This is a genomic window from Deinococcus alpinitundrae (assembly GCF_009982895.1).
Classification (GTDB): Bacteria; Deinococcota; Deinococci; order Deinococcales; family Deinococcaceae; genus Deinococcus; species Deinococcus alpinitundrae.
Genome location: NZ_WXZL01000002.1, coordinates 114,921 through 334,393 on the forward strand (window position 1 = coordinate 114,921; position 219,473 = coordinate 334,393).

The 219,473-nt window shown below is 65.1% G+C and carries 193 protein-coding genes and 2 pseudogenes; 78 read left to right on the forward strand and 117 right to left on the reverse strand.

The genetic code is table 11. The annotated features are described in order from the left end of the window. Positions 1-176: 176 nt before the first annotated feature. Entirely contained in the window at positions 177-953 is a 777-nt protein-coding gene (locus GUI70_RS02245) for an SDR family NAD(P)-dependent oxidoreductase (RefSeq protein WP_161880672.1), read from the reverse strand. A gap of 108 nt (positions 954-1,061) precedes the next feature. On the opposite strand from GUI70_RS02245, the gene GUI70_RS02250 reads away from it, so the two are divergent. After that, entirely contained in the window at positions 1,062-2,921 is a 1,860-nt protein-coding gene (locus tag GUI70_RS02250; RefSeq protein ID WP_202630373.1) for a glycoside hydrolase family 3 protein, read from the forward strand. A gap of 105 nt (positions 2,922-3,026) precedes the next feature. Here the strand turns inward: GUI70_RS02250 and GUI70_RS02255 are convergent, their stop codons facing one another. The 16 genes from GUI70_RS02255 to GUI70_RS02330 all read right to left on the reverse strand — a co-directional run bounded on the left by GUI70_RS02255 (position 3,027) and on the right by GUI70_RS02330 (position 21,176). Further along, positions 3,027-3,368 (reverse strand): hypothetical protein, encoded by a 342-nt coding sequence (locus tag GUI70_RS02255; RefSeq protein WP_161880674.1) that lies wholly within the window; start codon positions 3,366-3,368, stop codon positions 3,027-3,029. A 219-nt stretch (positions 3,369-3,587) separates the two neighbouring features. Next, the gene (locus tag GUI70_RS02260; RefSeq protein ID WP_161880675.1) at positions 3,588-5,087 is read right to left on the reverse strand and encodes a dihydrolipoamide acetyltransferase family protein; all 1,500 of its coding nucleotides are present in this window, start codon (positions 5,085-5,087) and stop codon (positions 3,588-3,590) included. Further along, positions 5,080-5,532 carry a thioesterase family protein gene (locus tag GUI70_RS02265; protein ID WP_161880676.1) on the reverse strand — a complete coding sequence of 151 codons (453 nt, stop codon included), beginning with the start codon at positions 5,530-5,532 and terminating at the stop codon, positions 5,080-5,082. Before GUI70_RS02265 ends, GUI70_RS02260 begins: the two co-directional genes overlap by 8 nt. Positions 5,533-5,535: 3 nt before the next feature. After that, positions 5,536-6,549, reverse strand: a complete 1,014-nt coding sequence (locus tag GUI70_RS02270; protein ID WP_161880677.1) for an alpha-ketoacid dehydrogenase subunit beta — start codon at positions 6,547-6,549, stop codon at positions 5,536-5,538. Further along, positions 6,546-7,628: a pyruvate dehydrogenase (acetyl-transferring) E1 component subunit alpha gene (pdhA, locus tag GUI70_RS02275; RefSeq protein WP_161880678.1), complete on the reverse strand. Its 1,083-nt coding sequence runs from the start codon at positions 7,626-7,628 to the stop codon at positions 6,546-6,548. Before pdhA ends, GUI70_RS02270 begins: the two co-directional genes overlap by 4 nt. 47 nt (positions 7,629-7,675) lie before the next feature. Beyond that, positions 7,676-8,461 (reverse strand): IclR family transcriptional regulator, encoded by a 786-nt coding sequence (locus GUI70_RS02280; protein WP_161880679.1) that lies wholly within the window; start codon positions 8,459-8,461, stop codon positions 7,676-7,678. Between the two features lie 685 nt (positions 8,462-9,146). After that, a complete protein-coding gene (locus GUI70_RS02285) occupies positions 9,147-12,395 on the reverse strand; it encodes a hypothetical protein (RefSeq protein WP_161880680.1) in 3,249 nt (1,082 codons plus the stop codon). A gap of 40 nt (positions 12,396-12,435) precedes the next feature. Next, the gene (locus GUI70_RS02290; RefSeq protein WP_161880681.1) at positions 12,436-12,972 is read right to left on the reverse strand and encodes a hypothetical protein; all 537 of its coding nucleotides are present in this window, start codon (positions 12,970-12,972) and stop codon (positions 12,436-12,438) included. Beyond that, a complete protein-coding gene (locus GUI70_RS02295) occupies positions 12,969-13,850 on the reverse strand; it encodes a hypothetical protein (RefSeq protein ID WP_161880682.1) in 882 nt (293 codons plus the stop codon). Before GUI70_RS02295 ends, GUI70_RS02290 begins: the two co-directional genes overlap by 4 nt. A 97-nt stretch (positions 13,851-13,947) precedes the next feature. Next, a complete protein-coding gene (locus GUI70_RS02300; protein WP_202630374.1) occupies positions 13,948-14,829 on the reverse strand; it encodes a hypothetical protein in 882 nt (293 codons plus the stop codon). A 336-nt stretch (positions 14,830-15,165) separates the two neighbouring features. After that, positions 15,166-16,029 carry a tyrosine-type recombinase/integrase gene (locus GUI70_RS02305; protein ID WP_161880683.1) on the reverse strand — a complete coding sequence of 288 codons (864 nt, stop codon included), beginning with the start codon at positions 16,027-16,029 and terminating at the stop codon, positions 15,166-15,168. 57 nt (positions 16,030-16,086) lie between these two features. Then, complete coding sequence (locus GUI70_RS02310; protein WP_161880684.1) at positions 16,087-16,956, reverse strand: VOC family protein; 870 nt, start codon at positions 16,954-16,956, stop codon at positions 16,087-16,089. 132 nt (positions 16,957-17,088) lie between these two features. After that, the gene (locus GUI70_RS02315; RefSeq protein ID WP_161880685.1) at positions 17,089-18,570 is read right to left on the reverse strand and encodes an MFS transporter; all 1,482 of its coding nucleotides are present in this window, start codon (positions 18,568-18,570) and stop codon (positions 17,089-17,091) included. Then, positions 18,567-19,043 (reverse strand): MarR family winged helix-turn-helix transcriptional regulator, encoded by a 477-nt coding sequence (locus GUI70_RS02320; protein WP_161880686.1) that lies wholly within the window; start codon positions 19,041-19,043, stop codon positions 18,567-18,569. Before GUI70_RS02320 ends, GUI70_RS02315 begins: the two co-directional genes overlap by 4 nt. Before the next feature lie 66 nt (positions 19,044-19,109). Further along, complete coding sequence (locus GUI70_RS02325; protein ID WP_161880687.1) at positions 19,110-19,712, reverse strand: TetR/AcrR family transcriptional regulator; 603 nt, start codon at positions 19,710-19,712, stop codon at positions 19,110-19,112. 105 nt (positions 19,713-19,817) lie between these two features. After that, positions 19,818-21,176 carry an NAD(P)-dependent oxidoreductase gene (locus GUI70_RS02330; protein WP_161880688.1) on the reverse strand — a complete coding sequence of 453 codons (1,359 nt, stop codon included), beginning with the start codon at positions 21,174-21,176 and terminating at the stop codon, positions 19,818-19,820. Positions 21,177-21,351: 175 nt separating this feature from the next. Between GUI70_RS02330 and GUI70_RS02335 the strand changes: the two genes are divergently transcribed. The 6 genes from GUI70_RS02335 (at position 21,352) to xylB (ending at position 28,441) form a co-directional block, all read left to right on the forward strand. Continuing rightward, positions 21,352-22,398 carry a LacI family DNA-binding transcriptional regulator gene (locus GUI70_RS02335; protein WP_161880689.1) on the forward strand — a complete coding sequence of 349 codons (1,047 nt, stop codon included), beginning with the start codon at positions 21,352-21,354 and terminating at the stop codon, positions 22,396-22,398. A 238-nt stretch (positions 22,399-22,636) separates the two neighbouring features. Then, a complete protein-coding gene (gene xylF / locus GUI70_RS02340) occupies positions 22,637-23,680 on the forward strand; it encodes a D-xylose ABC transporter substrate-binding protein (protein ID WP_161880690.1) in 1,044 nt (347 codons plus the stop codon). An 87-nt stretch (positions 23,681-23,767) separates the two neighbouring features. Continuing rightward, positions 23,768-24,988: a sugar ABC transporter permease gene (locus GUI70_RS02345; protein WP_161880691.1), complete on the forward strand. Its 1,221-nt coding sequence runs from the start codon at positions 23,768-23,770 to the stop codon at positions 24,986-24,988. Then, positions 24,985-25,752 carry an ATP-binding cassette domain-containing protein gene (locus GUI70_RS02350; protein WP_161880692.1) on the forward strand — a complete coding sequence of 256 codons (768 nt, stop codon included), beginning with the start codon at positions 24,985-24,987 and terminating at the stop codon, positions 25,750-25,752. The genes GUI70_RS02345 and GUI70_RS02350 overlap by 4 nt, the downstream gene beginning before the upstream one ends. Before the next feature lie 50 nt (positions 25,753-25,802). Continuing rightward, the gene (gene xylA / locus GUI70_RS02355) at positions 25,803-26,966 is read left to right on the forward strand and encodes a xylose isomerase (RefSeq protein ID WP_161880693.1); all 1,164 of its coding nucleotides are present in this window, start codon (positions 25,803-25,805) and stop codon (positions 26,964-26,966) included. Then, positions 26,966-28,441 carry a xylulokinase gene (gene xylB, locus GUI70_RS02360; protein ID WP_161880694.1) on the forward strand — a complete coding sequence of 492 codons (1,476 nt, stop codon included), beginning with the start codon at positions 26,966-26,968 and terminating at the stop codon, positions 28,439-28,441. Before xylA ends, xylB begins: the two co-directional genes overlap by 1 nt. Positions 28,442-28,621: 180 nt before the next feature. Here the strand turns inward: xylB and GUI70_RS02365 are convergent, their stop codons facing one another. From GUI70_RS02365 to GUI70_RS02455, 19 genes are all read right to left on the reverse strand, one after another. Continuing rightward, a complete protein-coding gene (locus GUI70_RS02365) occupies positions 28,622-29,650 on the reverse strand; it encodes a tyrosine-type recombinase/integrase (RefSeq protein WP_237724647.1) in 1,029 nt (342 codons plus the stop codon). 50 nt (positions 29,651-29,700) lie between these two features. Beyond that, positions 29,701-30,408: an ABC transporter ATP-binding protein gene (locus tag GUI70_RS02370; RefSeq protein ID WP_161880695.1), complete on the reverse strand. Its 708-nt coding sequence runs from the start codon at positions 30,406-30,408 to the stop codon at positions 29,701-29,703. A gap of 38 nt (positions 30,409-30,446) precedes the next feature. Beyond that, complete coding sequence (locus GUI70_RS02375) at positions 30,447-31,274, reverse strand: ABC transporter ATP-binding protein (protein ID WP_161880696.1); 828 nt, start codon at positions 31,272-31,274, stop codon at positions 30,447-30,449. After that, complete coding sequence (locus GUI70_RS02380; RefSeq protein ID WP_237724648.1) at positions 31,261-32,253, reverse strand: branched-chain amino acid ABC transporter permease; 993 nt, start codon at positions 32,251-32,253, stop codon at positions 31,261-31,263. The genes GUI70_RS02375 and GUI70_RS02380 overlap by 14 nt, the downstream gene beginning before the upstream one ends. Continuing rightward, positions 32,250-33,110: a branched-chain amino acid ABC transporter permease gene (locus tag GUI70_RS02385; protein WP_161880697.1), complete on the reverse strand. Its 861-nt coding sequence runs from the start codon at positions 33,108-33,110 to the stop codon at positions 32,250-32,252. Before GUI70_RS02385 ends, GUI70_RS02380 begins: the two co-directional genes overlap by 4 nt. Positions 33,111-33,287: 177 nt before the next feature. Then, positions 33,288-34,715 carry an alpha/beta hydrolase family protein gene (locus GUI70_RS02390; protein ID WP_161880698.1) on the reverse strand — a complete coding sequence of 476 codons (1,428 nt, stop codon included), beginning with the start codon at positions 34,713-34,715 and terminating at the stop codon, positions 33,288-33,290. 242 nt (positions 34,716-34,957) lie between these two features. Further along, the gene (locus tag GUI70_RS02395) at positions 34,958-35,713 is read right to left on the reverse strand and encodes an SDR family NAD(P)-dependent oxidoreductase (RefSeq protein WP_161880699.1); all 756 of its coding nucleotides are present in this window, start codon (positions 35,711-35,713) and stop codon (positions 34,958-34,960) included. Then, positions 35,710-37,230: a carboxypeptidase M32 gene (locus GUI70_RS02400; RefSeq protein WP_161880700.1), complete on the reverse strand. Its 1,521-nt coding sequence runs from the start codon at positions 37,228-37,230 to the stop codon at positions 35,710-35,712. The genes GUI70_RS02395 and GUI70_RS02400 overlap by 4 nt, the downstream gene beginning before the upstream one ends. Beyond that, a complete protein-coding gene (locus GUI70_RS02405) occupies positions 37,223-38,614 on the reverse strand; it encodes a dipeptidase (RefSeq protein ID WP_161880701.1) in 1,392 nt (463 codons plus the stop codon). Before GUI70_RS02405 ends, GUI70_RS02400 begins: the two co-directional genes overlap by 8 nt. Continuing rightward, positions 38,611-39,384 carry an SDR family NAD(P)-dependent oxidoreductase gene (locus GUI70_RS02410; RefSeq protein WP_161880702.1) on the reverse strand — a complete coding sequence of 258 codons (774 nt, stop codon included), beginning with the start codon at positions 39,382-39,384 and terminating at the stop codon, positions 38,611-38,613. Before GUI70_RS02410 ends, GUI70_RS02405 begins: the two co-directional genes overlap by 4 nt. Continuing rightward, the gene (locus GUI70_RS02415; protein WP_161880703.1) at positions 39,381-40,433 is read right to left on the reverse strand and encodes a ketopantoate reductase family protein; all 1,053 of its coding nucleotides are present in this window, start codon (positions 40,431-40,433) and stop codon (positions 39,381-39,383) included. The genes GUI70_RS02410 and GUI70_RS02415 overlap by 4 nt, the downstream gene beginning before the upstream one ends. Beyond that, entirely contained in the window at positions 40,421-41,128 is a 708-nt protein-coding gene (locus GUI70_RS02420; RefSeq protein ID WP_237724649.1) for a creatininase family protein, read from the reverse strand. The genes GUI70_RS02415 and GUI70_RS02420 overlap by 13 nt, the downstream gene beginning before the upstream one ends. Then, a complete protein-coding gene (locus GUI70_RS02425; RefSeq protein WP_161880704.1) occupies positions 41,125-42,159 on the reverse strand; it encodes a GntR family transcriptional regulator in 1,035 nt (344 codons plus the stop codon). Before GUI70_RS02425 ends, GUI70_RS02420 begins: the two co-directional genes overlap by 4 nt. Continuing rightward, the gene (locus GUI70_RS02430; protein WP_237724650.1) at positions 42,156-43,184 is read right to left on the reverse strand and encodes an ABC transporter ATP-binding protein; all 1,029 of its coding nucleotides are present in this window, start codon (positions 43,182-43,184) and stop codon (positions 42,156-42,158) included. Before GUI70_RS02430 ends, GUI70_RS02425 begins: the two co-directional genes overlap by 4 nt. Continuing rightward, the gene (locus GUI70_RS02435) at positions 43,181-44,185 is read right to left on the reverse strand and encodes an ABC transporter ATP-binding protein (protein WP_161880705.1); all 1,005 of its coding nucleotides are present in this window, start codon (positions 44,183-44,185) and stop codon (positions 43,181-43,183) included. The genes GUI70_RS02430 and GUI70_RS02435 overlap by 4 nt, the downstream gene beginning before the upstream one ends. After that, positions 44,182-45,036: an ABC transporter permease gene (locus GUI70_RS02440; protein ID WP_161880706.1), complete on the reverse strand. Its 855-nt coding sequence runs from the start codon at positions 45,034-45,036 to the stop codon at positions 44,182-44,184. Before GUI70_RS02440 ends, GUI70_RS02435 begins: the two co-directional genes overlap by 4 nt. 91 nt (positions 45,037-45,127) lie before the next feature. Further along, complete coding sequence (locus GUI70_RS02445) at positions 45,128-46,066, reverse strand: ABC transporter permease (protein ID WP_161880707.1); 939 nt, start codon at positions 46,064-46,066, stop codon at positions 45,128-45,130. A gap of 96 nt (positions 46,067-46,162) precedes the next feature. Next, entirely contained in the window at positions 46,163-47,737 is a 1,575-nt protein-coding gene (locus GUI70_RS02450; protein ID WP_161880708.1) for an ABC transporter substrate-binding protein, read from the reverse strand. A 229-nt stretch (positions 47,738-47,966) separates the two neighbouring features. Then, complete coding sequence (locus GUI70_RS02455) at positions 47,967-48,506, reverse strand: DUF1440 domain-containing protein (RefSeq protein ID WP_161880709.1); 540 nt, start codon at positions 48,504-48,506, stop codon at positions 47,967-47,969. 153 nt (positions 48,507-48,659) lie between these two features. On the opposite strand from GUI70_RS02455, the gene GUI70_RS02460 reads away from it, so the two are divergent. The 5 genes from GUI70_RS02460 to GUI70_RS02480 all read left to right on the forward strand — a co-directional run bounded on the left by GUI70_RS02460 (position 48,660) and on the right by GUI70_RS02480 (position 52,999). Then, a complete protein-coding gene (locus GUI70_RS02460) occupies positions 48,660-49,832 on the forward strand; it encodes an XRE family transcriptional regulator (RefSeq protein WP_161880710.1) in 1,173 nt (390 codons plus the stop codon). Beyond that, the gene (gene modA, locus GUI70_RS02465; RefSeq protein WP_161880711.1) at positions 49,832-50,605 is read left to right on the forward strand and encodes a molybdate ABC transporter substrate-binding protein; all 774 of its coding nucleotides are present in this window, start codon (positions 49,832-49,834) and stop codon (positions 50,603-50,605) included. The genes GUI70_RS02460 and modA overlap by 1 nt, the downstream gene beginning before the upstream one ends. Positions 50,606-50,822: 217 nt before the next feature. Beyond that, complete coding sequence (locus tag GUI70_RS02470) at positions 50,823-51,560, forward strand: ABC transporter permease (RefSeq protein ID WP_306468251.1); 738 nt, start codon at positions 50,823-50,825, stop codon at positions 51,558-51,560. Between the two features lie 70 nt (positions 51,561-51,630). Continuing rightward, positions 51,631-52,365, forward strand: a complete 735-nt coding sequence (locus tag GUI70_RS02475; RefSeq protein ID WP_161880712.1) for a CoA transferase subunit A — start codon at positions 51,631-51,633, stop codon at positions 52,363-52,365. A gap of 1 nt (position 52,366) precedes the next feature. After that, the gene (locus tag GUI70_RS02480; protein WP_161880713.1) at positions 52,367-52,999 is read left to right on the forward strand and encodes a CoA transferase subunit B; all 633 of its coding nucleotides are present in this window, start codon (positions 52,367-52,369) and stop codon (positions 52,997-52,999) included. Between the two features lie 52 nt (positions 53,000-53,051). On the opposite strand, the gene GUI70_RS02485 is transcribed toward GUI70_RS02480, so the two are convergent. From GUI70_RS02485 to GUI70_RS02580, 20 genes are all read right to left on the reverse strand, one after another. Then, positions 53,052-54,425 (reverse strand): S1C family serine protease, encoded by a 1,374-nt coding sequence (locus tag GUI70_RS02485; RefSeq protein WP_161880714.1) that lies wholly within the window; start codon positions 54,423-54,425, stop codon positions 53,052-53,054. A gap of 413 nt (positions 54,426-54,838) precedes the next feature. Then, positions 54,839-56,752: a fibronectin type III domain-containing protein gene (locus tag GUI70_RS02490; RefSeq protein WP_161880715.1), complete on the reverse strand. Its 1,914-nt coding sequence runs from the start codon at positions 56,750-56,752 to the stop codon at positions 54,839-54,841. 55 nt (positions 56,753-56,807) lie between these two features. Beyond that, positions 56,808-63,962: a PKD domain-containing protein gene (locus GUI70_RS02495; protein ID WP_161880716.1), complete on the reverse strand. Its 7,155-nt coding sequence runs from the start codon at positions 63,960-63,962 to the stop codon at positions 56,808-56,810. A 22-nt stretch (positions 63,963-63,984) separates the two neighbouring features. Then, positions 63,985-65,394: a hypothetical protein gene (locus GUI70_RS02500; protein ID WP_161880717.1), complete on the reverse strand. Its 1,410-nt coding sequence runs from the start codon at positions 65,392-65,394 to the stop codon at positions 63,985-63,987. Positions 65,395-65,850: 456 nt separating this feature from the next. Next, positions 65,851-67,416, reverse strand: coding sequence for an ABC transporter substrate-binding protein (locus tag GUI70_RS02505; protein WP_161880718.1), 1,566 nt, complete (start codon positions 67,414-67,416; stop codon positions 65,851-65,853). A 42-nt stretch (positions 67,417-67,458) separates the two neighbouring features. Next, positions 67,459-68,325 (reverse strand): ABC transporter permease, encoded by an 867-nt coding sequence (locus tag GUI70_RS02510; RefSeq protein ID WP_237724651.1) that lies wholly within the window; start codon positions 68,323-68,325, stop codon positions 67,459-67,461. Then, positions 68,322-69,275, reverse strand: coding sequence for an ABC transporter permease (locus GUI70_RS02515; RefSeq protein WP_161880719.1), 954 nt, complete (start codon positions 69,273-69,275; stop codon positions 68,322-68,324). Before GUI70_RS02515 ends, GUI70_RS02510 begins: the two co-directional genes overlap by 4 nt. 48 nt (positions 69,276-69,323) lie before the next feature. After that, positions 69,324-69,893: a helix-turn-helix domain-containing protein gene (locus GUI70_RS02520; protein ID WP_161880720.1), complete on the reverse strand. Its 570-nt coding sequence runs from the start codon at positions 69,891-69,893 to the stop codon at positions 69,324-69,326. Between the two features lie 89 nt (positions 69,894-69,982). Continuing rightward, complete coding sequence (locus tag GUI70_RS02525) at positions 69,983-71,182, reverse strand: M24 family metallopeptidase (RefSeq protein WP_161880721.1); 1,200 nt, start codon at positions 71,180-71,182, stop codon at positions 69,983-69,985. Then, the gene (locus GUI70_RS02530; protein WP_161880722.1) at positions 71,179-72,039 is read right to left on the reverse strand and encodes an alpha/beta fold hydrolase; all 861 of its coding nucleotides are present in this window, start codon (positions 72,037-72,039) and stop codon (positions 71,179-71,181) included. Before GUI70_RS02530 ends, GUI70_RS02525 begins: the two co-directional genes overlap by 4 nt. Beyond that, on the reverse strand, positions 72,036-73,298 hold the full coding sequence (locus GUI70_RS02535; protein ID WP_237724653.1) for a dipeptidase: 1,263 nt from the start codon (positions 73,296-73,298) through the stop codon (positions 72,036-72,038). The genes GUI70_RS02530 and GUI70_RS02535 overlap by 4 nt, the downstream gene beginning before the upstream one ends. Positions 73,299-73,499: 201 nt before the next feature. Continuing rightward, entirely contained in the window at positions 73,500-75,065 is a 1,566-nt protein-coding gene (locus GUI70_RS02540; protein WP_161880723.1) for an ABC transporter substrate-binding protein, read from the reverse strand. Between the two features lie 44 nt (positions 75,066-75,109). Beyond that, entirely contained in the window at positions 75,110-75,988 is an 879-nt protein-coding gene (locus GUI70_RS02545; RefSeq protein ID WP_161880724.1) for an ABC transporter permease, read from the reverse strand. 9 nt (positions 75,989-75,997) lie between these two features. Continuing rightward, positions 75,998-76,945: an ABC transporter permease gene (locus tag GUI70_RS02550; protein ID WP_161880725.1), complete on the reverse strand. Its 948-nt coding sequence runs from the start codon at positions 76,943-76,945 to the stop codon at positions 75,998-76,000. 49 nt (positions 76,946-76,994) lie between these two features. Beyond that, the gene (locus tag GUI70_RS02555; protein ID WP_161880726.1) at positions 76,995-78,563 is read right to left on the reverse strand and encodes an ABC transporter substrate-binding protein; all 1,569 of its coding nucleotides are present in this window, start codon (positions 78,561-78,563) and stop codon (positions 76,995-76,997) included. A gap of 93 nt (positions 78,564-78,656) precedes the next feature. Beyond that, entirely contained in the window at positions 78,657-79,457 is an 801-nt protein-coding gene (locus GUI70_RS02560; RefSeq protein ID WP_161880727.1) for an IclR family transcriptional regulator, read from the reverse strand. Positions 79,458-80,053: 596 nt separating this feature from the next. Further along, on the reverse strand, positions 80,054-80,983 hold the full coding sequence (locus GUI70_RS02565; protein ID WP_161880728.1) for an acetamidase/formamidase family protein: 930 nt from the start codon (positions 80,981-80,983) through the stop codon (positions 80,054-80,056). Between the two features lie 52 nt (positions 80,984-81,035). Continuing rightward, positions 81,036-82,652 carry an ABC transporter substrate-binding protein gene (locus GUI70_RS02570; protein WP_161880729.1) on the reverse strand — a complete coding sequence of 539 codons (1,617 nt, stop codon included), beginning with the start codon at positions 82,650-82,652 and terminating at the stop codon, positions 81,036-81,038. Positions 82,653-82,691: 39 nt separating this feature from the next. Further along, positions 82,692-83,612 (reverse strand): ABC transporter permease, encoded by a 921-nt coding sequence (locus GUI70_RS02575; protein WP_161880730.1) that lies wholly within the window; start codon positions 83,610-83,612, stop codon positions 82,692-82,694. Then, on the reverse strand, positions 83,612-84,472 hold the full coding sequence (locus GUI70_RS02580) for an ABC transporter permease (RefSeq protein WP_237724654.1): 861 nt from the start codon (positions 84,470-84,472) through the stop codon (positions 83,612-83,614). The genes GUI70_RS02575 and GUI70_RS02580 overlap by 1 nt, the downstream gene beginning before the upstream one ends. A gap of 283 nt (positions 84,473-84,755) precedes the next feature. On the opposite strand from GUI70_RS02580, the gene GUI70_RS02585 reads away from it, so the two are divergent. From GUI70_RS02585 to GUI70_RS02620, 8 genes are all read left to right on the forward strand, one after another. Beyond that, positions 84,756-85,259, forward strand: coding sequence for a MarR family winged helix-turn-helix transcriptional regulator (locus tag GUI70_RS02585; RefSeq protein WP_161880732.1), 504 nt, complete (start codon positions 84,756-84,758; stop codon positions 85,257-85,259). After that, positions 85,256-86,503 carry a cytochrome P450 gene (locus GUI70_RS02590; protein ID WP_161880733.1) on the forward strand — a complete coding sequence of 416 codons (1,248 nt, stop codon included), beginning with the start codon at positions 85,256-85,258 and terminating at the stop codon, positions 86,501-86,503. The genes GUI70_RS02585 and GUI70_RS02590 overlap by 4 nt, the downstream gene beginning before the upstream one ends. A gap of 170 nt (positions 86,504-86,673) precedes the next feature. Then, positions 86,674-87,585, forward strand: a complete 912-nt coding sequence (locus GUI70_RS02595; RefSeq protein ID WP_161880734.1) for an N-acetylglucosamine kinase — start codon at positions 86,674-86,676, stop codon at positions 87,583-87,585. After that, entirely contained in the window at positions 87,582-88,523 is a 942-nt protein-coding gene (gene murQ, locus GUI70_RS02600; protein ID WP_161880735.1) for an N-acetylmuramic acid 6-phosphate etherase, read from the forward strand. Before GUI70_RS02595 ends, murQ begins: the two co-directional genes overlap by 4 nt. Positions 88,524-88,563: 40 nt before the next feature. Beyond that, positions 88,564-90,804: a heavy metal translocating P-type ATPase gene (locus GUI70_RS02605; RefSeq protein WP_161880736.1), complete on the forward strand. Its 2,241-nt coding sequence runs from the start codon at positions 88,564-88,566 to the stop codon at positions 90,802-90,804. Positions 90,805-90,860: 56 nt separating this feature from the next. Further along, the gene (locus tag GUI70_RS02610) at positions 90,861-91,763 is read left to right on the forward strand and encodes a cation diffusion facilitator family transporter (RefSeq protein WP_161880737.1); all 903 of its coding nucleotides are present in this window, start codon (positions 90,861-90,863) and stop codon (positions 91,761-91,763) included. A gap of 30 nt (positions 91,764-91,793) precedes the next feature. Continuing rightward, the gene (locus GUI70_RS02615; protein WP_161880738.1) at positions 91,794-92,177 is read left to right on the forward strand and encodes an ArsR/SmtB family transcription factor; all 384 of its coding nucleotides are present in this window, start codon (positions 91,794-91,796) and stop codon (positions 92,175-92,177) included. Positions 92,178-92,206: 29 nt separating this feature from the next. Next, complete coding sequence (locus GUI70_RS02620; RefSeq protein ID WP_161880739.1) at positions 92,207-93,073, forward strand: glycerophosphodiester phosphodiesterase family protein; 867 nt, start codon at positions 92,207-92,209, stop codon at positions 93,071-93,073. 744 nt (positions 93,074-93,817) lie between these two features. Here GUI70_RS02620 and GUI70_RS02625 read toward each other — a convergent pair. Continuing rightward, on the reverse strand, positions 93,818-95,146 hold the full coding sequence (locus tag GUI70_RS02625) for a glycoside hydrolase family 125 protein (protein ID WP_161880740.1): 1,329 nt from the start codon (positions 95,144-95,146) through the stop codon (positions 93,818-93,820). A 183-nt stretch (positions 95,147-95,329) separates the two neighbouring features. Beyond that, positions 95,330-95,956: a hypothetical protein gene (locus GUI70_RS02630; RefSeq protein WP_161880741.1), complete on the reverse strand. Its 627-nt coding sequence runs from the start codon at positions 95,954-95,956 to the stop codon at positions 95,330-95,332. Positions 95,957-96,652: 696 nt separating this feature from the next. Between GUI70_RS02630 and GUI70_RS02635 the strand changes: the two genes are divergently transcribed. The 12 genes from GUI70_RS02635 to GUI70_RS02690 all read left to right on the forward strand — a co-directional run bounded on the left by GUI70_RS02635 (position 96,653) and on the right by GUI70_RS02690 (position 109,691). Beyond that, the gene (locus GUI70_RS02635; RefSeq protein ID WP_161880742.1) at positions 96,653-97,432 is read left to right on the forward strand and encodes a DeoR/GlpR family DNA-binding transcription regulator; all 780 of its coding nucleotides are present in this window, start codon (positions 96,653-96,655) and stop codon (positions 97,430-97,432) included. After that, positions 97,429-98,913: an endo alpha-1,4 polygalactosaminidase gene (locus GUI70_RS02640; protein ID WP_161880743.1), complete on the forward strand. Its 1,485-nt coding sequence runs from the start codon at positions 97,429-97,431 to the stop codon at positions 98,911-98,913. Before GUI70_RS02635 ends, GUI70_RS02640 begins: the two co-directional genes overlap by 4 nt. Further along, positions 98,910-101,399, forward strand: coding sequence for a hypothetical protein (locus GUI70_RS02645; protein ID WP_161880744.1), 2,490 nt, complete (start codon positions 98,910-98,912; stop codon positions 101,397-101,399). Before GUI70_RS02640 ends, GUI70_RS02645 begins: the two co-directional genes overlap by 4 nt. Positions 101,400-101,408: 9 nt before the next feature. Beyond that, positions 101,409-102,344: a carbohydrate ABC transporter permease gene (locus GUI70_RS02650; RefSeq protein WP_161880745.1), complete on the forward strand. Its 936-nt coding sequence runs from the start codon at positions 101,409-101,411 to the stop codon at positions 102,342-102,344. Further along, entirely contained in the window at positions 102,331-103,209 is an 879-nt protein-coding gene (locus GUI70_RS02655) for a carbohydrate ABC transporter permease (RefSeq protein ID WP_161880746.1), read from the forward strand. Before GUI70_RS02650 ends, GUI70_RS02655 begins: the two co-directional genes overlap by 14 nt. 64 nt (positions 103,210-103,273) lie before the next feature. Beyond that, the gene (locus GUI70_RS02660; protein ID WP_161880747.1) at positions 103,274-104,530 is read left to right on the forward strand and encodes an ABC transporter substrate-binding protein; all 1,257 of its coding nucleotides are present in this window, start codon (positions 103,274-103,276) and stop codon (positions 104,528-104,530) included. Then, complete coding sequence (locus tag GUI70_RS02665) at positions 104,530-105,513, forward strand: N-acetylglucosamine kinase (RefSeq protein ID WP_161880748.1); 984 nt, start codon at positions 104,530-104,532, stop codon at positions 105,511-105,513. Before GUI70_RS02660 ends, GUI70_RS02665 begins: the two co-directional genes overlap by 1 nt. Then, positions 105,510-106,466 (forward strand): SIS domain-containing protein, encoded by a 957-nt coding sequence (locus tag GUI70_RS02670; protein ID WP_161880749.1) that lies wholly within the window; start codon positions 105,510-105,512, stop codon positions 106,464-106,466. Before GUI70_RS02665 ends, GUI70_RS02670 begins: the two co-directional genes overlap by 4 nt. Next, the gene (locus GUI70_RS02675; RefSeq protein WP_161880750.1) at positions 106,463-107,293 is read left to right on the forward strand and encodes a class II fructose-bisphosphate aldolase; all 831 of its coding nucleotides are present in this window, start codon (positions 106,463-106,465) and stop codon (positions 107,291-107,293) included. Before GUI70_RS02670 ends, GUI70_RS02675 begins: the two co-directional genes overlap by 4 nt. Beyond that, positions 107,290-108,183 carry a 1-phosphofructokinase family hexose kinase gene (locus GUI70_RS02680; RefSeq protein WP_161880751.1) on the forward strand — a complete coding sequence of 298 codons (894 nt, stop codon included), beginning with the start codon at positions 107,290-107,292 and terminating at the stop codon, positions 108,181-108,183. The genes GUI70_RS02675 and GUI70_RS02680 overlap by 4 nt, the downstream gene beginning before the upstream one ends. Positions 108,184-108,282: 99 nt before the next feature. Beyond that, positions 108,283-108,426 (forward strand): hypothetical protein, encoded by a 144-nt coding sequence (locus GUI70_RS02685; RefSeq protein WP_161880752.1) that lies wholly within the window; start codon positions 108,283-108,285, stop codon positions 108,424-108,426. Next, positions 108,423-109,691 carry a Gfo/Idh/MocA family protein gene (locus tag GUI70_RS02690; RefSeq protein WP_202630375.1) on the forward strand — a complete coding sequence of 423 codons (1,269 nt, stop codon included), beginning with the start codon at positions 108,423-108,425 and terminating at the stop codon, positions 109,689-109,691. Before GUI70_RS02685 ends, GUI70_RS02690 begins: the two co-directional genes overlap by 4 nt. Before the next feature lie 184 nt (positions 109,692-109,875). Here the strand turns inward: GUI70_RS02690 and GUI70_RS02695 are convergent, their stop codons facing one another. Further along, on the reverse strand, positions 109,876-110,217 hold the full coding sequence (locus GUI70_RS02695; RefSeq protein WP_161880753.1) for a DUF7352 domain-containing protein: 342 nt from the start codon (positions 110,215-110,217) through the stop codon (positions 109,876-109,878). Between the two features lie 635 nt (positions 110,218-110,852). Next, the gene (locus GUI70_RS02700; RefSeq protein WP_161880754.1) at positions 110,853-111,425 is read right to left on the reverse strand and encodes a hypothetical protein; all 573 of its coding nucleotides are present in this window, start codon (positions 111,423-111,425) and stop codon (positions 110,853-110,855) included. Positions 111,426-111,624: 199 nt separating this feature from the next. On the opposite strand from GUI70_RS02700, the gene GUI70_RS02705 reads away from it, so the two are divergent. From GUI70_RS02705 to GUI70_RS02720, 5 genes are all read left to right on the forward strand, one after another. Next, a complete protein-coding gene (locus tag GUI70_RS02705; RefSeq protein ID WP_161880755.1) occupies positions 111,625-112,014 on the forward strand; it encodes a helix-turn-helix domain-containing protein in 390 nt (129 codons plus the stop codon). 1,120 nt (positions 112,015-113,134) lie between these two features. Further along, complete coding sequence (locus GUI70_RS02710) at positions 113,135-113,362, forward strand: hypothetical protein (protein ID WP_237724655.1); 228 nt, start codon at positions 113,135-113,137, stop codon at positions 113,360-113,362. Between the two features lie 584 nt (positions 113,363-113,946). Further along, a complete protein-coding gene (locus GUI70_RS02715; protein WP_161880756.1) occupies positions 113,947-115,740 on the forward strand; it encodes a sensor histidine kinase in 1,794 nt (597 codons plus the stop codon). Between the two features lie 65 nt (positions 115,741-115,805). After that, positions 115,806-115,940, forward strand: a complete 135-nt coding sequence (locus GUI70_RS24925; protein WP_272952773.1) for a hypothetical protein — start codon at positions 115,806-115,808, stop codon at positions 115,938-115,940. 45 nt (positions 115,941-115,985) lie between these two features. Then, a complete protein-coding gene (locus GUI70_RS02720; protein ID WP_161880757.1) occupies positions 115,986-116,243 on the forward strand; it encodes a DUF7694 domain-containing protein in 258 nt (85 codons plus the stop codon). A gap of 318 nt (positions 116,244-116,561) precedes the next feature. On the opposite strand, the gene GUI70_RS02725 is transcribed toward GUI70_RS02720, so the two are convergent. Together GUI70_RS02725 and GUI70_RS02730 are read right to left on the reverse strand one after the other, a co-directional pair. After that, entirely contained in the window at positions 116,562-117,014 is a 453-nt protein-coding gene (locus GUI70_RS02725; protein WP_161880758.1) for a GyrI-like domain-containing protein, read from the reverse strand. 106 nt (positions 117,015-117,120) lie between these two features. After that, on the reverse strand, positions 117,121-117,864 hold the full coding sequence (locus GUI70_RS02730) for a transposase (RefSeq protein ID WP_161880759.1): 744 nt from the start codon (positions 117,862-117,864) through the stop codon (positions 117,121-117,123). A gap of 868 nt (positions 117,865-118,732) precedes the next feature. Here GUI70_RS02730 and GUI70_RS02735 point away from each other — a divergent pair. From GUI70_RS02735 to GUI70_RS02745, 3 genes are all read left to right on the forward strand, one after another. Then, positions 118,733-118,945, forward strand: coding sequence for a hypothetical protein (locus GUI70_RS02735; RefSeq protein ID WP_161880760.1), 213 nt, complete (start codon positions 118,733-118,735; stop codon positions 118,943-118,945). Between the two features lie 133 nt (positions 118,946-119,078). Continuing rightward, positions 119,079-120,431: an IS66 family transposase gene (gene tnpC / locus GUI70_RS02740; protein WP_161880856.1), complete on the forward strand. Its 1,353-nt coding sequence runs from the start codon at positions 119,079-119,081 to the stop codon at positions 120,429-120,431. A 24-nt stretch (positions 120,432-120,455) separates the two neighbouring features. After that, the gene (locus tag GUI70_RS02745) at positions 120,456-120,716 is read left to right on the forward strand and encodes a hypothetical protein (RefSeq protein ID WP_161880761.1); all 261 of its coding nucleotides are present in this window, start codon (positions 120,456-120,458) and stop codon (positions 120,714-120,716) included. A 51-nt stretch (positions 120,717-120,767) separates the two neighbouring features. On the opposite strand, the gene GUI70_RS02750 is transcribed toward GUI70_RS02745, so the two are convergent. The 8 genes from GUI70_RS02750 to GUI70_RS02785 form a co-directional block, all read right to left on the reverse strand. After that, positions 120,768-121,013 (reverse strand): hypothetical protein, encoded by a 246-nt coding sequence (locus GUI70_RS02750; RefSeq protein ID WP_161880762.1) that lies wholly within the window; start codon positions 121,011-121,013, stop codon positions 120,768-120,770. Next, entirely contained in the window at positions 121,010-122,101 is a 1,092-nt protein-coding gene (locus tag GUI70_RS02755) for an NAD(P)-dependent alcohol dehydrogenase (RefSeq protein WP_161880763.1), read from the reverse strand. The genes GUI70_RS02750 and GUI70_RS02755 overlap by 4 nt, the downstream gene beginning before the upstream one ends. Before the next feature lie 54 nt (positions 122,102-122,155). Continuing rightward, entirely contained in the window at positions 122,156-122,923 is a 768-nt protein-coding gene (locus tag GUI70_RS02760) for an SDR family NAD(P)-dependent oxidoreductase (protein ID WP_161880764.1), read from the reverse strand. A 45-nt stretch (positions 122,924-122,968) separates the two neighbouring features. Next, positions 122,969-124,471, reverse strand: coding sequence for a mannitol dehydrogenase family protein (locus tag GUI70_RS02765; RefSeq protein WP_161880765.1), 1,503 nt, complete (start codon positions 124,469-124,471; stop codon positions 122,969-122,971). A 50-nt stretch (positions 124,472-124,521) separates the two neighbouring features. Further along, positions 124,522-125,208: a nucleoside/nucleotide kinase family protein gene (locus GUI70_RS02770; protein WP_161880766.1), complete on the reverse strand. Its 687-nt coding sequence runs from the start codon at positions 125,206-125,208 to the stop codon at positions 124,522-124,524. A gap of 151 nt (positions 125,209-125,359) precedes the next feature. After that, a complete protein-coding gene (locus tag GUI70_RS02775; protein WP_161880767.1) occupies positions 125,360-126,229 on the reverse strand; it encodes a carbohydrate ABC transporter permease in 870 nt (289 codons plus the stop codon). Further along, on the reverse strand, positions 126,229-127,146 hold the full coding sequence (locus GUI70_RS02780) for a carbohydrate ABC transporter permease (protein ID WP_161880768.1): 918 nt from the start codon (positions 127,144-127,146) through the stop codon (positions 126,229-126,231). The genes GUI70_RS02775 and GUI70_RS02780 overlap by 1 nt, the downstream gene beginning before the upstream one ends. A gap of 188 nt (positions 127,147-127,334) precedes the next feature. Next, positions 127,335-128,669, reverse strand: coding sequence for an ABC transporter substrate-binding protein (locus GUI70_RS02785; protein WP_161880769.1), 1,335 nt, complete (start codon positions 128,667-128,669; stop codon positions 127,335-127,337). Positions 128,670-128,966: 297 nt separating this feature from the next. On the opposite strand from GUI70_RS02785, the gene GUI70_RS02790 reads away from it, so the two are divergent. The 10 genes from GUI70_RS02790 to GUI70_RS02835 all read left to right on the forward strand — a co-directional run bounded on the left by GUI70_RS02790 (position 128,967) and on the right by GUI70_RS02835 (position 140,122). After that, the gene (locus tag GUI70_RS02790; RefSeq protein WP_161880770.1) at positions 128,967-129,998 is read left to right on the forward strand and encodes a LacI family DNA-binding transcriptional regulator; all 1,032 of its coding nucleotides are present in this window, start codon (positions 128,967-128,969) and stop codon (positions 129,996-129,998) included. A 271-nt stretch (positions 129,999-130,269) separates the two neighbouring features. Beyond that, on the forward strand, positions 130,270-131,697 hold the full coding sequence (locus GUI70_RS02795; RefSeq protein WP_161880771.1) for a xanthine dehydrogenase small subunit: 1,428 nt from the start codon (positions 130,270-130,272) through the stop codon (positions 131,695-131,697). Beyond that, positions 131,694-134,039, forward strand: coding sequence for a xanthine dehydrogenase molybdopterin binding subunit (gene xdhB / locus GUI70_RS02800; protein WP_161880772.1), 2,346 nt, complete (start codon positions 131,694-131,696; stop codon positions 134,037-134,039). The genes GUI70_RS02795 and xdhB overlap by 4 nt, the downstream gene beginning before the upstream one ends. Positions 134,040-134,086: 47 nt before the next feature. Continuing rightward, positions 134,087-134,929, forward strand: coding sequence for a xanthine dehydrogenase accessory protein XdhC (gene xdhC / locus GUI70_RS02805; RefSeq protein ID WP_161880773.1), 843 nt, complete (start codon positions 134,087-134,089; stop codon positions 134,927-134,929). Beyond that, on the forward strand, positions 134,926-136,251 hold the full coding sequence (gene guaD / locus GUI70_RS02810) for a guanine deaminase (protein WP_161880774.1): 1,326 nt from the start codon (positions 134,926-134,928) through the stop codon (positions 136,249-136,251). The genes xdhC and guaD overlap by 4 nt, the downstream gene beginning before the upstream one ends. Positions 136,252-136,402: 151 nt before the next feature. Next, positions 136,403-137,806, forward strand: a complete 1,404-nt coding sequence (locus tag GUI70_RS02815) for an NCS2 family permease (RefSeq protein WP_161880775.1) — start codon at positions 136,403-136,405, stop codon at positions 137,804-137,806. A gap of 22 nt (positions 137,807-137,828) precedes the next feature. After that, positions 137,829-138,026: a hypothetical protein gene (locus GUI70_RS02820; RefSeq protein WP_161880776.1), complete on the forward strand. Its 198-nt coding sequence runs from the start codon at positions 137,829-137,831 to the stop codon at positions 138,024-138,026. A gap of 320 nt (positions 138,027-138,346) precedes the next feature. Next, positions 138,347-138,886: a hypothetical protein gene (locus tag GUI70_RS02825; protein WP_161880777.1), complete on the forward strand. Its 540-nt coding sequence runs from the start codon at positions 138,347-138,349 to the stop codon at positions 138,884-138,886. After that, entirely contained in the window at positions 138,883-139,521 is a 639-nt protein-coding gene (locus GUI70_RS02830) for a hypothetical protein (protein ID WP_237724656.1), read from the forward strand. Before GUI70_RS02825 ends, GUI70_RS02830 begins: the two co-directional genes overlap by 4 nt. A gap of 91 nt (positions 139,522-139,612) precedes the next feature. After that, positions 139,613-140,122: a DinB family protein gene (locus tag GUI70_RS02835; protein WP_161880778.1), complete on the forward strand. Its 510-nt coding sequence runs from the start codon at positions 139,613-139,615 to the stop codon at positions 140,120-140,122. Here the strand turns inward: GUI70_RS02835 and phnE are convergent. From phnE to GUI70_RS02880, 9 genes are all read right to left on the reverse strand, one after another. Then, the gene (phnE, locus tag GUI70_RS02840) at positions 140,119-141,765 is read right to left on the reverse strand and encodes a phosphonate ABC transporter, permease protein PhnE (RefSeq protein ID WP_202630376.1); all 1,647 of its coding nucleotides are present in this window, start codon (positions 141,763-141,765) and stop codon (positions 140,119-140,121) included. The two genes, GUI70_RS02835 and phnE, sit on opposite strands and share 4 nt — an antisense overlap. After that, positions 141,762-142,511, reverse strand: coding sequence for a phosphonate ABC transporter ATP-binding protein (gene phnC, locus GUI70_RS02845; protein ID WP_161880779.1), 750 nt, complete (start codon positions 142,509-142,511; stop codon positions 141,762-141,764). The genes phnE and phnC overlap by 4 nt, the downstream gene beginning before the upstream one ends. Positions 142,512-142,606: 95 nt before the next feature. Beyond that, positions 142,607-143,479, reverse strand: coding sequence for a phosphate/phosphite/phosphonate ABC transporter substrate-binding protein (locus tag GUI70_RS02850; protein ID WP_161880780.1), 873 nt, complete (start codon positions 143,477-143,479; stop codon positions 142,607-142,609). 64 nt (positions 143,480-143,543) lie between these two features. Continuing rightward, positions 143,544-144,350: an ABC transporter ATP-binding protein gene (locus GUI70_RS02855; protein ID WP_161880781.1), complete on the reverse strand. Its 807-nt coding sequence runs from the start codon at positions 144,348-144,350 to the stop codon at positions 143,544-143,546. Beyond that, the gene (locus tag GUI70_RS02860) at positions 144,347-145,363 is read right to left on the reverse strand and encodes a FecCD family ABC transporter permease (RefSeq protein ID WP_237724657.1); all 1,017 of its coding nucleotides are present in this window, start codon (positions 145,361-145,363) and stop codon (positions 144,347-144,349) included. Before GUI70_RS02860 ends, GUI70_RS02855 begins: the two co-directional genes overlap by 4 nt. Before the next feature lie 7 nt (positions 145,364-145,370). Beyond that, positions 145,371-146,297, reverse strand: coding sequence for an ABC transporter substrate-binding protein (locus GUI70_RS02865; protein WP_161880782.1), 927 nt, complete (start codon positions 146,295-146,297; stop codon positions 145,371-145,373). A gap of 19 nt (positions 146,298-146,316) precedes the next feature. Beyond that, complete coding sequence (locus tag GUI70_RS02870; protein WP_161880783.1) at positions 146,317-147,339, reverse strand: FecCD family ABC transporter permease; 1,023 nt, start codon at positions 147,337-147,339, stop codon at positions 146,317-146,319. Beyond that, on the reverse strand, positions 147,336-148,280 hold the full coding sequence (locus GUI70_RS02875; protein ID WP_161880784.1) for a sucrase ferredoxin: 945 nt from the start codon (positions 148,278-148,280) through the stop codon (positions 147,336-147,338). The genes GUI70_RS02870 and GUI70_RS02875 overlap by 4 nt, the downstream gene beginning before the upstream one ends. After that, on the reverse strand, positions 148,277-149,242 hold the full coding sequence (locus tag GUI70_RS02880) for an ABC transporter substrate-binding protein (protein ID WP_161880785.1): 966 nt from the start codon (positions 149,240-149,242) through the stop codon (positions 148,277-148,279). Before GUI70_RS02880 ends, GUI70_RS02875 begins: the two co-directional genes overlap by 4 nt. Positions 149,243-149,445: 203 nt before the next feature. Between GUI70_RS02880 and GUI70_RS02885 the strand changes: the two genes are divergently transcribed. After that, on the forward strand, positions 149,446-150,822 hold the full coding sequence (locus GUI70_RS02885) for an 8-oxoguanine deaminase (protein WP_202630377.1): 1,377 nt from the start codon (positions 149,446-149,448) through the stop codon (positions 150,820-150,822). 4 nt (positions 150,823-150,826) lie between these two features. On the opposite strand, the gene GUI70_RS02890 is transcribed toward GUI70_RS02885, so the two are convergent. After that, a complete protein-coding gene (locus tag GUI70_RS02890) occupies positions 150,827-152,194 on the reverse strand; it encodes an allantoinase (protein ID WP_161880786.1) in 1,368 nt (455 codons plus the stop codon). After that, entirely contained in the window at positions 152,184-153,635 is a 1,452-nt protein-coding gene (locus GUI70_RS02895; RefSeq protein WP_161880787.1) for an aldolase/citrate lyase/malate synthase family protein, read from the reverse strand. Before GUI70_RS02895 ends, GUI70_RS02890 begins: the two co-directional genes overlap by 11 nt. Positions 153,636-153,947: 312 nt before the next feature. On the opposite strand from GUI70_RS02895, the gene aceB reads away from it, so the two are divergent. After that, a complete protein-coding gene (gene aceB, locus GUI70_RS02900; protein WP_161880788.1) occupies positions 153,948-155,531 on the forward strand; it encodes a malate synthase A in 1,584 nt (527 codons plus the stop codon). On the opposite strand, the gene GUI70_RS02905 is transcribed toward aceB, so the two are convergent. The 12 genes from GUI70_RS02905 to GUI70_RS02960 form a co-directional block, all read right to left on the reverse strand. Beyond that, positions 155,528-156,268 carry a PucR family transcriptional regulator gene (locus tag GUI70_RS02905; protein ID WP_161880789.1) on the reverse strand — a complete coding sequence of 247 codons (741 nt, stop codon included), beginning with the start codon at positions 156,266-156,268 and terminating at the stop codon, positions 155,528-155,530. The genes aceB and GUI70_RS02905 overlap by 4 nt on opposite strands. A gap of 6 nt (positions 156,269-156,274) precedes the next feature. Next, a complete protein-coding gene (locus GUI70_RS02910) occupies positions 156,275-156,688 on the reverse strand; it encodes a cytidine/deoxycytidylate deaminase family protein (protein ID WP_202630378.1) in 414 nt (137 codons plus the stop codon). Then, the gene (locus tag GUI70_RS02915; protein WP_161880790.1) at positions 156,667-157,923 is read right to left on the reverse strand and encodes a hydantoinase/carbamoylase family amidase; all 1,257 of its coding nucleotides are present in this window, start codon (positions 157,921-157,923) and stop codon (positions 156,667-156,669) included. The genes GUI70_RS02910 and GUI70_RS02915 overlap by 22 nt, the downstream gene beginning before the upstream one ends. 34 nt (positions 157,924-157,957) lie before the next feature. Beyond that, a complete protein-coding gene (locus GUI70_RS02920) occupies positions 157,958-158,527 on the reverse strand; it encodes a DUF3060 domain-containing protein (protein ID WP_161880791.1) in 570 nt (189 codons plus the stop codon). A gap of 46 nt (positions 158,528-158,573) precedes the next feature. Further along, positions 158,574-158,939 (reverse strand): DUF3060 domain-containing protein, encoded by a 366-nt coding sequence (locus tag GUI70_RS02925; protein ID WP_161880792.1) that lies wholly within the window; start codon positions 158,937-158,939, stop codon positions 158,574-158,576. A 68-nt stretch (positions 158,940-159,007) separates the two neighbouring features. Further along, positions 159,008-160,078 (reverse strand): ABC transporter substrate-binding protein, encoded by a 1,071-nt coding sequence (locus GUI70_RS02930; protein WP_161880793.1) that lies wholly within the window; start codon positions 160,076-160,078, stop codon positions 159,008-159,010. Positions 160,079-160,149: 71 nt separating this feature from the next. Beyond that, the gene (locus tag GUI70_RS02935) at positions 160,150-161,109 is read right to left on the reverse strand and encodes an ABC transporter permease (protein ID WP_161880794.1); all 960 of its coding nucleotides are present in this window, start codon (positions 161,107-161,109) and stop codon (positions 160,150-160,152) included. Then, a complete protein-coding gene (locus GUI70_RS02940; protein WP_161880795.1) occupies positions 161,091-161,978 on the reverse strand; it encodes an ABC transporter permease in 888 nt (295 codons plus the stop codon). The genes GUI70_RS02935 and GUI70_RS02940 overlap by 19 nt, the downstream gene beginning before the upstream one ends. A gap of 55 nt (positions 161,979-162,033) precedes the next feature. Then, entirely contained in the window at positions 162,034-162,846 is an 813-nt protein-coding gene (locus GUI70_RS02945) for an ABC transporter ATP-binding protein (protein ID WP_237724658.1), read from the reverse strand. 3 nt (positions 162,847-162,849) lie between these two features. Then, on the reverse strand, positions 162,850-164,214 hold the full coding sequence (hydA, locus tag GUI70_RS02950; RefSeq protein WP_161880796.1) for a dihydropyrimidinase: 1,365 nt from the start codon (positions 164,212-164,214) through the stop codon (positions 162,850-162,852). A gap of 101 nt (positions 164,215-164,315) precedes the next feature. Next, positions 164,316-165,695 carry an NAD-dependent dihydropyrimidine dehydrogenase subunit PreA gene (gene preA / locus GUI70_RS02955; RefSeq protein ID WP_161880797.1) on the reverse strand — a complete coding sequence of 460 codons (1,380 nt, stop codon included), beginning with the start codon at positions 165,693-165,695 and terminating at the stop codon, positions 164,316-164,318. 151 nt (positions 165,696-165,846) lie between these two features. Beyond that, the gene (locus tag GUI70_RS02960; protein ID WP_161880798.1) at positions 165,847-166,491 is read right to left on the reverse strand and encodes a phosphatase PAP2 family protein; all 645 of its coding nucleotides are present in this window, start codon (positions 166,489-166,491) and stop codon (positions 165,847-165,849) included. Positions 166,492-166,683: 192 nt separating this feature from the next. Between GUI70_RS02960 and GUI70_RS02965 the strand changes: the two genes are divergently transcribed. The 3 genes from GUI70_RS02965 (at position 166,684) to GUI70_RS02975 (ending at position 170,610) form a co-directional block, all read left to right on the forward strand. Further along, a complete protein-coding gene (locus tag GUI70_RS02965) occupies positions 166,684-167,703 on the forward strand; it encodes a LacI family DNA-binding transcriptional regulator (RefSeq protein ID WP_161880799.1) in 1,020 nt (339 codons plus the stop codon). Positions 167,704-167,764: 61 nt separating this feature from the next. Next, positions 167,765-169,111 carry an alpha-glucosidase/alpha-galactosidase gene (locus GUI70_RS02970; RefSeq protein ID WP_161880800.1) on the forward strand — a complete coding sequence of 449 codons (1,347 nt, stop codon included), beginning with the start codon at positions 167,765-167,767 and terminating at the stop codon, positions 169,109-169,111. Between the two features lie 2 nt (positions 169,112-169,113). Next, on the forward strand, positions 169,114-170,610 hold the full coding sequence (locus GUI70_RS02975; protein ID WP_161880801.1) for a glycoside hydrolase family 36 protein: 1,497 nt from the start codon (positions 169,114-169,116) through the stop codon (positions 170,608-170,610). A gap of 10 nt (positions 170,611-170,620) precedes the next feature. Here the strand turns inward: GUI70_RS02975 and GUI70_RS02980 are convergent, their stop codons facing one another. Continuing rightward, positions 170,621-171,490 (reverse strand): DNA repair protein, encoded by an 870-nt coding sequence (locus GUI70_RS02980; protein WP_161880802.1) that lies wholly within the window; start codon positions 171,488-171,490, stop codon positions 170,621-170,623. A 91-nt stretch (positions 171,491-171,581) separates the two neighbouring features. Here GUI70_RS02980 and GUI70_RS02985 point away from each other — a divergent pair, with 91 nt between their 5' ends. After that, complete coding sequence (locus GUI70_RS02985) at positions 171,582-171,800, forward strand: hypothetical protein (protein ID WP_161880803.1); 219 nt, start codon at positions 171,582-171,584, stop codon at positions 171,798-171,800. 45 nt (positions 171,801-171,845) lie between these two features. Here the strand turns inward: GUI70_RS02985 and GUI70_RS02990 are convergent, their stop codons facing one another. Beyond that, positions 171,846-172,034 carry a hypothetical protein gene (locus GUI70_RS02990; RefSeq protein WP_161880804.1) on the reverse strand — a complete coding sequence of 63 codons (189 nt, stop codon included), beginning with the start codon at positions 172,032-172,034 and terminating at the stop codon, positions 171,846-171,848. A 115-nt stretch (positions 172,035-172,149) separates the two neighbouring features. Here GUI70_RS02990 and GUI70_RS02995 point away from each other — a divergent pair, with 115 nt between their 5' ends. Continuing rightward, a complete protein-coding gene (locus tag GUI70_RS02995; RefSeq protein ID WP_161880805.1) occupies positions 172,150-172,545 on the forward strand; it encodes an OsmC family protein in 396 nt (131 codons plus the stop codon). 3 nt (positions 172,546-172,548) lie between these two features. Here the strand turns inward: GUI70_RS02995 and GUI70_RS03000 are convergent, their stop codons facing one another. Then, on the reverse strand, positions 172,549-172,932 hold the full coding sequence (locus GUI70_RS03000; RefSeq protein ID WP_161880806.1) for a DUF2254 family protein: 384 nt from the start codon (positions 172,930-172,932) through the stop codon (positions 172,549-172,551). Between the two features lie 393 nt (positions 172,933-173,325). On the opposite strand from GUI70_RS03000, the gene lsrK reads away from it, so the two are divergent. Continuing rightward, complete coding sequence (gene lsrK, locus GUI70_RS03005) at positions 173,326-174,903, forward strand: autoinducer-2 kinase (protein ID WP_161880807.1); 1,578 nt, start codon at positions 173,326-173,328, stop codon at positions 174,901-174,903. Between the two features lie 11 nt (positions 174,904-174,914). Further along, the gene (locus tag GUI70_RS03010) at positions 174,915-175,316 is read left to right on the forward strand and encodes a cupin domain-containing protein (protein ID WP_161880808.1); all 402 of its coding nucleotides are present in this window, start codon (positions 174,915-174,917) and stop codon (positions 175,314-175,316) included. 5 nt (positions 175,317-175,321) lie between these two features. On the opposite strand, the gene GUI70_RS03015 is transcribed toward GUI70_RS03010, so the two are convergent. Next, positions 175,322-175,855 carry a DUF1003 domain-containing protein gene (locus GUI70_RS03015; protein WP_202630379.1) on the reverse strand — a complete coding sequence of 178 codons (534 nt, stop codon included), beginning with the start codon at positions 175,853-175,855 and terminating at the stop codon, positions 175,322-175,324. A gap of 291 nt (positions 175,856-176,146) precedes the next feature. On the opposite strand from GUI70_RS03015, the gene GUI70_RS03020 reads away from it, so the two are divergent. Then, the gene (locus GUI70_RS03020) at positions 176,147-178,183 is read left to right on the forward strand and encodes an HD domain-containing phosphohydrolase (protein WP_161880810.1); all 2,037 of its coding nucleotides are present in this window, start codon (positions 176,147-176,149) and stop codon (positions 178,181-178,183) included. 22 nt (positions 178,184-178,205) lie between these two features. Here the strand turns inward: GUI70_RS03020 and GUI70_RS03025 are convergent, their stop codons facing one another. From GUI70_RS03025 to GUI70_RS03060, 8 genes are all read right to left on the reverse strand, one after another. Then, complete coding sequence (locus GUI70_RS03025; RefSeq protein WP_202630380.1) at positions 178,206-178,982, reverse strand: amino acid ABC transporter ATP-binding protein; 777 nt, start codon at positions 178,980-178,982, stop codon at positions 178,206-178,208. A 120-nt stretch (positions 178,983-179,102) separates the two neighbouring features. After that, positions 179,103-180,326 carry an amino acid ABC transporter permease gene (locus tag GUI70_RS03030; protein WP_161880811.1) on the reverse strand — a complete coding sequence of 408 codons (1,224 nt, stop codon included), beginning with the start codon at positions 180,324-180,326 and terminating at the stop codon, positions 179,103-179,105. A gap of 10 nt (positions 180,327-180,336) precedes the next feature. Then, on the reverse strand, positions 180,337-181,149 hold the full coding sequence (locus GUI70_RS03035; protein WP_161880812.1) for an amino acid ABC transporter permease: 813 nt from the start codon (positions 181,147-181,149) through the stop codon (positions 180,337-180,339). A gap of 114 nt (positions 181,150-181,263) precedes the next feature. Next, positions 181,264-182,118, reverse strand: coding sequence for an ABC transporter substrate-binding protein (locus tag GUI70_RS03040; RefSeq protein ID WP_161880813.1), 855 nt, complete (start codon positions 182,116-182,118; stop codon positions 181,264-181,266). 167 nt (positions 182,119-182,285) lie between these two features. Then, complete coding sequence (locus GUI70_RS03045) at positions 182,286-182,549, reverse strand: hypothetical protein (protein ID WP_237724659.1); 264 nt, start codon at positions 182,547-182,549, stop codon at positions 182,286-182,288. Between the two features lie 93 nt (positions 182,550-182,642). Beyond that, positions 182,643-183,752, reverse strand: a complete 1,110-nt coding sequence (locus tag GUI70_RS03050) for an ABC transporter permease (RefSeq protein ID WP_161880815.1) — start codon at positions 183,750-183,752, stop codon at positions 182,643-182,645. Beyond that, a complete protein-coding gene (locus GUI70_RS03055) occupies positions 183,749-184,720 on the reverse strand; it encodes an ABC transporter permease (protein ID WP_161880816.1) in 972 nt (323 codons plus the stop codon). Before GUI70_RS03055 ends, GUI70_RS03050 begins: the two co-directional genes overlap by 4 nt. Positions 184,721-184,854: 134 nt before the next feature. Continuing rightward, positions 184,855-186,600: an ABC transporter substrate-binding protein gene (locus GUI70_RS03060; RefSeq protein WP_161880817.1), complete on the reverse strand. Its 1,746-nt coding sequence runs from the start codon at positions 186,598-186,600 to the stop codon at positions 184,855-184,857. A gap of 229 nt (positions 186,601-186,829) precedes the next feature. On the opposite strand from GUI70_RS03060, the gene GUI70_RS03065 reads away from it, so the two are divergent. Both GUI70_RS03065 and GUI70_RS03070 read left to right on the forward strand, forming a co-directional pair. Then, positions 186,830-187,603, forward strand: coding sequence for a GntR family transcriptional regulator (locus GUI70_RS03065; protein ID WP_161880818.1), 774 nt, complete (start codon positions 186,830-186,832; stop codon positions 187,601-187,603). A gap of 59 nt (positions 187,604-187,662) precedes the next feature. Continuing rightward, a complete protein-coding gene (locus GUI70_RS03070) occupies positions 187,663-188,451 on the forward strand; it encodes an N-formylglutamate amidohydrolase (RefSeq protein WP_161880819.1) in 789 nt (262 codons plus the stop codon). Positions 188,452-188,472: 21 nt separating this feature from the next. On the opposite strand, the gene GUI70_RS25190 is transcribed toward GUI70_RS03070, so the two are convergent. Both GUI70_RS25190 and ilvD read right to left on the reverse strand, forming a co-directional pair. After that, a complete protein-coding gene (locus GUI70_RS25190) occupies positions 188,473-188,982 on the reverse strand; it encodes an IlvD/Edd family dehydratase (protein ID WP_368733625.1) in 510 nt (169 codons plus the stop codon). Further along, entirely contained in the window at positions 188,904-190,187 is a 1,284-nt protein-coding gene (ilvD, locus tag GUI70_RS03075) for a dihydroxy-acid dehydratase (protein WP_368733626.1), read from the reverse strand. The genes GUI70_RS25190 and ilvD overlap by 79 nt, the downstream gene beginning before the upstream one ends. Before the next feature lie 279 nt (positions 190,188-190,466). Between ilvD and GUI70_RS03080 the strand changes: the two genes are divergently transcribed. Both GUI70_RS03080 and GUI70_RS03085 read left to right on the forward strand, forming a co-directional pair. Continuing rightward, the gene (locus tag GUI70_RS03080; RefSeq protein ID WP_161880820.1) at positions 190,467-192,170 is read left to right on the forward strand and encodes a carboxylesterase/lipase family protein; all 1,704 of its coding nucleotides are present in this window, start codon (positions 190,467-190,469) and stop codon (positions 192,168-192,170) included. Positions 192,171-192,243: 73 nt separating this feature from the next. Further along, complete coding sequence (locus tag GUI70_RS03085; RefSeq protein ID WP_161880821.1) at positions 192,244-194,124, forward strand: ABC transporter ATP-binding protein; 1,881 nt, start codon at positions 192,244-192,246, stop codon at positions 194,122-194,124. Here the strand turns inward: GUI70_RS03085 and GUI70_RS03090 are convergent. Beyond that, positions 194,090-194,515: a hotdog fold thioesterase gene (locus GUI70_RS03090; protein WP_161880822.1), complete on the reverse strand. Its 426-nt coding sequence runs from the start codon at positions 194,513-194,515 to the stop codon at positions 194,090-194,092. The two genes, GUI70_RS03085 and GUI70_RS03090, sit on opposite strands and share 35 nt — an antisense overlap. Then, positions 194,512-195,075, reverse strand: coding sequence for a PaaI family thioesterase (locus GUI70_RS03095; protein ID WP_161880823.1), 564 nt, complete (start codon positions 195,073-195,075; stop codon positions 194,512-194,514). Before GUI70_RS03095 ends, GUI70_RS03090 begins: the two co-directional genes overlap by 4 nt. Positions 195,076-195,218: 143 nt before the next feature. On the opposite strand from GUI70_RS03095, the gene ung reads away from it, so the two are divergent. The 3 genes from ung to GUI70_RS03110 all read left to right on the forward strand — a co-directional run bounded on the left by ung (position 195,219) and on the right by GUI70_RS03110 (position 199,820). Continuing rightward, positions 195,219-197,570 (forward strand): uracil-DNA glycosylase, encoded by a 2,352-nt coding sequence (ung, locus tag GUI70_RS03100; RefSeq protein ID WP_161880824.1) that lies wholly within the window; start codon positions 195,219-195,221, stop codon positions 197,568-197,570. 68 nt (positions 197,571-197,638) lie between these two features. Then, positions 197,639-198,625, forward strand: coding sequence for an NAD-dependent epimerase/dehydratase family protein (locus tag GUI70_RS03105; protein ID WP_161880825.1), 987 nt, complete (start codon positions 197,639-197,641; stop codon positions 198,623-198,625). Next, on the forward strand, positions 198,615-199,820 hold the full coding sequence (locus GUI70_RS03110) for an aminotransferase class I/II-fold pyridoxal phosphate-dependent enzyme (RefSeq protein ID WP_161880826.1): 1,206 nt from the start codon (positions 198,615-198,617) through the stop codon (positions 199,818-199,820). Before GUI70_RS03105 ends, GUI70_RS03110 begins: the two co-directional genes overlap by 11 nt. Positions 199,821-199,826: 6 nt before the next feature. Here the strand turns inward: GUI70_RS03110 and GUI70_RS03115 are convergent, their stop codons facing one another. The 4 genes from GUI70_RS03115 to GUI70_RS03130 form a co-directional block, all read right to left on the reverse strand. Beyond that, entirely contained in the window at positions 199,827-201,803 is a 1,977-nt protein-coding gene (locus GUI70_RS03115) for an APC family permease (protein ID WP_237724660.1), read from the reverse strand. 104 nt (positions 201,804-201,907) lie between these two features. Beyond that, a complete protein-coding gene (locus GUI70_RS03120) occupies positions 201,908-202,780 on the reverse strand; it encodes an ABC transporter permease (RefSeq protein ID WP_161880827.1) in 873 nt (290 codons plus the stop codon). After that, entirely contained in the window at positions 202,777-203,727 is a 951-nt protein-coding gene (locus GUI70_RS03125) for an ABC transporter permease (RefSeq protein WP_161880828.1), read from the reverse strand. Before GUI70_RS03125 ends, GUI70_RS03120 begins: the two co-directional genes overlap by 4 nt. 53 nt (positions 203,728-203,780) lie before the next feature. Next, positions 203,781-205,304, reverse strand: coding sequence for an ABC transporter substrate-binding protein (locus GUI70_RS03130; protein ID WP_161880829.1), 1,524 nt, complete (start codon positions 205,302-205,304; stop codon positions 203,781-203,783). A gap of 104 nt (positions 205,305-205,408) precedes the next feature. On the opposite strand from GUI70_RS03130, the gene GUI70_RS03135 reads away from it, so the two are divergent. The 4 genes from GUI70_RS03135 (at position 205,409) to GUI70_RS03150 (ending at position 209,988) form a co-directional block, all read left to right on the forward strand. After that, positions 205,409-206,584 carry an anhydro-N-acetylmuramic acid kinase gene (locus GUI70_RS03135; protein ID WP_237724661.1) on the forward strand — a complete coding sequence of 392 codons (1,176 nt, stop codon included), beginning with the start codon at positions 205,409-205,411 and terminating at the stop codon, positions 206,582-206,584. A 121-nt stretch (positions 206,585-206,705) separates the two neighbouring features. Continuing rightward, a complete protein-coding gene (locus GUI70_RS03140; protein WP_161880830.1) occupies positions 206,706-208,271 on the forward strand; it encodes a S8 family peptidase in 1,566 nt (521 codons plus the stop codon). Between the two features lie 38 nt (positions 208,272-208,309). Beyond that, positions 208,310-209,686: an MFS transporter gene (locus tag GUI70_RS03145; RefSeq protein ID WP_161880831.1), complete on the forward strand. Its 1,377-nt coding sequence runs from the start codon at positions 208,310-208,312 to the stop codon at positions 209,684-209,686. A gap of 17 nt (positions 209,687-209,703) precedes the next feature. Next, entirely contained in the window at positions 209,704-209,988 is a 285-nt protein-coding gene (locus tag GUI70_RS03150) for a cupin domain-containing protein (RefSeq protein WP_161880832.1), read from the forward strand. 93 nt (positions 209,989-210,081) lie between these two features. Here the strand turns inward: GUI70_RS03150 and GUI70_RS03155 are convergent, their stop codons facing one another. Continuing rightward, positions 210,082-211,152: an alpha-hydroxy acid oxidase gene (locus GUI70_RS03155; protein WP_161880833.1), complete on the reverse strand. Its 1,071-nt coding sequence runs from the start codon at positions 211,150-211,152 to the stop codon at positions 210,082-210,084. A 63-nt stretch (positions 211,153-211,215) separates the two neighbouring features. Here GUI70_RS03155 and GUI70_RS03160 point away from each other — a divergent pair, with 63 nt between their 5' ends. Beyond that, positions 211,216-212,604: an FAD-binding oxidoreductase gene (locus GUI70_RS03160; RefSeq protein ID WP_237724662.1), complete on the forward strand. Its 1,389-nt coding sequence runs from the start codon at positions 211,216-211,218 to the stop codon at positions 212,602-212,604. A gap of 106 nt (positions 212,605-212,710) precedes the next feature. Then, positions 212,711-213,631, forward strand: coding sequence for a lysophospholipid acyltransferase family protein (locus GUI70_RS03165; protein ID WP_237724663.1), 921 nt, complete (start codon positions 212,711-212,713; stop codon positions 213,629-213,631). 23 nt (positions 213,632-213,654) lie between these two features. Here the strand turns inward: GUI70_RS03165 and GUI70_RS03170 are convergent, their stop codons facing one another. Further along, complete coding sequence (locus GUI70_RS03170) at positions 213,655-214,422, reverse strand: SDR family oxidoreductase (RefSeq protein ID WP_161880834.1); 768 nt, start codon at positions 214,420-214,422, stop codon at positions 213,655-213,657. 79 nt (positions 214,423-214,501) lie between these two features. On the opposite strand from GUI70_RS03170, the gene GUI70_RS24195 reads away from it, so the two are divergent. Both GUI70_RS24195 and GUI70_RS24200 read left to right on the forward strand, forming a co-directional pair. Further along, positions 214,502-214,789: a hypothetical protein gene (locus tag GUI70_RS24195; RefSeq protein ID WP_237724668.1), complete on the forward strand. Its 288-nt coding sequence runs from the start codon at positions 214,502-214,504 to the stop codon at positions 214,787-214,789. Next, a complete protein-coding gene (locus tag GUI70_RS24200) occupies positions 214,728-214,946 on the forward strand; it encodes a winged helix-turn-helix transcriptional regulator (RefSeq protein WP_237724664.1) in 219 nt (72 codons plus the stop codon). The genes GUI70_RS24195 and GUI70_RS24200 overlap by 62 nt, the downstream gene beginning before the upstream one ends. A 434-nt stretch (positions 214,947-215,380) precedes the next feature. Here the strand turns inward: GUI70_RS24200 and GUI70_RS03180 are convergent, their stop codons facing one another. After that, positions 215,381-216,304: a ParB/RepB/Spo0J family partition protein gene (locus GUI70_RS03180; RefSeq protein ID WP_161880835.1), complete on the reverse strand. Its 924-nt coding sequence runs from the start codon at positions 216,302-216,304 to the stop codon at positions 215,381-215,383. Then, complete coding sequence (locus GUI70_RS03185) at positions 216,301-216,996, reverse strand: nucleotide-binding protein (protein ID WP_161880836.1); 696 nt, start codon at positions 216,994-216,996, stop codon at positions 216,301-216,303. Before GUI70_RS03185 ends, GUI70_RS03180 begins: the two co-directional genes overlap by 4 nt. 385 nt (positions 216,997-217,381) lie before the next feature. On the opposite strand from GUI70_RS03185, the gene GUI70_RS03190 reads away from it, so the two are divergent. From GUI70_RS03190 to GUI70_RS03200, 3 genes and pseudogenes are all read left to right on the forward strand, one after another. Next, on the forward strand, positions 217,382-218,278 hold the full coding sequence (locus GUI70_RS03190) for an SDR family oxidoreductase (protein ID WP_161880837.1): 897 nt from the start codon (positions 217,382-217,384) through the stop codon (positions 218,276-218,278). 244 nt (positions 218,279-218,522) lie between these two features. Continuing rightward, positions 218,523-218,996, forward strand: a pseudogene (locus GUI70_RS03195) (SDR family NAD(P)-dependent oxidoreductase); the annotation flags it as partial. Positions 218,997-219,137: 141 nt separating this feature from the next. Further along, a pseudogene (locus GUI70_RS03200) lies at positions 219,138-219,473 on the forward strand (IS4 family transposase); the annotation flags it as partial.

Below are 219,473 nucleotides of genomic sequence, written 5' to 3' on the forward strand. Positions count from 1 at the left end.
TTCTGGTCGTGTTTCTTCCTGGACCGCCTCGCGGAGCTCAAATTTATTTCCACCGCGAAACTGTTTCACGGCGGTAGCTTATACCTCTCAAGCAATCGAACTGTAAACGTTCCTACATCTAAACTGGCTTCATTTTGACGTTATTTTTCCGGGTATTTTTGCGTGTCAGCGGGAGCTCAGAGCAGTTGCTTGCCGCGCCGCAGATTCTCCCAACTGCCGTCCGCCGCCCAGCCGCCGTCCACGCTGAGGGTGACGCCGTTGACGAACGAACTGGCCTGTTCGTCCGTCAAATAAAGAATGGCGCGGGCGATGTCGTCGGGCGTGGCGAAGCGCTTCATCGGCACCCGGCCTTCGATGTCGGCGTCGGTGTAGGCACCCGATCCCATGTCGTGAATGTCCATCTCGGTCTTGACCCAGCCGGGGCACACCGCGTTGACCTGTACCCCGCGCGCGCCCCACTCGGCGGCCAGCGTGCGGGTCAGGCCAATCAGGCCGTGCTTGCTGGCGTTGTAGGCGGCCCGGTCACTGATGCCCAGCAGTCCCGCCACCGAGGCCACATTCACGATGCGCCCCGAGCGCTGCGAGAGCATCACCCGGCCGAGTTCGCGGCTGAGCAGGAAGGGGGCCGTCAGGTTCACGTCCAGTACCCGCCGGAAGCTGGCGGCAGTGGTGTCCTCGGCAGGCGTGATGAAGCTGATCCCGGCATTGTTGACCAGGCTGTCCACCCGTCCCCAGCGCTGCATGATCGCCTGGGTGTGGGCCACAACGACCGCCTCGTCGCTGAGGTCGCCGACCAGTGAGATGGCGTCGGCCCCGGCGGGCAGGGAAGAAGCTTGCAAGTCGAGCAGCGCCAGGGCGTCGCCGCGCTCGGCGCACAGTTCGGCGGTGCGGCGGCCAATGCCCTGGGCCGCTCCAGTGATGACGGTGACGCGCGGGCGAGCAGAAGGAGTCATGCGCTCAGCCTGCCACATTCCAGGTCGGTTCACCTGCCCCAGGGGTCAGCCGCGCTACGCTGGCGAGCGGAATTCAAATCTGTTGTGTTGCCGAGGTCATTCATGCGAATGTTGCTGCCCCTCCTTACCCTGTCTCTGCTGTCCGCTGCCCCGCTCACCGCTGCTCAGTCTGCAGCCACCCAGTCGGCTGTGCCCGGCGTGTTGCCCTACCAGAACGCCCAGCTCACGCCCGAGGCCCGCGCCGCCGATCTGCTGGGACGCCTGAGCCTGGCCGAGAAGATCGGGCAGATGACCCAGGCCGAGCGCGGGGCCATCAAGGACCCGCAGGACATCGCCCGCTACTTTCTGGGCAGCCTGCTCTCCGGCGGCGGCAGCGGCCCGGCCGACAACACCCCGGCAGGCTGGGCCGACATGATCGACGGCTTTCAGCAGCAAGCACTCTCGACCCGGCTCAAGATTCCGCTGCTCTACGGTGCGGACGCGGTTCACGGCCACAACAACGTGCCCGGCGCGACGCTCTACCCGCACAATATCGGGCTGGGGGCCACCCGTGACGCGGCGCTGGTGCAATCGATTGGCCGCGCCACCGCTGAGGAGGTCGCCGCCACCGGGGTCAACTGGACCTTCAGCCCCTGCCTGTGCGTGGCGCGCGATGTTCGCTGGGGCCGGACCTACGAGAGCTTCGGCGAGCGCCCCGAACTGGCGACGCTGCTGTCGAGCGAGATCAGCGGTTATCAGGGCACAGCCGGCACCCCCGCGAGCATTCTGGCCACCGCCAAGCACTTCGTCGGTGACGGCGGCACCACCTTCGACACGTCCACCAACCCCGATTACCTGCTCGATCAGGGCGACACCCGCCTGAGCGAAACCGATCTGCGCCGCCTGCACCTGCCGCCGTTCCAGGCCGCCGTCAAGCAGGGCGTTGCCAGCGTGATGGTGTCGTTTTCGAGTGTGAACGGGCTCAAGATGCACGGCGACAAGCATCTGATCACCGACGTGCTGAAAGGCGAACTGGGCTTTCAGGGTTTCGTCATTTCCGACTGGGCCGGCATCGACCAGATCTCGCCGGACTACGCCCTCTCGGTTCGCAGCGCCATCAACGCCGGGCTGGACATGGTGATGGTGCCCAACGACTACCCGCGCTTCATCGACACCCTGACAGCGGAGGTCACGGCCGGCCGCGTCCCGGTGACCCGCATCGACGACGCCGTGCGCCGCATCCTGATTCAGAAGTTCCGCTTCGGCGTCTTCGAGCATCCCCTGACAGACCGGACGCTGGCTGCGACCTTCGGTTCTGCCGAGCATAAGGCACTGGCCCGCAAGGCGGTACAGGAATCGCTGGTGCTCCTGAAAAATCAGGGCGTCTTGCCGATCTCCAAATCCACCCCGCGCCTGCTCGTCACCGGCAGCAACGCCGCCGACCTCGGCAACCAGCTCGGCGGCTGGAGCGTGACCTGGCAGGGCAAGAGCGGCAACAACGTGGGCACCACCGGCACAACCATCCTGGCCGGTATCCGGGCGGCGGTCAGCGCACAGACAAAGGTCGATTACCTCGACAGCCGGTCAAACGACATCACGCCCGCCCAAGTCAAGGGCTACGACGTGGGCATCGTGGTGGTGGGAGAAACGCCTTACGCCGAGGGCCAGGGCGACCGCTCGTCGCTCACCCTCAGTCCGCGAGATCAGGCCGCCGTCAACGCGGTGTGCAGCGCGGTGCGGTGCGTGGTCGTCACGGTGTCCGGCCGCCCGCTGATTCTCACCGACCAGTTGCCGAGAATGGGCGCGCTGGTGGCCGCCTGGCTGCCGGGCAGCGAGGGCGAGGGCGTGGCCGATGCGCTGTTCGGAAACACCAAATTCACCGGTAAACTGTCGTTCAGCTGGCCCAGATCGATGGCCCAGGTGCCGGTGGGCAAACCCAGGGACATGGGCGCGCCGCTGTTTGCTTACGGCTTCGGGCTGGAGAAGTGAACGGCGAAATGAACGGCTGAGCGCTTCACATTCAAGGGAGCTGGGCGTCCGAGAGACCGGTGGTGTCTCAGACGCCCAGCTGCTTGTCCATTCGGTGTTCCGGCTTTACGGAATGCGGGTCGCCAGGCCCTTCGAGACGAGCCACGAGGCGAGGTCCTTGCCGTTGAAGTACAACAGGCCCTCGGGGTAGCTGCTGACCTTGGTCACCTTGAACTGTAAGCGGGCATCTGTGGGAATGAGTTTTCTGATGGCGGCGGCCGAGCCTTCCTTGGTCTTGACGCCGCTCAACTTGCCGCTGAAGCTGCTGTTGATCCCGTCCACCCCGAGATCGAGCATGAATGTTCCCGCATCGTTGAAGAAGTGAAGCCGTCCGCTGACCATGTTGCTCTGGGCCACAGAGGTGGAGGCGAGTAACAGAGAAATGAGCAGAGCAGATTTTAGGGTCATAGGATCCTTTGGAGCCGTTGGAAGTGGTGAAACGTTTTTCTGTCCCGATGAATTACGGATAACGGCTCTCAGCCGGAGATTCATCTGGGCAACGCTGGATTTGTTGGTTCTGACGCTAGCGACTCTTCCATCACGCGGCTCTTACAGGAAGAGAAATGAAAAGCGGCGGGCGGCCCTTCCACTGAAGAAGCCGCCCGCCGCTGTGCCGTTCGAACCTGTTTAGCCCTGCAGCACCAGCCGCGAAGGTTTCTCCAGCAGCCACAGCACTTTTTTCAGAAACCGTGCCGCGTCTGCACCGTCGACCAGTCGGTGATCGAAGCTCAGGGTCAGGTACATCATGGGCCGGATGGCGATGATGTCCTGGCCGCCTTCCTCCAAGACCACTGCCCGCTTGGTGATGCTGTGGACCGACATGATGCCCGCCGCCGGGGGCGAGACGATCGGTACGCCCATCATCGATCCCACCGAGCCGATATTCGACACGGTGAAGGTGGCGTCGGCCATTTCCTGTGGCTTCAGCGTGTTGCTGCGGGCCTTCTCGGCCAGCTCACCAACCTCGCGGGCCAGTGCCAGCACCCCCTTCTGGTCCACGTCTCGGATCACCGGCACCACCAGCCCCGCCTCGGTGTTGACCGCCATGCCCAGATGCACGAAGTTCTTGTAGACCACCTCACCCGCCGCCGTATCCAGGCTGCTGTTGACCGCCGGGAACTCGCGCAGGGCGATGCTGGCCGCCTTCAAAAAGAACGGCAGGTACGAGAGCTTGACGCCCTGCTGCTGGGCGTCGGCCTTGAGTTCGTCGCGCAGCGCCATCAGGTTGGTGCAGTCGAGTTCCTCGATGGTGTGGGTCTGGGCGCTGTGCAGCGTGGCGGCCAGCAACCCCTGGCTGGTGGCGCGGCGCATCCCCCGGAACGGCGTGCGGGTTTCGCGCGACTCGTACCCGGCAGGCGTGCGGTAAGCGGGCGGCGCGGTGGGCGGCCAGTCGGCGGCGCCGCCTGATTTTGCAGCGGGCTGAACTTGGGTTTGAAGCGCTGGAGCCTGACTCGGGGGCATCTGAACCTGCGGCGCCTGGGCGTGCGCCTGCACGTCGCCGGGCCGCACCCGACCGTTGGGGCCGCTGCCCATCACCTCGGCAATCGAGACGCCCAGTTCGCGGGCCAGTCGCCGGGCGGACGGCACGGCCCGGACCTGCCCCGGCGCGGGCGAGGTTTCGGCCAGTCCGGCGGTCGTGGGCGGCGCGGGCGTAGTGGGTACGGGTTTGGTCGCCACCGCCGGACCTGCTGCACTCCGGTTGAACCCGGCAAACGCCGCTTTGGCTTTGCCGGGATCGCTCTGCTTGGCCGCCGACCCCTCGATGATGCTGCGCTCGTCTTTCATCTCGGCGGCGGCCCGCTCGGGGTTGGAGGCAGCGGGAGCCGGGTTCGCCGGAGTCTGGGGAGCGGGCGTCTGGGCAGCGGGAGCCGGGGCCTGTTCGCCCACCGCGCCGACTTCTTCCACCTGGGCCAGCACGCCATGCACCGGCACGATGTCGCCCACCTGCACCATCCGTTTGACGATGCGACCTCCGAACGGCGCGGGCAACTCCACCGTCACCTTGTCGGTCATGACTTCCAGGACCGGCTGACCTTCCTCGATGAGGTCGCCTTCCTCCACCAGCCAGCTCAGAATTTCCCCTTCCACGACCGATTCGGCCAGGGTGGGCAGCGTCAGATCACGCATGAGTGTTCTCCTTGTCTTGTGGTGCAGCGCCTTTGTGCTCGGCCCAGCGTCGCCGCAGCGTCTCGAAATTGCTCTCCAATCGCCCGGCGTCGGTGATGTACTGCACGGTCTGCCCGGTGGCGACCACGTCGCCGAGTTCCGAGACGGCTTTCAAATCGGCGTAAAGGCGGCGGCCCTCGGTTCTGAGCGCCGTCGCCGTGACCTTAACCTGCATGCCCGGCAGTGCCGAGGCCAGATGGTTGACATGGACCTCGGTGCCGATGCCGCCGTCGCCCGTTTCCAGAAACGGCACCAGCAATTTGCGCCCGGCCTCCTCGAAATGCTTGGCGATCCAGTAGGTCGCGTAGACCGGGTGGCCAGCGCCCAGCTCGTCAAACTGTACGGTCATGCTGTCTGTCACAGTGAGGTCGAGCTCGGCCGTTGTGCCGTTCGGCAAAGGCTTCACGCCTCAGTACTCCACGACTTTGCGAATGCCTGACGCCACCCGCGCCGCGTCGGGGCGGTACATGTGCTCGGCGGCGGTAAACGGTGGGTAAGGCGCGTCCCAGCCGGTAACCCGGACAATCGGGGCGTGCAGGTACTCGATGTAGCGCTCGGCGATGATGGCCGACAGTTCGGCCCCGAAGCCCATCCGGCGGGTCGCCTCGTGCACGATGACCACCCGGCCCGTTTTCTGTACGCTGGCAGCGATCGTCTCCAGATCGAGCGGCACCAGGCTGCGCAAATCCACGACTTCCACGCTCAGGCCCGCACCCTCGGCGGCGGCGGCAGCCTCCAGGCAGACTTCCACCATGCCGCCGTAACACAGCACCGTGCAGTCGCTGCCCTCGCGGGCGATTCTGGCCTTGCCCAGCGGCACGGTGTAGTGGCCTTCCGGCACCTCGCCCTTCACCGAGCGGTAAAGCTTGATGCTCTCAAAGAAGAACACCGGGTCCGGGTCGTCTACGGCGGCCAGCAGCAGGCCCTTGGCGTCATAGGGGGTGCTGGGAATCACGATCTTGACGCCGGGCACCGCCGCGACTAATCCTTCCGGGCTGTCGGCGTGCATTTCCGGCGAGTGGATGCCGCCGCCGTAGGGCGCGCGCACCACGATGCTCAGCGGAAAGTTGCCCTGGGTGCGCTGGCGGTATCGGCCCATCTGGGCGTTGATCTGCTCCAACGCCGGGTAGATGAAGCCCGCGAATTGCAGCTCGGCAATCGGCTTCTCGCCCGCGATGCCCAGGCCCACCGCCAAGCCCATGATTCCGGCTTCGCTCAGCGGCGTGTTGAAGACGCGCTCCTCGCCGTAGAGGGTCTGGAGGTTGTCGCTGGCCCGGAAGACCCCGCCCATGCCCACGTCCTCGCCGAACAGCATGACTTTGTCGTCGCGCTCCAGGGCGATGCGCAGCGCGTCGTTGACGGCGGCCACCATGGTCATGGTTTTGCTTTTCTGTCCGGCTTGCCGTTCTGTCGTGGCGGTCATTCCAGTGCTCCCAGCGCCCGGATTTCTTCGAGCTGCTCCAACATCTCGGGTAGAGGTTCGGCGTAGATGTGCTCCAGCAGCGCTTCCGGCAGGATCTCGGGGGCCTGGTCGGCCAGCAGCATGGCCGCCTTGATCTCGGCTTCCATCGCCTGCATCACCTGCTGCTCCTGGGCCTCGCTCCACATCCCCCGGCTCTCCAAGTAGGCGCGCAGCCGCTTGCCGGGGTCGCGCCCACTCTTCCAGGCCTGAGCCTCGGTCTCCTCGCGGTAGCGGCCCGGATCGTCGCTGCTGGTGTGCGGCAGGATGCGGTAGGTGATGGCCTCGATCAGGGTCGGTCCCTCACCCCGGCGGGCGCGCTCTGCGGCTTCGCGGGTCACGTGGTACATCGCCAGCACGTCGTTGCCGTCGACGCGCACGCCCGGCATGCCGTAGCCTTCGGCGCGCGAGGCCAGGTTCTTGGCCGCCGTCTGCACGCTGGTCGGGGTGCTGATGGCCCAACCGTTGTTTTCAATGACGAAGATGGCTGGAGCACCGAACGCCCCCGCAAAGTTGACGCCGACGTGAAAGTCACCCTCGGATGTGCCGCCGTCGCCGATAAAGGCCATCGCCACCCGGCCCGTGCCGCGCCGCTTCTCGGCCAGGGCGATGCCCGCCGTGTGCGGAATCTGGTTGGCGATCGGGATGTAAAACGGCAGGATATGCAGTTCGGGATCAACCTGATAGCCCGCCGGGTGGCCGCGCCAGGCTAGCAAAATGTGCGCCAGCGACATGCCGCGCACCATCGCCAGCGCTGTGCCCCGGTAGGTAGGCAGCACCCAGTCGCCGTGTTCCAGGGCCGTCGCCGCGCCGACCTGGGTGGCTTCCATACCGCCGAAGCAGGGGTAGACGCCCAGCTTGCCCTGGCGCTGAAGCACCATTGCCCGGTCGTCGAAGACCCGCGCGCGGCGCATGCCCGTATAGAGGCTGAGAAGCGTTTCGTCGTCCGGCACCAAGTCGGGGCGCAGCAACGAGCCGTCGGGAGCCAGCACGCTGAGGGTGCCTTCCAGACGTGGATCGGGGAGCAGGGTTGCGGCGGTCATGGTGGGCCTCCTGGGAATGGAACCTGAGAATTGGAGAGGGGGTGGAGTCAGCCGCTCAGCGGGCGGCCCAGCGTGGCCGAGAGCCGCGCTCCGGCAGCCAGCACGGCGCTTCTGAGTTCGTCCTTGTGTTTGTAGAAGCGGAAGGCCGGGGCCGACACGCTGATGCTGGCTAGCGCCGGGCCGCGCTCACCGCGCACCGGCACGGCGATGCAGCACACGCCCTCGTAGACTTCCTCCACGTCGTAGGCGTAGCCCTGCTGGGCCACCCGGACGAGTTCGCCGTGCAGTTCGTCGGCGGTGGTAATCGAGTTGGTCGTGAGCGCGCGCAGTTGATAATTGCTGGTAAGCCGGGCCACTTCCGCTTCCGGCAATTCGGAGAGCAGCACCTTGCCCATGGCCGTGCAGTGCGGCGGCATGTGGCTTTCGAGCACCACCCGCACTGCGCCGCTGCCCTGCACTTCTTCCAGATCGAGCAGGCCGTAGCCCTGCAGCACGCTGAGATGAATGGCTTCCCCGGTCTGGGCCGCCAGCGTCACCATCTCGCGGCGGGTGGCGTCGAGCCAGGGAAAACTGCCCTCAGCGCTGCGGGCCAGGCTCAACAGTTTCAGCCCCGCCGTGTACTGCCCGCCCTGCCGATGCAGCATGCCCAGTTCGGCCAGGCTCCCCAGCAGATCGTGGGCGGTGGATTTTTTCAAGTTCAGCTCGGCGGCCACGCTGGTGGCCCCCCATACCGGACGGGACGGGGTAAAGAGCGAGAGGACCTGAAAGGCCTTGGCGACGGTGCTGAGCATGCTGGTAAAGCCACTGTACGCCGCGTCCGGCTGTCTACACAAGATCGGGGTGCGGTTATTACGAATTAGGGGGCCAGGTGAAGCGCTTATGAAGCCGCTCGATCCGGTTATTTCAGATCGGCAGCTTCAGGTCGGCGTCGGAAACTTCACATAGCTGTGACCTGCTTGAGGCGTACTGGTTTCGTGAGCCTTGCCGCTCACCTACGCCTGTATATCCTGACCAGCTCAAGAAAGTGCTGGGGCTGGCTGCTGCTAAGGGCCTTGCGGGGCGGTCGGCCGAAGCTGGGCCCGCCGCGCTGACCGCGCTGGCGACGCTGCTGCTCCAGGCTGGCTGGATCGCTGCTGGGTTGGGAAGATCATCTGCCGCTGCTGCCTGCGGCGTCGGAGGCGAACCAACAGCCCTGAAACGGTTTACGCTCAATTCCGAGATATCCGGGAAGGCGCTTCGATGTTTCCCCGTACCGCGAACCCCGTCTCCTTCTGCTCCTTTCCGCCCGGTGACGCTGTGCCCAGGAACCAACGGGTGTGCAAGAGAGAGCCTCTGGCAGGATGGCCGAGCACGCTTCTGGCTCAGTCATCTGGTCGGACAAAGGCTCCAGAACGCGGCTCTGAGACGGCCTGACCCACGCTGGAGGATTCCCGATGACCAGATTCTATGAGTTTCCATGAAACGGTCCAAGCCGGAGTCTGTAGGATCTGGCGAGGCAGAATTTCAGGGTTCGCTATTTCAGGGTTCGCTCACGCCGGAGGGGGTCGTAGCGGCGGCGGTCAGGATCAAGCGCACGGTGCTCGACTTCTGGCCGCCCGGTCCGGATGCGCTCAGCATCAGATCGTAGACGCCCGGCTGGCTTCCTGACGGCACCTTCACGTCCAATTCAGCCTGATTCTCTGCGATCACCGGGGCGTAGTCCTGGCCGAAGGCGTTGACCCGCAGGCGGTCCAGGCCCTGAAGCTGCACGCTCAGACGCACGGTGTCGCCGGGCGCGGCACTGACCTGATTCAGCCGGGCCAGCAGCGCCGGCGCGCCGCTCTTGTATGACAAGACGGCGGTGGGCTGGGCCGCGCCCGCACCGAGTTGCAGCGCGCCCGCGCCCGCCGCACCCACCAGCACATCCGTCTGCACTGCCGAAACTGCCACCAATCCCGGCAGGCTAGACAGGTCGAGTGCCGCTGCGTAGTGGCCCAGCGGCAGGGTGGCGCGGGCGTGGCCCCGGCTGTCGGCCTGTACCGTGCGGGTGACCAGCCCACCCAGCCCTGGACCCGTCAGCCGCACCGGAACATAAGGTAACCCCGGCTCGCCGTCGTCGTAGACGCCGTTGTGGTTGAGGTCCTGGTAAGCCAGCACGTCCACGTTGCCCACGTTCGCAAAAGCCACGTCGCGCCGCTCGACGCTGCCGGGCAGACCGCTGAGCTGCCGCGATTCCGGTGGGCCGAACGGTTCGAGCGTGGCACTCAGACCGCCGGGGAAGCTCATGACCTGCGCCCCGCTGACTTGCAGGTGGTATTCGCCGCGCGCGTCGGTCACGCTGCGCTGGTTTCCCGCCTGCACGGTGACGCCGACCAGCGGCGGCTCGCCCGGGTCGCGCAGGCCGCTCAAGTTGTCGTCGCGGTAGAGCACCCCGCTCACCGAGCTGCCGTTCAGGCCGCCGAACGCCTGCACCACCGCCTGCGGTGTGGCGACGAGCAGGTTCAGGTCGTAACTCACGCCGAGCTGAGCCGACTGGCGCAGCGGTCTGCTGCCGGGCAGATCGACAGGCGGATTGGTCAGCAGCGGCGTCACCTCGGCGGTGCCCGGACTCGCCTGGCTGCTGGCGTAGTCCAGGCGGTAACTGGCGCGCAGATTCAGTCCTCGTGTCAGCACGTCTTGCGCCTCCACGCCCACCGCTGCGCCCGTACGTGAGTTGCGGCCCGCCGCGCCCGACTGCCAGCTCTGGCTGAAGGCCAGGCTGCTGCTCAGTTGCGGGGTCCACTGCCGCTCCCAACTGACCTGCGCGCCGTAGACGGTTTCCAGCGCGCCGCCGATGCTCACTCGCGCCGCGCCCACCTGCGCGCCGAACTCGTTTTCGGCCAGCCGGTAGCTGCTGGTCAGGTTCAGCTTGAGCTGCTGGCGCTGCTCATGGTTGGCAGTCCAGTCCTGCTGGGCAGTCAACTCGGCGCTGGCCTGTACCGCCGAGCGCCCCGCACTCCCCTCCAGATTCACGTCCAGATCCAGGCGGCGCTGCATCCCACCGGGGCTGTGGTCGTCGCTTGACAGGGCCGCCCGCAGCGTCGTCTCGATGCCCAGGCGGCCGAACGCGCCGGTCTGGAGGCTGACCCTGGGGGCCGCCAGCGCGCCGCTGACTTCCCACTGAGCTGCTTTGGCCGCGCCCGCGCTGAACTGATAGCGTCCGCCGATGCTGGCCCCGAAATTGAGGGCCGGTTTGCCACTGCTACTGCCCGAGCCGCTGTAGAAAGCCAGTCCAGAGACGCCGTACCAGGTGTCTCGCGGCGTGAGCTGCACGGTGGCGGCGGCCCGCAGTCCCACCGGCGCGGCGCTGCTCAGCCCGCCCGAGACGCCGAAGGTCTGCAAACCGCCGGTCACGACGCTGTAGGTCTCGGTCAGGTCCAGCGCGCCGCTGCGGTAAGTCAGGGTCTGGGCCGCCTGCGCGCCGAAGCTGGCGCTGTCAGGAGAAACGGGTGATTGCGCCTGCGCCGGTGATGTCTGCGTCACAGGCGTCGGGGCGCTGCTCGTCTGGCTGCCCTGGGCGAGCGCCGAGACGCTGAAATCGATCGCCGGACCGAGCGCGCGGGCGTAGCGTGCGCCCAGACTTTCCTGGCGCTGCGTCTGGTTGCCAAGCGTGGTTGACTGGGCCTGAAGCGTGGCGTCGAGTTGCCCGCCGGCCAGCGGCCCGCTCAGGTCCACGCCCGCGCCGAAGCGCTGCGCTGCGCCCAGCACGTGGTACTCGGCGCGCGGCGAGAGGGTCCATGCCCCCGCCCCGACGCTGCCGCCCAGGCTCACGCCCTGGGTGCTGACCTCGGCCCGCGCACTCCAGCGCGCGGCGTGTAGTTCGGCTTGTACTGACAGCGCGCTGGGTGCGCTCACGCCCGACGCGCCGCTGACGTCGCCGTCCAGCTCGCTGCTGGCCGAGGCGTCCACCTTGTCTGAGAGCTGGCCGTCGGCGCTGGCATGCACGCCGTAGTGGGCGCTGAGCTGATCGCCCTGGTCGGTCTGCTGGTAGTCGGCCTGCGCCTCCGAGCGCAGCCTGAGCACCAGCGAGGGGCCACCCGCCCCCGCGCCGCCCAGCCGCGCCCCGGCGGGTACCCCGAACACCGCCTCGCTGCGGGTGCGCGCCACTACGGCTGCATCGAGGCGCGAGGTGGCCTTGACGAAGGTGGTGTAGCGGTAGTCCGGCGACACCCCGCTGAGAATCAACGACACCTGCACGGTGGCGCGTTCTCCGGGGCGCAGCGTCACGCTGTGGGCGCTGAGCTGCGGGGTGGGGTCCACGTTTTCGAGCGTCAAATCGAAGGTGTCGGTCTGGTTGCCGAGGTTGGCGACCTCCACCGGAATCTTCAGGAACACGCCCGGCGCGGCGGCGATGCGTGCGGGGCTACTCAGCGAGAGCCGGGTCTTGGCCTGTACCTCGACGCTGGCCTGGGCGGTCATCACGTCCTGGCCGCTCTGCTGGGCATGCAGCGTGATCGGCACCTTGCCGACCGGGGCCTGCGCCGGAATGCGGAAGGTGACCGGAAAGAGGGTCTGTCCGCTCACGTCGAGCTGGGCGCGCGGCGTCACCGGGACCCAGTCGGGCGGCGACTCGACGGCCAGATCGTACTTGCCCTGGCCCTGCACCCGGAAGGTCAGCGTGACGAGCTGGCCGGGTTCGCCGCTGCGGGCCGCAGGGGAAGTCAGTTCAAACGGAGTGGGCAGCGCCAGGGCCTGCGCCGCGCTCAGTGAAGCGGCCAGCAGCGCTGTAAGCACCATCCGGTTGGACATCGTTTCACCTCCCCCTGGTCACTGCTTCAGACTTGACGGCTCAGGGCAGCAGGGTCGCCGTGAACCGCACCTCGAAACTCTCCTGACTGATCTCACTGCCCTGCAAATCGAGGGCAAATTCCAACTTGAGCGGCTGCCAGCCGAGCGTGGCGGCCACACCGCTCAGCACGACCTGCGGCGTGGCCGCCACCGGCAACCAGCTTCCGCCGTTGAGCCGGTAAAATAGTCCCTTGAGATCGGGCAGCGCTCTGGGCAGTGGGCTGGGGCCGGCACTGGGCGTGACCTGCATCTGCACGGTCCAGGGTTTACCGCTGCTGCTGAGCACCGCGAATGTCTGCGCTGCCGAGAAGTAGCGCGCCGGAAAGGTGGCGGGCGGGTAGTTGAGCGCTGTGATGTCGAAGTCGATGCTGGCCTGGGCCGGGCTTTGCAGCGAGATCACAGCGGGAATGAGGCTGCGAATCACCGTGTCAGGCTGAGCGGGCGCGCTCTGGGCCAGTACGCCGGAGCAAGCGCCAGCACACAGCCACAGGGCCGCACCGAGCCGCAGCCTGCCACTGACCCGGCGCGTGGACTTCACGGTTTGCTGCCCTGGCCTTCGGCGGGGGCGGGCAGCGGGGGCGGGGCCGCCAGATCGAACGGCAGGCTCAGCACATGCTCGCCCAGCAGGTCGCGGCCCTGGTCACCGTCGTTCAGCACCACCAGGGCGCTGTACTGGCCCTTGGGCAGCGGCCCGCTCAGGCTGGCCTGGAGCAGCAGGGTGTGGCCCGGCAGCGCCACGTCGAGGTTGAGCGGCAACGTCGCGGCGAGTTCGCCGTCCGCGCCGCGCAGTTCGACCCGGCCCTGCACCCCGCTGACCACATTGCCCGCGTTGCTGTACTGCACGCCGATGGTGTAGGCCCCCTCGGCAGTTTTGGGCAGTTGATCGAAGATCCCGACGATACTACCCACGCGCTTGATCGGCGCGATATTGACGTAGATGGTGTGCGCCACCCGCAGCCGAAAGGCGGCCAGCGTCTGCCCCGGCTTGGGCGCGGGGTCCTGGCCCTCCAGCATCAGCATGATCCAGTGGGTACCGGGCGCGGCATTGGCCGGCACCTGCACGGTGTAGCGCACTTCCTGGCTCTGCTGGCCCGCCAGATCGAGCGCCGTCGGCGAGAAGGTGATCCAGTTCTTGAGGCTCTCGGGCAAGCTGCCGGCCGGCAGATACGAGGTTTCGCCCACCTCGCTGATGTCCATATCCGACAAGTAAGCCGAGACCCGCAGCGGCTGGGGATCAGGATTGGGGTTGTAAATGTTGAGGACCTGGGTGATGGTCTGTCCCGGCACGGCGTCAAACAGCCGGGCCACCGGATCGACGCCCACCGTGCCCTGGGCGCGGGCGGGCAGAGTCAGCGCCAGGCCCAGGGCCAGCAGTCCAGCGGTACTCAGACGAACCAGAGTCGAGTTGCGGCGCATGCAGTCTCCAGCGAAAACTCCCGGCGAGGGCCGCGCCGAACACGAACGTCATGTCGCGGCGCAGCCCAGGAGCCGGGTCAGGGGGTAGGGCGGGTCTTCAGGGGTTGACGACTTTGGAATCGCTCAGCGCGAACGGCGCGGCCTTGGATTCCAGGGTGTAGGTCAGTGTGGCGAGGTTGTCACCGGCCAGATCGCCGTCCACGACCACGGCCACGACCACCAGATCGTCGAGCCAGCTGGTGTATTCGCGGCACAGCGGCGGACGCTTGGCGGCTCCGGCGGCCGAGCGGTTGCCGGTGGTACCGACCGTCAGGTTGACGGGAATCAGTTCGCGGGTCGCGCCGGGGGTCAGCTGATACAGGCCGGTGGGCTGGCCGAAGCTGTCGCAGGGGTTGTCCTGAATGTACATCAGCTGCTTGCCCCGGCTGCCGGTGGGCGTGTCGCGGCTCACGCTGAGCTTGAAGTTGCCCAGGTTCGAGAACTTCTGGAGCACGAACGTGCGGTAGCACACGAAGTAGGCCTTGGTCTTGTTGTCCACGACGCCGTTGACCAGATCGACCGGCGGGTAGGCCTTGACCTGCGGCCCGGCGTTAATGGTGATCTTGCCGAATTCGCTGGTGGGCGAGTAGGAGGTGCCCAGCGGCAGCACCTGGGTCTGGTTCCAGAAATTCGCGTCGGTGTTGCTGGAGACGTCGCGGGCCACGCCGTCGGTGCCGGGTTTGCCATAGGCGCAGTACCAGGTGGCGTCTTGCTGGCCGATCTTGGAAATGTCGAACACCAGGCTGGTGGTCGCCAGGTGCAGCGCGGTGGCTTCCGGCAGTTTGAGATTCACGGTCTGCTGCACGGTGGCGGTGGTGGTGCCGGTATTGACCGCCTGATTGTTGCCGCCCAGCGTCGGTGAGATGGTCTGCGCCGCCGCCATCCCAAGCCCAACTGCTGCCAGTGTCGCCATAACCCGCCTTGCTCCGGTTCGCTTCATAGTGCCTCCTCAGCCCCCCTGCTGTCAGGTTTGTGACAGAGCGCTGTGTGAAATAATCTACATCAAATGAACGGGAGATGTGATGAGAAAATCATGTGGGGCGACTGTTTTAGGTTTCTCATCCTGCTTTCGCGCCTTCGGACCACTGCAAAGCGGCTCCCAAATCCACATATTTAATCCACGAATTGTCCCATCTGGACTTGGTAAATCCGGGATCATCGGTCGGGAAGCCAGCCGTCCGGGGCGCTCCTGCTCATTTCCGTGCGAAAACCTTCATCTCAAGATTTTGTGGCCGACTCGTTTTCTCATTTATGAACCATTCAATGTCAACTGATTTCAGGTGAGCGGCTCGGCCTGTCCCATGCCCCGGTCAATGGCCCGCTGAATGAACTTGACGGCCTTGAGGGTGCCCAGGCCCAGATAGCGGGCCACCTCGGCCTCGTCGTGGGTCAGACTGAGCATCCGCAGTCCGGCGTGGTTTCGCAGCGCCCGCCAGGCCCGGTAGGACACATTGCCGCCCACGCATACCCGGAAGAGGGCCGCACGCACCAGATGATCGTTTTCCAGCTCGGGAAACACCCGGCCCTCACCGCCGAACAGCTGGGTCACGCCCTGCTGATGGGCATGAAGCTGCAAGGCGGCGTGCAGCGTCTGGCCGGTAGGCACCTCGCGCCCGCGCACCTGCAGGATCCCCTGCTCGAACTGCATATCGCGCCAGTTCAGGGCTGCCACTTCCGGCCCGGTCAGGCCCGCGTGCGCGCCGAGCAGCACCAGCGCCTGCTCGCGGGCGTCACCGTGGGTCAGCATCCGCTGAATCTCGGGCTCGGTGTAAGCCTGCTTGTGCAGCGCCGGGTCGTTGCTGGGCGCGTCAAGCTGCGCGAACGGGTCGGCCACCGCCGCGCCGTGGGCTTGCAGCGCCGTGTAGAAGTTGCGGGCGTGTGCCAGGCGGTTGATGACGCTGGCGGGCGTGTCGGGGTGCTTGTGTTGCAAGAAAGCCAGGTACTCGTTGCCCAGTGTCGGGGTAGGTGAGAGCACGCTCTGGTTGCCCTCGAAGGCCCAGCGCAGAAAAATCCGGCAGCCGCTGAGATTGTTGCGCCGGGTGGCGTTGCCGGGCTGGCCGGGCAGGTCAGTCTCGACGGCGTTCAGCACACCTTCCACATCCTGTTTGATCAGCAGTTGCCGAATCTCGCTCTCGCTCATATTTAGAATATATATGAGACTGATGAAAATTGCCAATCGTCCGTTCCGAACAGCACCTCAGCGCGGCGGCTTCACGAACTCGAACACATGTCCCTCGGGGTCGCGCACGGCCAGCCCCAGGCCGTCGTGCAGATGCTCCAGGCCCGCTTGCTCGATCCGCCGGGCCACTTCCCCCACATCGGCATAGAACCGGACCAGGGCGTGGTCGCCGCCCAGCATCTCGGCCAGGCCCACCTGGGGGTCCCAGGCATACAGCCAGCGCCGGGGCGTGCCGTCGCCGTCAGGTTCGGGCTGCGGGCCCAGGGTGAACTGGGCGAAGTCGCGGTCGGGCTGCTCCTTGGCAAAGGCAAAGCCGTAGGCGGCGGGTAGCCGGGTCTTCATGGCCGGGTAGTCGCCGAAGGCCAGCGCCACTTCCCGCAGGCCCAGCACGGGTAGGGCGTGTGCGGGCCGGTGCTGCGGCGCGGGCAGGAAATGCGGGCGGCGCGGATCATTCAGGTTGACGCCGCGCAGTTCCAGGCCGTTGCCGAATGGGTCGAAGAAGTACAGGGTCCGGTCCGGCGCGTCCTCGGTGCCGAGATTGATCTCCTGCCAGGTCAGGTTGTGCGCGCCGAGCAGTGCCTTGCAGCGCTCCAATTCCTCCGGCACGATCTGCCAGGCGTAGTGCAGATGAGAGGCACCGCGTGCCCGCAGCGGCGCGAGCCGGGCATCGCTGGCGACACGGGTCACCGGCTGCCACAAACTCAACGTCTGGTGGTCGTTGACCCGGAACGTCGCCACCTGGCGTTCCAGATCGGTGTTTGCTTCGAGCAGGTTCAGCCCCAGCACCTGCTCGTAAAAGCGCACGCCGCGCGCCAGGTTGTTGACTTCCAGGGTCAGGCCCGCCAGATCGAGGATGGGCGAGACGGCAGGGTTGCTTGCATTGGTCATGGCGGCCAGCATGCACCGTGCTCCCGGCGGTGTTCGTAGCCCTGCTTACCGGAGACACGAACAGGGAAAGCCACCTTCACGGCGCTTTCCCTGCATGACTTCAGGCGGCTCAAACCCAAGCTGCTCTCCAGTTCAGTCGGCGGCCTGCGGCGCGCTGCTGGTGCGCTGTGCCGAGGGCAGCAAGAAGGCCAGCAAGGCACTCAGGGCGCTCACTCCTGCCAGAATCCAGAAGGCCAGCTTGAGACCATCCACGAAGGGGGTCAGGGTGGCGGCGGGCAGGTTGCTCGACAGCCCGCTGAAGACCTGGAGCATCACGTCTCTGGGGACCTCGCTCACCACGATGCTGAGGGTAAAGATAATGGCGATGACGCCGCCCACGCTCATCAGCAGGCTGCGGATGCCTGCCGCCACACCCCGGCGATCAGGAGCCACGCTACCCATGATCAGGCTCGAATTGGGCGAGTTGAACAGGCCGTTGCCGATGCCCGCGACGAACATCAGACCCGCGATCAGCCAGTAGGGGGTCTTCAAGCTGAGCGTTGCAGCCAGCCCGGCCAGCGCCAGCGTGCCCAGCACCGTTCCGGCACGGATCAGGGTTCTCGGGTCCATGCGGTCCGAGAGCCGCCCGGCGATGGGCGAGGCGATCAGCAGCCCCACCGCCACTGGGCCGAGCATGATGCCTGCCAGCACTGCGTCGATCCCTTTTGCACCCTGAAAGTAGAAGACGAACAGGAAGGTGAGCGCCATCCGGGCCACCGAGTTCAGGAAGACGGTGGCATTGTTGAGTGAGAAGGCCGCGTCCCTGAACAGCCGCAGATCGAGCATGGGAGCCTGCACCCGGCCCTCGATGACCACGAACAGCGCCAGGGCCGCTACGCCGACGAGGAGGTAGGGCAAGACGCCGCTCCACGACTGGATGCCGCCCACCGACAGGCCGATCATCAGTAGCGCGAAGCCCACGGCGTAGGTGAGATTGCCCCACACGTCGAAGCGGTCCTTAGAGTCTTTCTTGCTGGCTAGGTCGCGCAGGGTAAAGGCCGCCCAGAGGGTGCCGATGATGCCCAGCGGCACATTGAACCAGAAGACCCACTGCCAGCCCAGCGCCGTCAAGGCCCCGCCGATAATCGGCCCCAGAATCGCGCCGACGGCCACCATCATCTGGTTGGTGCCGATGGCAAAGCCGAGTTCCTCCTTGGGAAAGGCGTCGGTGACGATGGCGCTGGAATTGGCGATCATGAAGGCTCCGCCCACGCCTTGCAGGGCGCGCAGGGCGATCAGCAGCGGCACGTTGCCGGTGAACCCCGCCAGCAGCGAGGTAAGGGTAAACACGGCAAACCCCAGCACGTAGAGCTTCTTGCGCCCCACCATGTCCGAGAGCCGACCGACGTTGAGCACGAACACCGTCTGGGTCACGTTGTAGGCCAGCAAAATCCAGATCAGGCTCAGCAAGGTGGTGTGCAGGTCGCGCAGTAAGGTGGGCAGAGCGATGATCAAAGTGCCGGAATTCATCGAGGCCATCAGCGCGCCGAGGCTGGTGACGCTCAGGGCCAGCCACTTGTAGGAAAAGCGCTCGTGTAGAGAGCTTTTGGGTCGGTCGAGCTGGGTGCGGCTCATGCGCTCAACGCCTGTTCGTTCAGCAGGTGGCTTTCCAGGCGCTCCAGGAGGCCCTGCACCTGGGCCACGTCGGCAAGACCCAGCGGCGCGAACAGGCCGCGCAGATGGGCATGCAGCTGCGGTACGGCGCGCTGCATCAGCGCCTCGCCGGCGGGCGTGATGCCGACCTGCAAGCTGCGGCGGTCCTGCGCGCCGCGCTGGCGGGTGAGCAGTTCTTCTTGCTCCAGCCTATCGAGGATGCCGGTCAGGTTGCCGGGCGTGACGCCGAGGCGATCGGCCAGCTCGCTGGCGCTCAGCGGTTCGCCGCCGGTCTGCTGAAGCTGGCGCAGCACTCGGTACTGCGGCGCTGTGAGGCCCAGCGCCGTGACCTTGCCGGTGATGTTGCGGCTGAGAATGGTGTAGACCCGGTCGAGCGTAACCCACAACTGCACTTCGGGGGGCCGCGAGGGGGCATCGGCGAGAGAAGCGTTCATGCCAAAAATATAAGCCTTGACCATATAGACTTAAAGCATCTGTCTCCGATTCAGGTACAGATTTTCCTAACCCACGTCCTTGGTGCCCGCGATTCCGGCCACGATGAAACTGCTCAGCACCTGCGGCAGATTGCCGCCCTCCAGCGTGTCGGTCAGGTCGGCTGCGCTGCCCTCACTCTCCAGCGACAGGCTGATGCGCTCGTAGGCCAAACTGATCAGCAGGTTCAAAATGATCGGCAGCAGGTGGGGTTGCCGCCGCACGGCAGGCAGGTCGTACAGGTTCAGACGCGTTTCGATGGCCTGCACGAAGGCGCGGCGGCGGCGGCGAAACAGCGGCCCGCCCCCGCTGTTGAGCAGCGAGAGCAGTTCGCGCTCGCGCAGTAGTAGCCGGAAGAGGGCAGCGAACGGCACCATCCCCGAATCCGGCAGCAGGGGAGAGAGCCGCTCGGGAAAGCGCTCCAGCCGGGCCTCGAAGAGGGATTCCAGCATGGTCTCGGTGGACGCGAAGTAGCTGTAGATGGTGGGGCGCGAGACCTGCAAGCCAGCTGCAATGTCGGCCATGCCCACCGCCTCGAAGCCGCGTTCGACGAACAGCCGAGCCGCGATATCCAGAATTTGTTCACGGCGCGTCTGGGCGTTGAGTCGGCGGGCCAGGACAACTTCAGTCATAGCGGGCAGCTTAGCAAAAAAAACCTACATGCCGTCACTTGACAAAGTGTCAATAATTATCGATGCTTTAAGGGTGACTGACTGACCGGACCAGAATTACGTAATTCAAACGTTGACCACCACTGGTACACCTTCCAACGCCCTGCTGATGCTGGCCGCCGCCAGCTTGCCATCCTGGACCGCCATCACGGTGCTGGCGCTGCCGCGCACCCGGACGCTGTCGCCCGCCGCCCAGACACTCGGCAGATTGGTGCGCAGCTCGTCATCGACCTTGATGTAGCCGCCCTCCAGTTGCAGACCCAGCACGGCGGCCAGGGCGGGCTTTTCCTGCCCGATGGCCTTGATGACGCTGTCGCAGGCGATGACGAACTCACTGCCCGCTACCGGCTGGGGGCGTGGTCGGCCCGAGGCGTCCGGCTCGGCCAGCGCCATCTTCACGCATTTGAGGCCTGTTACCTGTCCGCCCTCGCTCAGCACTTCGACCGGCTGGGTCAGGAAGGTAAAGCCGATGCCCTCATGCAGCGCGAACTCGTATTCGTGGCGGTAGGCGGTCATCTCGGCCTCACTGCGGCGGTAGACGATGACGACCTCGGCCCCGGCGCGGCGGGCCATGGTGGCGGCGTCGATGGCGGTGTTGCCCGCCCCGACGATGACAGCCCGGCCGCCCGGTGCCAGGCGCTGCGGCTCCAGCTTGGCCCGCTCGATAAATTCGAGACCGTCGATGAGATGCTCCTCGCCGGGAATCCCCATCGCCGGAACCGCGCCCAGGCCCAGCGCCAGCAGCACGGCGTCGTGTTCGGCCAGCAGGATGTCGAGGTCGGCTGCGCCGCTGAGTTCGCGCTGCGTCTGCACGTCCACGCCCAGCGCTTTCACGGCCTGCACCTCACGCTGCGCGACCTCCAGCGGTTCGCGCAGGCTGATGATGCCGTAACTGCTCAGCCCGCCCGCCAGCTCACGCTTTTCCAGCAAGGTCACGGCGTGCCCGGCCTTGGCGAGTTCGGCGGCGGCACTGATCCCAGCGGGGCCGCTGCCGACGACGGCCACGCTCCTGCCGCTGCTGGGGCCTGCTTTGAACAGCTGCACGCCGCGCTCCTGCACGTGGTCGACGGCGTAACGCTGCAAGCGGCCAATCTGAATCGGGGTGTGGTCGGCCCCCAGCACGCAGGCCCCCTCGCAGAGCTCCTGCACCGGGCAGACGCGGGCGCAGGTGCCGCCCAGGAAGTTGGCTTCCAGAATGGTGCGTGCCGAGCCGCGCAGGTTGCCGGTACTGATCTTGCGGATGAAGGTGGGAATGTCGATGTGGGTGGGGCAGGCGTGCAAGCACGGCGCGTCGTAGCAGTACAGGCAACGGTTGGCTTCCACGCTGGCTTCATGGGCGCTCATGGCGGGCAGCAGTTCCTGCCAGGCGCTGCCGCCGGGCGAGAGTTCGGCGGAGAAGACCGGGGCATGCTCGGGGAGTGACATCACAGCACCTCGCTGGGGGAAGAAGGAAACGGCGGCAGAACTGCGGGCCGGTTCACGCCCTCACCGGAGCTGAATTAACCGATGCTCCAGGGTAGGGGCCTGCCCTGGGCACGTCAAGTTCGGGGTGCGGTGTTCAGGCGTTTACCAGTCAATCTCCCATCTCCACTGACCGGGCATGTGTAACACTGCGGCCATGAAGGTCAGGATCAAGGAGGTGGCCGCCGCCGCCGGGGTCAGCGCCGCGACGGTGTCGAAGGTCCTTTCCGGGCGCGCTGCCTACGCCGTGCAGGCCGAGACGGCCCGGCGGGTGCGTCAGGTGGCGCTGGACCTGGGGTATGTGCCCGACGTGGCGGCGCGCAACCTGCGGACCCGGCAGACTGGACAACTCGGGGTGGTGCTCGAAGCGGTGGAGCCGTCCGAACCGGACCGTCTGCTCGGCGGCCTGACGACCTCCGGTGCGGTGCGCCGCACCTTCGACGGCGCGATCATGGCGGGCCTGAGCGACGCGGCACGCGAGTGGCAGGTGCCTGCCCTGGTCGTCTATCCGGGCGTCGGGCAGTTTCAGACGTACCTCGACGGCCGGGTCGACGGGCTGCTGGTGAGCTGCAATCCGCTGCGTGGCCATTATCTGCTGAGTGAGCTGGCCAAGCTGCCGATGCCGGTGGTGGCGCTGTGGACCGAGGCGGTGCCGCCGGGCGTCAGCATGGTGGATGTGGACCACCAGGGCGGCGCGCGACTGGCCGCTGAGCACCTGCTGGCCCTGGGGCATACCCGCATCGCCTTTTACGGCGGCGGGCAGGCCAGCGGCGTCGAACATTTCCAGCGCCGGGAAATGGGCTACCGCCAGGCCCTGAACGCTGCCGGACTCACGCCGCGCCCGGCCATTCACCAGGGTGACGTGCTGGTCGAAGCGGTGCGGCGCGGCGAGGTGAGCGCCGTGTTCGCCGAAACCGACCTCGGCGCGGCGGCGGCGGTGCAGGCCCTGACCCGCGCCGGACTGCGGGTACCGGACGATGTCTCGCTGGTCGGCTTCGACGACATCCTGGGAGCCGAATACATCGCGGGTGGGCTGACCACGGTCTATCACCCCGCCGCCGAAATGGCCGCGCGGGGCGTCCGGGTGCTGCTCGACCGGCTCGGCGGCGCGGCTGCGACGCGGACGCTGTTGCCCACCCGCCTGATGGTGCGGCGAAGCACCGCACCGTTCAAGATTCGCGGCTAGTGCGCCCGCCTTCGTTTAGAGGGAGGTGCGTTGTTCCGGACTGGGTGCCGACACGGTGAAGCTCCCCTTGACCTGCTTTAACTGTTGTGTATAATTCAAATCACGAAATCGTTTTCTTTTCTTTGATTCGCAGGACAGAACCTGCGAATCATGGTTCTCCGCTCGCCTTTGAAGCCTGCGGCTCCTTTCCCTTTGCTGCTTCGTGTTTCGGCGCTTTGCTGCGCCACAAGGAGATGTTATGAAAAGACTGGGCATTCTTTCCGCTGTTCTCGGCCTGAGCCTTCTGGCTTCCTCTGCTACTGCACAAAAGCAGGTGGTGGTGGGGGTCAGCTGGTCCAATTTTCAGGAAGAGCGCTGGAAGACCGATGAAGCCGCCATCAAAGCCCAGCTCACCAAACTAGGAGCCAAGTACCTCAGTGCCGACGCCCAGAGTTCCAATGAAAAGCAGCTCTCCGATATCGAAAGCCTGGTGACGCGCGGCGCAACCGTGCTGATCGTGCTGGCCCAGGACAGCGAAGCGGTGCTGCCTGCCATCAGCAAGGCCAAGGCCGACGGCATTCCGGTGGTGTCGTATGACCGCCTCATCGAGGATCCCTGGGCCTTTTACATCTCGTTTGACAACAAGGAAGTCGGCAGGCTTCAGGCCCGCATGATCCTGGGCGTCAAACCCAAGGGCAACTACGCCTTCGTCAAGGGCAGCCCCAGTGACCCCAACGCCGCGCTGCTCTATGCCGGGCAGCTCGAAGTGCTCGACAAGGCCATCAAGTCCGGCGCGATCAAAAACGTGGGCAACCAGTTCACCGAGGGCTGGAAGCCGGAAGTCGCACAAACCAACATGGAGCAGATCCTGACCGCCAACCAGAACAAGGTGGACGCGGTGGTCGCCTCCAACGACGGCACCGCGGGCGGCGCGGTGGCGGCCCTGGCCAGCGTGGGACTGGCGGGCAAGGTGCCGATCTCCGGCCAGGACGCCGACAAGGCGGCCCTCAACCGCATTGCCAGGGGCCTGCAAACCGGCACGGTCTGGAAGGATTCGCGCACGCTCGGCACCGAGGCGGCCAAGATCGCGGTGCAACTCGCGAATGGAGCCAAGCTCAGCGCCGTCGCGGGCAGCAGCACCTTCAACGGCGGCCCCAAGAAAGTCACGGTGAACAGCATTCTGCTCAAGCCAGTGGTCATCACCAAGAGCAACCTGGGCACGCTGATCACGGCGAAGTGGGCCACCAAGGCCGAGATCTGCAACGGCGTGACCGGCACCGCTGCGCCCGCCGCCTGCAAATAACGGCGCTTGATCTCAGCTTGAGCTTGAGGGGAAAGAGGCTGCCGCTGCGCTCCTTTCCCCTTCCGCTTGCCTTTTCAAGGAGACCGTATGCAGAGTGTCAAGTCTACCGCCGCGCCGCCCAGACGCCTGCTGGCCTCGTTGGGCCTGGACGCCCGGCTGGTGTTCATGGTGGCCGCCATCGCCGGAATCTGGATCGTCTTTCATGTGTTGACCGGCGGCATCTTCCTGACCGCCCGCAATCTGTGGAACCTCTCGGTGCAGACCGCCTCGGTGGGGGTCATGGTCAGCGGCATGGTCCTGATTATCGTGATGCGCAATATCGATCTGTCGATCGGCTCGATTCTGGGGTTTACCGGCATGTTTATGGCCGTCGTCAACACCCAGCTCTTCAGTCAGAACACCTGGTGGGCCGCGCTGCTGACCTTACTGCTGGGCCTGCTGCTCGGCGTGCTGGTGGGCGTCATTCAGGGTACTTGGATCGCCGTGCTGGGCGTGCCGTCCTTTATCGTCACGCTGGGTGGGCTGCTGATCTTTCGGGGCGGGGCGTGGCTGCTCACCAGCGGCCAGACCGTCGCGCCCCTGAGCGAGAGCTTTCAGATTCTGGGCGGCGGCCTCAACGGCTCGATCGGCGGGCTGTGGAGCTGGTTTGTCGGCGCGGCCATTATGGTGGCCATCTTGTGGGCTGATGTGCGGGTTTATCAGCAGCGGGCGCGGCGCGGACTGCCCAACCGCTCGGTGGCGCTTCAAGCGCTGCTGACTGGGGCCAGCTTGCTGCTGGTGCTGGCCTTCGTACTGGTCATGAACAGCTACGCCGATCCGCGCAGCGGGTTGCCACGCGGCATGCCGGTGCCGGTGCTGCTGATGCTGGGGGTCACGGCCATCATGATGTGGGTGGTGCGGGCCACCCGCTTTGGCCGCTACGTGTTCGCCTACGGCGGTAACCCCGAGGCAGCGCGGCTGGCGGGCATCAACACCCGGCGGCTGACCATCATGGTGTTCGGCCTGATGGGCCTCCTGGCCGCGCTGGCTGGGGCCATCCAGTCGGCGCGGCTCAATGCTGGAACCAACTCCACCGGGACGCTGGCCGAGTTGAGCGTCATCGCCGCTGCCGTCATCGGCGGGACCTCGCTCTCGGGCGGCACCGGCAGCATTCCCGGCGCGTTTCTGGGGGCCATTCTGATGGCGAGTCTTATCAACGGCATGTTGCTGCTCGATCTGCCGAGTGCCTGGCAGAACGTGGTGCAGGGCCTGGTGCTGATGCTGGCGGTCACGCTGGATGTGCTGGTGCAGCAGCGGCGGGCCAAATGAGTCTGGCGACTGGCGTACCGCTGATCGAGACGCGCGGCATCTTCAAGAGCTTCGGCGGCATCCACGCGCTCGAGAACGTGAGTGTGGCGCTGGCCCCCGGCGAGGTGCTGGGGCTCTTAGGCCACAACGGAGCCGGAAAATCCACCCTGATCAAGATGCTCTCAGGGGCTTACACCGCCGACGCCGGGCAGATTCTGATGAACGGCCAGGAAGTCCGCCTGACCAGTCCGCGCACCGCCCAGAACCTGGGCATCGAGACGATCTACCAGAATCTGGCGCTGGCCGACAACCTGGATGTGGCCGCCAACATCTTTCTGGGCCGCGAACTGCTGCGCGGCGGGGTGCTGGACGAGGACACCATGGAACTGGAGTCGCGCAAGGTGCTCGACCGCCTGAAGGTCAACCTGCCCGATCTCAAGAAGCCGGTGTTCAACCTCTCGGGCGGGCAGCGCCAGTGCATCGCCATCAGCCGGGCCATTTACTTCAAGGCCAAGGTGCTGATCATGGACGAGCCGACCGCCGCGCTGGGGCCGCAGGAAACCGCCCAGGTCAACGAACTGATTCTCTCGCTGCGCCAGGAAGGCGTGGGCATCTTCCTGATCAGTCACGATCTGCACGACGTGTTCGATCTGGCCGACCGGGTCACGGTGATGAAAAACGGCAAGGTGGTGGGCAGCGCCCTGACCTCGCAGATCAGTCAGGACGAGGTGCTGGAGATGATCATTGCCGGAAAGCTGCCGCGCCGCGAGGTGCTAACACCCTAATCGCCCCAAGTCCGCTTTCGTCTCTCTACAGTTTGAAGGAAGGAGCCCGTATGCCAGAGTTCACCCCCACCCCCGCCGACCACTTCACCTTTGGCCTCTGGACCGTTGGCAACGTTGGCCGCGATCCGTTCGGTGAACCCACCCGCAAGCCGCTGGGGGCGCCCTACATCGTTCAGAAACTGGCCGAACTCGGCGCTTATGGCGTCAACCTTCACGACAACGATCTGGTGCCGATCGACGCCGGCGCTGCCGAGCGTGACCGGATCGTCTCGGAATTCAAGGCGGCGCTTTCCGATCATGGTCTCAAGGTGCCGATGGCGACCACCAATCTGTTTACCGATCCGGCCTTCAAGGACGGGGCGTTTACCTCCGCCGACGCCCGCGTGCGCGCCTACGCCCTGCAAAAAACCATGCTGAGCATGGATCTGGGTCATGAACTCGGTGCGGAGGTCTACGATTTCTGGGGCGGGCGCGAAGGCACCGAGGTGGACGCGGGCGGCAAGCTGCTCGATTCGCTGGCCTGGTTCCGCGACAGCCTCAACTTCCTGGCCGAGTACAGCGCGTCGCAGAACTACAACTACAAATTCGTGCTCGAACCCAAACCCAACGAGCCGAGGGGCGACATCTTCTTTCCCACAGCGGGCAGCATGCTGGGCTTCATCGCCACGCTGGACAAGCCCGAGCAGTTCGGGGTCAACCCGGAATTTGCCCACGACACCATGGCGGGTCTGAATTTCGCGCACGCGGTCGCGCAGGTCATCGACGCCGGAAAGCTGTTTCACATTGACCTCAACGACCAGAAGATGGGCCGCTTCGATCAGGATCTGCGCTTCGGGGCCGAAAACATCAAAACGGCGTTTATGCTGGTCAAATTGCTCGAAGACACGGGGTACGGCGGCATGAAGCATTTCGACGCCCACGCCCTGCGCACCGAGGACGAGGCCGGGGTGTGGGCCTTTGCCAAAGGCTGCATGCGGACCTACCTGATGCTCAAAGAAAAGGCGCGGCAATTCAACGAGGACAGCGAGATTCAGGCGGCCCTCAAAGCGTACACGGTGAACGACGCCGAACTGGAAGCGCTGAGCAAATTCAGCCCGGAGAACGCCCAGGTGCTCAAGGCCCGCAGTTTCGACCGGGCCATGCTGGGCACACGTGGTCCCGGCCTGGAACACCTCGATCAGCTCACCATTGATCTGCTGCTGGGAATGCGCTGATGGCAGAGGTGGTGCTGGGCCTGGACCTCGGCACCAGCGGCGTGAAGGTGGTGGCGCTGAGCGCCTCGGGCGAGCTGGTGGCTCACGCCAGTCGCCACTACCCGCTGCTGACCCCCCACCCCGGCTGGACCGAGCAGCGCCCCGAAGACTGGGCAGCGGCTACCCTGGCCGCACTGGGCGACGTGACTGGTCAACTGCGCGAATCGGGTCACATCCCGCAAGCCCTGGGCCTCAGCGGGCAGATGCACGGCGCGGTGTTTCTGGATGCTGGGGGCGAGGTGATTCGCCCCGCGCCGCTGTGGAACGACCAGCGCACCGGAGTGGCGGTGGCCGAGATCGAGGCCGCCATTCCGCGTGCCGAACTGATCGCCCGCACCGGCAACCGGGCCGTCAGCGGCTTTCAGTTGCCCAAGCTGCTGTGGCTGCGGCAGGCTGAGCCGGAGAACTTTTCCCGTGTGCGTCGGGTGCTGCTGCCCAAAGATTATCTCGGCTTCCTGCTCACCGGAACCTTCTGCACCGAGCCGTCCGACGCTTCAGGCATCGGGGCGCTGAATCTGGCGTCTAAAACCTGGGACAGAGATGTGCTGGACGCCCTCAGGCTGGACGTGGCACTGTTTCCCGAGGTGGTGGATTCCTGGGCGGTGGTGGGGCAACTGCTGCCGGAGATCGCCGCGCAAACCGGCCTGCCGCCGGGCCTCAGCATCGTGGCGGGCGGCGGCGACAATGCGGCGGCGGGCGTGGCGCTGGGGCTGTCGAGCCAGCGGCCCGAGCTCGGCAGCGTCAGCCTCGGCACCAGCGGGGTGCTGTTTGCGCCGCTGGCCGAGCCGACGCCTGATCCTGAGGGCCGGGTGCATCTGTTCGCCCACGCCGATGGCGGCTACAACCTGCTGGGCGTGACCCTCAGCGCGGCGGGAGCGCTGCAATGGTTCCGCGACAAGCTGGCTCCCGAAACGTCCTTTCAAACCCTGCTGGACGAAGCTGCCAGCATCGACTCTGCGGAAGGTGTCACCTTTCTGCCGTTTTTGTCGGGTGAGCGCAGCCCCCACATGAACCCCGATCTGCGCGCCAGTTTCAGTGGGCTGAGTCTGGCGCATGGCCGCCCGCAACTGGTCCGGGCTCTGCTGGAGGGCGCGGCCTTCGCGCTGGCCGACACCTACGACGTGATGCGGCCGCTCTCGGACCTCAAGACCTTGCTGGCGACTGGCGGCGGCGCTCGCAGCGCTTTCTGGCTCGGCCTGGTGGCGGGGGCGTTGAAGCTGGGCGTGCAGCAGGTGGCGCATGAACCCGGCGCGGCCGAGGGTGCGGCCATGCTGGCGATGCCTGCGGCGGGCTTTTACCCGGATGTGCAGGCCGTGATGTCGGCGCTCGCCCCGGTAGGTCAGTTGGTGCCCGCACTCAATGTGGCTGGAAGCTTGGCAAGCTATCAGGCTGAGCGCGCGAAGGTCGTTACCGGGAATCGGGTCGAGAATATATAAAACGAAGCTTTTCCCAGGCTCCAGGGAAGAGTGAAAGGCGCGGCCGGATGCGCTGCAAAATCTCGAAATGGCAGTCTTGTCGAACCCTGTACTCCTACACGGGGCCATCCGAAGAAGCTTGCTTCATCTTCCGGCGGCGAGTCGTCGTTCTCAGCAAGTCTGCCCTCGCCGGGCCAAGCTCTACCAGTTGTCTAACTCCTGCTTCAAACTCTCGTCAGCCCACTTGGCATAGATCTCCGCCGTCGCCACCGAGGCGTGCCCGAGGTGCCGGGCCACGTCCTGTAACGAACGCCCCGACTTGACCAGGCGGGTGCCCGCGCTGTGGCGTAGCGCATGGAGCGAGAGAAATGGTACGCCAATCCGGAGGCAGACGGCCCGCAACCGTAACCGGGCGGCTTCGGGGGTGCCGCCGATGATCAGCGCCTGTCCCGGCTGCTCGATGAGCACCTCGCTCAGCGCGCGTTTGAGCGAGGCCGAGAGGTTGACCACCCGCAGCTTATTGCCCTTGCCAACCACCTTGAGGCGTCCGCTCATCAGATCGACGTCCTCGCGCTTGAGGCCCACGATCTCGGAGGCACGCAGTCCGGCATGTGCGCCCAGCAGCACCGTGACCCGGTGGCGGGCGTCCCCGGTAAGCAGCAACGCCTCGACGGCGGCCTGTGGATACGGTGAGCGTTTATCCCAGCGGGCCACCTTGTCGGCCCCCACCCGGACATCCAGAAACGGATCGGCGTCGGTGGCGTCGGCCCAGCGCAGTGCCCGGTAGAGCGCACGCGCTCCGGCCAGGTACACGTTGACCGAGGACGCTGAGAGCGGGCGCGCAACCGCTGCTGGTTGAGCGGACGCGCCGGTCCGGGCTTTCTTGTTGCTGCGTTCGAGCGGCACCTGTCCGGCTTCCAGTTCGCGCACGAACAGTGCGCCCTCGTCGGGCTTGGGCCGCAGCAGGCCAACGGCGTGGCGCTCGGTAAAGACCAGCCAGCGCCGCAGGCCGTTGCGGTAGGTTCGCAGGGTGTGGCGGCTGCCTGCGGTGGTGTGCAAACTGTGATGGGCCTGCACCAGCGACCATAGCGTCTCCAGATCGCGGTCACGGGCGGCGCGCACGGCCTCTCGGCGGCGCTGCTCCGGCTCCAGCCACAAGCGGGCGAAACTGAGCGGCCCCTGATAAGGCTGCAAGGCCAGCGAGGCGGACAGTTCAGCAGAGTGGGTCACCCTTTGATAATAACACTTATCAAAGGGTGATTCTTAAGCTGTGCAGGGTATTAGACCCCCAGGTAAGCGCTGCGCACCCGGTCGTCATGGAGCAGTTCGTCACGGCTGCCCTCGATGGTCACCCTGCCGCCCTCCAACACGTAGGCGCGGTGGGCGATGCCCAGAGCGGCGAAGGCGTTTTGCTCGGCCAGCAGCACGCTCACCCCGGCCTCGTTGACCCGCACGACGGCGTCGAACACCTGATCGACCACCAGCGGCGCGAGGCCCAGGCTCGGCTCGTCGAGCAGCAGCAGCTTGGGCCGGGCCATCAGCGCCCGCCCGATGGCGACCATCTGCTGCTGCCCGCCCGACAGACTCCCGGCAGGGTCGCTCCGCTTTTCGGCCAGCACCGGAAAGAGTTGGTAGATGCGCTCCAGCTCGGCTTGGTTGCCAGCCGCGTCGCGGCGGTGGGTGTAGCCGCCCAGCCGCAGATTCTTCTCGACGCTGAGCTGCGAAAACAGCAGCCTGCCTTCCGGGCACTGCGCCACGCCCAGATTCACGCAGCGCTCCGGGCGGCCCAGCGTCAGCAGCTGGCCGTCGTAGGTGGCCTCGCCTTGGCTGGGGCGCTGGAGTCCGGAGAGGGTGCGAAACAGACTGCTCTTGCCCGCGCCGTTGGCCCCCAGCAACACCACGATCTCGCCGGGCTTGACCTGGAGGTTGATGCCGTGCAGCGCCGTGTAGACGCCGTAGCGCACCGAGAGGTCGCGGACCTCAAGCATGCTGGACTTCCTGTCGGGCTGGTCCGACTGGCTCTGCTTTATTCATGGCTGCCCTCCAGCCGGGCCGCTTCCTCGGCCAGATCGATTTTGAATTCCTGCTGCACGTGCGGCGCGGCGTGACCGCCCAGGTAGGCTTCCACCACCCTAGGATCGCGGCTGACCTGGGCGGGCGACCCTTCGGCGATCTTCTCGCCGTGGTGCAGCACCATGATGTGGTCGGCCAGCGTCATGATCATGCTCATCTTGTGTTCGATCAGCACCACCGTCAGGCCACTTGCGGCCAGCTCACGGATGGTGCGGGTCAGATTGACGGTTTCCTCGGGGTTGATGCCCGCCGCCGGTTCGTCGAGCAGCAGCACCTGCGGCCCGGTGGCCAGCGCGATGGCGATGCTGACCCGCTTCTGGGCTTCCTGGGTCAGGCTCCCGGCGGGCAGGTGCGCCTGTCCCTCTAGGCCCACCCGGCGCAGCGCGGCGAGGGCGGCCTCCTGGCTGGCCCGGCGCTCGCGGCGTTCGCGGCCTGTCAGCAGCAGCGCGTCCCACAGCCCGCTGCGGGTGCGGACCCGGTGGCCCAGCAGGGCATTGTCGAGCACGCTGAGTTCCTTGTAGATGGTCGTCGTCTGGAAGGTGCGGGCCACGCCCAGCGCCACCACCTGGTGGGTCGGCAGACCGGTGATGTCCTGGCCGCCGAAGGTCACGCGTCCGCTGGTGGGCTGGTAAAAGCCGCTGAGCAGATTGAAGAAGGTGCTCTTGCCCGCACCGTTGGGGCCGATGATGGCGGTGATGATGCCGGGCTGGATGCTGCCGGTCACGTTCTGCACCGCCTGGTTGCCGCCGAAGCGGATGCCCAGATTCTCAAACGCCAGCATCGCTCGCCTCCCTCAGCGCCGGGGGTCGGTTGGCCCGCAGGCGAGTCCACAGCCCGGCCAGTCCTGCCGGGAAAAACAGCACCAGCAGCACCAGCAGCGGCCCCAGCACCACGTACTGATAATCCTGCAGGCCCTGAATGAACTGCTGAAGCACCCGGATGATCAGGGTGCCCAGCAGCGGCCCGGCCAGCGTGCCCACGCCGCCCACCAGCAGGTACAGCAGAATGGTGAAGGTGGTGCTGGGGCCGGTGATGGCCGCGCCCAGAAAGCCGATGTAGACGGCGTAGAGGCCGCCCGCGAAGCCTGCCAGGGCGGTGGAGAGCATCATCACCCGCAGCTTGTGGGTGTAGACGTTGATTCCAGCACTGCGAGCCAGGTCTTCCCCGCCCCGGATGGCGATCAGACTCTTGCCGAACAGGGACGCCCGCACCCGCGCCACCAGGAAGACGGTCAGCGCCAGCGCGACGAGCGCCAGGTAAAAGAAGCTGGCTGCCTTGCCGAAATCGAGGCTGCCCAGCTTCGGTGCGGCGATGCCGTTGAGGCCGTCGTTGCCGCCGGTCAGGCGGTCCCACTTGTTGATGCTTTCGGTGATGATGACGCCCACGCCCAGCGTGAAGATGGCGAACACGTCGTCGCGGGTGCGAAATGCCACCAGCCCCAGCAGCAGCCCCAGCGCCGCGCACAACACAATCGCCAGCGGCCAGGCCAGCCAGAAACTCCAGCCCAGCTTTAGGGTCAGGATGCCTACCGTGTAGGCTCCGATGCCGAAGAACCCGGCGTGCGCCAGCGGCAGCAGTCCCGCGTAGCCGAGCATCACGTTCATGCCGTAGGCGGCGATGGCGAAGATCATCACGTTGATGGCCACATCGAACAGGTAATTGTTGTGAACGAAGATCGGCACCACGGCAGCCAGCACCAGCACCAGCAGCCAGGGCCAGCCGGTGGGCAGGCTACGGGCGGGCGTCGGCGCGAGGCTCACGCGGTCCGCCCGAACAGGCCCTGGGGCCGGATTGCCAGCACGATCACCAGCACGGCGAAGCCCACCACGTCGGCGAAGTTTGCGCCCACGAAGACGCCCCCGAAGATCTCAGCGAAGGCCAGCAAGAAGGCCCCCACGATGGCCCCCGGCACGCTGCCCATGCCGCCCAGCACGATGATGGCGAACACCTTGAGGTTCATGATCTCGCCCATGCTCGGCGACACCAGGCTGGTCGGCGCGTAGAGTGCGGCGGCAACGGCGGCCAGCGCGCCCGAGATAAAGAAAGTCAGCGAGGCCACCCGGCCAACCGGAATGCCGACCAGGCGCGCGCCCTCACGGTTCTGGGCCATCGCCTCGATGGTGGCTCCGGTGGTGGTGCGCTTGAGAAAATAAAACAGCGCCAGCATGACCAGCACCGAGGCCACGATCATCAGCAGCCGTTGCCCGGTGAGACTCAGACCCGCGAAGGTGATGATGCCGGTCACCGGCGAGTTGAGCAGCTTGAAATCCGGCCCCCAGATGAGTTGCACGCAGGCTTCCAGAAAAAACAGTACCCCGATGGCCGCGATCATCGGCGAGACGCCGGGTGAACCGCGTAGTGGGTAGAACACCAGCCGTTCGAGCAGCATCGCCAGCAGGCCCAGCGCGACGGCGGCCAGCCCTAATGCCAGGAAATACGGCACACCGAAGTCGGTCAGCAGCGCCCAGGTGACGTATGCGCCCACCATATAGAGGCTGCCGTGGGCGAAGTTGGGAATCTTCATGACGCCGTAGACTAGTGTCAGTCCCAGTGCTACCAGGCTGTAGGCGCCGCCCAGCGCCAGCGCGTTGAGGAGTTGTTGAAAGAGAATCAGCACAGGGTCAACCTCCTGAAGTCGGCCTGAAGATAGAGATGGAGAAACGCTGCGCTCTCCGGCGAAAACCCGGAAGAAAGCGCAGCGCGGACGGCCAGCAGTTTCTGGTCAGCGGGTGGAAGTGAGGATAGGTGGGAGCTGTCTCTCTAATTGTATATATTCAAGGAAACTGGCCCCGACTTATTTGGGATTGAGATGATACAGCTCGATGCCCAGAGCCGTGCTATTGGGAAAGCCCTTCCAGGACGTATCGTCGGCCTTGGGGGTGCCGTCGGCGTTGCGGCTGTATTTGCCGTCCTGAGCGATGGGCGTGGGCACATTGAGGTAGGCGGCGTCTTCCGTTTTGCCTTTCAGGCGGTAGTCCAGGAAGGCCGTCACGAAATGCTCGTTGAGATTGTTCAGGCGCTGCATGTCCCACGCAGATTCGGCGTAGTGACCGTACTCGTCGGGGCTGCCCAGGCTGGCGGCGGGCGGCGGGTTGGGCGCAGAGTTGTGGCGGGCGTTCTGGTAGACCACCATATAGCGGTCCGAGTTGACGGCGTTCTCGAACAGGGGTTTGACGCCGTTCTGGTAGAAGGCCACGTTGTCCTGGCTGCCCACCACGAACAATGTCGGCACGGTAATGGCGCTCAGACCCGCCGCGTTCCAGAAGCCGAACTCCGCCGCCGTGTTGACGCCGATGGCCTTCACCGCCGCGTCACCGCCCCAGGGCGCGAAGGCCACCACGGCCTTGAGGCGCGGGTCCACCGTGAACTGGCCGAGCTGCCGGGCCGTGAGCGCGTTACCAGGCACGAAGCCCAGCACCTGATCGGCGTAGCCCGCTCCGGCAAAGTTGAGCGCGCCGTAGCCGCCCATGCTGTAGCCGAGCAAAGCAGTGTTGTTGGCGTCCACCAATTTGTTCAGGAAGCCGCTGCCCGACTCCGACAGGGCCGCCACCGCGTCGAGCACCGCCTGATCGTCCTGGGCACGGTTGAGCAGGGTGCTGGCGAAGGCCGCCTTGTCGGCGTGGGTGCTGTCGGTGTGGTCGATCGAGGCAATGACGTAGCCCTTGCTGGCCAGGTTCTCAGCCAGGTAGCTCATCAGGTAGCGGCTGCCGGGATAGCCGTGCGAGAAGATCACCAGCGGGTACTTGCCGCCCGCCAGATTGGGAGCCGCGTCGCGGGCAGCCCGGCCCGGAAAGGTGAACGGCACGACGGGCCGCTTGGGATCGCCGGGACCGCTGCCGAGCGCATCCTGATAAGTGGTGGTTTCCGTCTGCCCGTCCGCCAGGGTCGCCGGATACCACACCTCGACGATGAGCGGACGGTCGTAGCGCGGCAACGGGTCGGGCGCGGGAGTCGTGGCCGCCGCCTTGGCGATGTCGAGCACGTCCTTGCGAACCAGCGAGATGGTGCGCACGCCCACCTGATAAGCGCCGCGCGCGCTCAGCTCGGGAGCGTCGGGGCGAGCGTCGCCGGGGTAGACTTGGGCAAAGCCCTCAGGCGAGATAACTGGGGGAGTGGACTGTGCCAGCGTGGATTGGGCCAGTCCAGCACCCGAGGCGGCCAGCAGCGAGGTCAGGAGCAGAGCGCTCAGGCCGGTCGAGAACCGTGCAGGAAAAAGAGACATCGTGAAACCTCCGGAAAGGAGAAGCTAAGGCAAAACGCCACCAGTACAGCAGCGAACAACGGGCTGCCGAAACCGCCAAACTTGAACCGACTCCAATTTCATTGTGCTTGCTTGGGCAGCATACACCACCTTGCGCCCAGCGCGAGTGAAAGGCAGACTGACCGCTCTCCCCTGCCCAGACAGCAAAGCAGACCGCAGCCGGAAAGCGCGAAGCTTCCGGCGCGGCCTGAAGACTCCGGGTCTCAGCCCTGATCGAGCGGGCGGATCAGGAGTTCGTTGACATTCACTCGCTCCGGCTGGGTCACAGCGTAGACGACGGCGGCGGCAATATCTTCGGATTGCAGCATTTCCATGTCCTTGATGCGGCCCTCGTAGGCGTCCTTGGTCTGGGTGTGGGTGATGTGATCGGTCAGCTCGGTGGCGACCACGCCGGGTTCGATGACGGTCACGCGAATGCGGTCGGCCTTGGCTTCCTGGCGCAGGCCCTCGCTGAATCCCCCCACCGCCCACTTGCTGGCACTGTATCCAGCACTCAGCGGACTGGCCCCGCGCCCCGACACCGAGGAAATGTTGACGATGTGCCCGCTCTTTTGCGGTTTCATGACGTCCAGCGCCGCCTGAGAGAGATGCATCAGCGCCGTGACGTTGAGGTCCATCATGCGGCTCAGGTCGCTGGGATCGCCTCCCGAGAGCGGACCGAGCAGCATCACGCCCGCGTTGTTCACCACGATGTCCAGACGGCCCAGGGTGCTGACGGCCTGCTTGACGACCTCCGCGCCCTGTCCGGCCTGCGCCAGATCCGAGACGATCACGGCCACCTGACCGCCCATGCCCTGAATTTTGGCGGCGAGTTCGTCGAGTCGGTCCTTGCGCCGTGCCACCAACGCCACCGCCGCGCCGTGTTCGGCCAGGGCCAGGGCGGTGGCCTCGCCAATGCCGCTGGAGGCTCCGGTCACGAGGGCGACTTTTCCTGCCAATTTTCCGTTTGCCTGGGTCATGTTGTCTGCTCCTTCTGGGGGGTTAAGCCGTAGAGTTCGCCGTACTTGCCGCTGAGGTACTCCAGATACGGCTGTGGATCGAGGCCGCGCCCGGTCACGCGCTCTAGCAGTTCGTGCGGGGTGTAGGTGCGGCCATACTGATAGATGTTGTCGGTGAGCCAGCCGCGCAGGGGCGCGTACTCGCCGCGCTGAAGGCCACTTTCCAGATCGGGCAGCTCTTCGAGCGCCGCCGCATAGAACTGCGAGGCCATCACGTTGCCGATGGTATAAGTGGGAAACGAGCCGAACATGCCCGCCGACCAGTGAATGTCCTGCAGCACGCCATGCGCGTCGTCCGGGACGTCCAGGCCGAGATCAGTCTTGATGCGGGCGTTCCAGGCCTCGGGCAAATCCTTGACCGCCAGCTCACCGCCGATCAGCGCCCGTTCCAGCTCGACGCGCAGCATAATGTGGAGGTCATAGGTCAGTTCATCGGCCTCCACCCGGATGAGGCTGGGGCGCACCGTATTGACGGCGCGGTGGAACGCGGCGGTGTCCACGTCTGCGAGCGCTTCGGGGAAGGTCTCTCGAAGCAGCGGAAAGTGCAGTTCCCAGAACGCTTTCGAGCGCCCGATGCGGTTTTCCCACAGCCGCGACTGGCTTTCGTGGGTGCCGTAGCTGGCCCCGGCCACCGCGTAGAGGCCCAGCAGGTCGCTGGTGAGCACGGTGCGGCTCAGCTCGGGGCGGACACCCTGCTCGTACATGGCGTGCCCCGTCTCGTGCAGCGTGCCGAACAACGCGCCCGGCAGGAAGTTTTCCTGGAATCGGGTGGTGATGCGCACGTCCTGACGGGTGAAACTGATCTCGAAGGGATGCGCCGATTCGTCGAGCCGCCCGCGCTGTGTGTCGTAGCCGAACGCCTGCGCCAGCTTCAGCGAAAGGCGTTTTTGTTCGGCAGCCGGATAATGGGCGCGCAAGAAGGCCGTGTCCGGCTGTGGACGCTGCTGAATGGCCTGCAAGAGCGGCACGTGGTGGGCGCGCAGCCGCTCGAACAGGGGCAGCAGCGTCGCCACCGTCACGCCCGGCTCGTACATGTTCAGCAGGGCGTCGTAGGGGTGGCCCTCATAGCCCAACGCCTCGGCCAGCTGGCGGTTGAGTGCCACCATGCGCGTGAGCTGCGGGGCGAACAGCTGAAAGTCGCTGGCGGCCCTGGCCCGCGCCCACACGTCCTGCGCCTCGGATTTGAGGAGGGCCAGTTCGCGGGTCAGCTCGGCGGGGACGCGCTTCAGAGCTGAAATGGCGTCCAGCGCTTGCTGGGCGGCACGGCCCTCCACAGCGTCGCCGCCGACGGCCTGCGCCGCCGCTTGATACGACGGATCGAGTAATTTTTCCTGGGCCAAAGCGCTGATGGTCGCCATCTGCTGGGCGCGTGCGCCGCTGCCCCCGGCGGGCATCTGGGTGCGGGCATCCCAGTTCAGCACATTCAGGACGCACAAAAGGTCGTTGATTTCCGCCGAGCGGCGCTGGAATTCATTCATTTTTCTTCTCTCCTAACGTCCACCAGAACTGCGCCCAGGCGTTTTGGCCCTCATACAGCCTCGGCACCCGAAAAAATTCGTTGGGCGCGTGGATGTCCTCGTCGCCCACCGCGAAGCTGAAGAACACGGTGTCCAGGCCCAGCACGCTCTGAAAAGTCTCCAGTACGGGAATGCTGCCACCCATCCCCACGTCCAGCGGCGGCTTGCCGTAGAGACCGGCCAGCACTTCACGGGCCACCACCGCGCCGGGGTGATCCTCGGGCAAGTGGTAGGCGCGTGCGCCGTGTTCGCTGGGATGCAGTTCCAGGGTGACGCCGGGCGGCAGATTGGCCTCCAGATGGGTTCTGAGCAGCTGCGCGACGCGCTCCGGCTCCTGCCCCGGCACCAGGCGGCAGGTGATCTTGGCGTGGGCCTCGCTGGGCAGCACAGTCTTGCTGCCCTCGCCGGTGTAACCGCCCCACATTCCGTTGATTTCCAGCGTGGGTCGGTGCCACTGGCGCTCCAGGGTGGAGTAGCCTTCTTCGCCGTAAACGGCAGATGCGCCGGTCTGGGCCAGGTACGCCTCGTCGGTGAAGGGCAGGTGCTGGATCCCGTCGCGCTGCTGGGGCGTCAGCTCGGAAACGCCGTCGTAGAAGCCCGGCACCGTCACGCGGCCCGACCCGTCGTGGAGTCCGGCGATCAGCGCCGAGAGCGCGTGCAGGGGATTATGAACGCTGCCGCCGTGCCGCCCAGAGTGCAGGTCCTTGGCGGGGCCGCGCACGGTCAGCTCCAGCGCCGCCAGCCCACGCGCGCTCACCGTCAGCGAGGGCGTTTCGGCACTCCACATGCCACCGTCGGCACTCAGGACGAAATCGGCTTTGAGCCGCTCGGCATTCTGCGCGACGAGTTCGTTCAGGTGGGCGCTGCCGATTTCTTCCTCGCCCTCGAACAAAAACTTGAGGTTGAGGGGCAACCGGCCCAGCGTGGACAGGTAGGCGTCCACGACCTGCACGGTCAGCAGCAGCGGCCCCTTGTCGTCGCTGACGCCGCGCCCGTAGATTCTTTCGCCCTTGACGGTGGGCGTGAACGGCGGTGTCTGCCATTTTTCCAGCGGATCGGGTGGCTGAACGTCGTAATGACCGTAGACGAGCAGGGTAGGCGCGTCCTCTCCAGCGTCCAGATATTCGCCGTAGACGGCGGCGTGTCCGGCAGTGGGCCACAGTTCCACGGTTTTCAGGCCAGCGCGTTTCAATCGTTCCGAGAGCCACTGCGCCGCCCGATGCATGTCCGGTGTGTGGCCCGGCTGAGCGCTGACACTGGGAATGCTGGCGAAGGCCATCAACTCAGCCAGAGAGGCGTCTGCGCGTTCGTCCAGCCGCGCCAGCACGTCGGCAAGGCTACTCATTTGCCGCCGTCCACGCTCAAGATCTGCCCCGTAATCCATCTGGCCTGTTCGGAGGCAAAAAACAGCACGGCGTTGGCGATGTCTTCCGGCGTGCCCAGGCGCTTGAGGGCAATGCCCTCAACCAGTTTGCGCTGGCCTTCCTCGCCGTAGCTCTGCCACTGCCGCTCGGTGGTGGGGTTGCTGCGCACGAAACCGGGAGCGACATTGTTGACCGTGATGCCCCACGCGCCCAGTTCGTGCGCCAGTTGGCGGGTCAGGCCGATCTGCGCGGCCTTGGCGGAAGCGTACGCCTGAATGCCGGTCAGGCTGATCCCCAGGCCCGCGCCGCTGGAAATGTTGACGATCCGGCCCGACTGCTGGGCTTTCATGTGCGGGGCCACCGCCTGGGCGAAGAAAAACGCCCCGTCCACATTGACGGCAAAGATTGAGTGCCAGTCCTGGGGGCTGATCTCCTCAATGGGGCGGCCGACCTGTCCCAGCACGCCGCCCGCGTTGTTGACCAGCACATCCACTCGGCCCGTTTCTATCACTACTTCAGCCACGAACGCCGAGACCGCCGCGCTGTCGCCCACGTCCACCGCGCGGGTGTGAATGGTCAGGCTGTCATGCTGAGCCAGCCGGACCGTCTCACTCAGGCCCTCGGTGTTCATATCGCAGGCCCAGACGCTCGCCCCTTCCCGAGCGAAGGCGTGGGCAATCGCCCGCCCGAAGCCGTGGGCTGCGCCGGTCACGATGACGGTCTGGGCTGCGAACCTCTCCCCCGCCGTCACGCCTGCTCCTGAAGCATCGACGTGCGCAGTTCGGCCAGGTTGCTCCGGCCCAGTTCGCGCGTGCCGTCCTCGATCTCGTGAATCAGCGTGACCAGATGGGCGGTCAGCGGCGTGGGGACCCCATGCTGAATCCCGAAATGCACCACCCAGCCGAGTTGGGCGTCCACCTCCGTTCGCCGTTTCCTGACCGCCAGATCGCGCCAGATGCCGCTGTGGGTCTTGGCACTGCGGCGGTTAAAGGCCACCATCTCGTCCAGGCTGGCCGCCGCTGCCGCGTCGCTCGCCGAGGGCAGAAAAGCGGCCGGGTCAAAGCCGTTGAAGGCTTCGGGCGTGATGCCGTGCGCCAGGGCGACGCGCATGACCTCGCGGCCCAGTTCGGTGTAGAGCGGGCGGTCTTCAGGCTGCCCGAGCGCATCGGCAATGCTGTCGTTGGTGACGGCGGTGGCAAACAGCAGCGCGCCGTAGGCCAGCTTGCTCCAGAGATAGCCGAACACGTTGGAGCTGAGGACCGCAGCCGGTTCGAAGTGCTGAAGCACGGCATGAAGCCGCTTGGCACGTTCAGTGATCTCACCGCCCTGCTCGCCGATGACCACCACCCCGCGCCCGCCGTAATGCACCACGCCGGGTTCCAGGTAATCCGCACCGAAGTTGACGAAGCTGCCCAGCACCTGCTCCGGCGGGAGATGTTCGTTGATGATCAACGGGTTGAGGCCGTTCTGGATGGAGACCACCACGCCACCGGCGTGGAGATGGGGCGCGAGGGCTTTTGCCGCCTGCGCCGTGTGCTGGGCCTTGGTACACAGCAGGATAGTGTTCCACTGGCCTTCCAGGGTGTCTGGCGTGAAGGCGGGTGCCTGAACCGTGAAGTCACCGAACGGGCCATTGATGCTCAGGCCGCGCCCGTTGATGGCCTGGATATGGTCGGCGGCCACGTCCACGAACGTCACGTCAAAGCCGCCTTGCAGCAGATACGCGCCGATCGTGCCGCCGATGGCCCCGGCTCCCCAGATCAGGATGCGTTGCGAATCGTCCTCGTTCACCCGGCCCATCCACTTTCCAGCAGGGCGCGGGTCTCCTTGACGGCCACGTCCCAGATCGCCTGCATGTCGGTGTCGGGGCGCTGGAATTTGCCGCCGAAATTGCCCTCGCCCAGATACTCGCGCACTCCCTGGGGGCCGAGCAGCCGCATATGGTCGAAATTGATCCCGGTTTTCTCCTCGTCGGGCATCGTCACCCCGTCCAGCCGCGTCCAGGGAAAGTTCTCCATCCAGGATGCGTGACTGGCGTTGGAATCGGTGGCCTGCACCTTGGCCCAGACCTGCGGCGCGTTCCACCAGTTGTGAAACTTGATCTGGGTGCCGGGGTGATCGGCCATCCACTCGGCGGCAAAGCCCTGCGCCGGGGTGTTGCCGCCGTGCCCGTTAACGATCAGGATGCGCCGGAAGCCCTGCTCGTGCAAGTCGTCCAGAATGTCGCGCACCACGGCCAGGTACGTCTGCACCCGGATGTTGATACTGCCGGGATAAGCCCGGAAATAAGGCGTGATGCCGTAGGGCAACACCGGAAAGACCGGCACGCCCGAGTCGCCCACCGCGTCGTGCGCCAGTTTGGAGGGCAGGATGTTGTCCACGCCCAGGCTCAGGTAAGCGTGCTGCTCGGTGCTGCCCAGCGGCAGAATGCAGCGGTTGTCACGCTTGAGGTACTCTTCCACCTGCATCCAGTTCATCTGTTCAATGGCGGTCATGACAGCTCCTTTCTCGCTCTGTTTTGCGGTGTGCGCTGGGCAGCCACGGCAGGCAGCACCAGCTCCTCGATCCCGCGCGGATCGACGATGTAGCGGTATTCGAAAGCGGGCCTATAGGGCATCAGGGTACGGACGGTCTCGGAGCCGGTGGCGTAGATCGCCACGTCGCAGCCGTCCAGCACGGTTTGCAGGTTCTCGGCGTTGAGGTGGGTGGCCTGAATCGCCGAGACATGCGGCGCAAACCTCCGGACGCCGCCCAGGAAGGTGGGCAAAAATTCCTCGAAGGTCGCCACGATGGCCAGTCGGGTCAGCGGGTCCAGTGCCGCCAGCGCCGCGCGGGTGCGCTGCGAGGGAATGAAGCCCAGCGGAATGACTTCCCAGCCGGGCAAAAGCGCCCGTGTCTCGGCCAGGCGGTGCGCCAGCGCCAGCACCACGTCGGCGTTCTGCGCTCCCTCCAGCGCACGCCCGGAGCGCAGGTCGTCGAGCGTCACGGCCTGAACGCGGTCTCCAGCGGGCAAGGCCGCCTGCACGTCCGCCGCGTAACTGCGGGTGGCGTCGGCGAACAATCCCACCAGCAGCACGCTGACGCCGTTCTGGGGCGGGCGGGCGCCGCGGGCGATGAGGGCGCTCATGGCCTCGCTGATCTGGCGCAGGCTGTAGCCCTCGCCCTCGGCCTGAACCAGCGTGTCCGTCAACAGCCGGGTCAGCCGCGCCGGATCGGGGCCGGGGGGAGGCTGCGGCGCGTCGGCCACGAAGGTGCCGCGCCCGCGCGAGGTGATGATCAGGCCCAGACCCAGCAGCTCCTTGTAGACGCCCGCCACGGTCATGTGCGCCACGCCCAGCTCCTGCGACAGCTCGCGCACGCTGGGCAGCCGCGCGCCGCGTGGAATGTCACCGCAGGCAATTCCGTATTCGAGTTGCCCGCGCAGCTGGGTCCCTACCGGCACGCCCAGACTGCGGTCGATGCCCAGCGGCCAGGTGAAGGTCTCGGGAGCGTGTCCGGCGGGAGCGTCCAGCACATCCGGTTTCATCCGGTCGCCTGCGCGGTGGAAACCGGGTCATACAGATGGCAGGCCACTTCCGGGCCGTCTTCCAGCTTAAGGAGGGCGGGCCGCTCGGTGGCGCAGCGCTCAAAAGCGTGCGGGCAGCGCGTGCGAAAGGCGCAACCGCTCGGCACATTCAGCGGGCTGGGCAGTTCGCCCGTGATGGCCGGGGCCGCCGTGCGCCGCGACGGATCGAGGGTGGGTGCAGCGGCCAGGAGTGCTTGCGTGTACGGATGACGCGGCGCGGTGAAAATCGCCTCGGTGTCCGACACCTCCACCACCCGGCCCAGGTACATCACCGCCACCCGGTGCGAGATGTGGCGCACCAGCCGCAGATCGTGGGCCACGAACAGGACGGTCAGATCGAGGCGCTCTTGCAACTCCAGCAGCAGGTTGACCACCTGCGCCTGCACCGACACGTCCAGCGCCGAGACCAGCTCGTCGGCGATCAAGCACTCCGGCTCCAGCGCCAGCGCCCGGGCAATCCCGATGCGCTGGCGCTGACCACCAGAAAACTCGTGCGGCAGGCGTCCGGCGGCCTCAGGCGGCAGGCCCACCAGTTGAAGCAATTCGCGCACGCGGGCGGGTTGCTCTGCTGCGGGGCGCATGTGGTGAACGCTCAGCGCCTCGCGCAGCACCGCCTCCACGGTCATGCGCGGGTTGAGGCTGGAATAGGGGTCTTGAAAGATCATCTGCACCCGGCGGTTGTACTGGCGCAGGGCCGGGCCGCGCAGCGAAAGCACGTCGAGGTCACCGTAACGGACGCTGCCCCGGTCGGCGTCGTAGAGCCGCACCAGGGTGCGTGCCAGGGTGGATTTGCCGCAGCCGCTCTCGCCCACGATGCCCAGCGTCTCGCCGCGCCGCACAGTGAGTTCCACGTCGGTCAGGGCCTGTACGGCGCGTCTGGGCTGTCCTCTCCAGCGTGAAAGCAGGCTCTGGGCCACCGGAAAGGTTTTGGTGAGGCTGTGAATCTCCATCAGGGGCGGTGTGGATTTGGACAGAGGAACGGTCATACGCCCACCTCCTCAAGCGTGGATTTGAGGGCGGGCAATTCGTCGTAGTGAATGCAGGCACTGAAGCGCCCTGGGGCGACTTCCAGCAGCGGCGGCTCGCCCGTCCGGCAGGCCTCGGTCACGTACGCGCAGCGCGGCGCAAACGGGCAACCCGGCGGCAGCGAGCGCAAATCGGGCGGCCCGCCGGGAATCGGCTGCAAGGGGCGGCGGTGCTCCCCGGCTCCCGGCAGGCTTTGCAGCAGCCCCAGCGTATAGGCGTGCTTCGGCGCGTGAAACAGGTCATTGACGCCCGCCGTTTCCACCAATCGCCCGCCGTACATCACTGCCACCCGGTCACAGGTCTGCGCCACCACACCCAGATCGTGCGTAACCAGAATGACGCTCATGTGCAGCTCCTCGCGCAGCCGCAGCAAGAGCCGCAGAATCTGATCCTGAATGGTCACGTCCAGCGCCGTCGTCGGCTCGTCGGCCAGCAGAAGCTGCGGCTCGGAGGCCAGCGCGATGGCGATCATGGCCCGCTGGCGCATGCCGCCGGAGAACTGGTGCGGGTAATCCGACAAGCGGGCGCGCGGGCTGGGAATGCCGGTCAGATCCAGCAGTTCGGCGGCCCGCTCCTGCGCCGCGCGGCCCCGCAGGCCTTTGTGCTCGCGCAGGTTTTCTCCGATCTGTTCGCCCACCGTCAGCACGGGATTAAGGGCCGACATCGGTTCCTGAAAGATCATACTGATCTGCCCACCGCGCACCGAGCGCAACTTCGCGTCGGAGGCGGCCAGGAGATTCTGGCCGCCGTACTCCACCGTCCCGGTCATCTGAATGGGGGGGCGGTGAAGGCGAATCAGGGAGCGCAGGGTCACGCTTTTGCCGCTGCCCGATTCGCCCACCAGCCCCAGCACCTCGCCGGGCATCAAGTCGAAGTTGACGCCGCGCACGGCATGGAGCACGCCGCCGGGCGTGGGAATGCGGACGTTCAGATCACGGACGCTGAGGTGCGGGGCCGTCATGCGCGGGGCCTCAGGGCGTCGGCCAGCCCGTCACCGATCAAGCTGAAGGTCACGCCCGCCAGGGTCAGGGCCAGGCCTGGAAAAGTACTGATCCACCAGGCGGTGGCCATGAAGTTCTTGCCGTCCGCAACCATGACGCCCCATTCCGGCGTCGGCGGCTGCGCGCCCAGGCCCAGATAGCCCAGCGACGCGCCCAGCAGGATGCCCAGGCTCATGTCAGTCATCAGGTAGACGATGGCGGGCGACACAGCGTTGGGCAGCAGATGACGCAGCAGAATGCGGCTGGGGCTGTAGCCGAGTACCCGCCCGGCCTGCGCGTACTCGGCCTTCTTCTGGGTCAGCACCTCGCCGCGCGTCAGCCGCCAGTAGCTGACCCAGCCCACCGCACTCACCGCGATATACATGTTGTTAAGGCCTGGCCCCAGCACCGCCACGATGGCGATGACCAGCACCAGAAAGGGAAACACCACCACCAGATCGGCGATGCGGCCCACCACGGCGTCGCTCCATTTGCCCAGGTAGCCGGTCAAAGCACCAAGCAGCGTGCCGAAGATGAACGGAAAGAGGGTGGTGAAAATAGCGATCTGCATATCGACACGGGTGCCGTAGATGATCCGGCTGAGAATGTCGCGCCCGAAATTGTCGGTGCCAAAGATATGCTTGGCATTCGGCCCCTGCAAGATCGCCTCGTAATCGAAGTCGGTGGGGCTATAGCGGGCCAGATACTGCGGAAAAATGGCAGCCACAATCAAGACAAGCAGCAGGACCAGCCCGATCAGCAGCGTCGCCTTGGGCATCCGGCGACGCGGGCGAACAGCCACTTCCAGCGCAGGGGAGTGCATGGTGGTCATGTGGCTCCTTCGAAAGACTGTGGGCTGCGAGTTGGAAGCTGTGGGGAAAGATTAAATCCACAATCCACAATCCACGACCTGCGACCCAGCGTCACGACAGCTCCGCACGCGGGTCGAGGCGGGCGTGAATCAGATCGGTCGCCAAAAACACCAGCGACACCAGCACCGCAAATACCAGCGTCAGGCCCTGAATCACCGGGTAGTCGCGCCCGAAGATAGCGTCGATCATCAGTTTCCCGACGCCGGGGATGGCGAAAACCGTCTCGGTAATGACGGCCCCACCGATCAGCCCGCCGACGTTGAGACCGAGCAGAGTGACGGTGGCGATCAGGGCGTTGCGCAGCACGTGGCGGGTCATGATGACGCGGCTGCGGAGGCCTTTCGCGCGAGCAAAATCCACGTACTCGGCGGTCAGCACCTCGATGACGCTGTTGCGCAGGGTGCGGACCAGAATCGCCGCCAGGTTCAGGCCCAGTGTCAGGGCGGGCAAGAACATGTGGTAAATGTGATCACCGAAGGTCACGCCGTAGCCGCCGATGGGAAACCAACCCAGCCGAGCGCCGAGCAGGGTCAGCAGTTGCAGGGCCACATAAAAACCCGGCAACGACAAACCCACCTGAAACACGGCCCGGATCAGGCTGTCAACCCAGGTGTTGCGGCGCACAGCGGCCAGAATTGCCAGTGGCACTGCCATGACCACGCCCAGCACAGAGGCGTACACGTCCAGGAATAGGGTGACCGGCAACCGGTCGAGCATCAGGCGCAGCACCGGCACCTTGAGGTTGATGCTCTCGCCCAGATTGCCGTGCAGCACCTGGTTCACGAAGAAACCGAACTGCACGATCAGGGGTTTGTCCAGGCCCAGCTCGCGGTTGGCACGCGCCACGTTCTCCGTGGTGGCCCGGTCACCGAGTATGGCGCTCACCGGGTCGCCGGGAATGAAGTGGATGAGCACGAAGACGACCACCATCACCGCCAGAAAGAGAGGAATGATCTGAAGAAGTCGCCGGATCACGTAACTGGAATGCATGGCACCTCCCTAGAGCGCATGGTGAAACAAGGCATGAGACGCGCCACGCCTGAAATTGGGAGAAGCGTGGCGCACGGAGACAAAGCGGCTTGGGCTTTACTTATCGAGCCAGGTGGCCTCAAAGATGTTGTTGCCGAGGGGAATCTGGTTAAAGCCCTTGACGAACTTGGCCAGCGCCACCGGATACGGCGTCTCGTAGAGATAGATGTTGGGGGAAGCGTTGTTGAAAATGGTCTGAATCTGCTTGTATTGCGCGGCGCGTTTGGCTTTGTTGGTTTCCTGCTGGCTCTGCACGAACAGCTTCTCGATGGTGGGGTCGCTGAAGCCGGTGTGGGCCGCTTCGGTGGTGCCCGCCACGGCGAAATAGCTGGTGATCTCGCTGGGATCGGCGAGGTCGTCGGTCCAGCCGCTGGCGCGCATCTGGAAGTCGTTGGCGCGGTAGCGAGCGGTATTGGTGGCGGCGTCGAGCTGCTCGATCTTGAGCCGCACGCCCACCGCGCTCCACATCTGCTGGAGGGTCGTCGCCAGCGCCTGACCGGTGGCGCTACCGGAGGTCACGATGATGCTCACGTCGATACCGTTGGCGTAACCTGCCGCCGCCAAAAGGGCCTTGGCCTTGGCCGGATCGTAGGGGAATCCCTTCAGAGTCTTGTCGAACAGCGGAGTGGAGGACGACATGAACGACGTCATCGGTTTGCCGGCGCCGAAGGTGACGAGCTGAATCAGGGCCGGGCGGTTGACGGCGTAGTTGAGCGCCTGACGCACCCGCACGTCCGAGAGTGGATTGGCCGTGCCGTTCTTGAGCTTGGGACGGTTGTTCATGAAGACGCTGTTGACCTGGGTGGAGGGAAACAGCATCATGTTAATTTTGGGATCGGTCTTGAGTTCGGGGGCCCGGCTGAGCGGAATGAATTCGGCTCCCTGAATTTCTCCGGCCTGAAGTTTCAGGATGCGGGTGTTGTCATCGGGAAGGATTTCGAAGCGCAGGGTATCGAGGTAAGGAAGCGCCTTCTTGTCCTCGCCCATTTTCCAGTAATACGGGTTGCGCTTGAGCACCATGTACGAGCCGCGCTTCCACTCGCTGAGTACGAAGGGGCCCGAGCCGATCGGATGCTCGGCGAACGCCTTGGCCTTCTCGGCGTCGTTCTTGCCGGGCGTGGCATCGAACAGCTTCTGCGGCATGATGCCGGTGTTGAAGGCCGCCAGCGCCGACGGCAGAACGGGATCGGGGTGCTTGAGTGTGATGGTCACGGTGTTGCCGCTGGCCGCGACGCTGGCGATCGATTCGATCAGGTAGCCCCAGATGCCGTTGTCGGGGTTGCGGGCACGGTCAAGGTTCCACTTGACGTCGGCGGACGTGATGGGGCTGCCATCGGCGAACTTGATGCCGGGGCGCAGGGTCAGCTTCATGGTCTTGCCGTCTTTGGACACCGTGTAGCGGCTGGCCAGCCCCGGCTGCACTCGCTTGCCGTCGGCGGTGGGTTGCAGCAGCGTGTCGTAAAGGTTGGTCAGGATCCAGATATCGAGGTTGGCGTCATTAAGCACCGGGTCCAGAAACAACGAGTCGGCAGCGCGGCCAAAGATCATCTGGCCGCCGCGAGTAACGCCGAGGGCCTGACCGAGAGAGAGCGTGGCGGCGAGGGCGAGCGCGGCGCGGGTCATTCTCTTCATTGGATCTCCTCTGGATTGTTCGGCTGCCGGGCAGCGGGGAGCACTCTGATCTCGTCGCTTCCTGTCGTTCGCTGAGCGTCAATAAACACTGGATTAAGTGTTCTATCAAACCATAACACCTGATCCGGAAGAGTGCAAGCGTGGTGACAGTGCCGGACAGACCGGTCGAAGTGCAAAAAATGGCCCGACGCCAAGCGCCGGACCAAGGGCAGTCAGACCTGGCGTTCAGTCAGCGCTCAACCCGCTCCAGCAGGGCACTCAAGGCCTGCCGGGTCAGCTCTGTGGTCAGGCCGTAAGCCAAATGTGACCCCGCTTCCCATAGCACTGCCGAAAGCGGCAATTGCCAGGGCCAGGCCTGAAAGCCGGTGGCAGGCACGGCGCTGGCGTGGGTCAGGCCGTAAAGTACCGCGCCTGCCGGAACGCCCGCACCCACCGTGACACCCGGCGCGATTTCGGCCAGCGCGCCGTAGACCGCGCCCAGGCCCGCGCCCATCGTGTAATGCACACCCTGCTGGGCCGCCAGCTTCTGCTGCTTGCTGAGGTTCACACCCTCGGCGTCGGCGGCGGCCTGAATCATCTCGGCGGGCGGCATGTGATCGATGCGCCCGCTGGGGTCGGCCCCGATCATCTTTTTCTCGGCGGCAGTGGGTGGAAAGAAGTGCTCGGCCAGGGTTTGCAGCGGCGGCTCGACCAGCGATTTGACGTACGCGCCGAGGATGCCCGCCGCTGCACCGATGAGGGCACCGCGCAGGAAATTAGGCTGATTCATGTCTGGCAGCTTAGACGGCTGCGGATGAGCCCAGACCGAGATGAAAAGGGCGGCTCAACATCAGCTTGACACTGCATAAAGACGGGCCGGATAAAATAACCGGGATGTCAAGCGACGTTGACGACCTGTCTCCGATTGACTACACTTGGAGATATGATGGTCGATCCGGCTTCTCCGACTGCACTCCCGGCTGCGGCGCTGACCAATTCGGTTCGGTCGCGCCGCGAAGCCCTGGGGCTGGGACCGTCGGAGCTGGCCCGCCGCGCCGGAATGACCCGGCAGGCGCTGCACCGCATCGAGGCAGGCAGCTACGCGCCGGGCGTGATGGCCGCGCTGCACCTGGCCAGAGCGCTCGCCTGCCGGGTCGACGACCTCTTTTTTCTGCCGGACGATATGGCCGTGGCCCGGCTGGTCGGCGGTCCGGCCCGGCCCGGTCAGCGACTACAACTGGCCCGCTTGGGCGAGGAGCTGTGCGCCTACCCGCTGAGCGGCGTGGAAGCCCTCAGCGGCAGCGCCGACGCCCTGCTGAGCAGTGAGTTGCCCGGCGACCGGGTCGGCTGCTCGCCGCTCACCCCGGTCCAGGGCTGGGAACAGACGGCGGTGCTGTGCGGCTGCGATCCGGCACTCTCGCTGCTGCGGGGTCAGGTTGTGCGGGGCCAGTCGGCAGCCGCCCGCGTGCTGCTTCGGCCTGCGGTCAGCGAGGCGGCCCTGGCGGCCCTGGTGAGCGGCGAGGCCCACGCGGCGGGCCTGCACCTCTACGACCCGGTGAGCGGTGAGTCGAATCTGCCGTTCGTGGCGGCGGCGCTGCCGGACCAGGTGGTCCACGTATACGCGCTGTGGAGCTGGGAACAGGGCCTCATCCTGCCGCCGGGCAATCCGCAGCGGCTCGCCAGCGTCGCCGATCTGGGCCGGGCGGGGCTGTGGATCGCCAACCGGCCCCCCGGCTCGGGGTCGCGGCGGCTGCTCGATGACTGGCTGGCGCAGGCCGGGCTGGACGCCGGGCAGCTCAGCGGGTACGCCGACGAGTACGCCTCGCCGCTCGATCTGGCCGCCGCAGTGGCGCACGGGCAGGCCGACGTGGGGGTGGGACCGCGATCCGCAGCCCAAGCACACGGGCTCGACTTCGTGCCGCTGCTGCGTGAACGCTTCGATCTGGTCATCCCAGACCAGCACCTGGCGCACCCTGGCGTGCAGGCCCTCTTGCAGGCCGCCCGGTCGCCTGCCCTGCGCGCCGAGCTGAGGGCGCTGGGCGGCTACGATCCAGCCGAGTCCGGCCAACCCATCGCCACCTTCTCCCCTTCTCCACCCAGGAGTGCTCGAATCTGATGAACCGTCACCACATTGTTTGCGTTGCCCTAATGCTGGGCCTGATGGGATGGCCCGCCGCCCACGCCGCCAAGCTGACCGTGTTTGCGGCGGCCAGCTTGACCGACGCCTTCAGTGAAATTGGTAAGAACTTCGACGCCGCCTCGGGCAACACCACCGTGTTTCAGTTTGCCGGATCGCAGGCGCTGCGCACCCAGCTCGAACAGGGAGCCGGGGCTGATGTGTTCGCCAGCGCCAACACCGCCCAGTTCGATCCGCTGGTCAAGGCCGGGCAGCTCAGCTCGGGGCAGACCTTCGCGCGCAACCGCCTGATCGTGATCTCGCCGCGTGGCAGCGCCGCCGTCAGTAGCCTGGCCGACCTGGCCAAACCCGGCGTCAAGCTGGTGCTGGCCGACAAGACTGTGCCGGTGGGCGACTACAGTCGCAAGACGCTCGACCTGATCTCGAAGGCCGGAACATACGGCAGCGACTTCTCGGCGCGGGTCCTGAGAAATGTGGTCAGCGAGGAACCCAATGTGCGGCAGGTGGCTCTCAAGATTCAGCTCGGCCAGGGTGACGCGGCCATCGTCTACGTCAGCGACGTGACGCCCAGCCTGCGTCCCGACGTGCGGACGACCGGGCTGCCGACCCGCTTCAACCCGCTGGCGAGCTACCCCATCGGTGTGCTGGCGGCCAGCAAGAATGCCGAGGCCGCCCAGGCCTTCGTGAAGTATGTGCTGTCGAGTGATGGCCAGCGGGTGCTGAAGAAGTGGGGCTTCGTCGGCGCGAAGTAAGTTCGTTTCGGTCAACCTTCCCCCTTTTTTACAGGAGACCCAATGAACATCAGCGCCCACACCAAGCTGTTTGGCCCATGGCCGCTGCCAGGCCCAGTTCCACGGGGTCGGACCAGCCAGTCGGCACGCCGTAAGCAGTTGGCGCTGCTGCGGGGAGGCCCGTAAGCTGAAGCGTTTAGCACCCGCCCCCCACCCCCTGCCGCTGCTGCTGAGTACGTTGCTGGCCGCCTTCCTGTTGCTGCCCACGCTGACACTGCTGCTGCGCGGCGTCAGCAGCGACTTTCTGCCCACGCTTCTCAGTCCGGTGGTCACTGACGCCCTGCGGGTCAGCGTGCTCACCTCGGGGGCCAGCCTGGGGCTGACGGTGCTGCTGGGCACGCCCGCCGCCTGGCTGCTTTCAAGGCGGCGCTTTTTCGGACACGCGTTGCTGGAAACCCTGCTCGATCTGCCGATCACGCTGCCGCCGGTGGTGGCGGGCGTGGCGCTGCTGCTGGCCTTCGGTTCGCGCGGCTGGCTGGGCCAGGGACTGGAACTGGCCGGCATCAATCTGGCCTTCAGCCCGGCAGCGGTGGTGCTGGCCCTGCTGTTTACCAGCGCGCCGTTTTATATCCGGGCGGCCAGGGCGGGCTTCTCGGCCTACGACCCCGACACCGAGGCGGCGGCGCGGGTCGACGGAGCCGGGGAGCGGGACGTGTTCTTCCGGGTGACGTTGCCGCTGGCGCTGCCATTTCTGCTCGAAGGCTTGGTGCTGGCCTGGGCCAGATCACTGGGCGAGTTCGGGGCCACCATCCTGTTTGCCGGATCGCTGCAAGGCCAGACCCGCACCATCACGCTGGCGATCTACAGCGCCATGGAGAGCGATCTCAGGCCCGCGCTGGTGCTGAGCGCCGTGATGGTGGTGTTCGCCTTTGGCCTGCTGCTGCTGGTGCGACTGCTGGCCAGCTGGCGGCGCTGAACAGCTGGGCGTGTCTGGCCCAGCCGCACACCGGGGCGCATCCCGCAGCCGGATTGGGTACTCTGGGACCATGAACAAAGTCTATCCGAGCGCCCAGGCGGCACTTGAGGGCGTGGTGGCCGACCACCAGACGGTGGCGGTGGGCGGCTTCGGGCTGTGCGGCATTCCCGAGGTCCTGATCGCGGCGCTGCGGGATTCGGGCGTCCAGGGCCTCACGGCGGTCAGCAACAACGCGGGCGTGGACGACTTCGGGCTGGGGTTGCTGCTGCGCAGTCGCCAGATTCGCAAGATGATCAGCAGCTACGTGGGCGAGAACAAGGAATTCGAGCGCCAGTACCTCGCGGGCGAACTCGAACTCGAATTCACGCCGCAGGGCACCCTGGCCGAGCGGATGCGGGCAGGCGGGGCGGGCATTCCCGGCTTCTATACCAAGACTGGTGTGGGAACGGTGGTGGCCGAGGGCAAGGAGCAGCGCGACTTCGGTGGGCAGACGTACGTGCTGGAGCGCGGCATCGTGGCCGACGTGAGTCTGGTCAAGGCCTGGAAAGCCGACACGGCGGGCAACCTGATCTACCGCAAGACCGCCCAGAACTTCAATCCGGTGGTGGCGACCTGCGGCAAGGTAACGGTGGCCGAGGTTGAGGAGATCGTGGAGGTGGGCGCACTCGATCCCGACAGCATTGTCACGCCCGGCATCTATGTGCAGCGGGTCGTGCTCAATGCCCACCCCGAGAAACGCATCGAGCAGCGCACCGTACGCCAGGCCAGCACACCCGCCACATCCGCCGCTGGCGAGGAGGTCTGAGATGCCCTGGACGAGAGACGAGATGGCCCAGCGGGCCGCGCAGGAATTGCAAGACGGCATGTACGTGAACCTGGGCATCGGGCTGCCCACCCTGGTCGCCAACTTCATTCCGCCGGGCGTGGGTGTGACCCTGCAATCGGAAAACGGGCTGCTCGGCATCGGCCCCTTTCCCACCGACGAGGAAGTCGACGCGGACCTGATCAACGCGGGCAAGCAGACGGTGACGGCGCTGCCCGGCGCGAGCTTTTTTTCCAGCGCCGAGTCGTTTGCCATGATCCGGGGCGGGCACATCAATCTGGCGATTCTGGGAGCCATGCAGGTGAGTGAGCACGGCGACCTCGCCAACTGGATGATTCCCGGCAAGCTGGTCAAGGGCATGGGCGGCGCGATGGATCTGGTGGCCGGGGCGGAGCGGGTGGTCGTGCTGATGGAGCACACGGCCAAAGGCGGCGCGCATAAGATTTTGCCGGAGTGCGACCTGCCGCTGACCGGCGTGCGGGTGGTGCAGCGCATTATCACCGACTTGGGGGTGCTGGACGTGACCGGGAGCAGCCTGCAACTCATCGAACTTGCGCCCGGCGTGACGCTGGAAGAGTTGCGCGAGAAGACCGGGGCGGACATTCGGGCCGATTAAAAGACTGCTGCCCCGGCTTTGAGGACCGGGGCAGCGGTGGATGGGGTGTTGCTCAGTTCTGCGAATTGGCCTGCGGCGTGAAGGCGCTCAGCTTGACACTCAGATCAAGCGCCTTGCCGCCGCGCAGCACGCTCAGCTTGACGGTATCGCCGATGTTCAGGCCGAAGATGGCCGCTTGCAGGCTGCTGCCCTGGCCCAGTTGCTTGCCGTTGACCGACGTGACGATGTCGCCGCCGAGGGTGAGCGGCGTGCCGTCCTGCAAGGTGATCTGCTGACTGCCTGCCTTGAGTCCGGCCTGCTCGGCGGGGCTGCCGGGTTCCACGCCCACGACCAGTGCGCCGGACGTCGGCAGCTTGAGGGCCTTCAGCGCGGCAGCGTCGAGGCTCGACAGGTCGGCGTAGCGCAAGCCCAGCACCGGGGTGGTGATCTTGGTTCCGGCTTCCAGGCGCGGCAACAGGCCCTTGGCGGTGTTGATGGGAATGGCGAAGCCCACCCCAGCGTTCTGGTCGCTGCCGCCGCTCAGGATCTGGGTGTTGATACCGATGACCTGCCCGGCGCTGTCGAGCAGCGGGCCGCCGCTGTTGCCGGGGTTGATGGCCGCGTCGGTCTGGATGACGGCCTGGTTGACACCGCGCACGCCCACCGGAATGCTGCGGGCGTTCGAGCTGATGATGCCCTCAGTAACGCTGAAATCGAGGTCGAAGGGAGCGCCAAGCGCAATCGCCTTAAGGCCCGGTTCGAGCGCGTCGCTGTTGCCCAGCGCGATCGGCTTGATCAAGTCTTTGGGCAAATCCTCGGCGCGAATCAGGGCCAGGTCGTAGTCCGGCGCGGTGCCGATGACCTTGGCGGTGTACGTTTCGGGGTGATTGTGCACCCGGATGGTGATGGTGTCAGCTCCGTCAACCACGTGGTAATTGGTCAGGATGTCGCCCTTGGCGTTGACGAAGAACCCGCTGCCAGTGCCGCGCGACGGACCGGAGGGCTGGCCAGGCATGCCGGGCAGGTTGGGAACCCCCTGACCGAACGGCATGCCCGCGAAGGGGGTCCCGGCAAACGGATCGCTGCCATCCGGGGCACTGCCCTGGTCATTCGGAGCGCTGTTGTTGCCCTTGCCGGAGCCTCGGGGAGCCGCTTTGGGAGCCGCCGGACGGGGAGCCGTCTTGGTGCCGCTCTGCACGCTGATATAGACCAGACCGTCCTCGGCGGCGCGCACCACATCCACAGTATTGCGCTCGTTCTCGGTGCGGGCGCGGGCCGCGTCGAAGGTGGGCACGGCAGCCTGGGCCAGGGTGGCGGGAACCAGCGTGATGGTCTGCGCGGTTTGGGCCTCTGCGCCGTACTGGTTATGCAGCGCCGCGCCGCCCAAACCGAGGACCAGTGCAGCCGAGACGGCGAGAGCAGCTTTCTTGTAGGGAGAAATGGACATGGGTAAAGCCTCCTGAGTTGAACGTGGGAAAGGGAACACTGGGTCTAGAGGTCGTCTCGCCATTGGAGACAGACAACTATTGGTCTTGAGCTTAAAGGTAACGGTTTCGCTTAAAAACCAGCTGAAAGTGAGTGAAGTCAGATTCTGATCTCTCGAGTCATCCTTTTCATTCAGAACACACCTTCTACCGAAGTCATTCCCCAAAAGAATGATTCCGAGCAGTCAAGGCATAGATTGTAAACCTCACCACCGTACAAACATTCGATAGTCACGGTTCTTGATCAGTATGGGCCTGAAAGATGAAGCTTCTTCCAGAGTTTCTTGAGGAAAGCCAGCAAAAGAGCCGCCCGATGCATTCGGCGGCCCCATCTTCAACAGGATAGAGTGTCGTCAGGGCGGCGAAACGGGGGCGCTCACTTGGCCTGCACCTCCGCCGACATTGGCCCAGGCGTACCTGAGGCGCTCACCGCCTGCACGCTGTAGCGCGCGCCCTGGCGGGCGGCCTCGGCGTAGTTGGTGCCCAGCAGCGGCCCGGCAATCTGCACACGGCGCTTGCCCTCCAGTCGGAACACGTAGTAGGCCAGTGCATCGGGCGAGTCGGCCCAGGTGAGGCTGATCTGCCCCTTGCTAAGGGTCGCCTTGAGGTCTGCCGGAGCCGTGAGTCTGCTTTCGGGCGGCTGGGCCGACAGCACGTTGGAAGCGTTCGACAGATTGCCGCGCAGATCGACGGCCACCACCGCGTAGCTGTACTGCACTCCGCCGCGCACCTTGCTGTCGAGGTAGCCGAGGCTGTCAGGCGGCAGGGTCGCCACCTTGACGGGTTCGGCCTCGTTCTGGGCGGCGCGGTAGACCTGATATTCCTTGAGGTCGGGGGTGGGCGGCAGCGTGAAGATGATCGCCACCTTGCCCACCGCCGACTGGGCGCGAATCAGCAATGGCGAGGGCGGCGGGGTCTTATCGGTGAGTTGTGCTGCCGATGCCTCGGACGCCGCACCTTCCACGCCCGACGTGTTGACGGCCTTGACGGTGTACCGAAACTGGCTCTGCACGCCCTGGGGAATGTCGTCCTTGAAGCGGGTGGCGGTGACCGGCTCACCGTTGAGCAACACCACCGGAGCCTTGCCGCCCACCCCGATCTCGGCGCGGTAGACGTTGTAGCCGTCGATGTCTTTCTCGGGACTGGCCGCCCAGGTCAACGTGATGGCGTTGTCGTCGCCGACCGCCTTGAGTGCTTTGGGCGCGCCCGGCGGGGTTTCGTTGTAGGCGCGGCCCACCCGTTCGGGTGAGGGTTCGCTCTGGCGGCTGCCGTCGCTGACTTGCAGGGCGTAGTAGCGCGGGCTGGCGGGCGGAGCGCTCTTGTCGGTGTAGCTGGTCGCGCCCGGCGGCAGCTTGGTCAGCGGTGCGAGCTTGCCGGGGTGGTCGCCGCGCAGCACGGTGATTTCCTTGATGCCCGCGTCGGTTACCTTGTCCCAGCCGAGTTCGACCTGATTCTGGTTGTTCTTCACGGTGGTAATCAGCGGAGCCGAGATCGGGAAGGCCAGGCGAGCTTCCAATGTGACGACATTGCCCGGCGCACTCTCGCGCCCGAACATGTCCTGCGCGGTGACGCGGTAGCGGTACGACTGCTTGGGGTCGAGCTTATTGTCACTCAGGTGCGGCGTTTCGCGGGTACTTGCCAGGAGGGGAAACTCGGTCAAATCGGCAAACGCACCGCTTCCCACGGCCCGCTGCACCCGGTAGAGCGTTACCACGTTGTCACTCTTGTTCCAGGTCAAATCGATCTGACGGCTCCCCACCGCTGCTTTGAGGTTGGACGGTGGGGGGAGGGGGAGGTCGCGGCCCACCTGCACGCTGAAAGTGTTGAGCGCTTGCCCGTTCGCCGAGACGCTGTAGGTATACGTTCCCGCTGCCAGCCCCGTGTCCTCGAATACCAGGTTGAGGGCGTGCGCCAGCTTGAGGTTCGTCACCACATTGAGCAGGTTGAGCATCAAGAAGCCGCGCTCCTCGCCCGTGGTGGTTTTGAGCGCCGCCAGAGCGCCTACCGCCAGGTCGTAGTCATCGCTGGAGACTTGGTATTTGCCCACAGCTTCCACTTTGTTCAGGGGCTTGAGCGTAAAGGTCTTGTCGCCGCCTGGGCCAGAGCGCTTGACGATATAGCCGCTGTCGGGCAGGCCGGTGTCCAGAATCGGCAGCGCCAGACTGACGCTTGCCTTGTTGCCGAGGGACAGCACTTGTGGTTTTCGAGTGCCGCTCTGAACGGTACTGGCCTGGGTCAGCGGCGCGGCCAGCAGCACCGTGAGCAGCAGGGGAAAAGGTGAGATTCGCATGTCTGGGTTCTCCCTTCGGCTGGAACGGGGCGCACCCGCCCCAGCCGGTTGGCGATTAGAAGCTGACGCCAACGGTGACGCCGAAGTCGGGTAGCGGCCAAGGCAAGCTGACGTTGATGCTGGCCGAGCCATCAAAGGCAATCGGGTTGAAGGCTTGCAGGTGGCCGCTGATGGTGGCGTCGAACCCGAAGCCGATGCTCTTGCCGTTCCAGTTCATGATGGCTTCTTTGCTGGGGAACTGGGTGTCGCGCCCTGCGCATCCGGCGCGAATATCCAGACCCTCGTGGAAGCTGATGGCGGCGTCAAAGCGGACGGGATTGAGTTGCAGACCTGCGTCGAAGTTCATGTCGTAATCAAAGCGGGCGCGGGCCCACGGATAGCAGTGGCCGAAGCCGTAACTCAATCTGCCCAGCGATCCGGCGGCCCCGAAATGAGCTCCAAAGTGGTAGCCGGTAAATAGGCCTGTGCCTGTGAGATTGTCCTTGCGGTCGCCGGGTTCGAATGCCTGTCCAATGATCAGGTAACCGTCCGAACCTACACTTCCCAGCACCGGGATGTTAAGTTTGGCCGAAACAGGGTTGCCATACGTGCCGATCTTGACGAATTTCTGGTCGGCGATGCGCACATGCAGCCAGGCGGTGATATCGACCACGCCCGCCAGCGTGAACTTGCTGAGGTCGTTGCAGTTGAGGCCAGCGATGTACTGCGGTCCCAGGCAGCCGAGCATGTCGAAGCCGTCGCTGGTGATCGAGGCCAGGATGCGCGACTGCGCCGCCTTGTTGCCGAAGACGCCCTGGTTCATCGGGGTGAGAATCCAGCCGTCGGCAGTCAGCTCGAAGCCGCGCTGCGTGTCGATTTTGAAGATCGCCTTGAAGTGCAGGCTGTTGCCGTCCTCGAAGGCCGCCGTGATGCCGCCGATGATCTGCACCCTGTGGTCGCCGGACTTGACTGGTCGTTGGGCGTACTGCGGAATGGTGGCGTTGTCGGGCCACTTCATGTTGTAGGCGATGCCGCCGGTAAAGCCGTAGAGGTTGAAGGCCCCCAGAATCGTGACGATGGGCGAGCGGCTGTCGACGGCTGCCTTGACGTAGAAGTACGGGTCACTGGTCAGACCGAACAGCGCTTCCGCCGTGACTTTCATGACCGAGGCCCCCTGACCGGTATCGAGGCCGCCCTTGATGGTCAGTTCGTAGCCGCCCGGCACCTGCTTGAGGCCGATGGTGCCGCTCTGGGTCAGGTCGCCGAGGCTGGCCCGCACATCCGAGGAGCCGAGCATGCCGGTGGTAGTGAAGACCGCCGAGACGTCGCTGCCCTCCACGCGCATGGTGGCGTTGGGATCGACTTTCTTGCTGAAGGCGTCGGTGTGAAGATCGAGTCTGCGGTTGATTCCGGCGCTGACGAGGTAGCGCATCTGGGCAGGCACGCTGGGCGTGAGGGTGCTGAGCTGCTGCTTGCCGTCCAGACCCAGGGCGTAGCCGCTGCCGCTGCGCCCGATGACGGCGGCCGTGACATTGAAGGTCTGACCGAACAGCTTGAAGTCGCTGGACGGCAGATTGACTTTGCTCAGGCCGTCGCCGCTCTTTTTCTGGCTGGCCGCGCTGAGCGCCGACTCCCCAAAGCGCACATTGCCGTCGGCGGTGAAGGTCAGGGTATTGAGGGTCGCCACGCCGTCTTCGAGCGAGGCGCTGGGCAGCTTGAGATACTGACCCGCGCTCCCGAAACTGAGGCCGCCGCTGGGGCCGACCAGCTGAGCGCTACTGAGGTTCGTTCCCCCATTCCCCGAGCTGCCAGCACTCCCACCCGTTACAGTGACGCCCAGCATCCGAGCCGCCAGCACCGACGCGTTGGCGCTCACCGAGCTACTGATGGCATTGGACACGGCGTTGCCGCCAGTGATGGCCGGAACATTGCCGACGTAGTTCAGGCCGCCGCTGTAGAGGCCGGAAAACTGCCCGAAGGTGGTGCCAGATGCGACGCCATTGCCCTGCTGGCCCGCTTTGAGGGTGGAGAGTTCCTTGAGGTCCCAGCTGTTGGCGGTGATCTGGAGGTCGAGCAATTTGCCGCGCTCCACCCACGTTCCGCCGCCTGCCGAGAGGTCACTCTTGCCGAAATCGCGGCTCAGTTCGCCGGTCAGGGCGTAGTGGAAGTCGCCCGCCGAGAGGGTGATGGCCACGTCGGCCTGCTGCTCGAACAGCGGAATCTTGGCGGTGGCCGCGCCTGCCGTGTCGCTCACCGTGTTTTCGACGGCCACCAGGCTGAGCTGCTTGAGTGTGAAGGTCCAGCCCCGGTCGGTGAAGTTGCCCGCACCGAGATCGCCGCTGAAGGTGTAGCCGCTTCTCAGGGTGGCGGTGGTGGGCGGCGTGAGGGCGTTGCCGTAGCCGACTTTGGCGTTGCCGAGGACCACACCCATCCAGGCGGCACCTTCCGGCGGCTTGACCGAACTGGGAACACTGTCGTAGAGGGGCAACATGCCCGCCACCGGGTCGGCGGTCTGTGCGGCGCTCAGATCGAGCGTCAGTCCTGCACTGCCGCTGAAGGTCAGCGGGGTGGTGGGCACCTTGAGGGCGTCCACGTTGGCGCTGGCCGCGCCGTAGAGATCGCCGGTGTCGGGCTTGAGGGCTGCCGTGATGGGGTAGGTGAACTTGGGATCGGGGCGGCAGTACTTGGTGGCCTCGTCGATGATGCTCTGGTTGACCAGGACCGAGCGGAACGCCGAGGCGACGGACACGCGCTGGAGGTTCGAGAAGCGGAAATCCTGGCTGTGGCCCAGCAGGTTGGAGGCCGCGAACGACACGCCGCCCGCCTGTGCCGTGACCGCGCTGCGGGTGCTGGCCGTCCGGATGACCACCTGACCCTCGCCCCGGATGTTGAGGCTGGGCAGAGCGAACACCGGCAAAAAGCCCTTGGCATTCAGGATATTAACGGGGTCGCCGTACAGCACTTCACGGGTGCGCGAGACGATATCGAGCAGGGTCGGGTGGCCCAGAATCCAGTACTGCCGGTCGGGAATAGACGGCGGCTGGGGCGGCTCGCAGGTGGTCGCCAGCGAAACCTGACCGCTGAAGTCGGCGCTGGTCGGGGTGAAGTTCACCGAGGCCGGAATGACCTTGAAGCCGCTGAGGCCCGCCGGAAGCGGGGTCGTCTTGAAGGCGCTGAGGTTCATGCTGATCTCGCCGGACGTGACGTGAACGCGCTCGTCGCTGACCGACTCGACACTCAGGCTGCTGAAGGTCACGCTGACGTCGCTGAAGGCTTCCACACCGCCGACGATCAGGGTGTGGGTGGCCTTGCCCGCGAAGGCAGCGAAGTCGGGGTTACTCAGCGAGCTGATCTTGAAGACGAAGCCGTCGATCTCCAGCTCGGTGGGCACCGGGCGCACCGTGTAGGTGATCGCGGGCGGCGTGGCGGGCACCGGGGCCTGCCCGGCTGGCGCGTCGGGAACATAGGTCAGGGTATGGACGCCGAGGTCCTGGGTGGGCAGGTTAGGAACGGGGAAGGTGACGTGGGTCTTGCCCTTGGGGGCGTTCAGCGTCACGCTCGCCAGCGTGTTGCCGTCGAGCAGGAGCTGGCCGGTGAGCTGACCCTGGCCGGTGTAGTCGAGGTCGAGCGCGGCGTCGAGGCGGCTGCCCTTCAGCACCATCAGCCCCGGCCGGTCTTCGGGCTTGGTGAAGTGCAGGGTCAGGGTATCCACGCTGAGGCTGGCCTCCACTTTGAGGCTGACCGCAGCGGGCGGCGCGCCGTCCACGCTGAGCTTGAGGACGTAAATGCCCACCGCCGCGTACTGGTGCTTGAGCGGTCCGGTGATCGGCGTCGCGGTGCCGTCGCCCCAGTCGAGGGTGTAGTTCAGGCCGGGCACGAGGGTGCCGGGCGTGGCGGTGACGTTCTCGCCCACCTTGGCCGGATTCGGCTGGGCGTCGAGCGTGGGGGTGGGCACCTTCACGTTCAGGCTCACCACCACCGGCGCGCCGCCTTCAGGCGTCAGCTTGACGACGTACACGCCGGGCGCGCTGAATTTGTGCTTGGTGCTGGCGGTGGCACTACCAGTGACCGGAACCACGGAGCCGTCGCCCCAGTCGAGGCTGTACTTGAAGGTGGGGACCAGGGTGCCGAGGCTGGCGGTCACGTCCTGGCCCACATTGGCGGGGTTGGGATCGAGGCTGAGGGTGGGCACCGGCAGCTTGACGGTGAGGCTGACGGTGGCGGGCGCTGCGCCGTCCGTGCCGAGCTTGACGACGTAGACGCCAGGCGCGCTGTAGGTATGCTTGGCGCTGGAGGTGCCACCGCTGACCGGCACCACGCTGCCGTCGCCCCAGTCGAGCGTGTAGCTCAGGCTGGAAAGGAGATTGCCCAGGCTGGCGCTCACGCTCTGGCCGACCTCTGCCGGGTTGGGATCGAGGCTGAGGGTCGGCGTCGGCGGGCGAACGTTGACGCTCACCGTCACCGGGGCGATACCGTCCGCGCTCAGCTTGACGATGTAGACGCCGGGAGCCGCGTACTTGTGCTTGGCAGTGGCCGTTCCACTGCCCGAGACCGGAACGGTGGTGCCGTCGCCCCAATCGAGCGTGTAGGGATAGCTGGCGAGCAGGCTGCTGGCCGTCGCGGTCACGTCCTGCCCAACAATCGCCGGGTTGGGATCGACCGTGAGGGCGGCGTTCGGCGGGCGAACGTTGACGCTCACCGTCACCGGCGCGACGCCGTCGGCGCTCAGCTTGACGATGTAGACGCCGGGAGCCGCGTACTTGTGCTTGGCGGTGGCCGTTCCACTTCCAGAAACCGGAACGGTGGTGCCATCGCCCCAGTCCAAAGTGTAGGGGTAGCTGGCGAGCAGACTGATGGCCGTTGCAGTCACGTCCTGACCGACAATCGCCGGGTTGGGATCAACGGTCAGACCCGCGTTGGGTGGGCGCACGTTCACGCTGGCCGTCACCGGGGCGATACCATCTGCGCTCAGCTTGACGATGTAGACACCGGGAGCCGCGTACTTGTGCTTGGCGGTGGCCGTTCCACTACCGGAGATGGGAACGGTCGTACCGTCGCCCCAGTCCAAGGTGTAGGGATAGCTGGCGAGCAGACTGCTGGCGGTCGCGGTCACGTCCTGACCAACGATCGCCGGGTTGGGATCGATACTCAGACCCGCGTTAGGTGGACGCACATTCACGCTGGCCGTCACCGGGGCGGAGCCGTCGCGCAGCAGCTTGACCAGGTAGGTGCCGGGAGCGTTGTAAGCGTGCTTGGCGCTGGCGCTGCCGTTGCCGCCGCTGATGGGTGAGGTCGCGCCGTCGCCCCAGTCGAGGGTGTAGGCGAACGAGGGCACCAGGCTGCCGAGCGTGGCCGTGACCGACTGAGCGACCAGCGCCGGATTCGGGTCGAGGTTGAGGGTGGCGGTGGGGGCGGTGACCGTGAGCGAGACCGTCACGGGCGCGATGCCGTCCTGGCTGAAGCGCACCAGGTAGACGCCAGGCGCGGCGTAGCTGTGCTTGACGCTGGCCTTGCCGTTGCCCGACACCGGAACTGATGTGCCGTCGCCCCATTCCAGGGTGTAGGACAGGCTCGGCAGCAGATTGTCCAGGCTAGCCGTCACCGGCTGACCGAGGCTGGCCGGGTTGGGGTCCACGCTGAGAGTCGGCGCGGGAGCACGCACATTCACGCTGACCGTCACCGGAGCGACGCCGTCGGCGCTCAGGGTCACGACGAAAACGCCAGGGGCCGCGTACTTATGCTTGGCGGTGGCCGTTCCACTGCCAGAAACCGGAACGCTGGTGCCGTCACCCCAGTTTAGGGTGTAGGGCAGAGTCGGCAGCAGGCTGCTCATGGTCGCCGTCACGTCCTGCCCGACTGCCGCCGGGTTAGGGTCGACACTCAGGCCCGCATTGGGCGGGCGCACACTCAGGCTCACGGTCACGGGCGCAACACCGTCGGCGCTCAGCTTGACGATGAACACGCCGGGAGCGTTGTAGGCGTGCTTGGCGCTGGCCTTGCCGCCGCTCCCGGTGACCGCAACGGTCGTGCCGTCGCCCCAATCGAGGGTGTAGGGCAGGTTCGGTAGCAGATTGCCCAGGCTGGCCGTGACCTGTTGTCCGACGAAGGCCGGGTTGGGATCGACGTTGATGGTCGGCGCGGGGGCGCGCACATTCTCAGTCGCCGTCACGGCTGGCACCCCACCAAGACTGAGTTTGACCAGATAAGTGCCGGGAGAAGCGTAGCTGTGCTTGGCCGTGGCCTTACCGTTGGCACCGCCGAGAGGCGCAACCGTGCCGTCGCCCCAGTCGAGGCTGTAGGTCACTTCAAACTGGAGGTTCTCGAATGTAGCCGTGACCGTCTGCCCGACCTCCGCCGGATTGGGGTCGAGGCTGAGAGTCGGTGCGGAGGCGCGAACCGTCAGGCTGGCCGTCACAGGCGCGCCGCCTGCATTCAGCTTCACGATGTAGACGCCGGACGAAGTGTAAGCATGCTTGAGCGTGGCCTGTCCGACGTTGTTGACCGGAACGATGGTACCGTCACCCCAGTCCAGCGAGTGCCCAGACACGCCTATCGTCAGGTTGCCCAGGGTGGCCGTGACCGTCTGCCCGACGAGAGCCGGGTTCGGGTCGAGGCTGAGGGTTGCGGCGGGCGCGGCCACATTGACCACCAGACGGCACAGCGGGCGCTGGGTGGCGAGGTCGGTGAGAATCACCACCTGCGCCCCAGTCTGCTGGTAAGTGTGCTTGAAGCTGGCGACTTTGTTGGTCGGCCCACCGAAGTTGTTGACGCTGCCGTCTCCGAAATCGATGCCGTATTTGCTGTCTGCCGGGCCAGTGAACTTCACAACGATGTCCACGTTTTTGCCAGGCTGCGCCGGGTTGGGATCAGCCGTGATCTCGCAGGTTGTGACCTCAGTGACTGTCACCTGGCGGCGCATACCGACCGTCTCACGGATGTAGAGGATCACCGTATATGTTTTGGCAACGCTGTAGCGGTGGGTCACTTTACCTGACGTTCCAGGCTGAGGGTCGCGTGTGCCGTCACCCCAATCGATGGACATGGTGTTAGGCGTCGTGTCGGATGTCCAGTCAGCGGTGACGAGTTGCCCAACCTCGGCCCGTGAAGGCGTGATTTCCAGCGCTGCATAGGTCTGCGCTGACGCCGTGCCAGAGAAGGCTGTGCCAAGCAGGCCCAGCACCATCAGCAGCATTGCCAGCCAGCGCGCGAGATGAAACGAGGAGCGTTGCACAGGCCACCTCCCTAAAACAACTTCAGAAGACATAACGCACCCCCGCGCCGCCTTGCAGGGCGGGCTGGTCGGTGCCGAGGCGGTAGCGGGCGCTGGCATTCAGCGTCCAGTGGTCATTCAGGGCGTAGAGGGCTTGCAGTCCCGCCTCGCCGGTCAGCGGGCGGGTGCCGGTGGCGCTGTCGGCCTTGAGATTCAGCGCGAAGGTCAGCGGCGTGCCGGTGGTCTGGGCACTGGCGTCGAGATGGTACGACCAGGGACCAGGCGGGGGCACACTGCTGGTCGCTGTGGTGGGGACAACAGGACTGTAGTGGGCGTTGCCGCGCAGCGAGGCGCTGAAGGTCTTGGCCGTGTAACCCACGCTCAGGCGCGGCGAGACGCTGAAGGTCAGGGCGCTGTTGATGTCCGGCGAGGTGTCGGCGGCCAGCCCGGCACTCAGGGTCCAGACATCGCTGCGGTAATCGAGGCTGAGGCTGCCCTCCTGCGTCAGCGGCGTCTCAAAGCTCAAGCCATACTCGCCCGCCACACTCAGGGCGTCGCTAAAAGCGTACTCGGCATTGAGGGTCAGGCCCAGCACACTGTCGGCGCGCGTCAGCGCCGCGCTGAGGGTTAGCGGCGCAAAGCGGGTGCTGCTCAGGGTCAGGCTCTCGCTGTCTACCTGGGCGCTGTTGTACGAGACGCTGGCGTCCAGGCGCTCGGCCTGGGTCAGCGGCGCACCGGCATCGAGCTTGGCCGACCATTTGAGCACGCTCGGCGCGGGGCTGGTTTCGGCGCTGCTGAGCTTGGCGCGGGCGCGCAGCGAGACGCTGGACACCTTGCCGTCCAGGCCCAGACTCAGGCTGCGGTTGGTGCTGGGCGCGTCCGGCGTCAGGTTGACGGTGGTGCGGTCCCAGCCCGCACCCGCGCTCCAGCGCCAGTCCTTGGAGAAACGGCCCCGCGTGTCGAGCGAGACACTGTTCAGGCTATAGCCCTGGTCGGGCCGTCCATCGTCGGCGCGTACGTAGGTCAGGGTGGCGTCCGAGAAGAGGCCGGGATTCGGTGAGGAATACCCGGCCAGTGCGGTGTAGACGCCAGTGCGGCGCTCGGCGTCGGTCTGGACGCTGGCGTAGCCGAAATAGCCGCCGCTTCCCAGCGAGACGTTGACATTCTGCGTGCGCAAACTCAGTTCGGCAGCCCGCAGACTGACGCTGAATTTCGGGGTGCGGTAACTGTACTGGCCGTCTGCCTGCACGCCCTCCAGGCCGCTGGACGGATAGAAATAGCGGAGCTGCACGTAGTCGCCCGCCGCATTCACGGCGCTGGCCGCGCTGAGCGTCAACAAACTGCCGGTCAGGAAGCCGAGCGTTGCCAGACTGGTGCCGCCGCGCCTCACGGAGCCGACCTGCCCGGTACCGATTTGTGCAGTGCCAATCTGTGCAGCGCGCCCAGCGGCCATGCACCACTGCTCCCAGCGTAGAAAAGCTGGCTTGCCACTACCAGCAGTGAGGGCGGAACACCAGAAGCCGAAGCGGTGCCAATCAACATCACCCACCTCCAAGCAAAAAACATAGGCGCTGACCCGTCAAAGGGGTGTCAAAAGTGGACGGCTGTTCGGGCATGCTCAGGGTGACGCGCTCAGCACGGTGCTGTGCGGCAAGCAGGCGTCAATGCACCCAGGGCGGCAACCCACCCGGATGAGAACTGACTGACGACACCTTCACCTTAACCCTTCGGGGGGCCCGCCGCAAGAGCTGACCGCCGGTTCACCTGGCTTTCGCTTTATGGCAGGCCTGCCGCTTAGAGAAACAAGCATAGCCAAAAGCCGGAACGCCCAGGAAGTTCCTCTTCCTCAGACGCTCCGGCCCTCTGGTTGTTAGCTTTCCTCGGCGCCAGTCAGATCAGCGCACGGCGCTCATTTGCCCAGCCAGGCGGTCCGCAGCCCGATATAACTGGTGTTGGGGAAATGCTGATAGCCCTGCACCGTTTTGCGGGCCGCCTCGTACTGGGTGCTGGAGTAGAGAAACACCATCGGACTGAGGTCCACCAGCCTTTTCTGAACATCCACGTAGAGCTTCTTGCGCGCCGCCGGGCTGGACACCTGGCGGCCCTGATCGAGCCACTTGTCAATGGTGGCGTCCTTGAAGTTCGTCAGGTTGCCGCCCGAATCCGAGGCGAAGGGCGTGTAGAGGTAATCGTCGGGGTCGCCCTGGCCGCTCTCGCCGAGAATGGTCGCGGTGTATTTCTTGGCCAGCACATCCGGCAGGTAGACGCTCCATTCCAGGGCGTTGATATTGACCTTGATGCCGATCGGCGCGAGCTGGGCCTGAATGATCTCGGCGGGCGCACGCAGAAAGTCGTAGGTGCTGGTGACCTTGAGTTCGAGCGGGAAGCCGTTGGGGTACCCGGCTTCCTTGAGCAGCGCGCGGGCCTTGTCGAGGTTGGGCTTGCCGTAGTTGGCGTCCGGCGCGGCGTAGTAGCTGCCATTCGGAAAGACCGTGCCAGGTGAGGCCAGGCCGCCGACACCGAGCAATGCCACGTCCACGATCTCCTGGTTGTTGATGGCGTAGGCGATGGCCCGGCGCACCTTAGGATCGTCGAGCGGTTTCTGGGCCACGTTGAAAAAGAGCGCGCGGTAATTGGCCGCCGGGCCACCCAGCACGTTGATGTTGGCATCGCCCTTGAGGGCGCTGATGCCGGTCGACGGCACGTACTCGATCCAGTCCACGGTGCCGGTGCGCAGCGCCGTGACGCGGGCAGTGGGGTCGGGCAGGTAGCTGTAGGTGATGCCGTCGAGGTACGGCAGCTTGTTGCCCTTGGCGTCCTTGCCCCAGAAGTTGGGATTTTTCTTCAGCACCATACGGGTCTGCGGCACGTAGGAATCGAATACGAACGGTCCGGTGCCGACAGGTTTGGTGTTGAGGGTGGCGGCCGCTTCTCTAGGCACGATCACGTTGAGCGAGAAGGCCAGCTTACTCAGCAGCGGCGAGAAGGGCTTACTGAGTGTGAACACCACTTTTGTCTTGTTGGGCGCGGCGATGCTCTTGACCAGTTCGAAATCACCGCTGCGCGGCGACTTGGTGGCCGGGTCCTTGATGCGGTTGATCGAATAGGCCACGTCGCTGGCCTCGAAGGCGCGGCCGTTGTGAAACTTGACGCCGCTGCGAACGGTAAAGGTCCAGGTCAGGCCGTCCTTGCTAGTCGTCCAGCGGGTCGCCAGCGACGGCACGATCTTGCCGCTGGGGTCGAAGGCCACCAGGGTGTCGTAGACGTTTTCGAGCTGGTTGCGCGTCGAGGTGGCCTGGGTAACGTGCGGGTCCAGGCCCACCGGGTCGGCCTGCATCCCGGCGCGCAGCACACCGCCGGAGGTCTGGGCCTGAGCACCTGGCGCAGCCAGCATCAGAGACGTGCCGAGCAGGGTGCAGAGTGTCAGGGTGCGTCGGGTCAGGGTACGGGGGGCGGTCAGGGTTGATCTGGACATCGGGTGCCTCCTGTGGCGGTGGAGCGGAGTGGGGCAGTACAGTCAGCGGCCCAGCCTCGGATCGAGGGCGTCCCGCAGGGCGTCGCCCAGCAAGTTGAAGCCGAGCACCGTGAGCATGATCGCCAGGCCCGGCGCAACCGAGATCCAGGCGTTGGTTTCCAGAAAAGGGCGGCCATCGGCGATCATCTGGCCCCAGGCCGGAGCGGGCGGTTGGGTGCCCAGGCCCAGGAAACTCAGCGCCGCCTCGCCGAGAATGGCGTAGGCCAGCCGCAGCGTGACCTCCACCAGCACCGGACCGAGCGAGTTGGGCAGCACATGCCGCCACAAGAGCCGCCGGTCGGTCGCGCCCAGCGAGAGGCTGGCTTCCACGAACATGGTGTCGCGGCTTCTGAGCACCGCCGCCCGCACCACCCGCGCGAACGGCGCAGTGAACGCCACTGCGATGGCCAGCGTCAGGTTCCAGAAGCCGCCGCCCAGAAAGGCCAGCAGCGCGATCGCCAGCAAGATGGCCGGGAACGCCAGCAGAATGTCGGTCAGGCGCATGATCAGGGTATCGACCCAACCCAGGTAGTACCCGGCCAGCGCGCCGAGCAGTCCGCCGAGGGCCAGCGCCAGCGACACGCTCAGCACACTGACCGACAAGCTGATGCGGCTGCCGTAGATGATCCGCGAGAGCAGGTCGCGTCCATAGAGGTCGGTGCCGAGCAGGTGACTGAGCGACGGCCCCTGCATCCGGTCGGCGGGCAGATACCGGACCGGGTCGTAGGGCGAGATGAAGGCCGCCAGCAAAGCGCAGCCGACGACCAGCAGCACCAGCAGCAGGCCCACGACGCCGCTGGGCGTGCGGAAAAACAGCAGCGCGGCCCGGCGACCCGGCGAGCGCGGCAGCTTCACGGCAGCCGCGCTCACGAGTAGGTCACCCGCGCGTCGATCACACCGTAGAGCACGTCCACGACCACGTTGACCAGCACATAGCTGACGGCGATCCACAGCACCGCACCCTGCACCACCGGATAGTCGCGCAGATTGATGCCCTCCAGCGCGAAGCGGCCCACGCCCGGCAAACCGAACAACTGCTCGATGATAACGGCCCCGCCCAGCAGGCTGCCCACCTGAAGGCCGATCACGGTGATGACCGGAATCAGGGCGTTTCGCAGCGCATGCTTGACGACCACCGCGCCGCCGCTCAGGCCCTTGGCCCGCGCCGTGCGGATGTAATCCTGCGAGAGCACGTCAAGGAGGCTGGCCCGCACGATCCGGGTGGTGGCGGCAGCCAGCCCGAAACTCAGCGCCAGGGCCGGTAGAAACAGACTTTTCAGATTGCCGGTCAGCGACTCGGTGGGCGAGACGTAGCCGTTCGGCGGAAACCAGCCAAGCTTGAGGCTGAACAGCAAGATCATCAAGATGGCCAGCCAGAATTCCGGCGCGGCCAGGCCGATCAGCACGAACGAACTGGAAATCAGGTCGGCGGCCTGGCCGCGCCGCAGAGCCGCCAGAATGCCCAGTGGTAAGCCCACCAGCACGGCGAAGATCAGCGCCAGCCCGGTGAGTTCGAGCGTCACCGGAAAGCGCAGCAACAGGTCCTGAAACACCGGGCGGTCGGTGCGCAGGCTGATGCCGAAGTCGCCGCGCACCAGGCCCGAGAACCAGCTCAGGAACTGCATCCAGATCGGTTGATCGAGTCCGAAGAGTCGGCGCATCTCGGCTTGCTGGGCGGCGCTGACGTTGCCTTCCAGGCCGATCAATTGCGTGACCACGTCGCCGGGAATCAGCCGCAGCAGGGCGAACACCAGCACGCCCACGCCGAAGGCCGCCAGCAGGGCCATGAGCACGCGCCGAACCAGCCAGCCTGCGCTCATGGCTGGGCCGTCGGCAGCGACTGAACCTGGCCCATCAAAATAGCCCCGTCAAAACAACCTCGGGGTGCCGACCCACAGCAAGGTGGTCACCTCGCCGCCGGGATTGCCCCAGGCATGCGGCGTGGTGCTGGGGTGCTGGGCACTGTCCCCGGCCACCAGTTCGAAGCATTCCTCGCCGACGTGTAGCACCATCCGGCCCGAGAGCACATGCAAGAACTCCTCGCCCAGATGGCTGCTGGGCGCAGACGTGAAGTGCGGCCCGATCTGAATCAGCAGCGGTTCGAGTTGCAGGTCCTGGCCCAGGCCCGCCAGGCTGCGAACCTGATACGGCAACTCGGCCAGGTGCAGGACACGGCTCTCGCCTTTTTTCACCACCACGGCGGCGTGAACCTCGTCGGGCACGAAGAAACTCAGCTTGACTCCCAGCGCCCGCGCCACGCTGGACAGCGCCGTGACTGTTGGATTGGCCCGCTGACGCTCGACCTGCGAGAGGTAGGCGATCGACAGCCCGCTCGCGGCGCTGACCGCCTTGAGGGTCAAGCCGAGGTGTCGCCGTCTGGCACGAATCCGCTCTCCGAGTAGCACCGCTTTTCCCTCCCCCGCTCGAGTGCCCAGCATAATTATTCTGAAATACTGGAATGATTATGCTCGGCGACGCGTCCGGGTGCAAGCGGCCACAGGCTGATGGGACATTGCCGAGCGACCGGCTACGAAAGGGTCAGCGACGCGAGGTCGCGCGGGTAGTCGGTCAGCAGTTCCATGCCGCTCGGCGTGATCAGGATGGTGTCGGAGTGCCGGAAGCCCCCCAGCCCCGGCACGTAGAGGCCAGGTTCGACACTCAGCACCAGGCCGGGTTCCAGCACGCGCTCGTCGCCGATGTCCAGAAAGGGACTTTCGTGGATGCGCTGGCCCAGGCTGTGGCCGACGTGGTGTCGCCAGTGGTCCCAGAGCTGTTCGCGCTCGAAGTAGGCCCGCACTGCCGCGTCCACGCTGGCACAGGTCGCGCCGGGCTTGAGGGCCTCGAAGGCGATGTCCTGCATATTGAGCATGTGCTGGAAGAAGCGGCGCTGCTCGGCGCTGGCCTCGCCCACGAACATGGTGCGCTCCAGCTCGCTGATGTAGCCCCAGACGGCGGCCCCAGCTCCGGTCACCAGGGTGTCGCCCGGCTGGAAGGTAGCCCCGGTGGTCATGGCATGAGGCAGAGCGCTGTTCGGGCCGATCTGGCCCCGGTAGAGCGCCACCGCGCCGCTCATCCAGCGGTTCTGACCCCGGTAGCTGTCGCCCAGCGCGGCGATCATGGCCGCCGTCGCCTCCTTGGTGGCGCGGGCCTCGACCTCGGTCTCGTTCGCTCCGGCGCGGGTATAATCTTGCAGCAGGCGGTGGGCCTGGGCTCCCCAGTACGCACTTTCCTTGATCAGCGCGACCTCGGCCTCCGATTTGAGGGCCATCTGATGGTCGAGAGCGCGGGATACCCGGCTCACCCTGGCCCCTGGCAGCACCTCGCTGAGCGGTGGCCCGTCGTAACCCATCACGCTGAGGTAGCCGTCGTGGTCCACGCCGATGTGGGCTGTTTCCAGCCCGAGTTCGGTCAGCAAGTCGGCCAGTTGCAGCATCGGATGGCGCTGGCCGGGAAACTCCGGGTAGGCCTCGACCCGCTCGGCCTCGCTGGTCTGCTGGGCATGCTCGCGCTCCAGCCTCGGCACGAACAGGATGCGCTCGCCTTCCCGTGTGATGATCAGGCCAATGGGCCGCTCGGTCGGGAAGAAGGCGAAGCCGCAGTAATAGAAGATGAACTGATCGTCGAACAGCACCAGGGCGTCTTGCGGGGCCGCGAGATGGTCAAAGGCCCGTTTGGCCCTTTCCGAGCGCTCCGCCTTGCTGATCGGCGCTGGTGCAGCAGCCGTCACGGCGACCCCACGCCATTGAGTTGCCGCGCCAGAAAGTCGCGCACGGTTTGCAAGAACAAATTGGCTTCCTCGCGCTGCGGCGAGTGGCCGCTGTGCTCGAAGATGACCAATTCACTGTCGGGCAAGCCCGCCGCCAGCTCCTGACTGGCTTCCAGCGGCGTGATCCAGTCGTGGCGGCCCACCGTGATCAGCACCGGCACCTCGATTTCACTGAGGCGGCTGACCAGATCGTACTCCGGCTGGTTGCGTGAGAAGGCCCAGTTGTGGGTTTCGTAACGAAAGGGAATCTGGGCGAGTTGCTCGGCTTCTTTTGCAGGGTTGCGTTCGACAGTGTAGAGCGGCTGAATCATGGCGTAACTGGCGCGGAAATCGTCGTCACTCTCGATCTGGCCGGAAAACAGCCGGTCCAGCACGGCTTCGTCCATCGGGAAGTCGCTCGCCAGCGCCTTTTCCTTGCTGGTGTCCTGAAATCGGTTGCTGGCCGCCGTATCGCGCAGGATGACGGCGTGCAGATTCTCCGGATACGCCAGCGCGTATTCCAGCGCCAGAAAACCGCCGTAGCTGCCGCCAAGCACCACGAATCTGCCCAGATCGAGCTTGACCCGCAGGGCTTCCAGATCGGCCACGAACTGGGCGTGCGAGTACGGCTCGGCTCCCTGCGACTCGCCGTTGCCGCGCTGGTCGTAGCTGATCAGGCGATACTGGTCGGTCAGCGGCTGGAAGGTGGCCCAGTCGCCCGCCCGACTGCCCATGCCGGGGCCGCCGTGCAGGGTCACGATAGCGACACCCTGGCCGGTCTGCGGCCCGGAGTCCTCATAGACCAGCTCGACGCCGTTGACTTCGGCAACCTGGCTCACTTGTACCACGCTGCCTTGAGCACCCGCATCACGTTACCGCCCACCACCTTGCTGATGTCGGCGTCGCTGTAGCCGTGCTTGACCAGCCAGCGCACGATGTTCGGAAAGGCCTCGGCGGGGCTCTCGATACCGTCCACGTACTCGACCTCCTCGTACTGAAGGTGACCGCGTGAAGCGCCGATGGACAGCGCCTCGCTGAGCGCATGGTGCAGCCCGACGTGGTCGCCAAACAGCGCGTCCGGGCCGAAGGCCACATGGTCGATGCCGACCAGATTGACGCAGTATTCGAAGTGCTCCATGTACGACTCGATGCTGTGGCGCGGGTGCTTCTCGGTCAGGGTGGTGTGCGGCGCGGCCTCGATGCCGATCACGCCGCCCTTCTCGGCGCAGGCTTTGATCACGTCGTCGGGCTTGAGGCGGTTGGAGTTCCAGAGGGCACGCGCCCCGGCGTGGGTGATGAAGATGGGCTTCTCGCTCACTTCGATGGTGTCCATGGAGGTCTGGTCGCCGCTGTGGCTCACATCGATGGCGATGCCGAGCTGGTTCATGCGCCGCACCGCCTGCCGCCCGAACATGGTCAGGCCGCCGTCACGCGGCTCCTTGAGGCCGCCGCCGAGCTGGTTGCCCTCGCTGTAGGCGATCCCCAAGCAGCGCACGCCCAGGCCATACAGAATGTCCAGGCGGTCGAGTTCGTTCTCGATCATGGCCGCGCCCTCGACCGAGACGATGAAGGCGATCTGGCCGTTTTTCTTGGCGTTGACGATATCCTCGGTGGTCTTGCACAGCACCACCATGTCCTGATGGGCGATGTCGGAGAGCCGCATGCCGAGGTCAAAAATGATGTCGTCCCACTTCCAGCCGCCTCGCGAGGTGATCATGGCCGTGCCGTTCATCAAGTTGTCGAACACGGCGTCCAGACCCGAGACGCTCAGCCCCTCATAGCCGGTAAAATCGCGCCCCCAGCGCCGGAACTCCAGAAACTGCGAGAGGTCCTCGGGGGCCACGAAGCAGTGGTCGTGCAGCGAGATCATCAGCTCGTCCTTGAAGAGCCGCCGCACCCGCGCTTCCTGCTCGGCGCTCACTTCGGGCCTGCGGCTGGGCACCCGGTTGAGTTCCGGCGAGAGCGGCCAGACCCTGTAGTCCTTGCCGGCGTCCAGGTAAGAGAAAGACTTGTAGCCGGCGTAATTCTTTTGCTGCATGGGCGCGTCTGGTTGTGAGCTCTGAGACTGTTGGGTCTGGGCTTCCTTGAGATCAGTCATGACGACGGCTCCTTTGGCGTGTGGGGACTTGGCTGTTCGGGAAGTGGGGAGTGGCAAGTAGGAACTGGGAAGTGTTCGGCGGAGACGCACCGAAGTTGCGCTGGAATTCTTCTGGCGCCTCAGAACGGCTCCAACGGACACCCGTCCCACTCACAATCCACCCGGCAGGCACGCTGACCGGCCCGCCGGGTGGACGATTCTCTACTTGTCCACGGTATCGAGCTTCTCCGAGCCTGTCGGACTCGGCACCCAACCCTTGACCGCCGCGCCGCTGGCGACGAGCAGCCGCGAGTGCACCACCGGAATCCGCACCGCCTCGCGGAACATGATCTCGTCCACTTTCTGGTAGTACTGCTGGCGTTTGTCAGCGCTGGGCAGCTTGCGGGCTGCGTCCATCGCCGCATTGACTTCCGGGCTGGTCCAGCTGATATCGCCAGTGGAACCAGGTGCGAGCAGGTTGGTGTAGGCGTTGTCGGCGTCAGTGGCGTAGATATAGCCGAGCATAAAGGCCTGCAACTTGCCTTCCGAGCGGTGTTGCAGGTACGCGCCCCAGTCCTCGGTCTTGAGGTTCACCTTGATGCCGATGGCGGTGAGGTCGGCGGCCATCGCCTCGGCAATCGGCTTGGGCGTCGGGTAATACGGGCGGCTCACCGGCATATACCACAAGTCGAGCGTGAAGCCGTTCGGGTATCCAGCGGCGGCCAGCAATTTTTTAGCGGCGGCGGGATCGTACTTGTAGTCGGTCACATTCTTGGAATAGCTCTTGGAAAGTGGCGGCGGAATCAGGTGAGCGTCGGTGAGGCCCAGCCCATTCCAGAAGGCGTCCACGATGGCTTTCTTGTTGAGCGCCGTGGCGATGGCCTGACGCACCCGCACGTCCGAGAGCGGCTTGTAGCTGGTATTCAGGCCCAGGTAGCCGAGATTGAGCGCCGGGCGCAGCAGCGGCTTGAGCTTGGCATTGGCTCTGAGCGACTGGAGCTGGTCAGGCAGCAGATCGCCAGCGATGTCCACTCCCCCGGCCAGCAACTCGTTGAGGCGGCTGCTGGGTTCCTTGATGAAGCGGAAGGTGAGGTTGTCGGACTTGGGCAACCCGGCATTGAAATAATTGGGATTCTTGGCGAGCTGCACATTGACACCGCTGGTCCACTTGGTCAGCATGAACGGCCCGGTGCCCACGGCCAGGCCCGCCGGAGTGCCGTACTGCGCCGGATTTTTCTTGATGGCGGTGGGGCTGGCGATGCCGAAGAGGCCCGAATCGGCCAGCAGCGCGCCGAGCGCAGGGTACGGATTGTTCAGCACGATCTCCACGGCGTAGGCGTTCTTGACCCGCACGTCCTTGACGATGGAGCCAGGCGCGCCCTTGTAGCCGCCCACATTGTCCGACCAGCCCTGAAAGTCCTTGCCGCCGCTGTAGCCGGACTTGGGGTCCCACCAGCGCATGAAATTGAAGCGTACCGCCTCGGCATTCAGCGGCGTGCCGTCCTGAAACTTGACGTTCTGGCGCAGATAAAAGGTCCAGGTCAGGCCGTCGTCGCTGGTCGTCCAGCGCAACGCCAGATCGGGCTGCAACTCCACCGTGCCGGGCTTGAATTTGATCAGCCCGTTGTAGATCTGGGTCTGCACGTACGCGCCGTTGCCGTCGGAGGTGACGCAGGGATCGAGGCTGATCGGCTCGCCGCTGAGACCGAAAGTGATGGCCTGGGCCGAGGCACTCTGGGCCGCCGCGCCGCCGATAAGCAGAAGTCCACTAACAAACCAGTTTTTCATCTTTTCTCCTTGTGACGCTTCAAGCGCCCGCGTAAATGGCTGAATTAAAATCGGCTGCGCGGATCAGTAAGATCACGCAGCACGTTGCCGAGCAAGTTGAAGCACAGCACGGCCAGGGCGATGACGGCCCCCGGGTAAATCGCCAGCATGGGCTTGACCCAGAAATAGGTCTGGGCGTTTTGTAGCATGTTGCCCCAGGACGCCAGCGGCGGCTGAATGCCCAGACCCAGGTAGCTCAGGCCGGTTTCGGTGAGAATAGACCAAGCGATCCCCAGGGTGGTCAGCACGGCCGCTGCCGGAAGGGCCTGCGGAAAGACGTGCCGCCAGATCAGCCGGGAGCCGCTCGCGCCCAGCGCCCGGCCCGCCTCGACGAACTCGAAGTTGCGAATCTTGCTGACCTCGGCGTGAACGATGCGCGCCACCTGCGGCCAGAACCCCAGCCCGATGACCGTGACCACCACCGCCGGCGCATTGCCCAGCACGGCAATGGCCGCCAGAATCAGAAAGAAGCTGGGGATGGCCATGAAGGTGTCCACGAGGCGCATCAGCAGCGTTTCGGTCCAGCCCTGATAAAACCCCGCCAGCGCCCCCACCAGTGAGCCGATGCTAAGAGCCACCACCATGCTGACGATGCTGATGGTCAGCGTAATTCGCCCGCCGTAGAGCAGGCGTGCCAGCACGTCGCGGCCCAGCTCGTCGGTGCCCAACAGGTGCTGGGCGCTGGGCGAGGCGGTGGTGTTGAGGGCGTCGGTGGTAATTGGCGAGGCACTGTACACGAACGGCCCCAGGAAAGCGGCGGCATAGAGCACTGCAAGCACCAGCACGGCGGTGATGCCGACCGGGTGGCGCAGCAGCCGGGGCAGCAAGCCTGTGCGGCGCTGACGGACTTCGCCAGCAGGCGGCACGGTCGCGGCCCTGGTCACGAGACACGCTCAGTCATGGCGAATCCTCGGGTCAATGACGGTGTAGGCGAGGTCCACAACCAGATTGGTCAGGATGACGATGAACCCGGCGGCCAGGGTAACGGCCATAATGGTGTTGTAGTCGCGTCCCAGCGCGGCGTCCACCGCCAGCCGGCCCATACCGGGGAGTCCGAAGACACTCTCGATAATCACCGAGCCGCTCAGCAGGGCCGGCAGAATCAGACCGATCATCGCCACGATCGGGACGAAAGCGTTTCTCAGGGCATGCTTGACGATCACGCGGCCCTCGCGCACCCCCTTGGCCCTTGCCGTTCGCAGGTAATCGGCCCCCAGCACTTCCAGTAGCGAGGCGCGAGTAAATCTCACCAGATTCGGCAACATCACGAACGCCAACACGCCTGCCGGGAGAATCATGTGCCTGAGCCACTCGGAGAGCGAGAACCCGGCGCTCATATCGGCCAGTCCCGAAGCGGGCAGCACCTTGAGCGTGACGGCAAAGAGCAAAATCGCCATGATGCCGGTCCAGAAGTCCGGCACGCTCATGCCCAGGGTGCTCAAGGCATTGACCGAATGGTCGAGCACCGAGTTGCGGCGCATGGCGGTGATGATCCCCAGCGGAATACCGATGACGACCGACAACACCAGCGCCGCCAGCCCCAGTTGCAAGGTGGTGCCCAGCCGCTGGCGCAGAATCGGCGCAACCGGCTGGCCGCCGCTGAGTGTGGCTCCGAAATCGCCCCGCAACACGCCGGTCGCCCAGCTGCCGTAGCGTGTGAGCAGGGGGCGGTCAAGCCCCAGTTGCTTTTGAATCGCGGCGCGCTCCTCTGCGGTGGATTCGAAGCGTGCCGCCGCACTCGGGCCTCCCGGCGCGAGATTGATCAGAAAGAAGGTGACCAGCGAGATCAGGAGCAGCACCACCATACCCTGACCGATCCGGCGACCCAGAAACCCCACCATAATAAACACCTCCCCTTCGGCACCCGCGGCCTACCCTGCGCGGCCAGATTTATTTCACTGACCACTCGGCCGCGTACTGGAAATCGGCCGGCAACGTCACGCCGCGCATCCCCGTGAGGCGGTTGTTGTAGGCTGTGATGCTCTGCGGGTACCACAGATAGAGGTAAGGCAACTCGGTTGCCATCAGCTTCTGGGCCTGCACATAGGTGGCTTTGCGGGCCGTGCCGGTATCCTTGCGCCCCTGCTCCAGCAACGCGTCGAGCTTCGGATTCTTGTAGTTGGGAATGTTGTTGCCGACATTGGCCGCACTCGAATCATAGTACGGCAGCACATCGGGGTCAGCTGGCGTCGACCACCAGGCGGCAGACGCTTGATAATCGCGCTTGACGATCACCTGCTGAATGTAGGAATTCCAGTCGAGCGTCTTGAGGTCGGCCTGCACGCCGATGTCTTTCCAGTACTGCTGCACCAGCAGGGAAATCGGCGTGAGCTGCTGGTAGGCGGCGGTGGGCATGCTGATAATCAGCGGTTTCCCATCTTTTTGCAACACACCGTTGGGGCCAGGTTTGTACCCTGCCGCCGCGAGCAGCGCCTTGGCTTTGGCTGGGTCGTAGGGATACTGCTGCACATTCTTGGTATAGAAACCCTTCTGCACCGGAGCAATCGGGCCTGTGGCCACCTGACCGTACCCTTTGAGCACGCTCTTGATCATGGCCGGGCGGTCGATGGCGTAGAGCAGCGCTTGACGCACCCGCACATCCTGAAATCTGGGATCGTCCTGATTGAGCGCCACGAAGTAGTAAACGTTGGCGGTGGAGAGGTCGACCGTCAGGTTGGGAGCGGCCTTGATGCGCTCGACCGTTTCCGGATTACCCACCGAGATCAGATCGAGGTCGCCGGAAAGCAGCTGGGCGAGCTGGGCATTGCTGTCGGGAATCACCTTGAAGGTGACGGCTGCCAGCTTGGGTTTGCCACCCCAGTACAGGTCGTTACGAACCAGCTTGACGCTTGCGCCGGAAATCACCTGAGCGACCTTGAAGGGGCCGGTGCCCACCGGATTTTGCTTGTTGAAGTCGGTAAATTTCCACGGATCGGTCACGCCCGCAAACTTGTGCTGCGGCAAGATGCCGGCGAAGTAGCCGAGGTAGGTGGGCAGCGAGGCCCACGGCCGCGACAAAATGAAGTCCACCTGATAGGGGTTGACCACGTTCACCTTGGTCACAGCGTTGCGCCAGGTGCTGCCGCCGTTGGCCGCCAGTTCCTTTTTCAGCACGATCTCGTTGAAGGTAAACGCCACGTCGGCGGCGTTGAACGCTTGCCCATCCGACCACTTGACATTGCGGCGCAGATTGAAAGTCCACTTGAGACCGTCGGCAGAAGCTTTCCAAGAGGTCGCCAGGTCAGGAGCGGGCTTGAGGTTCTTGTCCCAGCGGGTCAGGCCGGGAAAGATCAGTTCGTTAATCAAGTTGGATTCCACGAACGCTGTGGGGCTCCAGGGATTGAAGGTCGGATCGGCGGTGGTGGCGAAATTGATGCTGCCGCCGGTGTCCTGGGCGCTGACCAGCCCGGCACTCAGGACGACGAGACTGCTGAAGAGCAAGGGAACCATTCGCGGCATGCTGCGACTCCTTGATGTCCCCCGGCCCAGCGGGAGGGGCGAGAACGGCGGGCGAAGGCAGAGCGGAAGGAGAGCGTAGAGAAACCGCGCTTCTCAGGGCACCGGAGACGACCCGTTGTAGCCGAGCTGACGAGAGATCAGATGCGCGGTGGCGACGATGAGCTGCCCGAGTTCGTCAAGGCGCGCGGACGTCATGCGTGAGGCCGGGCCGCCGACGCTGACTGCTCCAGCGACCTGACCTGCCGCGCCGTAAATTGGTGCGCCAACACCGCACGCGTCTACGTCCACATCACCACCGCTGATGGCGTAGCCGCGCGCGCGAATCTGTTCCAATTCGTTTCGCAGCACGTCGGGATCGGTGGCCGTGTCGGGCGTGTAGCGGGGGTACTCCGGCAATCGGGCCAGCACGGCAGCTTGCTCGGTGGCGCTCAAGAATGCCAGGACCGCTTTTGGACACGCGCCGGCATGCAGAGGAAACGGCATGCGGCCCACTTCAGTCACCAGTCGCACGGGCCGCAGGCCGTCACGGTGGTCGATGAGGATCACAGCCTCGCCTTCCTTTGCAAAGAGGTTAATGGTCTCCCCAGTACAAAGTGAAAGGTCGTCCAGAGCCGCCTGCGCCGCGCTGCTCAAGCTGGTGGGCCGAGCCGAGGAGGCGAGGTGGGCGGCCAGCGGGGTCAGAACGAAGCGCTCATCGTCGCCAAGGCCCACAAACCCGACATGCTGCAAGGTGCGCAGGCAACGGAACGCCTGGTTGCGGTCTATATCCAGTCGCGCGGCGATTTCCGATGGGCTGAAGTGGCCTGGTGGGTGCCCGAAGACCAGCAGCACCTCCAGGGTGGTGGCCGCCGACTGAATCAGGTAACGCGGAGCTTCTCTGGCCACTTGGCTCATGGTCCCCCTTTTGGTTGAAACGGTTAAACGGGTTGATTTAACTTAGTCCCTTTGGATCTCACAGTAGGTAACCTGTCTAGTCCACCGGTCAGCTCAAGGAATTGGTGCACGGTGCAATCTGTTACCAGAAATCATGACTTCAAGTAGGAAATATCTCGGTAGATCGTTCTAGAGGTGGGTTTTTCTGTCTAAGACACTCTAAAAAGTGCCGCAGTGTTTCTATGCTCTCGACTTTTACTTCTGTATAGAAGTTGATTAAGAAAGCATATCTCCGATAATTGGTATTTCTCATCTAACCATAAAGCTCCTGAGAAGGGTCTAGTCAAAGATCCTTGCCCCTAACACTCAATACGCCCAAAAGAGTTCAGAACGCAGAAAAAGAAGCGCCCCAGTCTTCTCGACTGGGGCCGTGGTATCTCAGGGCAATCTCGATTCAAGCAGGCGAGCAGCGGTGGACATCTTTCCTGCCTCCCAGCAACGAGAGGCTCTGCCGAACAATCCTCCATTTCTAGGGCAACACATCCGAATTCCAGCGTCTTGAACGCAGGCGGTATCGCTTATCTGGCCGGCTGGAACGCGGACTTCCGAGACGCCTCCTACCGGAAAAGGCTCTTGGGCAGATACAGCCCGACCAGCCAGTTGGGCGCGTCCACGATCTCGCTGATACGCAGGTCGGCGGCGACGCTGCACAGCAGGTAGGCATCCTGGGCACTCAAGCCATATTCCGCCGTCATGAAGTCGATCATGTGGCGGGTGGCGTCCTGCGCGGCGGCGTAGAGGTCGGGGCCGAGGCCGGTGGTGACGTGGTAACCCTGCTGGTCAATGTGTCCGGTCACCGGGCCGGGCGTCGAGAAGCGTGGCGTTTTCAGGTGAGCGGCCTTCTTCAGCGTGAAGCGCAGCGTGATGTGCATGGCCGACTCGATGGCGGTGCCGCACACCTCGCCGTCACCCTGGGCCGCGTGCGTGTCGCCCACCGAAAAGAGCGCGCCCTTGACTGCTACAGGCAGATGCAGGGTACTGCCCGCCGTCAGGTCGCGGATGTCCATGTTGCCGCCCACGGCCCTCGGCGGCACGACGCTGTGGTGCCCCGGCTCGGCGGGCGCGTTGCCGATGGTACCGGGAAAGGGGCGCACCGGCACCGAGATGCCATGATGAAACTCCGCCGATTTGTCGCTGTACTGCCACAGCTTGAGGTACGGCTCGGCAAACTCGTCGGCCAGCAGTCCGAAGCCGGGGATGATGGCCGTCCAGCCGAACCCGGAAGGCCGGAATTCCAGAATGTCCACCGTCAGGGCGTCGCCCGGCTCAGCTCCATGCACGTAAACCGGACCAGTGACGGGATTGATCTTAGAGAAGTCCAGAGCAGTCACGTCGGCGGCGGTAGATGTGGGCGTGAACTGGCCGCCGCCGGAATCGACGACTTCGAATTCGATAATCTCGCCGCTCTCAACTTCCAGCGCAGGCGCGAGGCTGTTGTCCCAGCCGTAGTGGTGATCGTGGATGGTGCATCTGGGCTTGGCGGTCATGGCGGGGTGACTCCTTCAAGGGTGAACGCAGGAAAGATGCAGGCGGCTGGCCTCACTTCACCGACAGGCGCTCGTAATTGATAAAATGCGTCGGGTCCAGCAGGTCATCCACACTGCCCACCAGCCGGTCCGACTTCATGGTGTAGCGCACCTCGTGGAACACCGGCACCCACACCGCCTGCTTGTTCATGGCCGCGAAGATGCTGGCGTATTCCTTCAGGCGGGCCGTCTGCTGAGCGGGGGCCACCATCCGGTCGGCCTTGTCGGCGCGGGCATCGAGCGCCTTGTCGCACACGAACGGCCAGTTCCAGCCGCCCTGCACCGCACTCTTGCACGACAAAATCGGCCAGTAGAAGTCGCTGGGGTCGGGGTAGTCCTGGGTCCAGGCGAGTCCCCCCGACCAGACCATCGCCGCCGTCTTGGGCGTGCCCGCCGCGTCGATGACACTGCTCTGGGCCAGGCTCTTGAGCTGCACCTTCACACCGATCTGGGCGAGGTCTTGTTGAATGCTTTGGGCGATGCGCGGGTTGGGGTCGGTGGAGGTGGTGTAGAGGGTGGTCTCGAAGCCGCTTTTCATCCCCGCCGCCGCCAGCAGCGCTTTGGCCTTGGCGGGGTCGTAGACGTATCCAGCCTCGGCCTTATCGTAACCGGGCATCAGCGGCGGCAGCACGCTCTTGGCCAGTTCGCCGCGCCCGTTAATGATTCGCAGAATCTTGGTCTTGTTGATCGCCATGTTGATGGCCTGGCGCACCCGCACGTCATTCAGCGGCTTGATGCCCGTGTTGAGGGTAAGGTAAGTCGTGTTGACCGACGTTTTGGAAAACACATTGGCCTTGAGCTTGGGGTCGCGTGTCACCTGCAAGAACTGGGCGGGCGGAATGCCGTCACCGAGCAGATCGATCTCGCCGCGCTGAAGGCTAAGGTAGGCCACGCTGGGGTCGAGGCCCACCTTGACCGTCACCCCGTCGAGATGCGGCATCCCTTTGATGAAGTAGTTCGGATTGCGGGCAAACTCGAGTTGCTGGCCGCTGACCCACGACTTGAGCGTGAACGGCCCGGTGCCGACCGGCTGGTGGCCGAAGTCCGCTCCAGCTTTGGCGACGGCCTCCTTGGGCACGATGAAGGCGAAATTCATCGCCATGATGTTGAGGAAGGCGGCGTTGGGCGCGTCCAGCGTGATCCTGACTTTATCGGGGGCCAGCACCGTGATGCCTGACACCGCCTTGGCCTTGCCGTCCACGAACGCCTGCGCGCCCGCAATGCCGGTGTAAAAGCTCTGCCCCGGACTCTTGGTCTTGGGATCGAGCACGCGCTCCAGACTGTACTTCACGTCGCTCGCCGTCATGGTGCGCCCGTTGTGAAACTTGACGCCCGTTCTGAGCGTGAAGGTGTAGGTCTTACCGTCCTTCGACACCTCCGGCATCTTGGCGGCCAGGCGCGGCGTCAGGGTGGTGCCGCCGGGAACGTAGTCGAGCAGGGCGTCGAAGACCATCTTCTCCATCGGCCAGTTCTGGTAGTCGTAACCGACGGCGGGGTCGAGCGTGGTGACGTCGTCCTTGTACGAGACGGTGATGCTGCCGCCCTGCTGGGGCGCGGCGCGGGCACTGCTCAGCACGCCGGTCACGAGGAGCGTCAGGCCAATCAGGGTGGTGCCGGTTCGTCTTTTCATATCTCTCCCTTCGCCCTATCAAGATCAGTTGGAGGTGGCCTACGAGTAGCGAATACGCGGGTCGATCAGGAGCTGCACGAGGTCGGCCAGCAGATTGGCGAGCGTGATGATCAGGGCGCTGAAGATCACCACGCCGACAATCACCGGAATATCCACGACCCGGATGGCGTCCCAGACCAGCCGTCCCAGCCCCGGCCAGCCGAAGACGCTCTCCACCACCACGACCCCGCCCATGAAGACGCCGATATCGAGGCCGATCATGCTGACGATGGGCGAGACGGCGTTGCGAAGCGCGTGGCGCACAACGACCCGGCTGCCGGACAGGCCCTTGGCACGGGCGGTGCGGACATAATCGCGCGAAAGCACGTCCAGCAGACTGGAGCGGATCACCCGCGCATACCAGCCCGCCCCGCCCAGGCCGAGCGTGAGCGCGGGCAAAAACAGGTGCGATAAGCCCCCGTAGCCGCCCAGCGGAAAGAGGTTCAGACCGTAGGCGAGCAGATACACCAGGCTCAGGCCCAGCCAGAACTGAGGCGCAGAAGCCCCCAGGAAGGCGAACCCCATGACCAGGCGGTCCGGCCAGCGCCCACGCCGCAAGGCCGCCCAGATGCCCAGCGGCAACCCCAGCAGCAATTCCAGGAAGATCGCTCCCAGCATCAGTTGGAAGGTCGCCCAAACGCGCGAGGCGATCAGCTCACGCACGCCGGTCTGCTGCTTGTAGGACCGGCCCAGGTCACCCTGCAGCAGGTGGCCGAGGTAGAGGGCGTACTGGGCGGCGAACGGGCGGTCCAGCCCCAGCTCTCGCCGGATGCTGCCCACTGTCTGCACGCTGGCGCTCGGCCCGGCCACCAAGCGCGCCGGGTCAGCGGGCAGCAGGAAAATCAGGCTGAACGTCATCAGCGAGGCGATCAGGAGGACGCCCAGGCTTTGCAGCACCCGCGAGGCGCTGAAGGTCAGCATCAGCCGCGTCCGTGCGGGTCGAGGGCGTCGCGCAGGCCCTCGCCCAGCAGATTGAACCCTAGCGAGGTCAGCAAGATGGCCGCGCCGGGACACAGCACCAGCCAGGGAGCCGTCGTGAGGTAACTCTGCGACTCATTGATGATGCCGCCCCAGCTCGGTGTGGGCGGCTGCACCCCCACCCCCAGAAACGACAGGGTCGCCTCCAGCAGCACGGTGGTGCCGATGCCGAGTGACCCCCACACCAGCGCGGTGGGCAGCAGATGCGGCAAAACGTGCCGCCGCAGAATCCGGCTGCCCGACGCGCCGACGGCCTGGGCCGCCTCCACGAACTCACGCTCGCGCAGCGAGACGACTTGGGCATAGACGACCCGCGCCACCGCCACCCAGTTGAGAAGCGCAATGACCAGGGTCACGATCCACAGGCTGGGGCGCAGGATGGCCGTCAGCGCGATGGCGAGCAGCAGCACCGGGAAGGCCATCATCACGTCGGTAAAGCGCATGATCAGGGTGCCCACGACACCGCGCGCCAGTCCACCCAGCGCGCCCACCAGCACCCCGATGACCACCGCGATGCCGTTGGCAATCAGGCCCACCAGCAAAGAAGCCCGCGCACCCCACAGCAACCGGGAAAGCAGGTCGCGGCCCAGCAGATCGGTGCCCAGCAAAAAGGCCCGGCCCGGCGGCTGCGGCGCGCCGTCAAGAGACAGGCCATCGGGAAACTGGAAATTGGGGTCGTGCGGCGCGAGCCAGGGAGCCAGCAGCGCGGCCAGCACGATCAGGGTGCAGAGCATCAAGCCGGTCAGGGCTGCCTTGTCTCGCGAGAAGCGTCGCCACGCCACCGAGCGCGTCCGCTGGGGCACAACCGCCAGGGCAGGAAGGGCGGTCAAGCGACCCCGGTGGAGTAAGACCGCTGGGGCACAAGGCAGGCCGGGCAAACGTGGAGGGACACGGCAGGCAGGCGAACAGAACGGGGAATCTGGCCCAGAGGGCGAAAGGTGCCGGGGTCCACACGGGCACGATACTCCTGTTCGTGGCTGAGAACTATCAGCTGGCCCGCACAACGATCAAGCAGGCCCACCTTGGTTCGGCGGTGAACCATCCAACCTGAGATTCGCTCTCATGCTTTGATTGCAGAATGCAAGTGTGCTTGAAGCTCACCACATCCCAGATTTGAGCGCCCAGCCGCTGCGTTTCCTGAACGCGTACTGGACGCTGTGGCAGGCGCTGGCGCAGCCGGTGGACTGCGCACTGACGCGCCAGCACGGCCTCGATCTGCGGGCTTTTATCGCGCTGAGTTACGTGCAAGGGGGCGCAACCTCGCCCGGTGAGCTGGCCGCCGCCATGAGCATTCCCAACTACGAGGTCAGCCGCACGCTGGACCGCCTGGACCGTCTGGGGGCCATCACGCGGCTGAGCGACCCGGCCAACGCCCGCCGCCGCCGCCTGAGCGCCACGCCGTCGGGGCAGGCGCTGTGGAGCGCGGCGCTAACGACGGTGCAGGCGGTTACCCAACCGCCGCTGCACGCGCTGGGGCCGCCGCTGGACATCCTCACCGGCTCCCTGGAACAGCTGGCCGCGCTGATCAGGCACGGCGACCCACCTCCACTTTCTCCTCACTTCCCCACCACTGCCCTGGAGCAACCATGACCCAGCATCCCACCGAAGGCACCTGCCCCTTTCACGATTCAAACGGTCCCGATGCGGCGATTCCGCCGCTGACCCGCCGCGAGGACCAGCTCTCCAAAAGCGGCGCGGCCATCGAGATCGACGGGCGCGGCGTCTACCGCGTCCACAGCTTTCAGGCGGCGCGGGCGGTGCTCAAGGACGAGGGCGTGCGCCAGGCCGGATTCATGTCGGAGATGGCCGCCAAGATGGGCGGTCTCAAGCAGCCCCCGGTGCTGTTTTCCGAGGGCGAGACGCATCACAGCATGCGCCGCGACACCGCCCGCTACTTCACCCCGACGTCGGTGGCCGAGTACCAGCCGATGATCGCGGCCCTGGCCGACGACCTGATCGGGCAGCTGGCGGCCAAAGGCGAAGTCAACCTGGACGATCTGAGCCTCAAGCTGGCGGTCAACGTGGCTGCGCAGGTCGTCGGCCTGACCAGCAGCCGCCTGCCGGGCATGGAGCAGCGCATCACCGCCTTCGTGGACGGCGGCGGCGACAGCGAGCCGGGCGCAGCGCAGGTTCGCAGCCGGGGCGCGGCCCTCAAGCAGCAGGCCAACCTGGCGCTGTTCTTTGCCTTAGACGTCAAACCCGCTATTCAGGCCCGCAAGAAGGAGCGCCGCGACGACCTGATCAGCCACCTGATCGACAAGAACTACAACGATGTGGAAATTCTGACCGAGTGCCTGACCTACGGCACCGCCGGGATGGTCACCACGCGGGAATTTATCAGCGCCGCCGCCTGGCATCTGCTGAAGAATCCCGAACTCCGAAGCGAGTACCTGCACGCCACCGAAAAGGAGCGCCACGCCATCCTGCACGAGATTTTGCGGCTGGAGCCGGTGGTCTCCACGCTCTACCGCCGCGCCGAGCAGGACCTGACCATCGACGGCCAGCATATTCCGCAGGGCAGCTTGCTGGCGCTCAACGTGCAGGAAGCCAACAGCGACGGGCAGGCGGTAGGCGAGCGCCCGCTGGAAGTCTGTCCGGGACGCAGCTTGCCACGCGGCGTGCAAGCTCCCGTGCTGGCCTTCGGCGACGGCCACCACCGCTGCCCCGGCGCGTTTCTGGCGATCAAGGAAAGTGACGTGTTCTTACGTCGTCTGCTGATCTGGAACGATCTACGCATCGTCACGCCGCCGAGAGTGCACTACAACGAGGTGGTCAAGGGCTACGAGCTGCGCGGCTTCCGGGTGGCGCTGGGCGCGGGAGCAGCCGCCCACTAAACGTCAACCCCCTTCCCTTGACGCGGCGCGGCCAGATGCTCTGGCCCGCCGCGCTTTCTCGAACCGCTTGCAGACCCCTCCCGGCTGTGTCAATATACCAATCCAATACCTCTTAGCCGCCGCACAGGAGTTCAGATGAAGGTTGCCATCAACCCAGAGAAATGCGCGTGATGCGAGGGGACGTTGTACTGACCCTTGATCTGGGGGGCAGCAGCAGCAAGTGGGGCGTGTTTGCTGGCGACCAGTTGCAGGCCAGTGGTTCGGCGGCCCCCATTTCCGGCCACCTGTATACCGCTGGTGCACGGGAAGCGCTGACGCAGGGGCTGAGTACCATTCACGCCGGGGTTCAAGCCCATCCCGCTGCCAAAATTGAGGGTGTGGTCGCGGGTGTGGCAGGTCTGCAAGCCGAGAACATCCCCCTGATTGCAGCGCTGATCGCTCAGACGTTTCAGCTCTCCCCCAATGCCGTGTCTGTCACCGATGACCTACATCTGGCGTATGCCGCCCACTTTTTGCCCAGCGAGGGCACGCTGATCTATGCTGGAACCGGCAGCATGGCCTACCACCGCAGTGAGGGCGGCGAGGTCATGCGGGCGGGCGGGCACGGCTTTTTGATCGACGACGCGGGCGGGGCGTTCTGGCAGGGGCGCGAGGGACTGAGGGCCGTCTTGAGGCAAGCGGATGAGCAGCACCCTGAAACGCCGCTGGCCGCCGCGCTCTACGCCGCTGTCGGCAGCCGGGCGTGGCCGGACATCCGCGCTCACGTCTACGCCGGGGGCCGTGCCGCCCTCGCCCGACTCGCGCCCGCCGTGTACCGAGCCGCCCTGGACGGCGACCCCGATGCCCTGCGTATTCAGCAGCAAGCCGGGGAAGAACTGGCGCGGCTGGGCCGGGTGGTACTGGAGCGCACGGGCGGCCAGCTCGTGGCAGCAGCGGGCGGCGCGGTCAATTCGCGGGTGCTGGCGGCGCTGCAAGGAGCGCTGGGGCCTCGCGTCCAGTTCAGGCCCGGCGTCTCTCCCCTGCTGGGCGGCCCGGTGCTGGCCCGGCAGCTCGGCCTATTGCGGGAAGAAGTGTCCAGATGACGCCTCCCCTGCCCGGTCACACTGACTCTGCATCGCTGAGTACCGAGCAGCCCAGCAGCCAGCATCCGCGCCTGGACGAATACCCGACAGCCGAATTGGTTCGCGCACTGAGCGAAGATCAATTCCTGGCCGCGCAGGCGGTGGCGCGGGCCGAGGCGCAGATTGTGCGGGCGGTGGACCTCGCCTACCAGCGCTTGCAGGCGGGCCAGGGGCGCTTGGTTTACGTGGGCGCGGGTACCTCTGGGCGGCTGGGCGTGCTGGACGGGGTGGAACTGCTGCCTACCTTTTCCTGGCCGCCCGAGCGCTTACTCACCCTGATCGCGGGCGGCGAGAGCGCCATGTTCCGGGCCGCTGAGGGCGCGGAGGACGACGAGGCACTGGCCGAAACGGACATGCGGGCTGCCCAGCTCACCCCCAACGACGTGGTGATCGCGCTGGCGGCCAGCGGCACCACCCCTTATGCCCTGGCCTGCGTGCGGTGGGCGCGGCAATCAGGGGCGCTGACCATCGGCGTCACCAACAACCCCGGCAGCCCGCTGGCCCGCACCGCCGAAGCCCCGATTGAGCTGGATACCGGGCCGGAAGTCATCAGCGGCAGCACCCGCCTGAAAGCTGGAACCGCTCAGAAGATCGCACTCAACACCTTTTCCAGCAGCTTGATGGTGCGGTTGGGCAAGGTATACGGCAACCTGATGGTGGACTTGATGGCGACCAACGCCAAGCTGCGCCGCCGCGCCATGAAGCTCACCCAGCACGCCAGCGGGGCAAGCGAGGCCGAGGCGAGTCAGGCGCTGGAGCAGGCCGGAATGCAGGTCAAGACCGCTGTGGTGATGCTGCGCGGCAGGCTGGACGTACAGGAAGCCCGCGCCCGGCTGACAGCGGTGGGCGGCCACACACGGGCGGCCCTGAACGAGGTGGCGGAGTCGGAGGATATCTGAGCACCTGTTCATATATCGTTTTTTGAATTAGACTGTAGGCATGTCAAGTGCGCCGCTTCTCCAACCGTCCCCGACCCTGGAATATTTCGTGGAAGGCATGGACTGTGCCGGTTGCGTGCGCAAGGTCGAGCAGATGGTGGCGACCCTGCCCGGCGCGGCGGAGGTCAGGACCAGCTTCAACAAGCAGACGCTGGAACTGCAACTGGACGAACAGCAGACGCCGAGGGCCAGGCTGGAAGCCAACCTCAAGAGTCTGGGTTACGCGCCGTCGCTGCGGGGTGGCCAAACTCAGCTGGAGGACGCGCACTCTCAAGGCGAAGCGGGCCACGCCCATGCTCACAGCCACACCCACGAAGCCGAACCCGGCAAGCCCTGGTACGCCACCGGTCAGGGCAAGCTGGTGATGGCCTCGGGCGTGTTGCTGGCACTGGCCTTTGCCTTCAGCTTCATCGAGCCGGGGTTCTCGGTGTACGGCTACGTCGCTGCCACCGTGCTGGGCGTCTGGCCGCTGCTGAAGAAGTCGATGGCCAGCGCCCGCTTCGGCGATTACTTCAGCATCAACCTGCTGGTCGCCGTCGCCGCCATCGGGGCCGTGCTGATCGGGCAGGCGGCAGAGGGCGCGGTCGTGGTGTTCTTCTTCGCGGTGGGCGAACTGCTCGAAGGCGTGGCGGCGGGGAAGGCGCGGGCCGGGATTCAGGCGCTCGCGGCACTGGCCCCCAAAACCGCCCTGCTGCTGGAAGGCGATCAGGTGCGCGAGGTCAAAGCCGACTCGCTCAGGATCGGTCAGCAGGTGCAGGTGCGCCCCGGTGCCCGCGTGCCTGCCGACGGGCGAATCCTCAGCGGCGCGTCCAGCCTGGACGACAGCCCCATTACTGGGGAGAGCGTACCTGTCGACAAGGGCGTGGGCGAGAGCGTCTTCGCGGGCAGCATCAACCAGTCGGGCGTGCTGACGGTGGAAGTGGAGCGGGCGGCCAGCGACAACACCATCGCCCGCATCATTCATCTGGTCGAGGAAGCCGAGGCCAGCAAAGCGCCCACCGCCCGCTTCATCGACCGCTTCAGCCGCGCCTACACGCCGGGTGTGGTGGCGGTAGCGGCGCTGGTGGCCCTGGTGCCGCCCCTCCTGTTCGGCGGCGAGTGGCACACCTGGCTCTATAAATCCCTCAGCCTGTTGCTCATCGGCTGCCCCTGCGCGCTGGTACTGAGCGTGCCCGCCGCCATTACCAGCGCGGTGAGTGCCGGGGCCAAGCGCGGCCTGCTGCTCAAGGGCGGTGCGGCGCTGGAACTCATCGGCGGCGTCAAGACGGTGGCCTTCGACAAGACTGGCACCCTGACGGCGGGGCGGCCCCGTCTGACCGGCGTGGTGGGCCTGAACGGCGACGAAACCGAGATTCTGCGCTTGGCCGCCGCCGTGGAAAGCGGCAGCGATCATCCGCTGGCCCGCGCCATCGTGGAGGAAGCCGGGCGGCAACAGCTGATTATTCCAGCGAGCCGCGACGCCGAAGCCCTGCCGGGTCAGGCGGCCCGCGCCACGGTGGAGGGCCGCTCACTCAGGGTCGCCTCGCCGCGCCACGCCGCCAGCCTGGGCCTGCTTCCGGCCCCGTTGCAGAGGGTCATCGAGACCTTCGAGACGCAGGGGCGCACCGCCGTCGTGCTGCTGGACGGCAATCAGGCACTGGGCGTGCTGGCGCTGCGCGACGAACCGCGCCCGGAGGCGAAGGCAGCACTGGCTGAGCTGCGGCTCATGGGCATTCGTCCGCTGATGCTGACCGGCGACAACGCCCGCACCGCCCGCGCCATCGCCTTTGATCTGGGCCTGAGCGAAAGCGAGGTGCAGGCTGACCTGCTGCCGGAAGACAAACTGCGGGTTATCGCTGAACTGAGTCGGGCAGGCGGCGTGGCGATGGTCGGCGACGGCATCAACGACGCTCCAGCGCTGGCCCAGGCCGACGTGGGCATCGCCATGGGCGGCGGCACCGACGTGGCGCTGGAAACCGCCGACGCTGCCCTGCTACGCTCGGAAGTGTCGGGCATTCCGGCACTCGTCGGGCTGTCGCGCAGCGCCATGCTCAACATCAAGCAGAACATCGCCTTCGCGCTGGGCCTCAAGCTGATTTTCCTGATCACCACCCTGCTCGGCTACACCAACCTGTGGATGGCGATTCTGGCCGATACCGGAGCCACTGCCCTCGTCACCGCCAACGCCCTGCGGCTGCTGGGCTGGCGCTTCAAGCGGCTTGAAGCGCCGCAGCTGGAGAGGCAACGCTCCGCGAGTGCTTAAGGCCTGGTCACGGCTGAAAGAACCGCCCTGCCTGCCCACTTGCTAACCTGCACCGCATGACCCACAGCCACAACCACGGCGAGAACGCCAATGCCCGTCAGCTCAGCATCGTGCTGGGGCTGGTGGGCACTTTTCTGGTGGTGGAAGTCGTCTACGGCTTTCTCTCCAGCTCGCTGGCCCTGCTCTCCGACGCCGGACACATGCTCACCGACGCGGCGGCGTTGGCCCTCTCGCTGTTTGCCATCAAGATGGGCCAGCGCCCCGCCGACAAGCAGCGCACCTTCGGCTACCGCCGCGCCGAGATTCTGGCGGCGGCGCTCAACGCGGGCGTGCTGCTGGCCATCGGCCTCTACATTCTCTATGAAGCGTATCTACGGCTGCGCAGCCCGGTCGAGGTGCAGACCACTCCGATGCTGATCGTGGCGGTGCTGGGCCTGATCGTGAACGTCATCAGCGCCCGGCTGCTGGTGGCGGGCAGCAGCGACAGTCTCAACGTCAAGTCAGCGTATCTGGAAGTGCTGGGCGATTTGCTCGGCTCGGTGGCTGTCATCGTGGGCGCAGTCCTGATCCGCTTCACGGGCCTGGATTGGATCGACCCGGTGCTGGGGGCCTTGATCGGCCTGTGGGTCATTCCACGCACCTGGACCCTGCTGAAAAGCAGCGTGAACGTGCTGATGGAGGGTGTTCCCGAGGAGCTGAACCTGGACGCCCTACGCTCGGCACTGGAGGAGTTGCCCGGCATCAGCGAGGTTCACGATCTGCACGTCTGGAGCGTGACCAGCGGCCAGCACAACCTGACGGCCCATCTGGTGTCAGCCCAGCCGCCCACCGATTTGCTGGCGCGGGTGCAGGCGCTGGCCCGCCGGTACGATCTGGGGCACAGCACCGTGCAGATCGAAGCGCCGGGCCTGCATGCGGAGAGCGGCGATCATCACGATCACGGCGAGTTGCATCCCTGATGCCCCATCGCCAGGCGCTAGACTGAGCGAATGAGAATCGCTTCTCAACTTCCCACGCCCCTGCCTGACGATGCTGTGTGCGAGGTCAACTGCGTTCACCCCGAAGCGGTGCAGACGGCCCGCGCCGCTCTGCCGGACCAACACTGCGTGGACGATGCCAGCGCCCTGCTGAAGGTGGTGGCCGACCCGACCCGGCTGCGGCTGCTGAGCGCCCTGAACGCCTGCGAACTGTGCGTCTGCGATCTGGCGGCGGTGGTGGGACTCAGCGAGAGCGCGGTGAGCCATCAATTGCGGCTCTTGCGTGCGCACCGATTGGTGACATTTCGCAAGGTGGGCCGGGTGGCCTACTACCGTCTGCTCGACCAGCACGTCAACGGCCTGATCGGCAGCGCCCTGGAGCATGTGCAGGAGTAGAGCCACCCGGCAGATCGTATGCTGGGGCCATGCGCTCCTGGCTCACCGGCTTGCTCCTGACTGCAGCACTCTCCGCCTGCTCGTCCAGACCGGCGGTTGAGAATCACTACATCACCTCTCCGGCCTGGATTCTGGCCCACCAGGGCGGAGAGGACCTGTGGCCCAGCAACACTCTGCTGGCCTTCGACAACGCCGCCAAGCTCGGTGTGCAGATGCTCGACACCGACATGCACGCTACCCAGGACGGCGTGCTGGTGCTCTCGCATGACGACACGGTTGACCGCCTGACCGATGGGCACGGCGCGATCCGCGAGATGACCCTGGCGCAGCTCAAGCAGCTCGACGCCGGATACCGCTTCACCCCCGACAGCGGACAGAGTTACCCGTACCGGGGCCAGGGGCTGAGCATTCCCACGTTGGAGGAGGCGCTCTCGGCCCACCCCGAACTGCCCTGGACCGTTGAGATCAAACAGGACACGCCCAGCGTTGCCCAGCCGTTTTGCGCGGCTCTGCGCCAGCACCAGATGACCGGCAAAGTCATGGTCGCCAGTTTTAGCGACAAGGCCATGCAGGATTTCCGTGCCGAGTGCCCCGAAGTTGCCACCAGCATGACCGAAAGCGAACTGCGCCCGCTGGTGCTGCTAAGCAAGGTGGGGCTTTCCAGCTTGGCAAAAGCGCCGGGGCAGGCTGCCCAGGTGCCGGTGCGCTCCGGCGGCATCGAGGTGGTGACGCCCAGCTTCGTGCGCCAGATGCACGGACGCGGCGTAGCAGTGCACGTCTGGACCATCAACGACCCGGCGGAAATGCGCCGATTGCTGGCGATGGGCATCGACGGCATCGACACCGACCGCCCCGATCTGCTCAAGGCGGTGCTGGCTGAGCCGGCAGACGACTGAGCTGACGACTGGCGGAAGTGCAATTCATCCAGCCTGAACTTGAAAAGCGGCCCGTCCAGTCTTTATGGTTTTTTCTCTGGAAGTCGGGCCGCAGTCCGTATGACCGCTCGCCCGATCAGCATTAAACTGAAATGACAAGGGCTTGCTCCTTGAAAGCGGCTGGGGAGCGTTAGCCAAGCGGCGAGTGACGACGTCGCCGGTTGTAAAACATCTCAATCCATTCGAACACCCGACTGCGGATCTGGACCATATGTACCGCGTGGCCGCCGGAGGTCAAGCTCCACATTCTAGGGTTGAAAAAAAGCTCTCCTGCACAGCCTTGTCCCAGCACTTTGCTTTGCTGCTCATCCTCTGGATCGCCTTCCAGTGGTCAAGGGCCTGTCGGTAGAGGTGGCCAGTGTACTGACCTCCCACGGTCAGCATGGTGGAGCTATCCGGCACTTGGTTTCCTTCTGTGCCGGGCCATACTCAGGGTGTCCATGACCAGAGGTGAAGACGCTCGTTCAGTACCCAGCCGATAATCTTTCTGGAGAACGGATTCACACCGCTGGCCAGGTACAGCCAGCTTTCCGTTGTGGGGATGAGCGTGATGTCCGTGACCTATTTCTGGCTAGGTGGATGACGCGGACCTTCTGCTTTCAGTGAACCTCGAGATTCGCTCCCGTCATCCACCCTCCTAGGCCAGGTCGGCTTGAATTCGCGAAAGCGTCTTCTCAAATGGTTCGGAATTGAGCGCAGGTGCTGTCAGACGGCACCCTGGTCAGCTGCTGGCCACGTTGATGGCCCGGCGGAAGCGCCGGTGTGCGACATCACCAGTTCGCTGAAGAGGCTGTTGGCCCAGCCGAACCACTCGCGCGTAAATATGGCAGGGTCGTCGACGTGAAAGCTCTCGTGCATCAGGTTGGTGCCCGCCGTGGTGCCGACCAGCACGGCCAGCATGGCGGCCCGTTCGCTGGCCGTGTCTGCCGTCAGGCCGCGCATCGCCAGCGCTAGCGGCCAGATGTGCTGCGGCGGAGTGTGCGGGCTGCCGACGCCCTGCGCCGCTGTCCCCGAAAAGAAGTACGGGTTCTCGCCGCTCAGCACCAGGGCGCGGGTGTGCTGGTAGGTGGCGTCGTCCACCGGGCAGTAGCCCAGGTAGGGTGCCGACAGCAAACTGGGAATGTTGGCATCGTCCATCAGGAGTTGCCCACCGAGGCCGTCTACCTCGTAGGCGTAGACGGTACCGAAGCGGGGGTGCTCGGCGACAGCGAATTGCTTCAGACCCGCCTCGATCTCGGCCCTGAGCTGGAGGGCGTCGGTGCGGAGCTGATCGTCGTTCCAGACCTCCTGCGCCAGCTCTGCCAGATGGCCGAGTTCCACGCTCGCCATCATGTTGCCGGGAATGTTGTAGTTGAACTCGCAGGCGTCGTCGCTGGGCCGGAAGGCGCTCCAGATCAGGCCGGTATAGCCCACTGGACGGCCCCTGCCACCATTCGGCAGGTTGTCGGTGCTGGCCGCGTCGGGCCGCCAGAATTGGTAAGCGCTGCGCTCAGCGTGGTGCTGCTCGGTTTGCAGCACGCCGAGCACGCTGCGGGCCGCCTGGTGAACCCTTTTGCCCAACGCCGCCGCGTTGCCGGTCAGCTGCCAGTAGCGGTGCGCCAGCCGGATGGGGTAGCACAGCGAGTCCAATTCGAACTTCCGCTCCCACACCAGCGGGTGCCGCCTGGGCTGGTCTGCCGTGTGGCCCGCGCCGCTGGGCAGGGCATTGAAGGCATTGGCGTAGGGATCGGCCAGCAGTTGGTCGGCCTGGGTGGCGATCACGCCCGCGATCAGGCGGCTGAGTTCGGCGTCCTGGGCGCACAACGCCAGATACGGCCACACCTGCGCCGTGCTGTCGCGCAACCACATGGCCGGAATGTCGCCCGTCACCACGAAGGTCTGGCCAGCGGCCTGGGAGTGCAGGGTGGTTTCCAAGCTATTGGGAAAGCAGCGCTCGAACGCCAAAGCGACCTCCGGCTGTTCGCTGAAGGCCGCTTGAACGAACTCGATGATGTGCTGAAGGCTGGACCGTCGAGGCTGGGGCGGGGTCGTCACGCTCCTCAGCTTAGAACATCTGCCAGAAAAGAAGCGCTTTCTTGACCGAGCGGGCAAGCCCGGTCAGTGCCGTTGTGCCCGAGAGCCAGCGGAAGTGGCTACGTTGGAATTCTGTCAGGGTCTCCTGCTGAGGGCTCAATCCACCCGACGTAGCCCTGCCCGACCGTTCTTCTGGTACTGGCTTCACGGTTTTGCCACCGGCTGGGGCGGCGTGAGGGCGCTCATCTGCCCGCGCTCATCGACGGCGCGCAGCTGATACTGGCTGTCGGGCGTGCCCTGCGCATCGGTAAAGGAGGCCGTGGTCAGCAGACCAGACAGCTGAAGGGCAGGACTCCCTGCCTTGTCGAACCGGTACACGACCACAGAAACGCCAGATACGGCACTCCAGCTGATGTTGTTTGCCAGCAGTGCCTTCAAGTCGGCTGACGCGCTGCGGCGCAACCGGAGCGGCGCTCCTGAGCTTGACCGACTGTGCTTCGGAGGAGGCCGAGGTGTTTCCGGCGGCGTCCACGCTCTGCGCGCTGTAGCTGTAACCAGAATGACCTGGCCGCCAAGCTGAGCCAGATCGTTGGTGAGCTGAATCAGCAAGGGCTCGGCGCTCACTTCACTTTGCTGCCGAAGCAGTTCGGGCAGGCCCACGCCCAGGCCAGGACCGAGCTGTTGCACAGCGCTGACCAGATATAGCAAAAACTGGCCCAGGTCGTTGTCGCCCTTGTCGAGAGGAAGCCAGGCGGCGGGGCGGCTTTGTTGCCGCAGCCAGGCCGCCAGCACCGTGGATTTGCCTGTGCCTGCCGGAGACGAGATGAGCATCAGCCTGGCACCCATGCCCCCGTTCGAGCAGCGCGAGAAGCTGGGGCCGCGCGATCAGATGCGCGGTGGGAACGGGAGGGTGGAGCTTGGTGCCGAGCAGGGTCAGGGGCATTGCGAATCAGGTTATCAACTGCGCCGGCCCGTTCCTCGGTGGCCTTCAGGCGTGAAGGGATCTGGGTCACGGCCACCCTCAGCCGAATCAGCCGATCCGGTGCCGTTCAAGTCTGGCACGAAGGCATTAAGCAGGCGAGGCGGCCAGCGGCTCCTTGAGGAAATCCCGAGCTTTCGGGCAATCTCCGCACAACGGCTGCTGATCACCAGGCGCACACCTTCCTCTCCGAACCCGGCAGTGTACAGACATTGACTGGCCGTCATGTCAGTCTCCATCGTCCAGCACACCTACGACTTCCACAAAGCTGGCGCAGGATCACCGGTGGCTCACCTTAAAAAATGGCGTGAGTGACGCGGGCAGTTACCTGCGAAGTGCAAGCCTGCCACTTCTGGGCCGTGTGCGAGGACGGCGACCCACCGCATCTCCGGTTTCGTTCCGATTTCAGAAGGCAGATCGTATAGCCAGATACGATCATATAAATGTTTGCTTTTGATCGATTCAGGTGCTAGCGTGTCTGCAATCGATCAGCGCACACACCCAACCCAGCCCATGTCGAATGGCCCCGCAGCGGCCAGAGGTGCTTCATGCAGTCGGACCGTATCAACAAGATTCAACACCACCTCTACAGCGCGGGCTTTGCCAACGTGCAGGAACTGGCGGAGGCGACGGGCGCGTCCATCGTGACCATCCGGCGGGATTTGCAGCGCCTGGAGGAAAACGGCATTGTCACGCGCACCCATGGCGGAGCGCGGCTGGCCGAGGCCGCCGGACCGGAAATGGCCTTCCAGTCGCGTGTACAGGAACATCTGGACGCCAAGCGGGCCATCGGTGAGGTGGCATACGGCCTGCTGCGGCCCCACACCACCATCTTTCTGGATGCGGGCACCACTGTCTTGCAGCTCGCCCGGCGGCTGCGCGTTGAGCCCCTCCCGCTGACCATCTTCACCAACGGTCTGGCCGTCGCGCAGGACCTGGTGAACGTGGAGGGCCTGAGCGTCAACCTGCTGGGCGGGCAACTGCGCAACGAGAACCTGAGTATAGTCGGCCCCTATGCCGAGCGGCTGCTGGGCGAATTCTGGTTCGATCAACTGTACTTGGGCACCAGTGCCGTGCGCGGCGACGCCCAGATGTACACCCTGAATCCTGCCGAGGCCAGCCTCAACCGGGCCATGATCGCCCGCACCTCGCAGGCCGTTTTACTCGCCGATGCCAGCAAGTTCGGCAGCAGCGCGCCCTACGCAGTGGCTCCCATCGCCGAGATCCACACGGTCATCACCGACAGCGGGCTGGACGGCGTCTGGAAGACACGGCTGGCCGAACTCAAACTCGATACCACGTTTGTTCCGCTCGGGAGGAATTTATGAAAAGCACCCTGAAGATCACCGCACACCGCTCCGGCATGACCCTGGCCCTCGCCCTCCTGACCCTCGGTTTGGCCCAGAGCAATGCCGGTGTTCCGGCGAGCAGCGTGGCCCAGGCGGTCAAGCGCACCATCAATGTGGGCGGCGACCTGAAGCAGTGGGACGGCCTGCCGCAGTACAAAGTCGTGCTCAGCAACGGCGTGCCCAGCGTGCCGGTGAACAACAGCGGGTATTACAGCCTGGCCTACGACGACCAGAACCTGTACGTGCTGGGCGTGTTCGATCAGCCCAAGGACACCGTCAAGGCTGTCCTCAACACGGACGCGGGCGAGTGGTGGAACGACGACGTGATGGAGCTGTTTGTCCGCACCCAGCCGTTCGTGAACGCGCCCGTCGAGGCCCACTTCGCCATCAACCCGGCGGGCACGCGCTTCAAGGCGTACACCGCGACCACCGACTACAAGAGTGTGGGGCGCATCGAGGACAACCGCTGGGTGCTGGAACTGGCGATTCCGCTGAACACCGCCACCTTCCCTGCTGTCAAGGCCGGTGACATCTGGGCGCTGAAAGTGGGCCGCGAGCACCAGAAGGCCGCCGAGTTCCCGATCTGGCCGGTGGGCGGCGACTTCAACTCACCCAACAACTACGGCTACCTGGCTTTTACCGAACAGCCCGCCGACGCCAGCGCCCTGGCAACCGCCGTCACCGAGAAGCTGGGCAAGTCCCCGGCAGGATCGCCGCTGGCCAGTCGCCTGTCGGACATCGGCTCGTACGCGGTGTACTACGGCAACGCGGCCGCCGACGTACAGAAGCTGCTGAACTACGACCTTGCCATCGTGCAGCCCAGCACCGTGAACGCCGCGCAGCTCAAGATGCTCCACGACAACGGCACCCGCGTCGTGGCCTACATGACCATCGGTGAGCTGGACCGCAACGCCGCCGCCGCACCGACGGTGGACCCGAGCTGGATTCTCGGCGAGAACAAGAACTGGGGCTCGCAGTTCATCGACGCCTCGCAGCCCGGCTGGCAGAAGATCGTGGCTGATCAGGCCGCGAAGCTGAACGCAGAGGGCCTCGACGGCTTCTTCCTCGACACGCTCGACACCGCCGATCTCTACCCCAAGATCGCGCCGGGACTGGTCAAGATCGTGCAGGACCTGCGCGCCGCCTACCCCGACGCCGTGATCGTGCAGAACCGGGGCTTCGCGCTGCTCAACCAGACGGCACCCAGCATCGACGCGGTGATGTTCGAGAGTTTTTCGAGCAGCTACAACTTCGACAAGAAGACCTACGGCGACGTGAGCGGCGATCCCAGCTTCGTAGAGGCGTTGTCCAAGCGCGGCCTCAAGGTGCTGGCACTCGATTACGCGCAGCCTGAGCAGCAGGACATGATTACCCGCGATTACCAGCGGGCCAAATCCTACGGTTTCGTGCCCTACGTCTCGACCATCAGCCTCGACAAGGTCTACGAGGCCAATCCGTGAAGCGCCGGGGAGTCAGGCCGTCTACACTGCTCCTGATCACCGCTGGCATCAGCTTGGCGTCCTGCGGCTCGACAAGCCTCCCGAACGGCGCTGAGCAGATTAGCCTTCAGCACGCCGGGCAAAGACCGTCTACCCCAGCTTCCCTGACTTCCCAGGCGCTCGCCAGCAAAGCGCCCTCGCGCCTGCGCCGGAGTGACGGTACCTCCAAAGTCGCCAGCTTCGCCACCTACTACCGCGTGCCCGACAACGCCACGCTGACGGCGCTGGGCCAGAAGGACTTCGACATCGTCCAGCCGGACATCACGCCAGATCAGCTCAGTGCCATTCAGAACATCAGTTACGGAGCCGTTTACCTGGCGATTGGCGAACTGGGCAACAACAACACCTACTACGAGGGCGGCGTCGCCAAGACGGGGCAAGTCATTTACGATGCCCACAAAAACGACAGTCCCAAGTGGTTTCTGGGGGTCAACGGCAACTTCGGCGCGTACATTCTGAATCTGACCAATCCGGCGGTGCGCGCCTTCGTGGTCCAGCAGGCCGACGTGCTGCTGGACCGGGGCTTCGACGGTCTGTTTCTGGATACGGCCGACGACGCCGAATTTTTCAAGAATGCCGATGATGCCGCAGCGACTTCGCAGCCGTACAGCGAGGGGGCAGTTTCGCTGAGTGCGGGCCGCCCGGACTATTCCACCATGCGCCGGGCCTACATCGACACCATCAAGGCGCTGCGGGCGGAGGCTGGAAACGCTCTGCTGGTTCAAAACGGCGGCTTTGATCTGCTGCTCGACCGTCAGAACGCGGGTGACGGCTCACAGGGGTATGTGGACGCCGTGATGCACGAGGTGGCCATCACCAAGTCCAACAAACCCAGCCCGACCGCTGACGATACCGTGTGGCCCTTTCAGCCGCAGAACTACGAGACCTGGACGCAGTATTACGCCCGCCAGACACCCACCGACGCGTCCAGAGACCGGGCCTACCGCGCCAACCGGGACGCCCTGGCGCTGGAGTACTTCCGGGCGGGCGGCGTGGTCTTTCAGCAGGACTTCGGCCATCCGGACAACAACGCGGTGCAGTGCGCCTCGTACAACTTTGCCCGCGACCTGCGTGCCAGCGAGCACAAGGACGGTTGGATCGCCGCTTACTCGGACGCGGCCTTCAACCGGGTTTACGAGTACGCCGACAGCACGCCCCAGATCAGGGCCATCCCCGGCTGCGAGACCTACGACAAGGTGACGGCTCCCGATTTCAACACCACCTTCTCGCCGCCTTCGTTGAACACCGGCGTGGGCCGCAGCGCCACTGCCACGCTGAACGTCGCCGCCGTCAATGGCTACAGCGGCAAAGTGAATTTCAGCCTGGGCAGCCTGCCCGCCGGAATCACCGCCAGCCTGAGTCAAACACAAATCACGCCGGGGCCGCAGACGCAGGTGACGTTGACACTGAATGTGCCCGCCTCGGCCGCCGCCGACACGTACATCATCCCGGTCAGGGCGCAGAGCCAGGGCGAGAGCATGCGCTATGACCTGCGTCTGAAAGCCTGGAACACCACAGGTGACAGTGTGTTCGTCGCGCAGGCCGGACTGGGGAAAGTGCTGGCTTTTGATGGCAGCGCCAGCTTGACGCCGACGACCGCCCCAGCCCGCAGCCTGCCCACGGCGAGCGTGCAGCAGGCCTGGAACGTGGCGCTGGACTCGGCGGGCAATCAATACGTCGTGGACAACGTGGCCGCCGGAAAAGTGACCCGCTATCCGTCGTTCAGTCTCAACAGCGGCGCAGCCCTCACCCAAATCAGCGCCCTGAGCTATCCGACGGGGCTGGCGGTGGACGCACAAGACCGCCTCTGGGTGGTGCAGAGCGGCAGCACGCCAGGCGGCGCGGCCGTGATGACGCCACATGTGGGCCGCTACGACAACCGCTCGGCCACCGAGGCGGTCGGCTTCAACGTGGACCGCGCCCTGGGGCTGGGCTTTCCGCAAATGGTGGCACTGGACGGCAATACGCTGTGGCTGAACACCAACTTCGGCCTGATCCTGAAATACGACGTGGCGGCGACGCCCACCCTGAGCGGCGTCTACAGCTTCCCCACGACGCTCAACGACTTGGGCGGCGGCACACTCACCGTTCGCAGCGGCGCGCTGTGGATCAGCGGTAAGAACGCAGGCGTGAGCAAGGTGATGGCCGTGAATATCGCTGCTCTGCCCGCCGCCAACGGCCCCTACGCGGTGAACGGCGACACCGCCGTGACCAAGACCATCACCTCCGGCCTGTATGACCCGGCGGGCCTGGCATTCGATAGCCTGGGCAATTTGTGGGTCATCAACAAGACGGGCGCGGCAGGTGTGGCCGGAACGAACACCGCCGACCCCGGCTCACTGAACCGTTTCCCCGCTTCAGCGCTGAGCACCGTCAATCCCACGCCGAACCTGACCGTTGGCCTGGAAAGCCGTTACCCCGTCGGTCTGGCCGTCGGCAAGCCTTAAGGAGTCAGGATGCAGCACACCGCTCCACTGGTCACCCTGACCGCCCGCAAGCGCCGCGCCTCCCCGATGCGGCGGCAGGAAACGCTGATGGCCGTGCTGCTGATCTTGCCCAGCACCCTGGGGATCCTGGCCTTTGCGGTCTTGCCGATCGCCGCCTCGCTGGGCATCTCGCTCACCGACTGGGGCGGCCTGAGCAAACCCAACTTCGTGGGCCTCCAGAACTACGCCACGGCCCTGCAAGACCCGCGTGCCACCTCGGCCCTGTCACACACCCTGATCTACGTGCTGCTGGCGGTGCCCACCGGAGTCATCATCGCGCTGACGCTGGCGGTGTGGATCAACAACCTCAAGTCGGGCTGGCTGCGCACGGTGTTCCGCACGGTGTACTACCTGCCGATGGTCACCATTGGTGTGGCGGTGGCGCTGCTGTGGCAGGTGCTGCTCGCGCCGCAGGGACTGGTCAACCTGATTCTGGGCTGGCTGGGCGTCCACGGTCCCAACTGGCTCGGCTCGCCCGCCTGGGTGCTGCCTGCCGTGGCCGTCTTCAGCGTGTGGCAGGGTTCCGGGCAGGGCATCATCCTGTTTCTGGCCTCGCTGGCGAGCGTGCCCAGAGAACTCTACGAGGCCGCCCAGCTCGACGGAGCCAGACCGCTCGACACCTTCCGCTTCATCACCCTGCCGATGATCAGCCCCACCATCTTCCTGGTGATGGTGCTGAGTGTGATCGGGGCCTTGCAGGTGTTCGAGGCCGTGCTGGTGCTCTCCAACGGCGGCCCCGGCGACAGCAGCACCACCGTCGCACTCTACATCTACAAGACGGCCTTCACCTTCTTCAAGATGGGCTACGCCTCGGCACTGGCCTGGCTGCTGGCCATCATCTTGATCGGCCTGATGGTGGTTCAGTGGCGCAACCAGAACAAGTGGGTGAACTATGACCAGGTCTGAACCCGCACCCGAAGTGCTAACCCGCCGCGACGTTTCGCTCAAGGCCAGGTCGCAGGGATCGCAGGCGGCGCTGCTGGGCCTCTTGACGCTGGGCGCTGTCGTCATCCTGCTGCCGTTCGCCTGGATGATTCTGACCGCCTTCAAGACTCCCGCCGAGGCGTACACCTGGCCACCGGTGTGGCTCCCGGCCAAGTGGAGTGTCGCCAATTTCACCCAGCTCTTCAACACCATTCCCTTTGCCCGGATGTTCTTCAACTCGGTGTGGACCAGCGTGCTGATCGCCAGTCTGAACATCCTGTCCGCCGCGCCCGCCGCCTACGCTTTCGCCCGGCTGCGTTTTCCGGGGCAGGGGCTGTGGTTCGGCTCGCACCTGCTCTCCCTGATGATTCCCTGGCAGGTGACGATCATCCCGGTCTTCTTGCTGATCCGCTACCTCGGCTGGTACGACAGCTTCACGGCCCTGATCGTGCCCAGCATCGCCAGCGGCTTCACCGTGTTCCTGCTGTTTCAGTTCTTCCGCTCGCTGCCCAGGTCGCTCGAAGAAAGCGTCTTGATCGACGGCGGCTCGTGGTTCACGGCGCTGCGGCATGTGGCGCTCCCCGCCGCCAAGGGCGCAATCGCGGCGGCGTGGCTGTTTAGCTTCCTGGGGAACTGGCAGTCGTTTATCTGGCCGCTAATCGTGTTGCAGTCGAGCGAGAAGATGCTGCTGCCGGTGGGCCTGCTGAGCCTGCAAAACCAGTACTCGGTCAATATCCCGGTGCTGATGGCGGGGGCCACCCTGTCCACGCTGCCCACCGTCATCGCCTACATGTTCGTCCAGCGCTACCTCACCGACGCCGCCATTACCAGCGGCCTGAAAGGGTAACGCCTGTGTCCAACGTCCGCGCGCTGCGCTTTTCCCCGCCTTCTCATCCCTCTGGAGGAACCCCATGTCCAAGTTGACCGCACCCAAGACCCTGTTTTTCCTTGCCGCCCTGAGCCTGTCCGCCGCCAGCGCCGCCACGACCATCGACTACGCCACCTGGGACGGGACCCGTCAGCAGGCCGACGAGGCGCTGATCGCCGCTTTCAACAAATCGCACGCGGACATTCAGGTCAAGTACAACCTGGTGCCCTGGGGCGTCTACTGGCAGAAGGCCGCCGCGATGGTGGCGGGCGGCAGCACCTTCGACGTCATGTGGATGAACCTCGACAACTTCCCCTTCTACCAGTCCCAGGGCGCACTCGCCCCGATCAAGCTGGACGCCAAGACGACGGCGGCGCTGCCCAACGTGCGCGCTGCACCTTATAAGGTCAACAACCAGCTTTACGGCGTGCCGCTGGGCCCGCAGCCGGTCACGGTCTATATCAACCGGGCCCTCTTCAAGGAGCGCGGCGTGCCGATTCCCACCGCAAACTGGACCTTCGATCAGATGGTGGACGCCGCCAAGAAGCTGACCTTCACCAAGGACGGCAAGCAGATCTACGGCATCAACGGCGCGGACCTCCAGGGCGATCTGGAATACGGCATGAGCTTTTACTACGGCGCGGGCGGCAAGGGCCTGATCCAGAAGACCGGCACCGGCTACGCGGCCAGCCTGGACGCCACCTTCGCCAAGACCTCGCAAAAACTGCTGGACCTGATTTACAAGGACAAGGTGGCCCCCGGTCCGCAGGCGGCCAGCCAGCAGGGCTATCAGATGTTCCTGGCCGGGCAGATGGGCATTCTGGTGCAGGGCAGCTGGATGGTCAGCACCTGGGATCAGAACAAGGATCTGGACTGGGCCTTCGCGCCGTTCCCCAGTGTGGACGGCAAGCAGCCGCACCCGGTGGTCAGCGCCCACGCGCTGGTGATCCCGGCAGGCAGCAAGAACAAGGACGCCGCCCAGACTTTGATCACCTGGATGAACACCAGCCCCCAGGCCCAGCGGCTGCTTGCCCAGCGGGGTCTGCTGCCCACCCTGGCCGAGAACTACAAGAGTCAGTATCTCCAGGCGCTGCCTGGCCGCAACGCCCAGACGGTCTTTTCGCAGCTTCCCAACTCGGTGGTCATCAACGCCAGCCTGCGTAACCTGAAAGTGCTCCCGGAAGTGCTGACGGTGCTGAGTCAGAAGCTGAACCTGGCCTGGACCGGCAACGCTACGCTGCCCGACGCGATCAAGCAGGCGTCTACTGATATGAACACCCTGCTGAAAACGGCCAAGTAATGACGAGGCGGGCGGAGCAGCTGTGGGTGCTGGGCCTGGACGGCGGCGGTAGCAAGACCGCGCTGGCCTACGTGAGCGGCGCGGGCGAGGTGGTGGGGCCGTTCACCGCCCCCGGCATCAACCCCTTCGACCGCCCGGACTGGGAGGCCGTCCTGCGGGCCTTTCTGAGCGCCCACCCCGCTCCCGGCCCGCTGGCCCACACGGGGCTGGGCCTGCCCGGTTACGGTGAGTCCCCGGTCATCAGTGCCCGGCAGCTCAGCGTCTGCGCCGATTTGTGGCCCGACTGCCCGCACAGCGCCCTGAACGACGTGGAGGCCGCCTTCGTAGGCGCTTTCGCGGGTGGACCGGGTGTCTTGCTGCTGGCCGGGACCGGCTCGATGGCCTGGGGCAGCGACGGGGCACGTCAGGTGCGCACGGGCGGCTGGGGCGAGGGCTTCGGCGACGAGGGCAGCGCCTACTGGATCGGGCGGCGGGCACTCAGTCTGGCGAGTCAAGCGCTGGACGGCAGGCATGCCGACGCCGACTTCGCGCAGGCACTGCTGATTCCTCTGCTGGGAGGCGCGCTCACCCAGTCGGGTCTGCTGGAGTGGTACTACGGGCAGCCGCATACCCGCTCCGCCGTCGCCACGCTGGCACGTTTGGTCGATCAACTGGCCGGGGACGGTCAGCTGACCGCCCACACCATTTTGCTGGACGCTGCCGACCTTCTGGCCCAGCACGTCAGCGCCGCCCGCCGGCAGCTTGGCAGCCCCGATCTGCCGTGGAGCTACGCGGGCAGCGTGCTGGGCAGCCGCACGGTGCTGGGCGCACTGACCACCCTCCTCGGCCCACCGCAACCACCCGCGCTGCCCCCACTGGGCGGCGCCGTCTTACACGCCGCCGTGCGGGCCGGATTCGACACCGGAACGCTCTGGCGGGAACGTGTCCGCACGGCCCTGCTGCACCTTTCGTCCACCGCACCTCTTCTTCAGGAGCAACCATGAATCCCACCGTCCGCAGTATCCAGGAACAATTTCCCCTGTGGAAGCAGGCGGCCCAGTCCAGTCTGCCTGTCCTTGACCGCCACCAGACGCACATCCTGATCGGCTGCGGCACCTCCTACTACCTGGCCCAGAGCGTGGCTGCCGCGCTGAACGAGGCGGGCTTCCGGGCGCTGGCCGTGCCCGGCGGCGAGTGGCTGCACCGTCCGGAATCGTACCTGCCAGCGGGGACGCGCCCGCACGTCCTGGCCTTCTCGCGCAGCGGCGAATCCACCGAGACGGTTCAGGCCGCCGTCCGCAGCCGCAACGAGGGGCTGCATGTCACAGGCCTGACCTGCGAATCGGGCAGCAGCCTGGCGAAAAACGCCGACACCGTGCTGTACGCGCCCACCCACCCGGAGGAAGGCATCGTGATGACCGCCTCGGCCAGCTTGATGCTGTTGCTGGGATTGCGACTGGCAGGGCTGGACGTGACGGCTGAAGGCATTCAGGCTTCCGAACACCTGCTGCATGAAGCGCGCGAACAGTTCGCTGCCGCCATCGCCGGACGCTCGCACTTCGTCTTCCTGGGTGCAGGTTCGCTGTACGGGCTCGCCCAGGAGGGCGCACTGAAGCTCCAGGAGATGAGCCTGACCTACACCCAGGCGTACCACCCGATGGAATACCGCCACGGCCCGATCAGCTTGGTGGACGAACGCACCGCCGCTGTCTTGCTGTATCACCCCGATTCGGCAGCCGAGGAAAGCAAACTGGCCCGTGAACTGAGTGGCAAGGGAGCGCGCGTGATCGGGTTCGGCGGGCCGGGGGACGTGAGTTTTGAGTTGCAGGGCGACGCCAGCACCCGCGCGCTGGGCGTGCTGCCTGCCCTCCAGATGCTCGGCGAGTGCGTGGCGCAGGCCAAGGGTCTGGACACCCTGACCCCCCGGCACCTGACCAAAGTGGTGACCCTCGCGTGACGGTGGCCTCTCCCTCGCCGGCCCTGTCTGCCGCCGGAATCATTCGTGCTGCCCGCGCCGGGGGGTACGCGCTGGCGGCCTTCAACGCGGTCAATCTGGAAACCGCGCAGGCCATCGTGCGGGCGGCCGAAGCTGCGCATGCGCCGGTGATCCTCCAGTTCTCCCAGAACGCCGCCCGGCACGGCGGACTGACGCAACTCGCCGCACTGGGCCTGAGCCTGAAAGCACAGGCCAGCGTGCCTGTGCTGCTGCACTTCGACCACGCCGAGGACGAAGCTGTGGCGCTCGAAGCCCTGAACCTGGGCTTCGACGGCGTGATGCTCGAAGGGGATGACCCGGCCACCCTGCGCCGTCTGGCGAACGCGGCCCACGACTCAGGCAGCTACTTCGAGGCCGAGTACGAGGTGGTGGTCAAGGGCGAGCGCAGTGGCGAGCGCCACGATGATCCGGCGCACCTGGCCGCCTTCATTCGGGGCAGCGGCTGCGACATTCTGGCGGTGGATATCGGTAGCGCACACAAGCAGGAGAGCAAGAACGCCCACCTGGATTTTGAGCGACTGGAGCGGCTGGCCGAGTTGACCACCCTGCCGCTGGTGCTTCACGGGGCCAGCAGCGTGCCGCTCGACGCGCTGGCACGGGCGGCCAGACTCGGCGTCGCCAAGATCAACCTCGCCACCGATCTGACGCTGGCCTTTACGGCCGCCGTTCGGGCGGCGCTGGACGGCGGAGCCAAAGACGCCCGCCAGTACCTGGGAGCCGGGCGCGACGCCATGCAGGCCCGTGCCGAGACGTACATCCGTGCGCTGGGCGGCGCGGACCGGGCATGATCGTCGCCCTGACCCCCAACCTGTCGCTGGACCGGACGATGACCCTGGACCGTCCGCTGCTGCCGGGCCAGCTCCACCGCGTCACGGGCCTGACGGTGGCGGCGGGGGGCAAGGGCGTCAACCTGGCACGGGCCGTGCGGGCCTTCGGCGGCGCGAGCTGTGTGGCAGGCGTGGTGGGCGGCTTCAATGGCCAGCACTTCCGTGCCCTGCTGGACGCCGAGGGTCTGGGCAGCGTACTGGAGAACGGTGAGGGCGAGACCCGCGAGTGTCAGGCTCTCCTCAGCGGCGGTGATTCAGGCGGCCACCCCACCGAGATCAATGAAGCGGGTCCCCCGTATCAGCCGGAAGCGGTGGCCCGGCTGCTGGCGCGACTGCCGGAAGGTCAGGTGGTGGTCTGCGGCAGCCTCGCGCCAGGAACACCAACAACGGCATTCATTGAAATGCTGCGCGGCCTCGGCAGGCCGGTGGTGGACAGCAGCGGCGCGGGACTGCAAGCCGCCCTCGAGGCCGGGGCCAGCCTGATCAAGCCCAACGAACACGAGCTGGAAGGGCTGATCGGCAGCCCGAGCCTGGAGTCTGCCCGTGAGCTGCATCGCCGCAGTGGCGTTGAGGTCCTGCTGACACGCGGAGAACGAGGCGCGGCCCTGATCGGTGCGGAGGTCTGGGAGGTCGAGGCCCCTCACATCGAGGTGCGCAATCCTGTCGGCAGCGGCGACACGCTGCTGGGAACCTTTCTGTGGGCGCGTCAGGGCGGCCAGTCGGCTCCCGACGCGCTGCGGCTGGCCGTGGCGGCGGGCAGCGCCAACGCGATGCTGGGCGGGCCTCTGAAGTTCCGAGTCGAGGTGGCGCGGGAACTGGTGGACCAGACCCGGCTGCTGACCCCGGTATGAGGGGGCAGCGACACGGGTCGGGAGTCTACTAGCTCGAACCTCTCGCCCGCTTCGGCCCGTGGTGAGCCGAACTCATTTTTGCTTCTGGAGACACCTGTCATGACCAAGATAGCCATCCTCGGTGCCGAAGGTGCCGGGTTCGCCCAGCAGGTGATTACTGACAGCCTCTCCAACGAGAGTCTGCCTGTGCTGGACCCACTGACCGCTGCCGTCTATTCACTGCACGAGCAGGCGAGCGAGTGAGTGGGCCGGTCACGCTGCTGATTCTGGGCGCGGGCAGCCGGGGACAGACCTACGCCGATTACGTCCGTGGTCATCCGGCAGAGGGTGTGGTGCTGGCGGTGGCCGAGCCGGACCCGGTGCGCCGTGCCGCCTTCGCCGAACGTCACGGCCTGCCGCCCGAGCGGGTCTTCACCGACTGGCAGGCGGCACTGGCCCAATCCAAACTGGCCGATGTGGCGGTCATCGCCACCCAGGACACCGATCATGTCGCTCCGGTGGAGCATGCCGCCGCCCTCGGCTATCATCTGCTGCTGGAAAAACCGATGGCCCCCGATGAGGACGGTTGCCGCCGCATCGTTTCGGCCGCCGAGCGACACGGCGTGATGCTGGGGGTGTGCCATGTGCTGCGCTACACCGCCTACACCCAGGCGCTCAAGTCTGTTTTAAAGGCAGGAACCATCGGCGAGATCGTCAGCGTGGAGCATCTGGAGCCGGTGGGGTACTGGCACCAGGCGCATTCGTTCGTGCGCGGCCACTGGCGCAATGCCAGAGAAAGCAGCCCGATGCTGCTGGCCAAATCCAGCCACGATCTGGACTGGCTGCGCTACATCGTCGGCCTGCCCTGTCAGCGCGTGTCGTCCTTCGGCAGCCTCAAGCACTTTCGCCGCGAGGCGCAGCCGCCCGGCGCGGCAGACCGCTGCCTGGATTGCCCGCCGGAGATCGAAACCGCCTGCCCGTACTCGGCCAAACGCTATTACTTCGGTCAACTGGAGGCCGGGAACACCGGCTGGCCGCTGAACGTCGTCACTTCCGACCTGACCCTGGGGGGCGTGACGGCGGCGCTGCAAGACGGTCCATATGGCCGCTGCGTCTACGCCTGCGACAACGATGTGGTGGATCATCAGGTGGTCAACTTCGAGTTCGCAGGCGGTGTGACGGCCAGCTTAACCATGACCGCCTTCACCCGCGCCCGTGGCCGCGAGACCCGCATTTTCGGCACGCGCGGCGAACTGTACGGCGACAGTCAGAAAATAGAAATCTACGACTTTCTGACGGGTGAGACCTCCGTGCTGGACACCGCCGTCGCCTCGGACGGCAGCATCCTGTCGGGGCACGGCGGCGGGGATGATGGGTTGATGGCGGCGTTTCTGGAAGCGGTGCAACGGGGCGATCCCGGACTGATTCTCAGCGGCCCGCAGGAAACCCTGGAAAGTCACCTGATGGTCTTTGCGGCGGAGCGATCGCGCGGGACGGGACAGGTGGTCGACGTGACGCCCACCGTCTAAACGCGGGGATTAGGGCCGGGGCGTCCTCCACCAGAACAAAGAAGGTGGAACCGGACATCACCATCAAGCCGCCCGAATGCACCGCGCCCAACGCAACAGGCGTACCGACTTTGAGTCCGGTCAAGCGCAGCAGCTTCTTCGGTCACCGATGCGGCAGCGTGGAAACCCCCGTGCCAGACGAAGATCACAGAACCTCTAGTACATGCCAGATGCGTGCGCCGTCGTCGCAAGTTCCGATGTGGGCATAGGTTTGAGAGAGTGATTGCCAGGTGGGTAGGGCGACGAACACGCGGGGCTTGCGAGCTAGGGTCTCGACAGGTTCACGCACCCACAGGCAGAGGTGACCGTCCTGCACGGCCACACGGATGATCACGGTCTCGAGGGATAGGCGGATTGTCCTGGCCTCGTCCCGCGCCAGCTCGTATTTCTGAACGGTTCCCATCAGCGGCCCCTTCGTCTGGGAAGCCTGACAGCTTTGATCTGGGCTTGGACGGGCATGGGTTTGCGTGGGTAAGGGCTTGGGCATGGCAGGCTCCTGTGGCCGGGCTAAAAGAAAGTGAAAACTTGACATTCAACATTCCGAGCCTGCCCGCTCAGGCCCACGAAAGTTGCGTGAAGGCGGCTGAATTTCAGGCTCGGCTGTGGATTGCTTACAACCTGACGCTGCGGATCGAAGGTCTGCATGGCGCGGCGCTGAGCGAATCACGCAAGATCAGGTGCTTGAGGTGTTTCGGAAGGTGCAGGAACGCGCTGCCTAATTGGGCTAAAAGCAACGCCCAAAGCTCCAGCCACCACGTCCCTGACCTGAACAAGTTCTGTCAAGTTAACCGGGCATCATGTGAATAATGAGAATAGAATTTTTAGAAGTCTATATGGAACCGACCTAAACCGTCCCTAAAACGGCAAATAATACGCTATGATAAAAACCAAACAATATTATTTAGCCAAAAAACTACAGAAATAAGGTAATATGAGTCACCAATCACTTAACTTGACAGAACCCTCTGATCAGCTTCGTCCACTTTTAGAGGGGCCTACCAAGGCAACATGACACCAGGACATCTCCATCCATCAGCTTGATCTTTTCGAGCACCAAGGTTGAAGGAGAACCGGTTTTCCGGGAGCAGTTCACTCAAGCAGAAGAATCGCCGGGCTGTTGCCTCATTCCAGGGCGCTGCCGATCCAAGGCTCACTTTTGAGCAAATGTGGCCATTGGCGCTCATGGTTATAGAGATAACTGCGAAATGTCAAATGGTGGTCTTGCCAGCCAACCATCATCAGTAGGTAATCGGCGTCAACCAGTCCCAGCGCTCTGGCCCGCTCCACCCAGATTAAATCGTCGTTTAATTTTGGCAACTGACGGTCGGGATACATCAGCCAGTTGCCCCGCCATTCGCAGCGCAGACCATAAAGGGTGGTCAGCGCGTCCGACCAGCCGAGGAGATAATGCTCATCGCTGACCAGCGGATCACCGTTGGACGGCCAGGACCGGTAGCCGTTCCCTGCCGCGAACCGAATCTCGACATGCGTTGCACTGCGCAGCGTGCCGAATAAAGGACCGCCGCGGTAAGGACCAGGGGTGTCCAGCAAGCGTGTCAGCGTCTGTTCAGCGGATGGAGCCAGTCCCACATGGGTCAACGCTTTCAGATCGGTGCCCGTGCGCGGCGTCGGCTCACCGACCAATCCAAGAAAGCGGCGCTGGGCACGCGACAGGTCAAGCCGCACGGAAGCCACAGGAGAATGCTGGAAAAAGACGTGCTGGACGTATGCTAATCTGCACAGTGATCCACCTCAATACTGGATTCTGAAGGGGCTGAAGTTCCTAGGCTGCTGCCCCCTCAGGTTTCTATTATTGTCATTAAGCGACATGTTCGTCAAGTGAGATTGCGAAGACAGTGACGCGAAAGGGGTGTAGCAAGTCAGAATGAGCTTAATGGCACAGGTACGGTGGAAACTTGCAGACCTTCTAGAGAGATATGGGATTACTGCTTATGGCGTTGCCAAGGCAAGCGAAATTCGCAGGGTAAACACGGTTTACCGGATTGCCAAACGAGGCGAAGAACCTATCCGAGTGGATCTGCCGACGTTGGCCGCTCTCCTGTCTGGCTTACGCGCCCTGACTGGCGAGGATATTCAGCTAACTGATATTTTGGAATACCATCCCGATGCCAATGAAGAAGATACAGAAGAAATGAGTGTGCCGTCATCTGACTTAGAGGCACAGCGCACAGTGGCCACCGCATTGGAACGACTCCAAGACCTAGATTTCACTGCAAAGCAACTTGCAATGCTGATTAATCAATTGCAATCGGAAGTGAAGTGAAAAGCGGATAGTTTCTGACAAATCGGTTTAGAGCTTGAGAAAAGGCCAGTTGTGTGCCAAGACGGTCAGAGCCACGTTAAAGCGGAGTAAGCCGAGGGTTTTGATCTGTCTCCAGGGAATTGTCTGGGGGAGATGGCGCTCACAGAAACGCTTGATGTTGGCCAAAATGTCATCAGCGGAGCGTGTCCAAACGAGTTACCTCTCAGCAGGATTGCAAGGCCCCTTCCTGGCCTTCCTGTGGGGAGGCTGTTCAATACTGTCCAGTACAGCCTTCTTTGGACCTACACATGTGGCGTGACTGACTTTTGCCCAAGATATCTGCTGTCCGCGACAGACCACTCTAATTTTCTGGCCTTCCTATGCGGCCGTTTCAAATTCTGCCTTGAGTGGTCCGCCACACAGAGCCTCTGACGGGGCCCTATGAAGGCATGCCAAAAACGAGAAAGATCATGCAGGCATCTAAACCCAAGCTCAGATCTCCTAAGCGACCCAGCCCACGCAAGCGGAAACGGCGCTAGAGGGGAGTGCCGCTCGATTGATCAGTAAACCTACCGCTCAAAGCGCTCCACTCCCCGACGGGGAGGGAACGCGTTCTTTCGGAGGCATTGCCTGCAGCTTGGTTAGAGCGGTACGAACGCTGCGATTGCTGATTCAGCCCCCGCTTATGGTCTCCCCCACCGGCCTGAGCAACTGCACCGTCAATGACCTGCAGCGGCTGATCGGGGTGCAGGTCGTCCGCCGCTGTCCATCCCTGCAGCCAGGTCGCCGCCTGAGCGTCTTGTCCTTCGCAGATGAGCTCTGTTCAGGAAAGGACCCTGCGGTTCGGCACTCATGGCGCTCAGCCGGGTCACTCTGCTCGTCACAGCAGTCGGTCTCCATCCATTCACCCTCGGCGCTGAGCTAGGTCGAAGCATCGAGACGGTGGGTTTCGCCGGTCGACCGCCAGATACCGCAGGTTCGCTCAGCTTGACGACGACCATCGTTGTTGAATTCAAAGAGCGCCTGCTGACCTCACCAGGTGGCCAGACTGTCCCGCTGCGGGTCCCAGAGCAGCAGCGCGTCCAATCGCCGGAACGCAGCACGCAGCACGCAGCACGGTAGAGAAACTATCCTGAGCCGCTTGTTCCAGAACGCCGTGCCGATGAACCAGATGGGCGTGGCCATCAGCAGCAGGCAGTTCTTTCGGCAGATCGGCACGACGATCGGCGCAGCGGTCTTCGGCACCCTGCTGATCAACAATCTGCAGACAGAACTGCCCAAGTACTTGCCGAACGTGCCGGGGATGGAAAGCCTCAGCAAGAACATCAACCTGGGCGCGATGCGTTCCAGCAGTGGCTGCCCCTTCTAGCTTCAGCGCCTTCGGAAAGGGTTGTAGATCAGCTCGCGGTTTGTTGGAAGTCATTTGCCTGAACCAGGTCAGCACGCCGGATGGCTGCCGGGGAATCACTCACGGCCTTGAGGTCCAGCGGGTAGTGGATGGCGCAAGTCACGTTCAGGCATCGGTGGAACGGCGCTGAGGCCAGTGAACGCCTTGATCGGTGTGCTCTCGTTCTGGCAGGCGTGCGCCATCTTCCAACCAACGCTCCAGCCACCGGTAGAGCATATGTCTCCTGTTCAGGGAGCTGAGCAACTACCCAGAGGCTACCGTGCACTTCAATCCCCTCGTGCTGGCAGCGTTGGCATAGTCGGCGTTCGCTGGTTCGTACCACCTGGCCAGCGAGGCGGGCGTAGTGAAGGCGTTCAGCCGCACTGAGCTTGACTTGCTATTGACCCTCGCTGAGCACCCGGGCGTGGCGTTCGCCCGGGACCGGCTGCTCGAACGGGTCACCCTGGCAGGGCTGGCGTTCAGAGTCCGTGCCAAGCCGTGAGCACCATCAGCCCAGCCTCCAGTTTGAAGCGCAGTCCAGAGATTCAAACGATATCCTGATCAACATGACGAAGCTGCCAGCGGCCCCGGCTCCTCTACTGCCTGCAGCTTCCGTGCTGGACATCATGAGTTCACTTGCTTCCGCGACCACGCGTTCAGACATCTTTAAAATCCTGCTGGAACCTACTCGATCAGCCATCGGTGCGACTGCAGTATTCACCCTCCTGAAATCATCTGATTCGGCCGAGATGAACCTGTTCACGGCCGGTGAAATGCCAGAAAAGGAACTTCTGGACGCACTTTCCACGCAGTTGGAGAAGAATACAAGTCGTCCTCACCTCTTCTCGCTCTTCGTCGATCAGGCCGTTCATGACACCTTTCACGGGGATGAATCGCTTGAGGTACCTTCCAAAGCGACACTGCTGGTTTCTCTCATGCACGGAGAGTCCCTGCTCGGGTTAGTGGCCCTCAAGTTCAACGCTGTCCGGAAGTTGAATGCTCAGCAGCGTCAATTCCTCCAATTTCTCGCTCTGCAGTGCGTGATCGCACTGGGCCGGGCCAGCGCGATAAGCGACCTGGAGTTGAAGATCGCCGAGCGCACCCGGCAGCTTCAGGATCAGGCTGACACTCTGGCGGTTCAGACCCAAGTACTCGAGGGCTTTGCCGAGTTCGCCCAGAATCTGTCGTCGTTGCAGGAGCGGTCCGCTGTGATTCAACGTGCCCAGGAGATCATGCTGTCGCTCCTTCCAGAGGGTTACTCGGTGTATTACGAGTTGGAGCACGGTGTGTGGTACAAACGCGCTCAGGTCGGCATGCTGAGTGCACCGCTTCAGGCACTGGTTGATGCAGGTCGGCCCTATGGAGCCTCGAAAGTCACGGATCAGGTCTGGGAGACAGGCCGCCCCATCTATCAGGACGGCTACGACCCCACCCTTGATAGCGCAGGAACGCTGGCCAGCCACATCCAGGCCAGCGTGACGTTGCCGGTGCAGATGTTTGGTGCCCCCTGTGGCGTTCTGCGCGTTGGTCTGACTGGTAAGACTGCAGGCTGGTCAAAAACGGACCGCATCATGCTCGAGACGCTGGTGCGTCACCTTGGGTTGGTGCTCGAAGGTGTACAGCGGGCCGATGCGCTGCGCGCCCAGACCGTGGAACTCCTCCGCAGCAATCAAGAACTGGAGCGCTTTGCCTACATCGCTTCCCATGACCTTCAGGAACCTCTCCGGACCATCACCAGCTTCAGCCAGCTGGTGACCAAGAAATACGGTGCTGCAACCGGCAAGCCACTGGACGATCGAGCGGAACAGTATCTGGCGTTTATCCAACAGGGCAGCGAACGAATGAAGCAATTGATCGACGACCTACTCACCTTCTCGAAGTTGAGCAGTCGCCCGCACACACTTCTTCCGGTTCGCAGCGGCGAACCGTTGAGCGAAGCGCTGCAACGGTTGCAGGCCTATGTGCTTCAGAGGGATGCCAGAATATCCTGTGATCTTCAACAGCTGCCAACGGTCCTTGGAGATGCCTCGCAACTCGCGCGGTTGTTTCAGAACCTGATCGGCAACGCCATCAAATTCTGCCGAGAAGATGCCCCCCCTGAAGTTCAGATTCAAGTCGAAGCACAAGGAAGCTTCTGGCATTTTCAGGTGATCGATCACGGCATCGGCATTGCTCCTGAAGACGCTGAGCAGATCTTTGAGATGTTCCGGCGTCTGCACCATCGACAAGCGTATCAGGGCACGGGATTGGGCCTATCAATATGCAAGAAGATCGTCGAACAACATGGAGGCACCATTTGGGTTGAGCAGGTCCCGACAGGCGGTTCGGCGTTCCACTTCACGCTGAGACAGGCTCATTGAATTTGCTGTGGTCTAATACGAGATCAAATGACAGAACAGGGACCAAGTGGCGGGGTGAGGACCCCGTGTTTATCGGTAAGGAGGGTGGACTGGAAGGCCACTTCAGCGTGCCACACAACTTGACCGGGCTGCCCGCGCTGTCTGACACCATCCAGGACAAGTTTGCCGCCTTCGCGATCCTGCAGCTGCGCGGCACGTGAGCGTGTCCTGCCAGGACCGGGTGCCCACCTACGCAGGTCCGCGAGTTGTTCTTCAACCCCGAGGCGACCGTGGTGCAGATCATGCCACCCAAGTCGCAGTGGGTGAATCAGCATCAGTTCTGCCTGCACCTGTGGCAGCGCCTCAACCAGGCGCTCCTCCCGCAGGGTTTGCAGCGCACGGTCGGCGCGCGGGATGCCCTGCCGCTCGACGAGCTGGGGGTCGGGCTCCTTCAGATGGGCCTCCGCCATACCTTCAGCCTACCGAACTTGATCTTGATCCGCCAAGGGCTACCCACACGCTAATCACATACGCTATTTGCAAAACAACTTCTGTATGTAGACAGTCTTGAGAATGGGAAAGCCCGACGAAGTATAACCGTCGATCACAATTGTTGGGATGGTGACCCAACCGCAAGTCGTTTTGGTTACCGTGATGCCACCATCACGGTCGCCGCCACTCGTAGTACCGCCACCCCCAATGGGTTGAGCGAAAGCAGTGGTTGAGAGGGGTGCAGAACACATCAGCGTAGCCACCAGAGCGAGGAAAGCGTTTGAACGTCTTTTCATAGTAAAACCTCCTGAACCTCATTTGGTTCAACGGTTGTGTTCGCTGAGCTGCTCTCATCCTTTTTTACAGATCAGGACGACGGGCAGCGCGAAGTGAGACGGGGTAAGCGATGCCGAAGATCCTGTAAATTTCAGAACGGGGATGAATTGGCCGTTCGTGGCTTGAAGGTACAAGCCCCCCCTATACCAAGCCATGATCGATTTAGGCCCGCTGCCGCCAGCACGCCAGAACAGCGGTCCTGACGGTGCAAATTCTCCCTCCGGAACCAACACGCCGGTATATGTCAATCCGATCTCAACTGGCCCATCACTATCGGTGGTCACCTGCGCATGGAAGATGCCCATCAGCGGCCCGCTACTTTGCCCTCCCTGTTGCTCGATAAATTGAAGTAGCCGACCCCTTGCCTCCGCATAGAAGGCCTCCAAATCCTTCACGGCGACACGGCGGGTCAGGGATACGAGCTGGAGGGCAGGGGCACGGCGGATACTGGGATGAAGGCTAGTCATTGGCGGACTCCCTTCTGAGGTAAAGCTCGGCAACCTGAGCAGGTACTCGTACAGGTCGTGTCGGCGTTGATGATGAGCTCAGTACCTGAGATCTTGCAGTTTCGGGTCAGAGCAGGAGAACACTGTCCAGCACGGCTTCTATCGCCTTAATCTCTTTTCTAAGCTCAGAAAGCCGCACCCAGCCGCAGTATTTTTGTCTCACCTGCTGGGCGACCGTTCGCCAGTCTGGCCAGACCCTGGAGGATGCGGATGCATCCTCCAGATTTTCCAGGTGACAGAGGACATAACTTAAGAAACATAGGCAGCAGTAGCGAAGCATGCCCCGTTTGGTGTACTGCCCGGAGCGATGCAATCCGAATCGGCTTTTCAACGTCTTGAAGAGCGCTTCGATCCGCCAGCGTCTTCGACCATTCACACGGACGGTGTTTGGAACGACGTTCAGCGTAGATACAACGTACCGTTTTTCCCGTGGGCCATCGCTCGAACTTGACAGCCAGATCCAGTACAACCACAGTTGAAGGTCTGGAAGCCCTGGAAGCGTGATGCCCTGCCTCTGTCGTGTGGCCTGTCGAATGGGGCGTCCTTCTGCCGTAACACGGTTGCCTGGAATCGTGACGGAAAGATCCAGGCCCAGTTGCACAACACCGGCGATAAACGCTCTGCTACAGAATCCAGCGTCGGCAAGCACCAGCGGCACTCGCGAGTGCCGCTTTACCAGCTCGTCAGGAAGTCGAGCCAGCATCCTCAAGGCCAGATCCGCTGGTGACGGCTGTCCTTTGCCACGCCAGACGAGAAACGACCAGGGGAAGCGCCTTGAGCCATGGCAGAGATAAAGCACCACCAGATGCACACCGCTTACCCCATTGAAGTGGTGAATCCAGGGTGCGAGTTGCTCAAGTGGGCCCAGTCGTCGGCGTAGGGAGTGTCGTCGTGGGGCTTGTAGTTGGGCGGATCCGGGAAGGCCTCGTCGCGGAAGAGATTCCAGAAGCGCTCGGGCACGTTGTCCGGTCCCCATGGATCGTGCGGTGGTCCCCAGGACAGGTCGGCCTGCGTCCAATGCTAGAAAACGCGCACTTCCTGGGCCGACAATTTAGGAGCAAAATTCACTTTCCCTTTCTCGAAGACGACCGTGCCGTCTGAGGAAATGGTTGCTCTCCGCACACCTCGTCCAAGATCCGTGAAAATCATTTGGTGAGGGGGAGTTGACGATGACTGGAATATCGTGGACGTCGCGGTGTCCACGCCGGGTAATGCGGCCTGGCTGAATCCGTGGTGAACAAAGAAATGGCCGCCGACATTCGCGTCATGCCCAGGGGAGCGGCATGACAGACGGCATGACGAGCGGTGAAGACAGCGCGGCGTGGCTGCAGGTGCCGCAGGCGTTGGTGCGGCAGTGGCGCTGGAGCGTGAGCGCAAGATCGTGGACACCAACCGCACCCGGCAGTAGGACGCGCATGATCTCTCGGAGGACGACCGGGAGCGCGAGGCGGCAGACGCCGTGCTCGAAGCGGAGGCGAGCGCCTTGCGCGCCGCGAGCGGGGTGGCCAGTGCGGACCAGCCGCCGTTCGCGTGGGAACCGCTGGAGATACGTCGGGCGGTGCAGCGAGTGCGGCGGGCGTAGGTGCAGCAGAGGCGAGAGAAGGGCGCGGAAGCTGGCTTCGCCTTTTTCTGTGAGCGCGGCACCGACTCCAGACAGCGGGGCCGGTCCGAGGCGCGGCATGAACAAAGAAATGTTTCGGCATCGGGCCGGGCCGAGTCGAGCATGGTATGGCTGGTGTACCTGGCTGTGCTCGGTGTTCAACGAATCGTGTCTGGGGCGCAAGGCCGCAGCGGGCCATCAAGCGGGCGTGGGCGGCCTGACCCAGAACTTGGTTCGGTTGTTGGCTGGCGGGGCGACGTTGGTCGCCAGACACGCCACTGATCTGGAGTAGCCTAAGATTTAGGCCACACCTGCCCTCCCCATACCCAGCCCCGAATTAAGGCAACACAACCTCTAAAAGAGAGAAATCTTGTGACTACTCAGCAGCCCCTACAAGCCCGAGTGGGATGCGGTAGGGTGAAGCTATCTCAGACGTCACCTGCCCGAATTGCGAACGGCTCCAAGCGCGCATCCGCGAATTGGAAGCGCAGGTCGCGCGAACCAGCGAGACGTCCCATCAACCCCCCAGCCAGGACCAAGCCTGGAAGAAGCCCAAGAGCGAACGCCTTTCTGGCGTTCGCTCTTCTGGTGGTCAAGTGGGACACCCAGGCACCACGTTGAAGATGAGCCCTTCTCCCGACGAGGTGGTCGTGTTGCCCCTCATGGGAAGCTGTCCGTGTGGACAGCAGTGGCATGAAGTCGACGTGCACGACCTTCTGGCTCGGCAGGTCTTGGACCTGCCGGAAGTCCAGTTGCACGTGACCGAGTACCAGGCCGAAGTGAAGGTGTGTCCACGCTGTCACCAACGACAACAGGCCATGTTTCCACAGGATGTTCGCGGTCAAGTGCAGTATGGCCCTCGGTTCCAGGCTTTGGCGGTGTACCTCAATGTGGCCCAGTTCCTCCCCTTCAAGCGGGTCGGGAATGTGCTTGAGACGCTGTGCGGTCAGCGTCCCAGTGAAGGGACGCTCGCGCTGCACCTCAACCTTGCTACAGCGCGACTGGCTGGGTTCGAGGCGCGATTGAAAGAAGCCTTGCTCGAAGAACCCGTCCTGCATGTGGACGAGACGGGCAGCAAGGTGAAGGGCCAGCTCGCCTGGGTGCATGTCATCAGCAGCAAGCAACTCACCCTCTCCGGACACGACCCGCACCGCGGGTTGGCCGCCATCCAGGTGATGGGGGTCCTGCCCCGGTACCGCGGCGTGTTGATGCATGATGCCTGGCTTTCGTACTTCCAACTCGCTGCCCGACATGCGCTGTGTAACGCGCACCTGCTTCGAGAGTTGCGTTTCCTCCATGAACAACTGGATCAGAACTGGGCGGGAGAACTGCGGACCGCACTCCAAGGCGTCTACCATCAACACAAGACAGGGATCCTCACTCCATCGGAGAAACTCGCGTTCCTGATTCGCTTTGATGCCCTCTTGGAAGCGGGGTTGGAGACCAACCCCGCAGCAGAGCCCGTTCCGAAGCAGCGGGGACGGGTGAAACAGTCCCCTGGACGCAACCTCGCGCTTCGATGTCAGAAACACCGAGACAAAGTGTTACGCTTCCTCCACGAGGAGGGCGTCCCGTTTGACAACAATCAAGCCGAGCGAGACCTTCGAATGGTGTGCGTGAAGCGCAAAGTCTCTGGTGGCTTTCGTTCAGCGGAGGGTGGCATGAACTTTTGCCGCATCCGTAGCGATACTTCGACTCTTCAGAAGCAAGGGATGAACATTTGGCACGGCCTTGTCAGCATCTTCCGAAATGACGTCCTTATACCTAATTTCTCGTGATGAGTAGTTACAAAAAAGGCTATAGTGTCTAAGACTGCGATTGGTTTCATCATCATTATAGTGATAGTTGCAAGCCTTTTTGCACTTCTCTTTTACTTATTCACTGCTATGATTTCTTGTCCTGCTTACTGGCAAGGTGCTCATAGTCGTGCAAACGATCTTGGCTGTAATGGTGGTCAAAATGGTGCATGGGTGTCGTTTTTAATATTTTTCGCCTCGCTTATTGCTTTATGGATTACTGACCGTTCAAGTATTAATAATTCTGAGAGAGATGACAGCACCTGATTTTGAGGTGGTGTAACTGCTCAGCGTGAGAACCATCCTCACGCTGAGCAGTTACGAAATCTTTTCTGTCGAACGCTCCAGATCATGCACGATCTGTCTGGTCTGGGTGGAGAGCTGCTTGAACAGCCCGAACCGCTGGTTGGAGAAGGCGCGCTTGCTTTCGTCCAGCCCAATCAGGCGGTCGGCCTTCACCCAGGTTCGCAAATCGTCACGGTGCAGCCGTCCCGGCCCCAGGCGCGCCAGGAAAGCGTCGCCGTAGCTCACGCCGATGATCAGCGCCGGGACTTTGTTGCTCACCCCTGCTCTACCTCGATCATCACCTTCATGCTCTTGGCCCGCTCGGTATCGGCGAACACGAAGGCCTCGGGCGTCTCGCCAAAGGCAAAGCGCTGGGTGATCAGCACGTCCAGATCAACCGCGCCGGACGCCACCAGACCAATGGCCGCCGGGTAGCAGTTGGCGTACCTGAAGATGCCCCGGATATCGGTTTCACGGCTGGCGGCGCTGACGATGTCGAGGCTGACCTCCGCGACTGGCGGCAGGCCCACCAGCACCGTGACACCTCCGGGGCGCGGGGCTTCCAGACTCATGCGGCAAGTCGGCACGCTGCCCGCCGTCTCGAAGGCCACATCCACCCCGCCGTGCGAGAGCGGCAGCCCGGTCAGTGCGGCGGTGATCTCGCGGATGCGCTCAACCGGGTTTTCGCTGCGGGCATTGATGGTGTGGGTGGCTCCGACCTTGAGGGCCATCTCCAACCGGAAGTCTTCGAGGTCCACGGCGATCAGGGTGGTGGCCCCCGCTGCCTTGGCCGCTTGCAAGGTGGTGCAGCCGATCGGCCCCGCGCCGATGACGGCCACGCTGTCACCCATCTTGACGCCGCCGCGCCGCGCCGCCCAGACGCCCACCGCCAGCGGCTCGATCAGGGCCGCCGCGTCCAGACTCATGTGGTCAGGAATCTTGAAGGCGAAGTCCTCGGGCCAGATGACCCATTCCGAGAGTGCACCGTCGACCGGGGGTGTGGCCATGAAATGCATCCAGGGACAGAGGTTGTAGTGGCCGGTCTTGCAGTACGAACACTTGCGGCACGGCACGCCGGGTTCGAGCGCCACCCGGTCGCCGACTTTGAGGCGGGTGACCCCCTCGCCCAGCGCCTCGACAGTGCCGCTGACCTCGTGGCCCAGCACGAGCGGCGACTCCACGACGAAATTGCCGATGCGTCCGTGGGTGTAGTAATGCACGTCCGAGCCGCACACGCCGATGCGCTGCACCTGCACGCGCACCTCGCCGGGGCCGGGCACGGGTACCTGGCGGGTTTCCCAGCCGAGATCGCGCACCGCACTGAGCACGCTGGTTTTGGAGGCTTTGGGTTGAACAACCTGGGTCATGATCGCTCCTGAGAGTGGGGAGTAAGAAAAGCAGTGAGGGGTGGGCTTCGGTCTCTACCAGACGGTGTAGCCGCCGTCCACCACCAGGGTATGCCCGGTGACGAAACTCGAAGCGTCGGACGCCAGATACACCACTGCCGGAGCGATCTCGCGCGGCTGGGCCAGGCGGCCCATCGGGGTTTCCTTAAGCCAGGTTTCTTTCCACTCGGGCGTCTCCAGCCCCAGAATGGTCATGGGCGTGGCCGTGTAGCCGGGAGCCACCGAATTGACCCGCACGCCGCGAGCAGCCCACTCTCCGGCCAGCGAGCGGGTCAGCTGAATGACGGCGGCCTTGGACGCGTTGTAGCCCGACTGCGGCTGCGGGTGGTTGGAAATCAGGCCGCTCATGCTGGCGGTGCTGACGATACTGCCCCGTCCGGCGGCCAGCATCTTCCTTCCGAACTCGCGGCAGCACCAGAACAGGCCGGTGACATTCACCGACATCACCACGTTCCAGTCCTGGTCGGAGATGTCCTCGGACGGCACGTTGCGAACGATCCCGGCGTTGTTGACCAGAATGTCGAGGGCGTCCAGTTTCGCGGCCAGGGCGCGCACAGCGTCGGCATCGGTCACGTCGAGAGGTTCGAAGGTCGCACCGATGGAGCGGGCCGCCGCCTCGCCCACCGCCGGGTTCATGTCGGCGATGATCACGCTGGCCCCGGCCTCGCCGAGCGCTCTGGCAATTTCAAAGCCGATGCCCTGCGCCGCGCCGGTGACCAAGGCCGTCTTGCCGCCGAGTTTGAAGAGGTCAAGAATGTTGGACGATTCGGGCGCTGTGGTCATGGTTGCTGTTTCCTTTGGGCAAACGGATAAGAAAGCGGAAGAAGATTACATGGAGGCTTTGAGCTGACCCCGGCTTTTCTCGTGTTCCAGCGCTTGCAGTGCCCCGAGGGGGCCGTTGACGGTCAAGCTGTCGCGGGCGGCGAGGTAGGCGGCCCTGAAGCGCTCGTTGCGGCCCAGATCACCGAAAATCTCGGTCAGGTTCAGGAATGCGCCCGGCTGCCCAGCTTCCTGCTGCACCGCCTGGGTGAGCGCCCCGGCACGCGGGTCTTGCAGGGCAGGAAAGCGGCCCGCGCTGACCGCCTCGACGTAGGCGGCCCACGACGCCACCACCAGTGCCGCGTGCTCGACCTCGCCACCCGAGGCGAGCTGTTCGCGCACCACCGGCAGCAGAAACTTGGGAATGCGCTCGGACCCGTCGAAGATCAGCCGGGCCAGGGTGTCTTGAATGGCGGGGCTGGCAAAGCGGGTGATCAACTCGTGGCTGTAGTCGCCCAGATCGATGCCCGGCACCGGCCTCAGGGTCGGAACAGCTTCACGCGCCATGTAGTCGAGCAGAAACTGCACGAACAGCGGCTGCTGGCAGACCTCGTGAACATACTGGTGGCCCGCCAGCAGCCCCAGATATCCCAGGGCCTGGTGCGAGGCGTTCAGGAGCCGCAGCTTCATCAGCTCGTAGGGTTCCACGTCGGCCACCACCTGCACGCCCACCTCTTCGAGCGCCGGGCGGCCCAGCGTGAAGTGGTCTTCCAGCACCCACTGGGTAAAGGTCTCGGCAATCACCGGCCAGCTGTCCTCGATGCCGAAGTCGGCCAGCAGATCGCGCTTGTTCTGGTCGGTGGTCACGGGCGTGATGCGGTCGACCATCGAATTGGGAAAGGCGACATGCTGCGCTACCCACTCGCCGAGTTCCGGGTCCTTGAGGCGGGCAAAGGCCGTGAAGGCATGCTGCGCGACGTGGCCGTTACCCTGCATGTTGTCGCACGACATCACGGTGAAGGGGGCCAGGCCCAGCTCGCGGCGGCGGCGTAACCCCTCGGTGACGAAGCCGAAGACGGTGCGCGGCACCGCGCCGGGCTGCAAATCGTGCTGAACGTCGGCGCTCGACGCCTCGAACTGGCCGGTGGCGTTGTTGACGCTGTAACCGCCCTCGGTGACGGTCAGCGAGACGATCTTGGTAGTGGGGTCGGCCAGCTTGTCGATCACAGCCTGGGGCGAGTCGGGCGCGAACAGGTAGTCGGCCACCGCACCGATCACGCGGGCCTGCTGCTCACCGCTGGGGGCCTTGGTCACCAGGGTATAGAGGTGATCTTGCTCGGCCAGCACCTCACCCATCCGGGCGTCGAAGGGCAGCACGCCCACCCCGCAGATGGCCCAGTCGGGACTGCCGCCCGCATTTAGCCAGCGGTCGAGGTACATGGCTTCGTGCGAGCGGTGAAAGCCGCCCACGCCGAAGTGAACGATGCCGCACTTCAAGGTATCGAGAGCGTAGCCGGGAACGGAGACGGAGGGCCCGAGGGTGCTCAGGGCAGCGGCGTTGAGTTTGACCATGGCGGATTCTCCAGAGGTGGGCGAGAGGTGAGACAGTCGAGGACGACCGCTCAGTCGGTGAGCTGGATGATGAGGTCGGCCCGGTCGCGGCCAGCCTCGATGAGCCGGGCATTGCCCTGATCGACCCGCCCCACCCACTCGGCGGCCTCCGCACCCGACCTGCCGTGCGCCTCGTGGCGGGCAATCAAGCGCGCTAAGCGCAGGTCTTCCGGCGGCGCGAGAAACCACACGGCGTCGAGCGTGGGACGAACCCGGCTCCAGGCCCCGTCGTTCAGCAGCAGATAATTGCCCTCGGTGACGATCAGCGGGGTGCCCGCCGCCACCGGCACGGCACTGCCGATGGATTCTTCGAGGTCGCGGTTGAAGGTGGGCGCATAGATGGTGTGTTGGGGCTGGGTTCGCAGCCGCTCCAACAGCGTGGCGTAGCCGTCGGCGTCGAAGGTGTCGGGGGCACCCTTGCGGTCTCGGCGGCCCAGCCGCACGAGTTCCTGGTTGGCGAGGTGAAAGCCGTCCATACCGACGACCGCCACCTCACGGCCCAGTGCTGCGGCCAGCGCCGCGCAGAGGGTGGACTTGCCCGCGCCGGGCGTCCCGGTGATGCCGAGTATGCGCCGCTCGCCCGCCACCAGCATGGCCCGCGCCCGCGCCACCAGTTCGGCGATGCTGGTACTGAGTCGCGGCGGACCCACCGGGGCGTCGGGGGGGGTGTCCAGGGCGTGGGCATTCGGGGCGTCCATTTCTTTCCTCCTAGAGCGGGGCATTTGAGCCGAGTCGTTTGAGCACAGAGGACAGGCCCTGGCGCTTGTGGGCGTTCCAGAGCCTGCCGTCACGTGCAACGCCGTATGGATTCGAATGCCAAGAGCGGTCTGGGACGAAGAAAAACGGAACTTACTTGACGGCTCCGAAGCTCAGGCCGCGCACCAGTTGACGCTGGGCGATCCAGCCGAACACGATCACGGGAAAGACTGTCAGCACAGCCGCCGCGCTCATTTGCGCCCAGAACAGACCTTCTCCGGTCTTGAACGAGCCGATGAAGACGCTCAGCGGCGCGGCATCGGACGTCGTCAGGTTCAGGGCGAAGAACGCTTCGTTCCAGGCGAAAATGACTGCCAGCAGCGCCGTCGCCGAGATGCCCGGCAGGGAGAGCGGCAACGCCATCCCGAAGAACTCGCGCCAGACCGAGGCTCCGTCCACACGCGCCGCCTCGAAGATGGCGTAGGGAATTTCGGTCATATAGCTGTGCATCATCCACACCACCAGCGGCAGATTCATGGTGGTGTACATCAGGATCAGGCCCGGCAGGGTGTCGAGCAGATGCAGGTTGGTAAACAACAGATACAGCGGCACGATGACGCCGACAGCGGGCATGAACTTGGTACTGAGCATCCAGGTCAGCACGCTGCGCGAGCGCGGGGTGGTGTAAAACGCCAGCGCGAAGGCAGCGGGCAGGCCCAGAATGAAAGCCAGAATGGTGCTCCCGAAGGCCGCTCCCAGGCTATTGAGAAGTGCCGGGAAATAGCGCTCGAAGGCGACCCGGAAGTTGTCCAGGATCGGCGTGAAGACAAACACCGGGGGCGTTTGAAAGGCCTGGGCCTCCGTCTTGAAGGCGGCCATGACCATCCACAGAATCGGGAAGAAGAAGAGGAAGGTCAGCAGGTAGGTCAGCGCCGTCAACAAACCACCGAGCACGTTCACCGGGGGCTTTTTCGGGGTGTTGTTTGCCGGAACCTGGGTACCTGACTGGGGTAAGGTGGTCATCAGTGTCCTCCGACCTGGGTGTTGCGGTTGATCAGCCGCAGCATAAAGATAGCCAGCACATTGGTCAGGACGACGGTAATAACGCCCGCCGCGCTACCCACGCCCACATTGCCTTCCTGAAGCAGGCGCTGGTACACCGAGAACGGCAGATTCGTGGTGGCGATGCCGGGACCCCCGGACGTGCTGGCAAAGATTTCGCCGTACACCTGCAAGACGTTGATGGTCTCGAGCAGAATGACGACTTCCAGCGCCTGGGTCCAGTGCGGCAGCACCACATACCGAAATTCCTGCCAGGTGTTGGCACCGTCGAGTCGGGCCGCCTCGATCTGGTCGTCAGGCAGCGACTGCAACCCGGTCAGCAGAATCAACATGGCAAAGGGGGTCCACTCCCAGGTCACCATGGCAATAATGGTTCCCATCGGGTGGGCCGAGAGATAATCGATGGGCGTGCCGCCGAACAGCTGCACGAACCAGCTGAAGAATCCGAAGATCGGATTGAGCAGCATATTTTTCCAGATGACGGCCGTCACCACTGGCATTACCAGAAACGAGCTGATCAAAATAGTGCGCAGCAGTGCCCGGCCCGCGAAGGGGCGGTTGAGCAGCAGTGCCAGCGAGGCACCCAGGACTAGCGTGATGATCAATGTCCCGGCAGTGAGCTGGAGGGTGTTGAGAATAATGTGCAGGTTCTGGGGATCGGTGAGCAGGCCGACGTAGTTCTCGAAGCCCACGAACGGGTGAACGGGGGTTGGGGCCTGAAGATTCCAGCGAAAAAAGCTGTAATAGACCGTCATGAAAAACGGTACCTGCGTTGTCAGAATCAGGTAGAGCATCGCGGGCCAGATCAGCGCGGCTGGCGTCAATTTGAAGCCCTGTTTGGGCTTGGGCGGTGTGGCAGTCATGGGCACGGCAGTCATAATTCACCCCCCGGGAAAAACCAGTTCAGCAGGTCGGAAACGTCGGGCGAGCCAGCGCCTGTCAGTGGGCATTGGAAAAGCGACCAGGAGCCTTTCCTGCCACGCTGTGCTGTGGCTGACGGCTGGCGACTGGTCGCTGACTGGGGCAAAGCGGGAGGGGCCGCTGCACTCACCCCTCCCAGGACAGCTTACTTCTGGTAGCCGCCGTCTTTGGCGACCTTCTGGGCAGCGGCCTGGGCCTGAGCAAGTGCCTGGTCGACGGTGGTCTGGCCGCTGATGGCTCCGGCCAGGTACTGCCCGACCTGGGTACCGAGCGCCTGGAACTCGGGAATGGCGACGTACTGGATGCCGGTGTAAGGCACCGGGTCCTTGGTGGCCTTGGTCACGTCAGCGCTGCTGATCGACTTTTGCACCAGGCTGCTGAAGGCCCCCGCCGCTTTCCTGTACTGGGCATTGGTGTAGGTGCTGGTGCGCGTGCCGGGCGGCACCGAGGCCCAGCTGCCCTTGGTCTTGGCGACCAGGGCGATGTAGTCCTTGCTGGTGGCCCAGGTGATGAACTTGAAGGCGGCGTCTTCCTGCTTGCTGCTCTTGGGAATGGCCAGGTTCCACGACCAGTACCAGTGGTTGCCGCGCGTCGTGCCGGGGCCGGTGGGAGCGTTGGCAAAGCCCACGGTGTTGACGATCTTGCTGCTGGCCGGGTCGCTCAGGAGTCCGGCGGCCACGGTGGCGTCCACCCACATCCCGCACTTGCCCTGGCTCATCAGGGTCAGGTTCTCGGTAAAGCCGTTGGAGGTGGCGCCGGGAGGGCCGTACTTCTTGATCACGTTGACGTAAAAAGTCATCGCGTTTTTCCAGGCTGCGCTGTTGAGCTGCGGCTGCCAGTTGTTGTCGAACCAGCGTCCGCCGAAGGTGTTCATCACGGTGGAAAACACCGCCATGTTCTCGCCCCAGCCGGGCAGGCCGCGCAGGCAGATGCCGTAGGTGCCGTTCTTGGGATCGTTGATCTTGGCAGCGAAGCTCTCGATCTGGGTCCAGGTGGGGTTGACCGGCATGGTCACGCCCGCTTTCTTGAACAGATCCTTGTTGTAAAAGGTCATGCTGCTCTCGGCGTAGAACGGCACGGCGTAGAGCTGGCCGCCGACGGTCAGGGCATTGCGGACGCCAGGAATCAGGTCACTCACGTTGTAGCTCTTGGCGATGTCGGGGTTCTTGGCAAAGGCCGGGGTCAGCGGATCGAGCCAGCCGTTCTTGGCCCAGATCGGCACCTCGTAGGCTCCCACGGTGGCCACGTCGAAGCTGCCCGCACCGCTGGCGACGTCGAGCGTGATCTTCTGGCGCAGCTCGTTTTCCGGCAGCACCACCCATTTCACGTTGATGTCAGGGTAGAGCTTATTGAATTCGGGGGTGAGCTTTTGCATCGTCACCATGTCGGGGTTGTTGACGGTGGCGACGGTAATGGTGCTGGCGGCCTGGGCACTTCCCAGGGCGAGCGCGGTGGTCAGCAGTGCAGCGAGTGATTTCATAATTCCTCCAGAAGAAGAGCGAAAAGAACAGCGTTGAATGTGGCCGGGGCCAGCGACGAGTCACGGCGAAAGCACGGGGTGACTTTGACCTGGGCAAACCACGCCGCAAGTGTCACCGAGCGCGAAACGCACCGGGTTGCTGACTTGACTGGACTCGTGTCCAAAGAGTAGTTCATTTATCTGGCTTTGTCGAATTGTACTCGGTACAGACATGGACACGTGTCCACAAGGCCAGACGAATGACCACTGGATTGCCACTGGACTCGTGGCCTTTACGCTTCCGAAGCGGCTAAACTGATGGGCGTGTCCAGCATCACCGATGTCGCCCGCCACGCCGGAGTCTCGGCGACCACCGCCAAACGCGCCCTGAAAGAGCCGCAGTTGCTGCGCCCCGATACGCTGGAGCGGGTCATGAACGCCGTGACGGCGCTGCACTACGAACCCGACCTGCGCGCCGGGGCGCTTCGGGCCGGACAGAGCCGCACCGTGGGCGTGGTGCTCGGGTCGGTGGTGGAGCCGTTCTTTGCCCAGCTGGCCCGCACACTCGGCCAGGAGTTACGTCGGGGCGGCTACAACATGCTGCTGACCGAAAACGAATACCAGAGTGCCCAGGACCTGACCGAACTTAGGCTCCTCTACGGCCAGCGCATCGACGCGATCATCCTGCGCTCCGGCTACGGCGAGGAAAGCCGCGAGTATCTGGAGCGGCTGCACAAGCGCGGGGTGTTCATCACCCAGGTGGATTATTGTCTACCCGGCGCGCCCTACCCCTCGGTGATGCTCGACAACGCCGGAGCGATGCGCCAGGGCGTGCGCTATCTGCACTCGCTCGGCCACCAGCGCATCGCCACCACCGGCAAATACGATCCGCAACTGCACCCCGAGGGCCGCTCGTACACCTTTCCCACGGCGATGGCCGAGGTGGGCCTGAGCGTGCAGCCAGAGTACGAGCGGGTGATGTTTCTGACCGAGGACAACGCCTACGACTACACCCTGGACGTGATGCGCCTGCCCCACCCGCCCACCGCGCTGTTCGCGCTGACCGGGGCGTCGGCGGCGGGCTGCTACCGGGCGCTGCAGGAGCTGAATTTAAGTGTGCCCGGCGACGTGTCGCTGCTGAGTTTCGACAACTATTCGTGGATGAATCTGGTCACGCCTGCCATCACGGTGCTGGCCCAGCCGGTCGACCAGATGGCCCGCGCCGCCGCCGGGATGACCCTCTCGGCCCTCAGCGGCGTGCAGACCCAGCCCGAGAATCAAGTTTTTCCAGCCGAACTGATCGTGCGTGGCAGCTGCGCCGCACCGAAGCTGACGGCCCTGACACGTTGAGCGGAACGTGGCGGCCTGGCCGCCTGCTCAGGCCGCGACCACTTCAAGTCAGGTAGCCTTGAGTCAAACAGAACTCGGCCCCTTGCTTTTAGTTAGACGGCGTAGTAAATTGCGGGCGTAACCACAACCTGACCGCTGTTCTGCATGGATAACCAGCGGTCCGCCTCGCGGCGTCAACCATGCGCCTTGCCCGAAATTCGGGATGAGGCGCGTGCCTGGCCGCGAGGCGTTCTCATTTTGAACTTGACCCGCTTTGGGAGGAAAATAGACCATGCAGACCCTGAAGTTGACTGTCAACGGCAAGCCCTTCCACGCGCCAGACGTGCGCCCCCACACCACCTTGCTGAACTGGCTGCGCGACCAGGGCCTGACCGGCTGCAAGGAAGGTTGCGCCGAGGGCGAGTGCGGAGCCTGCGCGGTGCTGGTCGCCCGTAGCACCGAGGACGGCGGTACCCGGCTAGAATCGGTCAACGCCTGCCTGGTGCTGATGGGCACGCTGGAAGGTCAGGAGGTCATCACCGCCGAGGGACTGGGCGAACCCGGAGCGTTGCACCCGGTTCAGTTTGAAATGGCCGTGCGCGGCGGCTCACAGTGCGGCTACTGCACGCCGGGATTTGTGGTGAGCATGGCGGCGGAGTACTACCGGCCCGAACGCGAAGCGGGAACGGCCCATTGCGGGCCAAATGGTTTTGACATCCACGCGCTGAGCGGCAACCTCTGCCGCTGCACCGGCTACCGCCCGATTCAGGACGCCGCTTACGCACTCGGAGCGCCCGACGACAGCGACGTGCTGGCCGAGCGCCGGGCGCAGCCTGCTCCCGCTCCGCAGGCCATTCACCTCCACACGCTCGACGGCGAGTTTCACCGACCCGCCACACTCGCCGAAGCGCTGGACCTGCTGGACACCAACCCCGCCGCCAAGCTGCTGGCAGGCGGTACCGACTGGGGTGTGGAAGTCAATATCCGCCACGCCCGCGCTCCCGTCACCATCGCGGTGGACGGTTTGGCGGAGTTGCGCGGCCTGACCTGGACGAATGAGTACTTGGAAATCGGCGCGGGGCTGCCGTTGACCGAGATCGAGCGCCGACTCGGTGACCGGGTGCCGCTGCTGGCCGAGTGGTTTCCCCAGTTCGCCTCGCGTCTGATTCGCAACAGCGCCACGCTGGGCGGCAACCTCGGCACCGCTTCACCCATCGGCGACAGTCCGCCGGTGCTGCTGGCTTTGGATGCGGGCGTGGTGCTCATCGGCAAGACGGGCGAGCGCGAGGTCAAGCTGTCCGAGTTCTTTACTGGCTACCGCCAGACCGTGAGACAGCCGGGAGAACTCATTAAGGCTGTGCGAATTCCGCTGCCGCTTGCGCCCACCACCGGCTTTTTCAAGATCGCCAAGCGCCGCTTCGACGACATCTCCAGCGTGGCGGTGGGCGTGGCGCTGGAACTGGACGGCGACATCGTGAAGCGCCTTCACATCGGGCTGGGCGGAGTGGCGGCCACGCCGATTCGCGGCACCCAGGCCGAAGAAGCGCTGACGGGTCAGGTCTGGAATGAGAAGAACGTCCGCGCCGCCGCCAAGTTGCTCGGCAGTGAAGGCACACCACTCGACGACCACCGCGCCACCGCCGCCTACCGCGCCGCCATGCTGGAGCAGACGCTGCTGAAGTTCTACTTTGAACAAACCAGACAGGGGGTACTTGTATGACGCACAGCTTGTTTGAACGGCCCCCGGTGGGCGCAGTCGGTGATGCCATTGCGCACGAGAGCGCCGAGCTGCACGTCACCGGGCACGCGCTCTACACCGACGACCTGGGCGTGCGCCTCCAGAACCTGCTGCACGCCTGGCCGCTGCAAGCGCCACACGCCCACGCCCGCATTTTGAGCATGAACACCGCCCCCGCACTGGCAGTCCCCGGTGTGGTGCGGGTGCTGACCAAGGCCGACGTACCGGGCGTCAACGATTCCGGTGTCAAGCACGACGAGCCGCTGTTTCCAGACGAGGTGATGTTCTACGGCCACGCGGTCTGCTGGGTGCTGGCCGAGAGTGCGGACGCCGCGAGGCGGGGCGCGGACGCCATTGAAGTGGAGTACGAACCACTGCCCGCCATTCTGACGGTGCAGGACGCCATCGCCGCCGGACGTTTCCAGGGGTCACAGCCGGTGTTGCGGCGCGGCGATGTGGCGCTGGGCTTCGAAGAGGCCAGGCATATTTTTGAAGGCGAGTTCGAATTCGGCGGCCAGGAGCACTTTTACTTGGAAACCAACGCGGCACTGGCCCACATCGACGAGTCCGGCCAGCTGTTCATTCAGAGCAGCACCCAGCACCCCACCGAGACGCAGGAAATCGTGGCACACGTGCTGGGCCTAACCAGCAGTCAAGTGACGGTGCAGTGCCTCAGAATGGGCGGCGGCTTCGGCGGCAAGGAGATGCAGCCGCACGGCTTCGCGGCGATTGCAGCGCTGGGCGCGACCCTGACCGGGCGGCCCGTGCGGATGCGCCTCAACCGCACGCAGGATCTCACCATGACCGGCAAGCGCCACCCGTTTCACAGCAAGTGGAAAGTCGGCTTCGACGAGGGCGGGCGGCTGGTGGCCCTGCAAGCCACGCTCAGCAGCGACGGTGGCTGGAGCCTGGACCTTTCAGAGCCAGTGCTGGCCCGCGCCCTGTGCCACATCGACAACGCCTACTTCATCCCGCATGTGGAGGTGCAGGGCCGCATCTGCAAGACCAATAAGACCTCCCAGACGGCCTTCCGGGGCTTCGGTGGACCGCAGGGCATGCTGGTGATCGAGGACATCCTGGGCCGCTGCGCTCCCCTGCTGGGCCTGGAGGCGCACGAGCTGCGGCGGCGCAACTTCTATGCCTCCGGCGAGGCCACCCCCTACGGCCAGCCCGTCCGGCACGCCGAAAGGTTGCAGACGGTGTGGCAGACCCTACTGGACAGCAGCGACTTTGTCGCCCGCCAGTCAGAGATTCAGGCCTTCAACGCCGCACATCCGCACACCAAGCGCGGCCTCGCCATCACGCCGGTCAAGTTCGGGATCAGCTTCAATTTCACCGCCTACAACCAGGCCGGAGCGCTCGTTCACGTCTACAAGGACGGCTCGGTGCTGATCAACCACGGCGGCACCGAAATGGGCCAGGGTCTGCACACCAAGATGATTCAGGTGGCGGCCACTGCGCTCGGCGTACCAGTGAAGTGCGTGCGCCTCGCACCGACCCGCACCGACAAGGTGCCCAATACCTCGGCGACGGCGGCGAGTTCGGGAGCTGACCTCAACGGCGGGGCCATCAAGAACGCCTGTGACCAGATCAAGGAGCGCCTCGCAGCGGTGGCAGCGGGCACACTGGGAGTGCATCCCAACGACGTGCGCTTTGAGAACGGAAAGGTCTACCCGCTGGGCCACCCCGACCAGGACATGGACTTTGCCAAGCTCGTCCACGACGCCTATCACCTGCGCACCCAGCTGTGGGCGGCGGGCTTTTACCGCACGCCGGGCCTGCACTGGGACCGGGAAGCGGTGCAGGGTGAGCCGTTCAAGTATTTTTCCTACGGCGCGGCGGTCTGCGAGGTGGAGGTGGACGGCTTTACCGGGGCCTACCGCCAGCTCAGGGCCGATCTCCTGCACGATGTGGGCGACAGCTTGTCGCCACTGATCGATATCGGGCAGGTGGAAGGCGGGTTCGTTCAGGGCGCGGGCTGGATGACCCTGGAGGAGTTGCACTGGGACAAATTCGGGCGGCTGGCCACCCAGTCGGCCAGCACCTACAAGCTGCCCAGCTTCTCGGAAATGCCGGAAGTGTTCAATGTGGCCCTGCTGGAACAGGCCACCGAGAGCGGCGTGGTCTACGGCTCCAAGGCGGTGGGTGAGCCGCCACTGATGCTGGCGATCAGTGTGCGTGAGGCGCTCAGGCAAGCCGCCGCCGCTTTCGGGCCGGGCGGACGGGCGCAGGAACTCCGGCTCCCCGCCACACCCGAAGCGGTGTACTGGGCGCTGGACACAGCGAGGCAGGCTTCCGGCGCGCTCGTGACCGCCGACGACTGAGTGAGCACCGACATTCCCTTTCCCCGCATCACGGACAGGAGCCACATATGAACTGGTTAGCCGCTCTCAACCACCTGACCCACACCAGCCAGCCGGGCGTGCTCGTCACCGTCGCGGCGGTGCGGGGCCACGCGCCGCGCGAGGCGGGGGCCAAGATGGTCGTGGGGTTGGAGCAGACCTGGGACAGCGTGGGCGGCGGCAATCTGGAAATGGCGGCGGCGGAGCGTGCCCGCGCCCTGATGAGGGCGGGCGTGCAGGCTCCCGAACTGCTCACCCTGCGCCTGACCGACAGCGCCGCCAACGAGTACGGACGTCAGTGCTGCGGCGGCGAAGTGACACTGCTGCTGGAACCGCTTGCCAGCGTGCGTCCGCATATCGCCGTCTTCGGGGTTGGGCATGTGGGCCTGGAACTCGCCCTGATGCTCTCGCGGCTGCCGATCAACCTGCATCTCATTGACTCGCGGGAAGCGCAGATGGTACCTGAGCGTCTGGCACTCCTCGACCAGGGCGCGGCTCAGCTTCATGTCCACCACTCGCCCATTCCCGAAATGAGCCTGCACGAGTTGCCCGCCGGAAGTCACATCGTCATCATGACCCACGACCACGCCGAGGACGCCGCTCTGTGCGACGCAGCCCTGCGGAGGCCCAATCTGGGCTTCATCGGTCTGATCGGCTCCAAGGTCAAATGGCTCCGGTTTCAGGAACAGCTCAAGGCAGTTGGGCACAGCGTCGAGGACCTCCAGCGCATCACTTCCCCGATTGGCCTGAGCAACATCAAAAGTAAAGCTCCCGCCTTGATTGCTTTGAGCGTGGCGGCGCAACTCGCGCAGATTCTGGAAGCCCACGACTCTTTTCTCCTTCCCCAGCCAACCCTTCAAAGGACGCCATGACCCTGTACCGCGCCACTTTCCTGCACACGCCCGGCAATCCTTTTCACGACACGCACGCCCTCCAGATCGAGCAGGACGGTGGACTGCTGGTCCGCAATGGCCGGATCATTCAGAGTGGAAGCTACGCCGATGTCCGGGCAGCGCACCCCGCCGAACCCGTGGAAGACCTGCGCGGCGGACTGCTGCTGCCGGGCTTCGTGGATACCCATGTTCATTTTCCGCAGGTCCGCATCATCGGCGGGTTGGGCGTGCCGCTTCTGGACTGGCTGGACCGCTACGCCCTGCCGGAGGAGGCCAGGTTTGGCGACCCTACCCACGCCGCCGCCGTCGCCCGCGAGTTCGTCTCGGGCCTGACCAGGAGCGGCACGACCACCGCGCTGGTGTTCGGCTCGCACTTCGCCAGTGCCGTGGACTTGCTGTTTCAGGAAACCGAACGGGCGGGCCTGAGAACGGTGGCCGGGCAGGTGGTGAGCGACCGGCTGCTGCGCCCCGAACTGCACACGACTCCCGAACTCGCCTACAGCGAGGGCAAGGCGCTGATCGAGAAGTGGCACGGCAAGGGCCGCACCCGCTACGCCGTCACCCCGCGCTTCTCGCTGTCAGCCTCGGAGGGGATTCTGGACGCCTGCGCCGCATTGCTGAGCGAATTTCCAGACGTTCATTTCACCTCTCATAGCAACGAGAACCTGAAGGAAGTGGAGACGGTACGTGGGCTGTTTCCGGAAAGCCGCGACTACATCGACACCTACGAGCGGGCTGGATTGCTGAATCGCCGCAGCGTGCTGGCCCACAACGTCCACATGACCGAGCGCGAACTCGGCGCGCTGGCCGCGCACAAGTGCACCTCGGCGCACTGCCCGTGCAGCAACGCGGCGCTGGGCAGTGGGTTTTTTCCGCTGAAGCAGCATCTGGCAGCGGGAGTGCATGTCTCACTCGGGACCGACGTGGGCGGCGGCACCGGCTTCTCGATGCTCAAGGAGGGGTTGCAGGCGTACTTCATGCAGCAGCTTCTGGGCGAGAACGGCGTGCCGCTCGAACCGGCCCACCTGCTGTATCTGGCGACCCGCGCTGGGGCCGAGGCGCTGGAAATGGAAGGGCAGATCGGGGATTTCAGCGCGGGTAAGGCGTTTGACGCGACCCTCTTTCGCCCGCAGGACGGCTCCACCATGCAGACGGTCCTGGCCCACGCGCCCAGCGCCGAGCGCGCCCTGGCCTCGCTGTTCGCGGGCGGTACCCAGGCCGACGTGGCGCGGGTCTGGATTGAGGGCGAGGGCGTCTACACCCGGCCCGAGCTGTCCGAGCGGGCAGCGGTGAGCGCCTAGATGTTCCGCAGCCACTCGCGCGACGGCCCGCCGCCGACGCCTTTGCCACAGCCTTCGTCGCCTTGAATTTTGATCGTCCAGTTTCCCGTCTTGCCTTCCCGGCAGGCCGGGCCGGGGTTGTTTCGCCTCATTTCGCACCGCCAGGAGCCCGATGTCACAAGTCACCAAAGCCAGCAGTGCCGCGCCGATCTCGGCCTTTGACCGATTCTTTGAGCTGACCAAGACCGGCTCCACTGTGCCGCAGGAAATCCGCGCCGGAATCACCACCTTCCTGACCATGAGTTACATCCTCTTCGTCAATCCGCAGGTGCTGAGCAGCGCCATCAAGATCGACAACGCCTTCGTGCAGATTCTGATGACCACCGCCATCGCTGCCGCCTTCGGGTCGCTGGTGATGGGCCTGATCGCCCGCTACCCCTTCGCACAGGCTCCCGGCATGGGCCTCAACGCCTTTTTTGCCTACACGGTGGTGCTGACCCAGGGCATCCCCTGGCAAACCGCACTGGGCGCGGTGTTCATTTCGGGGGCGCTGTTTGTCATTCTGAGCATGATCGGCGCGCGGCAAGCCATCGTCAAGGCCATTCCGACGAGCCTCAAGTTCGCCATCACGGCGGGCATCGGGGCGTTTCTGGCGTTTCTCGGCCTCAAGAATGCGGGCATCGTCATCGCCAACCCGGCGACCTTCGTGGGCATGGGCCGCTTGGTTGACCCTGGTGTCTGGGTGGCGCTGATCGGGCTGGTCATCTCGGCGGTGCTGATTCAGCGCAAGGTCACCGGCGCGATTCTCTACGGCATCCTGATTACCACCGCCGTCGCCATCATCACCCGCGCTCCGGTCTACGCGGGCGGCCCCAAGGGAGCGCTGCAAGCCTTTCCCGGCTTCGAGGGCAAGATTCTGGGCATCTTCGCCACGCCGGTCTGGCCATCGGGGCTGGTCGGACACCTCGACATCGGCGGGGCCATCGGGCTGGGGCTGGTCAGTGTGGTGTTTACTTTCTTCTTCGTGGACTTCTTTGACGCCACCGGCACCCTGACCGGGCTGGCGCAGCGCAGCGGCTTTCTCGACGCCAATGGCGATATGCCCCGCGCCCGGCGCACCTTCGCGATGGACGGCCTGGCCGCCATGTTCGGCGCGTTGATGGGCACGTCTACCACCACCGCCTACGTGGAATCGGCCTCGGGCATCGGCGCAGGCGGACGCACCGGTCTCACGGCGGTCACGGTAGGTATTCTGTTCTTGCTCAGCATGTTCATCTGGCCGCTGGCCGCCGCCATTCCCGCCGCCGCCACCGCCCCGGCACTGATCCTGGTGGGCGCGATGATGATGGAAGGCGTCATGCACGTCGTCTGGGAGGACATGTCCGAGGCACTGCCCGCCTTCCTCACCATCATCGTGATGCCGCTGACCTTCAGCATCGCCAACGGCGTCAGCCTGGGCGTCATCGGCTACTGCCTGGTCAAACTTTTCAGCGGTCAGGGCCGCAAGGTCAGCCCGATTCTCTATGGGGTCGCCGCACTGCTGATTATCCGCTACATCTGGCTCGCGGGGGGCTGACGATGGCAGTGCTCAGACGGGCATGCTCAACCACCCGGAAGCACTGGCGCTGCTCACCTGGCTGGACGCCCTGCACTTGCACCTCCCGGTGGCTAACCCCAGCCTGCACCTGGCGATGACCAAACTCCAAGCCGCGCAGGGCCAGGACGCCAACCTGGTCGAAGGCTCCGGACGGGCTTACGGCCTGATACCACAAGACGAGTCGATTTCCTTTGTCTAGCGGGCCGCCAACCTGTTGAAGATCGGCGGCCCGGCTTCGCACTTGTATACCTCGGAAATCTAGCTTTCCCTATTACTTTTTAAGAATTTGCGCTAAGATGAACGTGGTATGAAACTCAAGCAACGCAGTGGTTTCCAGGCCCTGTTTGGCGGCGCAGCACTCGTGTCGCTGCTGACCGCCTGTCCCGGCCCGATTCCCCCCCGCCCATCCCCAGCCTGCAATACCTGACGTTCAAGTACCCGGCGCTGCCCAGCACCGTCAACTCGCGCAACACCTACCTGGCCGCCATCGCCATCGATACGTCAGGCAGCAGCAACGCCGTGACAGTGGTGAACAGCGTGGCGCTCGACTTCGGCTCGCCTTCCGCTTCGCCGCAGCCCAATACCGCCCAGCTCCCGCTCTACAACCTCGACTCGCTGATGAGCACCAAAAACAAGTGCTTGCAAGACGTGGTCAAGGGCGAGGCGGACGGCATCAAGGACTTCAAGGTGACGCCGGAGAAGGCCCAGACCTGCAACGTCTACTTCGTGATCTACGAGGACAGAGACGGCAACAGTTCGCCGAGCAGCGCCGAGGAACTGTACATCACCCACGACATCATGAGTTGCGCCAGCAGCGACCTGACCTACAGCTACACCAGCGAGGACGGGAACAGCAGCGTCAGCGGCGTCCGCAGCAAGGGCTGGTCGCTGATCAGGCATCTGGTCTTACAGCCGCTCAGCACGCCGGGCAAGTACCTGGTCAGCATGAACAGCGTACCCGCCGCCGACAAGACCCTGGCGCTGACGATGCACGAACCCAGCGCCTTCTACACCAGCCAGCACCTGCCCACCACCCAACCCCTCTGGAGGCAGCCATGAAACCGTCCTCGCTGCTGAACGCCGCGCCGCTCCTGCTGCTCGGCGCTGTGCTGAGCGCCTGCGGCCAGAGCAACGCCGCCACCGGAGGCCGCCCAGAGCTGCCCACTGACAGTGAGGTGCGCCACCCCGCCGCGCCCAAGGGCAGCCCGGTCTTTCTCAGCTTGCTGACCGATTCCAACGAGAGCCTGTATCAGGTCAGCGTCACGGCGGACGCCGCCTCCACCAAAATCAACCTACTGGCCCTCGGCGATAAGTACCAGGGCCGCACCGTGCCGATCAGCGCGGCCCTGCCAGAAGGCGCGGTGGACGTGAAGGTGAGTGACAGCGCCGCCAAGGTGCTGCTGCTGCACTGGGTGATGTGGCAGGACAAGAACAGCAACGGCCAGCTCGACGGCGGCGAGAGTCTGCCGCTGCTGACACACGACCGGGTCGTCTACGCTGACCGGGCCGTGAACGTCACCTTCCAGACCCTGACGCCCGACATGCTGCAGAGCTGGAATTTCGCGACAGGCTGGAGCCGCGCCGAGCACTTCGTCTACCAGCCGCTGGGCACCCAGACTTACCGCCGCAGCCTCAAGACCAACGGCCTCAACCGCTTCGAGCTGCACCTGCCCACGCCGATTACCAGCATGTAGTCCCGCGCCACACCGAGCCGCCCGCTGCTCCTTGACCGGAGGGTGGGCGGCTTCGTTTGGTCGGACGCTAGAGTGATTGGGAGGTAAAACCATGACCCGTCCCCAGCCTGACGAATACTCCCCCTTCTTCGCCCGCTACGTGGACCTCGCGCCGGAAGACGATCTGCTGAGTGCCATGCAGGTGCAGGCTCCCATCACCGAGCGTGAGATTCTCACATTTGCTGAGCGCCCCGATTACCGTTACGCCCCTGGCAAGTGGAGCGTGAAACAGGTGGTGGGGCACATGGCCGATACCGAGCGGCTGTTCGGCTTCCGGGCGCTGTGGTTCGCCCGCGCCGACCCGGCCCCACTGCCCGGCATGGAGCAGGACGACTGGATGACGGCCAGCGACTTTGATCTGTTGCGCCTGGAAGACCTGCTGACCAACTTTCGAGCGGCCCGGACGAGCAACGTGCTGATGCTGCGCCAGCTCACGCCGGACGCCTGGGCGCGGCGCGGCGTCGCCAACGGCAATCCCTTCAGCGTGCGGGCGCTGGCCCATGCTCTGCTGGGACACGAGCGGGCGCATCTTCAGATTCTGTCGGAGCGCTACGCCCGTTAGACCAGCCGCCGCCGCACGTCGCTCGACAGAAAGTCGATCAGGTTGACGATCACCACGATGGCAATCACGCCGATGACCATCTGGTTGTAGTTGCCCGCCGCCATCGCGCCCTGAATGAAAAAGCCGATGCCGCCCGCGCCGACGAACCCCAGCACGATCGATACCCGGAAATTGATCTCGAAACGGTAGAGGGTGTACGAGGTAAACAGCGGCAGGACCTGCGGCAAAATCGCCCACCTGAGCACGTTGGTGCCGCTGGCCCCCACCGATTCGAGCGCCTCGATGGGTCCCTTATCGACGTTCTCGATGGCCTCGGAATACAGCTTGCCCAGATCGGCCACCGAGTGGATCGCCATCGCCAGCACGCCCGCGAACGGCCCCAGCCCCACTGCCGCCACGAACACCAGTGCCAGGATCAGGGTATCGACGCCCCGGTCCACATTGAAAAAGGCGCGCGTGACGAAATATGACACCCGCATCAGCACGCTGCGGGCGGTCAGGTTGCGGGCCGCCAGGAATGAGAGCGGCACGGCGAACAGGGTGGCGACGAAGGTGCCCACCAGCGCGATCTCGATGGTCAGCGCCATCTGGCTCATGACTTCCTGCAAGGGGTAGATGTTGGCCGAGGGGTTTTGTGCGTTGACCTGCGCCAGATTCGGCGGCCACGAGCGGTCGAGGAAATCTCTCAGGAATGGCCCGCCCTTGACCAGTTCCGAGAGGTTGAAGTTGGTGGCCGAGAACGACGGCACCAGCAGCGTCACGCCCGCCGCGATGATCAGCCCGGCCAGCCAATCGCCGCGCTCCTGGCGGTCAGGTCGGCGCGAGTGGAGCAGGCCCGAGGCCAGCAGCAGCCCGGCCATCAGGAACAGCACCGGCCCGCCGTAATCCCAGGTCTGCGGCCTGAGCAGTCGGTAGCCCTGATCGGAGATGGCCTGCGGCAGCCCCGCTCCGGCCAGGTCGGTGACGGACTTCAGCGGCTTGAGGGGCGGCAGATCAATGCTCTGGCGGATGGTATTGAGGTCGGCCAGCCCGGCGTTGTAACTGCCGATCAGCTCGCTGGTCCGGGCCGGGGTCACCGGGCGCATCAGCTGGTAGTAGCCGCCTGCATTGGGAAACTTGGTCTGTCCATCGGGCGAGAGCAGGTAGGTGACAGCCAGCGCGCCCACCACCACCCCGGCGATCAGTCCAGCCAGCCGGGTACGCTTGGCGGACCAGGTGAACACCTGAATCAGTGCGAAGAGGGCCAGCCCAGTGACGCCTTCCATGATGCCCGGCACCGGCACCAGCTCGGCGAGTTGCGCCGGACGGCTGAGCCACACGCCCAGGCTGAGCAGCGCGGCGGCCCCAGCCAGGCCGCTGACGATGGCTCCCACCCGGCCTCCCCGGCGAGAGAGCAGCAGGCTCAGCCCCAGCCCAATCGGCACCAGCGCCAGCAGCGGCGCGCTCGGCAGGAGGCCCAGCAGGGTGGCCGAGACCGCCTCGCTGGAGCGCAAGCCCACGCCCGGCGTCAGCGGCAGGGCCAGCACGGCCAGCAGGCCCGAGAGCGCTGCCGCGATGCTCAGCCGCCGCAGGCTGCCCCCGGCCAGCGAACTCAGGAAGGCGATCAGCGCACCAAGCAGCGCGAAGACGGCGGCGGCGATCACAGCGCGTCCAGCGAACCGGCGTAGATCTCGGTTTCGAGTTCGGAAGTCAGGTCGGCAATCGGGCCGGAAGCGACCAGGCGGCCCCGGTTGAAGGCCAGGAAGTTCTTGCAGTAGCGCCGGGCATGTTCCAGCACATGAATGTTGATCAGCACGCTGACCCCCTTTTCCTCGTTGTAGCCGCGCAGCAGCCCCAGAATCACGTCCGAGAGCCGGGGGTCTAAGCTGGCCATCGGCTCGTCGGCCAGCATCAGTTGCGGGTCCTGGGCGATGGCGCGGGCAATGGCGACGCGCTGCTGCTGCCCGCCCGAGAGCGAACTGACCCGCGTGTCTTCCTTTTCCGACAAGCCCACCAGCCGGATGGCGTCACGGGCACGGGCATAGTCGTCCTCGGTGTAGAGGCCCAGCATGCCGCTGAAGGTGGAATGATAGCCCAAACGGCCATGCAGCACGTTGTCGAGCACGCTCAGGCGGGTGACCAGATTGAACTGCTGGAACACGAAGCCCACCGTGCGGCGGTAGAGCTGCAATTTGCGCCCGCTGAGCGGAGCCACATCCTGGCCGCCCACCAGAATCGAGCCGCTGGTCGGATCGACGAGGCGGTTGAGGCAGCGCAGGAAGGTCGATTTGCCCGCGCCCGACAGCCCGATAACCGCCACGAAGTCGCCGTCCGGGATGGTGACGTTCACGTCGTTGAGGGCCAGCGTGCCGTCGGGAAAGGCCTTGGTGAGGTTACGGACTTCAATCATGGCTGCTCATCAGTTTTGCTGTTCCCCTTTTCCTGGAAATCCAAAAGCCCCCGGAGCGATCCGGGAGCCTGATTCGACCGAAAATCTGTTCCGGCTTACTTGTCGAGGCCCAGCACCTTGCGGGTGTCGCGCACCACGTCGTAGTCGCTGTCCTTGGCGTTGACCATGTAATTGATGGTGTAGAGGTTCATCAGCAGTTTGCTCTGGGGGTCTTTGATGCTGCGAATCGCCGCCGCGATGCCCTTGGTCAGCGCCGGGTACTTCTTGTCGAACTGCGGCGAGACGGCGAAGGTGTCGCCGGGAATCGGGCGGGTGTAGAAGATGGCCTTGAGCTGCGACGCCTGATCGGGCTTGAGGTACTGGGTCCACGAGCCGCTGACATTCTTGTTGTCGTTGGCGAAGGTCGCCGCCGCGTCAACCGACTTGTTGAACACCGACAGCACCGCCGCGTCGTGCTTCCCGGCGTAGACCTGCTTGCCGAAGAACTTGTCGGGGTTGAGGCCCGCTTGGATGACCGCCGCACGCGGGAAGGTGTAGCCCGCCGCGCTGTTGGGGTCGATCCAGGCGATGTTCTTGCCTTCGAGATCAGCCAGCTTGTTGATACCGCTGTCCTTGCGGACCACGATGGCCGACCAGTAGAACGGCGAGCCGTTGCGCACCGACTTGAGCAGCACCTGTGCTCCGGCGTCCTGGTGGGCCAGCACGTAGCCGTCGGGCGGGTAGAAGGCAAAATCGAGCTTGCCCCCGCGCATCGCCTCGATGAGTCCCCGGTAGTCGGTGGGCACGAAGGTCTGCACGGTGATGGTGCCGCCGAATTTGTCCTCGAGGTAGCTGCCGATGGCCTTGGCCGCCGCGTTAATCTGATCCGAATTCTGGGTGGGGTTAAAGCCGACGCGCACGGTGATTGGAGCGGCCAGTGCCGAGGTCAGGGTCAGCAGACCGACAGTTGCCATTAAGAGTCTCTTCATATCGAGGCCCAGTATAAAGCGATTTGTCGAGCTTTTGTCTGATGCGCGGGCGCAGCGGCAGCGTTCAGCGCGTCAGGGCATACGGAATGATGTGGGGCCTGCCGGTGTCGGGGTCCGCCAGGATGTGGGCCTTGAGGCCGAAAACCTCGGCCAGCAGGTCCGGGGTCAGTACCTCGTCGGGGCGGCCCTGGGCGTAGATTTCGCCGCCGCGCATGGCGATGATCTCGTCGCTGTAGCGCACCGCCTGATTGAGGTCGTGCAGCACCATCACCACCGTCTTGCCCTGCTCGCGGTTGAGACGCTGGGCCAGTTGCAGGACTTCGAGCTGGTGCGACAGATCGAGATAGGTGGTGGGTTCGTCGAGCAGCAGGATCTCGGTCTGCTGGGCCAGGCTCATGGCGATCCAGGCCCGCTGGCGCTGCCCACCCGAGAGCGCCTCCAGCGGGCGGCGGGCAAAGATGGTCATGCCGGTCTGCGCCAGCGCCCAGTCGACAGCCTCGCGGTCTTGCGGGCGGCGCACCGGAAAGCGGCCCTGGTGAGGATGACGGCCAAACCAGACGAGTTCCTCGACCGACAAGCCCTCCGGCGCGGTTGGTCCCTGCGGCAGGATCGCCAGCCGCCGCGCCACCTCCTTGCTGGGCAGGCTGTGCAGCGCCTGCCCGTAAAGTTGCACGTCGCCGCCCGACACTGGCCGCAGCCGGGCCAGCGCCCGCAACAACGTGCTCTTGCCGCAGCCGTTCGGCCCGATGATGCTGGTGACCTCCCCACCTTTGAGGCTCAGGTTGAGCTGCGGCACGATGACGGACGTGCCGTAGGCCAGCTTCAGGTCGTGGGTGGAGAGCGGCGCGGAAGAATCTGGTGGGCGGTTCATGCGGTCCTCTTGAGCAGGTACAGGAAGTAAGGTGCGCCGACCAGGGTGGTGAAAATCCCGGCCGGAACCTCCAACGGCGGCAGCAGGGCACGGCCCAGGGTGTCGGCGGCCAGCACCAGCAGCGCGCCCAGCAGCATGCTGACCGGCAACATCCGCCCGTGTTTCGCGCCGACCAGCAAGCGGGCCAGGTGCGGGGCCAGCAGCCCCACGAAGCCCAGAATCCCGGCCCCGGTCACGGCGGCCCCGGCCAGCGCCACACCCACCCCCAGCGAGAGCAGCCGCGCCGGACCCACCCGCGTGCCCAGGCCCGTCGCCAGGTCCTCACCCAGATTGAGCACATCCAGGGTGCGCGAGAGCAGCAGCGCGGCGGGCAGCAGCACCAGCGCCCAGGGCAGCACCGAGAGGAGCCGCCCCGCGTCTGCGCCGTAGACGGTACCGGTCAGGAAGGTCAGCGCCGACCCCAGGCCGTCGGGAGCACGCACCAGTACCAGTTGCTGCACGGCCCCCAGCGCTGCGGCCACCGCCACGCCCACCAGCGCCAGCCGTACCGGGTGCAGACCGCCCGCTCCACGCCACTCCCGCGAGAGCAGCAACACCAGCCCGAAGCCGCCCCAGGCTCCGGCAAGCGCGGCCCAGGGCAGACCACCCGGCGGCGCGGCGGGCCAGGCCAGCAAGAACACCGTGGCCGCCAGTCCCGCCCCGGCCCCCACCCCGATGATGTCGGGCGAGGCCAGTGGGTTGCGGATCACGCCCTGCATCATCGCCCCCGACGCGGCGAACATCGCGCCGCACAGCAGCGAGACGCCCACACGCGGCAAGCGCAGGTCGAGCACCAGCTGGCGGGTCAGGTCGTCGCCGCCGCCCCACAGCGCGGCCCACACCTGGGCGGCCGGGGTCGCCACCGCGCCCAGGCCGAGGGCCAGCACCGCCAGCACGACGGTCAGGGCGGCCAGCACCCCGGCCACCCCCAGGGCGCGGGCGTTGGTGTAGCGGGCGCCCAGCGGCGTGGTCACTGGCCGCTCACTGGCCCCGGAAGGCGGCGCTCGGCGCGGCGTCTTGCAGCAGGCGGCTCTCGATAGCCTGGGCCACCATCAACTTGAGGGCCAGCGGGCCGCGTCCACGCGTCCAGTCGTCACGGTCGAACACGTACACGCGCCCGCGCTGCACAGCGCTGAGTTTTTGCCACAGCGGGTTTTTCTTCCATTCCTGGGTGATGGGCGTTTCGTCGGGCGCGGCAAACAGCACCAGCGTCTGCGGATTGAGCGCCACCAGGCCTTCGAGCGACACCTCGTACTGGGTCTGGTCGCCTTTGGGACCCAGGGCGTTCTTGCGGCCCAGCGCCTCCAAAAAGCTGCCGACAAAGCTCTGGTTGCTGTGGACCGTGAACGATTTGGGCGTGACCACGGCGGCCACGAAGGCGGGCGCGGCCTTCTTGGAAAACACCTTCGCCTTACGCATCAGGGCCTGCTGATCGGCCAGAAGCTGCCTGGCGGCGGCCTCGCGGCCCACCAGTTGCCCGATCGCCAGCGTCTGCGCGTTCAGGTCGTCCAGACTGCCGCGCCGACTCTGAAAGGCGGCGGTGGGAGCCAGCTTGGCCAGCTGCGGGTAAATCTCACCTTGCACGAAAGCGTCAGCCAGAATCAGGTCCGGGCGGAGGCTGAGCATGATTTCTAGGCTCGGCTGGGCGCGGCTGCCGGTGGCAGGGATTTTGGCGCTCAGGGCACGCAGGTACGGCGGCGCACCTCTGTCACCGCCCTGGCTGCCCAGCGCCGCGCCCACCGGGGTCACACCCAGGGCCAGCAGGGTATCGACGAACGAGTATTCCAGCGCCACCACGCGCTTGGCCGGTCCCTTGAGTTCCAGGCTGCCGCGCTCGTGTTTGACGCTGAGGCCGAATGCGGAAGACAGCGCCGTGAGGCCGCAGAGGAAAAGAAATCTTGGGTTCATAAAAACCTCGCTTGAAAAATTATGCTCTGCCGCGCCCGATGTGCCGGGCCAGCAATACGAAAAACGGCGCTCCGGCGGCGGCCACCAGAATGCCCACTGGGGTCTCGGCGGGCCGGTCGATCAAGCGGGCGGCAATGTCGGCCACAATCAGCAGGGCCGCACCCAGCAGCGCCGAGAGCGGCAGGCTCAGGCGGTGGTCGACCCCGGTCAGGGCGCGGGCGGCATGCGGCACGATGAGGCCCACGAAGCCGATCGGCCCCACCACGCTCACCGCACCGGCGGCCAGCAGCACGCCCAGCCCGGTGATCAGGGCGCTGTCGCGGGCCGTGCGGGTGCCCAGGCTGCTGGCCACGTCCTCGCCCAGCGCCAGAATGTTGACGCGGGGCGAGAGCAGCAGGCCCAGCCCCAGGCCCAGGCCCAGCCAGGGCGCGACCTGCCAGAACTGCTCCCAGGTTCGCCCCGCCACCGAGCCGGACAGCGCGAACAGCGCGCCCTGGGCGCGCGTCTCGAACAGAATCTGTACCGCGCGGGTGGCGGCGCCCAGCAGGGACGCCACCGCCACCCCGGACAGCGCCAGCCGCAGCGGAGTCAGGCCCACGCTGCTGGCCGCGCCGTACGCCGCTGCCGCCGCCAGTGCCCCGCCCACGAAGGCAGCGGGCACGAAGAGCACGGCTGGTGCAGCCGGAAAGAACACCACCATCACCAGAATGGCGAACGCCCCACCCGCCTCCACCCCCAGGATGCCCGGGTCGGCCAGCGGGTTGCGCGTAACGCCCTGAAGCAGCAGGCCCGACACCCCCAGCCCCGCTCCGGCCAGCCCCGCGACCAGCGTGCGCGGCAGCCGAAGTGCGTGGACGACCAAGCTGTTGGTGCTGTCGTCGGGAATAAGCAGCAGCCGCGTCACCTGGGCGAGCGGAATCTGACTGGCCCCCAGCGCCAGGGAAGCTAGCAGCGCCAGCAGGAGCAAGAGCGCCGCGCCGCAGAAGGTGAGCACCTGTCTGGACAGACGCGGGCGGCGCGGCGAAACGCTGTGGGTGTTCATCGGCGGGTCCGCAGCTCCAGCCTCACCTCGCCCAGTTGCCACTGTTTCACGTCACTCAACGTGGGCTTGTGGCTGGAACTGGGCAGCTTCAATGTGGCGGCGGGCAGCACCTCGGCGCGTGCCACGCCACTCATCCCGTTCAGCTCGAAGTGCAGGGCAACGCTGTCGCCCTCTGTCTCGGCCCAGCGCTGGGCGTCCAGCCAGGACCAGCCGTAATGGATCAGCAATTCGCGGTCGAGCAGCTGCCCGAGTTGGGGCAGTCCGGCAAAGCCGCGCAGGTGACGGGCCACCTCGGCGGGGTGAACCTCGCGGCGGGCCACCCGCACCGCCAGCTCGGGACTCAGGTGCGCCCACAGGTAGCCGCTGGGCAGCTCCACCGCCGTCGCCGCGAAGCGGTGGCCGCCAAAGTGTCCGGTGCGCCAGGCCCGCGTTCCGGCAGCTTGCAGCGCCGCATGCACCGGCACCCCGTAGCGCCCGCAGGCTGCATCGACCGTGCCGTGGGTGCAGACGTGAAAATCTGGTGCAGAGTCGGGCAGGTCCAGCGCCTGCCATGCGCTCAGGTTCTCCGGCTCCAGCAACGTGTCGATGAGGCCGCGCGCCCACTCGCTCTGGGGCAACCCGCTGGCGTAGTCGCGGCGCATGAAACCCGCCCGCTGGCGCACGTAGTGGCGCACCCGCAGCGGCTGGTCCGCCTGCACCGGGGCGCTCATCAGCAGGCCGAAGCCCGCGCCCGAGGCCTCCACCTTGCCGCGCAGCCGCTCGAACAGGCCGCTCTGCTCGGCGGTCCAGCTGGCCACGTCGCGCAGCCGTGCCCACATCGGCACGCCCAGTTCCAGCACCGTGACTTCCTGCCAGTGCGGCGCGGTGCCGATCGGGTCTTCCCCGGCGGCCAGCGAGGCGTCGGCGCACAGCGCCAGGCGGGACGGACGAACCAGGGTCACTTCAGTTTGTCCAGAATCAGGCGCGTGACCTCGTCACTGTTGCGAATCGAAGTCAGCGGGCCGGAGTAGGGGCTGAAGGCCTCGGGCGTGTAGAGCACGCTCTGGGCCTGGAGGCGCTGGCCCACCGGAGTCTTCAGAAAAGCGTCCGCGCCGTTGTACTGGCCACCGGGGGGAAACAGGACCACCAGGGTCTTCTGGTCGATGCCCAGCAGCGCCTCATCACTGATTTGCGCGCCGATGCCCAGGGTCGCCGTACCCAGCCTGAGGCCGTCCTTGAAGCCCAGCGCCCTGAGGTCGTCGATGAGGCGCACCCGGCTGTAGGCCCAGGTGTTGCCGCCGCTAAACGGGGCCAGCACCACCACCTTGTCGTATTTCTTGAAGACACCTGCCGAGAGCAGCTTGCGGGCGTCGGCCCGGTTGGCATCAGCCGCCCGCTTGATGATCTGCTCGGCCTGCACCTGCTTGCCGAACACACGGGCCAGGTCGCGCAGGCCCTTTTGCCAGAAGCCCGGGCCGCCTTCCTGGTAGCCAACGGTGGGCGCAATCTTGCTGAGCTTGTCATAGTTCTGGTTGCCGTCCCAGGTCAGCCGCACGATCAAATCGGGTCTCAGGGCCAGGATCGTTTCCAGGTTGGGCGCAGTCCAGCTGCCCACGAAGCTGGGATTGTTCAGCCTGCCGCGTGCGTAGAAGCCGGTCTTCAAGAGCGCGGGCTTAACCTTGCCCCCGCTGATGTCGGTGGGCGAGAGGTAGCTGCTGGCCAGCCCCACCACCCGGTCGCCCAGGCCCAGGGCAAACATCCAGCCGAGCGCTTCCTCGTCCATCACGACGATGCGCTGCGGATTGGCCTTGACGGTGGTGGTGCCCTCGTCGTGCTTGAGGGTCAGGGCGGTGATCTGTCTATTGCTCTGGGCCGCGGCAGCGGGCAGCAGGACCAGCGAGAGAAGCAGGGCAAGTCGTTTCACGGAGACAAGTTACTTAATCCGATTGGTTTAGTCAAGTTTAGCGGGTCTGCTTGCCATGCTCAGGACTGAGCGCAGACCCCGGGCCGACCCACGGCGGGCGCAGGCGCTAGACTGCACCCCGAACACTTCACCCACACAACTTCTGGCCTCTGACCTCACTGGTCCGGGCCAGTTTTGAGTTCACCCGGTTTCGAGGAGACACCATGCACCCAACCCGCAACGTGTTGCGCCGTATCCACACCCTGATTCCCATGACCGGCGAGCGCCTCTCCCCCGCTGCGCCGCTGCCCGACGCCGCCCTGATCATGGAGGACCAGCAGATCGTCTGGGTGGGGCCGGACAGGGACCTGACACCCGAGCAGCTCGGCGGCGCAGCCGTGCGCGACCTCAGCGGCCACGTGGTGCTGCCGGGCCTCATCAACACCCACCACCACCTCTACCAGACGCTGACCCGCTGCCTGGCTCCGGACGCAGGGCTGTTCGAGTGGCTGAAGACCCTTTACCCGATCTGGCTGAAGCTGACACCGGAAGCCGCCTACGACAGCGCCCAGCTCGGCCTCTCGGAACTGGCCCTGAGCGGCTGCACCACGTCGTCGGATCATCTGTACCTCTATCCCAACGGCGTGCAGCTCGACGACACCGTCCAGGCGGCCCATGACCTGGGCCTGCGCTTTCACGCCACGCGCGGCAGCATGAGCCTGGGCGAGTCGCAGGGCGGACTGCCGCCGGACCGGGCGGTGGAGCGGGAAGACACCGTCTTGCAGGACTCGGCCCGCTTGATTGACACCTTCCACGACGCCCGGCGCTTTGCCATGACCCGCATTGCGCTGGCCCCCTGCTCGCCGTTCTCGGTCACCGGTGATTTGATGCGCGAGTCGGCAGTGCTGGCCCGCCAGAAGGGCGTGATGCTGCACACCCACCTGGCCGAGACCCAGGACGAGGACGCCTTTTGCCTGGCCCGTTTCGGATTGCGCCCACTCGACTACGCCGACTCGCTGGGCTGGACCGGACCGGACGTGTGGTTCGCGCACGGTGTGCACTTCAGCGCCACCGACGCGGCCCGGCTGGGCGAATGCGGCTGCGGGGTGGCGCACTGTCCCAGCAGCAACATGCGCCTCGCCAGCGGCATCGCGCCGACCCGACAACTGCTGGAAGCGGGCGTGCGGGTGGCCCTCGGCGTGGACGGCAGCGCCAGCAACGACGGCTCGCATCTGCTGGCCGAGGCGCGGCAGGCCCTGTTGGTCTCGCGGGTGCGCGGCCAGCCCACGGACGCACTAACGGCCCACGACGCCCTGTGGCTGGCGACACGCGGCGGGGCCAGCGTCCTGGGCCGGAGCGAGCTCGGTCAGCTCGCGCCGGGCTTCGCCGCCGACCTGATCGCCGTCGATCTGAGCGATCTGGGCTATTCGGGGGCCAGACACGACCCGCTGTCAGCCCTGACCCTGTGCGCTCCGCCGCGTGTGGCGCTGAACATGGTGAATGGCAAGGTCGTCGTGGACGGCGGCGAGCTGGTCGGCTTGGACCTGCCCGCACTCGTCGAGCGTCACAGCCAGCACAGTGCGCGGATGATCGGGAGCTGAGCGCTCAGGGCGCTGACTGGTCGGCCTGAGCGGGCCGCAGCAGTCGCCCCCGCACGCTCTCGTCGAACTGGCCATTCTGGTACACGGCGCGGCCCCGCGAGTAGGTGGCCCGCACCTGACCTCTGTAGTTGCCGCCCACGTAGGGATTCTGCTTCCAGCGGTCCTGCAGGTCATTGTACTCCAGCACGAACTCGCGGCCCAGATCGACCAGCGCGAAATCGGCGTCCATCCCAACCTGCAAGGCCCCCTTCTGCGGCAGCTGGAAGCGCCGGGCCGGGTTGAGGGCACTGAGGGCCGCCACCGCCTCCAGCGGCAAGCCGCGCCCGAAATGCCCGTCGGTGAGCAGCACATTCAGGGTGCTCTGCGCGCCGCTGATACCGCCCCACAGGGCAAAGAAATTCTCGCTGGTCTTGCGGTCGGGCGGCGCGGGTGAGTGGTCCGAGCCGACGATGTCGAGGTGCCCGGCCAGCAGTTCGGCCCACAGCTCGTCCTGCACGCCCTGACTGCGCAGCGGCGGCGCACACTTGAGCGCCGCCCCGACCCGCTCCACGTCGTCGCCAGTGAAGTGCAGGTAATGCGGGCAGGTCTCGATGCTCACGTCCACGCCGCGTTGCCTCGCCTCGAACGCCAACGCCACCGCCGCACCGCTCGACAGATGAACGAGGTGCAGGGCCGCGCCGGTCTCCTGGGCCAGCAGCAGGGCGCGCTGCACCGCTTCCAGCTCGGTCACCACCGGGCGGGTACGGAGGTAGTCGCGGGCACTCTGGCCGCCCGCGACGCGCGCCTGGGCGGTGAAATGGCGGGTCAGTCCGTCGCTCTCGGCGTGGGTCGCCAGCGGCAGTCCGAGGCGCTGGGCGGTTTTGAGGCCTTCGTAGAGCGAGGCGTCGTCCACCGCCGGAAACTCGTCGAGGCCGCTGTGCGACATGAACGCCTTGAAGCCGATCACGCCCGCCCCGGCCAGTTCGTCGAGCCGGTCGAGGTTGAGCGGGGTCAGGCCGCCCCACAGGCCGAAATCCAGCCGCGAGTGCTGCTCGGCGGCCCGGCGCTTGGCCTCGAAGGTCGCCAGATCGAGCACCGGCGGCGAGGAGTTGAGCGGCATATCGAAGAAACTGGTCGCGCCGCCCGCCGCCAGCGCCCGCGTGCCGGTCTCGAAGCCCTCCCAGTGGGTGCGCCCCGGCTCGTTGAAATGCACATGGTCGTCGAGCACGCCGGGAAAGACATGCAGGCCCGAGGCGTCGAGCGTCTGCGTGCTGCCGTCCGGCAGTTCCTCGGCGATCTGCACGATCTGCCCGGCCACCACACCCAGATCAGCACGGCGCAGGCCCTCCGGCGTCACCAGCGTGCCGCCCCTCACCACCAGCTCAAAGTCCATGTGGGCTCCTCTTCTGCGTCGGGTCGTTCTCGGCGAGCAACTGGGCCATGCGCGGAAAGTAGGCGGGGCACGCCTCAGTCAGCACCAGGGCGTCGAGCAGCTTTGCCTCGGGAGCGTCGTCCGGGCGTAGGGCACGTCTTTCCTGAGCATAGCGCTGCGGCGTCAGCGGTTCGCCGCTCTCCAGCGCCGCGCCCACCGTCACCCACTGCCAGAGCTGGGCGCGGGCCAGCTCTGCGGTGGCGGTGTCCTCGATGCGGCCTTGCCTCACCACCACTCCCTGACCCGCGTACCAGGCTTCGAATACGTCCAGCGCCAGCCCGATGGTGTCGCTGAGGATACCGGGCGAGAGCGGCCCGGCACTGGGCAGATCGAGGAGACGCGTCAGCGTCTGCGCCGCAGCTTCGGACGACAGGGGCGCGGGAGCGGGATCGTCAAAACCCGCATTCACCGCCGCCAGCAGTTCCGGCAACCCGGCCCAGGCTGCCGTGAAGCCCTGGGCGGCCTCGCGGCGCTTGTCGGCCTCCACCAAGGCCAGGGCCCGTCGCGGATCAGCGGCATCGGGAGCCAGGGCCGCGCTGCCGCCGATGGCCTGCGCGCCGCGCCGCTGGCAGACCCGCACCAGCGCCTCGGCATAAGCCTGCATGGCGGGCACGTCCATACCCAGCGCACGGCGCGGCGGCGCGGCAGGCCCCACTTTGCCCAGTGCCTTGATCAAGCTGAAGACGTAATCCCAGCGCCCCGCGTTCAGACCATAAGCTCGGCCGTGCAGCGCGTGCAGCAGGGCGTCGGCGTGCTGAGCGGCCAGGAACGTCTCGATCTGGATACAGACCCGCACCGTGTTGAGCGGCAGGTTCAGATGGCCCTCAGCCAGGCGCAGGGCATCGTCCCAGAATTTCGCCTCAGCCACGGTTTCCAGCTTGGGCACATAGAGGTGAAACGGCTGAGCGGGCCGGGCCGAGAGCAGCGCGGCGAGGTCGCAGAGCGCGGCGATGGCCGGGCCACCGAAATCGAGGTGCTCCTCCACGGCGTAGAGGGCGCGGGGGCGGGCCAGCAGCGCTTTCTGGCTGGCGGCTGCCCTGACAACGACATCAGGCAGGACGTCGTAGGCCGCCTGCACATTGGCCCGTGTGGGCGCGAAGGTGTCGTCGAAGTCGAGTACCAGGGCCTCTGCCCCCGAATTCAAGGCAGCGTTCAGGGCGCTGATGTCTGAGGCTTCGACAATCAGCTCGGCCCGGCGGCGCTGCAAATCATCGGGCACCGGCACAGCTTGGTAGTCGGGCAGCGGTTCGGGGCTTCTGGCAGCGGTTTCATACGGCAGGGCCGCCCAGCGCCCCGACAGTTCGCGGTGAAGCAGGGCCGCCAGTGCCTGGGCCTGGGCCGTGAGACGCAACGGCACATTCGCAGCAGTGTGTGAATGTTCGGAAAGAGAGGGTGCGGTCATACTTGTCCTCCGGAAGAAACGCGAAACCCGTGCGAGCTGAGCGGGCGAGTCGCCGCGTGGATATGATTTACTTAGCCGTCTAGATAGTTTTGGATATGGTAGCAGAGAATCCATCCCGGTTGCATGCGGACCGCCCGGCGCAGATGCGGTTCGCTGTGGCAAGCGGGCCAACAGGATGTCTCCAGGCGAGTGACGTTTCCCGCCTCGCCTTCCCGAAAAAAGTTCTGTATACTGAAAATTGAAAAAACAATTTCACTCAGTAAAAATCGACTGCCGCGTCGCTTTATGCCCTGCCTCTGGAGGAATCCACACATGACCCAGCCCACCGAACCGTCTGCCGCCCTGCCCACTGGCCTCGAACTCCAGTTCCCCATCACGCCCGAGCAGGCCGGGGTGCTGACCCCTGAGGCGCTGAGCTTCGTGGCTGAGTTGCACCGCCGCTTCAATCCGCGCCGCCTGGAACTGCTGGCCGCCCGCGAGGCGCGGCAGACCCGGCTCGACGCGGGCGAAAAGCCGGACTTCCTCCCCGAGACCGAGAGCATTCGCCGAGGTGACTGGAAAGTCGCGCCGCCCAAGGCCGATCTGAATGACCGCCGGGTGGAGATCACCGGGCCGGTGGACCGCAAAATGGTCATCAATGCGCTCAACTCCGGCGCGAAGGTCTTCATGGCCGATTTCGAGGACGCCTCCAGCCCCAGCTGGGAGAACATGGTGGCCGGGCAGCAAAACCTTGCCGATGCGGTGAGGCGCACCATCACGCTGGAGCAGGGTGAGAAGTCGTACCGGCTCAATGACCAGACAGCGACCCTGCTGGCCCGCCCACGCGGCTGGCACCTGCCGGAAAAGCACGTCTCGGTGGACGGCGAGGTCATGAGCGGCAGCCTCTTCGACTTCGGGCTGTACTTCTTCCACAATGCCAAAGAGCTGCTCGCGCGCGGCAGCGGACCTTACTTCTATCTCCCTAAGCTGGAATCGCACCTCGAAGCCCGGCTGTGGAACGACGTCTTCAACTTTGCCGAGGACACCCTGAACGTGCCGCGCGGCTCGGTGCGCGCCACCGTCCTGATCGAGACGATTCTGGCGACCTTCGAGATGGACGAGATTCTCTACGAGCTGCGCGAGCACTCGGCAGGACTGAACTGCGGACGCTGGGACTACATCTTCAGCGTCATCAAGAAGTTCCGCGAGGATCCGGCCATGATCCTGCCCAACCGCGCCCAGGTCACCATGGAAGCCCACATGATGAGCAGTTACAGCCGCCTGGCGGTGCAGACCTGCCACAAGCGCGGCGCGCACGCCATCGGCGGTATGAGTGCTTTTATTCCGGTCAAGAACGACCCTGAGGCCAACGCCCGCGCCTTCGATCAGGTGCGGCGCGACAAGGAGCGCGAGGCCAGAAACGGTCACGACGGCACCTGGGTGGCGCATCCTGGCATGGTGGCGCTGGCTACCGAAGTGTTCGACGAGTTCATGCCGACGCCCAACCAGATCGACTCTGGCAAACAGATGGACTTCCAGGTGAGCGCCGCCGATCTGCTGCAAGTCCCTGCCGGGCAAGTCAGTGAGGACGGCCTGCGGCTGAACATCAACGTGGCCTTGCAGTACCTGCGCGCCTGGCTGCGCGGTGCGGGCGCGGTGCCGATTCACAACCTGATGGAAGACGCCGCCACCGCTGAGATCTCGCGGGCACAGATCTGGCAGTGGCTGCGGCACGGTGCGGTGCTGGAAGGCGGCCAGGCGGTCACCGAGGCACTCGTCGAGCGGTTGCTGAACGAGGAACTCGACGCCCTGGGCCGCGAGGACCATGCCCAGGCCGCCGCCCTGTTTCACGAGGTCGCCACCCAGCGCCCGCTGGTGGACTTTCTGACGCTTAGCGGCTACCGCGAACTGGCTTAGCCCTTCTGGGCTTCCGGCGCATCGGCCTGCACCGCACTGGTCTGAATCGCCAGCGCCAGGTGCAGGCCGATCTGCCGTCTGGGGTCTTCCAGATCGCCGAGCATGGCGCGGAGTTGCTCCAGGCGGTAATACACGCTCTGGCGGCGCACGCCGAGCTGCCGGGCGGCCTGGGCCACGTTGAAATTGCTCTCCAGCAAGGCTCCGAGCGTCTGCATCAGGGTGGTGCGCGGGCGCGGCGGCAAGGTGAGCAGCGGCCCCAGTTGCGTCTGCATGAACGGCAGGCTGCGGCCCGTCTCGCTCAGGGCGTCGAGCAGCGGTGTCAGCGAGGGCACGCCCACGGCGGCGGGCGGCTGAAGGATGCGGGCGTGGGCGGCCCGCGTGAGTTGCGCAAAACTGACTTCCTGACGGTAGACGATCAGTGGAAAAGCGTGGGCCTGGGCGGCGACGAGCAGCGCCGGAGGCAGCACCCGCAACTGCCGCACCAGTTCGAGCACCAGCCCATGCGCTCCGCCGCGCACCAACGAGTGCAGGTACGTCTCGGCGTCCGTACTGCTCAGATCGGTGAGCACGGCTCCGGTGCTGAGCAGCAACTCGCCGCCAGTCAGGAAGCGGGCGGCGTCCACGATCTCCGAGACATGCACCCAGGTGACGGGCTGCCCCAGGCTGGCCTGACCGCTCAGTACTTCCGCGCCCGCGAAGGCTGGAAGGGTCAGGAGGTCGGCGAGGCTGGGGAGCACGTGAACTTACCCGCTGTTCTCGGCGTGCCAGTTATAGGCGTAAGGCAGCAGTTCACGGATGCCCACACGCCGAACCTGCTGGCCATCCGGCACCAGCACATCGATGCCGGGATAGTCGTCGAACAGAATCTGCCTACAGCGGCCGCAAGGAGCCAGCACCCCGCGCCCACGGTTGCCCACCGCGACGATAAGGTCCAGCGGCGCGGCCCGGCCTGCTGCCGCCACCGCCAGCGCCACCGGCTCGGCGCAGGGGCCACCGGTGAAGTGATACAGGTTGACGCCCTCGAACAGCCGCCCGGTGCTGTCACGAACCACCGCCGCGACGGTGTGGTTCTCATTGTCCGGCAGCGAGGCGATCAGCGTTCTGGCCCGCTCGATCAGCTGCTGATCGGCGGCGCTCAGGTCTGGTTCCCGATCCACGCCATCGCCTTGTCGGTCAGTCTGTCGAGCGCCTCCACGCTCAGCCGCAGATGTTCCTCCTCGGTGTCCTCGATCTTGTTGTGGCTGATGCCTCGCAGACTCTGCACGAACAGCATCACCGTGGGCACCCCGGCGCGCGCCACTTCCGCCGCGTCGTGCAGCGGGCCGCTGGGGAGGCGGTGACTTTGGGGCGTGACTTCCAGAATGGCCGCGTCGGTGGCCTCGATCAGCTCACGGTGGAAAGGAATCGGCTCGATGTTCCACAGGTAGCCGAACTCGACGGTGCAGCCACCTTCCTCAGCAAATTTCTGGGCGGCGTCCTGGGCGTCCTGCCACATGGCGGCCAACTTGTCCGCGTCGAGGTTGCGCTGGTCTAAAGTGATCTCACAGGTCTCGACCACGCTGGTCACGATGCCCGGCCAGGTCTTGACGCTGCCGACGGTGCAGACGCCGCCGTGCCGCTCGGCAATGGCGTAGATCTCCTGCCCGAAGCGGCCCGCCGCCAGAAAGGCGTCTTTGCGAACATTCATCGGGGTACTGCCAGCGTGCGCCCCCTGCCCGCGAAAGGTCAGGGTGTGACGCTCGACGCCGAAAGTGCCCAGCACCGCACCGAGCGGTAGCTGCATGCCTTCGAGCACCGGCCCCTGCTCGATGTGGAGTTCCAGGTAGGCAGCGGCGTTTTTGAGTTGCTCACTGGCCTGCGGTGCGTCGGCCAGCACCACGCCCACATTCATCAGCGCGTCGCCCAGGCTCACCCCATTCTTGTCCTGGAGCCGGGCCAGCGCCTGCACATCCAGGTGCCCGCTGACGGCGCTCGACCCGAAGAGACTGCGGCCAAAGCGCGCGCCCTCCTCGTCGGCCCAGTCGACGAGCCGCACAGTCACGGGGGGCTTGCCCGCATACTGGGTATTCAGGCGGCGCAGCACTTCCAGGCCCGCCAGCACATTCAGGCTGCCGTCGAGCCAGCCGCCGTTGGGCACACTGTCGAGGTGGCCGCCGATGAGCAGCTCCTTTCCCGAGTCGCCCTTGAGGGTGGCCCATAGATTGCCCGCTGGGTCGGTGATGACCTCGACCGGAAGTTCCAGCAGTTTTTCCTTGAGAAAGGCGCGGGCCGAGAGCCACTCGTCGGTGAAGGCTACCCGCTGCGCGCCGTTCTCGTCGCCGGTGAGCTGGCGCAGGGCCTTGAGTTCGTCAATGGTGCGCTGGGGATTGAGGGCAGAACCGGTGTCGGGCATGGTGGGGGTCCTTGTCAGAAAAGAAGGGCGGCGATCAGAGCCGGGTGGCCGTTCTGGGTGGAGCGATGGGCTTGGGCTGAACAACAGGCTTGAACGGTAGGGCAGGTTTGGGCCGAATGGCGGGCTGGGCGACGACGCTGCGGGTGCTGCCCACCACATTGCCGCTGCCCGAGAGCCGCAGCAGGGGTTTCGCGCCGCTGATAGCCGAGGTCCACAGCACACGGTTGCCGCTGCCCTGAATGCTGATGCTCCCGACCCGGCTGACCTGAAGGGTGTTGCGGTTGCCTTTGAGAATGACCGAGGCGCAGCTGCCGGTCAGGGTCAGGCGCTGGTTGTCGCCGCTGATGGTCACCGAGCGGCCCCGGCAATCGACCGAGCGGCTGACGAGCGTGACGCCTCTGGTCGGCGCGGCGGTGCGCGGCGACGGGGCCGTGATGCGCAGGCCCCCCGAATCGAGTTGCACACTGACCGGCGGCTGGCCCCGCACCGGCGACGGCACGCCCGAAACGCTGATGCCGCCGGGGCCGATACTGATGCTCTGGGCGCTGGCCTGGGCTCCCAACAGGGCGGGGAACCAGAGCATCAGGGCAAGAATCTTTTTCATGGCCTCAGTGTAAACCGCCCGAGTGAGTCGGCTGGAGCAGGCCGCCTTATTTTTTACCGACGGTATTGGCTTTGCCGGTCAGCACCAATCTCGGTTTGACACCCTTGAGCGCCTTAAGCCAGATCACAGTGTTGTAGTTGCCGCTCAGCACGATCTCGCCCACCACCGCCACGCTGATTTTGTTTTTATTGCCCGCGACAATCACCTGGGTGCAGTTTCCAGTCAAAGTGATGGTGTTCCCATTCCCCGCCACCGAAACGCTGTCATTCTTGCAGGCCAGCGTCTGTTTGGTTTGGTCGCCGGCCACGATTTTGCCCATACCGGCAATACTCAAGGTGCTCATGTCCACGCTCTGGGCCAGGGCAGGAAGCCCCAGGAGAGCGAGGCTGATGATTTGAACGGCTCTTCTCATGCTTTCTCCCTCAAATCAAAAAACGAGCGCAGGCCACTCAGTCCGTGCGCTCGTTCATTCAGGTGGGCTTACTTCTTGCCGCTGGCTTCCTGCCAGACACTGTAATTCACGGCGTCCGCCGAGGGATCGGCCTTAAGGATGCCCAGATCTCTCAGCAGCGCCACGTTGGCCTTGTAGGCGGCGGGATCGAGGTATCCAGCGCGGCCCTGCAAGGTCGGCCCGGCGTTGTAGAGCTTGGCGATCTCGTTCATCTGCCAGGTCTGGTGCGCCTTGGCATCCGAGCGGGTGCCCGAGCCCTTACAGGTGTTTCCGCACAGCGGCAGCACGATGTTGACGGCCTCAGCCTTGTGCTTGACGGCGTAGTCCCAGCCCTTGATCGAGGCGCGGACCAGCCGGGCGGCGACTTCCTTACCGCTCAGGCCGCTGCCCTTGAAGTTCTTGTCGTCGAGCACCTTCTGCGAGGTGAACATCAGGTCTTCGAGCAGGTTGATGCCGTAGTCGCTGGCCCTGAAGATCTTGAGCTTGTCCGCGCTGTAGCCCAGGCCCACGATCTGGTCGACCTCGTTGTAGGTCATGGCCGACACCAGATCGACCTTGTCAGGAAAGACGATGCTGGGGTCGAAGGGGTAGGTGACGGCCTGCACGCTGGGGTTGGCGACGGTGCTGTCGAGGGAAGTGGTCAGGCCGTACTTCTTCATCAGGGCGACGGCGGGGTACTCGTTGCCGCTGGGCCACAACCCCACGCGCTTGCCCTTGAAGTCGGCGGGCTTGGTGAGATTGCTGGACTTGAGCGCCACCAGGGTAAAGCCCGACTTCTGGAACATCTGGGCGATATGCACGACCGGGATGCCCTGCTGGCGGGCCGTCAGCAGATCGGTAATCCAGGTGGTGCCGAAATCGGCGGCCCCGGTGGCCACGGTCTGAATGGGAGACTGGTCGCCGATCGGCAGCAGTTGTACGTCCAGCCCCTCGGCCTTGAAGTAGCCCTTGGCCTGCGCCACGAAGTAGCCCGCAAACTGCGCCTGCGGAAACCACTTGAGCTGAAGGCGCACAGTGACGGGCTTGGCGGCGGTCTGGGCCTGGGCGGCAGTGGGCAGGGCGAGGGTGAGCAGGGCGGACAGCAGCGCGAGTTTCTTCATGACAAACCTCCGGGGTGGAAGTGGGAAGGCAGTGGACTTGTTGAAACTGGGCTTGGTGGCGAGGGCGCTCATCATCTTCCCGGCAAAAGCCGCCGCTGGGCTGCCGCGATCAGCAGGTAAAACGAGATGCCGATCACCGACGCCACCACAATAGCGGCCCAGACAATGTCGAGGCCGAACCTGCCGACCTCGATCTGAATCCGGAAGCCCAGACCGTGCCCCTCGGTGCCGAAAAACTCGGCCACGATGGCGTTGATCAGGGCCAGGGTGGAGCTGACCCGCAGGGCGGTGAACACGAACGGCAGCGCTGAGGGCCACCTCACCTCACGGAACACCTGGGTGGGCGAGGCGGCGTAGGAGTGCATCAAATCGAGGTGCATCCGCTGGGCGCTCTGAAGGCCGCGCACCGTGTTGATGACCACCGGAAACAGCACCGTGATCGCAACGATGATGGTCTTGGATGGCCAACCCAGGCCCACCGCCTTGATGACCACCGGAGCCAGCGCCACGATCGGTACGCTGGAGAGGAGCGCAGCGTAGGGCAGCAGGCCACGCTCCAGAAAGCGGAAGCGGACTGCGAAAAGCGCCAGCAGCAGGCCCAGCGCCGCGCCGATGACAAAGCCCAGCAGCGCCTCCAGGATGAAGGTGTAATAGGCGTCTTGCAGCAGCACGCTGCGGGCGGCCCAGAGGGACTGCATGACCTTGCTGGGCGTGGGAATCAGGCCGGTGGGCACGCCGTAAGTGCGCAGCAGCGCCTCGACGGCCAGCACGAAGAGAATCAGGGTAGCGGCGGCAGGCACCGTGCGGGCGGCCAATGTTTCGCCCTGGGCGCTCTGCCGGATGCCGAAGATGCCCAGCAACAGCAGCAGCAGCACGCCCAGCAGCCAGAGGGCAGGCGAGGTCGGCGGCGCGGCCAGCCGGGCCAGCGCAAAACTGAGACCCAGCAGGCCGAGTCCGGAGAGCAGCAGCAGCGGCCAGCCGGACAGCGGGCGCGGCGCGGCCAGCGGCACAGTTACGCGCTGGGTCGCCATCTCGTCACCAGCCTCTCTAGGAGGCCGATCAGCGCCACCAGCACGATGCCCAGTGCCGCGCCGTAAATCATGATGACCCACAGCGCCACCGTGTCGGAGGCCCGCGAGTTCTCGGCCAGCATCTTGCCCAGGCCGCTGAACGAGATGGTGCTGATCTCGGCCACGATGCTGCCCACCAGGGCCGCCGTCGCCGCCACCTTGAGCGAGGTGAACAGGTAAGGCAAGCTGGCCGGAATCTGGAGCAACCCGAAGGTCTGGGCAGGCGAGGCGCGGTAGGTGCGCATCAGATCAAGTTGCAAAGGATCGGGGCTGCGCAAGCCCTGCACCATGCCGATGGCGACGGGAAAGAAGGCGATGTAGGCGGCGATGACAGCCTTGGGAAAGAAGCCCTGCACCCCAAATTGGCCCAGCAGCACCGCCAGCATCGGCGCGAGGGCGACGATCGGCACGGTTTGCGAGGCGACCAGCCAGGGCAGGGTGGCGCGCTCAAAGCTGCGGCTGCGCACCAGCAGGGTCGCCAGAATCAGCCCCAGCAACGAGGCCAGCGCCAGCCCCAGCAGGGTTTCGCCGCCGGTCACCAGCGCGTTGTAGGGCGCACTCGTCGCGGCCAGCGGCGGTACGCTCAGGCTCTGAAAGCCGCTAGCGAACTGTCCCGGCGCGGGAATGACCGGGTTGCGAAGCTGGGTGGCGCACTGGAGGGCCGTGCCGCAGCCGAGATCGGCCCCGCTCGCCAGTGACCGGGCCGCCTGCCCGGCGTTGGCCCACAGCATCAGTGGCCAGTAGATCAGCACGGCGACGAGGGCCACGGCGAGCATCGGCAGGACGTTGGAAGCGCGGCGGGCGGGCCGGGGCGTGGGCGCGGTGGTCATTCGCCCGGCTCCACGCTCAAGTCTGTGCCCACCCAACGCTGATGGCCCACCGTCATCAACTGTGCCCCTTGCGCAGCAGTTCGCGAATCTGGGTGGCGTACTCGAAAAATCGGGGGTCCTCGCGGCTATCGTCGCTGCGCGGCTGCGGCAGATCGATGTTGACGATCCCCTCAATCTTGCCGGGCCGGGCGGTCATGACCACCACGCGGGTGCTCAGAAATACCGCCTCGCTGATCGAGTGGGTCACGAACACCACTGTCTTGCCGGTCTCACGCCACAGCCGCAAGAGTTCCAGGTTCAGGTTCTCACGGGTAATTTCGTCGAGTGCTCCGAACGGTTCATCCATCAGCAAAATCGCCGGGTCGAAGGCCAGAGCCCGGGCAATGGAGACGCGCTGCTGCATGCCGCCCGAGAGCTGCCAGGGATACGAGCGCTCAAACTTTTCCAGCCCGACGAGTTTCAGCATCTCGCGGGCGCGGCTGTCGCGGCCATCGCGCGGCGCGTTCATGACTTCCAGCGGCAGCCGGACATTGCTCAGCACGTTGCGCCACTCCATCAGGGCCGGGGCCTGAAACACGTAGCCGTAGGCGCGGTTCTCGCGGGCTGATCTGGGCGTGCCGCCGTTGACCGTCAGCTCGCCGCTGGTGGGCGTGATCAAATCGGCCATCAGCCGCAGCAAAGTGGTCTTGCCGCAGCCGGAAGGCCCGATCAGCGAGATGAACTCGCCGGGCATGATCTGGAGGTTGGCGTCTTGCAGGGCCACCGTCTGGCCGCCCGGCACCGGAAAGACCATACCGAGGTCGCGCACCGACACGATGGGGGGCGTCATCAGGGTGGGGCTGGAAGGAGGCAGGACAACCTGGGTCACGGCCTAGCGCCTCAGGAGCTGCCCGCGCCCCACCGTTCCGACAAATTCCCCGCTCTCGACGGCCACCTCACCGCGCACCGTGACGATCTCGGGGCGGCCATCGATCTCGAAGCCCTCGAAGCCGCTGTAATCGTTGTTGCCGTGCGCAGTCTCGGCGCTGATGGTGCCCCGGTAGGCTGGATCGTAAATGACCAGATCGGCGTCGCTGCCCACCGACACCGTGCCCTTGCGCGGGTAGAGGCCGAAGAGTTGCGCGGCCCGCGTACTGACCGCGTCCACAAAGCGCTCCAGGCTCAGGCGGCTGCGGCTGACTCCGTAGGTGTAAAGCAGATTCACCCGGTCCTCGATGGCGGGAATGCCGTTGGGAATCTTGGTGAAATCGTCGTCACCGAGGTGCTTCTGGGCCACGTCGAAGGGGCAGTGGTCGGTGGCGACGGTGTCGATCTGGCCGCGTTCCAAGGCTTCCCAGAGGGCGCGGTGGTTACTTCGGTCGCGCAGCGGCGGTGACATCACGTACTTGGCTCCCTCCACCCCCTCGCGCTCGGCATACGTCTTATCGAGCAGCAGATGGGGAATGACCACCTCGATGCCCAGATCGACACCGCGTTCTCGGGCCTCCAGCGCGGCGTCCAGGGCGCGGGCGTTGGACAGATGGACGACGTAACCCCGCGCTCCGGTCATCTCGATGAAGGTGGCGAAGTGGGCGGTGCCCTCGGCCTCCACGCCTTCCGGGCGGCTCGGTTCATGCCACTCGGAACCGGTCTTGCCCTCCGCCAGTAACTTCTGCTGAAGCTGAGATACCAGATCGGCGTTCTCGCAGTGCGCCGTGACGATCACGCCGAGTTCGGCGGCCAGCTGGCACACCTGATAGAGCGCGTCGTCATCGATGCCGAAGGCTCCTTTGTAGGCCAGGAACACCTTGAAGGACTTCATGCCCTGGGCCACCAGCTCGCGCAGAGTCGCCTCAGTTTCGGCGTCCCAGCGCGTCACGCCGATATGAAAGCTGTAGTCGCAGGCGCTCCTGTCCTCGGCCATGTCGGTCCAGGTCTTCCAGCCTGCCGAGAGCTTCTCGCTGCCTGCCGGGGCCAGCATCTCGATGTAGGTGGTGGTGCCACCCATAAGAGCCGCAACCGAGCCGGTGGTATGGGTGTCTTTGGCAAAGGTGCCCATGAACGGCAGGTGGATATGCACGTGCGGATCGATGAACCCAGGAAAGATGTATTTGCCACTGGCATCGATGACACGTGCGCCTGCCGGGGCGCTGAGATGCTCGCCGATCTGCGCTATCTTCTCGCCTTCCACCAGCACATCGGCCCGATAACGCTGGCCGTCGGAAACGATCTCGCCGTTTTGAATGAGTAGGGTCACGAATGGGCCTCCAGAATAGACAGCGGCAGGGCAAAATGGTTCAGGCCGGGGAGCGTTGAAGGTCAGCAGCGTCCAGGGTCAGCAGGGGTTTGCTCACCCAGTCAGTGAATCTCGATTCCCGCTTCTTCCCGGTACGCTTCCATCGCGCTCCACTGCTGCGTCACCAAGGGCCGCTCGGCGCTGAGCTGATCCCAGGTTACCGACTCGCGGCCACTCGGCACGCTGACCATCTCGATGCAGCCGTCCACCGGGCAGACGTTGGCGCACAGCGCGCAGCCCACGCAATCGGGTTCGCGCACGACGGGCGTAGACCGGCTGTCGGCCACCTGTTTGCCGTTAACGCGTGGATCGTAGCCGGGATCGACTCTCAATCCGTCCGGCGAATACAGATCGATACACTGGTGGGCCGTGTCGTTGCAGGCCACATAACACAGGTTGCACTGAATGCACTTGTCTGGATTGATGCGCGCCACCGCCTGATAACTCAGGTCGAGCTGACCAAAGGTGCTGAACTGCTGCAAGGATTTGCCGGAGAAATCGTAGATCGTCTCGAAGCCCTTGTCTTCCATCCAGTTGCTCAGGCCGTCGATCATGTCTTCCACGATGCGGTAGCCGTAATGCATGGCCGCGGTGCAGACCTGCACGGCACTCGCGCCCAGCAGCATGAATTCGGCGGCGTCCTTCCAGGTGACGATGCCGCCCATGCCGCAGATCGGCACCCCCGAACGCAGCACGCCCGCGTCGGTCATCAGCTCGGTCAGCAGATTGAGCGCGATCGGCTTGACGGCTGGCCCGGCGTAGCCGCCGTGGGTGCCGCGCCCACCGATGTTGGGCGTGACCATCAGGGTGTCGAGGTCCACGCTCATCACCGAGTTGATGGTGTTGATGAGTGACAGCGCGTGCGCTCCGCCCTTGATGGCCGCGTGCGCCGGGTCGGTAATGTGGGTGATGTTGGGCGTCAGCTTGACGATGACTGGCAGCCGGGTAATGGACGTGACCCACTGGGTGTTGAGTTCGCACATCTCTGGCACCTGACCCACCGCTGCGCCCATGCCGCGCTCGGACATGCCCTGGGGACAGCCGTAGTTCAGCTCAATGCCGTCCGCCCCAGTGTCCTCGATCTTCATCACGATGTCGCGCCAGGCTTCGGGCGAGGCGTCCACCATTGCGGAGACGATCACGGCCCGGTCCGGCCACAGCCGCTTGACCTCAGCGATCTCGCGCAAATTGACTTCCAGCGGACGGTCCGAGATCAGCTCGACGTTGTTGATGGCCAGCAAGCGCTGACCGCCGATGCTCAGGCCACCGTAGCGGTTGGAGATGTTGAGGACCGGCGCACCGATGGTTTTCCAGACGGCACCGCCCCAGCCGTATTCGAACGCCTTACTGACCTGGTAGCCAGAGTTGGTCGGCGGCGCGGAAGCCAGCCAGAAGGGATTCGGAGCGCGGATGCCCGCGAAGTTGATCGACAAGTCAGGCATGCTGGGCCTCCACAACCACACAGAGAGGACGAGAGAGCAGGGTCAGGGTATCGCCAGAAAAGAAGTTGTCGGTGAACTTCATTCCCGATTTTAGCTCAAACCTCCCAGCCGGGTCAGCTGTAGGCGTTCTCCGTGTGGCGCTGGTGGGAGGCTAGTCGCGCTGGCGCCGTACCGTCGTGCTGTAGACGCCCAGCACCCAGGCCAGACCGGAGAGCCAACCCGCCAGCACGTCGGTGGGGTAATGCACGCCCAGATACAGCCGCGACCAGCCCACCGCCAGGGTAAAGAGCACGCCCAGCACCAGCACCAGCGGGCGGAAGGGGATGCGCCAGGCGAGCAGCATCAGGGCCACCACGAAGGCCATGCTGTACATGCTGTGGCCGCTGGGAAAGCCGGCGTCGGACTCCGGCACCAGCCGGGGCCACAGCTCGGGGCGCGGGCGATTGAAGATCAGCTTCAGGATGAAGTCAAGCGCCGCCGCGCCCGCCACTGACACCGCCCAGAACAGCGCCTGGGGGCGGAACTTCCACCAGAGAAACGCCAGAATAAGGGCGCTGAGCGGCGCGATGACACCGACCCCACCGATGGTCGTGAGGGTGATCGCCAGCTGGTCGAGCGCCGGACTGGCAACACTGTGCAGGCGCAGCAGCAACGGCGTCTCGAAGGCAAAACGCGCTTTTTCGAGCACGTCCTCGGCGATCAGGCCCACGATCAGCAGCGGCAGCAGAATGCCGAGAAACAGCCGCAGCAGTTGGGCCGGGCGGGCGGCGCGGGTGCGAGTGAGCAGGGTGGCCATGACTCCAGCCTGACGCCCCAAGGTTAGAGGGGGATCAAAGGAACCGCCGCAGCACCGGGAACCACCCCAGCGGCTGTTGACATTTGCAGTGGAGTGTCGTTTGATTGATTTGAACGTTCAAATGAATTCACACCATCCTGTCAACGCCATGACCAGCCCACTTCCCACCCGCCCTCCACCGGCCCGGCCCGGATGAACCGCACCACCCTCAAGGACGTGGCGGCGCGGGCGGGCGTGTCGCACCAGACCGTCTCCAACGTGCTTAACGATCATCCCTCGCTGCGCCCCGCGACCCGTGCGCGGGTGCTGGACGCCATTCGCGAACTCGACTACCACCCCAACCAGGCGGCCAGGGCGCTGCGCCAGCCGCAGACCACAACGCTGTGCTGCGTGTTTTACGACGCCGCACCTGTCGACATCGCCGATCCCTACCGCAATCTGATTCAGTCGGCCTTCATCGCCTCGGCCCAGGCCCACGGCTACAGTATGACCACGGCCTTCGTCCGCCGTTCGTCACCGGAAGACCACCGGGCGCTGCGCTCGGCTTTCTTGCAACAGCGCTTCGGGGGTGCGCTCCTGATCGGCTCCTCGCTCAGCGCCGAGCAGGTCGCCGAGCTGACCAGCTGGCAGCTGCCCGCCGTGCTGTTCGACCAGCAGCTGCCCGGCAGCGGAGTGGCCAATGTCAACGCCGATTACGCCGCAGGCATGGCGCAGCTGGTGGCCCACCACGCAGCCCAGGGCCGGACCCGCCTGGCGCTGATCTTGCCTGGCGACGATCCGGGCAGCACTGCCCTGGAGCGCCGCCAGGGTTTCGTCTCGGCGACCCGGCAGCGCGGCCTCGATGCTCAGATCGTCGAGGGTGACTGGACCGCTGCGTCCGGCGAGGCGGCTTTCCTGGCGCTGTGGCAAGGCGGCCCAAAGCCCGACGCGGTGCTGGCAGGCAACGACCGGATGGCCGCCGGGGCGCTGCGGGCCGCCCGGCAGCTTGGTCTGGACGTGCCGCAGCAGGTCGCCATCAGCGGGTTCGACGATTTCGAATTCGCCCGCTACACCGCGCCCACCCTCACCACCGTGCAGGTACCCTACGCCGAGATGGCCCAGGTGGCGGTCGGCCTGCTGGCCGGGCAGGTCGGTGGGCAGGCGACCAATGAGCTGGCGGCCCCCTCCCAGCGGCGGCTGCCCACCCGGCTGATCGTGCGCGAGTCGGCCTGAGCGCTCCTTCCCTCTCCCCTCTCTGTCCCCCTCTGCCCGCCCCCATCCCACGAGGTTTCCCATGACCAATCCCAAAATCGCTTTCGTCGGCGCAGGCAGCACGGTGTTTGCCAAGAATCTCCTCGGCGATATCCTCAGCTTTCCCGAACTCGCCCAGGCCGATATCCGCCTCTTCGACATCAACCAGGAGCGTCTCGACGTGACTGGGCAGGTCGCCGGACGGGTCGCCAGAACGGTCGGCGCGTCTCCCCGCGTCACCGCCACCACCGACCGTGAGCGCGCCCTGGATGGAGCCGATTTCGTCATCAACATGATCCAGGTGGGCGGCTACAAACCCGCCACCGTCACCGATTTCGAGGTTCCAAAGCAGTACGGCCTGCGCCAGACCATCGCCGACACACTGGGCATCGGCGGCATTATGCGGGCGCTCAGGACCGTGCCGGTGCTGCTCGACATGAGCCGCGACATGGAGCGGCTGTGCCCCGATACCTTGCACCTCAACTACGTCAACCCGATGGCCATGAACATCTGGGGGCTGGCGCGTCAGACGAGGATCAAGACGGTGGGCCTGTGCCACAGCGTTCAGCACACCGCTGAGGAACTCGCCCGCGATCTGGGCCTTCCTGCCGAGGAGATCGACTATCTGGCCGCCGGAATCAACCATATGGCCTTTTACCTCAAGTTCGAGCACCAGGGCCAGAGCCTGTATCCGAGATTGATGGAGCTGGCGAATTCGGGCCAGGTACCGGAGAGCAACCGGGTGCGTTACGAGATGCTGCGGCGGCTGGGCTACTTCGTGACCGAGAGCAGCGAGCACTTCAGCGAGTACGTGCCCTACTTCATCAAGGCGGGCCGCGAAGACCTGATCGAGCGCTTCAACGTGCCGCTCGACGAATACCCCCGGCGCTGCGAAGCGCAGATCGGCGGCTGGCAGGACCTTCAAACGACCTTGCAGGACCCAGACGCGCCGCTGGAAGTCAGGCGCAGCGTGGAGTACGGCTCGCTGATCGTTCACAGCATGGTGACGGGGCAGCCCAGGGTGGTTTACGGCAACGTGATGAACAGCCCCAGCGCCTTGCAGGGCGGCGGCGTGGGCAAACTCATCAGCAACCTGCCGGACGAGTGCTGCGTGGAGGTGCCGTGCCTGGTCGACCGCCAGGGGGTGCAGCCGACCCGTATCGGGACATTGCCGCCGCAACTCGCCGCGCTGATGCAGACCAACATCAATGTGCAGGCGCTGACGGTGGAGGCGTTGGTGACGGGCAAGCGCGAGCACATCTACCACGCGGCGATGCTCGACCCGCACACCGCCGCCGAACTCGACCTCGACCAGATCTGGGCGCTAACAGATGATCTCCTCAAGCAGCACGGCGACTTCGTGCCCAGCGATTTGCAGGCGGCAGACTGAGCATGCCCAGCCGCGAAAAGAGCTGGACCCTCGACGCCGATTCCTCGACCCTGCGTGTGCTGACCAACGGCTACCAGTCGTGGAGCGAGGCCGAGGTGCGCCCTTTGACCGACCTTCAGACGCGGGCCAGCCTGAAATGGATGATCGATCAGGGACAGGACCCGGCCTTTCCGCCCAGCGGTGAGGCGGGCGTATGGCGCAGTCATAGCCTGCTGGCGCTCATTCACCCGGACGGCGGCGGCTGGGTGGGCGCTCAGCTCGAAGCGTCGCGCACCTTCGCACACTGGGAAGCGCGGGCAATCGGCGACCGCGTGAGCGTCACCTGCACACTGGAGGGACCGGAGGTGGACATCGCCTGGGAGGAGACCAGCGACGTGATTGGCACGCTGGAGCGCCTCAGCGCCGAGCTGGGCCGCAACATGCAGGCCCGGACGCCCGCGCCGCTGCGGGTGTGGTGCAGCTGGTACAGCTATTTCCGGGGCGTCACCTTCAACAATATGATGGACAACGCCCGGCTGGCCCGCGAGCAAGGTCTGCCGTTCGATGTCTTTCAGCTTGACGACGGCTTTCAAGCTGATCTGGGCGACTGGTTCGAGACGAGCGAGCACTTCGGCGGCCACGCCAGAGACCTGCCTGCCGAACTGAAGGCCCTCGGCTTCCGGGCCGGGTTGTGGCTGGCTCCTTTTCTGGTGGGACCGAACTCCAAACTGTTCGGGCAGCATCCCGAGTGGCTGCTCAAGAACGACGCGGGTGAGCCGCTGCTGTTCGGCGACAACTGGGGCGGTCCGTATGCGGCCCTGGACACCACCCATCCCGAAGCACTGGCGTGGCTGCGCGAGCTGGCCGCCACCTGCCGCGCATGGGGCTACGATTACCTCAAGGTGGACTTTCTGTACGCCGCCGCCCATCCCGGCGTGCGCCACGACCCCAGCGTGGGCCGCGCCGGGGCCTACCGGCTGGGCATTGAGGCATTGCGAGCGGGCCTGGGCGACGAGGGATTCCTGCTCGGCTGCGGCGCGCCGCTTTCCGGCAGCATCGGGGTGGTGGACGCCATGCGCACCGGGCCAGACGTGGCCCCCTACTGGGACGACTCGGCGCGGCGGGTGCTGCTGGGCGACGGCAGCGTGCCGTGTACCCGCAGCGCCCTGCACACCGACCTGTCGCGCTGGTATCAGCACGCCTGGTATCAGCCCGACCCCGACGTGATGATCGCCCGCAAGGAACTGAGCCTCCTCAACTCGGACGAGCGTGGGTCACTGCTGGGCCTGCTCGACGTGATCGGCGGGTTGCGGGCCAGCAGCGACCCCATCGGGATGCTGGACGCAGCAGGTTTGGCACTCCTGCGGGAAAGCCTGACGATCAGCACGCCGGATGGACCCACCACCCTGGCACACAGTCACGGCGGAGCGGTCACCCACTTCAGGCGCGGCACCTTCAACCTGCTCGACACGGAGCAGGCAGGCATTAGAGCGCACAGCTACGCTCCAACACCTGCCTGACTGCGCTTCTTCAGCGCCCGCGCCCCGGACTGCCCAGCAGCGACACCAGCCGCTCGACCTGGGCCTGCTGGGCGGCCTCCAGCGAAGCAGCCGCCTCCTTCTGCACGACTTTCCACACCTCGAAGCTGCGCTCCTGGGTACGCACCACCGCACTATTGACGGTGAAGTGCAGGCTGGGCGACCGCTTCATGGCCGCCTCAATGCCCTCACCGCGTGCGCCGAGCAGCGCGCCCAGAATACCTTTTTCCTCGGCGCGGCGCTGCAACTCGCGCCTCAACGCGCGGTCCTTGATGCGCTCGACGACTTCCCAGGCGGCGTCCTGCACCAGATCGCGGCCCGGCGCGGCCCGGAAGACCTCCACCCACAGATCGTCGCCCTGACGTCCCGTGCGCTGGGCCGACCCGTTCGCAGCCGCGGCCCAGTGCGTCTCGAAGTCGCGGGCATCCTCGACGAGCACCTTGAGCTGACGGTTGCTGGGTTCCAGCGTGACCCGGTAGCCCTCCGGCAACACGGCCCAGGCGCTGCGGCCCTGCTCGTCGGCAGCCTGCATGCTGGCGTAAGCGGCGGCCAGCGTTTCGGGGGTGTCTGTCGCGCTGCCCAGACGGGCGCGGTCCGCGTAGAGGCCCAGTTCGCCGCCATCCTCCATCCGAACCTCGTGGCGCACATGGCGCAGGCCGTAGCCCCAGCTCTCGTGGGCCTGGGTCAGCGCGACGCTAAGCTGCTCGGCGCTGAGGTTACTCACGCTGATGTCGGGCAGCGCAGTACGCAGCAGGGCTTGCAGCGCCTGACGGGCCGCGCTGCTGACAGCCACGTCATCGGCAACGGGATGTGGTGCGTCTTTCTGGACAGCTTCTTTTCTGGCTTTGGTCGCTTGGGTCATCTGGCTCCTCGTGGAGGTGGGGCGGGTGCGCTGCTGGCCCTCACCTCGGGTACTATTCTGTTATATCACAAGTGAGGGGCTCGCATTTGGCATGTTCTCCGTCCCAGCGGTGCGGTCACCCTCACGCTCCCCGGTCGAGTTGCAAGATATCAGCGAGGAATTTGCGCTCCAGTCTGGGCACCTGGTCACCCAGCGTGGGGAGTTCATCGGCATCACCAGCATGGCTTCCTCGTTGGCCGGGCGGCTGAGCAGCTCGCCTCTAAATTTCATCGGATTGGGGGTGTGGGTCAGGGTAGAGCGCCAGGGCTGACGGTGCGCGCCGCTGGAGGCCGTTCCGGCAGCCAGCATACACAGCTCAATGATTTCCCTCGCGACACGCTCGGGGCGAGAACTGCCGGGTGGTGCGCCGCCGCAACTCATCAAGGAAAGCTCGGACGCGCAACAACGACTCGGCCTCAGGAAGGCACTCGAAAGCAAGCGGCCCGAAGTTGACTTCAGGAAAGCCGAGGTAGAGGTCGGCGAAGCGGGGCAGGGGTCGGGTCAAGGCGGCTCCTTGAAAGGCAATCTGGCCTCTCTATCTTACGCCGCTTTCCGGAGCGACTCTCGCCCCAAGATCCGCTTCACAGTGCCGAGCAGGTGGCGACCGCCATACTCGGCGCATGTCCATTCAGGTGCAGGTCAACCAGGTCAGCGGCAGCGCCGCCGAGGGGATCGCCCGCAGCCACCACGTACTGATCGACCGCCCCAGCGAGAAGGGCGGCGAGGACCAGGGCATGATGGGCGGCGAGTACCTGCTCGTCGCGCTGGGCGGCTGCTTCATGAGCAACCTGCTGGCTGCCGTCAAAGCGCGCGAGGCCGATATCAAGGGCGTGAAGTTGCAGATCGTCGGCACGCTGGAGAGTGCGCCAAGCCGCTTCAGCGAGATCGAGGTGCAGGTCAGCGCCGAGGCCAGTGACAGAGCGCAGCTCGAAAAACTTGTCGAGATGGCGGACAGGGCCTGCATCTCGTCGAATACTCTACGGCAGGCGGCGAAGGTGACGTTCACGGTACTCTGAATCTCAGCGGCGCAGCACCCCCTCGTTGCCGAGCAGCAACTGACGCAGGACGCTGTAGCGCGCCTCGATGTCGGCCCGGTCTCCCGAGCCCTCGGTGATGCACAGGGCGTCCTCGCGAAGCAGATCGGCGTGATGGCGACTCACCGCGCGGCCCTCCTGATCGTGCAGGCAGGACGCCGAGACGGTCAGCACTTCCAGGAGTCGGATCACCACACTGGGAATGCCCCTGCCGCACTGCCGGATCATGTCGAACATGCGCGCCAGCAAGACGCTGAAGTCTGTCACTGGCAGCACCAGCCGCAACTGGTCCACCCCGGTAAAAGACGCCGTCGGGCCAGCGGCGGTCTGGCAGGCTGGACAGCGCGTCGCCGAAACAGTTAATGACATCAATGGCTGTCACCAGGTTGTTGACCCCCCGGAGAGAGGGCGCGGGCAGCCACGTCGCCGAGCTGTCACACGCTGAATTCCAGGTCCTGATCGATGGTGCGATTGTCACGCTCTGAACCATGCCTTGCAATTTGACTCAGATGGCGGAAAGTTGAGGTGCATGTGGCGTCCAGGGGAGCGAGCGCGGCAGCTCCCGAACGAAGCCGGGCGGGAAGGCCCAGCCGCGCCAAGCCGCGCCCCGGGCGGCCCCCGATGGCTTTATAGTCTGAAACACCGACTCACCCCGCCTTCCGCAGCTATTCGGCATCCATTCCACAACCCGGCACCGCAAAGGGGAGTCATGACCAGTCAATTCGGCACAGCAGATAGGGTTGAGGGGGGCCAGCACATGCTGTGGATCGGCCCAGCGACGTGAGCGGCTACCTGCTGGCCATTGACGCGGGCACCGGCAGCGTGCGGGCCGTGCTGTTCACGCCGCAAGGCCATCAGCACGCCGTGGCCGCCCGGGAATGGACCCACGAGAACGACGGCACGCCCGGCGTGATGAACTTTGCTGTAGAACGCAACTGGGCCGTCATCTGCCAGTGTATCCAGCAGGTGCTGGAGGGCGGTGGGGTGCGGCCTGAGGACGTACTGGCCGTCAGCGCTTCCAGCATGCGCGAGGCCATCGTGCTGTATGACCGCCAGGGCCGCGAGATCTGGGCCTGCGCCAACGTGGACGCCCGCGCTGCCGAGCAGGTGCGCGAACTTCAGCGCGACCACGCCGACCTGGAGCGCCTGACTTACCGCAGCAGTGGCCAGACCTACGCGCTGAGCGCCGTGCCGAGGCTGCTGTGGATCAAGCGCCACCAGCCGGAGGTGTTCGCGCAGATTCACCGCATCAGCATGCTCAGCGACTGGGTGCTGTACAAGCTGGGCGGGGTGCTGGCCAGTGATCCGTCCAACGCCTGCACCAGCGGCATGTTCGATCTGGCCGCCCGGCAGTGGTCGGCGGACGGGCTGGACGACCTAGGCTTGCCACAAGACCTCTTTGCGCCGATGCTCGAATCCGGCACGGCTTACGGCACCGTGACCCCCCAGGCCGCCGAACAGACCGGGCTGCGACCCGGCACACCGGTGGTGATGGGCGGCGGCGACGTGCAACTCGGCTGCGTGGGATTGGGGGTGGTGCGCCCAGGGCAGGCGGCGATTCTGGGCGGCACCTTCTGGCAGCAGGAAGTCAATCTGGCGCGTCCCAGCATCCATCCAGAGATGAACATCCGGGTCAATTGCCACGCGGTGCCGGGGGTCTGGCAGGCCGAGACCATAGCCTTTTTCGTGGGCGCGGCGATGCGCTGGTTTCGCGACGTGTTCTGCACCGAGGAAAAGCAGGCCGCCGCCACGAGCGGGCAGGACGCCTATACCCTGCTGGAACAGCTGGCCCGCCACGTGCCTGCCGGGGCCTACGGGGTCATACCGATTTTCAGCGATGTGATGCGCTACAGCGCCTGGTACCATGCGGCCCCGTCGTTTCTCAACCTCTCGCTCGATCCCCAGCGGTCGGGCAAGGGCGTGCTGTTCCGGGCGCTGGAGGAAAACGCCGCCATCGTGACGGCCCAGAATCTGGCTTTAATCCGGGAGTTTACTCAGGTCGACAGCGAACTGCTGACTTTTGCGGGCGGCGCCAGCAAGGGGGAGTTGTGGTGCCAGATTCTGGCCGACGTGACTGGCAAGCCGCTGCGGGTACCGGTGGTCAAGGAAGCCACCGCGCTGGGCACGGCGATTGCCGCCGGAACCGGCGTGGGCCTCTACACTTCCCTGGCTGAGGGCGGCGAGGCGCTGGTGAGGTGGGAGCGCACCTATCAGCCGAACCCGGCCCTGGCCGAGCCGTATGCCGAGCAGGCTGGGCGCTGGCAGGCTGCTTACGCTGCCCAGCGCACTCTGGTCGATCAGGGCGTCACGTCCGCACTATGGAAAGCGCCGGGACTCTGAAGGAGAACGATATGCACAAAGCCAAGATCGACGAAACCCCACTGCGCTTCGACACCTACGGCCCCGGCTACCTCGCGCGCGGCCCGCGTACCGACTTCGGGGTGGTGGTGCTGCCGCCAGGACAGGACTTTCCCAACCATTACCACGAGCGCACCGAGGAAACCTTCTACACCCTGGAAGGTCACGTGGTGATGTGGACCAACGGCCTGAGAATCGAACTGGGGCCGGGCGACTACCACCGCTGCGACCCGATGGAGATGCACTACCTCGTCAACGAGGGCGAGGTGCCGTGGCGGGCGGTGTTCATCAAAGCGCCGCACAACCCAGGTGACGGCGTAACCGTGGACTGGAAGCCGGGGCAGCCGGTACCTGACATCGGACCGAGACTGACTGAAGAGGACCAGAGCCGTTGAGTTGATTATTCCGGCACAGGTTCGTCCGGAGCGTCGAGTGCCTTCAGGATGCTCTCTGGATCGCTGGCCCGCTGCAGGGCGTCGGCCTCGGCATCCTGGCGGTTTTGCACGCTGGGCAAATCGCGGCGCAGTTCTTCGAGGAGGCTGATCAGTTTGGCGCTGCGCTGCTCGGTCAGCAGAATGATTTGCAGCTGCAACTGCGAGCGCTGCTCGGCCAGCCGGGCCTGACGCGCCTGCGCGATGAGCACCGTGGACGTGATGATCAGACTCAGCACCCCGATCAGCCCCTGGAGCCAGAAGAACGGCGGATTGTCCCAGGCGTGGTGAATGAAGAAATTCAAGTTGAGATTGAGCACGATCCACAGCACAAACGAGGCCAGGGCAATGAAGATGAAGGTAGGCTGACCCAGCAGCCCCGCCAGGCGCTCGATCGGGCGGTGCAGAGTGGTCAGGCTGGCGCGCGACTGCTGTTCCAAGAGGGTATTGATTTCGGCATTTTGCGAGAGGAGCTGCTCGAAGCGGCGATCAGGAGAAGTCACGGCTCTTATTTTCAAGCTTTTGCGCGCGGCCAAGCGCCGACTCCGAAGCAATCCCCAAGAGTGTCGGGGGCGGTAGGCTCCTTATCTCCAAACAACCCGCTCCCGATGCCACTTTCCAGCCGGAGGTTAGAACGCCCCTGAAGGCTAAAATTCTTACCTGTTTCTCCGGCGAGTGTTAGTGCCAACAGTCACGGAGCTGTTAAGGTCAGATGAAGACGGCTTCATCCCGATGGCTCAGCCCCGTAAAAAGAAAAGGGCAAGATCCGATATGCTCCTTTGTGAAGGATCGATGTGAAGATTCCCGCCCCGAATGCCAGAGTCCTGCGCCGAGTCTCCAAGCGCAGCTGGTTTGCGGTCGGCGTGTTTCTGGCACTCCAGACGATCTTGTGGGGAAGCTGGCTCTGGTTCTGGCAGCGCCAGACGCAGGTTGCCGGAGTATCGGGGGTCCAGACACTCGACGAACTCGGCAGTCTGGTGGTGCTGGTGCTGGCGCAACTGCTGGCAGGCACTGTGGCCATCAGTCTCGCCCGGCTGCCGCGCATCATCACTGCGCCGACGCTGACACTCAGTTGCAGCATCTTTCTGAATATGGCCGGGTCGGGAATGCAAACCCACTTCGGTTTTGAGCGACCGGTGTGGTGGCGGCTGACGGACATGGTCACCTTGCTGAGTGCCATCTGGCTGATCTGGGTCAGCCGCCAGATGGTAGCGCGGCGGGCGCAGACCGAGCGGGAAGTGACCGAACGCGACGCCTTGACTGGCCTGCTCAACCGCGCAGGCTTCGAGCGACGCCTGGCCCAGCTGACGGGTCAGGCGTCCGTTGCCCTGATTCTGATTGACCTCAACGACCTCAAGAGTGTCAATGACACCGGAGGCCACAGCGCGGGCGATCAGCATCTGGTGAACGCGGCGCGCGCGCTCAAGGCAGCCCTGCCACCCGGCGGTCTGCTGAGTCGCTGGGGCGGCGACGAATTTCTGATCGCGCTGCCGAACACAGATCTGCTGGGGGCCAGTGCCTACGCGGCCGATGCCGCCCGGCGCGTGCCTCAGCCGCGCCAGCACCTGCCGCCCTTCGCGGTAGGTGCGGCCCTGATCCAGCCGCAGGAAGATCCGGCGCGCGCACTGGCGGTGGCCGACCAGCTGATGTATGAGGACAAGGCCCGCTCGCGCCTGGGCCTCAGTCAGCCTGTCCAACCCTCAAGCCGGTCACCCACAGGCCAGTCTGCCAATCAGGCCCTGCCGGGGCCGTACCTGCCAGGACCAGAGGAATTTACCCGCATGCTGGAGGGCCTGGAAACCAAGCACGCCATCTTGCAAGACGGTCTCGACAGCCTGCGGGCCTTGGTGGGCTTCGACGGCAGCTCCTACTACCAGCAGGTCGGTGACCTGATTTTCGCCACCTACATCAGCGGAGCCGAGACCCACCACCTGGCGGCGCTGGACCAGCGCTACGGGCGGCCGGTCGACATCGGCCTGCTGGGTCAGGCCATGGTGACCGGCGGCACGCTCGGCACTGCCGATTATCCCAGTGAGGTATGGGCCTTGCCCGAATGGAAGGCCGCCGGTCTCAAGAGCATCGTCGTGACCCCGGTGCGCGACGCGGGCCAGATTGTGGGGGCGCTCGATCTGACCAGCTACAGCACCTGGCGGGCCATCACACCGCAGGTCCGCCGCCTGCTCGAGGCCGTGGCGCTGAGGCTGGGGCATGTGCTGGAGCGCGAACGGGTGGTGGCGCAGATCGGGCGTACCCTGGAGGGCAGTTTGCGGGCGCTGGGACTGGCGCTCGAAACCCGCGACGTGGAGGCGTTCGGCCACACCATGCGGGTGGTCGAACTGGCCCGGCGACTGGGGCAGAGGCTTGGTCTCGATTCACGTCAGCGGCTCGACCTCGCTCACGGCGCGTACCTGCACGACATCGGCAAACTGACCATTCCCGACGCGGTGCTGCTCAAGGCCGGCGAACTGAGCGAGGCCGAAACCCAGGTCATGCGCCAGCACGTCGAGCGCGGTTTCGCCCTGGCCTCACGCATCGAGGGACTCGGGCAGGACGCTCTGGACGTCATCTTGTGCCATCACGAACGCTGGGACGGCCAGGGCTACCCGGCGGGCCTGAGTGGCAGCGCCATCCCGCTGCTGGCACGCATCTTCGCGCTGTGTGACGTCTACGACGCCCTGACCACCAGCCGCAGCTACAAGCCCGCCTGGAGCGTCACCGAGGCGCTGGATGAACTGCGCGCGCAGTCCGGCAAGATGTTCGATCCGGAACTCGTCGAGGTTTTCATGGGAGCGGCACAGGCCAGCCTGCAGGCGGAGGCGGAGACGGACTGATCCGGAACCGCCCACCCGGCCTTCAGTGACCCAGCACCTTGCTCAGGAAGGCCTTGGCGCGCTCGTGCTGGGGGTTATTGTAAAACTCGTCGGGCGTGGTGTCCTCCACGATATTGCCCTCATCGAAGAAGACCAGCCGGTCGGCCACTTCGCGCGCGAAGCCCATCTCGTGGGTGACGACCAGCATGGTCATACCGCTGCCCGCCAGGCCCTTCATCACGTCAAGCACTTCCTTGATCATCTCGGGGTCGAGTGCCGAGGTCGGCTCGTCGAAGAGCATCACCTTGGGATCCATCGCCAGGGCGCGGGCAATGGCGACGCGCTGCTGCTGGCCGCCGGAGAGCTGCGCCGGGAACTTGTGGGCCTGCTCGGCGATGCCGACGCGTTCCAGGAGTTCCAACGCCCTCTTGTCGGCCTGGGCCTTGGGTGTCTTGCGCACGCGCATGGGGGCCAGTGCCACGTTTTGCAGCACAGTCAGGTGGGGAAACAGGTTGAACGACTGAAACACCATCCCGACCTCACGGCGAATGGCGTCGAGATTCTGGCCGTCCTTGAGTTCGATCCCGTCCACGACGATGGTGCCCTTGTCGTGTTCCTCCAGGCGGTTGATGGTGCGGATGAAGGTGGATTTGCCGCTGCCCGACGGCCCGATGATGACCACCACCTCGCCAGGCTGCACGCTCATGTTGACGCCGCGCAGGGCGTGGAAGTTGCCGAAATTCTTGTGCACGTCCACCGCTTTGATGATCGGCTCGGCGCTGCTGGGCGAAGCGGCTTTCTGGAGGTTGGTGGCAGTCATGCTGGCTCCTTTGGGGCTGGAAACGCTGGGCGCAGACGGGCCGCCGAGCGAGAAAGCGGGGCGAGAGTAGGCGTCAGTTTACAGCGCGCCCGGGTAATGAAGTCGTCCGCAGCGCCCGGCTCACCGCACTGCCCTGGGCGCTTCCAGCCTGCGGGCCAGCAGCGAGAGCAGGTAAGCGAAGACAAAGTACAAGAGCGCCACCGTCAGGTACAACTCGAAGGTGGCCGTCACCAGCCGGTTGGCGGTGATGCGCCCGGCTCCGGCGAGTTCGATGAGGCCCACGATGCTGACCAGCGAGGTGTCCTTGAAGAGGCTGATGAATTGCCCCACCAGCGGCGGAATCATGTTGCGTACCGCCTGCGGCAAGACGACCTGGAGCATGGTCTGGGTGCCGGAGAGGCCCAGCGCCCGCGCCGCTTCGGCCTGGCCGCTGGGCAGCGCCTGAATGCCCGCCCGCACGATCTCGGCCACATACGCGCCGGTAAAGAGCGAGAGGGCCGCGACCACCGCCCAGAACTGGGTGCCCTCGCCCAGCACGTACGGAACGAAGATGAAAAACCAGAAGATCACCGTGATGAACGGCAAGCTGCGAAACAGCTCGATGTAGCCCACGCTGATGCCGCGAATGACCGGCAGGGTGTTGGTGCGCCCCACCCCGAACAGCAGTCCCAGCGGAATCGCGCCGAGAATGCCCAGAATTGCCAGAATCAAGCTCAGGGCCAGGCCACCGATACTGACCTGCGGCGAGACGGTGGGAAACAGCAGCACGATGCCGACGGCTGCACCGATCACCAGGGGAATCCAGCCGTTGCGAATCTTGAGCTGGGCCATGCCGAAGGCCGCGACAGTCCCCAGGGCCAGGGCCGCGAAGCCCCACAGCCGCCAGAGCTGATCGGCGAACTGCTCGGCACGGAAGCGCCCGATCAACAGAAACAAAAAGTTGCGCTGCACCTCGTTCCAGCTCGGCAGGGTCACGATCCATTTCAGCAGCAGGCCGCCGATCAGCACCACGACGGCCAGCGCGACGATCACCGACCAGCGTTTGTAGACGTTCTGGGCGGCGTGCGCCTGCTCGGCTCCCAGGCGGCGGCGGGCGTCGGCGGCGGCGGTGAGGCCCGCACCGAGATGCAGCGACACGACGGCAATCAGTGCCAGCACGATGCTGAAGGCGGCCCCGCTTTGCAGCAGCGGCCAGGCGATCAGCCACACCAGCGCCGCCGTTGCCAGAAACTGCACGCCCAGCAAGGTGTGGCCCAGCAGCAGCTGACCCAGGCCCGGCACCAGGTACGAGAGCCAGCTCAGAGCCGAGGTGCTGGCGGGCTGGACGGAAGGTTTGACAGTCATGCCCAGCTCCTCAGCGGCCCGGCAGCGCCAGGCGGCGGCTGAGCAGGTTCAGAAAGAAGGTGATGGTGAGCGAGAGCACCAGATACGCCACCGTGATGGCGGTGATGCTCTCGAAGCCCCGGAAGGTGTAGCTCTGCACCTGGGTGCCGTAATAAAACAGCTCGGCCACCCCGATCTGTGAGGCCAGCGACGAGTTCTTGGTGAGGTTGAGAAACTGACTGCCCAGCGGCGGCAAGACCGCCCGGAACGCCTGCGGCAGCACGATCCGGCCCAGCACGTCCGAGCCGCTCAGCCCCAGCGATTTGGCCGCCTCGGTCTGGCCCTTGTGAACGCTCAGAATCCCGGCGCGAATCGTTTCGGCGATGTACGAACTGGTGTAGACGCTCAGCGCGGCGATGACGGCCCACTGCTCGGGTGAGTGGTCGAACAGCCAATTCTTGATGGGTGCGGGCAGCACGTTGATCACCCCGAAATTCCAGAAGAAGATCTGGACCAGCAGCGGGGTGTTGCGGAAAAACTCGACGTAGGCCGCCGCCACCCGGCTCACCACCGGATTCTGGCTCAGCCGCGAAACGCCGACCAGCGTGCCGAGCAGCATGGCGAACACGATGCCGATCAAGGCCAGGCGGATGGTTAGCAGCATGCCGATCAAGATGGTGGTGAGGTAAGTGCCTTTGGTCAGCGGACTGGGCTTGGAGAAGATGCTCCAGTCGAGGGTGATGTTGTTGGCCTCGAAGCCCGCACGCACCCGCAGGAAGGTGAACACCCCCACCGCGAGCAGCACCAGGACGGCGAGCAGTTGCTGATACGTACTTCTTGGCATGGCGCTCCTGTGGTTTTCGCAGCAAAATTGTGGAAGCGAACCGGCGAACGCACGAGCATGGGGGCGAAACGCTGCGGCTCCGCCCCCTGAGATATCAGTTCAGGTTGTGATCAATCAGCGGCGCACGGGGAACTGCGCCGGGAGCTCCTGCGAACGCTTGGGATCGGGCAGCGAGTATTTGGTCTTGGGACCGAACCACTTGGCAAAGACCTTCTTGTAGGTGCCATCAGCGCTCAGACGCGAGAGCGACTCGTTGACGAAATTGCGCCACTTGCTGTCGTTTTGCTTGAGGATCATGCCGTAAGGCTCGCTGGAGAAAAACGGCCCCACGATGGCGTACTTGCTGGGATCGGGCGCGCTGGCTTTCAGGCCCAGCAAGATGGTGCTGTCGGTGCTGACGGCATCGACCCGGCCCTGCTGCAGAGCGGTGAAGGCGTCGGTGTACTGCTGGAGGCTGATGACGTTGGCCTTGGGCGCAGCGGCCTTGAGGTTGACCTCGCTGGTGCTGCCCTGGGCGGTGCCGACCCGCTTCCCGGCCAGATCGCGCACGGTCTTGATCGGGCTGCCCGCCGGAACCAGCAGACGCTGGCCGTCGAGGAAGTAGGTGTTGGAAAAGTCCACCGTGTCCATGCGCCCGTAGGTGGCGGTAGCGGTGGCGGCAGCGATATCGACGGTGCCGTTTTGCACGAACTCGATGCGGTTCTTGCTGGTGACCTGCTTGAGCACCACTTTGACGGGCTTCTTGCACACGTCCGAGAGGTCCTTGCCGATTTCCTTGACCAGATCGACGTCGAAGCCGGTCACATCACCGTTCTCGTCCACGAAGCCGAAAGGGGGGCTGTCGTATTTGACACCCGCATTGAACACGCCGTCGGTGCATATTTGGTCACGAATCGAGGCGGCGGAGGCGAGGCTGCCGAGCAGCACGAAGGCAGATAGGGCGGTCAGGGTGGTGGCAGATTTACGCATGGGGTCTCCTTGAAGATAAAGTGGTGATTAAATGAAGATAGCATAAACAGCAGATCGGCATGTTTTCGCGCTTCCACACGCGAAGTCGTGGCTTGGCACTACAGCCAGCCCTTTGAACATGACCTGATTGCTCAAAGCCGTGAATGTCCCATTTGGGCCTAGAGGCTTCAGCGCAGCCAGCAGTTAACCAGGGCGCCGTCCAGCGGGCAGTTAAATCCGATGGCAGGACCAGCACCCCGGAAGAAAGCATCGGCCACCGCGTCCTTGAAAAGCCCGCCCGTGAAGTGCAGCTTGCCTGCGGCGGTGTCATAGCGGAAGGGAAAGTCGGCGCTGCCCAGATTGATGTCGAGAAAGGGTTCGAGCTGCATCGTGAAGCCGCCCGCAAAATTGACGTGCGGAGCGTAGAGAAAACACTGATAAACACCGCCCACTGATTGTTTTGCTCGGCGGCGAACTGATGGGCAATGAGTGCACCGTCGCCTGCCTGAACTTTGGGGGCGCAGATGCGGCAGCACCGACCCTTCTTAACGGCTCTGGGTATCTGCCGCGTCTCTCAGGGCGTCACCGAAGAAGTTGAAGGCCAGCACCGCCACGAACAGAAACAGGCCCGGCAACAGCAGCCAGGGATACAGGCCCACCGTCTGCAAGTTGCCCGCGTCCTTGAGCAGGAGGCCCCAGCTGGTCATCGGTTCCTTGATGCCCAGGCCCAGAAAGCTCAGCGTGCTCTCGCCCAGGATGTAGCCGGGCAAACTGAGGGTCGCCGTGATCACCAGAAAGCTCGACAGGTTCGGCACGATGTGGCGCAAGATGACCCGCAGATCAGAGGCCCCCACCGCCTGCGCCGCCGAGACGTACTCGACCTGTCTGGCCGAAAGGACCTGCCCGCGCACCACCCGCGCTAGGCTCGCCCAACCGATGAGCGCCAGCACCGCCACAATGCCCAGATACACATAAGTGGAAGGCCAGCTCGCCGGAATCAGGGTGGAGAGCGCCAGCAAAATCGGCAATCTGGGGAAACTCAGTAGCACTTCAATGAGCCGCTGAATCAGGTTGTCTGTGCGCCCGCCGTAGTAACCGCTGAGACCGCCCATGACGATGCCAATGGTAAAGCTGATGATGATGCCCACCACACCCACCGTGAGGCTGACCTGCCCGCCGACCAGCGTGCGCGAGAACAGATCGCGCCCCAGTTGATCGGTGCCGAAGGGAAAATAGAAGCGGTTGTTGTCGGGGCCGGGGTCCACGCCGAAGAGGTGCCAGGTGGTACGCAGGCCCAGGAAGTTGTAAGGCTCACCGCGCACGAAGAACGCGATGGGCACGGGCGTCGTGGTGTCGGGCACGCTGGTTTTGGCAAACGTCACTGGATCGCGGCCCGTCTTGGAGCCGTAGACGAAGGGCCGCATGGGTTTGCCCTGAAACATGACGTGCAGCGCCTGGGGCGGCTGGTATTCGAAGCCCTGGTGCTGGGTGGTGATGCCGTAGGGGGCCAGGAAGCCGCCGAGCAGGGCGCTGAGATACAGCGCCGCCAGCAGCCAGCCGCCGATGACACCGAGCCGGGACTTGCGAAAGCGCCGCAGGGCCAGCGCGAAGGGCGAGGGCGTGGCCGGAGCAGCGGGCGCGGGCAGGGTGGTCACGAGTACCTCACCCTGGGATCGGCCCAGGCCAGCGCCAGATCGGCCAGCAGATTGCCGATCAGCAGCAGCACCGCCGAGAGCATCAGCAGGGTCAGAGCAGTGTACTGGTCTTTGTTGAGCAGCGATTCGTAGAGCAGCGGCCCGATGGTCGGCAGATTCATGACGATGGAAATGACGATGGTGCCGGAAATCAAGGTAGGCAAACTCAGGCCCGCCAGACTGATCAGCGGATTGATGGCATTGCGAACGGCGTGCCGCCAGATCACGGTCTGCTGGGCCGCACCCTTGGCCCTGGCAGTGCGCACATAATCCTGCGAGAGCACGTCGAGCATCGAGGCACGCATCTGGCGCATCAGGCCCGCCACACCTTCCAGTCCCACCGCCAGCACCGGAATCCACAGGTGGGCCAGCAGATCGCCGACCCTGGCCCACGACCAGGGCGCGTCGATCATGGCCGGCGAAAAGAGGCCGCCCACGTTGCTGCTGCCCAGGCGCAGGGTGAGCGAAACCAGCAGCAGTGCGACCAGGAAATCAGGAATGGCCAGGCCCACATAGCCCAGAAAATTGGCCACGCTCGCCGCCAGCCCGTTGCGGTTGAAGGCGGTATAGATGCCCAGCGGCACCGCCACCAGCCAGGACAGCAGCAGGGTCAGCAGCGCCACGAACACCGTCCAGCCCAGCCGCTCCCCGATCTGGGTGATCACCGGAGCGTTGGAGGCAAAGGAGAAGCCGAAATCCAGCCGGGTCACGACGCCCCACAGCCAGCGCCCATACTGCACGATCGCCGGTTGGTCGAGGCCGAGTTGCCGGGTGATGGCCGCGACGGTTTCTTTGGTAAAGCGCGGGTCTTCGAGGTACTGGTCGGTAAACGAACCGGGCTGAAGCTTGATCACGGTAAAGCACACCGCGCTGATGATCAGCAGGGTGGGCAGCATCCCGAGGATGCGGCGCAGGGTATAGGTCAGCATAAACTCAGCATCGTACGAACTCCGTGCGGGTGCCGCGCCGGGCCTGATGGTCGCCAGCAGCCTGATGGCCGAAAAAGCGCCCGGCGGCACGCGGGGACGCTTCCCCTGCCGAACCGGACGCCGAACATACGTTCTTACTTCTGGTAGACCAGCGGCACCGGGTTGTAGCCGGGAATCACGCCGAGGTTGTAGATGTAGTTGCCGTACTTGTTGCTGATGGCCGCGATGTTTTCAGGCTTGGCAATCGGCGTGACCGGCAGGTACTGAGCAAACAGCAGCTGCCAGCGGGCGTAGAGCGCCTTGCGCTTGGCCGCGGCGGTGGTGGTGCTCGCCTCGTCGAAGATGTCATAGATCTGCTTTTCCCAGGGCTGCATCTTGGCGATGTTGGGCGTCTGACCGTCCACAGCCGGTTGCAGGCTGCGGTGCCAGTAGTACAGCGACCCGCCGGGCTGCCAGATCGGCTTGCGGAGTTCCGGGTCCGGCTGATCGCCGAAGGCGTGCAGGATCATCTCGTAGTCGCCGCTCAGGCCGGTCGAAAGCAGTTTGCTCGACAGGATACCCTTGAGGTTCACCTTGACGCCGAGCTGCTTGAAGTCGTTTTGGAGAATGGTCGCCATCGGCGGGTACACGCTCGAATCGGTGCCGTAGGTCAGGTCGATTTCCAGATTCTTGCCCTTGCTGACGTTGCGCACACCGTCACCATCGGTGTCCTTGATGCCCAGCGCGTCGAGGGCCTTGCCCGCCGCGGCCAGATCGAACTTGCCGAGCTGGGCGGTGGTGTTGACATAAAAGGCTTTGTTGACCGGCGCGACACCGTGTCCCGGCAAGCTGGCCAGACCGTTGTAGACCGTGTCGATGATGCGGGGCCGGTTGACCGCCAGCTGCATGGCCTTGCGAAAGCGGGTATCCGAGAAGAGCTTGGCCAGGGCCGGGTCCTTGGCGTCGAAGTTGTAGGCCACAAACGGCGGGCTGCCGAACAGCGCGGTGCTGCGAATGACCTTGAAGGCCGCGCCCGCGACTTCTTTTTGTTTGAGGTCGGGAAACTGAGCGCCGGTCACGTTGAGCTGGTCGATGTTACCTGCCAGGAACGACGCCACCTGCGCCTGCGGGTCGCGGATAATCAGGAAGTCGAGGCTGTTCAGGTACGGTAGCTTGGTGCCCGCCGCATCAGTCTTCCAGTAATTGGGATTTTTCACCAGGCCGACTTTCTGCCCCGGCGTGTAGCTTTGCAGCTTGAACGGCCCGGTGCCGACGATCTCGGCGGGCGGCGTATTGGTGGGCCAGGCGTTGTTGACTTCCGCACCCTTGAACTTGCCGAGCTGGTGCTGCGGCATGATGAAGTAGCGCTGTTGGAGCAAGAAGGCCGGGCTGGGGCGCGGCAGGGTAAAGCGCACGGTGTTGGCGTCCACCTTGTCAATCTCGACTTTCTTGCCGTCGATCACGAAGTTGCCCGCATCGCCCGCCCGCGCTTCGGGGTTGGCGACGAGCTGCTGGTAAGTAAACACCACGTCGTCGGCATTGAAGGCTTCGCCGTCGCTCCACTTGACGCCCTGACGCAGCTTGAAGGTGTAGACCTTGCCGTCAGGACTGATCGTCCACGACTCGGCCAGCGCGGGTTCGATCTTGTAGGTATCGAGATTGAACTCGACCAGACCGTCGAAAAGCTGCTGGGCCACCAGACCGAGGTTGTTGTCGATGACGCCGTAGTACATGAAGCTCTGCGGGCTGTCACCGAGCGCCAGGGTGTAGTTGCCGCCCGCCTTGCCTGCCGCAACACCCAGCGAGGTGTAGGTAGGCGATTTCTTAGGTGCGGCGGCGGCGAGGCCGGAGAGCAGCAGGGCGCTGAGCATCAGCAGGGTCGGCGTTGAGCGGTGCATCATGAAAAGACCTCCGGAAGAAAATCGCGGCGGGACGACGAACGCGGGGCCGGGACCTGACCCCGGAGATGAAGATGAACTGCCGCCCACTATAAGACCATTTGTAGACCACTTGCAAGCTGACCGCTCCAGGCAACCGCTGCACGACGGTTGAGCGGGCTGATCCGGCGGTGTGGTAGGGCGGGTTGGTATTCAAGTGGTTGGCGCAAAAGTGCTAGGTTGACGGCTGAAGATGACCGTTTTCTCCTCACGCCTCGAGGCGGCCAGCCCGGACGCGGCGGGCCTGGCGTCCAGCCCACGTTACGTGCAGGTGGCGCGCACGCTGGAAAGTGCCATCGAGCGCGGCGAATACCAGCCGGGCAACGCGCTGCCTGCCGAGCGCGAACTCGCCGTCCGGCTGGGCGTTTCACGGGTCACGGTGCGCCAGGCCATCGCCCAGCTCGCCGTGCGCGGTCTGGTCGTGCGGCGACACGGCAGCGGCACCTTCGTCGCGCCCAGCGGCCCGCCAGTGCGCATTCAGCACCCCCTCTCGCGGCTGACCAGTTTCACCGAGGACATGCACTCACGCGGCCTGAGCGCGGGCGGGCGGGTGCTGAGCTTCACGGCGGCGCACCCCAGCGTCCACGACGCCATGAAGCTGAACCTCTCGCCAGGCCAGCTGGTCTACCGGGTGCGGCGGCTGCGCACGGCGGGCGGCGAGGCGTTGGCCGTCGAGGAGAGCTTGCTGAATGCCGGACGGCTCGGCCCCCTCAGCGCCGCAGACGTGCAGGACGTGAGCCTCTATGCCTTGCTGCAAGCGCGTGGCGCGGGACCGGTGCGCGCACTGCGGCAGCTGCGAGCCGTTAACGCCGACGACGAGCTGGCCGGGCTGCTGGGCGTTTCGGTGGGCGCGGCGCTGCTGGCGACCGAGCGACTGGCCTGGGACGCGGCGGGACAGCCGGTGGAGCTGGCCCGCGCCCACTACCGGGGCGACCGCTACGACTTCGTGATGGAGCTGCGTGACTGATGGCTGCGTGACTGCCTGACCCACCCTGAAGAAAAGCACCAGGCGCTAGGCTTGCAGTCATGACCGACCTCTCCAAGCTGCTGATCGTCACCCCCCACGCTTCCGGAGCGCTGCCACCGGACGTACTGCGGACCATGCTGGGCGAGGACGCCTTCGACACTGAGAAGCGCGAGGCCCTGCTGCGGCGCGTCTTTCTGGAGGGCGACCCGTTCACCGATTTGATTTTCAATCTGCCGGGAGCGCGGCAGCTCAGCGCGCCGTGGAGCCGCTTTGCCGCCGATCTCAACCGCGAGCGCGGTGATCTGAGCGACAACGGGGTGCTCAAGCTGTTCGATTTTGACCGTCAACCGCTGTATCCATCAGGCTTCACATTCTCGCCCGAGGCCAGAGAACAGCGCCTACAAGCCGTTTGGGACCCGTTCGAGCGCGACCTCAGTGCCGCTTTGAGCGGAAAGTCGCTCCTGATCGTGGGGCACAGCATGGCCCCTTACGGCCCGGCGCTGGGACCGGACCGGGGGCAGCCGCGCCCCGGCATCACCTTGATGATGGGCAGCGCCCACGAGCCATCGTTTCCGGCGGAGCACTTGGCAGCGGTGCAGGCGGCTGCCGAGCGGGCCTTCGCGGACGTGCTGGCGGGCGAGACGTTCACGCGGGTTGCCGTGAATGACCCCTGGGACAGCGACACCATCAGCGTCCGGCACGCCCGGCAAGGCGGGGTGGCGGCCTTCGGCATCGAGGTCAACGCCGGACTGTACATGGAGAACAATCAGGCGCGGCCCGGCCAACTGGCCCGCCTGAACGCCGCGTTCGGCGTGTTCGCGAACCTGGTGCTGACGGCCCTGGGCTGAGTCTGGGCCAGGGGCCGCGCCTCAGATGTTGCGCACGGCTCCCCGCGCCGCGCTGGTGGTCATGCTGGCGTAGGCCCGCAGCGCCACCGTGATCTTGCGCGGGCGCGCCTCTGCTGGACGCCAGCCCGCCTCGTCCTGCTTCTGACGACGCGCGGCGAGGTCGGCGTCGCTCACCGCCAGATGGATGCGGCGCTCCGGAATGTCGATTTCGATGGTGTCACCCGTTTCAACCAGGCCAATCGCGCCGCCTTCCGCTGCCTCGGGCGAGACGTGGCCGATGGACAGCCCCGACGAGCCGCCACTGAAGCGTCCGTCGGTGACGAGCGCGCACGCCTTGCCCAGCCCCTTGGATTTCAGGTAGCTGGTGGGATACAGCATCTCCTGCATGCCGGGGCCGCCGCGCGGACCCTCGTAGCGGATCAGCACGATCTCGCTCGCTTTGACATCGCCGTTCAGGATGGCGTCCACTGAGGCGTCCTGCGACTCGAAGACGCGGGCCGTGCCGGTGAATTTGAGAATGCTCTCGTCCACGCCCGCTGTCTTGACGATGCAGCCGTCCTCGGCCAGATTGCCGTAGAGCACACCGCCAGCCCGCCGTCCTGCGAGAAGGCATGTGCGGCGTTGCGAATCACGCCCGCTGCTCTATCGGTATCCAGGGCGGTGTAGCGGCGCGACTGCGAGAAGGCAATCTGGGTGGGGAAGCCGCCGGGTGCAGCGCGGTAGAAGGTATAGGTCTGCTCGTTCTCTGTGCGTGACACGTCCCAGCGCTCCAGGGCCGCTCCCAGGCTGTCTTCGTAGACCGAATGCACCTTCCGGTTCAGCAGGCCCGCCGCTTCCAGTTGGCCCAGAATCGCCATGATGCCGCCCGCGCGGTGAACGTCTTCCATGTGAACGTCGTTCTTGGCCGGGGCGACCTTGCAAAGCACCGGCACGCGGCGCGAGAGCTGATCGATGTCGGCCATGCTGAAGTCCACCCCCGCCTCGTGTGCAGTGGCCAGCAGGTGCAGCACGGTGTTGGTTGAGCCGCCCATGGCGATATCAAGTGTTATGGCGTTCTCGAAAGCAGCGCGGGTGGCGATGTTGCGGGGCAAGACCCGCTCGTCGTCACCCTCGTAATACCGTTTCGCCAGATCGACGATCACGTGCCCTGCCCGCCTGAACAGCCCTTCCCGGTCGGCATGGGTGGCCAGCACCGAGCCGTTCCCCGCCAGGGAGAGCCCCAGCGCCTCGGTCAGGCAGTTCATGGAGTTGGCCGTGAACATCCCCGAACACGAGCCGCAGGTCGGACAAGCACTTTTCTCCACATTCATCAATTCGTCGTCGCTCACGCTATCGTCGGCAGCCATCACCATCGCGTCCACCAGATCCAGTGAATGCAGTGTGTCTTTCAGCAGGATTTTTCCGGCCTCCATCGGGCCGCCCGACACGAACACTGCCGGAATGTTCAGGCGCATGGCGGCCATCAGCATGCCGGGCGTAATCTTGTCGCAGTTGGAGATGCACGCCAACGCATCGGCGCAGTGGGCATTGACCATGTACTCGACCGACTCCGCAATCAGTTCGCGGCTGGGCAGCGAGTAGAGCATGCCGTCGTGGCCCATGGCGATACCGTCATCGACAGCGATGGTGTTGAATTCCTTGGAGACGCCGCCCGCTGCCTCAATCTCGCGGGCAACGAGTTGCCCCAGGTCTTTGAGGTGAACATGCCCCGGCACGAACTGGGTGAACGAATTCACCACGCGATGATCGGCTTCTGGAAATCGCCGTCCTGCATTCCCGTGGCCCGCCACAGCGCGCGGGCACCCGCCATGTTGCGGCCTTCGGTGGTGGTTCTTGAGCGCTAAGTCAGCATATGGTTTTTACTGTGCGCCGGAGCAGACAGCCGAACGACCACGACGTCCAGATGGGTTTTCAGGGGGCACCGGGGCGAATGGGGCAGCGAGTCTAAAGAATTCGTGAAGCTCTGGTAGGCTGAGCTGACATTAAGTCAGCCTGCCACCGGACCAGACTGGATCATGAGACTGCGCGTCCAAACCTGCCTTCTTCTTCTGACTTTGCTGGGAGGTCTGGCCCACACTCAAACTGTACCGGGGCAGACCTCGCCTCCCCCACCAGCCACCCTGACAGCGCAGACGCTGACGACCCAGCGCACCTCCGATCAGCCCACCAACCCGTCGATACCCGCGCCCGGCAAAATCATTCAGGCAGATGTCGCTCAGGGACCGTTGGGCGGGCGGGAGCGTGGGGACGTGCGCCAGTTTCTGGGCGTACCCTACGCCGCGCCGCCGCTGGGCGAGTTGCGCTGGCAAGCCCCGACGCCGATGCCCGCCTGGCCGGGACGGCGCGACGCCTCGCACTTCGGCAACGTCTGCCCGCAGCGCCCCAATGCCATCACTGGCAACCCGGACCGCACGCTGAGCGGCAGCGAGGACTGCCTCTACCTGAACGTCTACGCACCCCTCGCTGCTTCGACGGGTGCGGCAGCAGCCCCGATGATGGTGTGGGTTCACGGCGGCTCCTTCGACACTGGCACCGGCAACATCTATGACGGCTCTAAACTGGCCCGCGATTTCGGGGTGGTGGTGGTGACGCTCAATTACCGCCTGGGACCGCTGGGCTTCCTGGCCACACCCGCCCTCGGTCCGCAGGGCAGCGGCAACTACGGCCTGATGGACGTGCAGGCGGCGCTGAGGTGGGTCAGGGCCAACGCGGCGGCCTTCGGGGGCGACCCCGGCAACGTCACGGCCTTCGGAGAGTCGGCGGGCGGCATGATCCTGTGTGATCTGCTGACCTCGCCCGCATCGAAGGGACTGTTCGACAAGGTCATCCTGCAGAGCGGTCCTTGCGCGGCCAGCATTAACAGCGTGCCGCTGGCGCAGGCGCTGGACATTGGGGCCCGCTACACCCACGATCTCAACTGCCCCGCTGCCGCCGAGGGAGCCGCCTGCCTGCGCAGCAAGACCGTCGCTGAACTGATAGACATGACGGTGCCGGGCAGCCGCGCCCCCAACACCGTGGCCCTGCCGCCGGTCTGGGGCGACGCGGTGCTGCCGCTCGAACCGGCGGCGGCCTACCGCAGTGGCCAGTTTCTGAAGGTGCCGGTCATGATCGGCGGCAACCGCGACGAGGGCACCATCTTTACCGCGTATCTGGCGGGGCAAAACCGGGCCATGAGTCTGCCGCTGTACTGGGGCCTGATCACGGTGCTGAACCCGGCCAAGAACCTGACCCTGCTGCGGCAGTATCCGGCCACGACCCCGGCCATCACCGGCCTCACCGCCGCCACGCTGGTCACCGACGGGCTGTTTGCCTGTCCGGTCTACAGCGTGACCCGCCAGCTTGCGCAAAGCGTGCCCACCTACGCCTACGAGTTCAGCGACCCGCAGGCCGTGACTGAGCTGACCCCCACCCGCAGCGTGCCGAGCCTGGGGGCGTACCACGCTTCCGAATTGATCTACCTGTTCGGTGCGCCGCTTGAGGGACTGGCCGATCCCGCCACTTTCAGCGCCACCCAGCGTCAACTCTCGGCGCAGATGGGCGCGTACTGGACCAATTTTGCCCGCACCAGCAACCCCAACGGACCGGGGCTGGCGCTGTGGACTCCGTTTGAGGTGGCCCAGCCCACCGTACTGACCCTGCGGCCCGACGGCAGCCGACCCGGCACCGACTTTGCCGCGCGGCACCAGTGCAACTTCTGGGACAAGCTGGACGGGCGCTGACCCAAGCTTCATCCCAGCAAGCGGGAAGGCACATCGTCACCTTGTCAGAGCGCCGCTCGGCCTAGACTTCCGTGTGACTTTTCCGCAGCGTTCCGCGCCCACCGCCTCGCCCGCCAGCGAGACCTCGCGCCGCCAGCAGCTCAGCGATTTGTGGGCCACCCTGAAACTGGTGTGGCGGGCAAGCCCGGCTCAGACGACCTGGTTCGCGCTGACCACCTTGCTGGCCTCGGTGCTGCCCGCCGCCAATTTGTACGTCAGCAAATTGCTGCTCAACGCGGTGGCGCAGTCGGCCAGCGGCACCGAGCCGTACTCGGCGCTGCTCTCGCTGCTGGCCCTGCAAGTCGGGCTGGTCATCGCCAGCGGCGTACTGGGCACCGTTCAGAACTCGGCCCGTGAACTGCTGGGCGACAGCCTCCAGCACCAGATCAGTGCGCTCATCTTGAAGAAAGCCACCGAATTGGAAGTCGAGCGCTTCGAGAACGCCGAAACCTATGACCGACTTCAGCAGGCCTACCGCGAGGTCGGCGCGAGGCCGGTGCAGGTGGCGACCCAGATCGTCGGACTGGCAGGCGGACTGGTGACACTGCTGTCGGTGGGCGGCCTGATGGCGCAGCTCGGGCCTTTGATCGTGCCGCTGATTTTGCTCTCCGCTTTGCCGGGAGTGTACGTCTCCAACCGCTTCGGCGTCGAAAACTACCGGATGCTGCGGTGGCAGACCCACGACGCCCGCGTGCAGAACTACTTCGGCAGCATCCTGACCAGCGACACCCTGGTCAAAGAAGTGCGCCTCTTCAATGTGGAACCGTACCTGCTCAGGCGCTGGCGCGAGTACTACCTGGGCTTCCGGGCGCAGCTCGAAGGCATCGTGCGGCGGCGCAGCTGGGGCAATCTCGGCGCGTCGCTGATCTCGGCGTTGCTGGTGGGCGCGGCCTCGGCACTGGTGCTGCGTCGGGCGGCGGCGGGGCAGCTCACGGTGGGCGACTTCTCGCTGTTCGCGCTGGGCATCGCCCAGATTCAGGGCACGCTGTCGGGGCTGCTCAGCAGCATCAGCGGCATTTACCAGAACCTGCTGTATATGCGAAACCTCTACGAGTTTCTGGAATTGCCCAGCCGCGACCTCGATGCCGGGCAGCAGTGGCAGGGGCCAATCGACACCATCGAGTTTCAGGACGTGGCCTTCCGCTACCCGCTGACCGAGCGCGACGTGCTGCGCGGGCTGAGCTTCACCGTGCGGCGCGGTGAGGCGCTGGCGCTGGTGGGCGAGAACGGCGCGGGCAAGACGACAGCCATGAAGCTGCTCACCCGCCTCTTCGAGCCGACGGCGGGCCGCATCCTGCTCAACGGCCAGGACGCCGCCCAGTTCAGCCCGCGCAGCGTGCAGCGGCAGATGAGCATCATCTTTCAGGATTTCGGCCAGTACCAGATGCAGGCCGGTGAGAACATCTCGATGGCCGAGACCGACCGCCTGGGCGACGAAGCCGGTCAGCAACTGGCCGTGGAGCAGGCCGGTGCTGACTTCGTCAACGAATTGCCCGACGGTCTCAAGACCCCGCTGGGGCGGCTGTTTCAGGGCGGGCGGCAACTGTCGGGCGGACAGTGGCAACGGCTGGCGCTGGCGAGGCTGTACTTCCGGGACGCCTCGGTGCTGGTGTTCGACGAACCGACCGCGGCGCTCGACGCCCGCGCCGAGTTCGACACCATTCAGGCACTGCGCGAGCAGGCCCGCGAGCGCATCACCCTCCTGATCTCGCACCGCTTCTCGACGGTGCGGCTGGCCGATCAGATCATCGTGCTTGACGGCGGCAAGGTGCAGGAAGCGGGCAGCCACGCCGAGCTGATCGCGCTTGAGGGGCGCTACGCCGCGCTCTACCACTTGCAGGCGGCAGGCTACAGCGACGACGCGGCGACCCCAGACGCGGTTACGAGGTCGGCGGCCCAGACGGCGGCGCGATAATAGCCAGCGTGCAGCGCGAGACGCAGATCAGCTTGCCCGCCTCATCTTTGATCTCGATATGCCAGACCTCGCTGCTACGGCCCTGAAAGATCGGGGTGGCGGTGGCCGTCACCGTGCCGGAGCGTACGCTGCGCAGGTGGTTGGCGTTGATCTCCTGGCCCACTGCGACCATGCCACGTTCCCGGACGTTCAGATACGCGCCGGTACTTGCCACCGTTTCGGCCAGCACCACGCTCGCGCCGCCGTGCAGGATGCCGAATGGCTGATGCACGCGGGCCTCAACCGGCATGCTCGCCACCACTTTCTGTCCACTCTGCTCGGAAAAGGTGATGCCCAGATGCTCGACGAGGGTGTTTTTTGAGTTGATGAACGTCTCTTCAGGCTGGGTCATGGTTGGCCTCCGGCGGCGCTGGGCCGCAGAATCAAGCAGGTGGTGGTGGCGGTGGCGCAGAGCTTGCCCGCCGCGTCCAGAATCTGGGCCTCGGCAGTGGCGACCCGCTTAGAGACGCTGATCACCTTGCCCACGGCCCGCACCTCGCCCATGCCCACCTTGAGGGGCCGCAGGTATTTGATGGCCAGATCGAGGGTGGTGTAACCGACCCCAGCAGGCAATTTGGTGTGAATGCAGCAGCCCAGCGCCGAGTCGAGCAGGGTCGCGTAGACGCCGCCGTGGACGCTGCCGATGGGGTTGTAGTGAAATTCCTCGGGCGTCAGGTAGAACGTCACCTGGCCGTCTTGCACATCCTCCTCGCGCGGCAGCCGGAAACCCAGCGTGTCGCCGATGGGCGGCGGCGGGTACTCGCCCCGCGCCATGCCGCGCAGGTAGTCCAGACCGCTGAGCTGCTGGGCGGTCTCCGCGCCGATCAGGGGGTCTTGCCAGGTGTAGCTGCGCTGTCTACTTTCCGGGGACGAACTGGGAAGCGGTGCCGTGCTCTGCGGCGATATGGTCATCAGAACTCCTTATTTGACTGAGTACAGAAAAATGCCTCTTCAGTAAACAACGCGTCTGAGCGCTCGGGATGTGGCCCAAATCGGTTCCGCTGCACCCGAACCGGCTTACGGTCTGCGGCAACAAGCTGGGAGACAATAACGCCATGTCCGTTCTGTCCGAAACGAAACTGGCCGCCCAGCGCGTGCAGGTGGTCTGGTTCAAGAAGGATCTGCGAACCCATGATCACGCGCCGCTGCTGCGGGCCGCCGAGCGCGGGCCGGTGTTGCCGCTGTTCATCTACGAACCCGAGCAACTGACCCATGAGGAATTCGCCGGGCACCACCTGACGCACCTGAATGCCTGCCTCGCTGAGCTGGACAGCGATTTGCAGGCGCTCGGGACGCCGCTGATTCTGCGGGTGGGCGAGGCCGTCAGCGTGCTGGAAGCGCTGAGCCAGCAAGTTGCCATTGGAGGGCTGTGGGCGCACCAGGAAACCGGCAACGCCTTGAGCTACGCCCGTGACCGCCGGGTGCGGGCCTGGGCACGTGAGCGCGGCCTGCCCTTTCACGAGCTGCCACAGAACGGGGTGGTGCGCCGCATGAAGAACCGCGACGGCTGGGCCGACACCTGGGAAGCGAGAATGGGCGCGGCTCCCCTCCCCGCCCCTACCTTGCTGCGAGGTGCTCCGCTGCGTTCCCAGGGAATCCGCAGTCACGCCCAGCTCGGTGTTGCGCCCAGCACTCAAGTGCCCATTCCGGCGGGCGAGCGGGCCGCCCGCGCCATGCTGGAGAGCTTCTTGACGGTGCGCGGCGTGAACTACATGCGCGAGATGAGCAGCCCACTCGGCGCCGTGACCGCCTGCTCGCGGTTGAGCGTGCCGCTGGCCTTCGGCACCCTCTCGCTCAGGGAAACGCTGCACGCCACCCGGCAGCGCCTGGCCGCCGTCAGCGGCGACACAGCGGCCGATCCGCGCTGGGTCCGGTCGCTCAGAAGTTTCGAGAGCCGTCTGCACTGGCACTGCCATTTTATTCAGCGGCTGGAATCGGAGCCGCAGATGGAATTCAGGAATCTCAACCGGGCCTTCGACGGTTTGCGCGAGAACGCTTGGAACCCCGATTTCTTTGACCGCTGGGCGCACGGCCAGACTGGTTTCCCACTGATCGACGCCTGCATGCGGATGCTGACGGCCACCGGCTGGCTCAACTTCCGGATGCGGGCCATGCTGGTGAGTTTCGCCTCGCAGCACCTGTGGCTGCACTGGCGGCCCACCGGGGTGCATCTGGCACGCCAGTGGCTCGACAATGAGCCTGGCATCCACTGGTCGCAGATGCAGATGCAGAGTGCGGTGGTGGGCATCAACCGCGTGCGTATCTACTCGCCCACCCGCCAGGCGAAGCAGCAGGACCCGGCGGGCGAGTTCATCCGCCGCTGGGTGCCGGAGTTGCGCGACGCTCCCGGCGATTTTATTCACGCGCCCTGGGAGTGGAGCGGGGCCAGCCGCCTGAGCTACCCGCCGCCCATCGTGGACGAGGGCAAGGCGGCGCGGGCGGCCAAAGCCAGGATCATGGCGGCCCGTACCCAGGCCCACTTCGAGGCGGAATCTCGGCGGGTCTACGCCCTGCACGGCAGCCGCAAGAAGGCAGTGGTGCGCGCCGAGCGGGTGGCGCGGGGACTGCCGCCCAGAGCGGTGAAGGTGGCGGCCAGTTCGCCGAAGCGTCAGATCTTCAGCCCCGATCAACCTGCCCTGTTCGACGGCGTTCAGGCCAGCAGGCCCATCAGAATCGCCGGCTTGTCTGACGCCTGGCAGCAATCACTGGAGAGCGAGTTCGCCGCTCCGTCCTTCCACGCGCTCAAGAACTTTCTGGTGCGCGAGCGGGCCGAGCAGACCATCTACCCACCCGCGCCGGACGTGTTCAAGGCTCTCAGACTCACGCCGCTGGGGGAGGTGAAGGTGCTGATTCTGGGGCAAGACCCGTATCACGGCTACGGTCAGGCCCAGGGACTGTCATTCAGCGTGCGGCCCGGCGTGCGGGTGCCGCCGAGCTTGCAGAACATCTACAAGGAGCTTCACGACGACCTGGGCATCCCGCCGTCCCGCAGCGGCGATCTGAGCGCCTGGGCCGCCCGGGGCGTGCTGCTGCTCAACGCCGTACTGACGGTGCGGGCAGGCCAGCCGAACAGTCACGCGGGTCAGGGCTGGGAACCGCTGACCGACGCCGTGATCCGGGCGGTGAATGCCAGATCCGAGCGGGTGGTGTTCGTGCTGTGGGGCGCGTATGCCCGCAAGAAGGCGCGGCTGATCACGGCCCCGCAGCACGTCGTTCTGGAATCGGCCCACCCCTCGCCTTACAGCGCCGAGCGCTTCTTCGGCAGCCGCCCGTTCTCGCAGGCGAACGCGGCGCTGGTCGCAGCGGGGCGCGGAGCGGTGGACTGGTCACTGGAGCCAGCTTCGCGCCGCGCTTCCGCGTCCGACCTTCCCGTGCCCACTTTTCGGCAGCCGTCTCAGCGCCGCTGAGGGACGAGTATGCTGACAGTCATGTGCCGTCCTTTTTCCCTTTCCCCGCTCCCCTCGGTGACTGACTGATGCCCCGCGTCCTGATCACTGGAGCGCTCGGCCAGGTCGGCACCGAGCTGACCCTGGCCCTGCGGGAGCGCTACGGCGTCTCTGAGGTGCTGGCAACCGACATCCGCACTCCCAGCCCCGACCATCCGGCAGCAAGCGGCCCGTTCAAGCTGCTCGACGGTCTTGACGCGGCGGGCTTACTGAGCACCGTGCAGGAGCAGGGGATTCAGGAGATCTACCACCTCGCGGCCCTGCTCTCGGCAGTGGCGGAAGCCAAGCCCGCGCTGGCCTGGCACCTCAACATGCAGAGCCTGATCAACGTGCTGGACACGGCCCACGCCTGTCAGTGCCGGGTGTTTGCGCCCAGCTCGATTGCCGTCTTCGGCCCCGATACACCGCGCAACCTGGCTCCGCAGCTCACCAGTCTGCGCCCGACCAGCATGTACGGCGTGACCAAGGTGGCCGGCGAACTGCTGTGTGACGACTACGCCCGCCGCTACGGCGTGGACGTGCGGGGCCTGCGCTATCCGGGTTTGATCTCGGCCTCGGCCCCACCGGGTGGCGGCACCACCGACTACAGCGTTCAGATGTACCACGCGGCGGCGCGGGGCGAGCCGTACACCTGTTTTCTGTCGTCCAATACAGCACTGGAAATGCTGTTCATGCCCGACGCGGTGCGGGCCACCCTGGACCTGATGGACGCGCCCAGGGAGAGCCTGCGCTACCCCAACGCCTACAACCTGGCCGGAATGAGCCTGACACCCGCCGCCATCGCCGCCGAGATCCGGCGGCAACTGCACCGCTTCGATCTGCCGCACTTCGAGGTCGAGTACGCGCCCGACCCGGTGCGGCAGGCCATCGCCGACGGCTGGCCCAGCAGCATCGACGATGCGGCGGCCCGTCAGGACTGGCACTGGCGACCCGCCTACGATTTGCGGCGCATGACCGGCGAGATGCTGTCGGCGCTGACCCATCACCCCACCGGAGGAATCATTCATGGCACTTGACCGCTTTCACCAACTCGCCCAGCAGGAACTCGATGCTCTCAGCGCCCAGGGCAAACGCAAGAGCCTGGAGGCGGTGGTCGAGCAGGTCATTCAGCCGCAGGGCGACAGCGGCCCCCGCTTCGTGCTGCGCGGCGACGCCACGCCCTACCTGCGCATGAACGCCAACAGCTACCTGGGCCTGACGTTTCACCCCGAGCTGATCGAAGCCGACGAACAGGCAGTGCGGGCTTACGGCGTCGGCCCCGGCGCGGTGCGGTTTATCAGCGGCTCGTACCTGCCGCATGTGGAACTGGAAGCGCGGCTGGCCCAGTTTCACGGGCGCGAGGCGGCCATGATCTTCAGCTCGGCTTACGCCACCGTGCTGAGCGTGCTGAGCAGCTTAATCACCCCGCAGACCGCTGTCATCAGCGACGAACTCAACCACAACTGCATCATCAACGCGGTGAAACTCTCGCGCCCCCACAGCAAGGCGGTGTACAAGCACCTCGACCTGAACGAGCTGGATGCCCGGCTCAGCGAGGCGAAAGGCGCGGCCCGCGCCCTGGTCGTCACGGACGGCATCTTCTCGATGCGCGGAGCGCACGCGCCGCTCGCTGAGATCGCCGAGATCTGCCGCGCCCACGACGCCAACTTCCCCGAAGCCGTGCTGCTGGTCGTGGACGACTCGCACGGCGTCGGGGCGTTTGGGCAGACCGGGCGCGGCACCGAGGAATTCGCCGATATGCAGGCCGACGTGCTGATCGGCACGCTGGGCAAGGCCTTCGGCGTCAACGGCGGCTACGTGACCGGCAGCCGCATACTGACCGAGTACCTGCGTGAGAAGTCGCCCACCTACATCTATTCCAACCCGATCACGGCGGGCGAGGCCGCCGCCGCGAAGGTGGCCGTTGACCTGACTGACAGTGCCTGGGGGCGTGAGCGGCTGAGCAAGCTACGAACGCTCACCGAACAGTTCCGCAGCGGCCTTAAGGAGCGCGGCTTCGAGACCCTCGACGGGCAGCATCCGGTGGTGCCGCTGTTCGTGCGCGACCAGGACAGGCTGGTGGCGCGGGTGGCCGATCTGAAGGCGAAGGGCATTCTGGCGACGGGCATCTCGTATCCGGTGGTACCGCGCGGCGACGAGAGTGTGAGGTTCCAGATCAACGCCGACCACACGCCTGCCGATGTGGATGAGGTGCTGGCCGCGCTGGGCTGAAGCTGTTTATCCACCCACGTGCACGATTGGCCTCCGGTCGCGGTCCGGTTCGGCTCGGCGCAAAATCTCGTGGGTGAGCGGCGGCACATCGCCCTCGCCCTCGACCAGAAATTTGAGCGCCAGATGCAGCGGGGTGTCCTCACTCCAGCGCATGTACACCTGCGGCGGCGCGCCCTTGCCGCGCAGATGCAACATCAGAGCGGCGATGGTGTTGGGCACGCTGGAGCCTTTGGCCCGCAGCACGCCATACGAGCCGACCCGGACGCCGCTGACCTCCACCACGTCGCTGAATTCGCTGGCATCGTCCACGTCCACTTCCAGAAACAGAAACGGCGCGTCGTCAGGCAGGTGGGCCATCTGACGGGTGCGAAGTTCTTTTTTCTGGTACTCGTTCTGGGTAAACGGGCCGGGGCGGTGCGCCACCAACCGCAGTGGGCGAATCGGAGACGACTTGAGGAGCTTGATGGCCGAATCGTCAAGGACCACGCTGCTGACCCGCAGCTCGAACGAGCGCTGCACCCGCGAGTACAAGCTGACGGCCAGCACGCCCAGAATAAACAGCAGGGCGATGAACAGGCCCTCGGGGTTGCCGATGACGGTGACGGCCAGGGTGTAGATGAAGATGGCGCTGATGACGCCGAACATCCAGCCCAGGCCGCGCTGATGATGCCGGAAGGCCGACAGCGTGACGGCCACTGCCGCCGAGGTCATCAGGGCCAGCACACCCGTCGCGTAGGCCCCGGCCTGGGCGTCCACGTTGGCGCGGAAAGCCAGCGTGACCAGCAGCGCAATGCCCACGAACACCAACACCAGCGGGCGGTTGGCGCGGGTCCAGTCGGGGGCCATGCCGTATCTGGGCAGGTAGCGCGGCACGATGTTGAGGAGTCCTGCCATCGCTGACGCGCCCGCGAACCACAGAATCAGGATGGTCGAGAGGTCGTAGACGGTGCCGAAGGTTTCGCCGAGTTGGGTGTGGGCCAGGTACGCCAGCGCCCGTCCGTTGGCGGCCCCGCCGGTCTGAAAGGCGGCAGCGGGGATCAGCAGCGTCGTGACCAGACTGCTGGTGAGCAGAAAGACGCTCATGATCAGCGCGGCGGTCGTCAATAGCTTGCGGCCATTCCTGATGCGGCCTGCCGGCTGCGCCTCGGTGTCCTGTGCGTCTCCCTTGATCAGCGGCATGACCACCACGCCGGTCTCGAAGCCCGACAGCCCCAGCGCCAGCCGGGGAAAGACCAGCAGCGACGCGCCGATGAGGGCCAGCGGCGAGCCGTAGCCCTGGCGCACGGTGGCCAGCCAGTCGGGAACCACCTGGGGATGCTGCGCCACCACCATCAAGCCGTGGCCCACCACCACGCCGCTGAGTCCCAGGTACACGATCACGATGCCCACCGCGATGCCGATGGCCTCGTTGAACCCTTTCAGGAAGACGGCCCCCAGGAGAGCGATCAGCAGCAGCGTCGCCGGAATCTGCGCGCCGCCCAGCAGCGGCTTGAGCAGCGGGTTCTCGGTGAGGTGGGCCGCCGCATCCGCCGCCGACAGGGTGATGGTGATGACAAAGCCGGTGGCGACGAAGCCGATCAGGGCCAGCACCAGGAATTTGCCGGGCCAGAACCCCAGGAGCCGCTCGAGCATGCTGATCGAGCCGTCGCCGTGCGGACTTTCCCCGGCCACCCGGCGGTACATCGGCAGCGCTCCGAAGAGCGTGACCAGCACCAGCACCAGCGTGGCAAGCGGCGAGAGCGCACCTGCGGCCAGCGCCGCGATGCCCGGCTGGTAGCCCAGCGTCGAGAAGTAGTCCACGCCGGTCAGGCACATGACCTGCCACCAGGGATGGGGGCGGTGCTTGGCCTGCACGCTGCGCTCATCCTCGTAAAAGCCTTCCTGATCTGGCGAGGGGCTCGACCCCTCCAGCAGCCAGCGTTTGAGAGCCGAGGGTTGGGGGGGAGCGTGGGCGGCGTCTGGAGCGACCTGGGGCGGCGTCATTTCGTCCGGTAGTATGCGCCTGCCCACCGGCTGCCTGAGTGAACCGGTGGCTTCAGAATCTTGGGCTTGTGCAGACAGATCAGCGTGTCAGGGTGCCTCACGCTTCAGTCGCGCCCGCGCAGCCGGGGGTCGAGGATGTCGCGTAGACTGTCACCCAGCAGATTGAAGCCCAGCGAGGCCAGCAAGATGGCGAGGCCGCTGAACACGGCGGGCCAGGGTTGCAGCGTCAGAAAGCTGCGCGATTCGGAGAGCATCAGCCCCAGGCTGGGGTTGGGCGGCTGGGTGCCGAGGCCCAGAAACGACAGTGAGGCCTCCACCAGAATGGCGGTGGACAGCGCCACCGACGTCTGCACCAGGATCACGGCGGCGAGGTTGGGCAGGATGTGGCGAAACACGATGCGGGCATCGTTCGCCCCGAGGCCGTGCGCCGCGCTGACATAATCGCTTTCCTTCAGAATCAGGGCGGGGCCGCGCAGTAGGCGGGCAAACGTCGGCACATAAACGACGCCGATCGCCAGCGCGGTGTTGAGCGACCCCTGGCCCAGCACCGCCACGATGCCGATCGCCAGCAAGATCACCGGAAAGGCCAGCAACACGTCCATCAAGCGCATCACGATGCGGTCCAACCAGCCGCCGAAATAGGCTGCCAGTGTGCCCAGCGTGCCGCCGATGACGAGGGCCAGCCCCACCGCCCCCACCGACACCCCCAGCGAGGCGCGGTAGCCGTAGAGAATGCGCCCGAAGGTGTCGCGCCCGAACTGATCCGAGCCGAGCCAGTGTTTGGCCGACGGCGGCCCCAATCGGCCCAGGATGTCTTGCGCCAGCGGCCCCGCCGGAGCCAGGAGCGGCGCGGCGAGGGCCAGCACCACCACCATCACCGTCAGCAGCAAGCCGGTCAGGCCCAGCGGATTGCGCGTCAGCCGGGCCAGCAGGCCCTGAGAGCGGCGCGGCGGTGCGGCGACCTCGGCGGCACTCACTGGTACTCCACGCGCGGATCGACCAGCGCATACAGCAGGTCCACCACGAAATTGATGACCACGAAGCCCGCCGTCACCACCAGGATGGCTCCCTGTACCAGTGCGTAGTTGCGCTCGTTGATGGCCCCCACGATCAGCCGCCCGAAGCCGGGAATGGCGAACACCTGCTCCACGACGATTGCGCCGCCGAAGAGGTAGCCAGCCTGAATGCCCAGCACCGTCAGCAGCGGCACCAGCGCGTTTTTGAGGGCATGTTTGTACAGGACTTGCCGCTCCGGGAGGCCCTTGGCGCGGGCGGTGCGGACGAAATCCTGATTCAGCACCTCCAAGAGAGACGAGCGCAGAATCCTCACCAGTCCCGCCAGCAGCGGCAGCGCCAGCGCCACGGTGGGCAAAAAGATGCGCGAGAGGTGTCCGGTGGGATTTTCGGAAAACGGCACGTACCCGATGGTCGCCCATTTCGGAAACAGCAAAAAGGCCAGGTAGATAAACAGCGTGCCGAGCCAGAAGGCGGGCGTGGTGATGCCCACAATCGTGAAGAACCGGATGAAGCGCTCCAGGGTGGAGTTGCGCCAGGCGGCGGTCAGGATGCCCAGCGGCACGGCCAGCAGCGTCGCCAGAATCAGCGGCAGCACCGTCAGCTCGGCGGTGATCGGTAGCCGCGCCAGAATCTCGCGGCTGACCGGCGCGCCTGTCCAGACGCTCTGGCCGAGATTGCCGCCGAGGGCAGCCGTCAGCCAGCCCCAGTACTGCGTCAAGATCGGTTGATCCAGCCCCAGCTTGCTGCGCATCTGGGCGATCTGCTGCGGCGTGACCTCGGTATTGGCCCCCAGCATGATCTGCACCGCGTCGCCAGGAATGAGGCGGATCATCAGGAACACCAGCACCGACACGCCCAGCAGCACCACCACCAGATCAATGGCGCGTTTGGTAAGAAATGGCAGCATGACGGACCTAGCGGAAAACGGGCAGTCCCTGGACGCCCCGCATCCTCACCCGCCTACTTCCCGAGCCAGGTGGTCTTGAAGGCCGCCAGGGAGCGCGTGGGGTTGGGCGTGAAGCCGTTGACGTTGCTCTGCGCCGCCGAGTAGAGCGCGCCGTAGGCAAGGAAGGCCAGCGGGCCTTTGCAGGCCACCAGCTGTTGCAACTGGGTGTAGATCTGGATGCGCTTGCCGGTGGTGGTGGCGCTGCGGCCCTGCTCCAGGAGTTTATCGACTGCGGCGTCCGCGTACTTGAAGACGTTGGTGGAGCCGCCGGAAATCAACGTGCGGTAAAGCTGGCCGTCGGGATCCACCGAGCCGCCGTTGAGCGACACGAAGGCGTCGAAGTTGGAGTTGCGCCAGTTCTGCACGAAGCTGCCGAACTCCTGAACGTCGATCTTGGCCCGGAAGCCCGAGGCGGCCAGTTCGGCTTGCAGCACCTGTGCGGCGTCCGAGACGGTCTTGATGGTATTGAAGGTCAGAATCGAGAAGTCCACGCCGCCCGGATACCCGGCCTGCTTGAGCAGTTCCTTGGCCTTGTCGGGGTTGTGGGTGTAGCAGGCAAAGCTGCTGACCGGCTGGGCGTACTGCTTGACGGCGGGCGGAATCGGGCCGGCCGGAACCGCGTCGCCGAAATACACGCCCTGCACGATCTCGGGGCGGTTAATGGCGTAGTTGAGCGCCTCGCGCACACGTGGATCGTTGAACGGTTTGCGGGTCACGTTGACGCCCAAGAGGCTATACGAGAGATCCTGCGACTTGATCAACTTGATGCCCGCCGCATTCTTGAGGGTGGCGGCCAGGCTCGCGTCGATGTTCGGCAGGAACTGGTACGTGCCGCTTTGCAGGCCGACTTGCCGGGTGGAGGCGTCCGGCACGATGTTGTACTTCAGCGCGTCGAGGTACGGCTGGCCCTTGGCCCAGTAATTGGGATTCTTGGCAAGCTGCACGTAGGTGTCCGGCACCCACTCCTTGAGCGAGAAGGGACCGGTACCCACCGCCTTGCGCTGCAGATCGCCGCCGCCCGTCACGTACTTCTTGTCCACGATGGCGATGGTGGCGACCTCGCTCAGAAAGGGCGCGAAGGGCTTACTCAGCACGAAACTGACTTCCAGCGGTCCCGTCACCTTGATGTCTTTCACGGCGCTGAGGCGGCTGGCGAGCGGCGAGGCTGTTTTGGGGTCTTTGACCCGGTCCATGCTGTATTCCACGTCGGCAGCGGTCAGGGGATCGCCGTTGTGGAACTTGACATTGGAGCGCAGGGTAAAGGTGTAGGTCAGGCCGTCCTTGCTCTTGACATACTTGCTCGCCAGCAGCGGCTTGATCTTGAGGCTGGCGTCCACGTCGAGCAGCCCCTCGTAGATCTGCCCGGTCACCACGAAGGTGGAAAAGGCCGTCGCCACGTGCGGGTCCAGGCCCACCGGCGACTGATCCACCGCGATCTGGAGGGTGCCGCCCCGCGCGACGCTCTGGGCCTGGACGAACGGAACCTGGCTGCCGCACAGCAGCGCGGCGCAAACGACCCACTTGGCGCAATGCTTCATTCGTTCCTCCCGGCCCACCGCACAGCAGGCCCCAACTCTGCTTTAAACGTATGGGGGAGTCTAGCTGGACAACTGGTGGTATGCAAGTGGTATTATCCGCGCCAATGCAGACTTCGCCGAAAGGTCGCCCACCCCGGGTCCTGGGCCTGATGACCGGCACCAGCGTGGACGGCATCGACGCGGTGCTGACCGAGCTGCCCGGCTATCCGGCGTTGGGTACGTTCGGTGCGGCCCCGGTCCTGGGCGGCCCCGCGCCGCGCGCGGCGGTGCTGGCCCACCAGTTCACCCCGTTCCGGGACGATCTGCGCACGGCCCTGCTCGCCGCTGGCCGCAACGAGGCCACCACCAGCGACCTGACGCAGCTGGGTTTCTGGCTGGGCGAGGTGCTGGCCGAAGCCGCCGCCGAACTCGCCCGCGACGCCGACCTGATCGCCAGCCACGGCCAGACGGTGCACCACATTCCTCACCTGGACGCGCCGCGCGGCTGGCACACCCGCTCCACCCTGCAGATCGGTGAGGCGGCGGTGATCGTGGAGCGTACCGGCAAGCCGGTCATCTCGGATTTCCGCCCGCCCGACCTGGCGGCCGGTGGGCAGGCCGCGCCGCTGGTGCCGTTTGCCGACCGCATCATGTACGCCGAGGCGGGCTTGCGCCGGGCCGTTCACAACCTCGGCGGCATCAGCAACCTGACCTACCTGCCAGGGCTCGACGAAGCGGGCGTGGTCGCGTTCGACACCGGGCCAGCCAACGCCCTGATCGATGAGGCCGCCGAACTCTTCGGCAAGAGGCAAGACGAGGGCGGTCAGATGGGCGCGGGCGGGCACGTCGCCGAGAGCCTGATTCAGATCTGGCTGAACGATCCGTATCTCAGCGCCGCACCGCCCAAATCGACCGGGCGCGAGAGATGGAATTTGCAGAGCCTGCCGGGCGTCTTCGAACTCGCTCCGCAAGACATCGCCGCCAGCGTCACCGCCTTCAGCGCCCTGAGCATCGCCGACGCTTACCGGCGCTTCGTGACGCCGCTGGGCCTCGACGAGATCGTGGTGGCGGGCGGCGGCGCGTTTAACCCCACGCTGATGAGCCATCTGCGGGCGGCGCTCTCCCCCATTCCGGTGCTGACTTTCGAGGAGCGCGGCTGGAACTCGGCGGCCCGTGAAGCGGCGGCCTTCGCCGTGCTGGGCTACTACGCATATCAGGGCTGGCGCAATACCCTACCGCAAACGACGGGCGCGCGGCACGCCGTCATTGCCGGAAAGTTGTCACGGTCCTGGCGAGAGTGAACAGGCCCGGCTGAACGGGCCGAACTGAACTGTGACGACCCTGACGCGCGGCTGACGAATTCTCAAGCTGTTCTCACAACTGCTTCAGGGCGCGTCAGCCACAGGCTCCTAGGCTGAACGCATGATGAGACGCGCACTCTCTTTGCTGTCGGCGCTCACCTTGATCGGTCTGGGCAGTGCCTCGGCGGGTCGGCTCTCCCCGGCGCTGCTGGAACGGGCAGCGGCGCATGACAGTAAGCCCATCAGCGTGATCGTCCGCTTCAATTTCAAGAACAACGGGCGGGGCCGGTCTCTCTTCAAGGCGCTGCGCCGCCAGCTCAAAGAAAGTCGCGCCAAGCTGGGGCCAGCTTCGAGCCTGGTCAATTCCGCCATGAAAGGCGGCAGCGAGCTGTGGCTCTACCAGTCCATCGCGCTCAAGCTCTCGCCAGTGCAGGTCCTCCAGCTCGCCAGCCTGCCGATCGTGGACGAGGTCTTCGAAAACTTCAAGGTCAGGTTGCCGAAGGTGATGGCGCTGGACACCGGTTCGTCGGTCACGGCAGCTGGGCAGAGCAATTCGTTTGACCCACTGAACATGATCGGAGCCAGAACTGCCCAGACCGCCGGGTTCCGGGGGCAGGGGGTGCGGATCGGGCACCTCGATACCGGCGTGGACCCCGATCACCCCGAGCTTCGCGGCAAGATCGCGGCCTTCGCCGAGTTCGGGGCGGCGGGCCAGCGGGTGCCGGGCAGCAGCGCGCACGACAGCGCCGAGCACGGCACCCACACGGCGGGGCTGCTGGTGGGCAACACCCTGGGCGTGGCCCCCGACGCCCAGCTGATCAGCGCCCTGGTGCTGCCGGGCGGCGAGGGCACCTTCGCCCAGGTGATCGCGGGCATGCAGTGGGTGCTGGACCCCGACAACAACGCCGACACCGACGACGGCGCGAACGTGGTCAGCATGAGCCTCGGCCTGCCGGGTGACCATCCCGAATTCGCCCTGCCGGTGCAGAATCTGCTGGCGGCGGGCGTGGTGCCGGTCTTCGCCATCGGCAACTTTGGCCCAGGCGCGGGCAGTACCGGCAGCCCCGGCAACCTGCCCGACGTGATCGGGGTGGGCGCGGTCGATCAGCAGGGTGAGGTCGCACCATTCAGCAGCCGGGGGCCGGTCACCTGGCCCGGCGCTGAGGGCAGCCCCCTCGTCAAACCCGACGTGGTGGCTCCCGGCGTGGCGATCACCAGCAGCTTCCCCGGCAATTCGTCAGGCACCCTCTCGGGCACGTCACAGGCCGCACCGCTGGTGGCAGGTGCCGTGGCGGTGATGCTGGGGGCCAAGCCCGGCAGCAGCGTGGACGCCGTCAAGCAGGCACTCTATTCCAGCGCGTCCAACCACGGCCAGCAGGACAACGCCAGCGGGTACGGTCTGATCGATCTGCCTGCCGCGCTTGCCCGGCTGGGCGTCGGCGTCGCGTCCAAGGCGACGTCTCCCACTTCAGCCACGCCGCCAGTCGGGCCGCCGGGCTACGCCTTCTGCGTGCCGGAAGGCCAGCTTTGCACCTTCAGCGGCCAGAAGCAGGTCGCTTTCGGAGCGCAGGGCCGCTACCTGTCGGGGCTGACCAGCGACGGTTTCAACTGCACGGTAGCCGAGTGGGGCAGCGATCCGCTGCCGGGAGTCGCCAAAGCCTGCTACACGCGGGACGTGAACCCGTAGCCGCAAGGCCACTCGGCTCGCCCCGCTACACTGAGCCGGTGAGCCATGCCGCCGACCGTCCAGCCAACGGATTTCGCACCTTCGTGACGCTGTGGGGCAGTCAGGCCGTCTCGGTGCTCGGCTCGGCGCTTTCGGCCTTTGCCTTCAACATTTACCTGGCCCAGACGGTGTTTCCGCTGGAATCGCAAAAGCCGCAACTGGCCCTGGCCCTGTCGGCGACGGCCCTGGCCTTGACCCTGACGGCCATGCTGGGCGCTCCGCTGGCAGGCGTCTGGGCCGACCGGCACGACCGGCGCAAGACCATGCTCGGCTGTGATCTGTTGAGTGCGGCGGCAGCCCTGAGCACTGGACTCCTGATGCTGTACCTGCGGCCTTCCTTCTGGGCACTGATTCCGCTGGTGGCGCTGACGGGGTTGGTGGGCAGCTTTCACGTCAGTGCCTTCGATACCAGTTACGCCACGCTGGTCAGCCCAGCCCAGTTGCCACGCGCCAACGGCATGATGCAGACCATTCAGTCGCTCTCCGGGCTGGCCTCGCCCGCCGTCGCCGCCCTGATCGTGGCGCTGCCCGCGCTGGCTCGCCAGCACCACGAACCCAGCTGGCTTTCCGGCTGGCAAAGCGGCGTGCCCCTGGCGTTTTTGCTGGACGCCTTCAGCTTTCTGTTTGCGGCGGCGGTGCTGACGCGCCTGAGCATTCCCTCGCCCCAGCCTGAAACGACGGCGCAGCGCAGTCTGCTGGCCGATGTGGGTTTCGGCTGGCGCTACATCCTGGACCGCCGCCCGCTGCTGTGGCTGCTGCTCACCTTTGCGCTGGCGAACTTCGTGTCGGGACCGCTGGGTGTCTTCGAGACCTTGCTCACCAAATACCAACTTGCGCCCGACTGGACGACTCGGGGCTACAGTTTTGCCACCGCCCTTGCACTGCTGACCACCCTGATCAGCGTTGGCGGCGTCGTTGGCGGGGTCGTCATCAGCACCTGGGGCGGCCTCAAGCGGCGGCGGGTGCTGGGCGTGCTGCTGCCGATGATCGTGATGGGAGCGGGACAATTCCTCTTCGGCGCGTCACACCAGCTGTATCTCAGCGGCGCGGCGCTGCTGCTCTTCGGGCTGACCTCGCCGGTTCTGAACGCCCACTCGCAGAGTATCTGGCAGGGTCAGGTGCCGCCTGCGCTGCAAGGCCGGGTGTTCAGCGTGCGGCGCTTGATCGCCCAGTTCACAGGGCCGCTGTCGATTGCCCTCACCAGCATCGCGGCAGTGGCCCTGCCGGTCGGGCCGCTTGTGATGGGTCTGGCTGGGCTGCTGATCGTCTTTTGCACCGTCCAGCTGTTCAATCCGGTCCTGAGGCGAGTGGAAGATCAGGCCGCGTTGGAAGCGGAAGCGGCGCGGCGCGGTGGGCAGCGGGCCGTCGCCAAATAGTTTTTAATAAAGCTGCTATGGAAAAACTCAGCTTGACCGCCGTCAATAACAAAAGTCAGTTCGCCGCCCTTCCCGCCCAGATCGGCACCCTTTTTTTTGCGGCGGGCACGGTATTGCCGCCCAACAGCCACACCCAGGACGAGATCTCGTTTATTCACAGCGGGGTGCTGAGAACCATCAGCGGCGGGCAAAGTGAGCTTGTGCGCGGCGGCGACGTGACCTTCATCCCGGCGGGCGAGCTTCATGAGGCTGAGGTGCTGGAGGACGTGACGCTGAGCTACGTGCTGCTGGAACGCTCCTAGAACAGTTGTCGAAAAGGCAACTCTTTTCAACCGAGCGTGCATGGCAGGGAGGTACCGTCCTGCCCAGGAATCTCCGGAGGTGGGACAAATGCGTTAAGGACTCCGCACCAGTTCCGGCCCCAGCTGTGCCAAGCACGTTTTGCCGCACAGCGCCATCGCCAGTCGCAGCTCGTCGGCCAGCAGCTGGAGGGTGTGGGCGACGCCCGCCTCGCCCGCCACCGCCAGGCCCCACAGCGCCGCGCGGCCCAGAAACACCGCGTCTGCGCCCAGCGCCAGCGCCTTGAGCACGTCGGTGCCGCGCGTGACGCCGCCGTCCAGGTAAATCTCACAGCGCCTGTTGACCGCCGCGCTGATCTCCGGCAGCATCTCGATGGCTGTCACCGCCGTGTCGAGTTGCCGCCCACCGTGGTTGCTGACCCAGACGTGACAGCCGTGCTCGGCGGCCAGCACGGCATCTTCGGGTGTCAGAATGCCCTTCAGGATAATCGGCAGCCGGGTCAGGCCACGCAGCCAGGCCAGGTCTTTCCAGCTCAGGGTGGTGTCGAGTAGCGAGACGAAGTAGTCCAGCGGGTGGGGATGGGCACCGCCGATGTTGGGCAGCGCCAGCGTGTCCGGCACGACCATCGGCAGCCGCTTGAGACGCTCGCGGCGGCCCAGGTAGGCAGCGTCAACCGTCAAGACGAGCGCGCTGGCCCCAGCAGCCTCGGCGCGCTGCACCAGAGCGCGGCTCACCTCGCGGTCGCGGTAGAGATAGAGCTGAAACCACCAGCTTCCCGGCGCGGCCTCGCCGACCTGCTCGATGGTGGAGTTGCTCAGGGTACTGAGGGTCATGACGCTGCCCAGACTGGCGGCGGCGCGGGCAGTGGCGCACTCGGCGTCCGGGTGGGCCAGACCGTGCAGGGCGCTGGGCGCGATTCCGATGGGCAATTTCAGCGGCGTCCCCAGCAGCGAGGTTGTCAGATCGATCTCTGAAATGTCGACCAGTACACGCGGTAGCAGGGCGAGCCGGGCATAGGAACCGCGGTTGGCCTGCACCGTCAGCTCGTCATTGGCCCCGCCGTCGTAATAACTCAGGGTGGTGGGCGCGAGCTGCGCTCTGGCGGCATCTTCCAGCTCGGCCAGATTCAGGAAGCTTTTCAGATCGGGAGCGTCGTGCAGTGTCATGCTCCAGCATAGCGGCACCCGGCCCAGAATCCCTGCCGGGAGCGCGGTACAATTCCACTGCCTATGACCCTCCCAATGGACACCCAGGCCCACGCCGAACTGCTCGGGCACTTCGGTGAGCGCTACTCGCAGGCCCCCGACGTGCTGGCGCAGCACGGGCAGGACGAGGGCGGAGCCGAGACCCGGCTGCCCGACGCGGTGGTGTTTGCCCGCAGCGAGGCCGATGTAAAGGTGGTACTGGACGTGGCGCGGCGCTTCTCGCTGCCGGTGACGCCCTTCGCGGCGGGCAGTAGCCTGGAAGGTCAGTTGGTGCCGGTGCGCGGCGGCCTCTCACTCGATGTGTCGCAGATGGATAAAGTCTTGGACGTGCAGCCGCAGGGCTTTCTGGCGACAGTGCAGCCGGGCGTGACCTACCCGGCGCTCAACAAACTGCTTCGCCCCCACGGCCTGTTCTTCCCGGTCGATCCCGGCGCTCCGGCCAGCCTGGGCGGCATGGCGGCCACCAACGCCTCCGGCACCGGGGCCGTGCGCTACGGCACCATGCGCGACAATGTGCTGGAACTGCGGGTCACATTACCCAGTGGTGAGGTTGTCCGGCTGGGCAGCAAGGCCCGTAAGAGCAGCGCCGGGTATGACCTCAAGAATTTGATGATCGGCTCGGAAGGCACGCTGGGCGTCATCACCGAACTCACCGTCAAGTTGCACCCGCTGCCTGCCCATTTGGCGGTGCTGCGCTGCCACTTCGAGAGCACCGAACTGGCGGCCCAGTGTGCAGCCAGCATCATGCAGGCGGGCCTGCAACCCGAACGACTCGAACTGATGGACGAGCGCCAGATGCGGGCCGTCAACTTGCATGAGGGCACGGCCTATCCCGAAGCCCCGACCCTCTGGATAGAGCTGGCCGCCCCCAGCCTCACGGCGCTCGACGAGTCGCTCAGCCTCTGCGCCGAGTTGTGCCGGGAAGGCGGCGCAGAGGGCCTGTTGACCGCCCGCAGCGAGGCCGAACGCGCCCAACTGTGGGAAGCCCGCCACCACGCCTACTACGCCGCCCGCGCCCTGCACCCCGGCCACCGTCTGCTGACCACCGATCTGTGCGTGCCACTGCATCAGCTGGCTCCAGTCATCGGATTCACCCACCGCCTATGCGTCGAGCACCGTCTGGACGCCAGCTTCGTGGGCCACGTCGGCGACGGCAACTTTCACGTGCTGTTTCACGCCCTGCCGGACGACGCTTCCACCTGGCAGGCCATCCACCAGGTCTACGACCGGATGGTCGGCGAGGCCTTGGCGGTGGGCGGCACCTGTAGCGGCGAACACGGCATCGGCCTGCACAAACCGCGCCACCTGGCCCGCGAGCACGGCGATCTGCTCGGCCTGATGCGCGGCGTCAAGGCGCTGTTCGATCCGCAGGGGCTGATGAATCCCGGCAAACTTTTCGAGGACAAAGGGTGAGCGCTGTGGTACAGATGCTGCCTGAACTTTTTCGGTCCGGGCAGCGTCACTTGATGGCCCATTCGCCACTTTTCCGCTGCCTCTCCCCTGCCCCGTCCGGTCCGAGGTGTTCCTGACCCCGACGACCATCCCACATCCCGACGACCCCATCAAGCTCCATTTCGCGCCGCAGGGCTGCCGGGAGCGGCTGAAGTTTGCGCTGCTGGGCCGCCCGCTGATCTGGAGCGAACTGCGCCGAGCTGGGCACTTGCCCACGCCTTTGTGCGGGCCGCAGCGCTTTCAGATGCAACAGCTATTCAGTCGCCACCTGCTCGGTCACCTTCAGGTCAAGCTGGAGTTGCGTGGGCTGGAGCACCTCGGCCCCGACGCGGCCATCAGCAGGCCGTATCTGATCGCCGCGCTGCACGAGGGCATCGCCGACGTGCTGTGTTTACTACAGTTGCCGCTGCCGATGCGCTTCGTGGCGCGGCAGGAGATTTTTGGCTGGCCGGAAGTGGGGCCGGCAATCACCCGGCTGGGCCATGTGGCCATCAATCCCGAGCATCCGCTGGGGGGATTCCGCGAGCTGTGGCGCAGAGCAGACGAGATCCTGGCAGGCGGCGAGAGCCTGGCAATCTTTCCGCAGGGTACGGTCATCGGTATCCAGAGTGATTTCCAGCGCGGCGTCTTCGAGCTGGCGCGGCGGCTGAGCGCCCCCATCCTGCCGGTAGCGATTTCCGGCAGCCACCGCGTCTGGGAGCATCCCTTTTCCCCCACGCTGCGCTACGGCCAGCGGGTGGCCCTCACCGTGTTGCCGCCGATCAGCGCTGAAGAAGTGCGCACTTCTGATCTGGACGCCCTGCGCATACGCACCCGCAGGGCCGCCAAGGCGGCGGCGCTGGCTCCCGGACGGCCGCCCGCCCGCTTCTTTGAACCTGACCGCGACGGTTACTGGGACGGCTACCAGCTCGACATCGACCCCGACTTTCCCGAGCTGGCGCGCAAGATGGCCGAGCACCGTGCCGCGCTGCTGCCAGACAGCGCCTGACCAAGCGGCCACGACAGGCCAGCTCAGCCCTTGCGGGACGCCACCAACATATCGTTCATCCGATGGAAAAAGGCGGCGTGCTCTCCGCGCTGCTCGGCAAAACGCTGGGCGTGGACACGCTGCACCAGCACCTCCTGCACGTCCGGCTGCTGGCTCAGAATGTCCATCGTCTCGGCGATGTAATCCTCCAGCGGCATGGCGTTGGGGTCGCTCGCCTGCCGCTCACCCTGAAGCCGCGTCCGCACGTAGGGCGGCACCAGTTCGATCACCTGCACAGCGGTGTCGGCGAGTTGATAGCGCATGGCCTGGGTGTAAGCGTGCATCGCCGCTTTGGTGGCACTGTAGGTCGGGTTGAGCGAGAGCGGCACGTAAGCCAGCCCCGAGGTGACGGTCAGCACGGCGGCGCGGGGCTGCCTGAGCAGGTGCGGCAGCAGTGCCGAGTTGAGCCGGATCGGGCCGAGCAGGTTGGTGGCAATATGCGCCTCGGCCACGTCCGCCGCCCCCTGCTTCAGGTCTTCCTCGGCCATCATGCCCGCGTTGTGAATCACTGCATTGAGCTGCGGGAAATCGCCGATGAGCTGCTGGGCAGCGCGCTGAATATCAGCCGCGTCGTCGACGTTCAGCGTGAGGGCCGTCATGCCGGGATGGGCCGCCGCCACCGCTTCCAGTGACTTCTGGTTGCGCCCAGTGATGATAACCGTATTGCCCAGCGCGTGAAACGCCGAGGCCAGCCCCTGTCCGATACCCGAATTGCCGCCCGTAATGAGAATGGTGTTGCCTGTCATTTGCATGGCCAGATAGTAGACCGAGTACGGGCGTTTGGGAAGAAAGCACCCAGAAGTGCTCTACTTACCTTAAAGAGAGTGACGTGTGACAAAGGAAAAGATTGAGTCCCACTTTTCTGATAGGCAACCACCCGACCAAGCCGACCCTGAACTGGACGCCCTGGTGGGCGGAATCATCGCGCGGGTGGCCGACCAGTGGACCATACTGATCCTGGAAACGCTGGAGGAATATGGCCGCCTCAACTTCACCCGTCTGGGCGAGCTTGTGGACATGAGTCAGATGATGCTCACCAAAACCCTGGGTCAGATGTATGACGGCAGCCCTTCTGACACGCACCGTCTACACAGTCATTCCACACAAAGTGGATTATGAGCTGACCGATCTGGGCCGCCCGCTGGGCACAGTATTCTGCGGGGCTTGGTACCGGGGCGAGCAATATCGGGGCGAGATTGAGGCGACGTGCCAGGCTTTTACCGAGCGGACCGGCGGGGTATTGCTGGAAGAGGCCTCTTCGCTGCCTAGGCGCTGAGCCGGCTTAATCCAGCCAGCCCGACCTCCTCAGCCCCAGCGCGGCAACCTAACAAATCATGTGGAGCGGTTTCACCGGGGTCGGCACCTGAACGGAACACAGCCACTCAAGGTACATCATTTGCCCACTTGCGGGGCGCTCGATCGACAGTACCCGCTTGGCAGTCGATGTTGTTGCTGTGGCTGCCGTCAGCCCAGCCTCCCCACGCCGACCACGGCCACATCTGTTTTAAGTGGGACGGAGCCATTCGCGTCGGTCCCGACATGAGCCAAGGAAGCAGATGTGCAGAGAGTAGTAAGCCGGACTAGCCCAACATGAAAACTCCCGCGCGGCAGGGTGAAGTGGCTCCGACAGCCGCTCTATTCAGTGCAGCCTAACAGAGTATCAGTTACACTTCCGCTCTGAATTACGTAATTCAGAGACACAGGTCTGGTTCAGTCGTTTAGCAACTCAGCCAATTCGCTGAGGAGCGCCTCGGCCCGCTGGCGACGGTCTGCTGGGAGCGCATTCAGGCGGCGGGCGGAGAGCTGACGCTTGATCGTGGCGAGTGGCGCGGCCCCTGGACCCGGCACCGGCTCCAGCTTGGCAAGTACTTCCCTGAGTTCGGCGTGGGTCAGATTTTTGTCGAGCACACGCCTGAGTAGGGTTTTGTGATGCTGCTGCGGCGCGCGGGCCAGCAGCACAGCCTTGCTGTAGTCCAGGCTGCCGTTCTGAACTGCACTGGCGATCAACTCCGGAAGCCGCAGAGCAGGCAGCCCATTGGTGACGAACGAGCGCCACTGCTCGCGGCCCAACTGGGCAAACAGGTGCTCAATCTGAGTGATTCGCTCCGGCTGGCTGTCCGGCTGAGCGCGCAGCTGTTTGAGCAACTGAACGGCCTCGATCGGAGTGATTTCGAAAAGCTGTGCCACCAAGCGCAACTTGTAGGTCACCTCATCATAGCGGTTGAGGTCCTCACGCTGAAGGTTTTCGACCGCCGAGATGGTTTCTGCCTCCGCCACACTCAGCTCACGCACCAGCACCGGTACCTCGGTCAGACCAGCCAGCTGGGCCGCCCGCCAGCGCCGTTCGCCGTAGACGATCTCGTAGTGTCCAGCATCGAGCGGGCGCACCATCAGCGGCTGCAGAACCCCTTGCACCTTGAGGCTCTCGGCCAGCTGCTGAAGCGACACCGGATCGAAGAAGCGGCGGGGCTGACGTGAGTTGGGCATCAGGGTACTGAGCGGCATCATCTGCTGCCCCGACTCTCCCGGCTCGGCAGGCAGGGCCGCGCCCGACAGTTGCAGTGAGCGGCTGAGCAGCGAACCGAGCGAGCTGCCCGGCTTTTGAGTGGGTTTCTGAAAACGATTCTTGGTCACGGCAAATCTCCCACCGCACTGCCGATCTCGGCCCAGATGAGCCGGAACTGGGCCAGCTCCGTTGGAATCTGGCCGAACACCTTCTCGTAAGCGCTCAGCGACTTGATGACCGTCTCGAGGCGTGGGTGCGCATTGAGGGCTTCGTTGGCTTCGTGGGCCATACCCTTCCGGGCGTCGAAGCGGTTGAGGACGATGGCGTAGTTGAACTTTTCCAGCGCCGCCTCCAGATCGGCCAGCAACTCCAAAGTGGTCGCCAGCCGGTCCACATCCAGCCCCGTCGGGAGCACCGGCACCAGCACCACGTCGGCCACTGTCGCGGCGCTCTTGAGCACCTCGCGATTGTTCGGCGGCGTGTCGATGATGACGGTGCGGCCCGCTCTGGCAAAATCACGCGCCTGACGCATTAAGCTGTTGCGCTCCGCCACGACCACCTCGAACGGCAAGCGGATGCCGTCCGCGTTGGCGTGCTGCTGCCAGCGCACCGCACTAACCTCCTCGTCGGCGTCCAGCACCACCACTGCCAGTCCCGCCTGGGCGACGGCGGTCGCCAAATGCATGGTGATGGTCGTTTTTCCCACGCCACCCTTGAGACTGGTCAGCGCGATGATCAGGCCAGGCTGTTGGGCTGCACTAGGCGCAGGTTCCGTTTCTTTCCGGCGCAGCTGGCCAGCACCTGCTCGTGTTGGGGTCATGGCTGAAGCCTAAGCGCGGGAGGGGAGAAAGGCAAGTTCTGAATTACGTAATTCAGGATCAAACGAGGCTCTGGAAAGGGTTTTGGTAGCTGACGTCAGATCGCACAAGGTGCAGGAGCTCAGTCCTTCACCCCACCAGAAGGTGAGCATCGATCTAGCATGCAGACGGCCACATCAGGCGTGCCAGCGGCCTTAAGGCCCGCTCAACAAACTCTCTCGCTTGTCGCAATGGCAACCCCCCGAACAAACGAGCACAGTAGCAGGCGTGTCCAGCCCAAGCGAATTGAGTCTGGCCCAATGAATGCAAAAGTGAGAGCAACGTCTGACCCTGCCAAGCGAAACGATCACTTTCCGATGAAGCTGAGAACAAGAGAAGGAGACCGAAATGAGTGACGACCAGACCACCAAGCAGGACCCCACCACGCAGTACCCGCAGCCGCCGTTTGACAAGCAGCCCCAGAGTGCACCCGGCTCGGTTCACGACATGACCCCAGCCCCCGACCACGGTGAGGAGAGCTACAAGGGATCGGGCCGCCTCGACGGGCGAAAGGCGCTGATCACTGGAGGAGATTCCGGCATTGGCCGCGCCGTCGCCATCGCCTTTGCTCGCGAAGGAGCCGACGTGGCCATCAACTACCTGCCCAGTGAGGAAGCCGACGCTCAGGAAGTCATTAAGCTGATCGAGGCCGCCGGACGCAAGGCGGTCGCATTGCCCGGCGACATCACCAGCGAGGCGTTCTGTACAAAGCTAGTCAGCGACGCGGCGGATCAGCTCGGTGGCCTGGATATCCTGGTGAACAATGCGGGCAAGCAGACGGCGCGAGAGAGCATCGCCGATATCAGCACCGAGCAGTTCGACGCCACCTTCAAAACGAACGTGTACGCGCTGTTCTGGATCAGCAAGGCGGCCCTGCCGCATCTGAAAGCGGGCGCGACAATCATCAACACCGCCTCGATTCAGGCGTCGCAGCCCTCGCCCAATCTGCTCGACTACGCCTCAACCAAGGCCGCCATCGTGGCCTTCACGCAGGCACTGGCGCAGCAGGTGGCCGAGCAGGGCATTCGCGCCAACGCCGTGGCTCCGGGACCCTATTGGACGCCTTTGCAACCGAGCGGCGGCCAGCCGCAGGACAAGATCGAGAAGTTTGGTGAATCCACGCCGCTGGGCCGTCCGGGTCAGCCCGCCGAGATTGCGCCCTTGTACGTGTTCCTGGCCTCGCAGGAATCGAGCTACAGCACCGGCGGCGTGTTCGGCAGCACTGGGGGCCTTCTGCTCGGCTGAACCCTGGGTCAGACATCTTCTGGTTGGGCTACTTACAAGACCCGTGAAATTTGACCGGAGGGGCAGGCGAACGGACTATGGAACTACAGAGGGCCCTCTTTTGGTGGGTCGTGGAGCTGAGCTGAATCCGCATTAGAGAGCGCTCGGCTGTCAGCCGGAGTCCGTCCCCCGCGTAGGCCATGAAGACTTCCTCGTCCACCCAGCCCACCGCCATGATCACCAGAGCCAGCGGTGCCCTCGGTGCAAAGTCTTGGTGCTCGACCCAACCGATCCCGGCACAGCGGCGGAACTGGCGTGTAAAAGCGAGCATTACCAGTGGCAGATCGAATTTCTGATCGACAACGTGGGCTTCACCACCTCCGGCGGATCCTCGCAGAGTGATCTCAGAACGCAACTTGATCTGTTTCAAGTCAATATCACGGCGCTTACAGAGCTGACACACCACTTTTTGCCGGACATGCTGGCGCGTGGGCGCGGACGGGTCCTCAACGTGGCGCCCACCGCCGCCTTCACGCCGGGGCCGCTGATGGCGACCTACTCCGCTTCCGAAGGCTACGTGCTGAGTCTTTTCGAAAGACTGGCTGAGGAAGTGCGCGGCTCGGGGGTGTACGTGACGGCGCTGTGCCCCAGCCCGGTTGAGACCGGCTTTCAGGCGCGGGCCACCTCTGGCCCAGCTGTTGATGCTCAGCGCGCTAGAAGTGGCCTGCCAAGGCATTGAGGCGATGGTGGGCGGCGACGCCGTACATGTGTCGGGGCTCAGTACCGAACAACTTTGGTTTAGGGCTGTTGTAGACGGGGAAAACCGTCGATCTCCCTGTTGTCCCTCGACAGGCACAGCCAAAAGCGGTGTGTTGAAGGAATGACCGTTTCAACCTCCAGTTACCCTCAGAGCACCGAACTGACGGAACACGACAAAGCGAACGTCCCGTTCCTGCGAATCGACACGCTGCAGCGTGTCGTGGACTTGGTGCTGGCCATGATCACCGCCCAGAGTGTTCATCACAGCGATCTGGCCCCACAGATGCCTGGCAGCAGTTCCCCCGAAGCTAAGAAACGGCGTGTGGAACGCGCTGTGCACGATGAGCAACTGACCATACAGGTCTTCCTGGCGTTGCTGCTGGTCCACCTTCCGCCGGGGAAGATCCTGATGAGCTTGGATCGAACGACCTGGGAGCACGGCGAAGCGCCGCTCAAC

Bases quoted from the DNA above. Each gene is read 5' to 3' on its own strand.
- GUI70_RS02245 (WP_161880672.1), bottom strand. From the start codon at position 953: ATGACTCCTTCTGCTCGCCCGCGCGTCACCGTCATCACTGGAGCGGCC.
- GUI70_RS02250 (WP_202630373.1), top strand. From the start codon at position 1,062: ATGTTGCTGCCCCTCCTTACCCTGTCTCTGCTGTCCGCTGCCCCGCTC.
- GUI70_RS02255 (WP_161880674.1), bottom strand. From the start codon at position 3,368: ATGACCCTAAAATCTGCTCTGCTCATTTCTCTGTTACTCGCCTCCACC.
- GUI70_RS02260 (WP_161880675.1), bottom strand. From the start codon at position 5,087: ATGCGTGATCTGACGCTGCCCACCCTGGCCGAATCGGTCGTGGAAGGG.
- GUI70_RS02270 (WP_161880677.1), bottom strand. From the start codon at position 6,549: ATGACCGCCACGACAGAACGGCAAGCCGGACAGAAAAGCAAAACCATG.
- pdhA (WP_161880678.1), bottom strand. From the start codon at position 7,628: ATGACCGCCGCAACCCTGCTCCCCGATCCACGTCTGGAAGGCACCCTC.
- GUI70_RS02285 (WP_161880680.1), bottom strand. From the start codon at position 12,395: ATGTCCAACCGGATGGTGCTTACAGCGCTGCTGGCCGCTTCACTGAGC.
- GUI70_RS02295 (WP_161880682.1), bottom strand. From the start codon at position 13,850: ATGCGCCGCAACTCGACTCTGGTTCGTCTGAGTACCGCTGGACTGCTG.
- GUI70_RS02300 (WP_202630374.1), bottom strand. From the start codon at position 14,829: ATGAAGCGAACCGGAGCAAGGCGGGTTATGGCGACACTGGCAGCAGTT.
- GUI70_RS02305 (WP_161880683.1), bottom strand. From the start codon at position 16,029: ATGAGCGAGAGCGAGATTCGGCAACTGCTGATCAAACAGGATGTGGAA.
- GUI70_RS02310 (WP_161880684.1), bottom strand. From the start codon at position 16,956: ATGACCAATGCAAGCAACCCTGCCGTCTCGCCCATCCTCGATCTGGCG.
- GUI70_RS02315 (WP_161880685.1), bottom strand. From the start codon at position 18,570: ATGAGCCGCACCCAGCTCGACCGACCCAAAAGCTCTCTACACGAGCGC.
- GUI70_RS02320 (WP_161880686.1), bottom strand. From the start codon at position 19,043: ATGAACGCTTCTCTCGCCGATGCCCCCTCGCGGCCCCCCGAAGTGCAG.
- GUI70_RS02325 (WP_161880687.1), bottom strand. From the start codon at position 19,712: ATGACTGAAGTTGTCCTGGCCCGCCGACTCAACGCCCAGACGCGCCGT.
- GUI70_RS02330 (WP_161880688.1), bottom strand. From the start codon at position 21,176: ATGTCACTCCCCGAGCATGCCCCGGTCTTCTCCGCCGAACTCTCGCCC.
- GUI70_RS02335 (WP_161880689.1), top strand. From the start codon at position 21,352: ATGTGTAACACTGCGGCCATGAAGGTCAGGATCAAGGAGGTGGCCGCC.
- xylF (WP_161880690.1), top strand. From the start codon at position 22,637: ATGAAAAGACTGGGCATTCTTTCCGCTGTTCTCGGCCTGAGCCTTCTG.
- GUI70_RS02345 (WP_161880691.1), top strand. From the start codon at position 23,768: ATGCAGAGTGTCAAGTCTACCGCCGCGCCGCCCAGACGCCTGCTGGCC.
- GUI70_RS02350 (WP_161880692.1), top strand. From the start codon at position 24,985: ATGAGTCTGGCGACTGGCGTACCGCTGATCGAGACGCGCGGCATCTTC.
- xylA (WP_161880693.1), top strand. From the start codon at position 25,803: ATGCCAGAGTTCACCCCCACCCCCGCCGACCACTTCACCTTTGGCCTC.
- xylB (WP_161880694.1), top strand. From the start codon at position 26,966: ATGGCAGAGGTGGTGCTGGGCCTGGACCTCGGCACCAGCGGCGTGAAG.
- GUI70_RS02370 (WP_161880695.1), bottom strand. From the start codon at position 30,408: ATGCTTGAGGTCCGCGACCTCTCGGTGCGCTACGGCGTCTACACGGCG.
- GUI70_RS02375 (WP_161880696.1), bottom strand. From the start codon at position 31,274: ATGCTGGCGTTTGAGAATCTGGGCATCCGCTTCGGCGGCAACCAGGCG.
- GUI70_RS02390 (WP_161880698.1), bottom strand. From the start codon at position 34,715: ATGTCTCTTTTTCCTGCACGGTTCTCGACCGGCCTGAGCGCTCTGCTC.
- GUI70_RS02395 (WP_161880699.1), bottom strand. From the start codon at position 35,713: ATGACCCAGGCAAACGGAAAATTGGCAGGAAAAGTCGCCCTCGTGACC.
- GUI70_RS02400 (WP_161880700.1), bottom strand. From the start codon at position 37,230: ATGAATGAATTCCAGCGCCGCTCGGCGGAAATCAACGACCTTTTGTGC.
- GUI70_RS02405 (WP_161880701.1), bottom strand. From the start codon at position 38,614: ATGAGTAGCCTTGCCGACGTGCTGGCGCGGCTGGACGAACGCGCAGAC.
- GUI70_RS02415 (WP_161880703.1), bottom strand. From the start codon at position 40,433: ATGGGCCGGGTGAACGAGGACGATTCGCAACGCATCCTGATCTGGGGA.
- GUI70_RS02420 (WP_237724649.1), bottom strand. From the start codon at position 41,128: ATGACCGCCATTGAACAGATGAACTGGATGCAGGTGGAAGAGTACCTC.
- GUI70_RS02425 (WP_161880704.1), bottom strand. From the start codon at position 42,159: ATGAAACCGGATGTGCTGGACGCTCCCGCCGGACACGCTCCCGAGACC.
- GUI70_RS02430 (WP_237724650.1), bottom strand. From the start codon at position 43,184: ATGACCGTTCCTCTGTCCAAATCCACACCGCCCCTGATGGAGATTCAC.
- GUI70_RS02435 (WP_161880705.1), bottom strand. From the start codon at position 44,185: ATGACGGCCCCGCACCTCAGCGTCCGTGATCTGAACGTCCGCATTCCC.
- GUI70_RS02440 (WP_161880706.1), bottom strand. From the start codon at position 45,036: ATGACCACCATGCACTCCCCTGCGCTGGAAGTGGCTGTTCGCCCGCGT.
- GUI70_RS02445 (WP_161880707.1), bottom strand. From the start codon at position 46,066: ATGCATTCCAGTTACGTGATCCGGCGACTTCTTCAGATCATTCCTCTC.
- GUI70_RS02450 (WP_161880708.1), bottom strand. From the start codon at position 47,737: ATGAAGAGAATGACCCGCGCCGCGCTCGCCCTCGCCGCCACGCTCTCT.
- GUI70_RS02455 (WP_161880709.1), bottom strand. From the start codon at position 48,506: ATGAATCAGCCTAATTTCCTGCGCGGTGCCCTCATCGGTGCAGCGGCG.
- GUI70_RS02460 (WP_161880710.1), top strand. From the start codon at position 48,660: ATGATGGTCGATCCGGCTTCTCCGACTGCACTCCCGGCTGCGGCGCTG.
- modA (WP_161880711.1), top strand. From the start codon at position 49,832: ATGAACCGTCACCACATTGTTTGCGTTGCCCTAATGCTGGGCCTGATG.
- GUI70_RS02475 (WP_161880712.1), top strand. From the start codon at position 51,631: ATGAACAAAGTCTATCCGAGCGCCCAGGCGGCACTTGAGGGCGTGGTG.
- GUI70_RS02480 (WP_161880713.1), top strand. From the start codon at position 52,367: ATGCCCTGGACGAGAGACGAGATGGCCCAGCGGGCCGCGCAGGAATTG.
- GUI70_RS02485 (WP_161880714.1), bottom strand. From the start codon at position 54,425: ATGTCCATTTCTCCCTACAAGAAAGCTGCTCTCGCCGTCTCGGCTGCA.
- GUI70_RS02490 (WP_161880715.1), bottom strand. From the start codon at position 56,752: ATGCGAATCTCACCTTTTCCCCTGCTGCTCACGGTGCTGCTGGCCGCG.
- GUI70_RS02500 (WP_161880717.1), bottom strand. From the start codon at position 65,394: ATGGCCGCTGGGCGCGCTGCACAGATTGGCACTGCACAAATCGGTACC.
- GUI70_RS02505 (WP_161880718.1), bottom strand. From the start codon at position 67,416: ATGTCCAGATCAACCCTGACCGCCCCCCGTACCCTGACCCGACGCACC.
- GUI70_RS02515 (WP_161880719.1), bottom strand. From the start codon at position 69,275: ATGAGCGCAGGCTGGCTGGTTCGGCGCGTGCTCATGGCCCTGCTGGCG.
- GUI70_RS02520 (WP_161880720.1), bottom strand. From the start codon at position 69,893: ATGCTGGGCACTCGAGCGGGGGAGGGAAAAGCGGTGCTACTCGGAGAG.
- GUI70_RS02535 (WP_237724653.1), bottom strand. From the start codon at position 73,298: ATGACTGATCTCAAGGAAGCCCAGACCCAACAGTCTCAGAGCTCACAA.
- GUI70_RS02540 (WP_161880723.1), bottom strand. From the start codon at position 75,065: ATGAAAAACTGGTTTGTTAGTGGACTTCTGCTTATCGGCGGCGCGGCG.
- GUI70_RS02550 (WP_161880725.1), bottom strand. From the start codon at position 76,945: ATGGTGGGGTTTCTGGGTCGCCGGATCGGTCAGGGTATGGTGGTGCTG.
- GUI70_RS02555 (WP_161880726.1), bottom strand. From the start codon at position 78,563: ATGCCGCGAATGGTTCCCTTGCTCTTCAGCAGTCTCGTCGTCCTGAGT.
- GUI70_RS02560 (WP_161880727.1), bottom strand. From the start codon at position 79,457: ATGAGCCAAGTGGCCAGAGAAGCTCCGCGTTACCTGATTCAGTCGGCG.
- GUI70_RS02565 (WP_161880728.1), bottom strand. From the start codon at position 80,983: ATGACCGCCAAGCCCAGATGCACCATCCACGATCACCACTACGGCTGG.
- GUI70_RS02570 (WP_161880729.1), bottom strand. From the start codon at position 82,652: ATGAAAAGACGAACCGGCACCACCCTGATTGGCCTGACGCTCCTCGTG.
- GUI70_RS02575 (WP_161880730.1), bottom strand. From the start codon at position 83,612: ATGCTGACCTTCAGCGCCTCGCGGGTGCTGCAAAGCCTGGGCGTCCTC.
- GUI70_RS02590 (WP_161880733.1), top strand. From the start codon at position 85,256: ATGACCCAGCATCCCACCGAAGGCACCTGCCCCTTTCACGATTCAAAC.
- GUI70_RS02595 (WP_161880734.1), top strand. From the start codon at position 86,674: ATGCGAGGGGACGTTGTACTGACCCTTGATCTGGGGGGCAGCAGCAGC.
- murQ (WP_161880735.1), top strand. From the start codon at position 87,582: ATGACGCCTCCCCTGCCCGGTCACACTGACTCTGCATCGCTGAGTACC.
- GUI70_RS02605 (WP_161880736.1), top strand. From the start codon at position 88,564: ATGTCAAGTGCGCCGCTTCTCCAACCGTCCCCGACCCTGGAATATTTC.
- GUI70_RS02610 (WP_161880737.1), top strand. From the start codon at position 90,861: ATGACCCACAGCCACAACCACGGCGAGAACGCCAATGCCCGTCAGCTC.
- GUI70_RS02615 (WP_161880738.1), top strand. From the start codon at position 91,794: ATGAGAATCGCTTCTCAACTTCCCACGCCCCTGCCTGACGATGCTGTG.
- GUI70_RS02620 (WP_161880739.1), top strand. From the start codon at position 92,207: ATGCGCTCCTGGCTCACCGGCTTGCTCCTGACTGCAGCACTCTCCGCC.
- GUI70_RS02630 (WP_161880741.1), bottom strand. From the start codon at position 95,956: ATGCTCATCTCGTCTCCGGCAGGCACAGGCAAATCCACGGTGCTGGCG.
- GUI70_RS02635 (WP_161880742.1), top strand. From the start codon at position 96,653: ATGCAGTCGGACCGTATCAACAAGATTCAACACCACCTCTACAGCGCG.
- GUI70_RS02640 (WP_161880743.1), top strand. From the start codon at position 97,429: ATGAAAAGCACCCTGAAGATCACCGCACACCGCTCCGGCATGACCCTG.
- GUI70_RS02650 (WP_161880745.1), top strand. From the start codon at position 101,409: ATGCAGCACACCGCTCCACTGGTCACCCTGACCGCCCGCAAGCGCCGC.
- GUI70_RS02655 (WP_161880746.1), top strand. From the start codon at position 102,331: ATGACCAGGTCTGAACCCGCACCCGAAGTGCTAACCCGCCGCGACGTT.
- GUI70_RS02660 (WP_161880747.1), top strand. From the start codon at position 103,274: ATGTCCAAGTTGACCGCACCCAAGACCCTGTTTTTCCTTGCCGCCCTG.
- GUI70_RS02665 (WP_161880748.1), top strand. From the start codon at position 104,530: ATGACGAGGCGGGCGGAGCAGCTGTGGGTGCTGGGCCTGGACGGCGGC.
- GUI70_RS02670 (WP_161880749.1), top strand. From the start codon at position 105,510: ATGAATCCCACCGTCCGCAGTATCCAGGAACAATTTCCCCTGTGGAAG.
- GUI70_RS02680 (WP_161880751.1), top strand. From the start codon at position 107,290: ATGATCGTCGCCCTGACCCCCAACCTGTCGCTGGACCGGACGATGACC.
- GUI70_RS02685 (WP_161880752.1), top strand. From the start codon at position 108,283: ATGACCAAGATAGCCATCCTCGGTGCCGAAGGTGCCGGGTTCGCCCAG.
- GUI70_RS02695 (WP_161880753.1), bottom strand. From the start codon at position 110,217: ATGCCCAAGCCCTTACCCACGCAAACCCATGCCCGTCCAAGCCCAGAT.
- GUI70_RS02705 (WP_161880755.1), top strand. From the start codon at position 111,625: ATGGCACAGGTACGGTGGAAACTTGCAGACCTTCTAGAGAGATATGGG.
- GUI70_RS02715 (WP_161880756.1), top strand. From the start codon at position 113,947: ATGACGAAGCTGCCAGCGGCCCCGGCTCCTCTACTGCCTGCAGCTTCC.
- GUI70_RS02725 (WP_161880758.1), bottom strand. From the start codon at position 117,014: ATGACTAGCCTTCATCCCAGTATCCGCCGTGCCCCTGCCCTCCAGCTC.
- GUI70_RS02735 (WP_161880760.1), top strand. From the start codon at position 118,733: ATGAACAAAGAAATGTTTCGGCATCGGGCCGGGCCGAGTCGAGCATGG.
- GUI70_RS02755 (WP_161880763.1), bottom strand. From the start codon at position 122,101: ATGACCCAGGTTGTTCAACCCAAAGCCTCCAAAACCAGCGTGCTCAGT.
- GUI70_RS02760 (WP_161880764.1), bottom strand. From the start codon at position 122,923: ATGACCACAGCGCCCGAATCGTCCAACATTCTTGACCTCTTCAAACTC.
- GUI70_RS02765 (WP_161880765.1), bottom strand. From the start codon at position 124,471: ATGGTCAAACTCAACGCCGCTGCCCTGAGCACCCTCGGGCCCTCCGTC.
- GUI70_RS02770 (WP_161880766.1), bottom strand. From the start codon at position 125,208: ATGGACGCCCCGAATGCCCACGCCCTGGACACCCCCCCCGACGCCCCG.
- GUI70_RS02775 (WP_161880767.1), bottom strand. From the start codon at position 126,229: ATGACCACCTTACCCCAGTCAGGTACCCAGGTTCCGGCAAACAACACC.
- GUI70_RS02780 (WP_161880768.1), bottom strand. From the start codon at position 127,146: ATGACTGCCGTGCCCATGACTGCCACACCGCCCAAGCCCAAACAGGGC.
- GUI70_RS02785 (WP_161880769.1), bottom strand. From the start codon at position 128,669: ATGAAATCACTCGCTGCACTGCTGACCACCGCGCTCGCCCTGGGAAGT.
- GUI70_RS02790 (WP_161880770.1), top strand. From the start codon at position 128,967: ATGGGCGTGTCCAGCATCACCGATGTCGCCCGCCACGCCGGAGTCTCG.
- GUI70_RS02795 (WP_161880771.1), top strand. From the start codon at position 130,270: ATGCAGACCCTGAAGTTGACTGTCAACGGCAAGCCCTTCCACGCGCCA.
- xdhB (WP_161880772.1), top strand. From the start codon at position 131,694: ATGACGCACAGCTTGTTTGAACGGCCCCCGGTGGGCGCAGTCGGTGAT.
- xdhC (WP_161880773.1), top strand. From the start codon at position 134,087: ATGAACTGGTTAGCCGCTCTCAACCACCTGACCCACACCAGCCAGCCG.
- guaD (WP_161880774.1), top strand. From the start codon at position 134,926: ATGACCCTGTACCGCGCCACTTTCCTGCACACGCCCGGCAATCCTTTT.
- GUI70_RS02815 (WP_161880775.1), top strand. From the start codon at position 136,403: ATGTCACAAGTCACCAAAGCCAGCAGTGCCGCGCCGATCTCGGCCTTT.
- GUI70_RS02820 (WP_161880776.1), top strand. From the start codon at position 137,829: ATGCTCAACCACCCGGAAGCACTGGCGCTGCTCACCTGGCTGGACGCC.
- GUI70_RS02830 (WP_237724656.1), top strand. From the start codon at position 138,883: ATGAAACCGTCCTCGCTGCTGAACGCCGCGCCGCTCCTGCTGCTCGGC.
- GUI70_RS02835 (WP_161880778.1), top strand. From the start codon at position 139,613: ATGACCCGTCCCCAGCCTGACGAATACTCCCCCTTCTTCGCCCGCTAC.
- phnC (WP_161880779.1), bottom strand. From the start codon at position 142,511: ATGATTGAAGTCCGTAACCTCACCAAGGCCTTTCCCGACGGCACGCTG.
- GUI70_RS02850 (WP_161880780.1), bottom strand. From the start codon at position 143,479: ATGAAGAGACTCTTAATGGCAACTGTCGGTCTGCTGACCCTGACCTCG.
- GUI70_RS02855 (WP_161880781.1), bottom strand. From the start codon at position 144,350: ATGAACCGCCCACCAGATTCTTCCGCGCCGCTCTCCACCCACGACCTG.
- GUI70_RS02865 (WP_161880782.1), bottom strand. From the start codon at position 146,297: ATGAACCCAAGATTTCTTTTCCTCTGCGGCCTCACGGCGCTGTCTTCC.
- GUI70_RS02870 (WP_161880783.1), bottom strand. From the start codon at position 147,339: ATGAACACCCACAGCGTTTCGCCGCGCCGCCCGCGTCTGTCCAGACAG.
- GUI70_RS02885 (WP_202630377.1), top strand. From the start codon at position 149,446: ATGCACCCAACCCGCAACGTGTTGCGCCGTATCCACACCCTGATTCCC.
- GUI70_RS02890 (WP_161880786.1), bottom strand. From the start codon at position 152,194: ATGGACTTTGAGCTGGTGGTGAGGGGCGGCACGCTGGTGACGCCGGAG.
- GUI70_RS02895 (WP_161880787.1), bottom strand. From the start codon at position 153,635: ATGACCGCACCCTCTCTTTCCGAACATTCACACACTGCTGCGAATGTG.
- aceB (WP_161880788.1), top strand. From the start codon at position 153,948: ATGACCCAGCCCACCGAACCGTCTGCCGCCCTGCCCACTGGCCTCGAA.
- GUI70_RS02915 (WP_161880790.1), bottom strand. From the start codon at position 157,923: ATGCCCGACACCGGTTCTGCCCTCAATCCCCAGCGCACCATTGACGAA.
- GUI70_RS02920 (WP_161880791.1), bottom strand. From the start codon at position 158,527: ATGAAAAAGATTCTTGCCCTGATGCTCTGGTTCCCCGCCCTGTTGGGA.
- GUI70_RS02925 (WP_161880792.1), bottom strand. From the start codon at position 158,939: ATGAGAAGAGCCGTTCAAATCATCAGCCTCGCTCTCCTGGGGCTTCCT.
- GUI70_RS02930 (WP_161880793.1), bottom strand. From the start codon at position 160,078: ATGAAGAAACTCGCGCTGCTGTCCGCCCTGCTCACCCTCGCCCTGCCC.
- GUI70_RS02935 (WP_161880794.1), bottom strand. From the start codon at position 161,109: ATGGCGACCCAGCGCGTAACTGTGCCGCTGGCCGCGCCGCGCCCGCTG.
- GUI70_RS02940 (WP_161880795.1), bottom strand. From the start codon at position 161,978: ATGACCACCGCGCCCACGCCCCGGCCCGCCCGCCGCGCTTCCAACGTC.
- preA (WP_161880797.1), bottom strand. From the start codon at position 165,695: ATGCCTGACTTGTCGATCAACTTCGCGGGCATCCGCGCTCCGAATCCC.
- GUI70_RS02960 (WP_161880798.1), bottom strand. From the start codon at position 166,491: ATGGCCACCCTGCTCACTCGCACCCGCGCCGCCCGCCCGGCCCAACTG.
- GUI70_RS02965 (WP_161880799.1), top strand. From the start codon at position 166,684: ATGAACCGCACCACCCTCAAGGACGTGGCGGCGCGGGCGGGCGTGTCG.
- GUI70_RS02970 (WP_161880800.1), top strand. From the start codon at position 167,765: ATGACCAATCCCAAAATCGCTTTCGTCGGCGCAGGCAGCACGGTGTTT.
- GUI70_RS02975 (WP_161880801.1), top strand. From the start codon at position 169,114: ATGCCCAGCCGCGAAAAGAGCTGGACCCTCGACGCCGATTCCTCGACC.
- GUI70_RS02980 (WP_161880802.1), bottom strand. From the start codon at position 171,490: ATGACCCAAGCGACCAAAGCCAGAAAAGAAGCTGTCCAGAAAGACGCA.
- GUI70_RS02985 (WP_161880803.1), top strand. From the start codon at position 171,582: ATGTTCTCCGTCCCAGCGGTGCGGTCACCCTCACGCTCCCCGGTCGAG.
- GUI70_RS02995 (WP_161880805.1), top strand. From the start codon at position 172,150: ATGTCCATTCAGGTGCAGGTCAACCAGGTCAGCGGCAGCGCCGCCGAG.
- GUI70_RS03000 (WP_161880806.1), bottom strand. From the start codon at position 172,932: ATGTCATTAACTGTTTCGGCGACGCGCTGTCCAGCCTGCCAGACCGCC.
- GUI70_RS03010 (WP_161880808.1), top strand. From the start codon at position 174,915: ATGCACAAAGCCAAGATCGACGAAACCCCACTGCGCTTCGACACCTAC.
- GUI70_RS03025 (WP_202630380.1), bottom strand. From the start codon at position 178,982: ATGACTGCCACCAACCTCCAGAAAGCCGCTTCGCCCAGCAGCGCCGAG.
- GUI70_RS03030 (WP_161880811.1), bottom strand. From the start codon at position 180,326: ATGACTGTCAAACCTTCCGTCCAGCCCGCCAGCACCTCGGCTCTGAGC.
- GUI70_RS03035 (WP_161880812.1), bottom strand. From the start codon at position 181,149: ATGCCAAGAAGTACGTATCAGCAACTGCTCGCCGTCCTGGTGCTGCTC.
- GUI70_RS03040 (WP_161880813.1), bottom strand. From the start codon at position 182,118: ATGCGTAAATCTGCCACCACCCTGACCGCCCTATCTGCCTTCGTGCTG.
- GUI70_RS03055 (WP_161880816.1), bottom strand. From the start codon at position 184,720: ATGCTGACCTATACCCTGCGCCGCATCCTCGGGATGCTGCCCACCCTG.
- GUI70_RS03060 (WP_161880817.1), bottom strand. From the start codon at position 186,600: ATGATGCACCGCTCAACGCCGACCCTGCTGATGCTCAGCGCCCTGCTG.
- GUI70_RS03065 (WP_161880818.1), top strand. From the start codon at position 186,830: ATGACCGTTTTCTCCTCACGCCTCGAGGCGGCCAGCCCGGACGCGGCG.
- GUI70_RS03070 (WP_161880819.1), top strand. From the start codon at position 187,663: ATGACCGACCTCTCCAAGCTGCTGATCGTCACCCCCCACGCTTCCGGA.
- GUI70_RS03080 (WP_161880820.1), top strand. From the start codon at position 190,467: ATGAGACTGCGCGTCCAAACCTGCCTTCTTCTTCTGACTTTGCTGGGA.
- GUI70_RS03090 (WP_161880822.1), bottom strand. From the start codon at position 194,515: ATGACCCAGCCTGAAGAGACGTTCATCAACTCAAAAAACACCCTCGTC.
- GUI70_RS03095 (WP_161880823.1), bottom strand. From the start codon at position 195,075: ATGACCATATCGCCGCAGAGCACGGCACCGCTTCCCAGTTCGTCCCCG.
- ung (WP_161880824.1), top strand. From the start codon at position 195,219: ATGTCCGTTCTGTCCGAAACGAAACTGGCCGCCCAGCGCGTGCAGGTG.
- GUI70_RS03105 (WP_161880825.1), top strand. From the start codon at position 197,639: ATGCCCCGCGTCCTGATCACTGGAGCGCTCGGCCAGGTCGGCACCGAG.
- GUI70_RS03110 (WP_161880826.1), top strand. From the start codon at position 198,615: ATGGCACTTGACCGCTTTCACCAACTCGCCCAGCAGGAACTCGATGCT.
- GUI70_RS03115 (WP_237724660.1), bottom strand. From the start codon at position 201,803: ATGACGCCGCCCCAGGTCGCTCCAGACGCCGCCCACGCTCCCCCCCAA.
- GUI70_RS03125 (WP_161880828.1), bottom strand. From the start codon at position 203,727: ATGCTGCCATTTCTTACCAAACGCGCCATTGATCTGGTGGTGGTGCTG.
- GUI70_RS03130 (WP_161880829.1), bottom strand. From the start codon at position 205,304: ATGAAGCATTGCGCCAAGTGGGTCGTTTGCGCCGCGCTGCTGTGCGGC.
- GUI70_RS03135 (WP_237724661.1), top strand. From the start codon at position 205,409: ATGCAGACTTCGCCGAAAGGTCGCCCACCCCGGGTCCTGGGCCTGATG.
- GUI70_RS03140 (WP_161880830.1), top strand. From the start codon at position 206,706: ATGATGAGACGCGCACTCTCTTTGCTGTCGGCGCTCACCTTGATCGGT.
- GUI70_RS03150 (WP_161880832.1), top strand. From the start codon at position 209,704: ATGGAAAAACTCAGCTTGACCGCCGTCAATAACAAAAGTCAGTTCGCC.
- GUI70_RS03155 (WP_161880833.1), bottom strand. From the start codon at position 211,152: ATGACACTGCACGACGCTCCCGATCTGAAAAGCTTCCTGAATCTGGCC.
- GUI70_RS03160 (WP_237724662.1), top strand. From the start codon at position 211,216: ATGACCCTCCCAATGGACACCCAGGCCCACGCCGAACTGCTCGGGCAC.
- GUI70_RS03170 (WP_161880834.1), bottom strand. From the start codon at position 214,422: ATGCAAATGACAGGCAACACCATTCTCATTACGGGCGGCAATTCGGGT.
- GUI70_RS24200 (WP_237724664.1), top strand. From the start codon at position 214,728: ATGACGGCAGCCCTTCTGACACGCACCGTCTACACAGTCATTCCACAC.
- GUI70_RS03185 (WP_161880836.1), bottom strand. From the start codon at position 216,996: ATGACCCCAACACGAGCAGGTGCTGGCCAGCTGCGCCGGAAAGAAACG.
- GUI70_RS03190 (WP_161880837.1), top strand. From the start codon at position 217,382: ATGAGTGACGACCAGACCACCAAGCAGGACCCCACCACGCAGTACCCG.